Source organism: Amycolatopsis lurida, from assembly GCF_900105055.1.
Taxonomy (GTDB): domain Bacteria; phylum Actinomycetota; class Actinomycetes; order Mycobacteriales; family Pseudonocardiaceae; genus Amycolatopsis; species Amycolatopsis lurida.
Map to the genome: position 1 here is coordinate 4,509,161 of NZ_FNTA01000004.1, position 227,344 is coordinate 4,736,504.

217 protein-coding genes, 2 tRNA genes, 1 other RNA gene and 5 pseudogenes (2 of these 225 cut by a window edge) are annotated in these 227,344 nt (G+C 68.1%); 147 read left to right on the forward strand and 78 right to left on the reverse strand.

All coding sequences use genetic code 11. The features are described from left to right. On the forward strand, positions 1-592 hold the 3' portion of the coding sequence (locus BLW75_RS26600) for an AAA family ATPase (RefSeq protein ID WP_034314571.1). The gene continues 473 nt to the left of window position 1, outside the view; only the last 592 of its 1,065 coding nucleotides appear in the window; its start codon lies off the left edge, out of view; it ends in the stop codon at positions 590-592. Here BLW75_RS26600 and BLW75_RS26605 read toward each other — a convergent pair. After that, positions 586-1,140, reverse strand: coding sequence for a hypothetical protein (locus tag BLW75_RS26605; RefSeq protein WP_034314574.1), 555 nt, complete (start codon positions 1,138-1,140; stop codon positions 586-588). The genes BLW75_RS26600 and BLW75_RS26605 overlap by 7 nt on opposite strands. 170 nt (positions 1,141-1,310) lie before the next feature. Here BLW75_RS26605 and BLW75_RS26610 point away from each other — a divergent pair, with 170 nt between their 5' ends. Together BLW75_RS26610 and BLW75_RS26615 are read left to right on the forward strand one after the other, a co-directional pair. Continuing rightward, complete coding sequence (locus tag BLW75_RS26610; RefSeq protein ID WP_034314576.1) at positions 1,311-2,060, forward strand: response regulator transcription factor; 750 nt, start codon at positions 1,311-1,313, stop codon at positions 2,058-2,060. Continuing rightward, complete coding sequence (locus BLW75_RS26615) at positions 2,038-3,519, forward strand: sensor histidine kinase (RefSeq protein WP_034314578.1); 1,482 nt, start codon at positions 2,038-2,040, stop codon at positions 3,517-3,519. Before BLW75_RS26610 ends, BLW75_RS26615 begins: the two co-directional genes overlap by 23 nt. Here the strand turns inward: BLW75_RS26615 and BLW75_RS26620 are convergent. After that, positions 3,497-4,387 (reverse strand): serine/threonine dehydratase, encoded by an 891-nt coding sequence (locus tag BLW75_RS26620; protein WP_034314580.1) that lies wholly within the window; start codon positions 4,385-4,387, stop codon positions 3,497-3,499. The two genes, BLW75_RS26615 and BLW75_RS26620, sit on opposite strands and share 23 nt — an antisense overlap. 46 nt (positions 4,388-4,433) lie before the next feature. Between BLW75_RS26620 and ffs the strand changes: the two genes are divergently transcribed. Beyond that, positions 4,434-4,528: signal recognition particle sRNA small type (ffs, locus tag BLW75_RS26625), an RNA gene on the forward strand. An 8-nt stretch (positions 4,529-4,536) separates the two neighbouring features. On the opposite strand, the gene BLW75_RS26630 is transcribed toward ffs, so the two are convergent. Then, the gene (locus BLW75_RS26630) at positions 4,537-5,370 is read right to left on the reverse strand and encodes a spermidine synthase (protein ID WP_034314583.1); all 834 of its coding nucleotides are present in this window, start codon (positions 5,368-5,370) and stop codon (positions 4,537-4,539) included. A 30-nt stretch (positions 5,371-5,400) separates the two neighbouring features. Between BLW75_RS26630 and BLW75_RS26635 the strand changes: the two genes are divergently transcribed. Next, complete coding sequence (locus BLW75_RS26635; protein WP_034314584.1) at positions 5,401-7,446, forward strand: DNA polymerase III subunit gamma and tau; 2,046 nt, start codon at positions 5,401-5,403, stop codon at positions 7,444-7,446. 80 nt (positions 7,447-7,526) lie between these two features. Here BLW75_RS26635 and BLW75_RS26640 read toward each other — a convergent pair whose 3' ends face one another. Beyond that, positions 7,527-8,507 carry an ArsR/SmtB family transcription factor gene (locus tag BLW75_RS26640; protein ID WP_034314586.1) on the reverse strand — a complete coding sequence of 327 codons (981 nt, stop codon included), beginning with the start codon at positions 8,505-8,507 and terminating at the stop codon, positions 7,527-7,529. A gap of 229 nt (positions 8,508-8,736) precedes the next feature. Then, positions 8,737-9,594 (reverse strand): N-acetylmuramoyl-L-alanine amidase, encoded by an 858-nt coding sequence (locus BLW75_RS26645; RefSeq protein WP_395766732.1) that lies wholly within the window; start codon positions 9,592-9,594, stop codon positions 8,737-8,739. Positions 9,595-9,662: 68 nt separating this feature from the next. Here BLW75_RS26645 and BLW75_RS26650 point away from each other — a divergent pair, with 68 nt between their 5' ends. The 4 genes from BLW75_RS26650 to BLW75_RS26670 all read left to right on the forward strand — a co-directional run bounded on the left by BLW75_RS26650 (position 9,663) and on the right by BLW75_RS26670 (position 14,002). Next, complete coding sequence (locus BLW75_RS26650; protein WP_007035126.1) at positions 9,663-10,019, forward strand: YbaB/EbfC family nucleoid-associated protein; 357 nt, start codon at positions 9,663-9,665, stop codon at positions 10,017-10,019. A gap of 1 nt (position 10,020) precedes the next feature. After that, positions 10,021-10,617 (forward strand): recombination mediator RecR, encoded by a 597-nt coding sequence (gene recR / locus BLW75_RS26655; RefSeq protein ID WP_005166260.1) that lies wholly within the window; start codon positions 10,021-10,023, stop codon positions 10,615-10,617. A gap of 189 nt (positions 10,618-10,806) precedes the next feature. Then, entirely contained in the window at positions 10,807-11,403 is a 597-nt protein-coding gene (locus tag BLW75_RS26660; RefSeq protein ID WP_034314595.1) for an SMI1/KNR4 family protein, read from the forward strand. A 640-nt stretch (positions 11,404-12,043) separates the two neighbouring features. Next, complete coding sequence (locus tag BLW75_RS26670; protein WP_143055358.1) at positions 12,044-14,002, forward strand: DUF6541 family protein; 1,959 nt, start codon at positions 12,044-12,046, stop codon at positions 14,000-14,002. Between the two features lie 45 nt (positions 14,003-14,047). On the opposite strand, the gene BLW75_RS26675 is transcribed toward BLW75_RS26670, so the two are convergent. Beyond that, positions 14,048-15,145, reverse strand: a complete 1,098-nt coding sequence (locus BLW75_RS26675; RefSeq protein WP_034314598.1) for a UDP-N-acetylglucosamine 2-epimerase — start codon at positions 15,143-15,145, stop codon at positions 14,048-14,050. Between the two features lie 86 nt (positions 15,146-15,231). Here BLW75_RS26675 and BLW75_RS26680 point away from each other — a divergent pair, with 86 nt between their 5' ends. From BLW75_RS26680 to BLW75_RS26735, 12 genes are all read left to right on the forward strand, one after another. Next, entirely contained in the window at positions 15,232-16,251 is a 1,020-nt protein-coding gene (locus tag BLW75_RS26680; protein ID WP_034314823.1) for a glycosyltransferase family 2 protein, read from the forward strand. Continuing rightward, a complete protein-coding gene (locus BLW75_RS26685; RefSeq protein WP_034314599.1) occupies positions 16,248-17,552 on the forward strand; it encodes a lipopolysaccharide biosynthesis protein in 1,305 nt (434 codons plus the stop codon). The genes BLW75_RS26680 and BLW75_RS26685 overlap by 4 nt, the downstream gene beginning before the upstream one ends. An 80-nt stretch (positions 17,553-17,632) precedes the next feature. Beyond that, on the forward strand, positions 17,633-19,600 hold the full coding sequence (locus BLW75_RS26690; RefSeq protein ID WP_034314602.1) for a DUF6541 family protein: 1,968 nt from the start codon (positions 17,633-17,635) through the stop codon (positions 19,598-19,600). A gap of 59 nt (positions 19,601-19,659) precedes the next feature. After that, a complete protein-coding gene (locus BLW75_RS26695; protein WP_091599952.1) occupies positions 19,660-20,361 on the forward strand; it encodes a glycosyltransferase family 2 protein in 702 nt (233 codons plus the stop codon). Between the two features lie 10 nt (positions 20,362-20,371). Continuing rightward, positions 20,372-20,809, forward strand: a complete 438-nt coding sequence (locus tag BLW75_RS26700) for a DUF2304 domain-containing protein (protein WP_034314607.1) — start codon at positions 20,372-20,374, stop codon at positions 20,807-20,809. Further along, a complete protein-coding gene (locus tag BLW75_RS26705; RefSeq protein WP_091598372.1) occupies positions 20,806-21,366 on the forward strand; it encodes a uridine kinase family protein in 561 nt (186 codons plus the stop codon). Before BLW75_RS26700 ends, BLW75_RS26705 begins: the two co-directional genes overlap by 4 nt. Positions 21,367-21,692: 326 nt before the next feature. Continuing rightward, the gene (locus tag BLW75_RS26710) at positions 21,693-23,366 is read left to right on the forward strand and encodes an ABC transporter substrate-binding protein (RefSeq protein WP_449500954.1); all 1,674 of its coding nucleotides are present in this window, start codon (positions 21,693-21,695) and stop codon (positions 23,364-23,366) included. 86 nt (positions 23,367-23,452) lie between these two features. Then, positions 23,453-24,454: an ABC transporter permease gene (locus BLW75_RS26715; protein ID WP_034314613.1), complete on the forward strand. Its 1,002-nt coding sequence runs from the start codon at positions 23,453-23,455 to the stop codon at positions 24,452-24,454. Further along, positions 24,451-25,386 carry an ABC transporter permease gene (locus tag BLW75_RS26720; protein WP_034314615.1) on the forward strand — a complete coding sequence of 312 codons (936 nt, stop codon included), beginning with the start codon at positions 24,451-24,453 and terminating at the stop codon, positions 25,384-25,386. The genes BLW75_RS26715 and BLW75_RS26720 overlap by 4 nt, the downstream gene beginning before the upstream one ends. Positions 25,387-25,392: 6 nt before the next feature. Beyond that, complete coding sequence (locus tag BLW75_RS26725) at positions 25,393-26,388, forward strand: ABC transporter ATP-binding protein (protein WP_034314618.1); 996 nt, start codon at positions 25,393-25,395, stop codon at positions 26,386-26,388. Next, positions 26,385-27,497: an ABC transporter ATP-binding protein gene (locus BLW75_RS26730; RefSeq protein WP_034314620.1), complete on the forward strand. Its 1,113-nt coding sequence runs from the start codon at positions 26,385-26,387 to the stop codon at positions 27,495-27,497. The genes BLW75_RS26725 and BLW75_RS26730 overlap by 4 nt, the downstream gene beginning before the upstream one ends. Positions 27,498-27,817: 320 nt before the next feature. Next, a complete protein-coding gene (locus tag BLW75_RS26735; RefSeq protein ID WP_034314623.1) occupies positions 27,818-28,459 on the forward strand; it encodes an SDR family oxidoreductase in 642 nt (213 codons plus the stop codon). Here BLW75_RS26735 and BLW75_RS26740 read toward each other — a convergent pair. Further along, positions 28,452-29,015, reverse strand: coding sequence for a CGNR zinc finger domain-containing protein (locus BLW75_RS26740; protein WP_034314625.1), 564 nt, complete (start codon positions 29,013-29,015; stop codon positions 28,452-28,454). The genes BLW75_RS26735 and BLW75_RS26740 overlap by 8 nt on opposite strands. 88 nt (positions 29,016-29,103) lie before the next feature. Here BLW75_RS26740 and BLW75_RS26745 point away from each other — a divergent pair, with 88 nt between their 5' ends. Next, positions 29,104-29,802, forward strand: a complete 699-nt coding sequence (locus tag BLW75_RS26745; RefSeq protein ID WP_034314628.1) for an SDR family oxidoreductase — start codon at positions 29,104-29,106, stop codon at positions 29,800-29,802. 183 nt (positions 29,803-29,985) lie between these two features. Further along, positions 29,986-30,720, forward strand: coding sequence for a 23S ribosomal RNA methyltransferase Erm (erm, locus tag BLW75_RS26750; protein ID WP_034314630.1), 735 nt, complete (start codon positions 29,986-29,988; stop codon positions 30,718-30,720). Here the strand turns inward: erm and BLW75_RS26755 are convergent. Then, positions 30,623-31,546 carry an EamA family transporter gene (locus BLW75_RS26755; RefSeq protein ID WP_034314633.1) on the reverse strand — a complete coding sequence of 308 codons (924 nt, stop codon included), beginning with the start codon at positions 31,544-31,546 and terminating at the stop codon, positions 30,623-30,625. The two genes, erm and BLW75_RS26755, sit on opposite strands and share 98 nt — an antisense overlap. A gap of 87 nt (positions 31,547-31,633) precedes the next feature. Here BLW75_RS26755 and BLW75_RS26760 point away from each other — a divergent pair, with 87 nt between their 5' ends. After that, positions 31,634-32,593 carry a LysR family transcriptional regulator gene (locus BLW75_RS26760; protein WP_034314636.1) on the forward strand — a complete coding sequence of 320 codons (960 nt, stop codon included), beginning with the start codon at positions 31,634-31,636 and terminating at the stop codon, positions 32,591-32,593. Here the strand turns inward: BLW75_RS26760 and BLW75_RS26765 are convergent. Beyond that, positions 32,529-33,134 (reverse strand): TetR/AcrR family transcriptional regulator, encoded by a 606-nt coding sequence (locus tag BLW75_RS26765; RefSeq protein WP_034314638.1) that lies wholly within the window; start codon positions 33,132-33,134, stop codon positions 32,529-32,531. The two genes, BLW75_RS26760 and BLW75_RS26765, sit on opposite strands and share 65 nt — an antisense overlap. 59 nt (positions 33,135-33,193) lie before the next feature. Between BLW75_RS26765 and BLW75_RS26770 the strand changes: the two genes are divergently transcribed. After that, a complete protein-coding gene (locus BLW75_RS26770; protein ID WP_091598379.1) occupies positions 33,194-33,820 on the forward strand; it encodes a peroxiredoxin-like family protein in 627 nt (208 codons plus the stop codon). Between the two features lie 213 nt (positions 33,821-34,033). On the opposite strand, the gene leuA is transcribed toward BLW75_RS26770, so the two are convergent. After that, positions 34,034-35,791, reverse strand: a complete 1,758-nt coding sequence (leuA, locus tag BLW75_RS26775) for a 2-isopropylmalate synthase (RefSeq protein ID WP_034314640.1) — start codon at positions 35,789-35,791, stop codon at positions 34,034-34,036. A 244-nt stretch (positions 35,792-36,035) separates the two neighbouring features. On the opposite strand from leuA, the gene BLW75_RS26780 reads away from it, so the two are divergent. Further along, positions 36,036-36,401, forward strand: coding sequence for a hypothetical protein (locus tag BLW75_RS26780; RefSeq protein WP_034314644.1), 366 nt, complete (start codon positions 36,036-36,038; stop codon positions 36,399-36,401). A 14-nt stretch (positions 36,402-36,415) separates the two neighbouring features. On the opposite strand, the gene BLW75_RS26785 is transcribed toward BLW75_RS26780, so the two are convergent. Further along, entirely contained in the window at positions 36,416-37,015 is a 600-nt protein-coding gene (locus BLW75_RS26785) for a hypothetical protein (RefSeq protein ID WP_241783703.1), read from the reverse strand. Positions 37,016-37,024: 9 nt separating this feature from the next. Then, positions 37,025-37,864, reverse strand: coding sequence for a helix-turn-helix transcriptional regulator (locus BLW75_RS26790; RefSeq protein ID WP_034314647.1), 840 nt, complete (start codon positions 37,862-37,864; stop codon positions 37,025-37,027). A 199-nt stretch (positions 37,865-38,063) separates the two neighbouring features. Between BLW75_RS26790 and BLW75_RS43615 the strand changes: the two are divergent. Beyond that, positions 38,064-39,125 (forward strand): annotated as a pseudogene (locus BLW75_RS43615) (MFS transporter); the annotation flags it as partial. Between the two features lie 265 nt (positions 39,126-39,390). On the opposite strand, the gene BLW75_RS26800 reads toward BLW75_RS43615, so the two are convergent. Next, the gene (locus BLW75_RS26800; protein ID WP_034314650.1) at positions 39,391-39,987 is read right to left on the reverse strand and encodes a nitroreductase family protein; all 597 of its coding nucleotides are present in this window, start codon (positions 39,985-39,987) and stop codon (positions 39,391-39,393) included. A gap of 227 nt (positions 39,988-40,214) precedes the next feature. Between BLW75_RS26800 and BLW75_RS26805 the strand changes: the two genes are divergently transcribed. The 4 genes from BLW75_RS26805 to BLW75_RS26820 all read left to right on the forward strand — a co-directional run bounded on the left by BLW75_RS26805 (position 40,215) and on the right by BLW75_RS26820 (position 44,282). Beyond that, a complete protein-coding gene (locus BLW75_RS26805; protein WP_034314653.1) occupies positions 40,215-41,480 on the forward strand; it encodes an aspartate kinase in 1,266 nt (421 codons plus the stop codon). Next, positions 41,480-42,520: an aspartate-semialdehyde dehydrogenase gene (locus BLW75_RS26810; RefSeq protein WP_034314655.1), complete on the forward strand. Its 1,041-nt coding sequence runs from the start codon at positions 41,480-41,482 to the stop codon at positions 42,518-42,520. Before BLW75_RS26805 ends, BLW75_RS26810 begins: the two co-directional genes overlap by 1 nt. A gap of 126 nt (positions 42,521-42,646) precedes the next feature. Then, positions 42,647-43,837 (forward strand): RtcB family protein, encoded by a 1,191-nt coding sequence (locus BLW75_RS26815; RefSeq protein WP_034314834.1) that lies wholly within the window; start codon positions 42,647-42,649, stop codon positions 43,835-43,837. A 73-nt stretch (positions 43,838-43,910) separates the two neighbouring features. Next, complete coding sequence (locus BLW75_RS26820; protein ID WP_034314657.1) at positions 43,911-44,282, forward strand: hypothetical protein; 372 nt, start codon at positions 43,911-43,913, stop codon at positions 44,280-44,282. 29 nt (positions 44,283-44,311) lie between these two features. Here the strand turns inward: BLW75_RS26820 and BLW75_RS26825 are convergent, their stop codons facing one another. Next, a complete protein-coding gene (locus tag BLW75_RS26825) occupies positions 44,312-45,454 on the reverse strand; it encodes an MFS transporter (protein ID WP_034314660.1) in 1,143 nt (380 codons plus the stop codon). Between the two features lie 208 nt (positions 45,455-45,662). Here BLW75_RS26825 and BLW75_RS26830 point away from each other — a divergent pair, with 208 nt between their 5' ends. Both BLW75_RS26830 and BLW75_RS26835 read left to right on the forward strand, forming a co-directional pair. After that, positions 45,663-47,105, forward strand: a complete 1,443-nt coding sequence (locus BLW75_RS26830) for a catalase (RefSeq protein WP_034314662.1) — start codon at positions 45,663-45,665, stop codon at positions 47,103-47,105. Between the two features lie 433 nt (positions 47,106-47,538). Next, the gene (locus tag BLW75_RS26835; RefSeq protein ID WP_034314665.1) at positions 47,539-48,069 is read left to right on the forward strand and encodes a hypothetical protein; all 531 of its coding nucleotides are present in this window, start codon (positions 47,539-47,541) and stop codon (positions 48,067-48,069) included. A gap of 105 nt (positions 48,070-48,174) precedes the next feature. On the opposite strand, the gene BLW75_RS26840 is transcribed toward BLW75_RS26835, so the two are convergent. Then, positions 48,175-49,221 carry an alpha/beta hydrolase gene (locus tag BLW75_RS26840; RefSeq protein WP_034314667.1) on the reverse strand — a complete coding sequence of 349 codons (1,047 nt, stop codon included), beginning with the start codon at positions 49,219-49,221 and terminating at the stop codon, positions 48,175-48,177. 148 nt (positions 49,222-49,369) lie between these two features. Between BLW75_RS26840 and BLW75_RS26845 the strand changes: the two genes are divergently transcribed. The 6 genes from BLW75_RS26845 (at position 49,370) to BLW75_RS26870 (ending at position 53,370) form a co-directional block, all read left to right on the forward strand. Beyond that, positions 49,370-49,945: an NADPH-dependent FMN reductase gene (locus tag BLW75_RS26845; protein ID WP_034314670.1), complete on the forward strand. Its 576-nt coding sequence runs from the start codon at positions 49,370-49,372 to the stop codon at positions 49,943-49,945. A 138-nt stretch (positions 49,946-50,083) separates the two neighbouring features. After that, on the forward strand, positions 50,084-50,506 hold the full coding sequence (locus BLW75_RS26850; RefSeq protein WP_034314672.1) for an organic hydroperoxide resistance protein: 423 nt from the start codon (positions 50,084-50,086) through the stop codon (positions 50,504-50,506). Between the two features lie 57 nt (positions 50,507-50,563). Further along, positions 50,564-51,040, forward strand: coding sequence for a Dps family protein (locus tag BLW75_RS26855; protein ID WP_034314675.1), 477 nt, complete (start codon positions 50,564-50,566; stop codon positions 51,038-51,040). Positions 51,041-51,111: 71 nt separating this feature from the next. After that, positions 51,112-52,485, forward strand: coding sequence for a glutamate decarboxylase (gene gad, locus BLW75_RS26860; RefSeq protein WP_034314679.1), 1,374 nt, complete (start codon positions 51,112-51,114; stop codon positions 52,483-52,485). A gap of 62 nt (positions 52,486-52,547) precedes the next feature. Continuing rightward, positions 52,548-53,174: a TIGR03085 family metal-binding protein gene (locus BLW75_RS26865; RefSeq protein ID WP_034314682.1), complete on the forward strand. Its 627-nt coding sequence runs from the start codon at positions 52,548-52,550 to the stop codon at positions 53,172-53,174. A gap of 10 nt (positions 53,175-53,184) precedes the next feature. Beyond that, positions 53,185-53,370, forward strand: coding sequence for a 2-hydroxymuconate tautomerase (locus BLW75_RS26870; RefSeq protein ID WP_034314685.1), 186 nt, complete (start codon positions 53,185-53,187; stop codon positions 53,368-53,370). A gap of 13 nt (positions 53,371-53,383) precedes the next feature. Here the strand turns inward: BLW75_RS26870 and BLW75_RS26875 are convergent, their stop codons facing one another. Then, entirely contained in the window at positions 53,384-55,228 is a 1,845-nt protein-coding gene (locus BLW75_RS26875; RefSeq protein WP_034314688.1) for a prolyl oligopeptidase family serine peptidase, read from the reverse strand. Positions 55,229-55,267: 39 nt separating this feature from the next. Between BLW75_RS26875 and BLW75_RS26880 the strand changes: the two genes are divergently transcribed. Continuing rightward, positions 55,268-55,960: a class I SAM-dependent methyltransferase gene (locus tag BLW75_RS26880; RefSeq protein ID WP_034314690.1), complete on the forward strand. Its 693-nt coding sequence runs from the start codon at positions 55,268-55,270 to the stop codon at positions 55,958-55,960. Positions 55,961-56,330: 370 nt separating this feature from the next. On the opposite strand, the gene BLW75_RS26885 is transcribed toward BLW75_RS26880, so the two are convergent. From BLW75_RS26885 to BLW75_RS26895, 3 genes are all read right to left on the reverse strand, one after another. Then, positions 56,331-56,404 (reverse strand) — tRNA-Pro (locus BLW75_RS26885). A 29-nt stretch (positions 56,405-56,433) separates the two neighbouring features. Then, positions 56,434-57,360 (reverse strand): metallophosphoesterase, encoded by a 927-nt coding sequence (locus BLW75_RS26890; protein ID WP_198935769.1) that lies wholly within the window; start codon positions 57,358-57,360, stop codon positions 56,434-56,436. Positions 57,361-57,644: 284 nt separating this feature from the next. Then, the gene (locus BLW75_RS26895; protein ID WP_091598382.1) at positions 57,645-59,813 is read right to left on the reverse strand and encodes a transglycosylase domain-containing protein; all 2,169 of its coding nucleotides are present in this window, start codon (positions 59,811-59,813) and stop codon (positions 57,645-57,647) included. Positions 59,814-60,163: 350 nt separating this feature from the next. Here BLW75_RS26895 and BLW75_RS26900 point away from each other — a divergent pair, with 350 nt between their 5' ends. Then, the gene (locus BLW75_RS26900; protein ID WP_005166974.1) at positions 60,164-60,481 is read left to right on the forward strand and encodes a WhiB family transcriptional regulator; all 318 of its coding nucleotides are present in this window, start codon (positions 60,164-60,166) and stop codon (positions 60,479-60,481) included. Positions 60,482-60,545: 64 nt separating this feature from the next. Here BLW75_RS26900 and bagB read toward each other — a convergent pair whose 3' ends face one another. The 4 genes and pseudogenes from bagB to BLW75_RS26920 form a co-directional block, all read right to left on the reverse strand. Then, positions 60,546-61,676 carry an ATPase BagB gene (bagB, locus tag BLW75_RS26905; protein ID WP_034314697.1) on the reverse strand — a complete coding sequence of 377 codons (1,131 nt, stop codon included), beginning with the start codon at positions 61,674-61,676 and terminating at the stop codon, positions 60,546-60,548. Beyond that, the gene (bagA, locus tag BLW75_RS26910; protein WP_034314838.1) at positions 61,676-62,680 is read right to left on the reverse strand and encodes an ATPase BagA; all 1,005 of its coding nucleotides are present in this window, start codon (positions 62,678-62,680) and stop codon (positions 61,676-61,678) included. The genes bagB and bagA overlap by 1 nt, the downstream gene beginning before the upstream one ends. 22 nt (positions 62,681-62,702) lie before the next feature. Further along, on the reverse strand, positions 62,703-62,951 hold the full coding sequence (locus tag BLW75_RS26915; protein WP_034314700.1) for a hypothetical protein: 249 nt from the start codon (positions 62,949-62,951) through the stop codon (positions 62,703-62,705). 249 nt (positions 62,952-63,200) lie between these two features. After that, positions 63,201-64,144 (reverse strand): annotated as a pseudogene (locus tag BLW75_RS26920) (esterase/lipase family protein). A gap of 129 nt (positions 64,145-64,273) precedes the next feature. Between BLW75_RS26920 and sp36 the strand changes: the two are divergent. The 7 genes from sp36 (at position 64,274) to BLW75_RS26955 (ending at position 68,633) form a co-directional block, all read left to right on the forward strand. Beyond that, complete coding sequence (sp36, locus tag BLW75_RS26925) at positions 64,274-64,435, forward strand: Sp36 family protein (protein WP_005166970.1); 162 nt, start codon at positions 64,274-64,276, stop codon at positions 64,433-64,435. A 12-nt stretch (positions 64,436-64,447) separates the two neighbouring features. Further along, positions 64,448-64,903: a RidA family protein gene (locus BLW75_RS26930; RefSeq protein WP_034314703.1), complete on the forward strand. Its 456-nt coding sequence runs from the start codon at positions 64,448-64,450 to the stop codon at positions 64,901-64,903. Continuing rightward, on the forward strand, positions 64,903-65,532 hold the full coding sequence (locus BLW75_RS26935; RefSeq protein ID WP_034314705.1) for a hypothetical protein: 630 nt from the start codon (positions 64,903-64,905) through the stop codon (positions 65,530-65,532). Before BLW75_RS26930 ends, BLW75_RS26935 begins: the two co-directional genes overlap by 1 nt. 38 nt (positions 65,533-65,570) lie before the next feature. Continuing rightward, the gene (locus tag BLW75_RS26940; protein ID WP_034314707.1) at positions 65,571-66,716 is read left to right on the forward strand and encodes a hypothetical protein; all 1,146 of its coding nucleotides are present in this window, start codon (positions 65,571-65,573) and stop codon (positions 66,714-66,716) included. 89 nt (positions 66,717-66,805) lie between these two features. Then, a complete protein-coding gene (locus BLW75_RS26945) occupies positions 66,806-67,618 on the forward strand; it encodes an NUDIX hydrolase (RefSeq protein ID WP_034314710.1) in 813 nt (270 codons plus the stop codon). After that, positions 67,615-68,385 carry an MBL fold metallo-hydrolase gene (locus BLW75_RS26950; RefSeq protein WP_034314713.1) on the forward strand — a complete coding sequence of 257 codons (771 nt, stop codon included), beginning with the start codon at positions 67,615-67,617 and terminating at the stop codon, positions 68,383-68,385. The genes BLW75_RS26945 and BLW75_RS26950 overlap by 4 nt, the downstream gene beginning before the upstream one ends. Further along, positions 68,382-68,633: a glutaredoxin family protein gene (locus BLW75_RS26955; protein ID WP_034314716.1), complete on the forward strand. Its 252-nt coding sequence runs from the start codon at positions 68,382-68,384 to the stop codon at positions 68,631-68,633. Before BLW75_RS26950 ends, BLW75_RS26955 begins: the two co-directional genes overlap by 4 nt. Before the next feature lie 56 nt (positions 68,634-68,689). Here BLW75_RS26955 and dnaN read toward each other — a convergent pair whose 3' ends face one another. The 4 genes from dnaN to BLW75_RS26975 form a co-directional block, all read right to left on the reverse strand. Beyond that, positions 68,690-69,754, reverse strand: coding sequence for a DNA polymerase III subunit beta (dnaN, locus tag BLW75_RS26960; protein WP_034314718.1), 1,065 nt, complete (start codon positions 69,752-69,754; stop codon positions 68,690-68,692). Between the two features lie 9 nt (positions 69,755-69,763). Beyond that, positions 69,764-71,026, reverse strand: a complete 1,263-nt coding sequence (locus BLW75_RS26965) for an MFS transporter (protein WP_198935770.1) — start codon at positions 71,024-71,026, stop codon at positions 69,764-69,766. Between the two features lie 463 nt (positions 71,027-71,489). Continuing rightward, positions 71,490-72,164: a Crp/Fnr family transcriptional regulator gene (locus BLW75_RS26970; protein WP_003081747.1), complete on the reverse strand. Its 675-nt coding sequence runs from the start codon at positions 72,162-72,164 to the stop codon at positions 71,490-71,492. Between the two features lie 159 nt (positions 72,165-72,323). Further along, complete coding sequence (locus BLW75_RS26975) at positions 72,324-72,575, reverse strand: hypothetical protein (protein ID WP_005166943.1); 252 nt, start codon at positions 72,573-72,575, stop codon at positions 72,324-72,326. Positions 72,576-72,812: 237 nt separating this feature from the next. Between BLW75_RS26975 and nth the strand changes: the two genes are divergently transcribed. From nth to BLW75_RS26995, 4 genes are read left to right on the forward strand one after another with little or no spacing between them, the layout of a single operon-like run. Beyond that, entirely contained in the window at positions 72,813-73,496 is a 684-nt protein-coding gene (gene nth / locus BLW75_RS26980; RefSeq protein WP_034314720.1) for an endonuclease III, read from the forward strand. Beyond that, positions 73,493-74,089 (forward strand): TlpA family protein disulfide reductase, encoded by a 597-nt coding sequence (locus BLW75_RS26985; RefSeq protein WP_034314723.1) that lies wholly within the window; start codon positions 73,493-73,495, stop codon positions 74,087-74,089. Before nth ends, BLW75_RS26985 begins: the two co-directional genes overlap by 4 nt. After that, positions 74,086-74,793 (forward strand): NUDIX hydrolase, encoded by a 708-nt coding sequence (locus BLW75_RS26990; protein WP_034314726.1) that lies wholly within the window; start codon positions 74,086-74,088, stop codon positions 74,791-74,793. The genes BLW75_RS26985 and BLW75_RS26990 overlap by 4 nt, the downstream gene beginning before the upstream one ends. A 6-nt stretch (positions 74,794-74,799) precedes the next feature. Beyond that, the gene (locus BLW75_RS26995; RefSeq protein ID WP_034314730.1) at positions 74,800-75,984 is read left to right on the forward strand and encodes a MarP family serine protease; all 1,185 of its coding nucleotides are present in this window, start codon (positions 74,800-74,802) and stop codon (positions 75,982-75,984) included. Here BLW75_RS26995 and BLW75_RS27000 read toward each other — a convergent pair. From BLW75_RS27000 to nhaA, 4 genes are read right to left on the reverse strand one after another with little or no spacing between them, the layout of a single operon-like run. Next, positions 75,981-76,385 (reverse strand): DnaJ family domain-containing protein, encoded by a 405-nt coding sequence (locus BLW75_RS27000; RefSeq protein WP_034314733.1) that lies wholly within the window; start codon positions 76,383-76,385, stop codon positions 75,981-75,983. The two genes, BLW75_RS26995 and BLW75_RS27000, sit on opposite strands and share 4 nt — an antisense overlap. Then, on the reverse strand, positions 76,382-77,305 hold the full coding sequence (locus BLW75_RS27005; protein ID WP_034314735.1) for an alpha/beta fold hydrolase: 924 nt from the start codon (positions 77,303-77,305) through the stop codon (positions 76,382-76,384). Before BLW75_RS27005 ends, BLW75_RS27000 begins: the two co-directional genes overlap by 4 nt. Positions 77,306-77,320: 15 nt before the next feature. Then, positions 77,321-77,815 (reverse strand): phage holin family protein, encoded by a 495-nt coding sequence (locus tag BLW75_RS27010; RefSeq protein ID WP_091598385.1) that lies wholly within the window; start codon positions 77,813-77,815, stop codon positions 77,321-77,323. 51 nt (positions 77,816-77,866) lie between these two features. Beyond that, positions 77,867-79,063: a Na+/H+ antiporter NhaA gene (gene nhaA / locus BLW75_RS27015; protein WP_034314739.1), complete on the reverse strand. Its 1,197-nt coding sequence runs from the start codon at positions 79,061-79,063 to the stop codon at positions 77,867-77,869. 208 nt (positions 79,064-79,271) lie between these two features. On the opposite strand from nhaA, the gene BLW75_RS27020 reads away from it, so the two are divergent. Continuing rightward, positions 79,272-80,732 carry a peptide MFS transporter gene (locus tag BLW75_RS27020; protein WP_034314743.1) on the forward strand — a complete coding sequence of 487 codons (1,461 nt, stop codon included), beginning with the start codon at positions 79,272-79,274 and terminating at the stop codon, positions 80,730-80,732. A gap of 190 nt (positions 80,733-80,922) precedes the next feature. Here the strand turns inward: BLW75_RS27020 and BLW75_RS27025 are convergent, their stop codons facing one another. Next, positions 80,923-81,642: a VIT1/CCC1 transporter family protein gene (locus tag BLW75_RS27025; protein WP_034314747.1), complete on the reverse strand. Its 720-nt coding sequence runs from the start codon at positions 81,640-81,642 to the stop codon at positions 80,923-80,925. 120 nt (positions 81,643-81,762) lie between these two features. Between BLW75_RS27025 and BLW75_RS27030 the strand changes: the two genes are divergently transcribed. Both BLW75_RS27030 and BLW75_RS27035 read left to right on the forward strand, forming a co-directional pair. Beyond that, the gene (locus tag BLW75_RS27030) at positions 81,763-82,206 is read left to right on the forward strand and encodes an ATP-binding protein (protein WP_034314844.1); all 444 of its coding nucleotides are present in this window, start codon (positions 81,763-81,765) and stop codon (positions 82,204-82,206) included. Positions 82,207-82,209: 3 nt separating this feature from the next. Then, entirely contained in the window at positions 82,210-82,986 is a 777-nt protein-coding gene (locus BLW75_RS27035) for a tRNA(His) guanylyltransferase Thg1 family protein (RefSeq protein WP_034314749.1), read from the forward strand. Here the strand turns inward: BLW75_RS27035 and BLW75_RS27040 are convergent. Beyond that, complete coding sequence (locus tag BLW75_RS27040; protein ID WP_034314750.1) at positions 82,950-83,630, reverse strand: DUF2848 domain-containing protein; 681 nt, start codon at positions 83,628-83,630, stop codon at positions 82,950-82,952. The genes BLW75_RS27035 and BLW75_RS27040 overlap by 37 nt on opposite strands. A 107-nt stretch (positions 83,631-83,737) precedes the next feature. On the opposite strand from BLW75_RS27040, the gene BLW75_RS27045 reads away from it, so the two are divergent. Then, positions 83,738-85,042 carry an MFS transporter gene (locus BLW75_RS27045; RefSeq protein WP_034314754.1) on the forward strand — a complete coding sequence of 435 codons (1,305 nt, stop codon included), beginning with the start codon at positions 83,738-83,740 and terminating at the stop codon, positions 85,040-85,042. Then, positions 85,039-85,374, forward strand: coding sequence for a cupin domain-containing protein (locus BLW75_RS27050; RefSeq protein WP_034314757.1), 336 nt, complete (start codon positions 85,039-85,041; stop codon positions 85,372-85,374). Before BLW75_RS27045 ends, BLW75_RS27050 begins: the two co-directional genes overlap by 4 nt. Before the next feature lie 54 nt (positions 85,375-85,428). Here BLW75_RS27050 and BLW75_RS27055 read toward each other — a convergent pair whose 3' ends face one another. Then, the gene (locus BLW75_RS27055; protein WP_034314760.1) at positions 85,429-85,914 is read right to left on the reverse strand and encodes a DUF6319 family protein; all 486 of its coding nucleotides are present in this window, start codon (positions 85,912-85,914) and stop codon (positions 85,429-85,431) included. A 173-nt stretch (positions 85,915-86,087) separates the two neighbouring features. Here BLW75_RS27055 and BLW75_RS27060 point away from each other — a divergent pair, with 173 nt between their 5' ends. Beyond that, a complete protein-coding gene (locus BLW75_RS27060) occupies positions 86,088-86,942 on the forward strand; it encodes an AraC family transcriptional regulator (RefSeq protein WP_034314763.1) in 855 nt (284 codons plus the stop codon). Positions 86,943-87,007: 65 nt separating this feature from the next. Here BLW75_RS27060 and acs read toward each other — a convergent pair whose 3' ends face one another. Both acs and BLW75_RS27070 read right to left on the reverse strand, forming a co-directional pair. Next, positions 87,008-88,978, reverse strand: a complete 1,971-nt coding sequence (gene acs / locus BLW75_RS27065; RefSeq protein ID WP_034314766.1) for an acetate--CoA ligase — start codon at positions 88,976-88,978, stop codon at positions 87,008-87,010. A gap of 100 nt (positions 88,979-89,078) precedes the next feature. Beyond that, the gene (locus BLW75_RS27070; RefSeq protein ID WP_034314768.1) at positions 89,079-89,666 is read right to left on the reverse strand and encodes a GNAT family N-acetyltransferase; all 588 of its coding nucleotides are present in this window, start codon (positions 89,664-89,666) and stop codon (positions 89,079-89,081) included. Positions 89,667-89,781: 115 nt separating this feature from the next. On the opposite strand from BLW75_RS27070, the gene BLW75_RS27075 reads away from it, so the two are divergent. The 5 genes from BLW75_RS27075 (at position 89,782) to BLW75_RS27095 (ending at position 95,095) form a co-directional block, all read left to right on the forward strand. After that, positions 89,782-90,279 carry a phosphoribosyltransferase gene (locus BLW75_RS27075; protein WP_034314770.1) on the forward strand — a complete coding sequence of 166 codons (498 nt, stop codon included), beginning with the start codon at positions 89,782-89,784 and terminating at the stop codon, positions 90,277-90,279. Then, on the forward strand, positions 90,276-91,007 hold the full coding sequence (locus BLW75_RS27080) for a Fic family protein (protein WP_034314773.1): 732 nt from the start codon (positions 90,276-90,278) through the stop codon (positions 91,005-91,007). The genes BLW75_RS27075 and BLW75_RS27080 overlap by 4 nt, the downstream gene beginning before the upstream one ends. Positions 91,008-91,164: 157 nt before the next feature. After that, positions 91,165-91,923: a 3-hydroxybutyrate dehydrogenase gene (locus BLW75_RS27085; RefSeq protein WP_034314777.1), complete on the forward strand. Its 759-nt coding sequence runs from the start codon at positions 91,165-91,167 to the stop codon at positions 91,921-91,923. Between the two features lie 23 nt (positions 91,924-91,946). Continuing rightward, complete coding sequence (locus tag BLW75_RS27090) at positions 91,947-93,263, forward strand: MFS transporter (protein WP_034314779.1); 1,317 nt, start codon at positions 91,947-91,949, stop codon at positions 93,261-93,263. Next, a complete protein-coding gene (locus BLW75_RS27095; protein WP_034314783.1) occupies positions 93,260-95,095 on the forward strand; it encodes a helix-turn-helix domain-containing protein in 1,836 nt (611 codons plus the stop codon). Before BLW75_RS27090 ends, BLW75_RS27095 begins: the two co-directional genes overlap by 4 nt. On the opposite strand, the gene BLW75_RS27100 is transcribed toward BLW75_RS27095, so the two are convergent. Together BLW75_RS27100 and BLW75_RS27105 are read right to left on the reverse strand one after the other, a co-directional pair. Continuing rightward, complete coding sequence (locus BLW75_RS27100) at positions 95,073-95,657, reverse strand: nitroreductase family protein (protein ID WP_034314786.1); 585 nt, start codon at positions 95,655-95,657, stop codon at positions 95,073-95,075. The genes BLW75_RS27095 and BLW75_RS27100 overlap by 23 nt on opposite strands. Positions 95,658-95,661: 4 nt before the next feature. Beyond that, a complete protein-coding gene (locus BLW75_RS27105) occupies positions 95,662-96,933 on the reverse strand; it encodes an alpha/beta hydrolase family protein (protein WP_198935766.1) in 1,272 nt (423 codons plus the stop codon). Positions 96,934-97,051: 118 nt separating this feature from the next. Between BLW75_RS27105 and BLW75_RS27110 the strand changes: the two genes are divergently transcribed. Next, on the forward strand, positions 97,052-97,906 hold the full coding sequence (locus BLW75_RS27110) for an extracellular catalytic domain type 1 short-chain-length polyhydroxyalkanoate depolymerase (RefSeq protein ID WP_034314791.1): 855 nt from the start codon (positions 97,052-97,054) through the stop codon (positions 97,904-97,906). Here the strand turns inward: BLW75_RS27110 and BLW75_RS27115 are convergent. Next, entirely contained in the window at positions 97,883-98,188 is a 306-nt protein-coding gene (locus tag BLW75_RS27115; RefSeq protein WP_016337854.1) for an ArsR/SmtB family transcription factor, read from the reverse strand. The two genes, BLW75_RS27110 and BLW75_RS27115, sit on opposite strands and share 24 nt — an antisense overlap. A gap of 52 nt (positions 98,189-98,240) precedes the next feature. Between BLW75_RS27115 and BLW75_RS27120 the strand changes: the two genes are divergently transcribed. Further along, positions 98,241-99,410 carry an MFS transporter gene (locus BLW75_RS27120; protein WP_034314793.1) on the forward strand — a complete coding sequence of 390 codons (1,170 nt, stop codon included), beginning with the start codon at positions 98,241-98,243 and terminating at the stop codon, positions 99,408-99,410. Positions 99,411-99,476: 66 nt separating this feature from the next. Here BLW75_RS27120 and BLW75_RS27125 read toward each other — a convergent pair. The 7 genes and pseudogenes from BLW75_RS27125 to BLW75_RS27155 form a co-directional block, all read right to left on the reverse strand. Continuing rightward, positions 99,477-100,046: pseudogene (locus BLW75_RS27125) on the reverse strand (HoxN/HupN/NixA family nickel/cobalt transporter); the annotation flags it as partial. A gap of 67 nt (positions 100,047-100,113) precedes the next feature. Beyond that, entirely contained in the window at positions 100,114-101,043 is a 930-nt protein-coding gene (locus BLW75_RS27130) for an N-acetylmuramic acid 6-phosphate etherase (protein ID WP_034314795.1), read from the reverse strand. 17 nt (positions 101,044-101,060) lie between these two features. After that, positions 101,061-102,059 (reverse strand): MurR/RpiR family transcriptional regulator, encoded by a 999-nt coding sequence (locus BLW75_RS27135; RefSeq protein ID WP_370641834.1) that lies wholly within the window; start codon positions 102,057-102,059, stop codon positions 101,061-101,063. A 209-nt stretch (positions 102,060-102,268) separates the two neighbouring features. Continuing rightward, positions 102,269-104,044 carry a serine hydrolase domain-containing protein gene (locus BLW75_RS27140; RefSeq protein ID WP_091598388.1) on the reverse strand — a complete coding sequence of 592 codons (1,776 nt, stop codon included), beginning with the start codon at positions 104,042-104,044 and terminating at the stop codon, positions 102,269-102,271. An 11-nt stretch (positions 104,045-104,055) separates the two neighbouring features. Beyond that, a complete protein-coding gene (locus tag BLW75_RS27145) occupies positions 104,056-105,324 on the reverse strand; it encodes an exo-beta-N-acetylmuramidase NamZ family protein (RefSeq protein ID WP_034314797.1) in 1,269 nt (422 codons plus the stop codon). Further along, positions 105,321-107,135 (reverse strand): glycoside hydrolase family 3 protein, encoded by a 1,815-nt coding sequence (locus BLW75_RS27150; RefSeq protein WP_167373523.1) that lies wholly within the window; start codon positions 107,133-107,135, stop codon positions 105,321-105,323. The genes BLW75_RS27145 and BLW75_RS27150 overlap by 4 nt, the downstream gene beginning before the upstream one ends. A gap of 576 nt (positions 107,136-107,711) precedes the next feature. After that, positions 107,712-108,509, reverse strand: coding sequence for an HAD family hydrolase (locus BLW75_RS27155; RefSeq protein WP_034314799.1), 798 nt, complete (start codon positions 108,507-108,509; stop codon positions 107,712-107,714). Between the two features lie 575 nt (positions 108,510-109,084). Here BLW75_RS27155 and ssd point away from each other — a divergent pair. Genes ssd through BLW75_RS27175 form a run of 4 tightly spaced genes read left to right on the forward strand, consistent with a single transcriptional unit; the run spans position 109,085 to position 112,609 of the window. Beyond that, a complete protein-coding gene (gene ssd / locus BLW75_RS27160; RefSeq protein ID WP_034314803.1) occupies positions 109,085-110,158 on the forward strand; it encodes a septum site-determining protein Ssd in 1,074 nt (357 codons plus the stop codon). After that, positions 110,155-111,297, forward strand: a complete 1,143-nt coding sequence (locus BLW75_RS27165) for a TadA family conjugal transfer-associated ATPase (RefSeq protein WP_091598391.1) — start codon at positions 110,155-110,157, stop codon at positions 111,295-111,297. The genes ssd and BLW75_RS27165 overlap by 4 nt, the downstream gene beginning before the upstream one ends. Then, the gene (locus BLW75_RS27170) at positions 111,294-112,037 is read left to right on the forward strand and encodes a type II secretion system F family protein (RefSeq protein WP_034324930.1); all 744 of its coding nucleotides are present in this window, start codon (positions 111,294-111,296) and stop codon (positions 112,035-112,037) included. Before BLW75_RS27165 ends, BLW75_RS27170 begins: the two co-directional genes overlap by 4 nt. Next, complete coding sequence (locus tag BLW75_RS27175; protein ID WP_034324928.1) at positions 112,031-112,609, forward strand: type II secretion system F family protein; 579 nt, start codon at positions 112,031-112,033, stop codon at positions 112,607-112,609. The genes BLW75_RS27170 and BLW75_RS27175 overlap by 7 nt, the downstream gene beginning before the upstream one ends. Before the next feature lie 456 nt (positions 112,610-113,065). On the opposite strand, the gene BLW75_RS27180 is transcribed toward BLW75_RS27175, so the two are convergent. After that, positions 113,066-113,272: a DUF397 domain-containing protein gene (locus tag BLW75_RS27180; RefSeq protein WP_091598394.1), complete on the reverse strand. Its 207-nt coding sequence runs from the start codon at positions 113,270-113,272 to the stop codon at positions 113,066-113,068. Between the two features lie 7 nt (positions 113,273-113,279). Then, entirely contained in the window at positions 113,280-114,110 is an 831-nt protein-coding gene (locus tag BLW75_RS27185) for a helix-turn-helix domain-containing protein (protein ID WP_091598397.1), read from the reverse strand. 306 nt (positions 114,111-114,416) lie between these two features. On the opposite strand from BLW75_RS27185, the gene BLW75_RS27190 reads away from it, so the two are divergent. The 7 genes from BLW75_RS27190 (at position 114,417) to BLW75_RS44215 (ending at position 117,779) form a co-directional block, all read left to right on the forward strand. Then, positions 114,417-114,803, forward strand: a complete 387-nt coding sequence (locus BLW75_RS27190) for a recombinase family protein (RefSeq protein ID WP_091598400.1) — start codon at positions 114,417-114,419, stop codon at positions 114,801-114,803. Beyond that, complete coding sequence (locus BLW75_RS27195; protein WP_143055360.1) at positions 114,796-115,053, forward strand: hypothetical protein; 258 nt, start codon at positions 114,796-114,798, stop codon at positions 115,051-115,053. Before BLW75_RS27190 ends, BLW75_RS27195 begins: the two co-directional genes overlap by 8 nt. Positions 115,054-115,063: 10 nt before the next feature. Continuing rightward, positions 115,064-115,612: a hypothetical protein gene (locus tag BLW75_RS27200; RefSeq protein ID WP_091598406.1), complete on the forward strand. Its 549-nt coding sequence runs from the start codon at positions 115,064-115,066 to the stop codon at positions 115,610-115,612. Between the two features lie 23 nt (positions 115,613-115,635). After that, entirely contained in the window at positions 115,636-115,995 is a 360-nt protein-coding gene (locus tag BLW75_RS27205) for a hypothetical protein (RefSeq protein ID WP_034309945.1), read from the forward strand. A gap of 57 nt (positions 115,996-116,052) precedes the next feature. Then, positions 116,053-116,790, forward strand: a complete 738-nt coding sequence (locus tag BLW75_RS27210; protein ID WP_034309947.1) for a DddA-like double-stranded DNA deaminase toxin — start codon at positions 116,053-116,055, stop codon at positions 116,788-116,790. Further along, positions 116,784-117,203 (forward strand): Imm1 family immunity protein, encoded by a 420-nt coding sequence (locus tag BLW75_RS27215; protein WP_034309950.1) that lies wholly within the window; start codon positions 116,784-116,786, stop codon positions 117,201-117,203. Before BLW75_RS27210 ends, BLW75_RS27215 begins: the two co-directional genes overlap by 7 nt. Before the next feature lie 237 nt (positions 117,204-117,440). After that, positions 117,441-117,779 carry a phospholipase A2 gene (locus tag BLW75_RS44215; RefSeq protein ID WP_395766728.1) on the forward strand — a complete coding sequence of 113 codons (339 nt, stop codon included), beginning with the start codon at positions 117,441-117,443 and terminating at the stop codon, positions 117,777-117,779. Between the two features lie 366 nt (positions 117,780-118,145). On the opposite strand, the gene BLW75_RS27225 is transcribed toward BLW75_RS44215, so the two are convergent. After that, a complete protein-coding gene (locus BLW75_RS27225) occupies positions 118,146-119,048 on the reverse strand; it encodes a hypothetical protein (RefSeq protein WP_034309953.1) in 903 nt (300 codons plus the stop codon). Positions 119,049-119,320: 272 nt separating this feature from the next. On the opposite strand from BLW75_RS27225, the gene BLW75_RS42400 reads away from it, so the two are divergent. From BLW75_RS42400 to BLW75_RS42405, 8 genes are all read left to right on the forward strand, one after another. Beyond that, on the forward strand, positions 119,321-119,659 hold the full coding sequence (locus tag BLW75_RS42400) for a hypothetical protein (protein WP_143055361.1): 339 nt from the start codon (positions 119,321-119,323) through the stop codon (positions 119,657-119,659). A 59-nt stretch (positions 119,660-119,718) separates the two neighbouring features. After that, positions 119,719-119,910 carry a hypothetical protein gene (locus BLW75_RS27235; protein ID WP_034309957.1) on the forward strand — a complete coding sequence of 64 codons (192 nt, stop codon included), beginning with the start codon at positions 119,719-119,721 and terminating at the stop codon, positions 119,908-119,910. Continuing rightward, positions 119,894-120,052, forward strand: a complete 159-nt coding sequence (locus BLW75_RS42955) for a hypothetical protein (RefSeq protein WP_158005373.1) — start codon at positions 119,894-119,896, stop codon at positions 120,050-120,052. Before BLW75_RS27235 ends, BLW75_RS42955 begins: the two co-directional genes overlap by 17 nt. A gap of 296 nt (positions 120,053-120,348) precedes the next feature. Continuing rightward, positions 120,349-122,226 carry a type IV secretory system conjugative DNA transfer family protein gene (locus BLW75_RS27240; RefSeq protein WP_034309959.1) on the forward strand — a complete coding sequence of 626 codons (1,878 nt, stop codon included), beginning with the start codon at positions 120,349-120,351 and terminating at the stop codon, positions 122,224-122,226. A 6-nt stretch (positions 122,227-122,232) separates the two neighbouring features. Continuing rightward, the gene (locus tag BLW75_RS27245; protein ID WP_034309962.1) at positions 122,233-122,496 is read left to right on the forward strand and encodes a hypothetical protein; all 264 of its coding nucleotides are present in this window, start codon (positions 122,233-122,235) and stop codon (positions 122,494-122,496) included. Positions 122,497-122,531: 35 nt separating this feature from the next. After that, positions 122,532-123,188 carry a replication-relaxation family protein gene (locus tag BLW75_RS27250; protein WP_034309964.1) on the forward strand — a complete coding sequence of 219 codons (657 nt, stop codon included), beginning with the start codon at positions 122,532-122,534 and terminating at the stop codon, positions 123,186-123,188. A gap of 212 nt (positions 123,189-123,400) precedes the next feature. Continuing rightward, positions 123,401-125,674, forward strand: a complete 2,274-nt coding sequence (locus tag BLW75_RS27255) for an SGNH/GDSL hydrolase family protein (protein ID WP_091598418.1) — start codon at positions 123,401-123,403, stop codon at positions 125,672-125,674. Between the two features lie 130 nt (positions 125,675-125,804). Beyond that, positions 125,805-126,512 carry a hypothetical protein gene (locus BLW75_RS42405; protein ID WP_143055363.1) on the forward strand — a complete coding sequence of 236 codons (708 nt, stop codon included), beginning with the start codon at positions 125,805-125,807 and terminating at the stop codon, positions 126,510-126,512. 71 nt (positions 126,513-126,583) lie between these two features. Here BLW75_RS42405 and BLW75_RS27260 read toward each other — a convergent pair whose 3' ends face one another. From BLW75_RS27260 to BLW75_RS27285, 6 genes are all read right to left on the reverse strand, one after another. Then, on the reverse strand, positions 126,584-128,026 hold the full coding sequence (locus tag BLW75_RS27260) for a tyrosine-type recombinase/integrase (protein ID WP_091598421.1): 1,443 nt from the start codon (positions 128,024-128,026) through the stop codon (positions 126,584-126,586). Continuing rightward, on the reverse strand, positions 128,026-128,256 hold the full coding sequence (locus BLW75_RS27265; RefSeq protein WP_091598424.1) for a helix-turn-helix domain-containing protein: 231 nt from the start codon (positions 128,254-128,256) through the stop codon (positions 128,026-128,028). The genes BLW75_RS27260 and BLW75_RS27265 overlap by 1 nt, the downstream gene beginning before the upstream one ends. Positions 128,257-128,343: 87 nt before the next feature. Continuing rightward, the gene (locus BLW75_RS27270) at positions 128,344-129,165 is read right to left on the reverse strand and encodes a replication-relaxation family protein (RefSeq protein WP_091598426.1); all 822 of its coding nucleotides are present in this window, start codon (positions 129,163-129,165) and stop codon (positions 128,344-128,346) included. A gap of 115 nt (positions 129,166-129,280) precedes the next feature. Then, positions 129,281-131,500: a type IV secretion system DNA-binding domain-containing protein gene (locus BLW75_RS42410; protein WP_143055364.1), complete on the reverse strand. Its 2,220-nt coding sequence runs from the start codon at positions 131,498-131,500 to the stop codon at positions 129,281-129,283. A gap of 492 nt (positions 131,501-131,992) precedes the next feature. Further along, positions 131,993-132,307 (reverse strand): hypothetical protein, encoded by a 315-nt coding sequence (locus BLW75_RS27280; RefSeq protein WP_034309966.1) that lies wholly within the window; start codon positions 132,305-132,307, stop codon positions 131,993-131,995. 302 nt (positions 132,308-132,609) lie between these two features. Beyond that, positions 132,610-134,253, reverse strand: a complete 1,644-nt coding sequence (locus BLW75_RS27285; RefSeq protein WP_091598431.1) for a recombinase family protein — start codon at positions 134,251-134,253, stop codon at positions 132,610-132,612. A 62-nt stretch (positions 134,254-134,315) separates the two neighbouring features. On the opposite strand from BLW75_RS27285, the gene BLW75_RS27290 reads away from it, so the two are divergent. From BLW75_RS27290 to BLW75_RS27305, 4 genes are all read left to right on the forward strand, one after another. Further along, the gene (locus BLW75_RS27290) at positions 134,316-134,432 is read left to right on the forward strand and encodes a DUF4244 domain-containing protein (RefSeq protein ID WP_091599965.1); all 117 of its coding nucleotides are present in this window, start codon (positions 134,316-134,318) and stop codon (positions 134,430-134,432) included. Then, the gene (locus BLW75_RS27295; protein WP_034309969.1) at positions 134,432-134,776 is read left to right on the forward strand and encodes a TadE family type IV pilus minor pilin; all 345 of its coding nucleotides are present in this window, start codon (positions 134,432-134,434) and stop codon (positions 134,774-134,776) included. The genes BLW75_RS27290 and BLW75_RS27295 overlap by 1 nt, the downstream gene beginning before the upstream one ends. After that, positions 134,773-135,129 carry an Rv3654c family TadE-like protein gene (locus BLW75_RS27300; RefSeq protein WP_034309972.1) on the forward strand — a complete coding sequence of 119 codons (357 nt, stop codon included), beginning with the start codon at positions 134,773-134,775 and terminating at the stop codon, positions 135,127-135,129. Before BLW75_RS27295 ends, BLW75_RS27300 begins: the two co-directional genes overlap by 4 nt. Before the next feature lie 419 nt (positions 135,130-135,548). Next, positions 135,549-136,175: a bifunctional DNA primase/polymerase gene (locus BLW75_RS27305; protein WP_034309975.1), complete on the forward strand. Its 627-nt coding sequence runs from the start codon at positions 135,549-135,551 to the stop codon at positions 136,173-136,175. A 13-nt stretch (positions 136,176-136,188) separates the two neighbouring features. Here the strand turns inward: BLW75_RS27305 and BLW75_RS27310 are convergent, their stop codons facing one another. Further along, positions 136,189-138,654 (reverse strand): DEAD/DEAH box helicase, encoded by a 2,466-nt coding sequence (locus BLW75_RS27310; protein WP_034310298.1) that lies wholly within the window; start codon positions 138,652-138,654, stop codon positions 136,189-136,191. 318 nt (positions 138,655-138,972) lie between these two features. On the opposite strand from BLW75_RS27310, the gene BLW75_RS27315 reads away from it, so the two are divergent. The 4 genes from BLW75_RS27315 to BLW75_RS27330 all read left to right on the forward strand — a co-directional run bounded on the left by BLW75_RS27315 (position 138,973) and on the right by BLW75_RS27330 (position 143,289). Continuing rightward, entirely contained in the window at positions 138,973-141,267 is a 2,295-nt protein-coding gene (locus tag BLW75_RS27315; RefSeq protein ID WP_034309976.1) for a sodium-translocating pyrophosphatase, read from the forward strand. A gap of 115 nt (positions 141,268-141,382) precedes the next feature. Then, positions 141,383-141,934: a hypothetical protein gene (locus BLW75_RS27320; protein ID WP_241783499.1), complete on the forward strand. Its 552-nt coding sequence runs from the start codon at positions 141,383-141,385 to the stop codon at positions 141,932-141,934. A gap of 91 nt (positions 141,935-142,025) precedes the next feature. After that, on the forward strand, positions 142,026-142,610 hold the full coding sequence (locus BLW75_RS27325; protein WP_034309978.1) for a hypothetical protein: 585 nt from the start codon (positions 142,026-142,028) through the stop codon (positions 142,608-142,610). Positions 142,611-142,644: 34 nt separating this feature from the next. Next, on the forward strand, positions 142,645-143,289 hold the full coding sequence (locus BLW75_RS27330; RefSeq protein ID WP_034309981.1) for a hypothetical protein: 645 nt from the start codon (positions 142,645-142,647) through the stop codon (positions 143,287-143,289). 392 nt (positions 143,290-143,681) lie between these two features. Here the strand turns inward: BLW75_RS27330 and BLW75_RS27335 are convergent, their stop codons facing one another. Then, positions 143,682-144,494, reverse strand: coding sequence for a S1 family peptidase (locus BLW75_RS27335; RefSeq protein WP_034309983.1), 813 nt, complete (start codon positions 144,492-144,494; stop codon positions 143,682-143,684). Between the two features lie 269 nt (positions 144,495-144,763). Here BLW75_RS27335 and topA point away from each other — a divergent pair, with 269 nt between their 5' ends. From topA to BLW75_RS27375, 7 genes are all read left to right on the forward strand, one after another. Further along, positions 144,764-147,661, forward strand: a complete 2,898-nt coding sequence (topA, locus tag BLW75_RS27340; RefSeq protein WP_198935709.1) for a type I DNA topoisomerase — start codon at positions 144,764-144,766, stop codon at positions 147,659-147,661. Between the two features lie 595 nt (positions 147,662-148,256). Beyond that, the gene (locus tag BLW75_RS27350; RefSeq protein ID WP_034309984.1) at positions 148,257-149,048 is read left to right on the forward strand and encodes an ESX secretion-associated protein EspG; all 792 of its coding nucleotides are present in this window, start codon (positions 148,257-148,259) and stop codon (positions 149,046-149,048) included. Beyond that, positions 149,041-149,814: an ESX secretion-associated protein EspG gene (locus BLW75_RS27355; protein ID WP_034309987.1), complete on the forward strand. Its 774-nt coding sequence runs from the start codon at positions 149,041-149,043 to the stop codon at positions 149,812-149,814. Before BLW75_RS27350 ends, BLW75_RS27355 begins: the two co-directional genes overlap by 8 nt. 20 nt (positions 149,815-149,834) lie before the next feature. Further along, a complete protein-coding gene (locus BLW75_RS27360; RefSeq protein ID WP_034309989.1) occupies positions 149,835-151,055 on the forward strand; it encodes a hypothetical protein in 1,221 nt (406 codons plus the stop codon). A 13-nt stretch (positions 151,056-151,068) separates the two neighbouring features. After that, the gene (locus tag BLW75_RS27365; RefSeq protein WP_241783501.1) at positions 151,069-151,674 is read left to right on the forward strand and encodes a hypothetical protein; all 606 of its coding nucleotides are present in this window, start codon (positions 151,069-151,071) and stop codon (positions 151,672-151,674) included. Between the two features lie 146 nt (positions 151,675-151,820). Continuing rightward, the gene (locus BLW75_RS27370; protein ID WP_034309993.1) at positions 151,821-153,875 is read left to right on the forward strand and encodes a bifunctional MFS transporter/dTMP kinase; all 2,055 of its coding nucleotides are present in this window, start codon (positions 151,821-151,823) and stop codon (positions 153,873-153,875) included. Beyond that, entirely contained in the window at positions 153,872-155,080 is a 1,209-nt protein-coding gene (locus BLW75_RS27375; RefSeq protein ID WP_034309997.1) for a DNA polymerase III subunit delta', read from the forward strand. The genes BLW75_RS27370 and BLW75_RS27375 overlap by 4 nt, the downstream gene beginning before the upstream one ends. Positions 155,081-155,504: 424 nt before the next feature. Here BLW75_RS27375 and BLW75_RS27380 read toward each other — a convergent pair whose 3' ends face one another. Next, complete coding sequence (locus tag BLW75_RS27380; protein ID WP_091598434.1) at positions 155,505-157,193, reverse strand: hypothetical protein; 1,689 nt, start codon at positions 157,191-157,193, stop codon at positions 155,505-155,507. Positions 157,194-157,333: 140 nt separating this feature from the next. Between BLW75_RS27380 and BLW75_RS27385 the strand changes: the two genes are divergently transcribed. Next, positions 157,334-157,407, forward strand: a tRNA-Thr gene (locus BLW75_RS27385). Between the two features lie 67 nt (positions 157,408-157,474). On the opposite strand, the gene BLW75_RS27390 is transcribed toward BLW75_RS27385, so the two are convergent. Both BLW75_RS27390 and BLW75_RS27395 read right to left on the reverse strand, forming a co-directional pair. Beyond that, positions 157,475-157,918, reverse strand: a complete 444-nt coding sequence (locus BLW75_RS27390) for a hypothetical protein (RefSeq protein ID WP_143055365.1) — start codon at positions 157,916-157,918, stop codon at positions 157,475-157,477. Positions 157,919-158,049: 131 nt separating this feature from the next. Next, positions 158,050-158,703: a TetR/AcrR family transcriptional regulator gene (locus tag BLW75_RS27395; protein ID WP_034310003.1), complete on the reverse strand. Its 654-nt coding sequence runs from the start codon at positions 158,701-158,703 to the stop codon at positions 158,050-158,052. Positions 158,704-158,747: 44 nt separating this feature from the next. Between BLW75_RS27395 and BLW75_RS27400 the strand changes: the two genes are divergently transcribed. The 6 genes from BLW75_RS27400 (at position 158,748) to BLW75_RS27425 (ending at position 164,986) form a co-directional block, all read left to right on the forward strand. Continuing rightward, positions 158,748-159,674, forward strand: coding sequence for an alpha/beta hydrolase (locus BLW75_RS27400; protein ID WP_241783503.1), 927 nt, complete (start codon positions 158,748-158,750; stop codon positions 159,672-159,674). Continuing rightward, on the forward strand, positions 159,671-160,486 hold the full coding sequence (locus BLW75_RS27405; RefSeq protein WP_034310007.1) for an SDR family NAD(P)-dependent oxidoreductase: 816 nt from the start codon (positions 159,671-159,673) through the stop codon (positions 160,484-160,486). The genes BLW75_RS27400 and BLW75_RS27405 overlap by 4 nt, the downstream gene beginning before the upstream one ends. Then, positions 160,486-161,415 carry a reductase gene (locus tag BLW75_RS27410; protein WP_034310009.1) on the forward strand — a complete coding sequence of 310 codons (930 nt, stop codon included), beginning with the start codon at positions 160,486-160,488 and terminating at the stop codon, positions 161,413-161,415. Before BLW75_RS27405 ends, BLW75_RS27410 begins: the two co-directional genes overlap by 1 nt. Continuing rightward, complete coding sequence (locus BLW75_RS27415; RefSeq protein ID WP_034310012.1) at positions 161,412-161,897, forward strand: NAD(P)/FAD-dependent oxidoreductase; 486 nt, start codon at positions 161,412-161,414, stop codon at positions 161,895-161,897. The genes BLW75_RS27410 and BLW75_RS27415 overlap by 4 nt, the downstream gene beginning before the upstream one ends. Continuing rightward, positions 161,894-163,381 (forward strand): flavin-containing monooxygenase, encoded by a 1,488-nt coding sequence (locus BLW75_RS27420; RefSeq protein WP_034310015.1) that lies wholly within the window; start codon positions 161,894-161,896, stop codon positions 163,379-163,381. Before BLW75_RS27415 ends, BLW75_RS27420 begins: the two co-directional genes overlap by 4 nt. A 72-nt stretch (positions 163,382-163,453) precedes the next feature. Further along, positions 163,454-164,986: a PstS family phosphate ABC transporter substrate-binding protein gene (locus tag BLW75_RS27425; RefSeq protein ID WP_034310017.1), complete on the forward strand. Its 1,533-nt coding sequence runs from the start codon at positions 163,454-163,456 to the stop codon at positions 164,984-164,986. Positions 164,987-165,065: 79 nt separating this feature from the next. On the opposite strand, the gene BLW75_RS27430 is transcribed toward BLW75_RS27425, so the two are convergent. Next, entirely contained in the window at positions 165,066-165,530 is a 465-nt protein-coding gene (locus BLW75_RS27430) for a GreA/GreB family elongation factor (RefSeq protein ID WP_034310019.1), read from the reverse strand. Between the two features lie 123 nt (positions 165,531-165,653). Here BLW75_RS27430 and BLW75_RS27435 point away from each other — a divergent pair, with 123 nt between their 5' ends. The 6 genes from BLW75_RS27435 to BLW75_RS27460 all read left to right on the forward strand — a co-directional run bounded on the left by BLW75_RS27435 (position 165,654) and on the right by BLW75_RS27460 (position 170,454). Continuing rightward, positions 165,654-166,241 (forward strand): TetR/AcrR family transcriptional regulator, encoded by a 588-nt coding sequence (locus tag BLW75_RS27435; protein WP_034310021.1) that lies wholly within the window; start codon positions 165,654-165,656, stop codon positions 166,239-166,241. Positions 166,242-166,356: 115 nt separating this feature from the next. After that, positions 166,357-167,583 (forward strand): M14 family metallopeptidase, encoded by a 1,227-nt coding sequence (locus BLW75_RS27440; protein WP_034310024.1) that lies wholly within the window; start codon positions 166,357-166,359, stop codon positions 167,581-167,583. A gap of 88 nt (positions 167,584-167,671) precedes the next feature. Then, positions 167,672-168,193 carry a gamma carbonic anhydrase family protein gene (locus BLW75_RS27445; protein WP_034310026.1) on the forward strand — a complete coding sequence of 174 codons (522 nt, stop codon included), beginning with the start codon at positions 167,672-167,674 and terminating at the stop codon, positions 168,191-168,193. A gap of 33 nt (positions 168,194-168,226) precedes the next feature. Continuing rightward, positions 168,227-168,658: an uL11 family ribosomal protein gene (locus tag BLW75_RS27450; protein ID WP_034310029.1), complete on the forward strand. Its 432-nt coding sequence runs from the start codon at positions 168,227-168,229 to the stop codon at positions 168,656-168,658. Continuing rightward, on the forward strand, positions 168,655-169,074 hold the full coding sequence (locus BLW75_RS27455) for a CGNR zinc finger domain-containing protein (RefSeq protein ID WP_034310032.1): 420 nt from the start codon (positions 168,655-168,657) through the stop codon (positions 169,072-169,074). The genes BLW75_RS27450 and BLW75_RS27455 overlap by 4 nt, the downstream gene beginning before the upstream one ends. Before the next feature lie 111 nt (positions 169,075-169,185). Beyond that, a complete protein-coding gene (locus BLW75_RS27460) occupies positions 169,186-170,454 on the forward strand; it encodes a serine hydroxymethyltransferase (protein ID WP_034310034.1) in 1,269 nt (422 codons plus the stop codon). Between the two features lie 149 nt (positions 170,455-170,603). Here the strand turns inward: BLW75_RS27460 and BLW75_RS27465 are convergent, their stop codons facing one another. After that, positions 170,604-171,122 carry an inorganic diphosphatase gene (locus BLW75_RS27465; protein WP_034310036.1) on the reverse strand — a complete coding sequence of 173 codons (519 nt, stop codon included), beginning with the start codon at positions 171,120-171,122 and terminating at the stop codon, positions 170,604-170,606. 167 nt (positions 171,123-171,289) lie between these two features. Between BLW75_RS27465 and dacB the strand changes: the two genes are divergently transcribed. From dacB to folK, 14 genes and pseudogenes are all read left to right on the forward strand, one after another. Beyond that, the gene (gene dacB, locus BLW75_RS27470; RefSeq protein WP_034310038.1) at positions 171,290-173,332 is read left to right on the forward strand and encodes a D-alanyl-D-alanine carboxypeptidase/D-alanyl-D-alanine endopeptidase; all 2,043 of its coding nucleotides are present in this window, start codon (positions 171,290-171,292) and stop codon (positions 173,330-173,332) included. A gap of 100 nt (positions 173,333-173,432) precedes the next feature. Further along, positions 173,433-174,461 (forward strand): zinc-dependent metalloprotease, encoded by a 1,029-nt coding sequence (locus BLW75_RS27475; RefSeq protein ID WP_034310041.1) that lies wholly within the window; start codon positions 173,433-173,435, stop codon positions 174,459-174,461. After that, positions 174,458-175,420 (forward strand): tRNA lysidine(34) synthetase TilS, encoded by a 963-nt coding sequence (gene tilS, locus BLW75_RS27480; RefSeq protein ID WP_034310043.1) that lies wholly within the window; start codon positions 174,458-174,460, stop codon positions 175,418-175,420. The genes BLW75_RS27475 and tilS overlap by 4 nt, the downstream gene beginning before the upstream one ends. A 173-nt stretch (positions 175,421-175,593) precedes the next feature. Continuing rightward, positions 175,594-176,157, forward strand: a complete 564-nt coding sequence (hpt, locus tag BLW75_RS27485) for a hypoxanthine phosphoribosyltransferase (protein WP_034310045.1) — start codon at positions 175,594-175,596, stop codon at positions 176,155-176,157. A gap of 144 nt (positions 176,158-176,301) precedes the next feature. After that, positions 176,302-176,664 (forward strand): hypothetical protein, encoded by a 363-nt coding sequence (locus BLW75_RS27490; protein ID WP_034310047.1) that lies wholly within the window; start codon positions 176,302-176,304, stop codon positions 176,662-176,664. Between the two features lie 17 nt (positions 176,665-176,681). Continuing rightward, positions 176,682-178,049: a WXG100 family type VII secretion target gene (locus BLW75_RS27495; RefSeq protein WP_034310049.1), complete on the forward strand. Its 1,368-nt coding sequence runs from the start codon at positions 176,682-176,684 to the stop codon at positions 178,047-178,049. 65 nt (positions 178,050-178,114) lie between these two features. Then, entirely contained in the window at positions 178,115-178,909 is a 795-nt protein-coding gene (locus tag BLW75_RS27500; protein WP_034310309.1) for an ESX secretion-associated protein EspG, read from the forward strand. A gap of 119 nt (positions 178,910-179,028) precedes the next feature. After that, entirely contained in the window at positions 179,029-179,862 is an 834-nt protein-coding gene (locus BLW75_RS27505; RefSeq protein WP_034310051.1) for an ESX secretion-associated protein EspG, read from the forward strand. Between the two features lie 189 nt (positions 179,863-180,051). Next, positions 180,052-182,469, forward strand: a complete 2,418-nt coding sequence (gene ftsH, locus BLW75_RS27510; protein WP_034310054.1) for an ATP-dependent zinc metalloprotease FtsH — start codon at positions 180,052-180,054, stop codon at positions 182,467-182,469. After that, a pseudogene (locus tag BLW75_RS27515) lies at positions 182,438-182,710 on the forward strand (GTP cyclohydrolase I); the annotation flags it as partial. The gene ftsH and the pseudogene BLW75_RS27515, both read left to right, overlap by 32 nt. A 972-nt stretch (positions 182,711-183,682) precedes the next feature. Then, a pseudogene (gene folE / locus BLW75_RS27525) lies at positions 183,683-184,027 on the forward strand (GTP cyclohydrolase I); the annotation flags it as partial. Continuing rightward, positions 184,024-184,866 (forward strand): dihydropteroate synthase, encoded by an 843-nt coding sequence (gene folP, locus BLW75_RS27530; RefSeq protein WP_034310058.1) that lies wholly within the window; start codon positions 184,024-184,026, stop codon positions 184,864-184,866. The pseudogene folE and the gene folP, both read left to right, overlap by 4 nt. Then, positions 184,859-185,227, forward strand: coding sequence for a dihydroneopterin aldolase (folB, locus tag BLW75_RS27535; RefSeq protein ID WP_034310060.1), 369 nt, complete (start codon positions 184,859-184,861; stop codon positions 185,225-185,227). Before folP ends, folB begins: the two co-directional genes overlap by 8 nt. Before the next feature lie 46 nt (positions 185,228-185,273). Further along, entirely contained in the window at positions 185,274-185,762 is a 489-nt protein-coding gene (gene folK, locus BLW75_RS27540; RefSeq protein WP_034310062.1) for a 2-amino-4-hydroxy-6-hydroxymethyldihydropteridine diphosphokinase, read from the forward strand. 320 nt (positions 185,763-186,082) lie between these two features. On the opposite strand, the gene BLW75_RS27545 is transcribed toward folK, so the two are convergent. After that, positions 186,083-187,024, reverse strand: a complete 942-nt coding sequence (locus BLW75_RS27545; RefSeq protein ID WP_034310064.1) for a MerR family transcriptional regulator — start codon at positions 187,022-187,024, stop codon at positions 186,083-186,085. A gap of 60 nt (positions 187,025-187,084) precedes the next feature. On the opposite strand from BLW75_RS27545, the gene BLW75_RS27550 reads away from it, so the two are divergent. The 7 genes from BLW75_RS27550 (at position 187,085) to BLW75_RS27580 (ending at position 194,173) form a co-directional block, all read left to right on the forward strand. Further along, positions 187,085-187,546, forward strand: a complete 462-nt coding sequence (locus BLW75_RS27550; protein WP_034310066.1) for a DUF3180 domain-containing protein — start codon at positions 187,085-187,087, stop codon at positions 187,544-187,546. Between the two features lie 69 nt (positions 187,547-187,615). Then, the gene (locus tag BLW75_RS27555; RefSeq protein WP_034310067.1) at positions 187,616-189,622 is read left to right on the forward strand and encodes a DUF6779 domain-containing protein; all 2,007 of its coding nucleotides are present in this window, start codon (positions 187,616-187,618) and stop codon (positions 189,620-189,622) included. A 123-nt stretch (positions 189,623-189,745) separates the two neighbouring features. Beyond that, positions 189,746-190,915, forward strand: a complete 1,170-nt coding sequence (locus BLW75_RS27560) for a PrsW family intramembrane metalloprotease (RefSeq protein WP_091598437.1) — start codon at positions 189,746-189,748, stop codon at positions 190,913-190,915. A gap of 135 nt (positions 190,916-191,050) precedes the next feature. Further along, a complete protein-coding gene (locus BLW75_RS27565) occupies positions 191,051-191,977 on the forward strand; it encodes a Rossmann-like and DUF2520 domain-containing protein (RefSeq protein WP_395766729.1) in 927 nt (308 codons plus the stop codon). After that, positions 191,974-192,882 (forward strand): pantoate--beta-alanine ligase, encoded by a 909-nt coding sequence (panC, locus tag BLW75_RS27570; protein WP_034310070.1) that lies wholly within the window; start codon positions 191,974-191,976, stop codon positions 192,880-192,882. Before BLW75_RS27565 ends, panC begins: the two co-directional genes overlap by 4 nt. A 12-nt stretch (positions 192,883-192,894) precedes the next feature. Then, on the forward strand, positions 192,895-193,389 hold the full coding sequence (gene panD / locus BLW75_RS27575) for an aspartate 1-decarboxylase (RefSeq protein ID WP_016337767.1): 495 nt from the start codon (positions 192,895-192,897) through the stop codon (positions 193,387-193,389). A gap of 4 nt (positions 193,390-193,393) precedes the next feature. Further along, positions 193,394-194,173 carry a type III pantothenate kinase gene (locus tag BLW75_RS27580; protein WP_034310072.1) on the forward strand — a complete coding sequence of 260 codons (780 nt, stop codon included), beginning with the start codon at positions 193,394-193,396 and terminating at the stop codon, positions 194,171-194,173. 46 nt (positions 194,174-194,219) lie between these two features. On the opposite strand, the gene BLW75_RS27585 is transcribed toward BLW75_RS27580, so the two are convergent. Together BLW75_RS27585 and BLW75_RS27590 are read right to left on the reverse strand one after the other, a co-directional pair. Continuing rightward, positions 194,220-194,984: a class I SAM-dependent methyltransferase gene (locus tag BLW75_RS27585; protein WP_034310075.1), complete on the reverse strand. Its 765-nt coding sequence runs from the start codon at positions 194,982-194,984 to the stop codon at positions 194,220-194,222. Next, complete coding sequence (locus BLW75_RS27590) at positions 194,981-195,754, reverse strand: class I SAM-dependent methyltransferase (RefSeq protein ID WP_034310077.1); 774 nt, start codon at positions 195,752-195,754, stop codon at positions 194,981-194,983. Before BLW75_RS27590 ends, BLW75_RS27585 begins: the two co-directional genes overlap by 4 nt. A gap of 96 nt (positions 195,755-195,850) precedes the next feature. Between BLW75_RS27590 and lysS the strand changes: the two genes are divergently transcribed. Further along, positions 195,851-197,362: a lysine--tRNA ligase gene (lysS, locus tag BLW75_RS27595; RefSeq protein WP_034310079.1), complete on the forward strand. Its 1,512-nt coding sequence runs from the start codon at positions 195,851-195,853 to the stop codon at positions 197,360-197,362. 151 nt (positions 197,363-197,513) lie between these two features. Further along, positions 197,514-197,867 (forward strand): histone-like nucleoid-structuring protein Lsr2, encoded by a 354-nt coding sequence (locus tag BLW75_RS27600; protein ID WP_005165380.1) that lies wholly within the window; start codon positions 197,514-197,516, stop codon positions 197,865-197,867. A gap of 6 nt (positions 197,868-197,873) precedes the next feature. Here BLW75_RS27600 and BLW75_RS27605 read toward each other — a convergent pair whose 3' ends face one another. Further along, on the reverse strand, positions 197,874-198,713 hold the full coding sequence (locus BLW75_RS27605) for an AraC family transcriptional regulator (protein ID WP_034310081.1): 840 nt from the start codon (positions 198,711-198,713) through the stop codon (positions 197,874-197,876). 231 nt (positions 198,714-198,944) lie between these two features. Between BLW75_RS27605 and BLW75_RS27610 the strand changes: the two genes are divergently transcribed. Continuing rightward, positions 198,945-199,526 carry a TIGR03086 family metal-binding protein gene (locus BLW75_RS27610; protein WP_034310090.1) on the forward strand — a complete coding sequence of 194 codons (582 nt, stop codon included), beginning with the start codon at positions 198,945-198,947 and terminating at the stop codon, positions 199,524-199,526. On the opposite strand, the gene BLW75_RS27615 is transcribed toward BLW75_RS27610, so the two are convergent. Further along, the gene (locus tag BLW75_RS27615; protein ID WP_241783505.1) at positions 199,523-200,290 is read right to left on the reverse strand and encodes a (2Fe-2S)-binding protein; all 768 of its coding nucleotides are present in this window, start codon (positions 200,288-200,290) and stop codon (positions 199,523-199,525) included. The two genes, BLW75_RS27610 and BLW75_RS27615, sit on opposite strands and share 4 nt — an antisense overlap. Positions 200,291-200,695: 405 nt before the next feature. Between BLW75_RS27615 and BLW75_RS27620 the strand changes: the two genes are divergently transcribed. Together BLW75_RS27620 and BLW75_RS27625 are read left to right on the forward strand one after the other, a co-directional pair. Beyond that, positions 200,696-203,254 carry an ATP-dependent Clp protease ATP-binding subunit gene (locus BLW75_RS27620; RefSeq protein WP_034310092.1) on the forward strand — a complete coding sequence of 853 codons (2,559 nt, stop codon included), beginning with the start codon at positions 200,696-200,698 and terminating at the stop codon, positions 203,252-203,254. A 439-nt stretch (positions 203,255-203,693) separates the two neighbouring features. After that, positions 203,694-205,460, forward strand: a complete 1,767-nt coding sequence (locus BLW75_RS27625) for an Hsp70 family protein (protein ID WP_034310094.1) — start codon at positions 203,694-203,696, stop codon at positions 205,458-205,460. Here BLW75_RS27625 and pcp read toward each other — a convergent pair whose 3' ends face one another. Both pcp and BLW75_RS27635 read right to left on the reverse strand, forming a co-directional pair. Further along, complete coding sequence (gene pcp / locus BLW75_RS27630; protein WP_034310097.1) at positions 205,461-206,096, reverse strand: pyroglutamyl-peptidase I; 636 nt, start codon at positions 206,094-206,096, stop codon at positions 205,461-205,463. 26 nt (positions 206,097-206,122) lie between these two features. Beyond that, on the reverse strand, positions 206,123-207,538 hold the full coding sequence (locus BLW75_RS27635; protein ID WP_034310100.1) for a M1 family metallopeptidase: 1,416 nt from the start codon (positions 207,536-207,538) through the stop codon (positions 206,123-206,125). 196 nt (positions 207,539-207,734) lie between these two features. Between BLW75_RS27635 and BLW75_RS27640 the strand changes: the two genes are divergently transcribed. Beyond that, a complete protein-coding gene (locus tag BLW75_RS27640) occupies positions 207,735-210,920 on the forward strand; it encodes an AfsR/SARP family transcriptional regulator (RefSeq protein ID WP_034310103.1) in 3,186 nt (1,061 codons plus the stop codon). 64 nt (positions 210,921-210,984) lie between these two features. On the opposite strand, the gene BLW75_RS27645 is transcribed toward BLW75_RS27640, so the two are convergent. Then, complete coding sequence (locus BLW75_RS27645) at positions 210,985-211,785, reverse strand: ABC transporter permease (protein ID WP_034310105.1); 801 nt, start codon at positions 211,783-211,785, stop codon at positions 210,985-210,987. After that, positions 211,782-212,759: an ATP-binding cassette domain-containing protein gene (locus tag BLW75_RS27650; RefSeq protein WP_034310107.1), complete on the reverse strand. Its 978-nt coding sequence runs from the start codon at positions 212,757-212,759 to the stop codon at positions 211,782-211,784. Before BLW75_RS27650 ends, BLW75_RS27645 begins: the two co-directional genes overlap by 4 nt. 136 nt (positions 212,760-212,895) lie before the next feature. On the opposite strand from BLW75_RS27650, the gene BLW75_RS27655 reads away from it, so the two are divergent. Further along, a complete protein-coding gene (locus tag BLW75_RS27655) occupies positions 212,896-213,912 on the forward strand; it encodes an endonuclease/exonuclease/phosphatase family protein (protein WP_034310109.1) in 1,017 nt (338 codons plus the stop codon). Between the two features lie 24 nt (positions 213,913-213,936). Further along, positions 213,937-214,773 (forward strand): hypothetical protein, encoded by an 837-nt coding sequence (locus tag BLW75_RS27660; protein ID WP_034310112.1) that lies wholly within the window; start codon positions 213,937-213,939, stop codon positions 214,771-214,773. Here the strand turns inward: BLW75_RS27660 and BLW75_RS27665 are convergent. Together BLW75_RS27665 and BLW75_RS27670 are read right to left on the reverse strand one after the other, a co-directional pair. Then, on the reverse strand, positions 214,766-215,578 hold the full coding sequence (locus BLW75_RS27665; RefSeq protein WP_034310114.1) for an SIR2 family NAD-dependent protein deacylase: 813 nt from the start codon (positions 215,576-215,578) through the stop codon (positions 214,766-214,768). The genes BLW75_RS27660 and BLW75_RS27665 overlap by 8 nt on opposite strands. Beyond that, positions 215,571-215,879: an antibiotic biosynthesis monooxygenase family protein gene (locus BLW75_RS27670; RefSeq protein ID WP_016337748.1), complete on the reverse strand. Its 309-nt coding sequence runs from the start codon at positions 215,877-215,879 to the stop codon at positions 215,571-215,573. The genes BLW75_RS27665 and BLW75_RS27670 overlap by 8 nt, the downstream gene beginning before the upstream one ends. Before the next feature lie 61 nt (positions 215,880-215,940). On the opposite strand from BLW75_RS27670, the gene BLW75_RS27675 reads away from it, so the two are divergent. Further along, positions 215,941-217,137 (forward strand): FAD-dependent monooxygenase, encoded by a 1,197-nt coding sequence (locus tag BLW75_RS27675; protein WP_034310318.1) that lies wholly within the window; start codon positions 215,941-215,943, stop codon positions 217,135-217,137. Between the two features lie 335 nt (positions 217,138-217,472). Here the strand turns inward: BLW75_RS27675 and BLW75_RS27680 are convergent, their stop codons facing one another. Continuing rightward, complete coding sequence (locus BLW75_RS27680; RefSeq protein WP_034310321.1) at positions 217,473-218,915, reverse strand: M1 family metallopeptidase; 1,443 nt, start codon at positions 218,913-218,915, stop codon at positions 217,473-217,475. Between BLW75_RS27680 and BLW75_RS27685 the strand changes: the two genes are divergently transcribed. Then, positions 218,914-219,711: an alpha/beta fold hydrolase gene (locus BLW75_RS27685; protein WP_091598443.1), complete on the forward strand. Its 798-nt coding sequence runs from the start codon at positions 218,914-218,916 to the stop codon at positions 219,709-219,711. The genes BLW75_RS27680 and BLW75_RS27685 overlap by 2 nt on opposite strands. Here BLW75_RS27685 and BLW75_RS27690 read toward each other — a convergent pair. From BLW75_RS27690 to BLW75_RS27700, 3 genes are all read right to left on the reverse strand, one after another. Next, a complete protein-coding gene (locus BLW75_RS27690; RefSeq protein WP_034310116.1) occupies positions 219,693-220,127 on the reverse strand; it encodes a thioredoxin family protein in 435 nt (144 codons plus the stop codon). The genes BLW75_RS27685 and BLW75_RS27690 overlap by 19 nt on opposite strands. A gap of 12 nt (positions 220,128-220,139) precedes the next feature. Next, positions 220,140-220,490, reverse strand: a complete 351-nt coding sequence (locus BLW75_RS27695) for a rhodanese-like domain-containing protein (RefSeq protein WP_034310118.1) — start codon at positions 220,488-220,490, stop codon at positions 220,140-220,142. Between the two features lie 92 nt (positions 220,491-220,582). Next, positions 220,583-221,509: a LysR family transcriptional regulator gene (locus tag BLW75_RS27700; RefSeq protein ID WP_241783507.1), complete on the reverse strand. Its 927-nt coding sequence runs from the start codon at positions 221,507-221,509 to the stop codon at positions 220,583-220,585. 186 nt (positions 221,510-221,695) lie between these two features. On the opposite strand from BLW75_RS27700, the gene BLW75_RS27705 reads away from it, so the two are divergent. The 3 genes from BLW75_RS27705 to BLW75_RS27715 are packed head-to-tail and all read left to right on the forward strand — an operon-like array spanning position 221,696 to position 224,669. Continuing rightward, entirely contained in the window at positions 221,696-222,382 is a 687-nt protein-coding gene (locus BLW75_RS27705; RefSeq protein WP_034310123.1) for a tRNA-dependent cyclodipeptide synthase, read from the forward strand. Positions 222,383-222,384: 2 nt separating this feature from the next. After that, positions 222,385-223,698, forward strand: coding sequence for a purine-cytosine permease family protein (locus tag BLW75_RS27710; protein ID WP_034310326.1), 1,314 nt, complete (start codon positions 222,385-222,387; stop codon positions 223,696-223,698). Continuing rightward, entirely contained in the window at positions 223,695-224,669 is a 975-nt protein-coding gene (locus BLW75_RS27715; protein ID WP_034310125.1) for a LysR family transcriptional regulator, read from the forward strand. The genes BLW75_RS27710 and BLW75_RS27715 overlap by 4 nt, the downstream gene beginning before the upstream one ends. A 132-nt stretch (positions 224,670-224,801) precedes the next feature. On the opposite strand, the gene BLW75_RS27720 is transcribed toward BLW75_RS27715, so the two are convergent. Next, entirely contained in the window at positions 224,802-226,244 is a 1,443-nt protein-coding gene (locus BLW75_RS27720) for a M1 family metallopeptidase (RefSeq protein WP_034310127.1), read from the reverse strand. Between the two features lie 167 nt (positions 226,245-226,411). On the opposite strand from BLW75_RS27720, the gene BLW75_RS27725 reads away from it, so the two are divergent. Next, positions 226,412-227,344: the 5' portion of an MFS transporter gene (locus BLW75_RS27725; protein ID WP_034310131.1), read on the forward strand. The gene runs 222 nt beyond the window's last position; the window shows 933 of its 1,155 coding nt (coding positions 1-933); its start codon is at positions 226,412-226,414; its stop codon lies beyond the right edge, outside the window.

The window sequence follows — 227,344 nt, forward strand, 5'->3', positions numbered from 1 at the left end:
GGCGCTGTTCCCTCGCTGCGTCGTGGACAACGGAAGCGTCCGGCCGCCGGATCCCGGGCGGCCGCTGCCCGGGCCGGTGACCGTGGTGACCGGCCCGACGGCGGTCGGCAAGTCGACGGCCGCGTTCAGCGCGCTGCGGGACCTGTGGGAGCGCGACCTGCCCGTCGCGTACGTCGATCTCGCGCAACTCGGGTTCGTGCACCCCGGCCCGGATCCGGCGCTGGAAGCCGCACTCCTGTCGGCCGTCTGGCGCGGCTATCGCGACGCGGGCGCGAAGCACCTGATCGTCGTGGCCCGGGAATTCCGCCCGGAGCACTGGCGGGTCTTCGACGCGGTCACCGTCGTCCACCTCGACGCGGACGAACCGGCGCTCACCGAGCGGGTCCGGCGCCGGGCCGAAGGCGAGTCCGCGTTGCTGGCGGGCGACGAACTCCGCGGCGCGCCACCCGGCGTACGGGACCGGGTGGCCGCTCGCGCGATCGCCGAGGCGGCCCGGATGCGTGGCGACGCCGGTGATCGCGTCGTCCTCGACACCTCCGGACAGGAACCCGCCGAAACGGCCGCCGCGTTGCTCGCCCTCGTGGCTCAGTAGCGCCGCTGACCGTCCGGCCCGCCGCGCTGATTTTGCGCGGGCTTGCCGATACTCGTCGCCGTCGCGGTGTCGCCGGTGACCTTCGCGTGCACCGTCACCGTCTCGCCGGTCTTGGGATCACCGGTCTTCTTCGTCGACGCGTCGATCGTGTAGACCTGCTTGTAGCCGTCTTTGCTGGTCAGGCTGACGGACGTCGCGCTGATCTCGGTGATCTCGCCGGTCTGCATCCGTTCGGTGCTGTAGCCGCCCTTGCCGTCGGAGACGACGAAGTCGCCGTGCAGCGCGTCGCGCGGCATGCCACCGCCAGGGCCCATGAGCACCCGGCCGCCGCCGGGGCCGCCCATCATCCCGCCCTGTATGGCGCCGTTCGCGGCGGTTCCGGCCCAGATCGCGGCACCGCCGCCGACGGCGATCACCACCGCCACCCCGGCCGCGATCGCGGTCTTGCGACCCGACCAGGTCTTATTCGGTTCACCCGCCGGGGCAGGCGCGCCCCAGGTGGCGGGCTCGGCCGCCGGGGGTTCGGCGGGTTTGGTCGGTTCGGTCATCTGGTCGCCTCCGTGTGGTCGGTTGCGGCCATGCTCGGCGCCGTCGCTGTGCGGAAGCTGTGCCGCCGGTGGGCACGCGCTGTGTTTCGCTCCCCGGCAGGGTGATCGTTCACAGGAAACGCACAGGCGGGACACAGAGAAGCCTCATCGGGGTCGCCCAGGATGGCAGCATGACCAGTGTGAACGTCCCTTCGTCCGGTTCCGCGAAGGCAGGCCTGCGCCGTGCCGACGGCAGCCCCGTGCGGGTGCTGGTCGTCGACGACGAGGCGACCTTGTCCGAACTCGTGTCGATGGCGCTGCGCATGGAGGGCTGGGACATCCGCACCGCGGCCGACGGCACCGAGGCCGCCCGCGTCGCGCGGGAATTCCGGCCGGACGCGGTGGTGCTGGACGTCATGCTGCCGGATATGAGCGGCCTGGAGGTCTTGCGCCGCCTGCGGTCCGAGGTGCCGAACCTGCCGGTGCTGTTCCTGACCGCGAAGGACGCGGTGGAGGACCGGATCGCCGGGCTCACCGCGGGCGGCGACGACTACGTCACCAAACCGTTCAGCCTGGAGGAGGTCGCGTTGCGGTTGCGCGCGCTGCTCCGGCGCGCGGGCGGCGTCGCCGGGCCGAGCGGGTCGATGCTGGTCGTCGGGGACCTGACCCTGGACGAGGACAGCCGCGAAGTGCACCGCGGCGGCGATCCGGTGCCGCTGACGGCGACCGAGTTCGAACTGCTGCGTTATCTCATGCGCAATCCCAAGCGTGTGCTGTCCAAGGCGCAGATCCTCGACCGCGTCTGGAGCTACGACTTCGGCGGCCAGGCCAATATCGTCGAGCTGTACATTTCCTATCTCCGCAAGAAGATCGACGCCGACCGGGAACCGATGATCCACACGATGCGCGGCGCCGGGTATGTCCTCAAACCCGCGGGGTAGGCGGCCGTGGTCCCTGCGACGGCGGCTGATCGCGCAGGTCGCGGGGTTGCTCGCGCTCGTCTGCCTGGTGGTGGGCGTGGTGACCGAACTGGCGCTGCGGGATTTCCTGATCGACCAGCTCGACGCGCGGATCGCCGAGACCAGTGAACGCGCCAGCCGTCCGCCTCCGCCGGGGCGCCCTGGCGGGGAACGGGTGCCGGAAGGCTTGCGCGCGTACGGTCAGAGCACCGGTTCGTTGTTCGTGAACATCCTCCCGGACGGGCGGGTGGTCGCGGCGGTGCTGCGGTCCAGCTACGACGCGAAGGTCGCCGACCCGTTCCCGCACGACCCGATCGGCCCGGCCCAGCTCTCGGCCCTGTTGCGGTCGACGCCGACCGACAGGCCCACCGACGTGGACCTCGGCTCGCTCGGGGAGTACCGCGTGGTGGCCAAGCAGGCGTCCAACGGTGGTATCGCGATCACCGGCCTGCCCACAAAGGACGTCACGGACACCTTGTGGAACCTCGGTTTCATCTTCGGCGGGGTCGCCGTCGGCGGGATCCTGCTGGCGGGCGCGCTCGGCGCGGTGACCGTGCGGCGCACGATGAAACCCCTCGATCGCCTCGCCGCCACCGCGACCAGGGTCGCCGAACTCCCGCTCGACCGCGGCGAGGTCGCCCTGTCCGAGCGAGTGTCCGAAGTGGACACCGATCCGCGGACCGAGGTCGGGAAGGTCGGCTTCGCGCTCAACCGCATGCTCGGCCACATCTCGAACGCGCTTTCCGCCCGGCAGGCCAGTGAAAGCCGGGTGCGCCGCTTCGTCGCGGACGCGAGCCACGAACTCCGGACGCCGCTCGCGGCCATCCGCGGCTACGCGGAACTCACCCGGCGCTCCGGCTCCGAGGTGCCGCCGGACATCGCGTTCGCGATGGGCCGGGTCGAATCGGAATCGACGAGGATGACCGGCCTGGTCGAGGATCTGCTGCTGCTCGCCAGGCTCGACTCCGGGCGTCCGGTGGTGCACCAGCCGGTCGATCTCTCCCGGCTGGTCGCGGACGCCGTCGCCGACGCGCACGTCGCCGGTTCAGAGCACAAATGGCTGCTGGAGGTCCCGCCGGAGCCGATCACGGTCCTCGGCGACGCGGATCAGCTGCACCAGGTGGTGATCAACCTGCTCGGCAACGCGCGCACGCACACCCCGGCGGGTACCGAGGTCGCCACCTCTTTGTCCATAGTGGACTCGACGGTGACACTGTCCATTGTCGACGATGGACCGGGGATCCCGCCGGAGATCCTCCCGGAGGTCTTCGAACGGTTCGCCCGCGGCGACGACTCGCGTTCGCGGGCCGCGGGCAGTACCGGACTGGGCCTGGCCATCGTCGCGGCCGTCGTCGCCGCGCACGGCGGGCGGGTCGGGGTCGTCAGCCGTCCGGGGCGGACGGAATTCCGGGTCGAGCTCAGGGCGTCCAGTCACTGTTAGCGCCGCACAGGATGACGCAGGGCAGCTCACCCTCGGTCCGCCCGGCCAGCCACGCGGCGAACGGGACCGCGGCGGCCGGTTCGACGGCGAGGCGGAACTCCTCCCAGAGCCGGTCCCGCGCGGCGAGCAGTTCCGCGTCGCCGACCAGCACGGACGTCACGCGATCGCGGAGCACGGCGAACGGGACGCTCCCGATCCTGGTCGCGCCCAGCGCGGACGCGGCCACCGAGTCGATCTCCACGTCCACCGGCTCGCCCGCCTCCAACGCCGCGCCGAGCGCGCGGCACCGCTCCGGTTCGACGGCGAACGTCGGCAACCCGGCCAGCGACGTCCCGGCGACCAGCCCGCCACCGCCGACCGCGACCAAGAACGCGTCGACGTCCGGCGCGTCCTGGATCACTTCGGCCGCCACAGTGCCCTGACCGGCGACGACGGCGGGATCGTCGTACGCGTGCAGGTACCGCGTACCCGGCTCGGAGGCCGCTTCGAGCGCCTTCGCGGCGGCCTCGGCGTACGTCGCTCCGTGGCGGATGAGCTTCGCGCCCGCCGCCTCGATCCGGGCCGTCTTCGCCTGCGGAGCAGACTCCGGCACGTACACCGTCGCGGGCAGATTCAGCAGCGAAGCCGCCGTCGCCACGCCCAGCCCGTGATTGCCGCCGGACGCCGTCAGCACCCGCTCCGGCAACGGACCGCTCACCAGCGCGTTCACCGCGCCCCGCAGTTTGAACGATCCGCTCCGCTGCAGATGCTCCAGCTTGAGGACCAGCGGCCGCCCGTCGACCTCGGCGCGCAGCAGCGGCGTGCGTCGCACGAACGGGTGGACGGCCTCGGCGGCCTCGCGGACATCTGCCCAGGTCGGAGTACTCATACCCCCCACTGTCCTCCATGCCCGGACGGGAGTGACTACACTGGTCCTCGGATCCCGCGCGGCGTCCATCTTGTGAACCTCCCCAGGGCCGGAAGGCAGCAAGGATAAGCAAGCTCTGACGGGTGCGCGGGATCCCCTTTTTTTGGGGGCTAGAAGATCCCGAAGACATCCTTCGGCGGCACAGGCGACGGCAGGGCTTCCGCATCGGCGATGGGTTTCGCTTTGCCTTGCAGCTGCCGGAGGTCCTCTCCCGCGACGCAGCGCGCCGGGTAGGCGGATGAGGCGGCCCGGCGGGTCATCTCGGGTACCGGCAGCTCGACGCGGGAAGCGGCGACCACGATGTTGCCGAAGCGGCGGCCCCGGAGGACGCCTGGCTCGGCCAGGATCGCCAGGTGGGGGAAAGAACTCGCCAGTGTGGCCAGGAACCGGCGGAGGAACGGCAGGTTCGGCCCGTCGGAGACGTTGGCGACGTAGGTTCCGGCCGGGCGGAGGACACGCGCGATCTCGCTCGTGAACTCGACGGTCGCGAGCCCGCCGGCCAGGACTCCGCGTTCGAAAGCGTCCACGATGACCAGGTCGGCCGAAGCGTCGTACCTGCCGGAGACACCTTCGCGGCCGTCGCCCACGCGGACCTTCAACCCCTTCAGGCCCAGCTGTTCCCGGACGAGCGCCACGAGTTCGCCGTCGGCGTCGAAGACCAGCTGCCGTGAGCGCGGCCGGGCCGCGGCGATGTAACGCGGGAGCGTGCAGGCCGCCCCGCCGACGTGAAGCGCGTCGAGCGGACCTTCGCCGAGGCAGTCGACGACGTCGGCGATCCGGCGGATGTAGTCGAACTCGAGATCTTGGGGGTCGTCGAGGTCGACGTGCGACTGGGCGACGCCGTCGACCGAGATCACCCAGGCGTTGGGGCGGTCGGCGTCCCGGAGCAGTTCGGCGGTGCCGAAGCGGACCGGATACTTGCCTGGGGTCGGTGCCGGTCTCACCTGTCGGGCCCTCCCGGTAGTCTCGCGGCCGTGGCATTAGCTCTATACCGAAAGTACCGTCCGGCTACCTTCGCCGAGGTCGTCGGGCAGGAGCATGTGACCGATCCGCTGCGTACGGCGCTGGCCGCCGGGCGCATCAACCACGCCTACCTCTTCTCCGGCCCGCGCGGCTGCGGCAAGACGTCCAGCGCCCGCATCATGGCGCGGTCGCTGAACTGCGCGAAGGGCCCGACGCCGGATCCGTGCGGCGAGTGCAATTCGTGCCGCAACCTCGCGCCCGAAGGCCCCGGCAGCGTCGACGTCACCGAACTCGACGCCGCCAGCCACGGTGGCGTCGACGACGCCCGCGAGTTGCGGGACAGGGCCTTCTACGCCCCGGCCGACTCGCGCTATCGCGTCTTCATCATCGACGAGGCGCACATGGTCACCACGCAGGGCTTCAACGCCCTGCTGAAGATCGTGGAAGAGCCGCCGGAGCACCTGATCTTCATCTTCGCGACCACCGAACCGGACAAGGTGCTCCCCACCATCCGGTCGCGGACGCACCACTACCCCTTCCGGCTGATCCCGCCCAGTTCCATGCGCGAGCTGCTGGAACGCAACGTCGCCGCCGAAGGCGCGAAGGTCGAGCCCGCGGTGTATCCGCTGGTCATCCGCGCGGGCGGTGGTTCGGCGCGGGACACGCAGTCGGTGCTGGACCAGCTGCTGGCGGGGGCCGGGCCGGACGGCGTCGACTACTCGCGGGCGGTTTCGCTCCTGGGTGTCACCGACGTGGCGCTCATCGACGGCATGGTCGACGCGCTGGCCGCGGACGACGCCGCCGCGGTGTTCGGCACCGTCGAGCGGCTCGCCGAGGCCGGGCACGACCCGCGCCGGTTCGCCACCGACCTGCTCGACCGCTTGCGCGACCTGGTGATGCTGCGATCGGTGCCGGACGCGGGTGAGCGCGGCCTGGTCGCCGCGCCGGACGACGAGCTCAAGAAGATGACGGAGCAGGCGGGCAAACTGGAGCCCGCCACGCTCTCGCGCTACGCCGACATCGTCCACAATGGACTCTTGGAGATGCGGGGCGCGACCTCGCCGAGGCTGGTGCTGGAACTGCTCACGGCGCGGATGCTGCTGCCGTCGGTCGCCGAGGGCACCGACGCGTTGCTCGCCCGGCTCGAACGGCTCGAACGCCGTGCCGCTTCGGCTCCGGCGCCCGTCGCCGCCGCTCCCGCGCCGTCCGCTCAAGCCGCACAGGCGGCCCCGGTGGCGCAGTCCGCCCCGGCCGCTCCGGCGGGTGAGCCCGTGCGCGAGTTCCAGCGGCCTTCGCAACGAGCCGCCGCGCCCGCCCAGCAGGCCGCACCGGCTCCACAAGCCGCACCACAGCCCATCGCGCGGCCCGAGCCGGTCGCCGAACGGCCCGCCCCGCAACGCCCGCCCACCCCGCCTCCGGCCGAGGCAGCTCCGGCCGCGGCTTCGGGTGGCGCAGCGCCCGCAGCGCCAGCATCGGACGTGGACGGGATCCGCGGCCGCTGGCCGCAGGTGCTCGCCGCGATCCGCAAGGTCCCGGGCGGCCGCAGCACCGAAGCGATGCTCACGCAAGCGAGCGTGGTGAGTGTCGAGGGCAACGCCGTCACGCTCACCCACAGCGCCGAGCCGCTGGCCCGGCGGCTTTCCGAGCCGCACAACGCGGAGCGCGTCGCGACCGCGTTCAAGGAGGTCTTCGGCGGCGACTGGCAGGTCCGCTGCGTCCACGGCGCCGCACAGGCCCGGCAGGCCACGGCGCCCAAGGCCGCGCCGCAGCCGCCGGCGCCCGAGCGGTCCTTCACGCGCCGGTCCGTCGAAGCGCCCGCCGCCCCTCCTGAGCCTCCCGCGCCGAAGCCGGAGCCCCAGCGGCCGAAGGTGACGACCTCCGAGCCGGACATCCCGCTCCCGCCCGAGCCGGTCGAGGAGGACGAGGACCTCTACAACGAGGACGCGAGCCCTGCCCCGCCGCCTCCACCGCTCCCGCCCGAGCAGGACCCGGAAGAGATCGCCAGGAAGCTGCTCGCCGACCACCTCAACGCCCGCCCGCTCGACGAGCGCAAGTAGTCCTCTGAATGCGGTACTCGCCCGCGCAAGTGCCGCATTCAGAGGACGAAACGCGGGTCAGCGGGGCGCGAGTGCCGGCTTCAGGGAGCGGTCCCTTCATGGAGTTCCCTGGTGAGCAGTGCCGTGCCGAGCCGGGTGAGGTGGTGCAGGATGGCGCTGCCCTGCCGGGCACTGGTGACGAGCCCGGCCTCGCGCAGTACGGCGGCCTGTTTGCTGGCCGTGCCGATCGAGGTGCCGAGGCAGGCGGCCAGCTTGCTGGTCGTGCGCGGGACACGCAGCGCGCCGAGGCTTTCGGCGCGGGTCCGGCCGAGAAGTGCCACCAGTTCGGGGGACACGTCCGCCTGCCGGGGGCCGGTCACCCTGGCCGGGTAGAGCAGCACCGGCGGCAGCGCCGGATCGATGAACGTGACCGGCGTGTTCGCGCAGAACCGGCTCGGGATCAAGGTCAGCCCCCGGCCGTCGAGATGGACGGTCCGTTCCCGGGGATACGCGATCTCCAGCACCTCGCCGTCCCAGCCGCGGACGCCGGGGATGCCGCGCATCATCGCGCCCGCCCCTTCGGCTGCCAGCGTGTGGACCCGGCGCACCCGATCGGCGGCGACGGTCTCGCGCATGCCGTGCCAGAACGGCTCGATCACCAGGCCATACGCGTCCCGCAGGGCGCCGACGAGGCCGCTGACCTCCTCGCGATCGCCGTCGGCGAGCCGTTTCACCCAGGGCGGCACGGCGCCGGTGAACACGGTCCGGAGGTCGGCGCGCAGCCGCCCGCGAGATGTGCACGCCACCGCCTCCAGCCCGCTTTCGAAGGAACCCACCGAGGTGGGCGGGGTCAGGAAGTCGGGAAAGTTCCCCTTCGGCGGAACCAGCGTGAACAGCGTCTTCAGCGCTCGTGCCGCTCCTTCGTGCCGGCGCAGGTTCAGCCGGACCTGCTGCCGCCAGGCCGACGGGCGGTCCTCTCTCAGCTGATGCGAACCGAGGACCAGCTCCCACAGCGGGTCGGGTGCTTCGGCTATCCGGATCCCCTGGAGGTCCCGGCGATCGAAGATCATGCGCAGAGTCATGCCTCGTCCCCCTCAAGACGGCATTTGCTTCTCCGCCGGTAACTCAAACGCTCCGGGTGTGCCGGGACAAGCCCTGCGGCCCACTTGGGGAGGGTGGGACGGAAACCGGGCGCCGACCTGCGGAGACATCGGCGCGTGAGACGTCGTGGGGAGGATCGCGACGGAGCCGGTCGCGCGGCCGTCCGCCCCGGGCACCGTGGAACTCCGGCAGCCCGGCGCTGCTCAAGCCCTAACCGGCCAGGTAGTCCTCGATGGCCTTCGCGATGACGGCCGCGTACTGCTGACGCCCTTCTTCGCTCGCCATCGCCGCGGCTTCGGCGGCGTTGCGCATGTTCCCGCACTCGACGAGCGCGGCGGGCCGCGTCGAGAGGTTGAGCCCGCCGAGGTCGGCGCGCGGGGCGAGCCCGTTCGATCCGAGGTACGTCGACGTCGGGAAACCTCCCGCGCGGAGACCGTCCCGCAACGCCGTCGCGAGTTTCATCGAGGGCTCGCCCTGCTGGGCGTTCAGCGGCGGGGCCGAGTAGGCGACGTGGAAACCGTGCGCCCCGGCGGAATTCGAGCCGTCCGCGTGGATCGACACGACCGCGTCCGCCTGCGCGTCGTTCCCGATCGCGGCGCGCTCGTCGACGCAGGGCCCGACCCCGGTGTCGCTCTGCCGGGTGAGGACGACGCGGATTCCCTTGGCCGCCAACGCCTGCGAGATCCGCTGCGAGACATCCCAGGTGAACGCGTGCTCGGGGTAGCCGGAATTCGTCGAGGTCCCGGTGGTGTTGCACGGTTTCGTCTTGCCACGCCCCGCCGGGACCTGCCTGGTGATCTCGCCGGGCTTGCCGGAGTTCCCGCCGTTGTGACCGGGATCGAGCACGACGACCTTGCCCGTTTTCGGCTGCCGCGTGCTCGGTGGCGGCGCGCTCGAAGACGGTGTGCTCGTCGTGGAACTCGGCTGTGGAAGGGTGGTGAGGACCGTCGTGGTGCCGGGCGGAGCCGGACTCGACGGCGATGACGCGGGGGTGTCCACCCCGCACGCCGTGAACAGCGTCAATCCGATCGCCACCACAAGGCCCAGCCGTCGTCGCACGGCGCCCACGGTGCCACACGCGTGACGGCTAGGCTGGTAGGCGGCACGGGATTTTCCAGGAGAGGACCGATCGGATCATGGTGCAACCCGGTGGCGGCTTCGACCTGTCGCAGATCATGCAACAGGCTCAGCAGATGCAGCAGAAGCTGGTCGAGGCCCAGGAAGAGCTGGCCAACACGGAGGTGACCGGCACTTCCGGCGGCGGCCTGGTCACCGCGACCGTGTCCGGCGACAGCCAGCTCAAGTCGCTGTCCATCGACCCCAAGGTGGTCGACCCCGACGACGTCGAGACCCTGTCCGACCTGGTCGTCGCGGCCGTGCGGGACGCTTCGGCCAACGCGCAGAAGCTGACCGAGCAGAAGCTCGGCCCGCTCGCCGGCGGCCTCGGCGGCGGGATGCCGGACCTCGGCGGCTTCCCCGGGCTCGGCGGCTAGCTTGTACGAGGGTGTCGTCCAGGATCTGATCGACGAGCTCGGGCGGCTGCCCGGCGTCGGTCCCAAGAGCGCGCAGCGGATCGCCTTCCACCTGCTGGCCGCCGATCCCGCGGATATCGCGCGCCTGCAGGAAGTGCTCGGCAAGGTCAAGGAAGGCGTGCAGTTCTGCGAGGTCTGCGGCAATGTCTCGGAGCAGGAGACCTGCCGGATCTGCCGCGACACCCGCCGCGACCTCACGGTCATCTGCGTGGTCGAGGAACCGAAGGACGTGCTCGCCGTCGAGCGGACGCGCGAGTTCAAGGGCCGCTACCACGTGCTCGGCGGCGCGCTGGACCCGTTGTCCGGCATCGGGCCCGAGCAGCTGCGCATGCGGGAGCTGCTCGCCCGGATCGGTGGCGCGGAGATCAGCGAGATCATCATCGCGACCGACCCGAACACCGAAGGCGAGGCCACCGCGACGTACCTCGTGCGGATGCTTCGCGACTTCCCAGGCCTGACCGTGACGCGGCTGGCGTCCGGTCTGCCGATGGGCGGTGACCTGGAGTTCGCGGACGAACTGACGCTGGGCCGGGCACTCTCGGGCCGGCGGGCTCTCTAGTGCCGCATCTCGGAACGTTGACCCGGTAATCGGCTCGGTTTACTGACGGTCCAGGTTGGTCCTCCCATGTCGGGCGGGGCGAGTGCGGTGCTGACGATCGCTCCGATGCGCGTCGTACATCTTCTGCGCGTCGACGAACTCGCAGCTCTTGGGCCCTGATTGCCCGCCATGGGGCTGTAACCTGCACAAATGATCAATCCGTTCGGGGTGAGTCTCGGCGCCAAGGCCGCACGCCTGCTGGCCCGGCTCGGACGCGCCGAGATCCGCCCAGGGTTGACGGAGCAGGAGTTGACCGGTATCGAAGCGCGGTTCGGGTTCGCGTTCGCCGACGACCACCGCGCTTTTCTCGCGGTGGGGCTGCCCACGGGAGGGGCATGGCCCGACTGGCGCCACGGCAACGCCGCACAGCTTCGTTCCTGGCTCGACAGACCGGTCGAGGACGTGATATTCGCGGTGGCGGAGGCGGACTTCTGGCATCCGAGCTGGGGCACGCGCCCTGCCCGGCAGACCGACGCCGTAGCCGGCGCGAGGGCGCACTTGGCGTCAGTGCCGCAGCTGGTTCCGGTCTACTCCCATCGCTACCTGCCCGCGGGCCAGGCGACATTCGCTCACCCGGTGTTGTCGATCCGCGGCGCCGACATCATCCCCTACGGGTACGACCTCATCGACTACGTGCACCAGGAGTTCGGCGGCCCGCAGGGCAGAGCCGACGAGGAGCGGCACGTCGTTGCCGCCACAGCAGCATTCTGGTCGGATTTCCTGTCCTGGTCGAACCGGGAAGGGTAGGGGGACCACGCACAGCTCGGCACGGATGAGCCATGAGCACCGCGCCGACCGGGTCCGCCCCACGGTGGGGCTCTGCGGGATGGGAAGCCCTCACAGAAACCTCCGTCACCGCGCCTCAGCCTGAGCTGAAAGACCCAGCTAGGGCTGCATCTCGGAACGTTGACCCGGTAATCGGTCTGGTGGGCTGACGGTCCAGGCTGGTCCTCCCAAGTCGAGCGGGAGGTGGTTGTGGGTCGTCGTCCGGAGGTGTTCGTCCGGTCGTTGTCGATGGAGGAGGGCCGGAAGTCGGCCCGGATCGGGCGGACCGCGAAGGACCCGGTGCGGTTGCGTCGGGCGATCGTGGTGTTGATGTCGGCCCAGGGGCGGCCCCACCAGCTGGGACAACGTGATGGGTAAGCAATACCGGCCTCAGGGCTGGATCTTCTGGCCGGGTACGCGCTGGGTCCCGCCGGGCGACTTCGGCAAGTGCTAGTGGTGTTCGCGGAGGGCACGGGTCGCCACGCTGCGTGAAAGGCAAGATCCCGGTAAACCCGTGCCCGCCGCCGTGTGGAAAAATCTGCGTCGGCCTGCCGATCGGACGGCGAAGGTTCGCCGTGTATCCGGATGCGTGCGTCAGGGCCGATAAGCGAGGAATTCCGCCATGGATTGGCTTGCCGCGATACCTGCCGTGTTGCTGTGCGCGTCGCTGTTGGTACTGCCAGGTCTGCCGATCACGTACCTGCTCGGCCTGCGCCGGCTGACGGCCGTCGCACTCGCGCCGGTCGTCGTGGTGGCCGTGGTCGTGCTGACGGCGATGGCCGCGTCGAAACTCGGCATAGCCTGGTCTCCGTTGCCGGTACTCGGCGTCTTCGCCGGGTTGACGGTGGTGATCGCCTGCGTGGTCATCCCGCTCCGCAAGCGGCTGCCGCGGCCGGCGGCGGGCGACGGCTGGCCGGTCGTCGGCGCTTCGGTTCTCGGCCTCGCCGGAGCCGCCCTCCTGGGCGCGCTCACCGTGCGCCTGTCGATCCGCGGCCCCGAAGAGCTGATCCAAACCGAGGACTCCGCCTTCCACTACAACGCGATCGCGAACATCCTCAACACCGGTGACGCGTCCACGCTCATGATCGACACCCTCGGCGTGCCGGGCCGGGCACACGGGTTCTACCCGGCCGCCTGGCACGACCTGGCTTCGCTGTTCGTCATGATCACCGGCGGATCGGTGCCGGCGGCCGCGAACATCCTGTCGATCTCGATCGCGCTGGTCATCTGGCCGCTGGGCTGTGTCCTGCTGATGCGGCAGCTCGCCGGGCCGTCGCGGACGGCGCTGGGGCTCGCCGGCCTGATGAGCATCGCCTTCGGCGCGTTCCCGTGGGAAATGCTCGGCTGGGGGATCCTCTGGCCCAACCTGCTGGGCCTTTCCCTCGTGCCCGCCGCGCTGGCCGCCCTCCTGTCCGTGGCGAAGCTCGCCACGGAGGACGCCATCGGCCGCGGCCGGGCGTGGCTGCTCGTACCGATGTTCGGCGTGGCGGTGACGATCGCCCACCCGAACGCGGTGATCAGCCTGGCGGCGGTCGCGGTGCCGGTGGTGTTCGTCGGTTTCGCCAGGGCGTCGATCCGGCGGTATCGGGCCGGTCGTCGTGGTACCGCCGCCCTGATGGCGGCTCCGATCGTGCTGGCCGCTCCGGCCTACTGGCTGGTGGTCGTCGAATCCGGGCTGTTCGCGGGCACCATGAACGCGGAATCGCCGCCGTTCGAGTCACCTTCGCACGCGCTGGGGGAGGCACTGACCGGGGCCACGAACGGCCGCGGCGCGGGCTGGGTGCTGGCCGTGCTCGTGATCATCGGTGCGGTCTCGTGCTTCCGGCAGCGGTTCCGGCGGTGGCTGGTGGCCTCGCACGCCATCTCGGTCGGCCTCTACGTGCTGGCCGCGGGGGTGCCGGGCGCGGGACGCCGGGTGTTCACCGGATTCTGGTACACCGACTCCCACCGGCTCGCGGCGATGATCCCGATCACCGGGGTCCCGCTCGCGGTGATCGGGACCATCGCGGTGGTGGCCGCGGTCCGGTCGTGGCTTTCGTCGGCGAGCTTCCTGGAGCACCGTCGGGTCATGGCCGCGCGGGCCTCCGCCGCCGCGCTCCCCGTGGTCGTCGTCCTGGCGCTGGTGGCGACCGGCGGACTGAATCTCCTCGATCACCGCAACCGGGTGCTGAGCGCGTATCCCAAGGTCGATCCGCTCGTCAGCCAGGAGGAACACGCGCTGTTCGAGCGGATCGGCGAGCGGACCGAACCCGGCACGATCGTGGCCCAGATGCCGTACAACGGCAGCCCCGTGGTGATGGCGCTGAGCGGTCGCCAGGTGCTGTTCCCGCAGCTCAACATCGGCAGGCTCACCGCGGACCAGATCTACCTCGCCCGCAATCTCAGCAAGGCGGCGACCGATCCGCGGGTCTGCGAAATCGCCGGCAGGCTCAACGTCCGCTACCTGCTGACCAACGACATCCCGCGGGGGAACCTGTGGGACGGGCTGACCTACCCGACCGGCGAGGGCTTCCGCCAGATCGACCAGGGCGGCACGTTCAAGCTGTACCGGATCACGGCCTGCGACGCGCCGGCCGGCTGAGGCGGGCGGAACCGGCCACGCGCCTGGAGCGCGTGGCCGGAGGGCTCAGCAGTAGCCGAGCTGAGCCAGCGTGTTCACGACGATCTCGGACGGGTGGTACTTGTCCATCCAGTTGTCGCCGCGCCGCGAGGTGTAGGTGGCGAGGAAGTTGCGCAGCTTGTCGCCGCTCATCTCGGTGAGCTCGATGTTGGCGCCGATGCCGACATGCCGCTCGGTGCGGTTGCGGTGCACCGCGCACGGAAGGCCGAGGTAGCCGCATTCCTCCTGCAGGCCGCCGGAGTCGGTCACGACGTACTCGGCGCGCGCGACCAGCGGCAGGAACTTCAGGTACCGCAACTTCGGCCGGATGATGAAGCGGTCGTCGAACAGATGCTCCAGCTTGAGGGCGCGCAGCTTCTCCCGCTCCGGCGCGCCCGCCATGTACAGCACCGGCATCTTGCGGCTTTCCTCACGCAGGATCTCGAGCACCTCGCGGTACTTGTCCGGCCGGGACAGCAGCTCGAAACGGTGCAGGGTGGCGAGGCCGAACTTCTCCGGCAGGTCCTCGACCACCAGCGGCTGGCCGATGGCGAGGCGCATCGAGTCGATCGCGGTGTTCGCCTCGGTGTCGATCACGACGCCGCGGGTGTTCCGCAGGTTGTTCACCTCGCGCGACGTCGGGGCGAAGTGGATGTCGACGACCTTCGCCGCGATCTTGCGGTTCAGCTCCTCGGGCAGCGGCGACAGGATGCTGCCCGACCGCGCGCCCGCCTCGATGTGCCCGACCCGCGACTTGAGGATCCGCTTCCCGATCAGCGCGCCGTAGGGCGTGGTGAACGTGTCGCCGTGCACGAGGACCAGCGGCGGACGGCCGTCCGCGGTCAGCTCGGCACGCAGTTCTTCCCGGCGGCTCCACGCGGTGCGCAGCACCTGGGCGGCCCATCCCGGCACCTGCGCGGGCGACTCGAGATTGTGGGCCTTGTCCCGCGGCACCATCCAGAGATCGGGTTCCGGGAGGTTCAGGTCGGCCACCACGTCGGCCACCTCGTCGACGTGCTGCGCGGTGAACCAGATCTTCGGCCGCATACCGCGCTCGACGATTCCGTGGTAGACGGGCGCGATCTTGATCAGTTCCGCGGTGGTGCCGAGGATGAAGGAAATCACCGTGAGTGCCCATTCTCGAGTCGGGTGCGGTGGGCCCAAGGATACTGACCGACCCGCCGCCGGAGCTGCCGGGTAGCCTCGGCACCGTGAGTGCGAATCCGCTCGTCCCCTCGCTCAGTGTCGTGATCCCTGTCTACAACGAACAGGACTGGATCGAACGCAGTGTCGGCGCGTTGCTCGCCTCGGCCGAGGCGGCGAGCTGGCCGATCGAGGTCGTCGTCGTGGACGACGGCAGCACCGACGCCACGCCTGTGAAGCTCGAAGAGCTGCGCGAACGGCACGGCATCACCGTGCTCAGCCAGGTCAATTCGGGCCGTTTCGAGGCACGCAGCGCGGGTATCGCGAAGTCGTCCGGCGAGTGGATCGCGCTGCTCGACAGCCGCGTCATCGTCGGCTTGGGCAGTCTCACCTTCCTGCGCGAACAGCTCTCGGGCCACCCCGAGCGCGCGGTGTGGAACGGCCACATCGACGTCGCCTCCGAGAACAATCCGTACGCCGGTTTCATGGCGGGGCTCGTGAAGGTCCCTTGGCGCGCGTATTTCGCGAATCCGCGGTTGACGTCCTATGGCATCGAGGAATTCGATGTCTATCCCAAGGGGACGACATTCTTCTGCGCGCGGCGTGAACTTCTCGAAGGTTCGATCACCGCATTCGTCTCCCTCTTCGACGACATTCGCTTCGCGAGTGACGACACCCGCATGCTGCGCTGGATCGCCGAACGTGAGCGGATCTGGCTGGCTCCCGAATTCAACGCGGTCTACAACGGACGCGACTCGTTCAAGAAGTTCGCCCAGCAGGCCTACTTCCGCGGCACCACCTATGTGGACTCCTACATCGGCTCGCCCGGCCCGGCCCGCAACGCCCTGTTCGGCGCGCTGGCCGTCGGAGTGGCCGGTCTCGCCTTCGCGGCGAAGAAGCCGAAGACGACGTTGGCCGCCGGAGTGCTCGGCGCCGTCGCGGCGGGTGAAGTCGTGAAGAAGTGCGGCGCGACCGGCCCGGAGGCCAAGGCGGTCAGCAAGCTGCTGCCGGTGTTCGCCGGGGGTTTCGGTGCCGGTGTCCTGCGCGGTCTGGCCATGGCCGTCCGGGCCAGGCTCCGGCGCCGATGAGTTCCGCGGGCGTGGAGGAAGCGGGCGCGAAGGCCGGAGCGCGGAGCGGCCGCACGACGGCGGGCAGTCTCGGCGGCTCGCTGCTCGTCTCGATCGGTCTCGGCTACGTCCTGACCGTCGCCTGCCAGCGCCTGCTGCCCCCGCAGGAATACGCGGTCTTCGTCACCTTCTGGGGCCTGCTGATGGGCCTCGGCAGCACCCTTTCGCCGCTGGAACAGGAGCTGTCCCGCCAGTCGGCGGTCGCGGCACTCGACGGGGGCAGGGCAGGCCGCCCCGCGCTGCGCGCGGTCGCCGTCGGCGCGGTCGTCGCCGCGGTCTTCTCACTGGCCCTGCTGATCCCGCCGATCAACGACCGGTTGTTCCGCGGGGACTGGACGCTGGGGCTGATCGTGCTGGCCGGCGGTGTCGCCTTCGCCTTTCAGTTCGGCACCCGCGGGCTCCTGATCGGACAGCACAAGGTCAAGCCCTTCTCCCTCCTGGTGATCGCCGAACCGGCGGTACGGGCGCTCGTCCTCGGCGTGCTGTTCGTGGCCGTCGCCTACAACGTCGTCTCGCTGGCCATCGCGGTCGCCGCCGGCTCGTTCGCCTGGCTGCTGTTCGCCCGCCCGGCCCGCCGTCTGATCGACCCGCACGCGGAGGGCGACGGCTGGGGCGTCACCTCCCGCCGGATGGGCATGCTGCTGGTCGGCGCCGCGCTGACGTCCGCGGTCATCACCGGCTACCCCGCGCTGGTCGGTCTGCTGGCCCCCGGTGACGACGGCGCCAGGGTCGGCGCCCTGTTCGCCGCGCTGGTCATCGCCCGGTTGCCGCTGACCCTGATCGGACCGGTGCAGTCGCTGGTCGTGCCGTTCGTCGTCCGGCTGTCGACCACCGACGAGGGCCGGAACCGCCTGCAACGAGTGCTCGCCCTCGGCGTCGTGGCCTCGTTGGCGCTCGCCGCGCTCGGCGCCCTGGTCGGGTTGTGGCTCGGTCCGTGGGCGGTGCGGTTCGTCAGCGGCCCCGGGTACGACGTCGACGGCTGGTCGGTCGCGGGGCTGGTCTGGTCTTCGGTGGTGCTGGTGCCGATGCAGCTGCTCACGGCCGTGCTCGTGGCGAGGACGCAGGCGCGTCTCGTGCTGATCACCTGGACCGTGGTCACCGGAACGGCTTCCCTGTTCCTGCTGTTCCTGCCCGGTGACACCGTGTTCCGCGCGGTCGTCGCGCTGGCCGTGGCGCCGACGCTCGGTCTCGCGGTCGTGGTCGCGTTCGTGCTCCGCAATGCCCCGGGGACAACCTCGGGCGCCGCTGAAACGTCTTCATAGCGGCCCAGTAAGGTGCGACCCACCAGGCCGAATCGGACAGGACGGTGCCGGGCGCCGGTGAGATTGGGACAGCGAATTCGATGAACGTGCTCCTCGTTATGCTCGCGTTCTGGCTGCCGGGCCTGCTGTTCGGCGCCGCGATCCGGCTTCGAGGCTGGACACTCGCGGGTGCCGCGCCGCTGCTCACCTTCGGCGTCGTCGCGATCGGTGTCCCGGTGCTCGGCACCCTCGGTATCCGCTGGACCATGCTGAACGTGGCGCTCTGGACGCTGGTGGTGTCCGCCGTCGGCTTCGGGCTGGCTTACGCCGCGGCCAGGTACACCCGGCGGCGCCATCCCGACTGGGAAGAGGACGAGCGGCCCGCGCGCTCTGTCCGCGACCAGTTGCTCATCGGCGGCGGGGTGCTGGCCGGTCTCGTTGTCGGCGCGGTGACGTTCCTGCGCGGCAACCGGAGCCTGAACAACATCCAGCAGGACTGGGACGCGCCGTTCCACGCCAACCTGGTGCGCTGGATCGCCGAGCACGGCGACGCCCGGCCCTCGACCGTCGGCACCATCGCGAACCTGCCGAACCAGACCGACTACTTCTATCCGGACACCTATCACGCACTGCTCGCGCTGGTCTTCGGCAAGAGCGGCCTGACGATCATGCCGACGCTGAACCTGGCGGCGCTCATGGTGGTGCTGACCTTGCCGTTCGGTGTCGCGGCGATGTGCCGCGCGTGGGGGTTGCCGGTCCTCGCGACCGCCGCCGCGGCGGCCGTGTCCACCTGGTTCACCGCCTTCCCGTACGACTCGCTGTGGCGCGGTCCGCTGTGGCCGTACGTCGCCGGCGTGGCGCTCGTGCCCGCGATGCTCGCCTTGACCCGTCTGCTGATCAAACCGAAAGGGATCGCCGGGCCGGTCGCGATCGGTATCGGCGTCGCCGGGCTGGCCGGGCTGCACACCAGCCTGATCTTCGTCATCCTGGTCTACTTCGTCCTGATCCTCCTGGCGGTGCTGTTCCGTTTCGAGGCGATCGACTGGCGCCGCAGCGCGTCCTCGCTGGTGGCGACGATCGTGCTCGCGGCCGCGTTCGGCCTGCCGACGGTGCTGCCGGCGCTGTACAACGCGAGCGGGGTGACCGCCGCCTCCTGGGCGTCGGAGACCACCGTGTCCGGTGCCGTCGGGCAGACCATCACGTTCTCGCCGATGGCCGCGTTCCCCCAGTGGTGGATCGGTGTCCCGGCGATCATCGGGGTGATCCTGCTCGCCCGCCGGCGCCAGATGGTGTGGCTGGTGGGGGCTTACGTCGTGCTCGGCGGCCTGTTCGCCGCGACCGTTTCGCTCGAAACCCCGCTGATCCACACGCTGACCGGGCCGTTCTACAACGACCACTGGCGGCTCGGCGCGCTCGTCCCGCTGGCGGGGGCCGTCGGGTTCGGGGTGTTCGTGCACGCTGTGGCCGTCAAGGCCGCCGAGAAGATCGGGCAGCGGAAGCCGGGCCTCAACCCGGTCATGCTGACCGTCATCGGTGCGATCCTGATCGGGCTGGTGGTGAGCGTGCTGAGCAGGGGCGGGTACATCGGCCGCAACTCCGCCCGCGTGGCGATGCACTACGGCGACGGTCCCTCGGTCAGCAAGGGCGAGGTGGAGGCCTACAACTGGCTCGCCGCGCACACCGTGCCCGGCGAGCGCGTCATGAACAACAAGATCGACGGATCGGTGTGGCTCTACGCCCTCACCGGGGTCCAGCCGGTCGAATGGTCCAACTACGGGGCCGCGTTCTCCACGAAGGCCGGCTACCTGAGCGTGTTCTTGAACGACATCGACAAACAGCCACGTGTCCGGCAGACACTCACCGATCTGAAGGTTCGGTACGTGCTCGTCGGCAAGGGCAAGGTTTCCCCCAAACTGCAGACCCCGGTCGGTTTCGAGCGCATCGAAACTACTCCGGGTTTCAAGCGTGTCTTCCGTAACGCGGACGCGTCGATCTACGAAATCGAAGGTCAGCAAGGTGTGGTCGATTCCGGCGCGAATACCGGGGCCGACACCGCTCACGGCCAGTAAGAGGATAGAGTGATCCAGTGTCCAGTACGTCCGTGACCACCCGTCGCGTACTCATCGTGATGCCTGCTCTCAATGAGGAGGCCAGTGTCAGCTCGGTCATTTCCCAGGTCAAGAAGTCATTGCCGGGGATGGACGTGCTGGTGGTCGACGACGGTTCCGTCGACAGTACGGCCAAACTCGCCCGCGCCGCGGGTGCCGAGGTCGCGCGCCTGTCGGTCAACCTCGGCGTCGGCGGGGCGATGCGCACCGGTTTCCGGTACGCCGCCGCCCGCGGTTACGACGTCGTGGTCCAGGTGGACGCGGACGGCCAGCACGACCCCGACGAGGTCGCGGCTTTGCTGGACGGGCTGAACGACGCGGACATCGTGATCGGGTCGCGGTTCGCGGGCAAGGGCTCCTACAAGGCGAGCGGCCCGCGGAAATACGCGATGGTCGCGCTGTCCCTGGTGTTTTCGAGGCTCGGCAAGACACGGCTCACCGACGTCACCTCCGGCTTCAAGGCGATGGGCCCCCGCGCGATCAGGTTGTTCGCCGCGTATTACCCCGCCGAGTACCTCGGGGACACGGTCGAATCGCTGGTGATGGCGATCCGCGCCGAACTGAAGATCAAGGAAATCCCCGTGATCATGCGGGAGCGGGCGGGTGGCACGCCGAGCCATTCGCCGGTGAAATCGGCCGTTTATCTCGGTCGGGCCGGGCTCGCTCTGCTGCTGGCGCTCATGCGCCGTCGACCGGCTGTCGACTCGTCGGATTCGGCGTAAAGGAGCTTTCATGGCTGGCTGGCGCATTCTCAGTATCGTCATCGCCTGTTTGGTGCTGTTCGTCGTCCTCGAGATGATGCGGCGGCGGAAGCTGCGCGAGAAGTACGCGGGCGTCTGGCTCTTCCTCGCCGTCGGCGTGGTGGTGCTCGCGCTCGTTCCGCAGGCCGCCGACTTCCTCGCCGACGTCACCGGCATGCAGACGCCGTCGAACTTCGTGTTCCTGATGGCCGGTGTGGTGCTGGCCTTGGTCGCGCTGCATCTGTCGACCGAGGTCGGGCACCTCGAAGAAGAGGTCCGGACCTCCGTCGAGGAGATCGCGCTGCTCCGCTGCGAACTCGCCGACGCCCAGCGTGAGCTGGAAGAACGCGTCGCGGCACTCGAAGCCAAGACCGCGGCTCCCGACAACGTCAACGGACTCCCCGAAGTGAGCCCCGCACGCGCACGCTGATCGACGCTCTTCTCGCGGCTCCGCCGAGGCTGGGCGCCGTCCGCGTGCTGGCCGTCGACGGCCCGTCCGGCTCCGGGAAGTCCACGCTGGCCGGGAAGATCGTGGCCGAACTGGCCGGTCGCGGCGTCCGCGTGGCGCTGGTGAGCACCGACGAGTTCGCCACCTGGGACGAACCCGTTTCGTGGTGGCCGCGGCTGGAAACCGGAGTCCTGGAACCGCTGCGCGCGGGCAGGCCCGGCCGATACCGGCGGGTGGACTGGGCCAGTGGTGTCCCACTGCCGGGTGAAGAGGTCGAGATCCCGGTCCCCGGGGTGCTGGTGCTGGAAGGCGTCTCCAGCGGCCGCGCGCGGATGAGGCCTTCGTTGTCCCTGCTGACCTGGCTGGACGGCGGGAGCGAGGCCGAACGCTTGGACCGCGGTGTCGAGCGAGACGGCGAGGACTCCCGTGCGGAACTGCGGCGCTGGCAGTTGTTCGAACGAGGGTGGTTCACCGTCGACGGAACCCGGGCCGCGGCAGATCGAGTGGTCACCTCTCGTGAGTGGTACGGACGGTTCTAACCGTCCGTACCACTCACGAGACGCGACCCGATACCCGCGAATGTCCTGTTTTGTCAGTGCCCCATTGGTTGTAGTGGTGGACACCCATTTGAGTCAGTGACCCGGCACTCTGCGCGTTAGTGGTCGGGAATTGATTACACTCCGTCCGGAATTGCGGACACTTTGCGGTCGTATTGGCCGTCGTGTAGCGCGATCGTAACCTCGCGTGCTTAAGTGCGGGCTGAGTTCCCGCTAGTGTCGGCGGGCACACCGATCGTCCGTGGAGCTCGACTTTCCGACCGACCGGACGGTGCCTAAACACCGAAAATCTCCTCAAGGGGTGCCAGATGCAGCAACTGCGGGTGACCCGAGCACGCCGTGTGGCCCTGATCGGGCTTGCCGGCGCACTCGCGGTCTCCATTTCCGCCTGTGCCGAATCGAAGCGTGAAGAAGGCGCAGGGGGTGGCTCGGGAGGCACCATGGTCTTCGGGGCCGCCGGTAACCCGAAGACGTTCGACCCGCTCTTCAACGACGACGGTGAGACCTTCCGCATCATCCGCCAGATGATGGACACGCTGATCATGAACAAGCCGGGGACCGCGGACCTCGAGCCTGGTCTGGCGGAGAAGTGGGAAGGCAGCAACGAAGGCAAGACCTGGACGTTCACCCTGAAGAAGGGTGTCAAGTTCCACGACGGCACCGCGTTCAACGCGGAAGCGGTCTGCTTCAACTTCAACCGCATGTTCAACATGAAGGGCGCCGCCGCCCAGAGCCAGATGATCTACTACGGCGACGTCTTCGAGGGCTTCGCAAAGAACGAGGGCGACGCTTCCGGCGACCCGGTCTTCAAGGACTGCCAGGCCAAGGACGAGTCCACCGCCGTCCTGAACCTGAACAAGGCCAAGGGCGCCTTCCCCGCGGCCTTCACGCTGCCGTCGTTCTCGATCCAGAGCCCGGACGCGCTGAAGAAGTACAACGCCGACGCCGTCACCCAGAGCGGTGACTCGTTCTCCTACCCGGAGTACGCGCTGAAGCACCCGACCGGCACCGGCCCGTTCAAGTTCGAGAGCTGGGACCAGGCCAAGGGTGAGATCACGCTGGTCAAGGCCACCGACTCGCCGACCCAGACGGCCAAGCTCGACAAGCTGGTCTTCAAGGTCATCCCGGACGAGAACGCCCGCAAGCAGGCGCTCAAGGCCGGCGACATCCAGGGCTACGACTACCCGTCGCCCGCGGACTACGGCCTGCTGCGCAACGACGGCGAGCAGGTGCTCATCCGCCCGTCGTTCAACATCCTGTACCTGGGCATCAACCAGAAGAACAACCCGAAGCTGAAGGACCCCAAGGTCCGCCAGGCGCTGGCCTACGGTCTCAACCGTGAGCAGTTCGTGAAGTCGAAGCTCCCCGAGGGCGCCGAGACCGCGACGCAGTTCGTGCCGAAGGCGATCGACGGCTACAACGAGAACGTCACCAAGTACGACTACAACCTTCAGAAGGCGAAAGACCTGCTGAAGGAAGCCGGCGCCGAGGGCATGACGCTGAAGTTCTACTACCCGACCGAGGTCACCCGGCCGTACATGCCGAACCCGGCCGACATCTTCACCTCGCTGTCCGAGGACATGAAGGCCATGGGCATCAAGGTCGAGCCGATCGCCAAGCCGTGGAACGGTGGCTACAAGGACGACGTCCAGAAGGCGGGCAAGCACGACGTGCACCTGCTCGGCTGGACCGGTGACTACAACGACGCCGGTAACTTCGTCGGTACCTTCTTCGGCCGCGAGAAGCCGGAGTTCGGCTTCAGCGAGCCGAACCTGTTCTCGGCCATCTCGGCCGCGGACGCCGCGCCCGCCGGTGAGGCGCACACCAAGGCGTACCAGGAAGTGAACCAGAAGATCATGGAATACCTGCCCGCCATCCCGATCTCCTACGGCCCCCCGGCGATCGTCGTCGGCCCGAAGGTGAAGGGCCTGGTGGCCAGCCCGCTGACCGACGAGCGCTTCTACACCGTCACGGTCAACTGATCCACCACCACTGAGCCACCAGGGGGTGGGCGCTACCGCGCCCGCCCCCTGTGGCCCATTCCCGGGCTGGCAACAAAGGAACGCACGTGCTCCGTTTTCTCGTGCGTCGGCTGCTACAAGCGATACCGACGCTCTTGATCCTGTCCATTTTGATCTTCGCCTGGCTCCGGTCCCTGCCCGGTGGCCCCGCCGGCGCCCTCCTGGGTGACAAGGCGACCCCGGAGAAGATCGCCGACCTGAACAAGCTTCTCGGCCTCGACGATCCGATTTTCGTCCAGTACTTCAAATTCCTCGGCCGGGCGATCACCGGCGACTTCGGCAACTCGCTGGTCTCCGCCCAGCCGGTCATGTCGGAGATCGGGAACTTCCTTCCCGCCACGATCGAGCTCGGCTTCTGCGCGATGCTCATCGCGGTGGGCCTCGGCATCCCGTTCGGCTATCTGTCCGCCCGCTTCCGCGGCGGGGCCGTCGACAACGTCATCATCGTGCTCAGCCTGGTCGGCGTCGCGGTGCCGGTGTTCTTCCTCGGCTACATGATGCAGGACCTGCTGGCCGCCCCGCTGGGACTTCCCTCGCAGGGCCGTCAGATGGCGGGTCTCGACGCCACCACCGTCACCGGGTTCGCGGTCCTCGACGGCATCATCACCCAGGAATGGGACGCCGCCTGGGACGCGATCACCCACCTGATCCTCCCGGCGTTCGCGCTGGCCACGATCCCGCTCGCGGTCATCGTCCGGATCACCCGGGCTTCGGTGCTGGACGTGCTGAACGAGGACTTCATCCGCACGGCCAACTCGAAGGGCCTGACCCAGCCGATCGTCCGGCGCCGTCACGTGCTCCGCAACGGTCTGCTGCCGGTGGTCACCGTCATCGGTCTCCAGACCGGTGCGCTCCTCGGTGGCGCCGTGCTGACCGAGCGGGTGTTCAACTTCCGCGGCCTCGGCTTCCTGCTCGCCGAAGGCATCGAGCGGCGTGACTACCCACGTCTGCAGGCGCTGCTGCTGTTCGGCGCGCTGGTCTACGTGCTGGTGAACATGCTGGTCGACGTCTCGTACGGGCTCATCGACCCGAGGGTGCGTGTCCGATGAACACCTTGCTGAACAAGAAGAAGGAGCCGATCGACAAGCTCGCGGCTTCGTCGGCGAAGGGGCACAGCCTCGGTGGCGAGGCGCTGCGCCGGATGATGCGGAGCCCGGTGGCCATCACCGGCGCCGTGATCACCGGCCTGTTCCTGCTGGTGGCGATCTTCGCGCCGCTCCTGGCGCCGAAGGATCCCTACGAGCGGTATCTGCAGAGCCAGGTCATCCTCGGCCAGGGCATCATCCCGGGTGCTCAGCCCGGATTCCCGCTCGGTGTCGACGACTTCGGCCGCGACTACCTTTCGCGGCTGCTGGTCGGCGCGCAGAACACGCTGCTGGTCGGCGTGCTCGCGACGATCATCGGCGTCGTGGTCGGCATGATCATCGGTGGCCTCGCCGGTGCCTTCGGCGGCTGGGTCGACACCGTGCTGATGCGGCTCGTCGACGTCATGCTGTCCGTGCCGTCGTTGCTGCTGGCGATCTCGGTCGCCGCGCTGTTCCAGAAGCCGAGCCAGTGGACGGTGATCGTCGCGGTGTCGATGGTCAGCGTGCCGATCTTCGCGCGGTTGCTGCGCGGTTCGATGCTCGCGCAGAGAAACAGCGACCACGTGCTCGCGGCGACGTCGCTCGGCGTCAAACGCGGGGCGATCGTGTTGCGGCACATGCTGCCCAACTCGCTCGGCCCGGTCATCGTGCAGGCCACGCTGACCCTGGCGACCGCGATCCTCGAGGCGGCGGCGCTGTCGTTCCTCGGTCTCGGCGACCCGGACCCGAACCGGGCGGAATGGGGCATCATGCTGAGCCGCAGTGCTCGGCAGTTCCTCGACATCCGCCCCGAGCTGGCGTACTACCCGGCGATCGCGATCATCATCGTCGCGCTCGGGTTCACGCTGCTCGGCGAGTCCCTGCGGGAAGCCCTCGATCCGAAGAACAGGCGGTGATCTTTCATGGCTCTCCTTGAAGTACGCGACCTCAAGGTCGTTTTCTCCCGGCGCGGCGAGAAGCCGTTCACCGCGGTGGACGAGGTCAGTTTCGACGTCGAACCCGGCCAGACGGTCGGTCTCGTCGGTGAGTCCGGTTGCGGCAAGTCCGTGACCTCGCTGGCGATCATGCGGCTGCTCGCGAAACGCGGCAACCACGTCAGCGGTTCGGTGTCGTTCGAAGGCACGGATCTGCTCAGCCTGTCGGACAAGGAAATGCGGGACCGCCGCGGCCGTGACCTCGGCATGGTGTTCCAGGATCCGCTGTCCTCGCTGAACCCGGTCATCCCGATCGGGCTGCAGATCACCGAGGTGCTGGAGCGGCACCGCGGGATGTCGCGCAAGGTGGCGTCGGTGGAGGCGGCGGAACTGCTGGACAAGGTCGGCATTCCCGACCCGGCACGGCGGCTTTCCGAGTACCCGCACCAGCTTTCCGGCGGAATGCGGCAGCGCGCGCTGATCGCGATCGCGCTGGCGTGCCGTCCGCGGCTGCTCATCGCCGACGAGCCGACCACCGCGCTCGACGTGACGATCCAGGCGCAGATCCTCGCCCTGCTGCGGGAACTGGTGCAGGACACCGGGACCGCGCTGATCATGATCACGCACGACCTCGGTGTCGTCGCCGGTCTCTGCGACGAGGTCAACGTGCTCTACGGCGGCAAGATCGTCGAGCGGGCGGAGCGGCACTCGCTGTTCGCCGAGCCGCGGCATCCGTACACGCACGGCCTGCTCGCCTCGATCCCGCGGCTTGACGCGGGCCGCGGCGAGAAACTGATCCCCATCAAGGGATCCGTCTCCGACAACATCCCGTGGGACGGCGGCTGCGCCTTCGCGCCCCGCTGCCCGAACGCTCTCGGCGTGTGCCGGGAGGTTTCACCGCAGCTGACCCCCGACCGCGGTGGACTGCTGCGCTGCCACAACCCGGTGATCCCGGCCGTGGCCGCACGAGGAGGGGCCCGATGACGCACGCGGTACCGGAGCAGGAAGTGCTGCTCGAGGTCAACGACCTCAAGGTGCACTTCCCGATCAAACGCGGCATCGTGGTCGACCGGACGGTCGGATACGTGTACGCCGTGGACGGCGTCGATCTCGCCATCCGCAAGGGCGAAACCTACGGTCTGGTCGGGGAATCCGGCTGCGGGAAGTCCACTTTGGGCAGGGCGATCCTCCGGCTGACCGAACTGACGAACGGCAACGTCGTCTTCGACGGCACCGACGTCGCGGGCCTCAAGGGCGAGGACCTGCGCAAGGCCCGCCGCCGGATGCAGATGGTCTTCCAGGACCCGATGTCCTCTTTGGACCCTCGGCAGTCGGTGGAATCCATTCTGACCGAAGGAATGAAGGCGCACGGTCTCGCCAAGGACAAGGAGGCGACGGCCAAGCGGCTGCGCGAACTCCTCGCCGCCGTCGGTCTTCCGGAGTCCTCGCTGCGGAAGTATCCGCACGAGTTCTCGGGCGGCCAGCGTCAGCGCATCGGCATCGCGCGGGCGCTCGCGGTGGAGCCGGACCTGATCGTCGCCGATGAACCGGTGTCCGCGCTGGACGTCTCGGTGCAGGCGCAGGTGGTCAACCTCCTGGAGGATCTGCAGGAGAAGCTCGGGCTCACGTACCTGGTGATCGCGCACGACCTCGCGGTGGTGCGGCACATCTCCGACCGGATCGGCGTGATGTACCTCGGCTCGCTGGTCGAAGAGGCCGACGCCGACACGCTGTACGAGAACCCGCTGCACCCGTACACGCGGGCGCTGCTCTCGGCGATCCCCGTGCCGGACCCCGAGGTGGAGGACAACCGGGAGCAGATCCTGCTCGCGGGTGACCTGCCCTCGCCGGCGCGGCCGCCGTCCGGCTGCCGGTTCCACACGCGATGCCCGTGGAAGCAGCAGAGCCTGTGCGACACCGACCGTCCGCAGCTGCGGGAGATCGGCGCCGGGCACCGGGTCGCCTGCCACTACGCGGAGGACATCCGCGACGGGCGGATCAAACCGCACGAGGTCGAGGCGGAACTGGTCCGGGACCTGAACCCCGATGAGGGCGACCTGCCGGACATCGGCTCGGCGGTCGAGATCCTCTAGCCCCAGCTCGGTGAAGTACGTGAAGGCCCCCTTCATTGCGCTAGACGCAGTGAAGGGGGCCTTCACATACTCGGCCGCATTTAGATGACTGATTGCGTGCGGTCGGCGTGCTTGGCCGTGTTGCGAAAGCCACTTTCGCAACCTTCAACGTTGCGAAAGTGGCTTTCGCAACACCCGCCCCGGCGACGAAGCCTTCAACCCAGCCCGCATCCAGAGGACTGAAGGCATGGGCGAGGCACCATGTCTGGCCGCATTTGGTGGACTCAATGCGGCAGGTGCTTGACCGGCGCGGAAGGGCGTGATCGGGCAGACTCGGTGTCATGCGGGTCACAGTGCTGGGAGCGTCGGGGCGGACGGGGATCCACGTGGTCCGGTTTCTGCGGGGGCGTGGTCATCAGGTGCGGGCGGGGCTGCGCAGCCGCCGCCGCGCGGAGGAGGTCGCCGGCCTCGGCGCCGAAACCGTCGTCGCGGACGTCACCGCCGACGCGGAAGACCTCGTCGAGGCTCTCGCCGGTTCCGAAGTGGTGATCAACGCGATCGGCGCGCCCGATCCCGATCAGGCCTCGGTCGACCTCGTCGACCGCGACGGCGTGATCACCGCGATCCGCGCCGCCGAGAAGGCGGGTGTCTCGCGGTTCGTGCAGCTTTCCGCGCAGTTCGCGGATTCGCCGGACCAAGGCGATCGCCTGGTGAGGTCGATCCTGATGGCGAAGCAGATCTCCGACAGCGTCCTGCGGCGCTCCAGCCTGAACTGGACGATCGTCCGGCCCGGCACGCTCACCGACGACCAGCCCACCGGTCACGTCAAGATCGCCGGCCATCTCGAACCGGGCCGCGTCTCCCGCGCGGACGTCGCCGCCGTCCTGGTCGCCACGTTGGAGGAGCCGCTCGTCGAGAACCAGGGTTTCGACGTCATCGGCGGCGAGATCCCGATCCCCACGGCGCTGGCTTCGTTCAGCTGAGCGCTTTCTTGCGCTCCCGCGCCGCACGCAGGTTCGCGACGTTCCCGCAGGTGCGCACGTCGTGCCAGACGCCGCTGTTGTTGCGGGAGACGTCGTAGAACGCCGAACGGCAGCCGTCGAGACGGCACAGTTTCAGCCGCGGCCAGATCCCGGCCTGCTGCGCGAGCAGCGTTTCCGTCCACAGGGCCGACGCGAGCCACTGCCGTCCGGTGCCGGACGGAAACAGCCGGACGACACCGTCCCGCAGCGTCAGATCCGCCTTGACCGGCTTGCCGAAGTCCGCCTCCTCGCCGTTCACGAGCGAAACGAACGACTCTCGCAGGTCGCGAAGCGCGCGAAGGTCGCCTGGCCCCAGCGTGATCTCGGGTACCTCCGCGTCCCGGGCGCGCGACCATTCCGCCAGCGCCTCGGCGGCCCAAGGGCGCGTCAGGTCGGCGTCGCTCAGCAGGTCGAGGCCGTACGTCTTGATCGCCTTCGTGTTGAGGAAGTCCTGAACGAGCGCCAGCCCCGAGGGGGCGGTGCGTAACCGGTATCGGTCCGTCGCGGTCCATGACATAGGTCAAGCGTACTTGACTCTGTCGGGTCGCGTCGCCATGCTGACGACAGAGGTAAAAGTCGAACACTTCTGTCAAGGGAGCACAGTCATGACCTCCATCGAAGGCGCCGTCGTCCTGGTCACCGGCGGGCAGCGGGGACTCGGCAAGGCGTTCGTCACCGAACTGCTCGACCGCGGCGCCGCCAAGGTCTACGCGACCGCCAGGTCGCCGCGTGCGGAGACCGACCCGCGGATCGTCGCGCTCCCGCTCGACGTCACCGATCCGGAATCCGTCCGCGCACTGGCGGAGAAGGCGGGCGACGCCACGATCGTCTTCAACAACGCCGGGGTCCTCGGCCTCGGTTCGCTGCTCACCGAAGACGTCGACGCGCACCGCCCGGTCTTCGAAACGAACGTCTTCGGCGCACTGCGCATCGCGCAAGCGTTTGCGCCGCGGCTCAAGGACGGCGGAGCGCTGGTCAACGTGCACTCGATCCTGTCGTGGGCGGCGGGTTCGGGTTCCTATGGCGCGTCGAAGGCCGCGTTCTGGTCGCTCACCAATTCGCTCCGCATCGAGTTCGCCGAGCAGGGCACCCACGTCGTCGGCGTCCACCTCGCCTACACCGACACCGACATGACCCAGGGGCTCGACATCCCCAAGAACGACCCACGCGACGTCGCCCGCCAGGTCGTCGACGGGCTGGAGAAGGGCGAGACCGAGGTGCTCACCGACGACCTCACCCGGCACGTCAAGGCCGCGCTGTCCGGCCCGGTCGAGCACCTCGGCACGAGCCGAATCGGCGCCTAGAAAACGATTGGCGTGCGGCTTCGCGCCCGAGGTAGGTTCGCCGCCATGTGTGCTTCCGCGTTCACCAGGACCCGCCGCGCCTAGCGGCGGATCCCCAGCGTCCAGCAAGGAACCGCCGCCCGAGCGAGCCATCGCCGGGCCTGCCTCGTGCTGCCCGGCTCACCTCGAAGCCGCGGAGATCCCTTGCGCACACAGCGTCCTGGCCGTCACGAACTCGGCCAGAACTTCCTCATCGACCGGAACACCATCGAAACCGTCGTGCAGCTCGTCGACGGCACGGACGGGCCGATCATCGAATTCGGCACGGGCGACGGCGCGCTGACCTTGCCGCTGGAACGGCTCGGCAGGCCACTGACCGGCATCGAGATCGACGACCGTCGCGCCGCCCGGCTGGCGGGCCGCGTCCGGCCGTCCACGGAGATCGTCACCGCGGACTACCTGCGGTTCCCCCTGCCGCGGACGCCACACGTACTGGTCGGCAATCTGCCGTTCCATCTCACCACCGCGACACTGCGCCACGTCCTCGCCGCTCCCGGCTGGACGGACGCCGTCCTCCTCATGCAGTGGGAGGTGGCGCGCCGCCGGGCCGGAGTCGGCGGCGCGACCATGATGACCGCGCAGTGGTGGCCGTGGTTCGACTTCCGGCTGGCGGGCCGGGTGCCCGCCACCGCGTTCCGCCCGAGGCCCGGCGTCGACGGCGGTCTGCTCACCATGACCCGCCGCGAGCGTCCGCTCGTCGAAGCCGCGGATCGTGTGCGGTACCAGGATTTCGTGCGGCGGGTCTTCACCTGTCCCGGCAAGGAAATCGTGCCCAAACGCCTTACCGCACACCAGTGGGCTGAGGCGTTTCGGCTTCGGCGAGGAAGTCCGGCTCGCGCACGCGGCGTTTCGTCGAACCGAACAGGACGCCGCCGATGACCACGGCCGCGGCGAGGATCTCCACCAGTGAAGGGCGTTCGTCGAGGACCAGGAACGCCATCGACAGTCCGACCACCGGCACCAGCAGTGAGAACGGCGCGACCACGCCCGCCGGGTTGCGGCGCATCAGCGACGTCCAGATCCCGGAGCCGGCGATCGTGCCGAAGAGCACCACGTAGGCCAGGCCGCCGAGGCCGATCAGGCCCGTGGTGGTGCCGAGCGTGCTCAGCGAGTGCCCGATCTCGGCGGGGCCCTCCAGGACCAGCGACAGCGCGAACATCGGCAGCGGCGGCACCACCGACATCCAGAGGACGAAGTTCAGCGGGTTGTCCGGTGCCGCCTGCCGGGTGCTCAGGTTGCCGAACGCCCAGCTCAAGGCGCCGAGCAGGGTCAGGATCACCGGCAGCAGGGCGGCGTTCCCGGCCTGCTGCCAGGCGATCGTCGCCATCCCGGCGACGGCGAGCAGGATGCCGGTGAGCTGCCGCCCGGACACGCGTTCGCGCAGGAAGACGGCGCCGAGCAGGACGGTGAACGGGGCCGACGCCTGCAGTACCAGCGACGCGAGCCCGGTCGGCATGCCGGTGTCCATCGCGATGAAGAGGAACACGAATTGCCCGGTGCCGAAGCCCAGCCCGTAGCCGAGCAGGTGGCGGATCTTCACCTTCGGCCACGGCACGAACAGGATCGTCGGGATGGCGATGACCGCGAAGCGCAGCCCGCCGGCGAAGACGGGCGGGAACTGGCCGAGGGTGGCGTGGATGGCGAGGAAGTTGCAACCCCAGAGGACGGCGACGAGCAGGGCGAGCAGGCGATCGCGGGCGGGCATGTCTTCACTCTTACGGGGAACGACCCTTTAGGACCAGCGAGAATATTTGCAGCGATCGTTCAGTTCAGCTTCACATATGCTGGCGGTATGGACATCGGCCGGTTGCGGACCCTGCGGGAATTCGCCGATCGCGGCAGCGTGACGGCGGCCGCGAAGGCGTTGCACTGCACGCCGTCCGCGGTTTCCCAGCAGCTGCGCGCCTTGCAGAGTGACGTCGGTCTCGCGCTGACGGAACCCGCCGGCCGGGGCCTGCGGCTGACCGACGCCGGCCGCGCGCTGGTCGCCCGCGCGGACGACGTGCTCGCCGCCCTCGACCGCGCGGAGTCCGAATTGGACACTTATCGCAGCGCCCCGCGCGGCAGGGTGCGGGTGGCGATCTTCCAGTCGGCCGGGCTGATGCTGCTGCCCGGGCTGCTGCACCGGACGGCGGAGTTCGACGGGCTGGACGTCATCGTGCGCGACGTCGACATGACCCCGCCGGAGGTTCCCGGGCTCGTCGCGGATTACGACATCGTGGTGGCGCACCGGGACGAGCACGCGCCGTCGCTCGGCTCGGACCGGCTGGAGACGCGGCATCTGCTGCGTGAACCGCTGGACGTCGCGCTCCCCGCCGGGCACCGGCTCGCGAAGCGGCGCCGCATCGAGCTGGCCGAACTTGCCGACGAACGCTGGATCAGCGTCAACGCGGGGTTCCCGGTGGACGACATCCTCCAGTCGCTGATCATCCGCACCGGCGTGCGCCCGCAGGTCGTCCAGCGGATCAACGACTTCCGCATCACCGAACGGCTCGTCGCCGCCGGGCACGGGATCGCGCTGCTGCCTCGGTACACAATGGACACTCGGCGCGGCAGTGGCCTCGTCTGCCGCCCGCTCGCCGGGATCAAGGCGGCGCGGCACGTCGAGGCGGTCTACCGGCTCGGGGCGTCTTCCCGGCCGGCGGTGGCGAAGGTGCTCGACGCGCTCGCCGACGAGGTCGCGGTGCTCACGGGCGAGCGTGACTCTTCAGGTGGTCCAACGCGATCTGGAGCGCGTCGGCGATCGGCGTGACGTCATGGCGCAGGTGGGCCATCAGCAGACCGCCTTGGACGCAGCTCATCGCGGCCTGCGCGAGCCTGGCCGGGTCGGCGTCCGCGGCGAGTTTTCCCTGTTCCCGCAACGATTCCAGCCCACGCTGGAGATGTGACTCCCATTCGCGGTAAGCCTTGTCCAGCAGCGGCGCCATCTTCGGGTCGTCGCCGAGTTCGCCGGTGAGGTTGCCCAGCGGGCAGGCGATCGGTCCCTTGGGCGTGGTCTGGATGGCCAGGATCTCGCTCGCCCACTGGTCGAAATCGGCCCAGTCGTGCAGCTCGAAGATGGTCGGCTGGTTGCCGAGGATGTTTTCGAGGAAGCGGGCGATGACCGCCTCGACGAGCTGATCCTTGTTCTTGAAGTAGTGGTACATCTGCGATTTCCCGGCGCCGCTCGCCGCGAGCACCTTGTCGACGCTCGTCCCGGCGACGCCGTTGACGTACATCAGTTCCGCCGCCGCGTCGACGATCGCGTCCCTCGTCATCCGCCCCTGCGGGGTCTTCGCCGGTTGACCGCTCATGTACCGAATAGTACAGTCGGCTTTACTGTACCGATCAGTACAACCACAAGGAGCTGACCATGGGGGATCTCAACACCGACCTCGCCGAGCTGCGGGAATCCGTCGCGAACCACGTTCCGGCCGAGGTCGCCGAGGTGCTCAAGGCCGACCGGGCGGCGTTCGTGGGGGTGGTCGCCGAGGCGGCCGCGAAGCCGGAAACGGCCATGCCGGACCTCGCGCTGCCGGACGCCGGAGGCGAGCAGGTTCGGGTCGCGGACGGGCCCGCGGTTGTGGTGTTCTACCGCGGCGCGTGGTGTCCGTACTGCAACCTGGCTCTACGCACGTATCAGCAGGAATTGTTGCCGGAGCTGGAGAACCTGGGCGTGAAGCTGGTCGCGGTCAGCCCGCAGCTCCCGGACGATTCGCTGTCCACGAAGGAGCTCGAATTCACCGTGCTGTCCGATGTGGACAACGAGCTCGGCCGCGCGCTCGGCATCACGTTCCGGCTGGCTTCGGAGACGAAGCCGGCTTTCGACACGCTCATCGGCGACGTCGAGAAGATCAACGGGGCGGCGGAATGGGAGCTGCCCTATCCGACCGTCCTGGTCGTGGACGGCGAGGGTGTCATCCGGTACATCGACGTGCACCCGGATTACACGACGCGCACCGATCCGGCCGACGTCCTGGCCGCCGTGAAGGCGCTCTAGGAGCCACCTTCCGCGGTCTTTAGGCGTAACTCACGTGCTTGGACGCGTAACTCGCGTGATTGGAGGCGTTCCGGCCCCGAACACGCGAGATACGCCTTCAGGCACGCGAGTTACGGCTCCGATCACGCGAGTTACGGCAAAGCCTGAAAAGCCGGGAAGGCCTCCATCCCTACCCTCAAGGTAGTGAAGGAGGCCTTCACGGAACGGCGAAAACTACCGGTGAGCCCGGTTCACGGCCGAGACGACGGCCCGCAGTGAAGCGGTCACGATCGACGGGTCGATCCCGATGCCCCAGTAGACCCGGTCGGAGATCGCGCATTCGATGTACGAAGCGGCCCGCGCGTCGTCGCCCGGCGAGAGCGTGTGCTCGCTGTAGTCCAGCAGCCGCAGGTCGAACCCGACGGTCGACAGCGCGTCGAAGAACGCCGCGATCGGGCCGTTGCCGCGGCCGGTGACCTCGTGCTCGTCCCCCTCGACCCGCACGGTGGCGGTGATGTCGTACTCGCCGTCGCCGTTGTCCCTGACGTGCTGGCGCACCAGCTCCAGCGGCGTCTTCAGCTCCAGGTACTCGGCCGAGAAGGCGTTCCACATCGTGGTCGGGTCGACCTCGCCGCCCTCGGTGTCGGTGTGGCGCTGGACGACCTTCGAGAACTCGATCTGCAGGCGCCGCGGCAGGTCGAGCTGGTGCTCGGCCTTCATGATGTAGGCGACGCCGCCCTTGCCGGACTGCGAGTTCACCCGGATCACGGCCTCGTAGTTGCGGCCGATGTCCTTCGGGTCGATCGGCAGGTACGGGACCTCCCACGGGTGCTCGTCGATCGGCGTGCCCGCCTTGTCGGCGGCGGCCTTCATCGCGTCGAGGCCCTTGTTGATCGCGTCCTGGTGGCTGCCGGAGAAAGCGGTGAACACCAGGTCACCGGCCCACGGGCTGCGTTCGTGCACCGGCAGTTGGTTGCAGTATTCGACGGTCCGCTTGATCTCGTCCATGTCGGAGAAGTCGATCTGCGGGTCGACGCCCTGGCTGTACAGGTTCATGCCCAGCGCGACCAGGTCGACGTTGCCGGTGCGCTCGCCGTTGCCGAACAGGCAGCCTTCGATCCGGTCCGCGCCCGCCTGGAAGCCCAGCTCGGCGGCGGCGATACCGGTGCCGCGGTCGTTGTGCGGGTGCAGCGACAGGATCACCGAGTCGCGGCGGTCCAGGTTGCGGTGCATCCACTCGATCGAGTCGGCGTAGACGTTCGGCGACGCCATCTCGACGGTCGCGGGCAGGTTCAGGATCACCGGCTTCTCCGGCGTCGGCTGCCAGATCTCGGTGATGGTGTTGCAGACCTCGAGCGCGTACGACAGCTCGGTGCCGGTGTACGACTCCGGCGAGTACTGGAACCGGAAGTCGGTGTCCGGCTGCTTCGCGGCGTAGTCGACGACCAGCTCGGCGGCCTGCGAAGCGATCTTCGTGATGCCGATGCGCTCCTCGCGGAACACGACGCGGCGCTGCAGGATCGAGGTCGAGTTGTAGATGTGGACGATCGCGCGCGGCGCGCCTTCGAGTGCCTTGAAGGTGCGCTCGATCAGCTCCGGCCGGCACTGGGTCAGTACCTGGATGCTGACGTCGTCCGGGATGGCGCCTTCGTCGATGATCTCGCGGACGAAGTCGAAGTCCGTCTGCGACGCCGCCGGGAAGCCGACCTCGATCTCCTTGTAGCCCATGCGGACCAGCAGGTCGAAGAACTTGCGCTTGCGCGCGGGCGACATCGGGTCGATCAGGGCCTGGTTGCCGTCACGCAGGTCGACCGCGCACCACAGCGGCGCGGTCTCGATGCGCTTGTCCGGCCAGGTGCGGTCGGGCAGCGAGATGTCCTCGACCAGGTCGTACCAGGGGCGATAGCGGTGCACGGGCATCGAAGTGCCGCGCTGGGTGTTCCACGAAGCCTGCTCGGAAGGCGCAGGACGGGTGGGCTTGCGGATGCTCATGAGGGGACGGTTCTCCTGAAGAATCGGGTGCGACGACCGGCACCACGAAGCCCCGCGACGGGGAGCCGGTCCGATCAGGCCCCGTCGCGGCAGCGAAGCAGGAGAGCTCGAGCCACGACGTCACCTTAACCGCGAGATCTCTCGAAAGGAAACCCGGGCCGCGATCGAACCGTGACCACAGTGGCGCCCATTCGGGTTACTCACGGGTAGCAATCGGACCAGGCGGCGTGCCACACTGCCCGGCATGGGCGAGCACGCTGAAGAGAAGGAAACCGCTGATCAGCCGACCAGACGCAAGGTCGACTGGCGCGCGGGCGGTGGTCGCGCGGCCGGGGTACTGGCGAGCGTGGTCCGCTGGGCCGGCTTGATCTTCGCGGCCATCCTCGTGCTGCACGTCGTCTTCGTGATCGGCGAGGCCAACCCCGACAACGGCATCGTGTCGTTCGTCCGCGGCTGGGCCGACGGGTTGCTGCTCGGCTTCAAGGACCTCTTCATGCCCGAAGACGCCAAGCTCCGCGTACTGATCAACTACGGTATCGCCGCGATCTTCTGGATGGTGGTCACCGGGATCCTCGCCAAGATCATCCGCCGCGTCGGCGGTTCGGCCTAGCCGCATTCAGAGGACTAGATGCGGTCGGGGGAGAGCCGTTCGTAGGCCTCGACGGCGGCCTTCGGGTCGTCCGCCTGGAACTTGACGACGCGGACGGTCTCGGTCGCGCCGAGCGGCCGGGTCACCGTGATCGGCTCGCGCAGTTCGACGATCAGGTTGGTCTCGTAGAAGTTGTCGTGACTGAGCCAGGTTTCGTCGCGGAACTTCTGAGCCTTGATCGGGTCGTGGCTCTCCTGCACATGCCGTAGCGCGACGACGTTCTCCCGTGGGATCCGCGCGTCGTAGAAGGAGCTGTAGCGCACCCGCACTTCACGCGACGAGATCACGTGTGGCCGGACGACGGTGCCGGCGTAGACCCCGAACACCAGCAGCGCCGAGTACACGCCGAGGGCGAGCAGCAGGATGTCGACGACGAGGCCGAAGTCGAGCAGCCAGAAGAGACCCGCTTCGACGGCGCTCACCACCGCGAGCACGATGAAGATCGACTTGCCTTCTCCGCCGTACGGCACCGCGACGGCGTCCCCGTCGATACCGTCCTTCCGGCGCCTGAGATAGAGCCAGAGCCCGGCCATCGTGCGGGATTCGTTGCGGATCAGCGCGCGGAATGCCCCCATGTCCCCAGGTTAGCGATCGAACCTGGTCAGGAGCTGCAGCGCGTCGGCCGATCCCGGATCCTTCGGCGTGTAGATCTCCAGCCGGTGGTCGGGGCTGTCGGGCTGGAGCCACACCTGGTAGTCGACGCTCACCGCGCCGACCGTGGGGTGCCGCAGATGCATGGGTCCGACGGTGCAGTCGGCGACGTCACCGGTCGCCCAGAGGGTCGCGAATTCGTCGCTGCGCATCGAAAGTTCGCCGATGAGCGCGGCAAGGCGGGCGTCGGTGGGGTACCGGCCCGCGGTCAACCGCAGGTAGGCGACGTGGATCGGCGCGAGTTCGGCCCGGTTCCGGTGCAGCTCGCGGGTCAGCGGGTCGAGGAAGAACATGCGCGGCAGCGAAGGCCGCCGTTCGGGATCCTCCGGCGCGTCGAAATCGAGGTGTTCGGCCATGAGCGTGTGCCCCGCGTGGTTCCACGCGAGCACGTCGCCGCGACGGCCGAAGACGAGGGCGGGCACGGCCTCGCCGAGGTTCTCCAGCAGTGCGAGCACCCGCGGATGCGGGTCTTCCGGGCCGGGGTCGGACAGCTTCGGGAGCGATGGCTGCCGCGCGAGGTTGTGCAGATGGCCGGTCTCGACGTCGTCGAGCCGGAGCGCGCGGGCGAGCGCGTCGAGCACCTGCCGTGAAGCGGTTTCGGCCAGTCCTTGCTCCAGTCGCGTGTAGTACCCGGCGCTCACTCCGGCGAGCTGGGCGAGTTCCTCGCGGCGCAGGCCCGGCACGCGGCGCGAAGTCCCGTAGGTGCGCAGGCCGATCTCGGCGGGCGTCACCCGATCACGACGGCTCTTGAGGTACACGCCGAGACTTTCCATGACTCCGAGCCTAAATTCTCCGCGCGCCGCGTGGGTGTACCTGCCGGGTGTACCCACGGCACGGGGATGGTTGCTCTCCCGAAGCCGGTCCAGCGTCGAGGGCATGACACGACAGCACGACCGGGCCTGGTTCGGCCTCCTGGTGATCCTCTGCCCGGTGTTCCTGGTCTCCATGGACGGATCGATCCTGTTCCTGGCGATGCCCGAGATCAGCCAGGCACTGACCCCCACGGCCGATCAGGCGTTGTGGATCCTCGACGTCTACGGCTTCGCGGTCGGCTCGCTGCTGATCGCGTTCGGCAACATCGGCGACCGGTACGGACGACTGAAGCTGCTGATGATCGGCGCCGCCGTGTTCGGCGCCGGTTCGGCGGGCGCGGCGTTCGCCCCGAGCCCGGAACTGCTCATCGCGTTCCGTGCCCTGATGGGGCTGGCGGGAGCGACCCTCCTGCCGTCCGCGCTCGCGGTGCTGAGCGAGCTCTTCCCCGACGCGCGACGCCGGGCGCGGGCCATCGGGATCTTCGCGGCCGCGTTCGCCGCCGGTTTCGCGATCGGCCCGGTCGTCGGCGGTGTCCTGTTGGAACGGTTCCCGTGGGGTTCGGTCTTCCTGGTCAACCTGCCGGTGATCGCGGTGTTCCTGGCGCTCGCGCCGGTCCTGCTGCGGGAGGTCCGTGCCGCCGGGAAGGGGCGCGTCGACGCGCTGAGCGTCGTGCTCTCCGCGACCGGCCTGCTGCTCGCGATCTACGGGATCAAGCACGCGGCCGCCGACGGCCTGTCCGTCACCGCGGTCTCCTCCGCGATCGCCGGGGCCGGGCTGCTGGTGTGGTTCGCCCGGCGTCAGCGGGGCCTGGAGTATCCGCTGATCGAGTTCTCCCTGTTCCACGACCGCGTCTTCACGATCGCGATCGTCACCGGGCTGCTGCCACTGGCGGCGTGGTCGGCGGCCGCGTACCTGTCGGGGATCCACTTGCAGTCCGTGCTCGGCCTGCCCGTCCTGCACGCGGCGCTGCTGGCGCTGCCCGGCGCGGCCGTGCTCACGATCATGTGCGTCCTCACGCCCGCGCTGGTCGACCGGATCGGCGCCCGCGCGGCGCTGATCGCCTGCCCTTTCTCCATCGCCGCCGGGCTCGCGCTGCTGCTCATGACCGGTGTCACGGGCGGGGCGGGCTGGTACGTCGCGTCGACGGTGGTCGCCGGCGTCGGCTACGGCATCTCGTTCAGCCTGGTGGCGGACACGGCCGTCGCCGCGGTGCCCGCCGAACGCGCGGGAGCGGCGGGCGCGATCGCCGAGACGAGCAACGAGATCGGCAACGCGCTCGGAATCGCGCTCATGGGGTCGCTCGCCGCGCTGGTGTTCCGCCTGGCCGGGCCGGATCTCGCGCCGACACTCGGCGAAACCCTCGAGATCGCGCCCACAGCCGCCCTTGACGCGAAGCAGGCCTTCGTCGCGGGCCTCCACACCGCCGTCGCGGTGCTGAGCCTGCTGCATGTCGGGCTCGGGATCCTCGCCCTTCGCGCCGGCTCCCTCAGCCGTCGAAAGCGCTCGTGCCCCAAACGTCGGCGTAGGCGAATTCGGCCAGCGGGATTCGCTCGCGCGGCGCCTTCTCGCGCTCGATGCGCCAGTCCTCTTCGAGCACCGAGGGATCCGCTGGCGAGCCGACGGCGATGGCGACCTTGGGGACGACGTCGTCTGGGAGGCCGAAGAAGTCCTTCGCCGCTTCGGCGGAGAAGCCCGCCATCTGGTGCGCGATCAGGCTGAGGTCGACGGCCTGGAGCACGAGATTCTCGCTCGCCAGCCCGAGCCCGTACTCGGCGTACGGGACGTCACCCTTCTCGTTCGTGGTCACCATCACGCCGATCAGCAGCAGCCCGGCGCGGTGGGCCCACGCGCGGTTGCCCGAGTTGAGCGTCGAGAGGATGCGGTCGAACGACGGCGTGCCCCGCAGGCCGACCAGGTAGCGGGCGGGCTGGGTGTTGCCGAACGACGGTGCCCAGCGGGCCGCTTCGAGCAGCGCGCGGAGCTGGTCTTCGGTGACGGTCGCTGACTCGTCGTAGGCGCGCGGGCTCCACCTCGCGGCCAGGAGCGGCGCGATCGGGGTACTCGTGTCGGCGGGTTTGTGCATCAAGGGACGGTAGCAAGGGGTGCTCTCCGTCACTAAAGCGAAAGCCCTCCGACTATTTCGTTGGTGTTAAGGAAGATTTACTTCCAGGAGTCCTCGAAGTGGTGGTCAGGACCACTTACGAGGGTGGCGAGCGTGCGCGACCCCGGTAGGCTTTCGCCCAAATAAGGGACGCGGGGGCTCCTCGGTGCCCACCAGGAGCACGCCCGGCCCGTCGAGGAGGTTCGGGCGTGGCCCTCGTGGTCCAGAAGTACGGCGGTTCGTCGCTGGAAAGTGCCGACCGGATCAAACGCGTCGCGGAACGCATCGTCGCCACCAAGAAGGCGGGCAACGACGTGGTCGTCGTCTGCTCCGCCATGGGCGATACGACCGACGAGCTGCTCGACCTGGCGCAGCAGGTCAACCCGGCGCCGCCGGAACGCGAGATGGACATGCTGCTCACCGCGGGTGAGCGCATCTCCAACTCCCTGGTGGCGATGGCGATTTCGGCGCAGGGCGCGGAGGCCTGGTCGTTCACCGGCTCGCAGGCCGGTGTGGTGACGACGTCGGTGCACGGCAACGCGCGGATCATCGACGTCAGCCCCAGCCGGGTGACGGAGGCTCTCGACCAGGGCTACATCGCGCTGGTCGCGGGTTTCCAGGGCGTGTCGCAGGACACCAAGGACATCACCACCCTCGGCCGCGGGGGTTCGGACACCACCGCCGTCGCGCTGGCCGCCGCGCTGAACGCCGACGTCTGCGAGATCTATTCCGATGTGGACGGTGTGTACACCGCCGATCCCCGGGTCGTGTCCGACGCCCGCAAGCTCGACACCATCGCCTACGAGGAGATGCTGGAGCTGGCGGCGAGCGGGTCGAAGATCCTGCACCTGCGCTCGGTGGAGTACGCGCGCCGCTACGGCGTCCCGATCCGAGTCCGTTCTTCCTACAGTGACAAGCCGGGCACCACGGTGACCGGTTCTATCGAGGAGATCCCCGTGGAACAAGCGTTGATCACCGGTGTGGCGCACGACCGCTCCGAAGCCAAGATCACGGTGACCGGCGTGCCCGACACGACCGGTGCCGCCGCCCGGATCTTCCGCGTGATCGCCGACAACGAGATCGACATCGACATGGTGCTGCAAAACGTGTCCAGCACCTCGTCCGGCCGCACCGACATCACCTTCACGCTGTCGAAGGCCAACGGGGCAAAGGCCGTGCAGTCGCTGGAGAAGATCAAGGACGAGATCGGCTTCGAGTCGGTGCTCTACGACGACCATGTCGGCAAGGTGTCGCTCGTCGGCGCGGGGATGCGCTCGCACCCCGGTGTCACGGCGACGTTCTGCGAAGCGCTCGCGCAGGCGGGCGTCAACATCGAAATCATCAACACCTCGGAGATCCGGATCTCGGTGCTGATCCGGGACGCGCAGCTCGACGACGCGGTGCGCGCGATCCACGAGGCGTTCGAACTCGGCGGCGACGAAGAAGCCGTCGTCTACGCGGGGAGTGGTCGCTGATGCCGGAAGGTTTGCGGGTAGGCGTGGTCGGAGCGACCGGCCAGGTCGGCGGCGTGATGCGCCGTCTGCTGGCCGAACGGGGTTTCCCGGCCGCCGAAATGCGGTACTTCGCCTCGGCGCGGTCCGCCGGTTCGAAACTTCCCTGGCGTGACGGGGAAATCGTCATCGAGGACGCGACGACCGCGGATCCGTCCGGTTTGGACATCGCGCTCTTCTCGGCCGGTGGCGCGACCTCCAAGGCGCAGGCGGAGCGGTTCGCCGCGGCCGGTGCCACGGTCATCGACAACTCGTCGGCGTGGCGGATGGACCCGGATGTCCCGCTGATCGTCAGCGAGGTCAACCCGGAGGCGGTCAAGGAGGCGCGCAAGGGGATCATCGCGAACCCCAACTGCACCACCATGGCCGCGATGCCGGTGCTCAAGCCACTGCACGCCGAGGCGGGCCTGGTGCGGCTGGTCGCCAGCACCTACCAGGCCGTGTCCGGCAGCGGGCTCGCCGGCGTGGAGGAGCTGGAAGGCCAGCTCGCCGCCGCGGCGGCGAACGCGGGCGCGCTGACCCACGACGGGTCGGCGGTGGCCTTCCCGGAGCCGAAGAAGTACGCGCGGCCCATCGCGCACAACGTCCTCCCGCTGGCCGGGTCCATTGTGGACGATGGCGAGTTCGAGACGGACGAGGAGAAGAAGTTCCGCAACGAGAGCCGCAAGATCCTGAGCATCCCGGAGCTGCTGGTCTCGTGCACCTGCGTGCGGGTGCCGGTGTTCTCGGGGCACTCGATCTCGATCAACGCCGAGTTCTCGCAGCCGCTTTCGGTCGCCCGCGCGACCGAACTGCTCACCGGCGCCCCCGGCGTGGAGCTGTCGGACATCCCGACGCCGCTGCAGGCCGCCGGCCAGGACCCGTCGTACGTCGGGCGCCTGCGGACGGACCCGGGTGTCGACGGCGGTCGCGGCCTGGTGCTGTTCCTGTCGAACGACAACCTGCGGAAGGGCGCGGCGCTCAACGCCGTGCAGATCGCGGAACTGGTCGCCGCGAACTCCTGACGCTCTGCCGCAATCAGTCACCTACTTGCCCCCCTGTCGCGGGCAAGTAGGTGACTAATTGCGTTGTCGGGAGCCTTCGGCCGGTGCATGCTCTGTGGCGACAAACGTTTCCACGAAGGGAAAATCATGTACACGGCGGTCGAAGGCTCGCGGGTTCCGATCCGGATGTGGGCGGACCCCACATCGGTCGAGGACCAAGCCATGCGACAGCTGCACAACGTCGCCAACCTGCCGTGGGTGCACGGCGTCGCGGTCATGCCCGACGTCCACTACGGCAAGGGCGCGACCGTCGGCAGCGTGATCGCGATGCGCGACGCGGTGTCCCCGGCCGCCGTCGGCGTGGACATCGGCTGCGGGATGAGCGCGGTACGGACCTCGCTCACCGCCGCCGACCTGCCCGACGACCTCCTGAAGCTCCGCCGCCGGATCGAATCGGCCGTCCCGGTCGGGTTCGGCCTGCACAAGACCCCGGTGAACCCGGCGAAGGTGCACGGTGTCGGTGGCTGGGACGCGTTCTGGAAGTCCTTCGGCGACCTGCATCCCGGCGTCCAGGACCTGCACGACCGCGCGTCGCGCCAGATCGGGAGCCTCGGTGGCGGCAACCACTTCATCGAGGTCTGCCTCGAACAGGGCGGCGAGGACGAAGGCCGCGTGTGGCTGATGCTGCACTCCGGTTCGCGCAACATCGGCAAGGAACTCGCGGAACGGCATATGGCCGTCGCGCGGAAGCTGCCGCACAACGCGGACCTGCCGGACCCGGATCTCGCGGTGTTCGTCGCGGGCACGCCCGAAATGCAGGCGTACCGGCGCGACCTGTTCTGGGCGCAGGACTACGCGGCGCGCAACCGCGCCACCATGGTCGCGCTCGTGAAGCAGGCGCTGAAGGACGTCGTGCCGCAGACGACGTTCGACGACGCGATCAGCTGTCACCACAACTACGTCGCCGAAGAGACCTACGACGGCGTCGACCTTCTGGTGACGCGCAAGGGCGCGATCCGCGCGGGTTCGGGTGATCTCGGAATCATCCCGGGCAGCATGGGCACCGGCTCGTACATCGTGCGAGGCCTTGGGAACGAGTCGTCCTTCCAGTCCGCGTCGCACGGGGCGGGCCGCCGGATGTCGCGGAACAAGGCGAAGAAGCTGTACACCGCCGAGGACCTCGCCGCGCAGACCGCCGGCGTGGAATGCCGCAAGGACTCCGGTGTGGTGGACGAGATCCCGGCCGCGTACAAGGACATCGAAACGGTGATCAAGGCGCAGACGGATCTCGTCGAGGTGGTCGCGCACCTCAAGCAGGTCGTCTGTGTGAAGGGCTGAATCACCGGGCGGTTCGTGGGTGGTGGCCGGGGGAACCCGACATACCACCCACGTTCTCGCTACTGTGGTTCTCATGAAGAGGTTGGGAATCGCGGCGCTCCTGGCGGCCGCCGGGCTCGCGCTGGCGGGCTGCAGCGAGGTCACGAACGCGGTCGATCAGACGAACAAGGCGGCGACGAAGGTCAGCGCCTGCGCCGAGGCGCTCAGCCTCGCCGACCTCAATCCGGACCCGGCGACGCTCAAGGAGCGCGCCGCGGACAAGGAGAAGCGCCTGCGTGAGCTGGCGGGCAGTGTCGGCGAGCAGAACGTGGCGGGTGCGCTCACCGGAATGGCCGACTCGTACCTGCAGGTGCAGAAGGAGAACATCCAGGACGCGGGCAAGGTCGCGGACTGGACCAAGCGCAACCTCGAGCAGCTGGAAGCCCTCCGGAAGGTCTGCGCCTAGCCGGAGCTGAAGGGGCCTTTCAGCTCACTTCAGGAGGAGGAGAGCGCGGGCACCTGGGCGGGCGTCCGGGACCGGCGCCAGAAGAGGCCGACGGAGGCGATCGCCAGCGCGCCCAGCGCCGAAGCCGCGAATCCCCAGCCGGGGCTGGAGTGGTCGATCGCGAATCCGATGACCGGGCTCCCGATCGCCAGCCCGATCCGGCTGGCCGCGTCCAGCAGGCCCATCGCCTCTCCTCGCACGCGGGCGGGCGCCGCGGCGCTGACGGTCTCCGTGCTCGCCGCGAGCGTCGGCGCGCACAGCACGTTGCTCGGGAAGAGCACGATCGCCAGCAGCCACCACGGCTCCGAGATCAGGCCGACCGGCAGGGTCAGCACCGCGAGCAGCAGCATCAGCGTGCCCTGCGAAAGCGACCGCCGGACCGCGCCGTGGATCGCCCCGCCGAGGACCGATGCGATGCACATCAGCGTGATCAACAGCCCGGACCAGGCGATGTCACCGCTCGCGCGCAGCGTCGCCAGCGCGGCGAGCTCCATGCCGACCAGGCAGAACAACGCGCCCGCGGCGATGAACATCGCCATCACGAGCCGTCCGGTGAGCCAGCTCCGCACGGGCGGCCGCTCCCCGGTGAACATCTCGGCGTCGGCCTCGGCGCGGATCGGCGGGTTCTGCCGGTAGATCAGCGTCGCCGAAATCGCGAAACAGACCCCGATCCCGGTGAGCGCGTAGACCGCGGGCAGCTGCGTGATCGCCATGATCCCGGCCGACGGCCCGATCATGAACGACGCCTCCACCAGGATCGTGTCCAGCGAGTAGGCCGCCCGTCGTTGCTCCAGCGGCACGAGCGCGGTGAGCACCAGTCGCGCGAGCGTCCCGGCGGGCACCGACAGCACGCCGGCGGGAAGCGCGACCGCGAGCAGTACCTGATACGGCAGATGCGGCGCGCTGATCCAGAACGTCGACGAGGCCAGCCCGCAGATCGCGACCACCGGCCGCAGCCCGTAGCGGTCGACGTACCGGCCGACGAGCGGTGCCCCGATCGCGCTGCCGAGCGTGGTGGCGGCCCCGACCAGCCCGGCCGCGCCGTAGCCGCGGCCGAGATCGTTGACCACGTACAGCGTCATCGTCACGCCCATGGCCGTCATCGGGAGGCGGGCCAGGAACATCAGCAGCATCGAGCTGGGAACTCCGGGCACGGCTAACACACGACGATACGGAGCGAGGGCCATACGTCCGATGAGAACGTAACTTGGTACGCACGTGCAAGTTTTTTTCGCGAGGTCCGGGTCACCCGGACCGGGGTGTTTTCTTGACTGATTCCAGATTAGGCGAGAGGGTGGAGGAGGACCGACCGCTCACCACCACGAACCAGGAGGCACCGGCGTGACCCTGCCGACCACGAACAACGTGGGCATCCCCGTCGCGAGCGACAACGACTCCCTGACGGCAGGTGCCAACGGCCCGATCCTGCTTCAGGACCACTACCTGATCGAGAAGAACGCCCAGTTCAACCGTGAGCGGGTGCCCGAACGGGTCGTCCACGCCAAGGGCGGCGGCGCGCACGGCTTCCTCGAAGTCACCGAGGATGTCAGTCAGTTCACGAAGGCCGCGCTGTTCCAGCCGGGCGTGCGCACCGAGAGCCTGGCCCGGTTCTCGTCCGTCGCCGGGGAGAACGGCTCTCCCGACACGTGGCGCGACCCGCGCGGCTTCGCGGTGAAGTTCTACACCTCCGAGGGCAACTACGATCTCGTCGGCAACAACACCCCGGTGTTCTTCATCCGCGACCCGATCAAGTTCCCCGACTTCATCCACTCGCAGAAGCGCCGCGCCGACAACCACCTGCGCGACCACGACATCCAGTGGGACTTCTGGACGCTGCGGCCCGAGTCCGCGCACCAGGTCACCTGGCTGATGGGCGACCGCGGCATCCCGTCGAACTGGCGGGAGATGGACGGTTTCGGCTCGCACACCTATCTGTGGGAGAACGCGGGCGGCGAGAAGTTCTGGGTCAAGTACCACTTCAAGACCGACCAGGGCATCGGCTACCTCGCGCAGGCCGACGCGGACCGGATCGCCGGCGAGGACTCGGACTACTACATCCGCGACCTGTTCAAGAACATCAAGCAGGGCAATCACCCCAGCTGGACGCTGTACGTCCAGGTGATGCCCTACGCCGAGGCCGCGGACTACCGCTTCAACCCGTTCGACCTGACCAAGGTGTGGCCGAAGGGCGACTACCCGCTGATCAAGGTCGGCCGCTGGGTGCTCGACCGCAATCCGGCGAACTACTTCGCGGAGATCGAGCAGGCCGCGTTCGAGCCGTCCAACCTGGTGCCGGGTATCGGCCCGTCGCCGGACAAGATGCTGCAGGGCCGCCTGTTCGCCTACCCGGACGCCCACCGCTACCGGATCGGCGCGAACTACACGCAGCTGCCCGTCAACGCGCCGAAGTCCCCGGTGAACAGCTACTCGCGCGACGGCGCGATGCGCTACAACAACCCGGGCGACCCGGTGTACGCGCCGAACTCCTACGGCGGCCCGCACGCGAACGCGGAGATCGCCGCCGAGACCGCTTCGGGCTACGGCGTCGAGGACGAGGTCATCCGGTCGGCGTACAAGCTCCACGCCGAGGACGACGACTTCGGCCAGCCGGGCACGCTCGTCCGTGACGTGATGGACGACGCGCAGCGCGAGCGGCTCGCGAGCAACATCATCGGCCACGCCTCGAACGACGTCTCGCGCCCGGTGCTCGAGCGGGTCTTCGAGTACTGGCGGAACGTCGACAAGGACCTCGGCGACAAGGTCGCGGACGCTTTCCGCGAGTAAGGGACCTCTTTCGAGAGGCTGCTCCCACCACGGAACGCCCCCGGTGCGCGCACCGGGGGCGTTTCCATGTCCCCACTCGCATGTGAAACCAGAAGTGGGCGTGGCGTGCGTGGGGGACAACCCGAGTGGAGCAGCGCGACACGCCTGTCCGACGGAGTGATCAAGCTAAACGATCACCGTTTACACCGCTGTGGGTGAACGAGCCGCACCACCGTGTCGATCGGTCACAGGTGGTCATAAAGCGTCGGGAAAAGGATGATCTTCAGGGGGAAGCACAAGATTTCGACGTTAATCAATTGCGGGGGTCTTCCCCGGGAATGAATCCGGCACGTAAGGGTTAGAAAACGGTTCCAACCGGTGATCGGGTGGTGTTCGGCCGATACGGCGGGTATCGATTTACCTCGTCAGGTCCCAGAGGCCAGGAGGTAAGGGAATGAAAGGCAACATTGCCCGGACGATTGCCGCGGTCGCCGCAGGCAGTCTGTTGGCGGTGGCCTCGGCCGGCGCCGCTACGGCAGGCACCGATGGTGGGAAGGGCTCGTCGAACACACAGGCGCTCGCCGCGCAGGTGCTGCAGATGCGAGACGGCCTCACCAAGGTGGCCTACGCCGGCGACGTCGCCAAGACGCGGGCGGACTTGGACAAGCTCAGCCCCGTCCTCGGTGACATCGCCGCGGGCAAGCGCTACCAGATCCAGACCGAAACCCAGAAGCTCGGCGACCTGGCCCAGGGTCGCTCCGTCGAGTCCAGCAGGCTGCTGGCCGACCCGACGGCGAAGGCGCGACAGCTGCCGCCACTGCCGGTGCCGATCCCCTCGCTCCCGGACCTTCCCGGACCGCTGAAGATCGTCAGCGACCTGGTGAAAGCCCTGTTGGCAGCCGTGACCGGCATCCTCGCGGGCCTGCTCGGCGGACTCCCTGTCCCGCCGCTGCCGGTCCCGCCCGTACCGCTTCCCACGCCCTAGAAGCAGACCGGGAGTCGTCAGGGTTCGCCGTGCAGGGCGGCGGGCCACGATATGGGGGCCGGAGCCCGAGTGGGGACATTTCTCCTCACTCGGGCTCTGGCTTTCTCACTTCGGCGCGAGACCCAGCCGCAGGGCTCCCGCCGCTTCGGCCGTCGCCTCACGGAACCGCCGTCCGACGCCGAGGAAGTTGATGTACCCGTGGATCAGGTCCGGCTGGCGGCTGAGCGCCACCGGGACCCCGGCCTTCCGCAATTTCTCCGCGTAAGCCTCGCCCTCGTCGCGCAGCGGGTCGAAACCCGCCGTCGCGATATACGCGGGTGGCAATCCGGAAACGTCGCCGTGCAGCGGCGACAGTTTCGGGTTGTACAGATCGGTGCCCTTCGGCACGTAATGTCCTTCGAACCAGGTCATATCCGAATCGGTGAGGAACAGGTCCTCGGCGAACAATTCCCGGGAGCGGCGCCGCACGGTGAAATCGGTCGCCGGGTAGAACAGCAGCTGGAACGCCGGGACCCCGCCGCCGCGTTTGACCGCCTGCTGCGCCGTCACCGCGGCGAGGTTCCCGCCCGCGCTGTCACCGCCGACGGCGATGCGCGCCGGGTCGGCGCCCAGGTCCCGTGCTTTCGCGAAGGCGTACTCGAACGCCGCGATCGCGTCTTCGGTGGCGCCGGGGAACCGCGTCTCCGGCGCGAGCCGGTACTCCACCGAAAGAACCCGCACGCCCGCCTGTTTCGCCAGGTAGCGGACGGTGTTGTCGTGGGAGACGCGGCTGCCGACCACCCAGCCGCCGCCGTGGAAGAACACCAGCAGCCCGGACGGATCCGGCAGCCCGGCCGGGGTGTAGAGCGTGGCAGGCACGTCGCCGTCACCCGTGGGGATGAGCAGTTCCCTGGTGGCGACCGGTTCGATCGTCGGCCCGCTGACCAGATGCCTGCTCGCCAGGAGCATGGTGCGCGACTCTTCGACGGTTCCCCGCACCAGCGACGCCTTCGCCAGCTTCTGCAGGCGGAGCAGGAGCTGGGCGTCCAGCGCGAGTTCCTGTCCGTCCAGGCGGAGGGGCGGTCCCGCGATGGCCCGTCTGACCGGCTTCGGGAGCCAGAACGCCAGCTGCGAAAACGCGGCCTCGGCACGGATCTGGAGCGGTATCGCCATGCTTCCTCCTGGGGGCTTCCCGTCAGGTTACTTTCGAGTAGGTATGCCGTCCAGCGGGGAACGCGGGCCTTGCGGCGAACGGGTGTGACGCAGGACTCCGTTCCAGATCCTGGTCCTCCACTTAAGTAGAGGGGTTAGCCTCGAAAGCGTGACTTCGACGAACGCGGTGCATGTCCTCGGTATCGGCGGCTCCCTCCGGGAGGGCTCGCAATCCGAGCGCGCGCTGCGCATCGCGCTCGGCGCCGCGGCCGAAGCCGGAGTCACCACCGAGCTGATCTCCGGGCCCGAGCTGGTGCTGCCGTTCTACGACACCGCGCTGGATGAGCGGCACGAGCGGGCCACCCGGCTGGTCGAAGCGATCCGCCGCGCCGACGGGATCGTCGTCGTCTCGCCCGGCTACCACGGCGCGCTGTCCGGACTGGTCAAGAACGCCCTGGACTACGTCGAAGACCTGCGTGACGACGCCCGTCCGTACCTCGACGGCCGCGCGGTCGGCCTCGCCGCCGTCGCGTACGGCTGGCAGGCCGCGGTCACCACGCTGGAGCAACTGCGCACGATCACGCACGCGCTGCGCGGGTGGGCCACCCCTTTGGGTGGTTCGATCAACACCGCGGAGACCAAGTTCGACGAAGCAGGCGGCGCCTCGGACGAGAAGAGCGTCCGCACGCTTCGCCTGATCGGAACCCAGGTCGCCGAGTTCGCGCTGAGTCGCGCCGGTCACTAGTCGTTTGCTCCGGTCTTCGTCCGGGTAGTTCCCGGACGTGATGCCTGCCATGGGGTGGCAAGGTTTCGCGGTTGCGGGACGTTGGCACCGAAGAGACGCTCAACGGGGCGTGTCTTGAGACCAGGAGGTAGGCGAAGAATGGCTGAGGCTCTGTACACCGCTGTGGCCACCGCTCGCGGCGACGGCCGCAACGGTGAGGTCACTTCCTCTGACGGCGTCATCGACGAGTCGCTGGCGATCCCGAAGGAGATGGGCGGCCCCGGCGGGGACAAGACGAACCCCGAGCAGCTCTTCGCCGCCGGCTATTCCGCCTGTTTCCACTCCGCGCTGCAGCTCGTCGCGCGCCAGGCGAAGGTGGCGCTGAACGGCTCCACCGTGACCGCCGAGGTCAGCGTGCTCAAGCAGGGCGAGGGCTTCGGTCTCGGTGTGGCACTCAAGGTTTCGCTGCCCGGCCTGGAGCAGGCGCAGGCCGATCAGCTCGTCGAGCAGGCGCACCAGGTGTGCCCCTACTCGAACGCGACCCGCGGCAACATCGAGGTCGCGCTGTCCGCGACGGTCTGATCCCGTCCGCGGCAGGTCCCTTCCCGAACCGACTGATTTCCGAAAGGAAGACCGAAGATGGGCAAGTCTCCGATCAAGAGTCCGCTGAGCGACGCCGACAAGGAGATCACCGGTAACGCCTTGCAGGCCACGCTGGTCGATCTGGTGGATCTGTCGCTGATCGCGAAGCAGGCCCACTGGAACGTCGTCGGCGCGAACTTCCGCAGCGCGCACCTGCAGCTCGACGAACTGGTCGCCACCGCGCGTCAGTACGTCGACGAGGTCGCCGAGCGCGCCAACGCCATCGGCATCTCGCCGAACGGCCAGGCGAAGGCCGTCGTGGAGAGCTCCGGCCTGCCGGACTATCCCGACAACTGGCAGTCCGTCGAGTCCACGGTCGCCGCGATCGTCGACATCCTCGCGGCGCTGATCGAGCGGCTGCGCAAGCGCATCGACGAGACCGACAAGAGCGACCTGGTCACCCAGGATCTCCTCATCGAGATCACCCAGGAGCTCGAAAAGGCGCACTGGATGTGGCAGGCGCAGCAGGCCTGACCCTCCACCTCGTGAGTGGTAAGGACGGTTCTAACCGTCCTTACCACTCACGAGACGCTACCGTTCGATTCATGGTGCTGCACAAGGGAACCGCGTCCGATCCGAGTCGCAAGAGCGGGGCGAACCCGCTGCACGCCGGCGCGTATCCCGCGCTCGCCGCGAACATCCGCCTCCCGCACGACAGCCTCGCCGAAGACCCGCTCCCGCCCGACACCGCGCTCCAGCTGGTGCGCGACGAGCTGATGCTCGACGGGAACGCCCGGCTGAATCTCGCCACGTTCGTCACCACGTGGATGGAGCCGCAGGCCCGCGAGCTGATGGCCGAATGCGTCGACAAGAACATGATCGACAAGGACGAGTACCCGCAGACCGCGGAACTCGAGCGGCGCTGCGTGAACATCCTCGCCGACCTGTGGCACGCGCCCGATCCTGCCGCGATCATGGGCTGCTCCACGACCGGTTCGTCGGAAGCCTGCATGCTCGCCGGGATGGCGATGAAACGCCGCTGGTCGAAGCTGGGCCGCACCGGGAAACCGAATCTGGTGATGGGCGCGAACGTCCAGGTCTGCTGGGAGAAGTTCTGCGAATACTGGGAGGTCGAGCCGCGGCTGGTGCCGATGGACGGCGACCGTTTCCACCTCACCGCCGACGAGGCGATCGCCCGCTGCGACGAGAACACGATCGGCGTCGTCGCGATTCTCGGGTCCACTTTCGACGGCAGCTACGAGCCGGTCGCCGAGATCGCCGCCGCGCTCGACGGTTTGCAGGAACGAACCGGCTGGGACATCCCGGTGCACGTCGACGGCGCTTCTGGCGCGATGATCGCGCCGTTCCTCGACCCCGGCCTGTGCTGGGACTTCCGCCTGCCGAGGGTGGCGTCGATCAACACCTCCGGGCACAAGTACGGGCTGGTCTATCCCGGCGTCGGCTGGGTGGTGTGGCGTGACAAGTCGGCGTTGCCGGAGGAGCTCGTCTTCACCGTCAATTATCTCGGTGGCGACATGCCGACTTTCGCGCTGAACTTCTCCCGCCCCGGCGCTGAGGTGGCCGCGCAGTACTACACGTTCGTCCGGCTCGGCCGCGAAGGTTTTCGTGCCGTGCAACAGGCTTCGCGTGACGTGGCGACTCAGCTGGCGGACGGGATCGCCGGGCTCGGCCCGTTCGAACTGCTGACGCGTGGCGATCAGCTGCCCGTATTCGCCTTCACGACGAAGGCGGGTGTCGAGAGCTTCGACGTCTTCGACGTATCACGGCGGCTTCGCGAGCGAGGCTGGCTTGTCCCGGCGTACACGTTCCCCGAGAACCGGACCGATCTCGCGGTGCTGAGGATCGTGGTGCGCAACGGTTTCACGCACGATCTCGCCGATCTGCTGCTCGCCGACCTGCGGCGCCTGCTCCCCGAGCTCGATCACGGCCCGCGATCGCGGACGGCGTTCCATCACTGAGCCGGGTGCCCTGCGTCACGCCGGATTTCCCCGCGCCCTACCGGCGCGTAACGTCGTGGGGTATGGGAGTCGCCGGAGACGAACGTCGTGCGTTGAGCGAGCTTTTCGAAGAGGTCGGCCCGGACGCGCCGACCTTGTGCGCGGGCTGGAAGACGCGGGATCTCGCGGCGCACCTGCTGGTCCGCGAGCGGCGGCCCGACGCGGCGCCCGGCATCCTGGTCCCGGCGCTGGCGTCGTACACGCAGCGCGTGCAGGACTCCTACGCCGCGCGGCCGTGGTCCGAGGTCGTCGGCAAGGTCCGGTCCGGCCCCGCCTGGTTCTGGCCGACGACGATCGGCCCGCTCGACGAGGTCGTGAACGGCCCGGAGTTCCTGGTGCACCACGAGGACGTCCGCCGGGGACAGCCCGGCTGGGAACCGCGTCCGGCCGAAGCCGCGCGGGACGCGGCGGCGTGGAAGTCGGCGAAGCAGGCCTCGAAGCTCAACCTGCGGAAATCACCGGTCGGCGTGATCCTGAAGACCCCCGAAGGCCGCGAAGCGCGGGTGAAGGAAGGCCCGGACACGGTGACCGTGATCGGCGCGCCGATCGAGCTGCTGCTGTTCGTCTTCGGCCGCGACGCCGTCCGTGTCACCTTCGAGGGTGACGCTTACGCGGTGGACAGGCTCCGGAAGCACGATCGCGGCCTTTAGAGTTCCGGCCATGCCGATGATCAGTGTTTCGATGTTCCCCGGCCGCACGGCCGAACAGAAGCAGGCCCTCGTACGCGAGGTGACCGACGCCTTCGTCCGCACCTGCGGCGGCAAAGCCGAAGGCGTCTGGGTGACGATCACCGAGATTCCCGCCGAACACTGGGCGTCCGGCGGGACTCTCTTCTCCGAGCGCTGACCCCTCGCCGGGGTCAGCGAAGCCCGACCGCCCGCTGCGCGAAGAACACCTCGATCGCGGTCTGCTTGATCGTCTCGGCGATCACCAGCGACCCGTGGCCCGCGTCGAACCGGTAGAACTCGAACGGGATCTCCCGCTTCGCGAACCTGTCGAGGTAGTTCTCGACCTGCCGGATCGGGCAGCGCGGGTCGTTGTCCCCGGCGAGCACCAGCACCGGAGCCGTCACGGCTTCGACGTAGGTGATCGGCGAGCACTCCCGGTACACCGCCGGCACCGTCTCCGGCGAACCGCCGAACAGCGCCCTGTCGAATGAGCGGAGCTGCTCCATCTCGTCCTCGTACGCGGCGACGTAGTCCGCGACGGGCACTCCGGCGATCCCCGCCGCCCAGCGCGACGGCTGGGTGCCCAGCGCCAGCAGGCTCAGGTATCCGCCCCACGAAGCGCCGTTCACCACGCATTTGGCCGGATCCGAAAGTCCACTTTGGACCGCCCAGTCGTGCACGGCGGCGACGTCTTCGAGTTCGGTCAGGCCGGGACGGCCTTCGATGGCGTCACGCCAGGCCGAGCCGTAGCCGGTCGAACCGCGGTAGTTGACCTCGACGACGGCGAATCCCGCGTCGAGCCACACCGCGCGGTACGCGGAGAAGCGGTCCTCGTCGGCCGAATGCGGCCCGCCGTGCAACGAGAAGACCGTGGGCAGCGGACCTTCCGGCGCGTCGGGCGGACGCGAGACGAGCGCGTGGATCCGTCCGCCGATCCCGTCGACGAACGCGTCGGTGACCGGTACCGACCCCGGGGCGCGCTCGCCCGGCGGTTCGAGGAGCACCGAGTCCGCGCCGTCCGCCGTCCGCGCGCGCACGGCCGTCGGCTGCGCGGCGCTGGACCACGAATACTCGACGGTGCCGTCGGGCCGCACTCCCGCGCCGCCGATCCGGCCGGGCGGAGTGTCCAAAGAGGATAATTCACCACTGGCGAGGTCGTAGCGGTGCAGGGAACTGCGGCCTTGGTGGAAATGGACGACCAGCAGCGCCCGCGCGTCCTGGTACCAGCCGGCGACCACCTCGCCGGGCAGGTCCAGTTCGATCTCCTGCTCGGTGTCCGCGGCGGTGTCCCAGATCAGCAGCTCTTCGCGACCGCGCCGCTCGTGCAGCACCAGCAACCGCTGATCACCCGCGACCGGCGAGAACTCCAGCGCGCCGAGCCCCTTGCCCTCGCCGTCCCACTTGTCGGCGACCGCCGTGAAGCCGTCGGTCGACAGGACGCGCAGCGCGGGGTGTCGTGAATCACCGTGCTCGGAGTGGGAGATCACGAGCAGCGACTCGTCGCGGGACAACGAGGCGATCCCGGCGTCGTCCTCGTGCTGGTAGAAGGACGTGGTTTCGCCGTCGATATGGGCGAAAAGTTCGGTTCCGTCGTCGGTCGAGACGCCGACGGCGACCACCTTGCCGCCGATCTCGAGCCCGGCGGGATAGCCGTCGTGGACGCCCGGCACCGCGCGCTCGGCGGCGGCCCCCGGCGCGAACGGTTCGCGGACCCAGGAACCGAATTCGTCGCCGTCGGTGTCGTTGAACCACCAGATCCAGCGGCCGTCGGGGGACGGGGTCGCGTGCATGGTGCCGTTGGGCCGATCGGTGACGCGGCGGTGTTCGCCCGTCGACCGGTCCCAGGAGTAGACCTCCCACACGCCGCTGGCGTTGGAGACGTAGACGTTGGCGTCGGGGGCGTCGATGGCCCATTCGGGCACCGAGATGCGCGGTGCCCGGAAGCGGGCCCGCCACCTGGCCTCGGCTTCGGCGTCGTCGAACAGGCGGTCCGGGACCGCCGCGGACGGATATTCAGTGCCTGGCTGCGTGCTCACCCCTCGATCCTGCCACTCCGGAGCCGTACTGTGTGCGGGGTGCTGGAGGGAAACGCGCCGCGCGCCGCGGTGTCCGCGCGGTTCGCGCGTCAGGCGGTCGAGCGGGCCGTGTTCGCGCAACCGCTGTTCGGACCGGGGATGGGGTGCGTCGACGTCGGCTGCGGGCCGGGTTCGATCACCCTGGGTATCGGCAACGGGCACAGAAAGTCCACAGTGGACTTTCTGGTGGCGGAGTCGTGCGCGCTGCCGTTCGCCGAGGCGTCGGTGGACGTGCTCTTCGCGCACGCCGTCTTCGAGCACCTGAAAGAACCGGGTGCCGCGCTGGCGGAATTCCGGCGGGTCCTCAAACCGGGCGGCACCCTCGCACTGTCCACATCGGACTGGAGCCGGGCGCGGCTGCGGCCGAAGACGGCGAACGTCGACGCCGCCCTGCGCGGTCACTATCTGCTGTGTCGCCGGGCGGGCGGGGATCCGTTCGCCGGACGCTCGCTGCCCGCCGCGGTCACGGCCGCGGGTTTCGCCGACGTGCGAACGAAAATCCGCTACCGCACGGATACGACATACCGGGCGCTGGCGACCTCCGTGGAGGCGCGTCTGGTGACGGCCCTGGAAACCGCGACGACCCCGGACCGCGACCAGCTCGCTTCGGCCGCCCGCTCGGCGTGGTCGTGGGCGCGCTCGGGCGATGGGGATTTCGCCCAATGCTGGACCGAGCTCCTCGCCACCCGCTGAGACCTTTTCGGTGGCTCCCTCTGTGGCGCTGGGGACACTCAACGTCTCAAATGAGGCATTGGGAACCCCTGAGGTCTCGGCGCGCCCATCGGCTATCCACAGACGCTCGCCGTTGTGGACAACCACCCCCGCTGCCCCCGCTTTCGCCCAGCCCCGACGCTCCCCACCGATACGCTGGACTCGGGGTCGCCCCCCTGGGAGTGGCGGGGGCTGGCCGGTGCTCGTTTCTCGGTGCGGTGGGGTGGGGCGTGACCCCAATGCGGAGTTGGAGCCCCCGTGCCACATGGGGGAGATCGAAACTCCAGAATCGGGGCCTGTAACGCGAAAGAGCCTTGCTCGCCAAAGCGAGCAAGGCTCTTTCGATCCAACGTCGGGGTGGCGGGATTCGAACCCACGACCTCCTCGACCCGAACGAGGCACGCTACCAAGCTGCGCCACACCCCGGGGTACTGCTTAACGGGTCGTGGAGAAGTCTAGCGGACGGTGTTCCGGGCTTTGCGGGGGGCCGCGTTCCGGCGATCGCCGCTGGTCGTACCCCGTGGGACGAGGGTCAGCAGGCTCGCCTCGGGAGGGCATGCGAAGCGCGCGGGGGCGTAGGGCGACGTGCCCAGACCGGCGGAGACGTGAAGCCACATCTGGGCGCCCCAGCGGGACGCGCCACGGGCGCGGGTGCGGTCGAGTTCGCAGTTGGTCACGAGCGCGCCGTAGCCGGGGACGCGGAGCTGCCCGCCGTGGGTGTGCCCGGCGAGGACGAGGTCGTAGCCGTCTCCGGCGAACTCGTCGAGGACGCGGGGCTCCGGGGAGTGCGTGACGCCGATGCGGACGGCGGCCGCCGTGTCCACCGGGCCGGCGATGTCGGCGTAGCGGTCGCGGCGGAGGTGGGCGTCGTCGACGCCGGCGGTGAACACGTACTGGTCGGCGACCTCGATGGTGCGCCGGACGTGGGTGAGGTCGTGCCAGCCGTGTTCGACGAAGGCCGCGCGGAGGTCGCGCCACGGCAGGTGCTCGCCGTGGATGCGCTTCTTCTTGCCCTTCGGCATGAGGTAGCGCGCGGGGTTCTTCGGTTTCGGCGCGTAGTAGTCGTTGCTGCCGAAGATGAACACGCCGGGGCGGTCGAGCAGGGGGCCGAGCGCGCGCAGCACGGACGGGACGGCCTGCCGATGTGACAGGTTGTCACCGGTGTTGACGACGAGGTCCGGTTCGAGTTCGTCGAGCGCCGCTACCCAGCGTTGCTTGCTCACGTGGCCGGGCAGCATGTGCAGGTCCGAGATGTGGAGGATCGTGAAGGGCTTCGCCCCTGCCGCGAGGACCGGGAGCTCCGCGGTGCGAAGCGTCCACCGGCGCCTTTCGATACCGACCGCGTAACCGAGGGTCGCGGCTCCCAGGGCGACGGTTCCCACGGCCAAGCGCCGTACCGTCGCCCCCGAAGTGCTTTCGTTACTGAGCGTGCTCACAATGTCCAGTTTACGTGCTCTCCGGTGGTGATCGTTCGCCCCCATTCCGGCGATCTCGGTAAATCGCTGGAATGGCCTCTTTTCTTCACCTTCCGTGGTCGACGCGGAGTGTCGCGATGAACCGACATGATCCCGTCGACCGCCGTTCCCCGTTAGGCCGCCAGTCGCTCACTCAAAGTTAGATTCGTGTGACTCATCGTGATTTGCGCTGATAAACATGGCCGTGCCGCTCAGCGTCCGCCGCCCATGTACTTCGGGTCCGGCTGCGGCAGCGGCAGCGGCTCCTGGCCTTCGAGGATTTTCGACATCGCCCCGAACCAGGTCTGCGCCGGCGTCTTCCCGCCGAACATGTTTTCGCAGCCGCGGGTGGTCACGTTACCCGGCCCGAGGTAGCAGAGACCGCCGTTTCCACCCTTCGGACGGAACACCATCGCCGCGCCCGCGAGCTGCGGAGTGGCTCCGAGGTACGTCCCCGAGCCGTTGCTCTGGGTGGTCCCGGTCTTGCCCATCACCGGCCGGTTCCACTTGGCGCCGCTCGCGGCGCCGAACGACGTCCCGCCGGGCTGGCTGTCCCTGCTCATGCCGACCGCGAGGGTGTTGGCGAGTCCTTCGGGCACCACCTGCTCGCAGGCGGCTTCCTTGACGGACACCGGCTTTCCGTCCCGGTCGGTGACGCCGGCCAGCGGCGTCGGCGGGCACCAGACGCCACCGCTCATGATCGTGGCGCCGACGTTCGCCAGTTCCAGGCCGCTCAACGGGGCGGGGCCGAGGGTGAACGAAGCGTTTCCGGGCCACCCGGGCCTCGGGCCGAAGGCCTGAAGCTGGCTGGCGTTGGCGCCGGGGTTGTCGGACTTCGGGTCGACGGCACCGCCGCCGAGGTTGCTGGCCATGGTGTCGCGCATGCCGAGTTTGCGCGCCATCTCCACGATCGGGCCGGTGCTGCCGACCCGCTCCTCCAATGCCACGAACGCGGTGTTCGGCGAGGTCGCCAGCGCCTGCTGCAGCGACATGGTCCCGCCCGCCGGGTTGTAGTCACCCGCGTTGCCGAGGCAGTACCAACGCGAGCGCAACGGCGGCCCGGTCGGGGCGCACTTGGGGCCACCACCGGCGAACACGTGGGAGGTGTAGAAGTCGGGCACCGGAAGGGGAGAGTTGATCCCGGCGACGCCTGCTTCCAACGCCGCCGCGGCGGTGAAGACCTTGTACGCCGACCCGGCGCCACCGGTGTTGTAGACGCCGGAAGGCAGCGCGAACGTCGTCTGTCCCTGGTCTTCGTGGAGCCCGTAGTCACGGTTCGCCGCCAGAGCCACGACTTCGTGCCGTTGCTTGCCCGGCTTCACCAGCGAAAGCGTGTTCGCGACGTTGTCCTGGGTCTTCTTGACCTGGGCTTCGGCCGACATCTTGGCTTCGTGGTTCGCTCGTTCGTCCAAAGTGGTCTTGATCTGGTAGCCGCCGGTGTAGAGGTCGTCCTTCGTCATCCCGGACTTGAGGAGATAGTCCTCGACGTACTGGCAGAAGAAACCGTTCTCCGGACCGGCGCCGGTGCAGTTCGACGCGGGCTTCTGCGGCCCGCCTTCGACGACGCCGAGCGGCTCGGCCTTGAAGCGTTCCGCGTCCACCTTCGCGAGCTTCTGGTTGTCGACCATGCGGTCCAGCACCAGGTTGCGGCGCTCGGTCGCCTTCGCGGGGTTCTTCCACGGGTCGTTGATGATCGGGTTGTTCACCAGACCGGCCAGGAGCGCCGCCTGCGGCACCGTGAGTTTCTCGACGGGCGTGTTGAAGTAGGCGGTCGCGGCCGCGCCGACGCCGTAGATCTCGCGCGAGAACTCGACGACGTTCAGGTAGCCGGTCAGGATCTGCATCTTGTTCAGCTTGGTTTCCAGCTGGATCGCGATCCGGGCTTCCTTCAGCTTCCGGGCGACCGACTGCTCCTGTGCGCGCTTCTGTCCCGGCTTGTCGTCCCGGTAGACGACGTTGATCAGGTAGTTCTTGACGTACTGCTGGGTCAGTGTCGAAGCGCCCTGCGTGTCCCCGCCGGTGCTGTTGCTGACCGCGGCGCGCAGCGTGCCCTTCCAGTCCACCCCGTTGTGCTCGTAGAAGCGCTTGTCCTCGACCGAGATCAGCGCCCACTTCATGGCGTCGTTGATCTGCGTCTCGCTCGTCGGGATGCGGAACTGCTTGTACAGCGTCGCGATCTGCTTGCCGGTGTTGTCGGTGATCGTCGTCACCAACGGCGGCGGTATGTCCGCAAGGTCCGAAGATGTCTTGTCGACGGTCTCGCTCGCCTGGTTCGACAACACCCCCGCGGCGCCCGCCACCGGGAACAACATCCCCGCGACCAGCACCCCAGCGAGCACACACAGGCCAATGAGCTTCAGCAGACCGTCCGTTTTGCGCACGCGGACCAGGGTACGCGGATCCCGTTAGCCCACCGTGACGTCACCTCGCTGTCAGTGCGGATTCGGTCACGAAATCGACCCCATGAGGTGACTTTCGGTAACGACAGGCATTCTAGGGCTTGGCGGGGGGAACCGAGGGCCCCTACAGTCCGTCAACGTCTCACGTATGAAAAAGCCGACAGACGGGTGAGTGCGAGCGGCAGTCGCATTCGACCGAACGGAGGCACCGGCACCGGGGAGGTGTCGGCTCAACCGACGTGAGCACACAGGGAGACACGCTCATGGGGGCAGGAGCGCAGGCTTTTCGTCCCCCCGTGGTGTGTCGAACACCAGGGTAGGGAGCTGGGGGTATGGAAACCAACCAGTCGAGCTGGCGAGTCAATGCGTCGTGCCGCGACACCGATCCGGACGGTTTGTTCGTCCGGGGGGCGGAACAGAACCGGGCCAAGGCGGTCTGCCTCGGTTGCCCGGTCAGGACGGAATGCCTTGCCGAAGCGCTCGATGGCCGGATCAACTTCGGCATCTGGGGAGGTATGACCGAACGGGAACGGCGGGCGCTGCTGCGGCGGCGGCCGGACGTTTCCAGCTGGGCGGACCTGCTTGAAGCGGCGAAGCGCAGTTTCACCGGGATCGACGAAGAGGAAGACGTACGCGTCCGAGTCTCGTGACCATGGCTTCGTGAAAAGGCCCCTTCCCTGAGTCCAAGGTAGGGAAGGGGCCCTTCACGGAGATTCAGGACTGGGTGGCCAGACGCGTGCCGATGTCGCGCAGGCCCTCGAGATCGTGCACGTCACTGGGGAGCGCGGGCACCCGCACCAGCGGGACCTCGGGATGCGCCCGCGTGAACCTGGCGAGCAGCCGCGTCTCTCGATCGGCCAGCGCGACCCGGTCCGCGTGCAGGCGAAGGACGGCTTCGGCCAGCGGAGCGCCGACCTCGCCCTTCGCCAGCTGCTCGGCGGCCGCGATGGCTTCGGCGCTGGACAACGGCGCCAGCACCGGGTGCGTCCGGTTCGCGACCAGCCCGGCCAGCGGCATGCTCTCCTCCGAGAGCCGCTCCACGAAGTAGGACGCTTCGCGCAGCGCGTCCGGCTCCGGCGCGGCCACCACGAGGAACGACGTCCCGCCGGACCGCAGCAGCTCGGCGGTCTTGCGCGCGCGTTCGCGGAAGCCGCCGAACATGCTGTCGAAGGCTTGCATGAACGCCGAAGCGTCGGTCAGCAGCTGGCCGCCGATGATGGTCGAGACGGCCTTCGCGAACATCGAGAACCCGGCGTTGACGACCTTGCGCAGGCCCCAGCCGCCGGCCTTGGCCGGACCGGTGAGCAGGCGGATCATCCGGCCGTCGAGCGCGCTGGAAAGCCGCGTCGGCGCGTCGAGGAAGTCCAGCGCCGACCGGCTGGGCGGCGTGTCGACGATGATCAGATCCCACTCGTCGGTGGCCGCGAGCTGCCCCAGCTTCTCCATCGCCATGTACTCCTGCGTTCCGGAGAACGACGTGGAAATGGTCTGGTAGAAGGGGTTCTGCAGCAGCTGCTCGGCGCGCTCCGGGCCGGCGTGCACGCGCACCATGTCGTCGAAGGTGCGGCGCATGTCGAGCATCATCGCCCAGAGCTCCCCCTTGGGCTCGAAGCCTTCGACCTGCACCTGCTTCGGGTGGTTGCCCAGTTCGCGCAGGCCGAGTGCCTGTGCCAGCCGCCGGGCCGGGTCGATGGTGAGCACCACCGTCTGCCGCCCGCGTTCGGCCGCGCGCAACGCCAGCGCCGCCGCGGTGGTCGTCTTGCCGACCCCGCCGGACCCGCAGCACACGATGACCCGGCTTTCCGGATCGTCGATCAGCCGGTCGACCTCGAGGACGTCCGACATCAGCGCACCCCCTGCTCGGTCAGCGCTTCGGCGAGGTCGTAGAGCGCCGCGACGTCGACGCCGTCGGTCAGATCCGGCAGTTCGAGGCCCGGCAAGTCCGCTTCGGCGAGTTGCTCGCGGGCGCGCTGCTCGGCCGCGACCCGCACGGCGTGCTCGACGGTCTCCTCGACCAACGCGTCGAGGGTGCTGTCGGGCAGGTTCAGCCCGGCCGACGCGAGGCCGGCGCGGACGCGCGAGGCGTCGACGCGGCCGTCCGCGGCGGCGGTCACCGAACGGGCGGGCAGTCGCGGCGGGCGAACCCGGTTGACCAGCACCGCGCCGGGGCGCAGATCCGCGCCGTCGAGTTCGGCGACCGCTTCGACGGTCTCCCGCACCGGCATCTCTTCCAGCAGCGTCACCAGGTGGACCGCGGTCTCACCGGAGTGCAGCAGGCGCACGACCCCGTCGGCCTGGCCGCGGATCGGGCCGGTCTTGGCGAGATCGGTCAGCGCCTTGGTGACGTCGAGGAACTTCACGACCCGGCCGGTGGGCGGCGAGTCGACGACGACGGCGTCGTAGGTGTGGCGGCCGTCCGATTCAGTGCGGCCGACGCATTCCTTGATCTTCCCGGTGAGCAGGACGTCGCGCAGCCCCGGCGCGAGCGTGGTCGCGAACTCGATCGCGCCCATCCGCCGCAGCGTCCGCCCCGCGAAGCCGAGGTTGTAGAACATCTCGAAGTATTCGAGCAGCGCGGCCTCGACGTCGATGTGCAGGGCGCGCAGTTCGCCGCCGCCGGGAACGGCCGCGATGCGCTGCTCGGCGTACGGCAGCGGCTCGGTGTCGAAGAGCTGGGCGATGCCCTGGCGGCCTTCGACCTCGATCAGCAGCACCCGGCGCCCGCCTTTGGCGAGCGCGAGGCCGAGGGAGGCGGCGAGCGTGGTCTTGCCCGTCCCGCCCTTACCGGTGACGAAATGCAGCCTGGCTCTCGCGAGTTCGTCGGTCCAGCCGGCAAGGGATGTGCTCACCGGTCCCACCCTAATTGAGCGGTCAGCTCGCCAGCATCATGACGCCGAGCGCAGCGGCGACCACTGCGACGACGCCCCAGGTCAGAGCGCCGGGCAGTACCGTGAGCATCACCACACCGAGCAGCAAGAGGACCACGAAGGCCACCGCGCCGGTGATCGCGACCGTCGACGAGCGGTCCGTGCGGTCCCGTGCCTTCGCCATCAGGACCAGCACCAGCGGCAGCCCGGCCGCGGCGAGCAGGACGGTCGCGACCACACGCCAGGTCTCCATGCGGGTGACGGTAGCGCGGGGGCTCGTGAGTGATTTGGATCGTCCTTACCGCTCACGAGACTTGACCGGCGATGTCACGTGATCCGGCGGACGACACGCGTGATCCGGGGGACGACACGCGTGACTGGATGGACGACACGACCGCGCCCGGGGCTCCGCCGCGTGTCGTCCGTCCAGTCAAGCGACACCGCCGCTCGCGCACCGGCGGTAGGAACCTAAGCCACCCTTGGCGCTAACGGCCCCACTCACTCACGAGCCGATGGGGGTCGCGGGCACGCAGGGGACCGGCTTCGCGTGCGCCGGGTCCAGCGCGTTGAGGACGTGCCCGGCCGCGTTGCGGTCGGCGGCGACGCCGGCGTGCTCGGCCAGGTCCAGCACGCAGCTGTCCTGCAGGACGATGTTCTTCACGTTCGGGCCCTTGCCCATGCCGCTCGTGTACGGGACGACGGCCTCGTCGTAGCGGTCATGATGTTCGTGTAGGTCACGCCCGGCTGGAAGACGCCGTTGCCCGACCGCAGTTTCGTGAGGAATTCCGAGCCGCGCAGGAACTGGCGGCACGAGCCGCAGGCGGGATCGAGGATGCCGTTGAACCCGGGCGCGAGCCCCAGCGCGACGGCGAGCGCGTAGAGATGCGAGGCACCGAGCAAGGTCGTGCCGTCCCAGAGCGGGGTCAGGCTGACGTACTTGTCCACTTTGGACGCACCGCCGAGGAATTTCACGTAATAGGAAGGCATCAACGTGCCTTCGGAATGGCCGAGGAGGTCCACCTTGGACGCGCCGGTCGCGCCGAGCACCTTGTCGACGAACGCCGAAAGCTCCTTCGCGCTCTGCTCCATCGGCAGGAGGCCGCCGGGCTGGTAGATCGGCAGCGGCTTCCCCGGGACCCCGTAGGTCAGGGAGAAGACGCAGTAACCGTTGTTCTTGAGCAGCGGGGCGAACGTCTGCCAGTTCACCGTCTGGTTGGCGCTGAGGCCGTGGGTGAGCACCACCGGATTCGGATGGGCCTCGCTCGGACGGCAGTCGAAGTCGTTCGCGCCGGGTGGCGGGCCGCCGGGATTCGCCGCCTGCGCGGGCAGCGCCGCGGCGAGGGTCCATGGAACGGGGAGTTCCTCGTCGGCGTTCGCCGGTGAAGCGCAGATCAGGGCAAGGGTCGCGGCCAGGAAGGTGGCGGCGAGGGACTTCGTCGTCCGCATGTCGGCGTCCTATCTACTCCCGAGTAGGTGTGAAGTGAACCACATCGACGGGAATTCGGCGAACGGGTCGCGAGAGGGTTTCGCGCATGTGTGTCGGGCGCGCTTGCCGGTTTGGCTACGCTCCCGGACATGAGCGCCACCAAGTGGGAGTACGCGACCGTCCCCCTGTTGATCCACGCCACCAAGCAGATCCTCGACCAGTGGGGAGAGGACGGCTGGGAGCTCGTCACCGTGCTCCCGAACCCGACCGGCGAGCAGCACGTCGCCTACCTCAAACGAGCGAAGAACTGAGGGATTGAAGCCATGACCTGGAGCGATCGACTCGCCGAGCTCGGTATCGAGCTGCCTGCCGTCGCCGCCCCGCTGGCGGCCTACGTGCCCGCCGTCCGCACGGGTTCGCACGTCTACACGGCCGGGCAGCTGCCCTTCGTCAAGGGTGAGCTCGAGGCGACCGGCAAGGTCGGCGCCGAGGTCAGCCCCGAAGAGGCGAAGCAGTACGCGCGGACGTCGATCCTCAACGCCCTCGCCGCGGTCGACTCGGTCGTCGGCATCGACAACGTCGTGCGGGTGGTCAAGGTCGTCGGCTTCGTCGCGTCCGCGGAGGGCTTCACCGGTCAGCCCGCGGTGATCAACGGTGCGTCCGAGCTGCTCGGCGAGATCTTCGGCGAGGCGGGTATCCACGCCCGCTCGGCCGTCGGGGTCGCCGAGCTGCCGATCGGGGCGCCGGTCGAGATCGAACTGATCGTGGAGGTGAAGTGATGGACCCGGACATCGAACGGTCCTCGCACGAGCTCCTGCTCCGGCTGGCCGGACGGCTGCCGGACCAGCTCCTGTGGCGGTTCCGTGACTGGCTGGGCGAGGGCGCGATGGGCACGCTCGCGCGGACCCTGCCCAGGTCTTTGCTTAAGCACAGGATCGACCTGGATCAAACCGAGTATCGCCTGCTAGTCGCCGGGCTCATTCCTCACGGAGCCGACTGGCATCAGGTGAGTTCCACCCTGGGGGTAGACGACGTCACCGAGACCAGGTACACATTCACGCAGAGTGCGCCCGAATGGGTGAACTCCGTCGACTCTGTGTCCGTATTGATCCACGCGACGTTGCGGGGACGGCCGGATGTGGGTGAAGTGCGGCAAAGCTGGCGACACCTCGGTGTGGTCGGCGAGGGTGGGGCGAAACGAGTCCTCCTGGTCACGGCGCTCAACGGGCTGCCGAGGCTGACCGGCGAACTGCAGCGCGTCCTGCGCGTGCTGGGTGACGAGGAGCCCGGCGTCGAGGTTCTCCCGCCGAGCATCGACCTCACCGGTTATCACCGCACCGCGCTCGCCAACTCCGAGCTGATCTGTGTGGGCGCGGTGGACACCGGAAGTCGGCTGGTCGCCGCTTAACGCTCGCTCCACCAGGCGAGCCGGGAGGGAGCAGAGCAATGGTGGAGGTCCACGACGGCCCGCCCATGGACGGGTTCTCGGTGCCCCTGCGCCTGCACAACCTGTTACTGGCCTTGGCGGGTCGGATCGACGACAGTGCTTTGACCGAAGCGCGTGAGCTGATCGCGCGTGCGCACATCGACGAAGCGGTGGAGCTCACCACCGGCACCCTGATCGCGGGGAAGATCCCGGTGAGCTCGGCCGAACAGCGTGAACTCGCGCTCGTCCTGGAGATGAGCAGGTCCGACGCCACCCTGGCGAACGACCTGCTGGTCGTCGAGGAGGACGAGCCGGTGCTCACCCACCGGTTCACCGGTGAGAACCAGCCCGAATTCGGTCTCGTCGAGGCGCTCGACCGCACCCTGCAGGTGCTGCCGGACGTCCGGTCGGTGCACGCGGTGTGGCGGAACACGCCGGCGGGCAGCGTGCCCGGCGCGCTGCCGCAGCGGGTGGTCCTGGTCGAGATCGGCCCGGAGGGCAACCCGCCCGCGGTCGCGTTCCGTGTGGACACCGCGCTTCGCCGCGCGGGGATCCGTTCGGTCGTCGAGGTCGCAGGCCCCGGCGTCGCACGGTCCGCGTACCACCAGGCCGCGTCGTCGGCCGCGAGTCCTGTCTGGGTCACCGGGAGTACCCACTCCAGTGACTTTCGATCCGAGCCGGTGACCCCGCCGCCCGCTCCCGCCCCGGCTCCGGAGCCGGTCAAGGAGCAGCCGAGCAGGCACGGGCTGCGACCGGTCGGCAGCGGCACGCACGAACCGGTCGAGCCGATCGCGCCGGTGGTGCCGATCGTGCAGCAGGCACCCGCGGCGACGCCGTCGTCTTCGGCGGAGTCGGCGGCACCGCGCAAGTCGCGGGCGGAGACCCGCGCCGAGCGCACGGCCGACCTGACTCCGGCCGAGGTGGCGCAGCTGCGCCAGGCGCTCAAGGAGGACCCCGAAAAGGGCCGCGAGATCGCCACGGGCAAGCCGAGCATGCACGAGGTCGTCGAGCTGCCCGCTCTCGACCTCGACGACCCCAGCCTGAGCGAGCGCGACCGCGCGCTCCTGCGCGAGCTGCACGCCGAGCTCGCCGAACGGGAGCGCGCCGAAGCGGCGAAGATCCGGCTGAACGGTGCTTCGCGCAGCAGCGGTTCGAGCTGGTCCTAGCAAGTCCCACGCAATTCGGCACCTGGTTGCGATAGTTGCACGCGCAACGATCGCAACCAGGTGCCAAATCGCGATGTTAGGTTGCTGGTGTGGCTGAAGAACTGACATTCGACATCCCGGTGGGGGCCGGGGTGGGCACTCGCGCCAACGCCGACGGCGTGCCGGTGACACCCAAGGACGCGGCGACCGTGATCCTCCTCCGCGACGGCACCGACGGCGTCGAGGTCTTCCTGCAGCACCGGGTGAAGGGCATGCCGTTCGCCGGCGGGATGACCGTCTTCCCGGGCGGTGGCGTGGATTCCCGCGATGTCGACACCTCCGTCAGCTGGGCGGGCCCGGAGCCCGCGTGGTGGGCGGAACGCTTCGGCTGCGACGAATCGCTCGCCCGCGCCCTGGTGTGCGCGGCCGTGCGGGAGACGTTCGAGGAGTCGGGCGTGCTGCTCGCGAGCATCGGGGACGCCGTCGTCACCGACACGACGCCCTACCACGACGCCCGCGCGAAGCTGGTCTCCCGGGAACTCTCCCTCGCCGCGTTCCTCGAAGCCAACGGCCTGACACTGCGCGCGGATCTCCTGCGCCCGTGGGCGAACTGGGTCACCCCGCCGCAGGAACCGCGCCGTTACGACACCTGCTTCTTCGTCGCCGTGCTGCCCGAGGGGCAGCAGGCGGACGGCGCCACCTCCGAGGCCGTCAGCTCCGGCTGGCAGCGGCCCGAGGAGGCCATCGCCGATGCCAAGGAAGGGCGTCGCATGCTCATGCCACCGACCTGGATGACGCTCGCGGAACTGGGCGAATTCGGCTCGGCGGCCGCGGCTCAGGCCGTCGAGCGCGAGATCTCGAAGATCATGCCGACGCTGGTGCGCGAAGGCGACAAGGTCCGCGTCGTCCTGGACCCGGCATGAGCGCCCCCGCGTACGGCGTGCTGCGCCAGGTCACGCCGACGGCTTCCGTGTTGCTGGAGCACAACCCGTCGTCGATGACGTTGGAGGGCACTAATTCCTGGGTGCTGCGCGGGCCGGGCGCGGCCGGCTCCGTTGTCGTCGACCCTGGTCACGAAGACGTCGAGCATCTGACGCTGCTGGCGGAAACCGGCGCCGTCGAGCTGATCGTGCTGACCCACCACCACCCCGACCACGCCGAGGGCGCGCCCTGGTTCGCCGAGCGCGCCGGTGCCCCGGTGCGGGCCTTCGACGAGTCGCTCTGCGTCGGCGGGAAGTCCCTTGTGGACGGTGAGATGATCGAGGCGGCCGGTCTCCGGCTGTCGGTGCTGCACACGCCCGGCCACACCGGCGACTCGATCTGCCTCGTGTCCGACGGGCAGATCCTGACCGGCGACACCATCCTCGGCCGCGGCACCACTGTGCTCCACGACCTCGGCGACTACCTGCGCTCGCTGCGGAAACTCATCGGCCTCCCCGGCGGCACCATCGGACTTCCGGGGCACGGCCCCGAACTGCCCGACCTGGCCGCGACCGCGCGCGAATACCTGGCGCACCGGGAAGAACGGCTCGACCAGGTGCGTTCCGCGCTGGAGAAGCTCGGCGCCGACGCCACCCCGCGCCAGGTCGTCGAGGTCGTCTACGCCGACGTCGACAAGGCTCTGTGGGCGCCCGCGGAGTGGAGTGTGCAGGCACAATTGGACTACTTGAGGTCGGAGGACGGCGAATGAGTGACGTCGAGGTCGAGTTCTACTGGCGCCCCGGATGCGGGTTCTGCGCCGCGCTGGAACGGCCGCTGTCGAAGAGCGGTTTCAAGGTGAAGAGGGTCAACATCTGGGAGGATCCGGACGCCGCCGCGCGGGTGCGTTCGGTGGCGAACGGGAACGAGGTCGTGCCGACGGTCTTCGTCGGCTCGAAGGCGATGGTGAACCCCTCGTTCGGTGAGATCGAGGCCGCCGTGAAGGCCGCTTCCGCCTGACTCCTCGTGAGTGGCAAGGACGGTTCTAACCGTCCTTGCCACTCACGAGGCGAGTATCAGCGCGCCAGCATCGGCATCACGTAGTACGTCAGCTTCACCTCGCCCGGCTCCACCGCACGGATGACGCAGGCCCGCATCCCGGGCTGGATCTCGAGCCGCACCCGTTCCCCAGCGAAACCCTGCAGTGCGTCCAGCAGGTAACGCGCCTGGAACGAAGGTGACGTCCGGCCGCCCGAAACCTCGGCCTTCAACGTCTCCTCGGCCTCCCCGGTGTCCTGCTTGGAACTGGCCAGCCGCACATGCGAGTCGCCGACCTCCAAGGTCAATACCCGGCGATCGTCCGCGTAGACGCCAACCCGGCGCACGGCGGCGGCCAGCGCGTCGGCGCCGACCTCGACCGTGGTGTCCACAGTGGACGACTCGATCAGCTTCTCCGACAGGAATCCCGCGTCGAGTACGGCGGTGGTGACGGTGACTCCGGCCCAGCTCAGCCCGAAGCGGGTCTTGTCGCCGTGCAGGCCGACGACGCCGCGTGCCTGCTTCGCCGTCTCCGCGAGGAGGCCTGCCGGGACGAGCGCGTCGATCGGCTCGCCTTCGGACCGCAGTGGCAGGGTGGCCACGGCCATCCGGTACCGGTCGGACGCCGTCAGCCGCAGCTCACGGCTGAAGCTCTGCACGCGGACGCCGGTGAACATCGGCAGTGCGTCGTCCTTCGCCGCCGTGCCCGCGACGGTGCGCAACGCCGTCACCAGCGCGTGACCGTCCACTTCGGACACCTTCGGCGGCAGGTCCGGGAGGTGCAGTTCCCGGCTCAGCAGCGGAAGCGCGTAACGGCCGCCTTCGACCCGCACGGCCAGCCGCGAACCCTCGACGACCAGGCGCACCAGGTCGTCTTCGAGCATTCGCAGTGTTTCCGCGAGCGGTCCGGCCGGGACGATCACCTCGCCGTCGGTGTGGACCATGGCGTCACCGGTAAGGCGGACCGTCCGTTCACTGTCGCTGCCGCCGACGGTCAGCCCGTTCTTCCCGGCGCGCAGGAGCAGGCCGGAGCGGGCCGTGAGCAGCCGGGCGGCGGCGGAAACGGCGGACGAGAGGGAGCGGGTGGCGGCAGTCAGGTCCATGCCCGCAAGCTAGCGGGCGGCACCGACAAGTTCGGGGGCTTCGGCGACGGCTCCGGCCGGCTGCGGGCGGAACGTGCCGCGCAACAGCCACACCACCGCGGCGAGCGCGAACCCGACACCGCCGGCGGCGAGGAAGGCCGCTTCGTGCCCGGCGTGCTCGACCAGGTAGCCACTGATCGACTGCCCGAACGCGAGACCGAGGGTCACCGCGGTGAGCACCCAGCCGAACGCCTCGGCCGCTGTGCCCTTCGGCGCGGCGATCTCGATGGCCGCCGAATGCGTCGTCGACTGCGGTGTGATGAGCGCGCCCGCGGCGAGCATGGCGAGCGCGAGGCCCCAGAGCGAGCCGGGCAGCGCGAGCAGCGCCACCAGCGCGCCGAATCCGGCCAGCAGCACCGGCAACCGCAGGCCCATCTGACGCGGCCACGGGCGCAGGCTGTACGCGACCCCGAACGCGACCGAGCTGACCGACCAGGCCGAGAGCAGCAGGCCGCCGATGGAGGTGTTCCCCGCCTCGGCGGCGGCCGCCGGGACGGCGACCTCGACGAACCCGATCACGGCGCCGAAGCCCAGCGCGGCGACCGCGAGCGTGCGCATCCCGGGGCTGGCCAGCGCACCGAGCAGTTTGCCGCCTGACGAAGGCGACGGACCCCAGGCGCGCACGGTCGGGCTCAGCGCGAACAGCACCGCGCCCGCGATCATGGTCAGCGAGCCGGTCACGATGCCGGTGCCCGCCCACGGCGCGGCGATCAGCAGTCCCGCGAACCCGGGGCCGAGGATGAAGAAGACCTCCATGCTGATCGCCTCGTAGGAGAACGCGGCGTTCCGCGTCGGCCCGGCGGGCAGCAGGCGGGTCCACAGCGCGCGTGAGGCCGAACCGACCATCGGTTCCGTGATCCCGGTGCCGAAGGCGAGCGGGACCAGCACGAGGGTCGGCGCGTGCGCCTCGATCGCGAACACCAGCGCGGTCATCGCCAGCGCGAACAGCACCGTGGTGGTCAGCAGCGGCCTTGTCGGCCCGAAGCGGTCGATGAGCCGTCCCTGCACGACCGCGCCGACGGAGACGCCCACCAGCGACCCGGCCGAAACCAGCCCGGCCGAGGCGAAGGAGCCTGTCTCGCGCTGGACGTAGAGCAGCGCGGAGATGCCGATCATCGCGATCGGCAGGCGGGCGAGCAGGGACGCGATCACCGCCCCGCGGGATCCGGGCGCGGTCAGCGCGGCTCGGTAGTCGGCGAGGGAGGTGCGGTGGCTCTCGGCGGAAGCGGACACAGACTGGGACACGCGTACCAGTATGAACACTTTGGTACGCGAGTACCAGATCTGTGGCGGTAAGTTTGGTCACCACCGGTTTTGGGTACTACGCGGATCGAAGCGCCCTCGATTCATCACGATCGGGTAACAGTCGGTCCATTCTGGGTCATTCGGGGCAACAAATCGACGCGTTTGGCGTCCTTGAGAGTGAAAGAGCTTGAGTTCACGGCCGATGGCCGTGGATGGTTGAACGACAATCACACAGACTCCAGCTCCCTCCGGCGTACGGGTCGGGGCCTTGTTCCGGAGGGCGGGGAGCGCGGATCGTCGGGGGATGGTCCGCGCACAGCGAAGAGCCGGTGCGCCACGTCGGGGGTGGCGCCCGGCTCTTCGTTGTGTCGAGCACTGTGTTCAGCGCAAGTACGTGAAGGCCCCCTTCATTGCGTCTAGCGCAATGAAGGGGGCCTTCACGTACTTGAAATCAACGGGCGCGGCGGGCCAGGCGCTCCGGGTCCAGGATCAGCACGCTCTTGCCTTCGAGCCGCAGCCAGCCACGGTGCGCGAAGTCGGCGAGAGCCTTGTTGACGGTCTCGCGCGAGGCGCCGACGTACTGGGCGATCTCTTCCTGCGTCAGGTCGTGCGTGACCCGCAGCAGGCCGGCTTCCTGGCTGCCGAAGCGCTGCGCCAGCTGCAGCAGCGCACGCGCCACGCGGCCGGGAACGTCGGTGAAGATCAGCTCGGCGACCATGTTGTTCGTCCGGCGCAGCCGACGGGCGACCACTCGCAGTAACTGCTCGGCGATCTCCGGGCGGGTGGAGATCCACTGCCGCAGCGCCGGGCGGTCCATCGTCACCGCGCGGACCTCGGTCACGGTCGTCGCGCTGGACGTCCGCGGGCCGGGGTCGAAAATGGACAGCTCGCCGAACATGTCGGACGGGCCGAAGATGCCCAGCAGGTTCTCGCGGCCGTCGGGTGACTTGCGGCCGATCTTCACCTTGCCGGACTGGATGATGTAAAGCTTGTCGCCGGGTTCACCCTCGTTGAAGATGACATGCCCGCGAGGGAACTCCACGGATTCCAAGGTCTGTGCCAGCGCCTCGGCGGCTGCCGGCTCAACACCCTGGAAAATGCCCGCTCGGGCCAGGGTTTCGTCCACCTCGGGTGCCTCCTCATCGAGATACGACGTCGATCCTCATTCTGCCGAGGACCGTGTCGTCGATCACTTTTCGCGTCAGTCTAGGTCGTGCGCGCGAGATCGCTCGTCGGCACGCCGAACGTGCGGGCGGCCGGGAACGATCTCGCTCGAACGTGGAGCCTAACTCCGCACGCGTCGCGCGCGAAGCCTGGCCGCCTTCCCGCCCAGCCTGCGCAGCCGGAAAAGCTCGAGCGCGCGCCCGATGCCGTGCCCGTAAAGGGCCCTGACCTCGTTGGGCTGAGCCTGCTCGAGGAACTCCTCGACCTCGTTCTCCTGTACCGCGACGTGCTTGAGCCTGGTCTCCACGCGTTCCATGAACAGCGCGAAGAACATGATCACCAGTGGCACCAGGATGACGAACCAGACGGTCATGCGCCCTGCCCCGGGAATTCCGAAAAGTTGTGCATTACTCCAGATCCTCGCTCATGGCGTCCTCGATCGAAGCGCCGAGGTGGTGCTCTGGCGTGTCGGCCGTCGACCGGCGGGTGCTCCCACTGGCTCGTCCGATGGCGCCCGTAGGCTATCGGGGTGCCTCCTGCCCCCACCAACGCCCCCCGTGCGGGTGGCAAGGGTGAAAGCCGGCTCGCATTGGTGAGACGCGCCAGGCGGATGAAGCGTTGCCTCGACGACGAGTTCCCGGACGCGCACTGTGAGCTTGACTTCACCACTCCGCTCGAATTGCTGGTCGCGGTCGTGCTTTCGGCGCAGACCACCGACGTCCGCGTGAATCAGGTCACGCCCGCGCTCTTCGCCCGCTATCGGACGGCCGCCGATTACGCCGGCGCCGACCGCGCCGAACTCGAGGAGTACCTCCGGCCGACGGGGTTCTTCCGCGCCAAGGCGAACTCGGTGATGGGGCTGGGCGCCGCCCTGGTCGAGCGCTACGACGGCGAAGTGCCCGGCAAGCTGAAAGACCTCGTCACGCTGCCGGGTGTCGGCCGCAAGACGGCCAACGTCGTGCTCGGCGACGCCTTCGGGGTTCCCGGGATCACCGTCGACACGCACTTCGGCCGTCTCGTCCGCCGCTGGGGCTGGACCGAGGAGGAGGACCCGGTCAAGGTCGAGCACGCCGTCGGCGAGCTGATCCCGCGCAAGGAGTGGACGCTCCTCTCGCACCGGACGATCTTCCACGGCCGTCGCGTGTGCCACGCCCGTAAACCCGCCTGTGGGGCCTGCCCGCTGGCGAAGATGTGCCCCTCGTACGGACTCGGCCCGACGGGGTTCGAAGAGGCCGCGAAGCTGGTCAAGGGCGAAGAACGCGAGCACATCCTGGACCTGGCGGCCCGCCGGTGACCAGGGTCACCAAACTGGCCCTCGGCGCCGCCGTGCTGGTGGTGGCCCTGATCGTCGCGCTGCTCACGACGCGTGACGGCCAGGCGCCCGCCAAAACGTCGGGGGATCTCACGGCCGCGCGCGCGAAGGCCGCGCTCGCCCCTTGCCCACCGGCTGGGCCGGGCGAAGTGGCGAAGCTGCGCGGAGTCGACGTCGAATGCCTCGGCGACGGCTCCCGGGTCGACCTCGCGAAGGTGGTCTCGGGCGGCCCTGTGCTGGTCAACCTGTGGGCGTCGTGGTGCGAGCCGTGCCGCGCCGAACTGCCGCTGCTCCAGAAGTACGCCGCGCAGCCCGGTGCCGCGCGCGTGCTCCTCGTCCAGGTCGCGAGTTCCGGAGCCGACGGGCTGGCGATGCTGGCCGAGCTGGGTGTCCGGCTGCCGTCCGTGTTCGACGGTGATGGCCAGTCGGGTCCGGTGCGGACGGCACTAAAGGTCCCTTCCTCCCTCCCGGCGACGTACCTGGTCACGGCGGGTGGCGACGTCCGGCTCATCGAGAACCCACGCGTCTTCCTGAACACTGACCAGGTGCGCGCCGCTGTGGAAGGGACACCATGACCGGCCCCCTCGTGGACCCGGAGGCCGTGCCCGCCTGGTTGCAGCCGCTGGTCAAGATCAGCGGCGAGGTCGGCGCGGACGCGTTCAGCCGGTTCAGCGTGCCGCGGGACGCGACCTACCGGTCCGCGTCCGTCCTGATGCTCTTCGGCGAGGGCCCGCAGGGGCCCGACGTCCTGCTCCAGCGCCGCGCCGACACGCTCGGCTCGCACGCCGGGCAGGTCAGCTTCCCCGGCGGGGGTGCCGAACCGGAGGACGGCGGGCCGGTCGGCACCGCGTTGCGCGAAGCGGAAGAGGAGACCGGCGTCGAACCCTCGGGAGTGCTGCCGGTGGCGGTCTTCCCGGAGCTCTTCGTGCCGGTGTCGAGCTTCGCCGTGACGCCGGTGCTCGCCTACTGGCGGACGCCGTCGCCGGTGCACGCCGTCGATCCCGGCGAGACCGCGGCGGTGGCCAGGGTGCCGATCGCCGAGCTCGCCGATCCGGCCAACCGGTTCCAGGTCACCCGCGAGGGCTACGACTGGAAGGGGCCCGCGTTCGACGTCGGCGGGATGTTCGTCTGGGGGTTCACGGGCGGCCTGCTGGCGATGACGTTGTCGCTCGGCGGCTGGGAACGGGACTGGGACCACGGCGACGTCCGGGAGCTTGACGTAGCGTTGGCCGAACATCAGGCGCGGGTCGACGGGCGGCAAGTGCCGGAGAAGGAGTAGGCGCCGGTGAACTGGGTCGACGTACTGGTGATCCTCCTCGCGCTGCTGGCGGGGGTGTCCGGCGCGTTCCAGGGGGTGATCATCGCCCTCCCCTCGCTGGTCGGGGTGGTGCTCGGCGCGCTGGCGGGGATCAAGATCGCGCCGCTGATCGTCGAACTCTTCGAGCATCCGGCGGCGAAGGTCGCCTTCGCGGTGGCCACCGTGGTGTTCCTGGTCGCGCTCGGCGAGACCCTCGGGGTCTGGGCGGGGCGGAAGCTGCGGCAGAAGATCAACCCGGACAAGCTTTCCGGCGTCGACAAGACGCTCGGCGCGGTGGTGCAGGCCGCCGTGGTGTTCGTGGTCGCGTGGCTGATCGCGACGCCGCTGACGGCCGTTTCGGGAGTGCCCGGGCTGGCCAAGTCGATCAACAGCTCGGTCGTGCTCGGCGAAGTGAACGACGTCATGCCCGAGGCGGCGCAGGGCTTCCCGAGCGAACTGCGCAAACTGCTGGACGCCTCCGGCTTCCCGTCCATTGTGGACCCGTTCCAGAAGCCGAACGTCGAGGACACCAGTCCGCCGGACACCGCGCTGCAGGCGAGCGCGATCGTCAAACAGGTGCACCGCAGTGTCGTGAAGATCCGCGGCAACGCGACTTCGTGTTCGCGGGCGCTGGAGGGCAGCGGATTCGTCGTCGCGCCGCAGCGCGTGATGACGAACGCGCACGTCGTCGCGGGGACCGACGAGGTCGCCATCGAATCGACTTCCGGCAAGTTCCCGGCCAGGGTCGTCTACTTCGACCCCGAGGCCGACGTGGCCGTGCTCGCGGTGCCGCGGCTCCAGGCGCCGGTCCTCCCGTTCACGCCGCGGGTCGCGCGGGCAGGCGACAACGCGATCGTGCTCGGCTACCCGCTCGACGGGCCGTACACCGCGACGCCCGCCAGAGTGCGCGGCCGGATCAACCTGCGCGGGCCGGACATCTACGAGGCCAACACCGTGCAGCGCGACGTGTTCACCGTGCGCGGGCAGGTGCGCAGCGGCAACTCGGGCGGGCCGATGATCAACCCCGAAGGCGAGGTCATCGGGGTGGTCTTCGGCGCGGCGGTCGAGGATCCGGAGACCGGCTTCACGCTGACTTCCGAGCAGGTGCGGCCGGTGGTGGAGACGGCTCCCGCGCTGAGCGCGAACACGTCGACGGGGCCCTGCGCGAACTAGCGGCCTTCGCGCCAGGAGGCCACGGTCTCCTCCACGTCCAGCGGCCGTGCTCGCAGCACCGGACCGCCCGCGGGACGCCGGTGCTCGGCGCGGATCCGTTCGTTCAGGTCCTCGACGATCTCCCGCACTCGCGCCTCACGACGGACCCGAGCCAGCGTGTCCGGCAGGTCGTCCAGTTCCTTCGCGATCGCCAGCGAAGGCGGCAGCAGCGCCGAAACGTCGTGCCCCTCGGCGCGCACCTTGTTCACCACCCAGGCCAGCGCGGTGTCCTTGCCGTCGGTCTTCGGCAGTGGCTTCCCCGCGCCGGGGAGGTCGTCGAACTCGCCCTTCGCCTCCGCGGCGCTGATCTGCCTGTCCACCCAGGACTCGAACGACACGCCCGTCGGTTTGCGTTCGGTCATGCTTCCAAGATACGGAAGAAGTCCAGCAGCGCGGCCGACGTGCGCTCCGGGGCCTCCAGATGCGGGAAGTGGCCGATTCCGGGCCAGCGTTCGAGACGGGCTTCAGGGGCCCAGCGGCGAGACGCCGCCGCGGTGTCGGGCAGGACGCACCGGTCTTCCTCGCCGTGCAGTTGAAGCACGCGAGGGGCGAAGCGGCCTTGCAGCGCTTCGCTGAACCGGCGTCCTTCGCCGCGGAACTGCGCGCGGAACGCCCATCGGTAGTACTCGAGCGCGCTGTGCGGCACCCCCGGCACCAGCATCGCCTGCCGGAACGTCCGCACCGTCTCGGTGAAGTCGGAGGTGTCCGTCCACTGTGGACCGGACCAGGCGCGGAAGAGCTCTTCGACGGCGAGCGCGTCGTCCTTGACCAGCCATTTTTCCGGCGCCATCGGCATTTGGAAGCGGAACAGATGCCCCGAAGCGCGCAGCTGCCCCGGCCGCCGGACGGCCCGGCGCAACGCCAGCGGATGCGCGCCGCCCAGCACGCTGACCGACGCGACCAACCGCGGGTGCAGCGCGCCGACCGTCCAGGCGAGCATGCCGCCCCAGGCATGCCCGACGAGATGGGCCTTGCGCGCGCCGAGCGACTTGATCAGCCCGCCGACGTCACCCGCGAGCGTCCAGGCGTCGTAGCCGCGCGGGGGTTTGTCGGAGTCGCCATAGCCGCGCAGATCGACCGCGACCACGCGGAAACCGGCGCCGGCGAGCGCGGTCAACTGGTGGTGCCAGGCCCACCAGAACTCGGCGAACCCGTGCAGCAGCACGACCAGCGGTCCGTCGCCGAGTTCGGCGACGTGCAGCCGGATGCCGTTCGCCGAGACGTCACGATGGGTCCACGGACCGTCGATCCGCACGATCGACGGATCCGGTGTCGCCTGCACCGACTCGAAGACTTCTCAGTCGCGGTCCGCGGGCGCGTCGTCATGACGCGGCTTGAACGCGGCGGCGGTGTCCTTGAAGCTGTTGATCGTGCGCTCCGGTGCCTTGATCTTCTTCACCTTGCGGTAGCCGAGGAAGCCCGCGGCCGCCGTCGCGACGAGCATCAGCCCGAACACGATCGCGAACGCCGCCCAGCGCATCAGCCACTCGGACAGCAGCTCGCCGAGGAAGAAAAAGAAGAAGAACGAGCTGTACAGGCCGATGACCAGCGCGACCAGGAAGAAGATGGCGCCCTTGAGGCCCTTCTTCGCCTCCGCGACGACCTCGGATTTGGCCAGCTCGACCTCGGCGCGGATCAGCGTCGAGACGTGTTGTGTGGCATCGCCGACGAGTTTCCCGAGGGACTGCTCGCTCGCTACCACGTCGTCATCGCTCGACAGGGGGAGGTAGGGCACGGCCCCCACGCCGTCGGGGCCGGTACGTTCGTGCTTGGGGCTGCTCACACCGGTCATCGTGCCACGTGCCCCGATCACGGGCGCGGCGGACCGGCGAGTGTCGCATTCTCAATCTTCGCGCGCGTGCACCCGGCTGCGGTGCAGCAGCATCGCGGCGGCCGTCAGCGAGGCGATGGCCGAGGCGATCAAGACCGCCATCTTGGCTTGGTCCACGGCTTCGCCGTCGAGCGCGAGATCGGCGATCAAGAGGCTCACCGTGAACCCGACACCGCCGAGCATCGACAACGCGCCGATGTCCCGCCAGCCCATGCCCCTGGGTTTCTCCGCGAGCTTGAACTTCACCGCGAGGAGGCTGGCGCCGAAGATCCCGACCAGCTTGCCGCCGACCAGGCCGACCAGCACGGCCAGCGGCAACGCCGTGGTGAAAACCGCGCTCAGCGATTCGCTGTCCACCTTGATCCCGGCGGCGAACAGCGCGAACAACGGCACCGCGACCGCGGCCGACCACGGCTGCAACCGGTGTTCGAGCCGGATCGCGGGCGCGTGCTCCTCGCCATCGTCGGCGCGGACGCGGGTGAGCAGGCCGAGCGCGACGCCGGCGATCGTGGCGTGGATGCCCGCCGAATGCACCGCGACCCAGGTGATCAAGGCCAGCGGCACGTAGATCCAGGCGCTGCGGACGCGGCGCTTCTGCAGGTAGGCGTACAGCGCGAGCGCGACGACGGCGACGCCCGCGGCGACGAGGTCGAACTTCGCGGTGAACAGGATCGCGATGACCAGGATCGCGCCGAGGTCGTCGACCACCGCGAGCGAGAGCAGGAAGACGCGGGCGCTGCTCGGCAGGTTCGACGCGGTCAGAGCGAGGACGCCCAGCGCGAACGCGATGTCCGTGGCGACCGGGATGGCCCACGCGCGTTCGATGCCCGGCGTCCCCCAGCCGACCGCGAGCGCGACCAGCGCCGGGACGATCATGCCGCCGATCGCGGCGACCACCGGCAGGATCGCCTGCTTGAACCGCGAAAGTTCGCCGACCACGAGTTCGCGTTTGAGTTCGAGCCCCGCGACGAAAAAGAACAGCGCGAGCAGGCCGTCCTTCGCCCAGTCGCCGATCGTCAGATTCAGGTGGAGGAATTCGGGGCCCACCCGGAAATCGCGGATCGCGCGGTAAATGTCGTCGATGGGCGAATTGGCCCAGATGAGGGCGATCGCGGTGGCGCCGAGCAGGATCATCCCGCCGGTCGTCTCCGTGCGGAGGTAACGGGCGAACTCGGCGACGGCTTTCGCGGGGCGGGTGGGGCCGGACAAGGCATCCTCCGGGTTTCGGCAACGACGAACACTGTTGCCGACCAGACTTCCCGGCGCACCTTGACGCGATTTTAATGCCTCAAGCTGCGGAAATCTCGCCTTCATGACAGCTGCCACAGAGATCATGCGGACGTCGGTGTCCGGTCCACATGGTGGGCTTCTAGCATGACAACCGGAAACCGACAACGATGTCTTCACTAAGGACGGCATGGTGAGTACCTCTACCGAGGTCCAGCGAGACACGAGGTTTTTCGGGCACCCACGAGGGCTCGCGAACCTTTTCGGCGTCGAGATGTGGGAGCGTTTCTCGTACTACGGGATGCTCGGCATCCTCCCGATCTACCTCTACTACGAAGTCAGCCAGGGCGGCCTGGCGCTGCCGAAGGCCTCCGCTCTCGGCATCGTCGGCGCGTACGGCGGCATGGTCTACCTGTCGGCGGTGATCGGCGCCTGGGTCGCGGACCGGGTGCTCGGCTCGGAACGCACGCTGTTCTACAGCGCGATCCTGATCATGATCGGCCACATCAGCCTCGCCGTGCTGCCCGGTCTCGCGGGAATCGGTGTCGGCCTCGTCTGCGTGGCGGTCGGCAGCGGCGGGCTGAAGTCCAACGCCACCGCCATCGTCGGAACGCTATACGCGCCTGGCGACGAGCGGCGTGACGGCGGTTTCACGATCTTTTACATGGGCGTGAACGTCGGTGGTTTCGTCGGCCCGCTGCTGACCGGGCTCGCGCAGAGCGAGATCGGTTTCCATGTCGGCTTCGGGCTCGCCGCGTTCGGGATGGCGCTCGGCCTGATCCAGTACACGATCGGCCGCAAGAACCTCGGCGAGAAGGCGAGCGAGATCCCTAACCCGCTGCCCGCGTCGCAGCGCCCGCTGGTCTTCGGCGGCACCGCGGTGGGTGTCGCCGCGATCGTGCTGCTCGTGGTCTTCGGCGTGATCAACCCGGCGAACCTGGTCGACGTCGTCGTCTGGGCCGTCGCGGTCATCTCGGTGATCTACTTCGTGGTGATCATCAGCAGCAAGAAGATCACCTCCGAGGAACGCAGCCGGGTGTACTCGTTCATCCCGATGTTCATCGCGAGCGCCGCGTTCTTCTCGCTCTACCAGCAGCAGTTCACCGTGGTCGCGGCCTACACCGACGAACGCCTCAACCGGACGATCTTCGGCTGGGAGATGCCGGTGGCGTGGGTCAACTCGATCAACCCGGTGTTCATCATCCTGTTCGCGCCGGTGATCGCGGCGATCTGGACCAAACTGGGTTCGCGGCAGCCGTCCTCGCCGATCAAGTTCGTGCTCGGCACGGTCACCATGGGCGTGGCGTTCCTGCTGTTCCTCCCGATGGTCGGCAGCGGCAAGAACGCCAGCCCGCTGCTCGCGCTGGCCGGCATCCTGTTCGTGTTCACGATGGCGGAACTGATGCTTTCGCCGGTCGGTCTCTCGCTGTCGACCAAACTCGCGCCGGAGGCGTTCCGGACGCAGATGGTGGCGCTGAACTTCCTGTCCATCTCGCTCGGTACGGCGATGTCCGGAAAGCTCGCCGAGTTCTACACGGTGGAGGACGAGGCGCCGTACTTCAGCATCGTCGGCGGGGTGGCCATCGTGGTCGGTGTGGCGCTCCTGGTGGCGACGCCGATGATCCGCAAGCTGATGAAGGGCGTTCACTGACGCGCTTCATGCCGCACTGACGAGCGATCCTCGAACGTGCTGAAAGGGCCCTTCACCGCGGAGGAAGCGGTGAAGGGCCCTTTCGCTGCTTCAGGTGGCCGAGCGTCCGCGTGATCGGAGGGACGACACGCGTGATCCGACGGACGACACGCGTGATTGGACGGACGACACGCGAGACCGCTGGGCCGGGCTACCCGACGGTGGTCCCGAACAGCACGCCGACGTAGTAGGTCACCAGCATCGTCAGCGCGCCGACGCCGACGTTCCGCGCGATCGCCCGGCCGACGCGGGCGTCGCCCAGTTTCGCGCTGACGATCCCGGTCAGCGCCAGCCCGACGACCACCGCCGACGCGCACGCCCAGACCCTGGCCGAGGTCGGCGTCCACACGATCGCCAGCAGCGGCAGGAGCGCGCCGACGGTGAACGCCACCAGCGACGCCCACACCGCCTGCCACGGACTGGTCAGATTGTCCGGATCGATACCGAGTTCGGCCTCGGCGTGCGCCTGCAGCGCGTCCTTTTCGGTCAGTTCGCGGGCGACCTCGGCGGCGAGTTCCGCGGAAAGGCCCTTCTCCTCGTAGATTTCCGCGAGTTCCCGTTCTTCGGCCTCGGGCATCTCTTTCAGTTCGCGCTTTTCCAGCCGCAACTGGGCGCGTTCGGTGTCGCGCTGTGTGCTCACGGAGACGTATTCGCCGCCCGCCATCGAAAGCGCGCCCGCGACGAGCCCGGCGATTCCCGCGGTGGCGATCGTGGTGGAGTCGGTGGTCGCGCCCGCGACGCCGACCACGATGCCCGCCACCGAGACGATCCCGTCGTTCGCACCGAGAACCCCGGCGCGCAGCCAGTTCAGCTTGCCGCTCAGGTCCTCGTGCGGTTCGTGAGGATGTGAAGTCGATACGGTATCGGTCACCTTTTCAGTGAAACACAAAGAACGGTATCCGGCGAGCGAACGCCGTTTCGGTGAATAGAGGCAATCCTTATTGACTATTGCCTTACCTAACCCATCGGCTACGTTGTGTCCGTGGCGGAGATGGTGATCCTGATCGGGCTCCAGGCGTCCGGGAAGTCGACGTTCTTCCGGCGCGAGTTCGCGGGGACGCACGTCCACGTCAGCAAGGACACCTTCCCCAATGCCCGGCGGCCGCAGGCTCGGCAGCTGCGGATGCTGGCCGAAGCGCTGGAGGACGGCCGTTCGGTGGTGGTGGACAACACCAACCCCTCACCGGAGGAATGGGCGCCACTGGTCGAAGTCGCCGAACGGTACGGCGCGCGGGTCCTAGGGTATTGGTTCCCGCCGGATCTCGAAGGCTCCCGGGAGCGCAACGCGCGCCGGAAAGGGAAAACCCGGGTGCCCGACGTCAGTCTGTATGCGACGCTGAAACGCCTCAGGCGCCCGAGCGCCGAAGACGGTTTCGACGAGCTGTACACCGTCGGTTTCGACGGTGAGGGCGGTTTCGTCGTCGAGCGGGGGTGAGTCATGGACGCCGGTGATTTCGAGGCGCGGCAACGGGAACGCGAATGGTTCCACGGGCTGACCGTGCCACCGGGTGCGTGGACGGTGCTCCGCGTCGACGGCCGGGGGTTCTCGAAGTTCACCGAAGCGCGGTTCGAGAAGCCGTTCGATCCCCGGTTCGCCGACTGTATGGCCGAGGCGGCGGGCGCTTTGCTGTCGGAGTTCGCTTCGCCTTACGTATACACGGAAAGCGACGAGATCTCGCTCGTGCTCGCCCCTTCCGCCGACCTCTTCGGCCGGGGCGTCGAGAAGCTCGTGTCGATCTCCGCCGGGATCGCCTCGGCCGCGTTCACGCACGCTGCCGGGGTACCCGCGCACTTCGACGGCCGGGTCTGGCTCGGCACGACGCTGGACGACGTCGTCGACTACTTCTCCTGGCGCCAGGCGGACGCGGCCCGGTGCGCGCTCAACGGCTGGTGTTACTGGATCCTCCGCAAGGCGGGGAAATCGGCGAGCGAGGCCGGAGCCGTTCTCGATGGCGCCGGAGTGTCCGAGAAGAACGAACTGCTCTTCGCGCACGGCGTCAATTTCGCCGAAGTCCCCTCCTGGCAACGGCGCGGCGTCGGGCTGTACTGGGAATCCTACGAGCGCACGGGATTCGATCCGGTGCGCGAGGTCGAGGTCTCCGCGACCCGCCGCCGCGTCCGCGTGGAGCGCGAGTTGCCCATGAAGGACGAGTACCGGGCGTTCCTCGGCGAGTTGCTTCAGCCGATCGGTTCGGGCAGCCGCCGCACGGTGTAGGCGAGTTCGATCGTCTCGCCGGTCGCCGGGTCGCCCAGTTCCACGCGCCAGGAGCCGGCGAACTGGTCGACGCCGTGCACCATCGGGATGGTCCCGGAGATCAGCACGGTGCCGGGGGCGTAGAGGTCACGCTCGCGCAGCACGTCCAGCCAGTACGACGGCGGCAGCAGTTCCGCGAGCTTTCCTTGCTGGATCAGGGTTTCCCCGGCCCAGGCGGACAGCGTGAGGTCGTCGAGCCGGTCCTGGACGTCCACGAGCCGCCACGCCTTGGTGGCGAGGACGTCGGGGCCCGCGTTCTTGCTCCACGCGACGCCGTGCGCTTCGAGCGCGCGGTCGGTGTGGTCGCAGGCGGCGGTCAGGAGGACGTCCTCAGGCGCGGGGCCGGTGATGACGATGGCCCATTCGGCCTCGCCGGAGGTCCGCTCGTGCTGCACCGGGACCTCGTCGGTCTGGCTCGCCAGGTACGGCGCGACGGGGTAGAGGGCCGGGATCACCGAAGGCGCGGGGACGCCGAGTTCGGCCAGTTCGGCCACATGAGCGGCGACGTCCTCCTGGCTGCGACCGGCGTATCCGGCGTTCAGCAGCGTGTGGACCTCGGTCCGCCGCTCCTGGCCGTCGGGAAGGGTGAAACGCAGCTCAGGCATCTGTCCTCCGAGATTGGGGGTTGCGCATACAGCTTGTATACAAGGAGTATATCCGCAATTCAACCCCTCCCGGCGGGGTTGCGGATCTCCTACGGACGGATGTGGACATGACCTCACCAGCCGGTGACCGGCGTTCGTTGCACAAGGCCTTCGCGGCCAGCCTCTCGGGCACGGCGCTCGAGTGGTACGACTTCGCGGCCTATTCGGTGGCGGCCGCGACGATCTTCGGGAATCTCTTCTTCCCCTCGGAAGACCAGCTCGCGAGCACGATGGCGGCGTTCTCCACCTACGCCGTCGGCTACCTCGCCCGGCCGCTCGGCGGATTCCTCTTCGGCCGCCTCGGCGACGTGCTCGGCCGCAAGCGCATCCTGGTCATGACGCTCGTGCTCACCGGGGTGGCGACGTTCCTCATCGGTGTCCTGCCGACGTACGAGACCATCGGCGGCTTCGCGGCCGTGCTGCTCGTGGCGCTGCGGTTCGCGCAGGGTGTCGGCATCGGCGGCGAATGGGGTGGCGCCGTCCTGCTCTCGAGTGAGTTCGGCGATCCGAACAAGCGCGGTTTCTGGGCCTCCGCCGCGCAGATCGGCCCGCCCGCGGGCAACCTGCTCGCCAACGGTGTCCTCGCCGTGCTGGCCGGGCTGCTCACCGAGGACCAGTTCAACAGCTGGGGCTGGCGGATCGCGTTCCTGCTTTCCGGCGCGCTGGTCGGCTTCGGCCTGTGGATCCGGCTCAAACTGGAGGAGACCCCGGTCTTCAAGCAGATCCAGGAGCGCGGCGAACGTCCATCGGCACCGATCTCCGAGGTCTTCCGCACCGAACGCCGCGCGCTGGTCGCGGCCGTGCTGATCCGGGTCTGCCCGGACGTGCTGTACGCGCTGTTCACCGTCTTCGTCCTCACGTACGTCACCACGCACACCGGCCTCTCGCGCGGCGCCGGGCTGGCCGCGGTGATGATCGGTTCGGCGTTCCAGCTGATCTTGATGCCGCTGTTCGGCGCGCTCTCGGACCGGGTCTCCCGGCGCAAGATGTACCTGGTCGCGACCATCGCCGCCGGGATCTGGCCGTTCGTGTTCTTCCCGATGGTCAGCGGCGGTTCGTTCCTCATGCTGGCGATCGGGATCGTGCTCGCGCTCGTCATCCACGCGGCGCTCTACGGGCCGCAGGCCGCGCTCGTCACCGAGCAGTTCTCGCCGCGGCTGCGCTACACCGGCAGCTCGCTGGCGTACACCCTCGCCGGCGTGATCGGCGGGGCGCCCGCGCCGCTGCTGTTCACGGCACTGCTGGCCGGTTTCGACACCTGGGTCGCGATCGGGGTCTATCTGCTCGCCACCGCGGTGGTGACCGTCATCGGTGTCGCGCTCGCCCGTGACCCGGACCGCGAAGAGGCCGCTGCCATGGAGCCCGTGCGATGACCTGGACTCCGATGTCCACAGTGGAGGGTCTGCCGCTGATCGGCGGACAGGGCCGGTTCCGGACGCTCGCCACGGCGGAAGGCGGGCTGGCGTACGAGATCTCGTACCCGGCGGGTGTCGCTTCTCCCGTGCACAGCCACGATCACGACAGCATCGTGTACCTGGTTTCGGGTTCGCTGCGCGGCACGCTCGACAGCCGGGACGTGACCCTCGAAGCCGGCGGCACGATCGTCCACCCGCGCGGTGTTCCGCACAGTGTCGAGGCCATTGTGGACAGTCAGTGGATCGAGTTCAAGACGCCGCTGCCCGCACGGCCGCCGATCGCGCAATGAAGAAACCGGGGCGGACACTGATATCCAGCGTCCGCCCCGGTCGGGAGGAAAGTCTTACGCGTCCAGCTCGGCCAGCGCCAGCTTCGCCTTCTCCAGCTCGGCTTCGAGCTGAGCGACCTTCGCGGCCTGCAGCTCGCGGGCGGCGTTGATGACCTCGTCGATCGGGCCGGACAGGTCGGCGTGCAGTTCCTTGGCGGCGCGGGACACGGCCGCGGCCGGGATCTCCAGGCCCTTCGTGACCCACTTGCTGCCGTTCTTGAGCTCGGCCTGCCACTCGCCGTCGGCGGTGCCGGTGACCGTGAGGGTCAGCTCGACGGTGCGGGTCTTCTTCGCCGTCGTGGCGACCTTCGGGCGGCCACGCTTGGGCTTGGGGGACTCCACCGCGTTCTCGTCGGTGGGGGTTTCCGGGGTTTCCGGAGTCTCGGTCTTCGCCTCGGCCGGGGCTTCGGCCGTCTCCGCCTGCGGCGTCGAGTCGACGGGCGCTTCGGTAGCCGCTTCTTCGGACACGGCGTCAGTGCGTGTCAAGGCATCCACGGTCATCGTCGGTGTCGTCTCCTTGCCCGGGTATGGGGTGGTACCCGGCACATCCTAGAACAGGCGTTCGACTGTCGCGCGGCAGGGTGTGCTACGCGTGTCGCATGATCGGATCGGTTCGCGATGATCGGGCGCGGTCCGGGCGCGTTCCGCCAGAGTCGACGGCGAAGGGAGGCCTCGTGATCTCGGCACTGAACCGGCTCGTCGACCTGGTCGAAGAGCACCTCGGCGGAGAGCTCGACGTCACCGGGCACGCCGGCGCGGTCGGCACGACCGAGTACCACCTGCGCCGGATGTTCTCGTCGCTGGCGGGAATGCCGCTGTCCGAGTACGTCCGCCGTCGTCGGATGACCGCCGCCGTCGCCGATGTCGTCCGGGGCGAGGACGATCTGCTGAGCATCGCGGTCCGGTACGGCTACGGCTCGACCGAGGCGTTCGGCAGGGCGTTCCGGGCGGTCCACGGCGCCGGTCCCGGTGAAGTCCGCCGCGACGGAGGCCCCCTTCGGACACAACCGCGGCTCAGGTTCCGCCTGAGCGTCGAAGGGAGCATCCCCATGGAAACCCGTATCGTCGACCGCCCCGCGTTCCGGCTCGTCGGGCACGCGGCCCGCGTCCCGTTCGTCCGCGAGGGCGTCAACCCGCACATCCGGCGGCACATCACCGCGCTGCCACCGGAAGCGCACGCCCGGGTGAAAGCGCTCAGTGACACCGAACCACCGGGTCTGCTGCAGGTCAGCGACGTCCTCGACCCGGACGGTACCGAGCTGACCTACCTGCACGGGGTGGCCGTCGCCGGTGACGCGCCCGGCGATCTCGACGTCATCGAGGTGCCGTCCGGGCGATGGGCGGTCTTCCGTACCGACGGCCCTCATCCGGAGGCGTTGCAGAAGGTGTGGGCGGAGACGGCGACCGAGTGGTTCCCGGCCAACCCGTGGCGGCTGCGGCCTGGGCCGTCGATCGTGTCGATCCTCGAGCACTCCGACGACTTCGGGACCGCCGTCTGTGAGCTTTGGCTGGCCGTCGAACCCGCCTGACAAGGAACGGGCCGTTCCTCGCGAATTCCGCGAGGAACGGCCCGTTCACAGCACTTGGGGTGGGGTTACTCCTCGGTCTTGCCGGACTTCAGGCCCGAAGAGATCAGGTCCATCACCGACGAGTCGGCCAGCGTCGTCACGTCGCCGACCTGGCGGTTCTCGGCGACGTCGCGCAGCAGGCGGCGCATGATCTTGCCGGACCGCGTCTTCGGCAGCTCCTGCACGACCAGGATCTGCCGCGGCTTCGCGATCGGACCGATCTCCTTGGCGACGTGGTTGCGCAGTTCCTGCACGGCCTCGTCTCCACCGTCCACGGCGTTTCCGCGGAGGATGACGAAGGCGACGATGCCCTGCCCGGTGGTCGCGTCGGTCGCGCCGACGACGGCGGCCTCGGCGACCGTCGGGTGCGAGACCAGCGCGGACTCGACCTCGGTGGTCGAGATGCGGTGCCCGGACACGTTCATCACGTCGTCGACCCGGCCCAGCAGCCAGACGTCGCCGTCGGCGTCGTACTTCGCGCCGTCACCGGCGAAGTAGTAGCCCTGGTCGGCGAAGCGAGACCAGTAGGTGTCGCGGAACCGCTGCTCGTCGCCCCAGATGCCGCGCAGCATGCCCGGCCACGGCTTGTCGAGCACCAGGTATCCGCCGCCGCCCTTGCCGACCTCGACGCCCTGGTCGTCGACGACCTTCGCCGAGATGCCCGGCAGGGCCTTCTGTGCGGAGCCCGGCTTGGTGGCGGTGACGCCCGGCAGCGGCGAGATCATGATCCCGCCGGTCTCGGTCTGCCACCAGGTGTCGACGATCGGCGCCGAGTTCGCGCCGACGTTCTCGCGGTACCAGATCCACGCTTCGGGGTTGATCGGCTCGCCGACACTGCCGAGCACGCGCAGCGACGAGAGGTCGTACTTCTGCGGGATCTCGTTGCCCCACTTCATGAACGTGCGGATCAGCGTGGGCGCGGTGTAGTAGATGGAGACCTTGTGCTGCTGGACGATCTCCCAGTGGCGGCCCTCGTGCGGGGTGTTCGGCGTGCCTTCGTAGACGACCTGCGTCGTCCGGTTCGCCAGCGGCCCGTACACGATGTACGTGTGCCCGGTGATCCAGCCGATGTCGGCGGTGCACCAGTAGACGTCTTCGCCTGCCTTGTGGTCGAAAACGTTGTGGTGCGTGTACGCCGCCTGGGTCAGGTAACCGCCGGAGGTGTGCAGGATGCCCTTCGGCTTCCCGGTGGTGCCGGAGGTGTAGAGGATGAAGAGCGGGTGCTCGGAGTCGAACGCCTGCGGCGCGTGCTCCGCCGACTGGCCGTCGACCAAGTCGTGCCACCAGAGGTCGCGGCCTTCGGTGATCGGCACCTCTTCGCCGGTGCGGCGGACGACGATGACCTTCTCGACCGATTCGGCGCCTTCGAGCGCTTCGTCGACATTGACCTTCATCGGGGCGGCCTTGCCGCGGCGGTACTGGCCGTCGGTGGTGATGACGATCCGCGCCGCCTGGTCGTCCACACGGGAACGCAGGGCTGTCGGGGAAAAACCACCGAAGACGACACTGTGCAGAACGCCGATCCGGGCGCATGCGAGCATCGCGAAGATCGCTTCGGGCACCATCGGCATCTGGATGGCGACGCGGTCGCCCGCCTTGAGGCCGAGGGACTCGAACGCGTTCGCGGCCCGGGAAACCTCGTCCTTCAGCTGTGCGTATGTGATGTCACGGCTGTCGCCGGGCTCGCCGACCCAGTGGATGGCGACCTGGTCGCCGTGCCCGGAATCGACGTGGCGGTCGACGCAGTTGTACGCGACGTTGAGCTTCCCGCCCACGAACCACTTCGCGAACGGCGCATTGGTCCAGTCCAGTACCTGCGACCACTTCGTTTCCCAGTGAAGGCGCTCGGCCTGCTTGGCCCAGAACGCTTCCCGGTCGGCGTCGGCTTCGGCGTAGAAGTCGGCGGTGGCATTCGCTTGCGCGCTGAAAGCCTCACTCGGGGGGAAGGTCCTGCTCTCCGTGAGCAAATTGTCCAGCGCCGGCGACTGCTCGGTCATGGTGCGATGCCTCCTGTGATTCGCGTGTCTTCACGCCCGTTGGCACGCTATCGACGTTACGACGCGAAGTAAAAGGTTGCATCGTGGTTGCGCGCGGCATTCACACGCTTGAGGACAAAGCGGTACGGACCGCCGGCCATTCTGGTCCGGTGAGGGAGTAGACGACGGTGTCGCGGACGCTTCCGTCGGGCCGGACGCGATGCGCGCGCAGCACCCCTTCCCGCTGCGCGCCGAGCCGTTCGATCGCCTTCTGCGACTTGAGATTCCGGATGTCGGTCTCCCACGAGACGCGGTTCGCGCCGAGGTCGTCGAAAGCGTGGCGCAGCAACAGGAGTTTCGACTCGCGGTTGAGTCCGGTGCGCTGCCATTCGGAACCGATCCAGGTGTGGCCGATGGAAACGATCTTGTGGCGCGCGTTCATCGCGTAGAACGACGTCGTGCCCGCGACCTCGCCGGTGCGCGCGTCGATCTGCGCCCAGGCGCGGCGGTCGGCGTCGGCGAGGATGTCGTCGACCATCGCTTCGGTCGCGGCGAGGTCTCTCGGCTGCCGGAGGCTGAGCCACGTCCAGATCGCCGGGTCGGAGCCCGCCGCGAACAGGCCCTTCGCGTGGTCGCGGGTGAGCGGTTCGAGGCGGACGCGTTCGCCGGTCAGGGTGGCATGGACACTCCAGCTGTTCCAGTCGTTCACGGCCTCGACGCTACGGACGGCAATGGCCTTACTGGATAGCCAGTTTCGAAGCATTCGAGAAGGCCACTACCGCGTTGCCTATGCTCGCGGGAACGATCGACGAAGGCGAGGCGGCATGGCCGAAGAGCGGGAAGAGCTCACTTGGGAGTTGTTCGGGACGGCCAGCAGGGAACTTGCGCAGGCCGTCGCTGACGACGGCTTCGAGCCGGACCTGATCCTGTCGATCGCGCGCGGCGGGTTGTTCGTCGCCGGCGCGCTCGGCTACGCGCTGGACGTCAAGAACCTGCACGTGATGAACGTCGAGTTCTACACCGGCGTCGACCAGCGGCTCGACCTGCCGGTGATGCTGCCGCCGGTGCCGAACGTCGTCGACCTGACGAAGAAGAAGGTGCTCGTCGCCGACGACGTCGCGGACACCGGTGCGACCCTGAAGCTGGTCCGCGACTTCTGCGCCGACCATGTCGCCGAGGTGCGCTGCGCGGTCGTCTACGAGAAGCCGCGCTCCGAGGTCAAATGCGAGTACGTCTGGAAGCACACCGACCGCTGGATCAACTTCCCGTGGTCCGTGCAGGCGCCCGTGGTGCGGCGCGTGGGCCAGGTGCTGGACGCGTGACGGATCCGCTGAAGCCGCTGCTGGACCTCGAAGGGGTCGCCGCGGCCGCGAAATCGGCGCAGGACGCGGTGTTCGCCGTCCACCGGCTGCCCGCCAACCTGCGCGGCGGCGCGGCGACGGCCGCCGAAGCCTCCGTGCGGTCGGCGCGGGCGTCGGCCGGGATCGAAGGCGCCGCGCCCGAGCTGCCCGAATCCGGTGAAGTGACCGATCCGGTGCTGGCGGGCGCGCTGCGGGTCGCGGAAGCGCTGGAGAGCCTGCTCCCGACGTGGCGGCGCGCGCCGTTGCAGGCGTTGGCGCGCTTGCACCTTCTCGCCGCGTCGGATCTGGTGACGGATCCTGACGCGCTGGGGCGGCCGCGGTCGTCCGGTGACGTCGGGCCGCGGCTGGAGATGCTGGCGCAACTGGTCACCGGCGCGACGTCGGTGCCGGGGCCGGTGCTGACCGCCGTCGTGCACGGGGAACTGTTGGCGCTCAAGCCTTTCGGTTCGGCGGACGGTGTCGTCGCGCGGGCCGCGGCGCGGCTTTCGGCGGTGGCGACCGGGCTGGACCCGAAGGCGCTGACGGTGCCGGAGGTCGCGTACTTCCGGCGGGTGCCGAAGTACCTCGAAGCCGCTTCGGCGTTCGCGGGCGGAACCCCGGAAGGCGTCCGGGCTTGGCTGCTCTTCTCGTGTGAAGCCTTCGAGGCGGGCGCCCGCGAGGCGAAGTCCATCTCCGACGCCGCCGGCTAAAGCCCGCAATTCGTCATCTGGTTGCGATCCTTGCGCGCGCAACCATCGCAACCAGGTGACGAATTGCGGGAGTGTAGGGAGCGCACACGGGATCTCGGGGCGGTGTGGGGGCTAGCCACATGGTCTAAGTGCCCGGGGCGACCTAACGTCGTCCGGCATGAGTGGTGCGTATCACAGCGATCTGGCCGGTAGGTCCGCGCTGGTCACGGGTGCGGCGAGCGGGATCGGCCTGGCCTGCGCCGGAGCGCTCGCCGAGGCGGGGGCCAAGGTCCACCTCGCCGACATCGACGACGCCGTCGAGAAGGCGGCGGCCGGCGTCAACGGCATCGCGCACGTCGTCGACCTCACCGACGCCCAGGCCGTCGAGACCCTGCCTGCCGAGGTCGACATCCTCGTCAACAACGCCGGTTTCCAGCACATCGCGCCGATCCACGAGTTCCCGCCGGAGACGTTCACCCGCATCCAGGCGCTCATGGTCACCGCGCCGTTCCTGCTGATCCGCCGCGCGCTGCCGCATATGTACGACCGCGGCTGGGGACGCGTGGTCAACATGTCCAGCGTCCACGGCCTCCGCGCGAGCCCGTTCAAATCCGCGTACGTCACCGCGAAGCACGCGCTCGAAGGACTCTCGAAGGTCACCGCGCTCGAAGGCGCGGAGCACGGCGTGACCAGCAACTGCGTCAACCCCGGCTACGTCCGCACGCCGCTGGTCACCGGCCAGCTCCAGGCGCAGGCCGAGGAACACGGCCTCGAACGCGACGCGGTGATCGAACAGGTCCTGCTGCGCCGGTCCGCGATCAAGCGGCTCATCGAACCCGCCGACGTCGCCGCGTGCGTGCTCTGGCTGACCGGCGAGCACGCCGCCCATGTCACCGGTACCTCGATCCCCCTCGACGGCGGCTGGACCGCCGCGTGAACCCCCAAGAAAGGACGTCTTCGGTGACCACCCAGAACCGTGGCTCGATCGCGAAGGTCGTCAGCGCCAGCCTGATCGGAACGACGATCGAGTGGTACGACTTCTTCCTCTACACCTCCGCCGCGGCGCTGGTGTTCGGGAAATTGTTCTTCCCCTCCAACGATCCGCTCACCGGCACGCTGCTCGCGTTCCTGACCTACGCCGTCGGTTTCCTCGCCCGCCCGATCGGCGGTCTGGTGTTCGGCCACTTCGGCGACCGCGTCGGCCGCAAGAAACTGCTGGTGCTGAGCCTGTTGCTGATGGGCGGTTCGACCTGTGCGATGGGCATCCTCCCGACGTATGCCTCCGTCGGTGTCCTGGCGCCGATCCTGCTGACGCTGCTGCGGCTGGTGCAGGGTTTCGCGCTCGGCGGCGAATGGGGTGGCGCGGTGCTGATCGTCTCCGAACACGGCGACGACAAGCGGCGAGGATTCTGGGCGTCCTGGCCGCAATGCGGTGCTCCCGGCGGCAACCTGCTCGCGACGGCGGTCTTGGCGATCCTCGCCGCGACGCAGTCCGACGAGGCGTTCCTCAGCTGGGGCTGGCGGATCCCGTTCCTGCTCTCGGGTGTCCTCGTGGTGATCGGGCTGTGGATCCGGCTCGCGGTCAGTGAATCGCCGGTGTTCCTCGCCGCGCAGAAGAACAACGCGACCACGCAGGCCCCGGTCGTCGAGGTGTTCCGCAAGAGCTGGCGCGCGGTGCTGATCACGATCGGTTCGCGGATGGCGGAGAACGTCTCGTACTACGTGATCACCGCGTTCATCCTCGTCTACGTCACCACCGGGCTGGGCCTGCCGAAATCGGCGGGACTCAACGCGGTGCTCATCGGTTCGGCCGTGCACTTCCTGACCATTCCCTTGTGGGGCATGCTTTCCGACCGGATCGGCCGCCGGCCGGTGTACCTGTTCGGCGCGATCGGCATGGCGGCTTGGAGTTTCGCGTTCTTCGCGATGCTCGACACGAAGAATTCCGGTGCCATCATTCTCGCGGCGACCGTCGGGCTGGTGTTGCACGGCGCGATGTACGGCCCGCAGGCCGCGTTCTTCTCCGAGCAATTCCCGACGCGGGTGCGCTACACCGGCCTCTCGGTCGGCGGTCAGCTGTCGTCGATCGCGGCCGGGGCGGTGGCGCCGCTCATCGCGGTCGCGTTGTTCAAGGAGTTCGGCAGCACGATCCCGGTCTCGCTCTACGTGGTCGCGATGTGCGTGCTGACCGTGATCGCCCTGCTCGCCGCCCGCGAGACCAAGGGCGAGTCCCTGCACTCCGAAGTTCTCACGGAGCGCGGCCACGTGTCAGCATGACCCTTGTGGACAGTTCCGCACAGTTGCGCCGGCTGCTCGAACTGCTCGCCTCCGGGGCGGGCAGCGAGCAGCTGGCGCACGTCCCCGTCGACCCGAAAGCCACCGAGCTGGCGCTGCGGATCCGGGACACGGTCGCCGAGCACCGGCGGCGCGAGGCGGAGCTGGCCGCGTTGTTCGACACGGCCAGCGATCTCGCCCGGCTGGACGATCCGGACGCCGTCCTGCGGTCGATCGTGCGGCGGGCGCGGGCGTTGCTCGGCGTGGACGTCTCGTATCTCAGCCTCAACGACGAAACCGAAGGCAAGACCTACGTCCGGGTGACCGACGGCTCGGTTTCCGCGCTGTTCCAGGACATCGTGCTGGGCATGGGCGAGGGGCTCGGCGGGCTGGTCGCGCAGACCGCGCGGCCGTACGCGACCGCGGACTACTTCAACGACAAGCGGTTCCGGCACACTTCGTCGATCGACACCGGTGTGCTCGACGAGGGGCTGACCGCGATCCTCGGGGTGCCGCTGGCGATCGGCAGCAAGGTCATCGGGGTGCTGTTCGCCTCCGACCGGACCACCCGCGAGTTCTCGCCCGACGAGGTCGCGCTGCTGTCGTCGCTGGCCGACCATGCGGCGATCGCGCTGGACAACGCGCATCTGCTCGACGAGACGCGCCGCGCGGTCGCCGAACTGAACGCCGCCAACGCGACGATCAGCGCGCACAACGACGCGATGCGCCGCGCCGAGGACGCCCACGACCGGCTGATGGATCTCGTGCTGCGCGGCGGTGACCTGGCCGAGGTCGCCGCCGCGGTCGCGGACGTGCTCGGCGGTGCCATCGCCGTTTACGACGCGGAAGGCGTCATCCTCGCCAGGACCGATGGCGAACTGGAGCTTTCGCGTGCGGCGGTTTCGGCGTCCAGGACGAGCGGGCGCGCGGTGTCCACTGAGGACGGTTGGCTGTGCGCGGTCCAGGCGGGGCAGGAATTCCTCGGCAGTCTGGTGCTCGGCGGCGGGCGGTCGCTCGGCGAGGCCGACCGGCGGCTGTTCGAGCGGGCGGGCGTGGTCACCGCGGTACTGTTGATGCAGCGGCGTTCCGTCGCGCGCGCCGAGGACGAGGTGCGCGGTGAGCTGCTGTCGGACCTGCTCACCGCGCCGGGTCGCAATCCCGCCGCGCTGCTGGCTCGCGGTCGCCGCCTGGGAGTCGATTTGTCGACATCGCATGCGGTGCTGGTCGCGCATGCCGACGACGTCTCCCGGCGACGGCTGGCCGCCGCGGCTTCGCGGCACGCGGACCTGGTCGGGGTGCACGCCGACCAGGTGGTCCTTCTGGTTCGTGGCGCGGAGCCCGGCGCACTGGCGCGATCCGTGGCCGCGGAACTGGCGTCCACAATGGACTGTCCAGTGACGGTGGGCGCGGCAGGGCCGGCGGCGTCACCGCGGGAGCTGGCCGTGGCGCACGCCGAAGCCGCGCGATGCGTCGCGTCGCTGCTGGCGCTGGGCCGGGCGGGGGAAGGCGCGAGCATGGCCGACCTCGGGTTCGTCGGGCTGCTGCTCGGCGAGCACGCCGACCTCGGCGCGTACGTGACCGCCACGATCGGCCCGGTGCTCGACTACGACGAACGCCGCGGCACGGATCTGATCGGCACCCTGCGCGCGTACTTCGCCTGTGGCGGCAACTTGACGCGGGCCAAGGACCTGCTCCATGTGCACGTCAACACCGTCGTGCAGCGGCTGGACCGCATCGCGTCCCTGCTGGGCGAGCAGTGGCAGTCGCCTGAGCGCGCGCTGGAACTCCAGCTCGCGCTCAGGCTGCACCGCCTCACCAATGACCGAAACGGATGACGTCGTCGAAGTCGCGACGAGCGATCTTGGTGGCCGAAGAGCCGGGCGACGGCCCGGATTCCGCACCGTGGCCGAGCGCCACGACACCGATCGGGTCGTGATCCTCCGGTACGCCGAACTCGCTGTGGAGCCGCTCCACGCTTTCCGGCGCGAGCCCGAAGAAGACCGCGCCGAGGCCCTCGTCGACGGCCGTCTGGAGGATCAGCATCGTCGCCATCCCGGTGTCGACGTCCCAGTACGGCACGCGCCACCATGAGTCGTCGCGGTCGGGGACGCCCTTGTCGGGCTGGGCATAGCGGTCGAGGTAGGCGTTCTTGACCGAGAGCGGGACGATCGCGACCGGGGCCGTGGTCACGGTTTCCGGCGCCCAGCTCGCCCCGAACTCCCAGAACTTCGCGAGTTCCTCGCCGGTGAGGACGAGAAATCCTTGCCCTTGTGAGAAACCGGCCGAAGGGCCTTTGAGCGCGTTGCGCAGGATGCGCTGCAAACTGGCCTTGGCGACAGGTTCGCCGGTGAACTTCCGGACCATGCGACGGCGTCGTACGACGTCCTGGAATTCCATCCGATCAGCTTAGGGCGCAACTGGCCGCCAGGTCACCGCTCGCGCGCGGGATCGTCGCCGAAGCGGGCGGACGGACGCCGTCGAGCCAGCCTTCGAGCGCGGTGAACGCCGTGCGGAAACAGGGGCCGATGGGCCGCAGTTTGTCCGGGTACGCGTCGAAGAGCCCGTCGACGTGGTTGCCGTCGACGATCCGGTAGTAGCGCTGGAGCCCGGCGCGGCCCTGCTCGGCGATCATCCGCTGGTAGACGTCGGAATCGCGGGTGATCGGCAGCAGGGTGTCGAGGGTGCCGTGCAGGGTGATCAGCGGTTTGCCGATCCGGCCGGTCAGCGAGATCCGTTCGACCGCGCGGTGCACCGACGGCGGGCGAGTGGCGTAGTCGTAGTCGGTTCCGGCGAACGAGGGATCGAATTCGGCCTGGTAAATGCGCTGGGTCAGGCCCCAGTAGACGTCGTTGTGGTACTTCCAGAGGAATTCCGAACCCGGCGCGAAACCGGCGTCGAGAATTTCTTGGTGAGCTTGCGCGGAACCGGCGGCGTACGCGGGGTATGCCTTGATCGCGGGCGGCAGGAAGGTGAACAGGTTCGGGCCGTTTTCATGCCAAAGCGTGCCCTCCCAATCGATGCCGCCGTCGTAGAGCCACGGCCGGTTCTCGAGCTGCCAGCGGACGAGGTAGCCGCCGTTCGACATCCCGGCCGCGAGGGTGCGGCTCGGCAGGCGCCCGTAGCGGTGCGCGACGGCGGCCTTCGCGGCGATCGTCAGCTGGGTGACCCGTGAGTTCCATTCAGCGAGCGCGTCGCCGGGCCGGTGTCCGTCGGTGTGGAAGCCGGCGCCGGTGTTGCCCTTGTCGGTGGCGGCGAACGCGTAGCCGGCGGCGAGGACCTGGTCGCCGATCGCGCGATCGTTCGCGTACTGCCGCCGCACCCCGGGCGACCCCGAGACCACCAAGCCGCCGTTCCAGCGATCGGGCAGCCGCAGCACGAACTGCGCGTCGTGATTCCAGCCGTGTGTCGTGTTGGCCGTCGACGAATCCGGGAAGTAGCCGTCGATCTGGACGCCGGGAACACCCTTGGGCGCGGGGAAACCGGCCGAGGTCAGCCCGGCCCAGTCGGCCTGGACCGTGTGCCCGGTGACCAGGGTGCCGGTGGTCGTCAGATCGTCCAAACAGGACAGTTGCTGTTTCGCGGCGCCGGGAACGCGCACGTTCCCGCAACCGTTCGCCGCTTGGGCGGGCGTGGCCAGGGCCAGCATCATCGCGAGGACCAGAATGAGCCGCATCGGACGACGGTAAGCGGCGGCTTCGGGCGCCGGTATCCGGTGTGACCACACAAAACGGGCCGCCGCTGTGGTGGTCTTCCACGTGGGAAGCGGGCGTCGGCAGTTTTAGCCTGAGGTGATGCGAAAACTCCTCATCGGCGCGGTGGTTTCGGCATTGACCCTTCTCTCATCGGCTCCGGCGCAGGCGGCGACGATCCGCCCGGTGACCGGGTTCGGGAGCAATCCCGGTGCGTTGCGGATGTTCGAATACGTTCCCGACGGGCTGCCGTCCGGGCGTCCGGCGGTGGTCGTGCTGCACGGCTGCACCCAGGACGCGGCCGGATACGCGCGCGGCTCCGGCTGGGTCGGGCTCGCGGACAGGCTGCGGTTCAAACTCGTTCTGCCGCAACAGGTTTCGGCGAACAATTTCAGCAAGTGCTTCAACTGGTTCCAGGCGGGTGACATCAAGCGCGGGTCCGGAGAGGCCGAATCGATCGCGCAAATGGCGCGGTTCGCGGCCGGCGGCCGGACGTACGTGACCGGCCTGTCGGCGGGTGGCGCGATGACTTCGGTGCTGCTGGCGGCGTATCCGGAACTGTTCGCGGGCGGTGGTGTCGTCGCGGGACTGCCTTATGGCTGCGCGACTTCGATGATCGACGCGTACTCCTGCATGAACCCCGGCAAGGACCTGACCCCGAAGCAGTGGGGCGACAAGGTGCGGGCCGCGGGCACCGGGCCGCGTTCGCCGGTCAGCGTCTGGCACGGGACCGCGGATTACACGGTCGCTCCGATGAACATGCGCGAGCTTGCCGAGCAATGGACCGACGTCGGCGCGGCCGTCGACACGCACGCCGTCACCGGCATGGGGCACGGTCAGCCGATCGCGCCGGGAGCCGGATGTGGGCAGGTGGGCCCGTATCTGCTCGACGTCGGCGTGTGCGCAGCGGCCGAGCTCGCGGCGAAGTGGCGGCTAGGCGAGGACGGCGTCCAGTAGCCCGGGAAAGCGCGCGTGGACGTCTTCGGTGCGTAGCTCGACCCAGCGGGTCCGGCCCTCGACGAACGTCGTCGTGAGGCCGGCCTCGCGCAACACCTTCCAGTGATGGGAGAGCGTCGGCGCGCTGATCTCGACGTCGTACTCGGTGACGGCGCAGCTTCGCGGCGAAGGGTTGCTTCGCAGGGCGCGGATCAGCTCCAGCCGCACGGGGTCCGCGAGCGCCTGGAGGACCGGCACGATCTCGATCTCGTCGATCGACGGCTGCGGCAGCGTGCTGCTCACTTCACTCCAAACTATTTGACAGTCATCGAATAGTCCCGCCACTATACCGCCCATGACGATTCGACGATCATCAAATGATCGGCTCGCTCTGGGGGCTCTGCTGGTACTCGCCGTCGGGACGTTCACCGTCGGCACCGACGGATTCGTCCTGAACGGGCTGCTGCCCACCATCGCCGCCGACCTGCGCGTTTCCGAAGCCGTCGCGGGTCAGCTGACCACGGTCTTCGCGGTGACCTACGCGGTTTCCTCGCCGATCATCGCGGCCTTCACCGGACGGCTCGACCGGCGCTGGGTGCTCGGCGCGGGGATGGTGCTGTTCACGATCGGCATGGCCGGACAGGCGCTCGGTGAGTCCTTCGCCGTGGTCGCCGTCGCCCGCGTGCTGGCCGCCCTCGGCGCCGCCGCGTTCCAGTCCAACGCCTACGTCCTCGCCGGTGCGCTGGCGTCGGACGAGCGTCGCGGCCGCGCCCTGGCCACGGTCTCCGCCGGGATGAGCGTGTCGATGGTGCTCGGTGTGCCGATCGGGGTGCTCGCCGGCAACTGGTTCGGCTGGCGCGCGGTGATGTGGGGGATCGGCGCGGTGGCGCTGATCGTGATGCTGCTCGTGCCGCCTCTGCCGGGAGTCCGGATGCCGACGGTGTCGTTGCGCGACAGGCTCGCCGTCGTCGCGCGGCCGCCGATCGCGCGCGTGCTCGGCGTGAGCGTTCTCGGTACCGCCGCGGGCTTCGCGGCCTTCGTCTACTTGCCGGTGCTGGTCGCTCCGGTGGCGGCGGGCGCGATGATCTCGTGGCTGCTCGTCGGTTTCGGGATCGGGCAGATCGCGGGCAACGCCTTCGCGGGCCGGGCCACCGACTCGCTCGGCCCCGCGCGCGTCCGGTCGATCTCTCTCATCGGGACGGTCGTGACTTTCGCGCTGCTCGACGTCGCCGTGCTGATCCTGCCCGGCGCGCTGATCCTGGCGCTGGCATCGGGCGTGTTCGGCGGCATGCTGATGGTGCCGCAGCAACATCGGCTGTTCTCGCTGGCGCCCGACGCGCCGACGGTCGCCATGGGACTCAACGGCTCCGCGATCTACGGCGGCGGTGCGCTCGGTGCCGCGCTGGGTGGCGTCGTACTGTCGTCGGCGGGTGTCGGGTGGGTCGGTCCCGTTGCCGCCTTCGTCGCTTTGCTGGGCTTCGCGCTTTCGGTGTCTTCGCGGAAGAAGGTGCCCGAGCCCGTCTGATCAAAAGTGGTAGCAAGGGACCTTTGCTCTCGTTTGTCTCAACGTCGAGAGAAGTGGTAGCAAAGTGTGCCATGGCTTGCGCACCCCTTTGGTGGCACCGCGGAGCAGGCGGTTCAGGAAACCGCGGTCGTCGAGCCGCCGCTCCAGCGCCGCTTCGTCGAACTCGCCGCGCCGCATCCGCCGGAACACCTTCACGATACCGACCAGCACGACCAGGTTCATGATCCCGATGAGGTACAGGAACGCCGCGGAGACCGACGTCCCGATCAGCCCAGTCACCTTGTGGAGCGCCGACGAGTCGTCTTCGACGGCGCCGGCCAGCGCCCGCACGCCGAGCGACAACAACAGGCACAGGACGAACACGATCGTCGAATGGCCGAGGGAGAACCAGAAACCGACCGAAAGCGGCCGTTGCCCGTCGGCCATCAGCTTGCGGGTGGTGTTGTCGATCGCGGCGATGTGGTCCGCGTCGAACGCGTGCCGCATCCCGAGCACGAACGCCGTGACACCGAGGCCGACCCCGAACACGCCCGTGGCGCCGAGCTCGTAATGGCGCGGCGCCACGAAAAGTGTCAGGACCCCCCAGCCGATGACGTTGAGCAGCAGGATGAACCCGGCCATCCCGGCGACGGACACCCGTTCGCGTCGCGTGAGCGCGAGGCGTCGGGATGAACGGGTCTGTCCGCCGGAACTGGGCAATCGATCAGCTCGCGCGCACCCGCAGGGAGTCGAGAGCCTTGCGTACGTGGCCATCGTTGGCCGCCAGCGCCTTCGCCGCATTCGCGACGTCCTCGCCGGACAGCAGATGGACCAGCGCGACCTTGAGGTCGCCGTCGGCCTCGGTGAGCGCGTCGGAGCAGTCCGCCATGCTCATACCGGTGGCCTCGCGCAGGATCCTGATGGTCCGTCCGCGCAGCTTCGCGTTGGTCGCCCGCATGCTGACCATCAGGTTCGAATACGTACGGCCGAGCTTGATCATCGTCGCGGTGGAGAACGCGGTGAGGATGATCTTCTGCGCCGTGCCCGCCTTCATCCGCGTCGATCCGGCGATCGCCTCGGGGCCGGTGTCCACCGCGATGAGGACATCGACACCCGGCGGCGTCACCGCGGCCGGATTGCCCGACACCAAGGCGGTGCGGGCACCGCGACGACTGGCCGCGGCCAGCGCGCCGAGGACGTAGGGCGTCCGGCCGGAAGCCGTCAGCCCGAGCACGAAGTCGCCGGGCGCGACGGACTCGGCCACCTCGGCGGCTCCGGCCTTCGCGTTGTCCTCGGCGTCTTCGACGGCTTGGCGCAGCGCGCGTGCGCCGCCCGCGTGATGCGCGATGAACCAATCGGAGGGCACGTTGAACGTCGGCACGAGCTCCGCCGCGTCCAGCGTCGCCAGCCTGCCGGACGTGCCGGCCCCGAAGTAGTGCACGCGGTTTCCCGACCGCAGCGCTTCCACGGCGAAGTCGACCGCCCGAGCCACCTGCGGCAGCACCGCGGCGACGGCTTCGGGGACCCGGCGGTCCTCGGCGTTGATGGCGCCGAGGATGCCCATGGTCGACATCAGGTCGATGTCGGTCGTCCGTGGATTGCGCTGTTCGGTTGGCGAATCGACGTGCACCACCTGGCGTGGGACGGTCATCATGCGCCTCACTTTTTCGCTCATTTGCCGGTTTCCCGCGGCCGCCGCCTGCCGTCGGGCCGGACGCCCAGACGGTGCGACCCCACCGCGTCCCTGGTCGCGTCGAGCGCGTTGACCGACGCGTCCATGTGCCGCTGCGCGACACCGATGAACAGGCAGTCGATGACGGTCAGCTGCGCGATGCGACTGGCGGTCGCACCCGAGCGGAACGTCGTCTCCCGCGCGGCCGTGGTCAGTACGTGGTCGGCGACCTCGGTGATCGGCGAACGCGGGAAGTTCGTCACGGCGACGGTGATCGCGCCGTGCTCGCGGGCCACCCGCAGCGCCTCGACGGTGTCCGTGGTCGCGCCCGTGTGCGAGATGCCGATCGCGACGTCTCCGGGGCTCAGCACGGCGGCCGAGGTCAGCATGATGTGCGTGTCCGACCAGGCGAAGCTGACCCGCCCGATGCGGTGCAGCTTCTGCTGCAGGTCCGCGGCGACGAACGCGCTCGCGCCCACCCCGTAGACGTCCACGCGGCCCGCGCCGGCCAAAACGTCGATCACCCGCTGTAGCGACGGGATGTCGAGCTGGTCGGCGGTCTCCTCCACGGCACGGGCGTCCGCGAAGCTCACCTTGCCGATGACCGCGGCCAGGTCGTCCTCCGGACCGATCTCGCCGCCGAGGTTGCGGGACGACCGCGCCTCGGACCGCGCGGTGTCTGCCGCCAGTGCGATCCTGAGCTGCGGATACCCGCCGACACCGACCGCCTTGCAGAACCGCGTGACGGTGGTTTCGCTGGTGTTGGCCGCGAGCGCGACCTCGGTGATGCTGCGCCGCGCGACCGTCGCGGGGTCGTCGAGGACGACCTTCGCGACACGCTGTTCGGCCCGGGCGAGCCCGGGCAGGAGGGAGCGAATCCGGACGAGCGGGCTCGCGTCAGCGTCCCGTGTCGGCTGCGCCGGCACGGCCTCGGACGGTGCGGCCGCGATTACGGAATCGGTATCGCCCACCGTGGGAAAGTTACTAACCGTTGGCATCTGCGACAAGGCTACCCACACCCTTCGGGAAGATCGCAACCTATCCGTGTCTGCGGATTCGATTTGCGATTAATCGTTGACCAGAAAGTCGCTAACCAGGTCGAGGCCGTTAACGAGGTCGAGCTAACGACTTGGCAACTTAGTGTCGCGACGCAAGGGGCTGTGTCCCGGTCAACGGGGCGTCCGGTCAGCGCATCGGAGCTGGCCGGTTACCTACGGCTCAACTTCCAGCCGGTAGCGACGAAAGTAGGCGGATTATGCTCACTGTCCAGCAGTGTGCGGCCGCGTTCAGTGACTTTCACACCGTCCAAGGAAATTCCCCGTCCGGTGTAACGGGCATCGGTCGTGTAACGCCAGCGGAGGGTAATTTGTGAGCTTTGTGACACCTCGGCCGCCACCCGCCACCAAGCCCGATGACCGTGCCCGCCGAGACCGGGTTGGTCCCCGGCGGGAGCGCCTGGTCCGTTTGCACGCAGAGTAATCGTTTTCCAGGTGGCTCCGCCGTCGGTACTTATTTCCAAGAAGAGCGAGTCCGAGGGACCCTCGGTGTCCACGAAGGTGTCGAAGGAGACCTTCAGCGGCCCGCCACGCGTCTGTAACGGCTGAGTCGTGAGCGTGGCCGTGGAGACATCCCCGGCGCCGCTGAACCACGCGTCGTGGCCGCGCACCGGGCGGACGGCCATCGCCTTCGCCAGCGAGCTCGCCCAGGTCTCCCTGGCGATGTTGATCGAGCCCCAGTTCCGGGTCGGATGCACGCGGTTGGTGAGCAGGATCGCGAACGACCGCGACAGCGGGTCGATCACCAGCGAGGTCCCGGTGAACCCGGTGTGCCCGGCCGTCGAGGGGGCCGACAGCGCGCCCATGTACCAAGGCTGGTCGAGTTCGAAGCCGAGGCCGTGCGCGTTGTCGGGGAACTTGTGGTTGTAGTTCGCCAGCATCGCCCGCACGGTCTCCTCGCGCAGGATCCGGTGGCCTCGGTACGCGCCGCCGTTGAGGATCGCCTGCGCCAGCACCGCCATGTCGGAGGCCGTGGAGAACACGCCCGCGTGCCCGGCGACGCCGCCCAGAGACCAGGCGTTCTCGTCGTGCACCTCGCCGCGTACGAGCCCCCGAGGCGGCTTCGCGGCGTACTCGGTCGCCGCGACCCTGGCGAGTTTCGACGCAGGCGGGTTGTACCCGGTGTCGGCCAGACCCAGTGGGGTGGCGATGCGGTCCTGGACCACCTTGTCCAGCGGTGCCCCGGCCACCTTCTCCACCAGGAAGCCGAGCGTCAGCAGGTTGATGTCGGAGTAGAGGTAGGTGCTGCCAGGCGCGTTCTTCAGGGGGCTGTCGAGGACGGCCTTCCGGCGCGACGGGATGTCCGGGTAGCCCTCCCACAGCGACGGGAGCGGTGTCGCGGCGAAGCCAGAGACGTGGGTGAGCAGCTGCTGGACGGTGACGGCCTCCTTGCCGTTCACCCCGAACTCCGGCAGGTACCGCACCACCGGCGCCGAGATGTCCAGCTTGCCCGTCTCGGCCAGCTGCATCACCGCGATGGAGGTGAACAGCTTCGAGATCGAGGCCATGTCGAAGATCGTGTCCGCGCGCATCGGCACCTGCTGCTCGGGCGGCAGCTCGGTGCCCTTCGCGTCGGCGTAGCGGACCGCGCCGCCGACGGCCTGCCGCTCGACGACCACGCCGTCGTGCGCCAGCAGGCCGACCGCTCCGGAAAAGTGCGGGTGCCCGGTGGCGTCCGGCTTCGTCCAGCTCTCGATGAACCGCTCGGCCGCTTTGATCGGCTCCGGGTCGAGACCGACGTCGGAGGGCGCGCCGTCACGCAGGACGGTGGACGCGGGCGCGAAACCTTCACGCGGCTTGTCGAACCGGCCCGCCGCGCGGTCGCGCTGCTGCTCGCTCCCTGGAATCGCCTGTGCTCCCGCCGTCGACAGCGTGGTCGCCGCGACCAGTACGGAGACGGCCGCGATCAGGATCTTCCTAACACGCAAGGTCGTTCCCCTCAGCGATAGATGAGATGGCGACGGCGTTTCCGGTCGAACTCGGCCAGTTCGGCCTGCCAGGACCCGACGATCTCGTCCACTCCGGCGCCTTTGTCGATCATCGTGCGCAATCTGTCGGAGCCGGAGAGTTTGTCGAGGAAGTTGTCGGGCCGCCACTTGAACTTGTCCGGGTGCACCTGTTTCGCGGTGACGAACATGGTGACCGCGGTGCGGATGGCGTCGAACGCACGCGGGTCCGTGATGGTCACCTGTACGCCGCCGCAAGGCTCGTTGACGAACTTGCCGAACGTCGGCACGAAGTACGCTTCGCGGAACTTCACCCCGGGCAGCCGTTGTTCGCCGAGTTTCTCGCGCCAGCGCCAGTCGAGGCCCGGCGCGCCGACGATCTCGAACGGCCTGGTGGTGCCCCGGCCTTCGGAGAACACGGTGCCCTCGAACATCCCGGTGCCGGGATAGACGAGCGCGGTGTCCGGCGTCGGCATGTTCGGGCTCGGCGGGACCCACGTCAGCCCCGTGCGTTCGAAGAGCTGATCACGGCGCCAATCACGCACTTCGACGATTTCGAGCTTGCCCGGCGTGACACCCTCGGCTGGTAGGAACTCGGCGGCGAAGAACCGCGCGAGCTCGCCGACGGTCATGCCGTGCTGCTGCACGATCGGCTTCCGGCCGACACCCGAGGCGAACGCCGGGTTCAGCATCGGCCCGGCGGCCTTGCCGCCCAACGGGTTCGGCCGGTCCAGCACGACGACCGCCACACCGGCCTTCGCCGCCGCGACCATCGCCGTGTACAGCGACCAGATGTAGGTGTAGAACCGCGCGCCGACATCGACGATGTCGAAGACGACAGTGTCGACGCCCGCCTTCGTGAACATCCCGGCGAGCTTTGCCGCGTCGGCGCCGTACGCGTCGTAGACGGGCACGCCGGTGCGTGGATCGGTGTAGTCGCCTTCGGAGCCGCCCGCTTGCGCGCTGCCGCGGAAACCGTGCTCCGGCCCGAACGCGGCGAGCGGCCGGACCCCGGCGGCGACCATCGAGTCGACGATGTGGTCGCCGCTCGCCAGTACTCCCGTCGGATTCGACAGCACACCGAGCTTACGGCCGGACAGCGGCGCCCAGCCCTTGGCGGCGAGCACGTCCGCTCCGGTGCGGGTGAGCGAGGGACCTTTGCTCTCGCTTTCCGGCTGGGCCCCCGCGACGGAGGACCCGGCCGTCAGCGCGGGGACCGCGAGCGCACCGGTGGCGAGGAAGTGGCGGCGGTTGAGGTTCACCAGGTCAGTCCGTGGCCGAAGGGGTACTTCACCGTGCCTACGTCCTTGCCCGCGGGAACGTCCACCGGCAGCTTGCCCTGCGGCTTCACCTTCCCGAGGATCACCTTCGCCAACGCTTCGAGCGAAGGCGAGATGTAGCCGTACGTGACGAGCCACGTCTTGATCGGGTTCTCGTAACCGGCGTCGTACGGGATCTGGGCGGCGACCGCGACGACGGGTTTCCCGGTGTCGGCCAGCGCCTGCAACAGCTTGCCCTGCAACGGATACGTCCCGACGTTGTTGGTCAGCACGACGACGAGGTCGACGTTCTTCGCCGCCGCGACGGCCTGCGAGATCTGCGCGTCGGTCGGCGTCTGACCGGTCTGCAGCGCGGTCGCCTGCGTTCCGTGCGCGGTGAGCTTCGCGGCCAGCGACGTCGTCGTGCTCACGCCCCAGCCGGTCACGAGCGTCTTCGCGGGCTGCTTCTTGAGCGGCAGGACACCGCCGTCGTTGCGGATCGCGGTGACCGATCGGTCGGCGATGCCTTGCGCGGTCGCGAGGTTGGCCGGGGTGCCGACCTTCGACATCACCTTGGCCGGGTCGACGAACGGCGAGGTCAGGATGCCCCGGTTCAGTTTGAGCTTGAGCACCCGCAGGACGCTCTCGTCGATGCGGCGCTCGGTCAGCTCGCCCTTGCGGACGGCGTCGAGCACGGAGTTGATCGCGAGTTCGAGGTTCACCGGCATGAGCAGCTGGTCGATACCCGCCTTGAGGGCCAGCACCGGGATCTCCGCGTCGGTGTGCATCTCGCGCACGGCGTCCATCGACAGCGAGTCGGTGACGACGACGCCGCGGTAACCGAGTTCCTCGCGCAGTTTGCCGGTGAGGATCGGCTTCGACAGCGTGGCCGGCTCGCCCGACGGGTCGAGGCTGGGGAACTGGATGTGCGCGCTCATGATCGAGTCGATGCCCGCCTTGATGGCGGCCTTGAACGGCGGCACGTCGGTCGCGCGCCAGCTGTCCTCGCTGCGGTCGATCCTGGGCAGCTCATGGTGGCTGTCGGTGGCCGCGTCACCGTGGCCGGGGAAGTGCTTCGCGGCGGCGGACACCGTCTCGGAGCGCCGTCCGGAGTTCTGGAAGCCCTTGACCTGGGCTTCGACGAACTGGCTCGCCAGATCCGGGCGACCGGAGAAGGACCGGACACCGATCACCGGGTTGGCCGGGTTGGAGTTCACGTCGGCGTCGGGGGCGAAGTCCTGGTTGATGCCGACGGCGCGCAGTTCGTGCCCGAGGATGCGGGCGGCCTCCTGCGCGGCCTTGGTGTCACGGCCCGCCGAGATCGCCATCGCGTTCGGCAGCTCGGTGGCGGGGGCGCCCATGCGGGTGACCGTGCCGCCTTCCTGGTCGGTCGCGATCTGCAACGGGATACGGGCGCCGCTGCGGAGCGCGGCCCGCTGGAGCCCGTTCGAGAGCTTGGCGACCTGCACCGGGTCGTCGAAGTTGTCGCGGCTGTCGTTGTTGAAGTAGATGACGCCGCCCAGGTGGTACTTCTCGATCACCTGCGCGGGGGTGTCGACGCCGAAGTCGGCCTTGTTCTTGGCGTTGACCTCGTCGGCGGACTTCCCGTTCACCCACGTGACGAACAGCTGCCCGACCTTCTGCTCCAGGGTCAGCCCGCGCAGCGTCCGCTGCGCCTCCACGTCCGCCGTCACCGGCTGCGCGGTCGCCGGAACCCCCACCGAGGCTCCGGCACCCAGGGTGAGCAGGCCCGCGAGGGGCAGGGCGAGCGCATGGATCCTCCGATGACGGGCGTGCGCGGTTCGGGTCGTCACCTCAAGCCTCCCAGATTCGTGCCTGACTCTCAGATGGAAAGAAGTCCACCTGGAAGCACTGATATCCGGAAGCTACCCACGAGCACTTTGCTTGTCCATCGGCCACCCGCACGAACGGTCCGTTCATACACAAAGGGACGCGAAGGGGCCTGTCACGCTTGAAAACGAGGGCAAAACACTGGCGGCGCCCGTCGGCAAGAAGCCGGCGGGCGCCGCCAGTCAGTGCGGACCACTCGGGCGACCAAGCGTGCAACTCTGGTCGTACCTTCATGGACTCGGCGTCCGGCGTCCCGGTACGCAGTCCCTAGACGACGAGCCTCCCGCGGCGCGCTGCGCGTGGGTACCCGGTGTCCGCACACGGAGATTCGCCGGGGTGGAACAGGCTTCTCTTCTACCTGTTCCCTGGCCGACCGAACGTCCGCACCTACTTTCTACGCCGTGAGCCGGGTCACTTCAAGTGCGCAGACGGGTGCACCGGTACAGAGGCTCGATCTAGTGACACGGGCACCCTGCGCGACGGACAATTCGCGGCCCTGACTGCGAAAACCGGTCCGGTACCGCCGTGTGGGTGTGCGCTCAGCGGATGCGTTTGCGCCGGTTGTAGCCGTACCAAGTGGCCCCCGCGGCGACGGCGCCGAGCGCGACCAGCCCGGCCGAGCGCGCCGGGATCCGGGTCCGCAGCGACATCGGGTGCTCGAAGGCGAGGATCTCCCAACCCTGCTCCGTCGCGTGCTTGCGCAGCACGCGGTCGGGGTTGACCGCGTGCGGCCGTCCGACGACCTCGAGGAGCGGGATGTCGGTGCTGGAGTCGGTGTACGCGTGGCACTGGGTGAGGTCGTAGCCGTAAGTCGCCGCGAGCTGCTTCGCCGCGACGGCCTTGTTCTCGCCGTAGCAGTAGAAATCGACTTCGCCCGAGTAGCGACCGTCCACGATCTGCATCCGCGTGGCCACGCTGCGCGTCGCACCGAGCATTTCGGCGACCGGTGCGACGACCTCCTCGCCGGTCGCCGACAGCACCACGACGTCGTGCCCGTCCGCGCGATGCGAGGAGATCAGTTCCGCCGCCTCCGCGTAGACGAGCGGGTCGACGACGTCGTGCAGCGTTTCGCGGACGATCGCGGAGACCTGCGCGACGTCCCATCCGGCGCACAGCGCGGAAACCTCGGCCCGCATCCGCTCGGTCTTCGCCGCGTCCGCGCCCGCGAGGGAGAAGACGAGTTGGGCGTACGCACTGCGAAGCGCGGCTCGGCGGTTGATCAGGCCTTCGCGCAAAAGCGGCTTGCTGAAGGCCAACGCGCTCGATGACGCGATGATCGTCTTGTCGAGATCGAAGAACGCCGCGACCTGATTTGGCGTCGTGCTGGGTCGGTCCACTCGCCAAGGATAGGAGAGCCGGACCGGCGAGCGCCCGTTGGTCGACCACGATCGGTCCGGCGCGGTGGAAAATCCACGACCGCGTACTCGATCCGGCGTGTCGTGCCGTTATCGAATTGTGGGTACGGAGGTCGCCCGCAACGGGCCGGTGTCGGAGTTACAGTGAGATTGTCCGGTGTTGCACCGGGCCCAGGTTCAGTCCGACCCCCCGGGGCTGAACCCCAGGCGGCCCTCGTCCCTCCCCCCTGGCGAGGGCCGCCTCCTTTATCCCTTGTGGTGCCGATGGTTCAGACCTAGTCGCCCGCGAAAAGCGTTCCAGGACAAGGCTGGAATCGCCTGAAGTTCGTTAACTTTCTTTTCTCTCAACCGTTTCATGCTCGCGCCCCCTGTCGAAAAGGTGACGTGGATTCGTGCGGTGAAGGACCGACGAAAACCGTGGGAAACCGGTTTCTCGCGGCGGAGTTGTCCACAACACCCCGGTTGTCCACAGGTGGGACGGAATGGCGTTGTGCGCGGCGGGGACCGGCGCGACCGTGGAGACATCACCCGAGTCCGACCGAATCACTGGGGGAGCCATGACCGCGGAACATCCGCTCGTCGTCGCCGGCGACGACATCCTGCTCGACGAGATCCTGCGCGTGGCCGCGGCCGCGGGCTGCGAGGTCGAACGCGCACCCGATCTGGCCGCCGCCCGCGGAAGGTGGGCCCGCGCGCCGCTCGTCGTGCTCGACGAGGAAGCCGCGAGCGCGCCGAACCGCCTGCTGCGACGGAACAAGGTCCTGCTCGTCTGCAAGGGCGCGCCGACGCCGGTGACCTGGGAGCGTGCCTTCAACACCGGTTCGGAGAAGGTCCTGTCGCTCCCGGACGAGGAAGGCGACCTCATCGGCGAGTTCGCCGACGTCGTCGACGGGCCCGCGCGTGACGACGGCGTCGTCATCGGGATCATCGGCGGGCGGGGCGGTGCCGGGGCTTCCGTGCTGGCGGCCGCCGTCGCATACCAAGCGGAAAAGTCCGGCACCGGCGGGCTGCTGGTCGACTGCGACCCGCTCGGCGGCGGGGTCGACGTCCTTCTCGCCGCCGAACGCGATCGCGGGCCCCGCTGGCCGGAGCTCGAACTCGGCGGCCGGGTGTCCATGGCCGCTTTGAGCGAAGCCCTGCCACGAAAGAAATACTCGACCGGCTCACTGTCCTTTGTGTCCTATGGCAGGGAAGGTCGCGGCCCCGGGCCGGAGGCGATCGAGGGCGTGCTGAACGCCGGACGGCGGGCGGGGCGGACGGTCGTCTGCGATCTGCCGAGGTATTTCGGCGCCGAGACGGCCACCGTGATCGGGCTGGCCGATCTCGTCGTGGTCGTCGTCCCCGCGGAACTTCGTGCCTGTGCCGCGGCGAAACAGGTCCTCGCCAGGCTCGAACCCCACGCGACGAGGATCGGTGTCGCGGTCCGCGGACCGTCGCCCGCCGGGTTGATCCCGCAGGAGATCGCCGACGCGGTCGGCGTCCCGCTCATCACGTCGATGGGCCGCGAGCGGTCTCTCTCGGTCGCGCTCGACCGCGGTGAATTCGTTCCGAGACATCGCGGGCACCTGGCCACGGCCGCCACCGAAGTCCTCGCGGCCGCGCGCGGGAATCTGGCCGGTGCCTCGCGATGACCGAAGATCTGGTCGAGCGGGTCCGGCGGCGGCTGGCCGGATCGGCCGCCCCGGCGGATCCGGTGAGCGTCGCGCGGGCGGTCCGCGCCGAAGCGGGCGGCGCACTCGGTCAGGACGCCGTACTCGGAGCGGTCCGGCTGGCCCGCGACGAGTTCGTCGGCGCCGGCCCGCTCGCGCCGCTTCTCGAGGAACCCGGCGTCACCGACATTCTCGTCACCGCTCCCGACAAGGTCTGGGCGGACACCGGTAAAGGCCCCCGGGAGACGGAGGTCCGTTTCGCCGACGAGGAGGCGGTCCGCAGGCTGGCCCAGCGGCTCGCTCTCGCCGGCGGGCGGCGGCTGGACGACGCGCAACCGTTCGCCGACTGCTGGTTGCCGGGAGTGGGGCCGCAAGGCCGGGTCCGGATGCACGCGGTACTCCCGCCGCTCGCGCCCGCCGGGACCTCCCTCTCGCTCCGGATCCTCCGGCCGGCCACCCATGATCTCGCGGAACTCCGGTTGCGCGGGGTGTTCGGCACGAGTGGCGCGGAGCTGCTCGACTCGGTAATCCGGCGACGGCTCGCGTTCCTGGTCTCCGGCGGGACGGGGGCGGGCAAGACGACCTTGCTCTCCGCGTTGCTCGGCGCCGTGCCGCCGGGCGAGCGCATCGTCTGCGTCGAAGACGCCGGAGAACTGCAACCGGACCATCCGCAGTTCGTCAGCCTGCTCACCCGCCCGGCCAACGTCGAGGGCGCGGGCGAGGTCGGGCTGAGCGAACTGGTGCGTCAGGCGTTGCGGATGCGTCCGGACCGCCTGGTCGTCGGAGAGGTGCGCGGCGGGGAGGTGATCGCGTTGCTCAACGCGATGAACACCGGGCACGAGGGCGGTGGCTGCACCCTGCACGCCAATTCCTCGGAGGAGGTCCCGGCACGCATGGAGGCGCTGGCCGCGCTCGGCGGGCTGAAACGGGACGCGCTGCACAGCCAGCTGACGGCGGCGGTGCGGGTGGTCCTGCACATGGTCCGGCTGCCGAGCGGGATCCGGCGGCTGGACGAGGTCGGTGTCCTTCGGTCCTTTCGTGGTGAGGCCAAAGTCGTTCCGGTTTGGAGCAAAGGCACCTGGATCGGGGACGAGACGCCCTTCGAGGAGCTGGCGGCATGAATCCCTGGTTCCTGCTCTCCTGCGGCGCGGGGCTGGCCTGCTGGCCTGAGCCGACGGTGCGCGCGCCGATCGCCTGGCGTTCGCCCCGGGCGGTTCGGGCGGGTTGGTGGCCTCTGCCGGCGCTGCTCGTCCTGCCGTTCCTCGGGATCGGCTGGGCGGTGGCGGTGCTCGTGTTCACCGTGACCGTCCGCCAGGAGGTCCGCTCGCGGGCACGGGCGAAGGCGGCGCTGGCCGAAGCCGAGCTCACCGCGTCCGTGCTGCGGACGATGATCGGTGAACTCCGCGCCGGCGCCCATCCGGTGACAGCGGCCGAAGCCACCGCGGAGGCGATCCCCGCGGCGTCCGAGCGGCTGCGCGGACTCATCGCGGCCGCCCGGTTCGGCGGTGAGACCGTCGCCGATCCGGACGCGCCACCGGCGCTGGTGAACGCGTGGACGCTCGCGAACCGGTTCGGGCTGCCGATGGCCGACGTGCTCGACGCCGCGCGGCGGGACGCGGAGGCGGGAATCGGCTTCCGCTGTCGGCTCAAAGCCAAGATGGCCGGTCCCCGGGCGAGTGCCGCCGTGCTCGCGGCACTCCCGCTGGTGTGCCTGCCGCTCGGCGAGGCGATGGGGGCAGGCCCCGTCCACGTCCTCACCGGGACGGGCGCCGGGCAGCTGCTGCTCGTCGTGGGCAGCGGACTCATCTGGGCGGGCACAGCATGGTGCCGGGCCCTCACCGGGCGGGTGGCGTCATGCTGACCGGCGCGGCGTTGATCCTGCTGGGCGGTGCCGTCTTCTGCTGGCCACACGTGGCGGCCGGAGGCATAGCGCGGCCAAGCCGACTTCTCACGCGGCTTCGGGAACGCCCGCCCAGGGACAAAGGCACCTTCGAACTCGTCCGGTCCGCGGCCACCCTCGACCTGCTGGCCGCCTGCTTGGCCGGCGGGCTGCCCGTACCCGTCGCGCTCGAGGCCGTCGTGCCGACCGCCTCTCCGAAGACCGCGGCGGCTCTGCGTTCGGTGGCGTCGCACCTCGCCGTGGGTGTCGGGCCGGCGGAAGCCTGGGCGCCGGTCCGTGACCGGCCTGGCCTCACCGAACTGGCCGTCGCCGCCGTCCGGACGGCGCGGGCGGGCACCGCGCTCGCCACGCACGCGAAGGACCTCGCGCGAAGACTGCGCGAGCCGCTTTCCACCGAGGCCGAGGAACGCGCGGAACGGGCGGGGGTGTTCCTGGCGGCCCCGATCGGCCTGTGCTTTCTCCCCGCGTTCCTGTGCCTCGGCGTCCTGCCCGTCGTGCTCGGCCTCGCCGGACGGCTCGACGGCGTCCTCTGAGCGCCGGAGAGCGGCGCTGAAGAAAAGCGCGAGAAGCGATCGAAGACGTGAACCCGCCCGACGGACGGCCGCGTCGATCGCGGTCGCGGGTTCACCGACCGGCAACCACTGAAAGGCGATTCCCTTGAACAAGCTTCCCACCTTCCGCGAAGACGACGGCATGGCGACGATCGAATAGTCAAGTGTGTGTCTATGCATCCCCTGGCAAGGGGTAGTTTACCAGCGGAAACGGTCTTTTCAAGATCGTTTAGGGTGTGGGTCGCCGTGTGTGTCGGCCCACGGGCGCTAGGGCTCTGACAGGGGCGAACGTGGGAGGTGGGAAGCGGCATACCCCCGCCGTTTGGGCTCCTTGGGCAGGTGCTCACGGCCGGTAGTCCTCGGTAACACCCCTGCGGATGACGACGCAAAGAAGCCCGCCTTCGCAGCGCGAAGAAGGCGGGCTCTAAGCAGACGGCATTACGGTCGCCGAAACTCGCCATCTTCTACGCCACCGATAAACGCGTCCCACTCCTCGGGTGTGAACAGCAGAACGGCTCCTGCCGGGTTCTTGGAGTGGCGTACAGCAGTCACTTCGCCCACGTGCGCCACCTCGACGCACTGGCCGTTGCCGCTGCTCCGTGAACTCTTCCGCCACTTCGCACCCGACAGATCAACTTCAGTCATGGTCTACCTAACCTCCCTTCGCCTTCACGTCGTTGGCCACTTCCCTGATGAGTGAGGCCGAGTCGTTGGGGCTGTGCGCTACCGCCACCAAGTTGTCGAAGATGGCTTTGTACCGGCTGATGTCGGCGTCCGACTCCAAGAAGAGGTCGCCTGCCATCGAGTCGATGTAAATCAGGTCGGTGTCCATCGGGTCTTCGAAGTCCATGAGGACAAACTGGCCTGGCATACCCGGGTGAGCACCGGCGCTAAACGGGATGACCTGCAACGTGATGTTGGGCGCTTTCACCATCCGCCTAAGGTGCTCAAGCTGCGCGCTCATCACGGCAGGGCCACCGACCACACGACGCAAGGCTGCTTCATCGACAACTGCCCAGAACTTGAGCGCCTTGTCCTTGGTGAGAACGGCTTGCCGCTCCACGCGTGCCCGGACGCGGTCTTCTACCTCGTCGTCGGTCGCGGAAGGAAGAACGCCACGGATGACAGCGCGCGCGTAGTTCTCGTCCTGGAGCAAACCCGGCAGGAACAGCGACTCGTAGTTCCGGACGCTCTGCGCCTCGTTCTCGAAGCTGATGTAAGCCGTGTACTCCTCGGGCAGCTCCGAGTGATATGGCCGAAGCCACCCCTGCTTGGTTGCGTCCTTGAGGAGCGCGAACAGGTACTCGCGTTGTTCAGCCGGGACCTCGTACAGGTTGAGCAGTGCCATCAAGGTGCGCTTCTGCGGTTTGGCCTTGGCGGTTTCAATCCGGTAGAGCGTTGCCTCGTTGATGCCGGTTTGCTCGCTGACGTGTTCGCGGCTCAAATCTGCCGAACCACGAAGACGGCGCAGCTCAGCGGCCATACGGCGTAGCCGTACGGAAGGTGTCTGCCTCCTTGGCGCCACGGTGTCGATCCTTCCTCACCCCTTCGGTCGGGGCCACGTAAGTGTGGCCTGCCTCTACGTCGCGCTCCAACCCGGGGGCGAACGCACGACTTTCAAATGCAAGGGTTGCGTTTGCTGCCTTGCGGAGGCATTCTTGCATGCGGTACCGGTCGTAGTTCTCTGATCTACCGACCGTGACCACTCCAAGCGGTCGGGCTGGCGGGGGTGCACCCCGACGTCCTCTCGTCAGACCGACCGCCCAGAAATCGCGTGAGGAGGGCTCGGGTGACCACACTTGCCAAAGATCAAACTGGGACGTGGGACTACGACAAGGTGCCGGAGGCGGCGGTCACAATGCCGCTGGCCTACGGGTACATGCGGGTACCGGCCGATGCGCCCGATAGCAAGGTGCTCGGCACCGAACGAGCGATGCGCATTTATGCCGCGAAGCTCGGCTACTACTTGATCGAGATCTTCTACGAGTTCCACTGTGGGTCGCAGGAGACGTTCAACGAGCTCGTTCATGAGCTCCAGCGGGCCGACGCCCACGCGGTGGTCGTTCCGTCGTACCGGCACTTCGCCCGCAGCGTGCTCCTCCAGAACAACTTCGTCGCGAAGTTGGAGTTTGACGCCCAGGCCAAAGTATTCGAGCTGCGTGGTGCCGATGTCTAACCACGACAGCGACATGTCGATCGTGGCGCAGCTACGCAGCATCAACCGGGAAACCGGCATGTTCGTCTCGGGTGTCCTCTACGACACCATCACGGAAAGCGACCAAATCAGGTTCGCCACGAAGCTTGCCGACTTGGCTCTTGCCATCAAGAACCGCGTCGAGAGCGGTACCCACAACCTCGTGCTCGAAGGGACTGTCTCAGATGACGGCCTTGCTGCCAGTGACGACGTCCCGCCAAGCGCCTCCTGAGCCCGCCACGATGAACGAGCGCCCCAAGCACTACGACACCTTGGTGCTCGCGGCGTTGCCGACGGCGGTCGGCTCAGCGCGGTCGTTCGTCGTTTCAAGACTGGAGCAGTGGCAAGCCCCGGCCGTGGTCGGTGATGCGGTGCAGCTCGTTGAAGAGCTGGTGGCAAGTGCTGTCGAAACGACTGGGATTCCTGACCCTGCGGCGAACTGGTCGAGTGCCGATCGCTTGGAGCTGCTGACGGTGACGCTGCTTTGCTTCCGCCGGAGCATCGGCATCGAGGTTCGCGACAGTGACCCTTACCCGGCACCGCAATTGAGTGAGCTGAACACGACGTCCAGCCCACTCCAAGAAACGCTGGAAACCGTCACGCTTCGCTGGGGCGTCATGGCTTTTGGGCGCGGCAAGGTGGTGTGGGCCGAGCTCCCGGTATACGAACGGGCAGATAGCGGCTTGCCGATACGACGCCCTAACCCGACGCCGTACCCCCGGCGACCACCGGAACAGCGGCCAGACATTGATCTTCTCCGACGAGTTCGAGACGGCCTGGAGCCCTTGTAGCCCTCCATCTCTAGGCATCCTCCTTGTCGGAGTTCGGCGCCCCCTACCTTCCCGCGCCTGGTAGGGGGCGCACCTACTTTTTCATCCACTACCGCAAGTACGAGAAGGTCAGGTTCTTGAGTTCTTTCCAGGTGATGAAGTCCGATATCGCCGTCACGCAGCAGTTCGTTGAAGCGGCGGCTCTAGCGGCCGCAACGTTTTGCGAAAACGCCGAAGCAGCGGTGCAGACGTTTGCTCGTGTGGCTCCGCATGCCAGCCATCACCCGCAAGTAGGGCAGGTAGATGGTCAGCTGCAAGCGTTGGCAGAACTTGCCCGTCAGGCAATGGCTCTCAGTATGAACCTCTACCACGCGGTCGAAGACGTGGATAAGTTGTTCAGCTAGCGCCTGACCTGCTTGTATAACCCCTTGAGCGATCTTGCTTGAGGGGGTGAGAGCGACGTGGCGGTCGAAGATGTTGTCCGAGCCGTGGGCGAAGCAATCACCAAGCTGCCCACCACCCAGCTTGAACAGGCGAACCAAGCGCTTCAAGAAGCCCACGGCACGTTGGCGCGCGTTACCGAGGGCACGTTCGACCCCGAGGCACAGCAAGCCATCGCTACCTTTGGCAGCGGCATCGAGGACGTAGGTCGCGTTCAACAGTTGGTCGCCAGAGCTCGGCAAGCCCTTGATGGGTATCTCGGCAAGCTCGGCGACGTTGAAACCTCACCTCCAAGCGGCAGCCGGCGGGGCCAGGCCGCGGCGACTGCTGGATCGCCGCAACCAAGCAAGCTGGATGCTGACAAGGTGGAGGAGCTACGTTCCGAGCTGCCACCGCCGGTTCCAAAGCCCAACCCGGAGAGCAAGAAGACCCACGGCCGGTGGGTGGACGCTCAGGGCACCGTGCAACCGATCGTTAGCGGTGAAGACGAACATTCAGAAGCGGCAGCGGAGATGTTCAAGCAGGCGGGCGTACCCCCGAGCAAGAAGCTCGCCATCACGGCGCATGCCGAAGTGAAGGTCGTGGTGCAGATGGTGCAAGCGAACCAAGCTCACTCCGAAGTCGTGGTGAACAACCGGCCGTGCCCTGGTCCATTGGGCTGCGATGCGTTGCTGCCTGTCATACTTCCCGATGGTTCGTCACTCACCGTGCACGGGCCGAACTACCGCAAAACGTACACCGGAGGCAAGAAGTGGTAGCCCTGGAAATCTGGTACGACCAGACACCGGACAACGAGCTGAGCGAAGGCGACCCGGCTATCGTCGTTACCACGCCGAGCGAGCTTGACCAGCTGATTGAACGCATCTTGCGCGAAACAGCCGACCATGTCGCACCCCCGATGATCCAGGTAGCGCTCGCTGGCGTGGAACGTTCACCAGTGCTTGAGGTCGGCCTCGGCAAGGAGAAGGGCTTCATCGGGTACACCTCCCGTACCGAAGGTGGCTGGACTGTTGGAGACGGCGACCCCGATGCCGTAGTGGAGTACATCTACAGCGGAAACGTCAGCGAGGTTCCTGCCAGCGTCGAAGTACCGATGGCGGACGTCCGGTGGGGCGTGCATGAGTTCCTGCGGACTGGGGAGCGGCCGAGTATGGTTGAAAACGACGTGTGAGGTGCACGGGTTGAGGTCATATGCCCTCAGTTCACGTGCTTGCTTGTTAACTTCTTGGCTCTCCGCAAGCAGGGCTGCGTCCTTCGATGATGATCCTGCCTGGTCAACCGGCAAGGCATCGTCTGAAGGAAGAGTCTAGCCAAGATGGCAAAGATATTAGGTAAAGGGTCTCCACGGGAGAGGAAAGGTGCCGCGCGAACCAAGCGCCGGTTCGCGCGCGGTCTCGCGATCATCGCAATGGCTACCTTGCCGCTGTTCGGAAGCACGTTCTCAGCGAGTGCTCACAGTGGTGATCACTGGTGGCCTACGGATGGTTGCACGGCCGCACCTGAGTACTACTTCAATCACCCGTGCGTCCACCACGATGGGTGCTACGCATACCACTGGGCTGACCGGGGAACCTGTGACAACTGGTTCCTCAATGACATGCTGGCAGAGTGTCGCAAACTGCCATTTGAGATAGTGGGTAGCTGCGGCGGCGTTGCTTTCACCTACTACGGCGCGGTCAGGTTATTCGGCGGCAGTTTCTACGATGATTCACAAATCACGGCGAGGATTTCAACGCCTATGGCGTAGTATCCGCTAACAGCACTAGAGGCTGGCCCGAATTTCAGGGTCGGCCTCTAGTGTTTTTTTCGACGCGACACGATCAGAGCGATTACGCCCACGACAAGTTGAATCAAGAACATGACAACCAGGAGCCCAACGCCAATATTGGCGCCGACCTGATTTGCCGCAGGTGCCACTGCGCCGTTGAGCAGGAAGATGACGGCGACGAGCGCTGTAACTATTTGCGACGCAAGCGATATTCGAAGCAAAGTAAAATTATCCATACATTTCTATATTAGTATGGACGCTGCGTGGCGTCAATTAGCCACCGTCTTCTTAGAAAAAGTATCCGCCAAATATAATCATATCTCTATTATAAGCATAAGCGTTTCTTTATTCAATGGGTGACCATCGCCACGAAAGGCCGCAGGCTTCATTCTCTACATTTAAGAACTCGTGAACGTAAAAACCAGCCGGGTTGACTTCTAGCTGTTGCTCCGGCTTTGGCTTGTTCTTCGAGGCAAAGGGATCGGCGCCGCGAAACCACCATATCTCGTGAACACTCTCAGGTGCTTCGAACTGAATACGCCTAATGACATGAGCTATGGGCGCTTTCGTGTAGTTGGAGTCCTCCGGCGAGATTGGAATGCTGCTGTTCACATTCACTATCCATGAGAACCGGCAGCGTCCCAGCTCGTCAGCCTTCGCCTGATCAAATTCGAGTACGACGAATACAGTGCCGTCGTCGCTCTCCTCGGTGACGGCTACCGAGCAACCCGAACCAGCGCTAATGCGTGCGACGCCGCGCCGTGGGTCGTCCTCGTAGCCGTACCGAAAGACAAAATACCTAACGGTAGGCACGACAGGGCGGACGACGACAGTGTAAACGAGCTTGTAAAGTACGCGCTCCTTGTTCACGTACACGATGTCTTCCTGAAGGTCGACGGCGTAGCCGCGCCTGAGGAGGTAGGGGTCTGACTTCGGGTCGAGGAAGAGTTCGTCGATGTCATTCTGTTGCAACCCGGTTGGGCGTGGCTTCTTGGCTCGATCGAGGAGCCCCATCAGCTCGGCGTACTGCCCACCAAACGAGACGTACGCCTTGATGAAGTTTTCCGACGGTGCGGTGTAACCGCCTTCCACGTTCGATACGTGCCCTGATTTGAAGTAGCTGCCGTCACCCTTCGGTACCTCGTAGGTCGTCTTGCCCGCAGTTTCGCGGATCTGCCGCAAGGTGGAGCCGAGTGCGGCGTAGTCGCTGTTCAGTGGCTGGCGGCTCGTCGTGCGATCTGCGGACACGCAGTTACTCCTCAGTGCCAATGGTCGACCGGTGTGCTTGCTGTTGAGCCCTTGCTTGCTTGTTAGAAGTTAGCGCCTTAAGAAGCAGCGGATTCCGTGTTTGGCTGGCCCCAGCACAGTTGAACGGGATCGAGGAGCGGTGAGGCCCAACCGGAACCTGAGAAGCATTCATCTAACCCGCCGATGGATTTGGATTTGAGTTTTAGCTTTCAGCCTTCCGTATCCGGTGGCTGTGTCAATCCCACGTTTGTCGCAATGTGAAGGATAGTTCCGTGAGCAACGAATTCAGTATCACCCGCACCAACTCTGATTCTGGGAACTGGCCCGCGTGGCCGGGACAACGCCGTGACCAGCGGGAACTTGAGCGGCGGATATCGACCGCTATGTCGGAAACGGTGGCAAGTGCAAATGTGAAGGTTCTTCAAGCTGAGCTGCGTAAGCGGTTCACCGAGAAGTCGATGTTCGACGTCGCCGACGTGATGGGGCTGTTTAAGCAGCTCACCGGGGATGACCCGACGATTGCCGCCGCCTTGGCGCCGATCGTTCAGGAGTACGTCCGGGAAACCGCTCGGGATGTACGTAACTTCGACGGCTTGTTCGGGAGTTTCTGATGGCGGGGCCGTTCGTGGTGCTTTTGGTGGTAATCGGTGTGGCACTTGGCCTACTAGCAGTGGCGTTCATCGATAACTGGGCGGGGAAACGGCGCCCGAAGCAGAACATCCAGCTGTCACCGCTGCTCATGAACCTCTCGACCAACAAGTACGCCGTCATGAACAAGATGCGCGCCGTCGCCGACGAGCACCGCTCTAGGAACAAGGACATGGTGATCTTCCCCGAGGGCCGCGATGAAGACGGTACGTAACTGGCTGGTCATCGCGCTCTTGGCGGTGGTGATGCTCAACCTGCTGGTGGACGCGGTGGAGCCGTTCGTCCCGTACCTCATCGTCGGCCTGGTCGTGGTGCTGCTGCTCGGCTTCATCTACTACCGCCGGTCGAGGTGGTGACGGTGCCGCTCTTCCACGCCAGTGGCGACTCGTACCGGGCGTACACCCTGAGCTTTCCGTCCGATCTCCAAGCTGCGCAGGTTCAAGGGTTCCTCCGGGCAGCAAGTGGCACGTCACGTTCATCGTGGCGGCGGTCGCCAACGATGACGTTTGAACTATGGGCAGCCGGCCGCGGCCTCACCTTTCGGCTGTTGGTTCCCCCTGACCAAGCGGACTACGTCGCGTCGCAACTTCGGAGTTCACTGCCGGGCATTCGGGTGACACCGCAGGCCAGTAGGAGCTACCCGGTTTGGACGATGGCCGTTGAACTTGGCATCACCAACCCGTTGAAGCCGCTTTTCGTCCCGGTGGTCGAGCAGGTGGCAACGACAGTACTTGCCAGCGTGCAGGGGCTGACGACCGACGAAGTTGTGTTGTTGCAGCTCGTGACCACCCCGGCCCCGCGCGAGAACCCACTGATCTCGTCCCCGGACACCGGGCGCTGGAAGGGAGGGAGCACCGCCGACACGAGGCAGCGGAAGAACGGAGGCGACAAGCGCGGGGAGTTGGGCGTACTGGCAGTGCTGCGCATCGGTGTACGGGCGACGACAGAGATTCGCGCTCGTCACCTTCATGCGGCGGTGTCCTCAGCTCTTGCGAGCGTGCGCAGTCCGAACACTCGCTTCAAGAAGAAGCTCGGCGTCCCGAAGAGCGTCGTGAGCAGGCGCATCGAACGGGCAGCCGGAAGCCTCCTCTACGGGGCGCAACTGTCGGTCACCGAGCTGAGCGCCGTCATCGGGTGGCCGATCGGTTCACCTCACGTGGCCGGACTTCCGGTGGGGCGAACCCGTCAGCTTCCGGCCGGTAGCGCGGTTCCCAGCGTCGGTCGCGTAGTGGGGACGTCCAACTTTCCAGGCGCCGAGCGGCCGGTCGCCGTCGCCTACTGCGAGGCCACCAAACACATGCACGTCCTCGGGCCGACCGGCACCGGGAAGACGACCTTGCTCGCGAACATGGCGGCTGTCGACATGCGGCAGGGCTACGGCGTCATCGTGCTGGAGAGCAAGGGTGATTTGTTCCACCTGGCGATGAACGCCGTACCGCGCAGCCGCATCAAAGACACGATCGTGCTCGACGTGAACGACACGGCCTACCCGGTCGGCTTCAACATCTTGAACTCGAGCACCTCGCACTCGGCGGTCGACGAGTTAAGCGCGCTCATCACCAGCATCTACGGCGACAACCGAGGGGTGTACGCCCCGATGCTGCTCTACTACGGCTTGCACGCCTTGGCCCAAACGCCCGGCTGCACCTTTATTGACCTGCCGACCTTGCTGACACCGCAGAGCCCGGAAGAAGCAGCGTGGCGTGACCAGCTCGTTCGTGACGTCACGAGTCGAGACGTTCGGCAGTTCTGGCAGCGGTACCTGAACGACAGCCGTAAAGATCAAGATCGTATGGCCACGCCGGTGCACAACCGGATTTGGCAGCTCGCCGTACGGCCGGAGATTCGCAACATCATCGGGCAGAGCACGAGTAGCTTCACCTTCGAGGACGTGCTGAGCAGCGGAAAAATCCTGCTCATCAACCTCAACGGCACGCGCGTGGGGGAGATGACCGCCTCCCTCACCGGCACACTCCTGATGAACGCCATCTACTCGGCCGTACGCATGGTGCGGATGAAGAAGCCGTCCTTCCTCTACCTGGACGAGTTCCAGGACTTCGTGAACTTGCCGGTGAACGCAGCCGACTTGCTCGCGAAGACGCGCTCGTTCGGCCTCGGGTTGGTGCTTGCCCACCAGGATTTGGACCAGCTCAGCAAGGTACGCGGCCTTGAACAGGCAGTTCTTGCCAACGCTAGGACAAAGGCGGTCTTCCAAACCAGCGCAAGGGATGCCCGCACCATGCAGCGGGAGTTCGGCCGCTGGGTGAGCGAGGACGACTTCTTGAACCTCGGGGCCTACGAGGCGATCGGCCGGATTGCCACCGCGGACGGCGTGAGCGCCCCGATCACGTTCATGGCGAACCCGCCGTTGAAACCTACCGGTTACGCCAACGCTATCCGCGCGGCAAGCCGCACCGCCTACGGCCGACCCATCGAGCAAGTAGAAGCCGAGATCGAAGCGCGCCGGCGAATGGCCGGTGATACCGCCCGACCCAAGCCCAAGCTCGGGCCGCAGAAGTGGGAGAAGTAACCGGCCATGCACCACACGACCCGGGACGTCCTCGGCGAGGCTGCCTACTTGCGACGTTCCTGCGACATCCTGATCGACCAGCTCAAAGAGATCGACCGGCTGGCAACCGGCACTGAGGAGCTAGCGCCCGTCCACGAAGCTGCCGTGGCCGACGCCAACGTGAAGGCCGCGGGCGCCAAAGAACACCTGGAACTAGCAGGCCGGTACATCGGCCAGTGGAAGCAGGCTTTAACGCAAACGTTGGTTGGGGGGCCACCGTGGTCGTTGTAGGAACCAGCGGGGAGCTTCCCGAACGCGACCGCCACGTGGTCGAGCTGGTGGCGAAGTTCCGCCAGATGACGCGGGGGCAACTTCAAACCACCGTGTTCGCCGAGAACGCGTCGGCGACGCCGCTTGATCGCACGTTGAAACGCCTGGTTGAACAGAAACACCTGACCCGGCTAGCGCGACTAGTGGGAGGAGACAAGGGAGGCTCAGCGCAGTACGTCTACCAGCTCGGCCGGGCTGGGTGGAAGTTGCTGGACAAGCCGGGGGCGTACTGGGCACCGCGAGCAGTAAACCTCCACACGCTTGCCGTCGCCGATTGCTACACCTGGCTCAAGCAGGCCGAACACCGCGACGAACTCGAAGTCATCCAGTTCACCACCGAGCCAGAGTGCCACCAGTCGGTAGGTAGCGTGCTGCTCACGCCGGACGCGTACGTGGAGGCAGGCAACCGAGCTGAGCAGGTTAAACGCGCCTACTGGCTGGAAGTCGACCGAGGTACCGAGCATGTCGGCACGCTCAAGGAGAAGTGCAGCCGGTACCAGGATGCGTACCGGCTCTGGCAAGACACCTACTTTCCTCAGGTGCTTTTCGTGGTGCCGGATGAGCAGCGGGCCGAGCTCATTCGGAAGGTGGCGCGTGGTGGTGCCGAGACTCTGTTTGAAGTACGTACCTGCGGCAATCTGATGCTCTGCTAAATCGACTTTCGAGGCGTTCCAAAAACCGAACCCTAGAACCCCTTTGCCTGTTGTCTTTTGCACTATATGCGAGAGGAGGCCGTGTATGTCATAACTAGTTTGGCTCTTCAAGCTAAGAAGGGCATCGAGGGTGACATTGTCAAAACCTGGCTTGAGTCATCTTCTATGTCTCCGTTCATTCACAATCAAATCAAAGGAAGAGGGCAAGTGCCATGCGCAGAAAAGCGCAACGGCCAGCAGTCGTTGTACTGCTGACCTTGGTCGCCTCGTTCATAGGGGTAACCACCCCTGGAGCGGCGTACGCGGCCGAATCAGTACCAGAATTGCAATGGCCTGCGGTCGACGTGGGTCGCAGGGACATGCCGCTCGTCGAAAGTCCGACAGGCAGCATTACGTTGGCCTGCACGACGCTTGACAACGGGCAAGACCTGGTGACCTACGATGACACAGGTCAGCAGATCCGCCGGATCGATCGCACCAGCATCATCGACGGCGTGCCCAACTGCATCAACGATCCCGTTGTAGACAAAAATGACGACCTATACGGAATTCCGTCTGGTGTCGTCAATGGCTACTGGGCAGCTGGTCCAAACCTGCTCGCCTACGATGGCAACACGCTGAAATGGAAGTATCCCGTTCACTGTGGGAACGACCAGGGTAATGATGTCGTTGTTGGTGCCGATGGCAACATCTACGCGACGGTCTACAACAACGGTGTTCACCTCATCGGGTTGACGCCCGAGGTGGAGCCGGGCACGACTCAGCCAAAGAAGATTTTGGACATCGTGATCCCGAACGATTGCAGCATCAGGTTGCATCCCTACAAGGATGGCATCATGGTGCACGGCCAATCCAGTGGTAAGCCGCGCTATTACAGCTACGGCGGCAAGTTCCTTGGTGAGGCGACAATCGACGACATCTGGTATGAGAAGCTGAACGCCGATGGGCAACTGTTCGTCGGCAAGTATGTTTCCGGGAGTTACCGGAGCGCGCGCGTTGACATGTACGATCCGCGCACTGGAAAAGTGCGGACGACACCGGCTTCAACGCCGGGTGCCAATGTCAACGGCGTCCAGGTCTATCCGCTCCAGGGTGGAGGCGTGGCCGCACTCGTCAATGAGCAGAAGATGATTTCCAGCGGCGTGCCGGCCACGCCCGAGGAATACATCAACACACTCGTGACGATCAATTCCGCCGGAGTCGTCACTGAGGCCATTCACCTGACCAATACGTACTCTCAAAACGGGGTCACCGGCACCTTCGGTGGCACGTTCGTTTCGGCGGAGAGCAACGGCAAGATTGCGGTGATCCGAGAGCTGAACCTCAACACGGGCATCAGCTGGCCACCGACCGTGCCAGCAATCGTCATTGGTGCCTACAGCCCCGCGAGCGAGACGTGGAGCTACCAGGCAGTCATGCAGGGTGATTTGGGCAAGAGTGGTGGCCCGAGCGGCTACTACTTTAACTACAACCACTTCGCCCATGCCATGGCAGTCAGTAACGACACGGTGAGCTTTATCGCCAAGTGCTCCAACAACTGCACCAACTACAGCCCAAAGCTGTATGCAGTCAAGGTGACTGGACTTGGGACAAGTTACCCACGAGGTGATGTCCTGAGCGCCAACACCGGTACACAACCGGCACCGCGGAGTCTCATGGCACTTGGTGATTCCTTCTCTGCTGGAGAAGGAATCGAGCCGTTCATGGACGGCAATGTGTGTCACCGCAGCACCCAGGCGTACTCACGGGTCCTTGGGACAGACCCGTACACCACGCTGCAACTGGACAAGTTCGTGGCGTGCTCCGGCGCGAAAACGACGCATGTTCTCAACGGGTGGTATGACACCGGCCGCAACGAATCGCCGCAAATCAGCGCACTGACCTCGGGAAGCCCGAAGATCGTCACCCTCACCATTGGTGGGAACGACATCCTCTTTGCGGACTTCGCGAAAGCGTGCATCCTCGACACCTGCAACTTCAGCAGCGGCGTGTACAACAACTCGCTGAACGCGATCAACAACACGCTCGGAGGGAGCCTGACAAGTACATACAAGAAGCTATTGGAGGTTACCCAAACTTCCGGCGCGAAGATCTACGTGCTGGGCTATCCGCAAGTCATCGCCGACAAGTCAGTCAATGAGATTGGCGATGCACGCTGCCCCTACATGTACGAAAGTGTTCCAGTGGCAGCAGGGCGATACTGGGAAGATGCCCGCGCAGCGCGTGACATCGTCACCAAGCTGAACACGAAGATCACCGACACCGTGGATGCGGTGCGGGCACTCAGCACGGACAACCAGCGACTGGTTTTCGTCTCGGCGACGGGTACCAGCTCACCGTTCGATGGACACGAAGTGTGTTCGTCAGGAGAGTCCTATTTCCACAACTTCGACCAGGCACTGAACAACACCGCCTACGTGTTTCACCCGAATGTGAAGGGGCAGGCGGCCTACGCTCAACTGGTACGCCAGGCCATCGGCGAGTAACACCTCGACAACAGAATAACCTGAAGAGCCGACGCCCCTAGCTTCAATGCTGCCCACAAGGCTGCTGGAGCTAGGGGTTCTTCAATTTGTGGATTGATTTAACTAAATCGCCTGTTAAAATAGTGAGTATATGCCAAGCGTAAGCAAAAAACGATCATCGAGGACGAAGAAGAGCGCCAACAGACCTTTGGGTGTCTTTAATGACGCGCCGACGCCGGTATACCTGAAGGTCATTATTGCCGTCGTGTTGGTGCTTCTCCTGGTTTGGTTCCTCTTCTTTATGGGCGGTCATAGGTACAGCGTGGGCAGTAATGAAGTGAAGAATCGTATTCAGGCAACGCTTGAGGCGACTCAACTTTCTGGTAAGCAGCTTGCCTTAAATGTAGAAGACCTGGGGTGCGACAGCGGAACGTCGGTGGGCCTCCGAACACGTATTGAGTGTTACATGGAGGGCTACAAGTACGTTGAAATAACCGGAGACAAGAAAGCCGCTCTAGCCCTGGCTAATGCCAAGATTGAATCTCTAGGCTTCAAGAAGGAGCCCAATGGTGATTATGAGAATCAAGTACTTGACGGGGCCAAGGAAGGCGATGTCCATTATGTAAACAAGCTTACGACTGCAAGGCTTGGTTGGTCTACTTTTCCACCATCGAGTGTAAATGGTCCGGGCTCCACAGCTATTTCCGAGGCACTTTCATCACACAGAATTAACACTCCCAACGACGGGATTACAGTTGTAGGTGTGGTAGTACGAGAAGTATATTGGACTTGTTCCAGTGGCAACTTAGACATGTGGGGGCTGAGCTGTTCATTTCCGCCACACGTGCCGAATCAATAGCAAGTGTTTGTTATGGTGGAAAAGTCAAAACAGAAAATTAATAAGAGACTCACCTTGCGCGACAGGATTGACTAGATCCCCGCGTCGACAGGTGTTCTGACGGCTAAGTTGACGGCAACTGCACCCAATATCCACTGCCTCGTACGGTTCTTTACAGACTCTTGCACCTCTGTAATACGAATGAAAGCGGTGTGCTCGAACGTCCTGAAGAGCCTTGTGTCCCCAGTTCGAGTCTGGGAGGAGCCACCAAAGAAAGTACCCACCCAACAGAGGTGGGTGTTTTCTTTGGGGCGTATGCTCTGAAGGATTTTGGCGGCTAAGTCGTGACTTTGACGGCTAAGTTGACGGCTACGCGCACTGCTGTCACCGCCCATCGTAAAAAGCTGTTGTTCAACCTTCTCTAAAGCAGCACGCTTATTCTCCATGCTGACATGCGTATAGATGCCGGTTGTTCGCAGGTCGCTATGCCCGAGGATCGCTTGCGTATCGCGGTCTTGTACGTCGAGATTCTTTTGTGCCGTGGCGTTGGAGTGGCGAAGCCCGTGCAAGGTGATGCGCTTAAGGTTGTGCTGGGTGCAAATACGCTGGAATGATCGAAATACATTGCGCGCCTCAATTGGTCGTCCCGTCTTGGTGGTGAAGACTAACTCTTCAACGTCACCGCTGCCTTGCCAGGTATCGCCAGCCGCGGCCTGGGCCGCGGCTTGTTTGGCTCTCTGTTCTAGAAGTGCTTCTTTGGCGGCGAGAAGCAACGGTTCATCACGGCGACTCGACTCCGTTTTGAGCGGTACAACCTGTAGGGCTCGGTCGATGCGTTGAACCTGCTTCCGGATGTGCAACTCGTTACGGGCGAAGTCAACATCGCACCACCGGATACCCCGTACTTCGCCACTCCGGAGCCCGTAGAGCGCAACAATCAAGAACAGGGAGTAGAGCGGATCAGACTTTGCAACTTCAAGGAATATTCGCAGTTCATCGGCGCTCCAGTAGGCGGCCTCCGCAGGCTTGTATCTCGGAAGTTCGACGAGTCGGGCGACGTTGCGGAACAAAAGTTCCTTCCGAACTGCCCATGCAAGTGCAGCGCTCAGTACCTTACGTATCTGAAATAGACTCGCCTCAGTGGTACCGGTGCCATGGAGTTGGTCGAGGAAAGCCTGCACGATGCGAACTGACAATCTACTGAGGGTGTAACGTCCTAAACCTGGCTTCAGATGGAGGCGGACTATGCTTTCCGATCGCTGGTAGGTGAGAGGCTTTCGCTTAGTGCGCACCGCCTGCTCAAGCCAATAATCGAGATACTCGCCAGTCCGCCAGCTTTTATCTGCAACTGGAATGCCTTGTTGCTGCTTAGCCTTAAGGTCGGTCAACTTCTCGTGGACGTCGCTGCGGGATTTCCCGTAGATTCTTACTCGCTTGCGAATACCACTAGCTGCGACTGAATAAAAGGAAGCTTCCCAGCGTCCGTCCTTGCGTCGGTAGATTGAACCCTCGCCGTTTGTGCGACGGCGAGCCATTACGCATTATCCTCCCGTGAACGCTGATTGATGAAGGATTCAAGCGCTATTTGGGGGATGAGCCGGCGACGGCCAATACGTATCGATTCAAGTTGACGCGAGTTGATAAGTTGGTAGAGGGACCACTTGCTGATGCCGCCGAGCTTCTTACGTGCTTCCGGCACGCTCAGCAAGAGCGGCGTAGTCGCTCCAGAAGTTTTGATGGTTGATTCAGTTTTCTCTTCTTCCATATGCCTCCTACTATTATATTAAAGTTTCACGCGTTTCGGGAAAGATTGCCCGCAATCAGGGCGGCCCGCGGCTCCATCGTTGGTCGGTCATTTCTCGCCTCCTTCTTGCGTCTGCGCTAGAACCGCTGCACCGCCTGCGAGGAGCCCGACCTCAAAGAGCGCTTGGGTTTCGGTGGCGAGCTTCTGGATTACCTGCGTGAGCTGCGTCAGGCGGAACTCGTCCTTTACCAGCCACACGACCTTGGGAAAAACCCCGCGTTGTTGTTGCTCTGCGCCGGACTGCCAGTAGGCGATGAAGCGCAGACACTTTCGGCGGATGGTCGGCGCCCGCTCTGTACCAAGGTCGACCTCGACGAAGCTGCTGCGCTCAACGGCACCGATGCCAAGCCGGACGTATGCGTCGGGCTTGACGATGACCATCTCGCCGCCCTGTCCGTGGTGGTAGCGCCAGCAACTTGGTTCACTATCGAACTGAAGGAGGTCGGCGGCGTTCTGCCAGGACTGTTCAACCAGTTGAACGTAGAGTTCAGAAACCGCCAGCATGTGATCCTGGAAGTACGGCCTGGTCTCCCACGTGCGTCGACGTCGCTTACCGAGTGGTCCGCCGACATCCAAAACGGCTTGCCCAAGGCCCGACAACCCGTAGATGTATCCGGCCGAACCTGCACGTACACCCCCGATAACGCGGGCCAGCCGCACCACGAGTTGGAGCTTGTGAAGTTTCTGGAGTACCTGTTGAGCACGGCGAACGCGAGCGTTGGGCGAACCATCCGCCACGTGAAGGCGTTGTAGTTGCCGAAGACTCAGCAGGCGGACCTTCTGGAGTGAAGTAAGTACGGCGAGGTCTCGCGGGCTGAGTTGTTGCCGAAGTCGAGTGACCCGCCCGCCGGTTGCAGCGGGAAATCTCATCGTGAACCTCTTGGTGATGAGATATTCACTGGCGGTAGCGACGAGTTAACAGAGTCGGAGCAGCCATGTCGGCCGACACGATGAGAAGGCCGACGCGAACGTTGAAGGCCCGCCATCATGCGGCCTCCCGCGAGATTTGGCCGATCGGACCACGCGGGGGGTCGCCACCTCGCCACCGCTGTTGAAGGGCGGCATCGACGGCCGCGCCATCGGCGCCGTAGGTCTGCTGGCTTGCGTGACGTACTTCACTCCGGCTCGTCGCGGAGTGCGGTAAGCGGTTGGTGCGGACGATGAACGGCTCGCTGAGCTGGTGGTCAACCAGCAGTCGTACGTACGCCTCGAAACCGCCAAGAAGTTCCAGATCACGGGTGGTCAGTCCGCCGCCAAGGACTCTCGCCAAGGTGGCGCTGTCGTCTGAACTTGGCCGGAAGACGACCCGTGAGCGAGCGTTGGCGAGGATCGCCGCGTGCAGCTTTGCCGGAAGCTGAGTCAGGTGTTGGTGGGCAACTGTCAGTGAAACACCCAGGCCACGGGCTTGGGCGAAGAGATCACCAAGTTCAACTGGCAGTTTCAGGTAATTCTGGACCTCGTCGATGGCCACCATCAGGGGCCGACGTTGTGAGCGTGGTTTCTTCGCTTGGCGCTGCATGGCTTGCCACAGCTGCGTGACAAGCAGCGCGCCGATGAGCTGGGCGGTTTCGCTTCCAATCACTCCCGTGTTCAGGTTCACCAACACGATGCGCCGCTCGTTGAAGAGGTCGTCAAGTTGGAACCGCGGCCGAGGTTGGCCGAGCAGGCGACGGATGGGCGTTCGACTTAAGAACGCGCGGGTCTTGTTGAGAACTGGTGCCACCACTTGGTGGCGTTCGGCCTCGGAGAGTCCGTCGTACCAAGAGAAGAAGGGCGCAAGCACTAACCCGTCGTGCACCTTGGCGAGGACGTTGCGACGGAAGGTCGCGTTCGTCAAGAACACCGGGAGGTCGGCAAAGGTGCCGTTCTCATCACGGGCCAGCGCGATCAGGCTGTGAAGAAGAACGTCGGCACTTCGAGGCCCCAAGCTGGAGCCGTAGAGTTCTCGCATCAGGTGAAGCAGGTGGTCGGCTTGTTGCTCGGCTTCACCGGGGCCGCCGGCGAGCGGGTTGATGCCGACGACCTCTGATACACCTCCAGGTTCGATAACCACCACGTCTTCACGTCGGTGCTGGGGAACATCGGCAAGGACATCGGCGACCAGGTCGCCGCGCGGTTCAATCACTAAAACGCTGTGGCCAGCCGCAACGTCGCCTCGCAGCAGTTGCGCCAGCAGCGTTGATTTGCCCGAACCAGTTGGGCCGATGACATGCAGATGATGCCTGGCCGTCGCCAGCGGCATCGACACTCGCTTGCCGCTGTCGGCCGGATGAAGGCTGACACCCAGAACCCGAAGACGCAGCGTTTGTTCTGAGAGCGTCGATGACAGGAGGACTTTGCTAGGAGCTGGATACTGACGACCGTGAACCTGGCTCAGAGAAGCCACCCCATCAACCGGCCAGCCCAACACCGCAGCCAGTTCGGCCGCGTTGAGAATGCCCGCCCAGCCGCCCGCCACGGGTACCACAAGATCGAGCTGACGAGCGCCCCGGACGGTTGGCTTGGATACCCGGAGCTCAGTGTGACTGGCGTTCGCCAGTTGAAGGGCGTCGCCCAACATGCGGACGATGGCGCTGGCAAGTTCAGGTGTACTAGCGCGAGCACCGATACGCGCTCGAACAGCGAACAAAGGTTCGGCTGCCTTGGCCCGCCACTGTCGCCGCTGATCTGGAGTTTCCGGGGTAAGCGCCACCAATCCAAGTGCCCGCGCTACGTTGAACGGCACTGGTCGGCTTTGGCGCTGCTGAGCTGGGCCAATGACCCACTGCACTACGGCCGACTCACCCTTACCAAGGGCGTTCATCACTTCCAGTAAGCCCGCCGTGACGTTGGCAGCCATGTCCACGCGCAGCGGTTGTGACAGGCCAACCGGCCGAACCTCACTTGCCAGCAGGGTCTTCGCGCGGCCGACTCTCTGACGATGAACGAGCACCAGGCCGGGAAGCTGGGCACGAAGTTGCGTTGGCAGTTCACCGGCAATTTGAGGGTCAAGGCCAAGCAGCCACCGAACTGACCCGGCCTTCGCTCGGAGTTCAAACACTGCAATGGGCGTTCTTCGGCGCCAGCCAAGCTTCGGCCGATACGCCAGCGGTTGTAATAATTTCGTTAGTTCATTGGCGCTCAGCTCGTGCGGGAAATACAACTCAAACCACGTGAGCGTCGATCGAACTCTGCCATCTATATTGCTGTTATCGTCTGCTGCCAAAACTACCCTCCTTTTCGATTAACGCTCGAAACATGAGGGATGATGTCAGGGCCACAACAAACTAACCTGAGCTGTCTTGACAGCGGTTGTGCATGAGGTGTGTAATGGCTTTACATCCCGATATTTCGAGGATGTGATGCTGAGTGAGTTAAGGTCTTCTCATTTAATGTTGCGGAGGTTCTAGCCAACCAATCGTCAACTGGAGGAGGCACACTCACTCTCTAATTGTGAAGAAAAACGCTATACTTATGCAAGCAACTTTGCTGTTTCTACAACACCGACCGGTAGGCGTCTACCTCTGGCCAGGTTGCCGTGAAACGTCACTTGGTTCGGAGGAAACGTTCCTCGTCTCCATTGGCTATTGTTGCGGATCTTGCTTATAATTCGTTGATCTTTTGTTGATATTTCCCGCAAATTTTGCAGGGTTGAGCCCGCTCTGATTTGGCCTGGGGACAAATCAGAGCGGGAAACGGGTGGATGGAACGCGGCCCGCTATGACCCGATTCGCGTACCGGGTACTCGCCCGCGTGTACCGCGCGCTTTGCTGAGGACTCCGTCCATATCGGTGCCTAGTTTGTTGAATTCGGCAAGTCGCATGTGAATGTCCCGCGTTGAACCGTCGGGCATGCGAGCTTCCAAAACAACCAGGTCGCCGATGTCTTTGAACTGAGCCAGTTCTTCGGTCAGTACATCGAGGGCTTTCGGTTGGTCAAGTTTCGGGTGCTGCCGAACGATGACCTGCGCGAACTCCTCGTCATTGCCTTCGTTGCCGGATAAGTCCGACACCTTGCGGCTAACGATCGCCACAGTTTTCTCCTATCCCGCTGCTGCCAAGAACTTCTTGGCTATCTCTATTTAGTCATGCGAGATGGGTTGTGCATATGGTAGAAATGTTTGATCGCTTGAGGTTGTCCGGGTGTGCTCAATGCTATGTGGCTTCAAGGTTGAACGCTGGTGTACGTAATGAAGATTGGAGTATAATAGAATCATAAGTGGAGATAGAAGGATGAAACCGAACTTGGAGCGCGAGGTGAAAAAGTCAACACGAAAAAGCGGGGTACCTCTAAAAGTGAGGCACCCCGCCACGATCGCCCGGCTTCAGCTGCTTGTTAATGCAGCCAGACAATCTCAACCAGATCAGGATCGAACCACCAGCCGTTCTTATTCGGCCACATCTTCCGCACCGGGCGGCCAGGGTGAATTATCACCCTCTCGACCACCAACGTAACGACACTGGCGCGCCATTCGATACTGGCAGTGTCCCATACCTCGCGTAGGCCGCTGGTTGGAACCGCCAAGCTCTTGGCTTTGGTGCTCAGTAGTTGCTTCTTCTCCGACTCGGCTGCTTCGATATCGTTCTTGATGGCCTTCATCATGACGCGGTAGTCGTCTTTGTCGTGCTCTTTTCTGGCGTACTCGGCGGCCAACTGTTCGCGGCGCACCTGGAGCTCGGCAAGGTCTTGTACCAGTTGCGCCATGCGCTCCTCGTTATCCGCCGGAGTCAGCGCGCGGAGGACTTCCGGTGAATCGAAGCGAAACAAGACTTGTTCGGTGACGTACGCCTCGACGGCATCCGCGATACGGAAAACCGTGGAACAGCCCAGACGACTGCCGTCGCGATCCCACTTCTTACAGGCGTAGCGGCGTTGGTAGACCCGTCCCTTCTTGGTGTCGTACACCTTGCCTTGGCCGTACATCTGGCCGCCGCAGTAGCTGCCCTTCTTCTCGGTGTTGCGCCAAGTGCCGCCACACTCGACGATGCCGCTCAGAAGGTAGGTACGAGCCTTCACCTGACCAACGTTCGACCAGTAGACGTTGCGACCGTTGAACACGGTGGCCATCGAGTCGTGCTCGGCGCGTGTGAAGAGGCCCGGCCACTTCGCTCGGTGACGCTCCGTGTGATGAATCCGCGTGCCGCCCGTCTCCGGGTTCTGGAGACAGGGGCAATCGGTGGGGTGGCTGGTCGGATCGAAGATGATGTAGCACTCGTTAAGCAGCGTGCGCTTGAGGCGGCCGACATCCCAACGGCCGTCACAGATCGTCACGTTGCCCTTGTGCTTGACCTTTTGGCCAGCCTTTGAAGTGGTGATGCCGCGAGCGTTCCAGTCCCGCACGATGGTGAACTGGCTGTCACCGGCCAGTGTCCGGCGCTTGCCTTCTTGGAGAACCGCGACCTCTTCGTCGATCACTTGGTACGGGTCGCGAATGTCCTTCTTCTTCACCGGGTCATACCCAATGACCAGCCCGTACCCGTAGGTACGCGGTCCACCGGCCGCCTTGCCTTCGCGTGCATCTTCGAGCTTCTTTCGCTGCACGCGTTCTTGGATGTCCTCGGCTTCACCTGTGTCGTTCACGGCCAAGCTGCGGTACATCCGTCGACCCGCTGCGGTGTTCAAGTCGCACCAGGGCGAGGCCACGTAGTAAGGACTGATTCCTGTCTGCCGAGCTGCGGCAATGACGCGCTCGGCAACGATGTTGTCGCGGGTCAAGCGTCCCGTCGTGTAGGCGAGCGGCACCTTGAACGCGCCACGTTGCCAGTCGTGCATGAACTCGTCGAACTCTTGACGCTCGCTGCCAGCGATGGCGCTGGCACTGATGTCGTTCTCGACGTAGACCTTCTGGACGATGACGCCGAGGCGCGCAGCCAAGTGGCGCGCATCTTCTTCCTGGCGCTTAACCCCTAGTGCGCGGCCTTCTCGGTCGTCACTGATCCGAACTAATATTCCGGCGGCGAGTCCTTGAACGTCGAACATTACTTTCTGTATCTCCTACATCACTAATTGTATAGGATGCACAGAAACTTGTCGAGTACGCCATCGCCACCCTGGCCGCCGCCGCGCTGGCGACCCTCCTCTACTTGGTCATCGACAGCGAACCCGTCCGCGCCGGGCTCACCGCGCTCATCGAGCGGGCCTTGTCGGTGAAGTTCTGATGCGCGGGGAGGATCGCGGCTCCGTCACGGTGGAGGCCGCGCTCGGCATCGGCGCGCTGACCTTCGTCTCGGCCCTGCTGCTCGCCGGGATCGGTGTCGCGTCCGACCATCTCCGCTGCACGGACGCGGCCCGAGAGGCCGCCAGGCTGCTCGCCCGCGGCCAGCCCGCCCGTGCCGAACAGGCCGTGCGGGAGATCGCGCCGTCCGGCGCCCGGCTGAACGTCGTCCGCGAAGGCGACACGATCACGGCCGGCGTCGAGGCCGAACCGGCCGCGGGGCTCCTGCCCGGTATCCGGCTGCGCTCCAGCGCCTTCGCCATCGCAGAGCCGGGGAGCGGGCCGTGACCGCGGACGATCGCGGTGTCGCGACCGTGTGGACCGCCTCGATCGTCGCCGTCCTGGTCGGCGCGGCGGCGTTCGCCTTCTGGATCGGCGCGGCCGTCACGACCCGGCACCGTGCCGAGGCCGCCGCGGACCTGGCGGCGCTCGCGGCGGCCTCACACGCATCGGACGGTCCGGCCGCGGCCTGCGAACGGGCGCGGCAGGTCGCCGTCCGGATGTCGGTCACGCTGCTGACCTGCCGGTGGGAACGCGGCGACGCCCTGATCGAAGTGCGCTCTGAGCCGTCAGGGCGGCCGCTGGTCACCGGACGGGCGGAGGCACGGGCCCGGGCGGGTCCGGTCGACCGGCCACCGTGACGGACGTCGCACGGTGAACGGTCGCCGGGCGGCGACCGGCCGGTAGTACGCGCGAGTAACCGCTGGGCGCGAGCAGCGGTCGTTGACGCGCGGCGAGCGGTCGAACCCATGATCAGCTCGCCGCCGAACGGCCGCCCGCCGCTCGTCCTGAGTGCCGTCACGCAGGCGGGAAGCCCAGGTCGGCTGCGACGAACGGCTCCATACCGGTCGTGCGGGCCCGTTAATCGGACGTCCGGCGTTCGGTCCGTCCGGTCGCACTACCGCGCGTTCATCGCTGAGTAACCGCCGGTTGTCGCGTGAGGTCTTCTCCCGATGTGCAACTTGCCGTTTATTGAGATGTGCGCCACTTCGAAAAGCTCGCCGAGGCCGGTGCGACCGAGACAGACACAGGACAGAGTTGACCTGAGGCAGGGACAGTAATGTTGGACGCGAATTGGCCGGACAGCTGGCGGGGCGCCTTCCGCATCGAAATGCGTGCGGAGGCGATCGGTCTCGCCTGGCGTGGCTGGCCGGTGCTCCCGGGTGCCGAGCCCGCGGCGCTCACCGCCGAGGGTGACGACCTCACCTGGCGGCGTCCGGTCCCGGCCCAGGACAACTGGCGCGAGCTGACCGAGGCCCACCCGCACGAGGTCGCCACCTGGTTCGGCGACGACACGCACAGCCTGCTCGTCGCCACCGGCACCGTGCTCGACGCCATCGAGGTCGACGACGAGCTCGGCAAGGCCGCCGCCCGCCTGCTGCGCGCCACCGGGCACCCCGCGCCGATCGTCGCGATGCCGAACGGCCGCTGGCTGTTCCTCACCACCGTCGTGGCGAGCATCCCGCGGGAACTGGCCGACCAGGCCTCGATCCAGTGGCACGGCGCGAACGGCTACATCCCGCTGCCCCCGTCGCCGTTCCAGCACGGTGTCGTGCACTGGCGGGTCAAGCCCGAGGTCTGGGGCTGGCAGCTGCCCGAGGCCGCCGAGGTGCACGACGTGCTCGTCCGTGCGCTTGCCGGCGACAAGGCCGTCACCCCGGTGGCGAGCCTCAGCACCGCCGCCTGATCAACCCACAATTTCAAGCCACCCCGTGGCCGGACACGGACCCGTGCTGACGCAAAGCCCCGAGCACGGTGTCCAGAACGGCCACCGCCCCCGCCTTGTCCAGCGGGTCGTTGCCGTTCCCGCACTTCGGCGACTGGACGCAGGACGGGCAGCCGGCCGGGCACTCGCAGGAAACGATCGCCTCCCGCGTTGCGGCCAGCCAAGGGACAATCGCGGCAAACCCGCGGTCGGCGAATCCCGCACCCCCGGGATGGCCATCGTGCACGAACACCGTCGCCTCCCCGGTGTCTTCGTGCCACGCGGTCGACACCCCGCCAATGTCCCAGCGGTCGCAAGTAGCGAACAGCGGTAGCAGGCCGATCGCCGCGTGCTCGGCGGCATGCAGGGCACCGGGGACGCGCGCCGGATCCAACTCGGCGCCCGTCCCCGGTGCTCCGCCAAGTTCCTCGGTCCCCACCCTGGAGCCTCCGGTCCCCACCGGCTCCAGAACTTCGGTCCCCGTCCGATGGCCCCCGGTCCCCACCACACCATCGGACGCGCCGAGCAGCTCGGCGGAGATCGTGTACCAGACGGCACGGGTGTGCAGGCTCTGCTCCGGCAGATCCAGCGGAGTCTGGTCCAGCACCTCACCGGACGGACGTCTCCGCAAGTAGCCGACCACTTGCGAGCTCACCGAAACCTCGCCCAGGTTCACCGTGACCCCGCCGTGCACTCGCTTCTCTTCGGTGCGCAACACGCTGATGTCGACGATCTCGCGCGGTGACGTGGACCAGTCCGGGTCCTCAGCGTGCACCAGGGCGAGCCCGGTCTCCAGATCCAGTTCGTCGACCACATAGGACGAACCCTGGTGCAGGTACACCGCGCCGGGATGGACCGCGTAACAGGCGGAACCCGGGTCGACGGTGCCGAGCATCCGGCCGGAATCGGCTTCCACCACGGCGATCTGCTCGCCACCGGAACCCCGGATGCCGACCTCGGCGTGCGGCCGGTCGCGCGAGGTCCAGTACCAGCCGCTCGGGCGGCGGCGGACGATCTTCTCCTTGACCAGATCGGCGAGCACGGCGCGTGCCGCGTCACCGCCGAAGGCCGCGACCTCCGGTTCGGTCAGTGGGAGTTCGGCGATGGCGCAGGCCAGTTGCGGCCCGAGCACATACGGATTCGACGGGTCGAGGACGGCGGCCTCCACCGGCCGGTCCAGGATCGCGGCCGGATGGTGCACGAGGTAGGTGTCCAGCGGATCGTCGCGGGCCACGAACACGACCAGAGCCGCGTCGCCCGCGCGCCCGGCCCGGCCCGCCTGTTGCCAGAACGAAGCGAGCGTCCCCGGATAGCCTGCCAGTACCACCGCGTCCAGCCCGGCGATGTCGACGCCGAGTTCGAGCGCGTTCGTCGTCGCGACGCCGAGCAACCGCCCGGACAGCAACGCCGCTTCGAGGGCGCGGCGTTCCTCCGGGAGATACCCGGATCGGTACGCGGCGACGGATTCCGCCAGCGAACCGTCCACTTCGGACAGAATCCGCCTGGCGCCGAGCGCGGTCAGCTCCGCGCCCCGCCGCGACCGGACGAAAGCCAGCGAGCGGGCGCCTTCGATGACCAGTTCGGCGAGGATCCGGGAAGCCTCGGCCCCCGCCGAACGCCGCACCGGCGCCCCGTTCTCGCCCGAGAGTTCCGACAGCAGCGGGGGTTCCCACAACGCGACCGTGCGCTCGCCGCGCGGCGAGCCGTCCTCGGTGACGGGGACACAGTCCTGTCCGGAGAGCTTCGACGCGAACGCCGCCGGGTCCGCCGTCGTCGCGGACGCGAGGACGAAGACCGGCGAAGCGCCGTAGTACGCCGCGACCCTTCGCAGCCTGCGCAGCAGCAGCGCCACATGGGAACCGAAGACACCTCGATAGCTGTGGCATTCGTCGACGACGACGAACGAGAGCCGACGGAAGAACCGGGACCAGCGCGCGTGCGACGAGAGGATCCCGCGGTGCAGCATGTCCGGGTTCGTGAACACCCAGTTCGCGTGCGCGCGGACCCAGTCCCGCTCCTCCAGCGGGGTGTCGCCGTCGAACGACGCCGGCCGTGCCTTCTTGATGTCCAAAGAGGACACCGCGCGCAACTGGTCCGCGCCGAGCGCCTTGGTCGGCGACAGGTACAGCGCCGTGGCCCGCTCGTCCTCGACGAGTGCCGAGAGCACCGGCAATTGGTATGCGAGCGACTTGCCCGAGGCGGTGCCGGTCGAGATCACGACGTGCCTGCCCCCGCGGGCCAAGGACGCGGCCTCCACCTGATGCCGCCATGGCACCTCGACTCCGTTCGCCTTCAGCGCCTCGACGACCGGACCCGCCGCCCACTCCGGCCAGTCCACGCGATCCGCCGGACGGGCCGGCAACTCGGCCACATGGGTGACCGGGTACAGCGAAGCCGGGATCCCCGCCGTCGCGCGGTCGAGAAGCCGCCGGCCCTTGCCGGATCGCACCGTGCCGTCCACCTTCGGAAGCTTGGCACAGCGCACCGACAGAAACGGTCCGCCGCCGGACGGAACAGGCACTGGAAGCGGCCCCTGATGATCGATACAGTGACCAGCCTCACAAGATTACGGAACGTACGGTGGCGGGGACGCCTTGCCGCCCGCCATCCCACTACCAATACACTCCCGCAATCCACACCGTCTGTGGCGAGCGTCATGTGAGACGTGCCTTGCAGTGCGACTAGCGTGACGTTCGGCTCAGATCCCCATGCCAACGTCGGCACGCCGGTTCCATCGGCGGATCGTCGTTGGCCAACGGCGACGTCTCCAGGAGGACGAATGTCCCGGCAGTTCCTCGCGGAGGGCGAACTCACGCTCTCCGGAGGTGGTTACACCATCGTCGGTGTGATCGCCGTGGTCGCCCTTGCCGCACTGGTCATCGGCTACGTTCTGCTCAAGGAGGTCTTGGCCGCCGGCCAGGGCACCTCCAAGATGCAGGACATCGCGAAGGCAGTGCAGGAAGGCGCGGCTGCCTATCTCAAACGGCAGCGCAACACCCTCGTGATCTTCGGGGGAATCGTGTTCGTGCTGCTCTTCGCTTTGCCGGCCGATGACTGGAACGAGAAGATCGGCAGGTCCATCTTCTTCTTGGTCGGCGCCGGATTCTCCTTCGCGATCGGCTATCTCGGCATGTGGCTGGCGACGCAGGCGAACCTTCGTGTCGCGGCCGCTTCGCGCGAGGAAGGCGGTCGCGAGAAGGCGATGCGCCTGGCCTTCCGCACCGGGGGCGTCGTCGGCATGATCACCGTCGGTCTCGGCCTGTTCGGCGCCGCGGTGGTCGTCCTGGTCTACACCGGACAGGCCCCGAAGGTGTTGGAGGGCTTCGGTTTCGGTGCCGCGCTGATCGCGATGTTCATGCGTGTCGGCGGCGGTATCTTCACGAAGGCCGCCGACGTCGGCGCGGACCTGGTCGGCAAGGTCGAGCAGGGCATCCCCGAGGACGACCCGCGTAACGCGGCCACCATCGCCGACAACGTCGGTGACAACGTGGGCGACTGCGCCGGCATGGCGGCGGACCTCTTCGAGTCGTACGCGGTCATGCTCGTCGCGGCGCTGATCCTGGGTAGCACGGCCTTCGGCGTGCACGGCCTGATCTTCCCGCTCATCGTTCCCGCCATCGGCGTGATCACCGCGGTCATCGGCGTCTACATCACCAAGGCCAAAGCGGGTGAAGGCGGTCTGGTCACGATCAACCGCTCGTTCTACATCTCCGCGGGGATTTCCGCGGTGCTCTCGACGATCGCCGCGTTCGTCTACCTGCCCGGTTCGTTCTCCGAGCTGACCAGTGGTGCCACCAACGAGTCCGGCAACCCGGCGCTGATCGCGACCATTTCGGTGATCATCGGCATCGTGCTCGCGGCGGTCATCCTCAAGCTGACCGGCTACTACACCGGCACCGAGCACAAGCCGGTCAAGGAGGTCGGCAAGTCCTCCGAAACCGGTGCGGCGACGGTGATCCTGGCCGGTATCTCGGTCGGTTTCGAGTCCGCCGTGTACACCGCGCTGGTCATCAGCGCTGCCGTGTTCGGTGCGTACCTGCTCGGTGGCGGCGTCGCGCTGTTCGCCGTGGCGCTGGCCGGTACCGGTCTGCTCACCACGGTCGGCGTCATCGTCGCGATGGACACCTTCGGCCCGATTTCGGACAACGCGCAGGGCATCGCCGAGATGTCGGGTGACGTCGACGAGGACGCGGCGCAGATCCTCACCGAGCTCGACGCGGTCGGCAACACCACCAAGGCCATCACCAAGGGCATCGCGATCGCCACGGCGGTCCTCGCGGCGACGGCGCTGTTCGGGTCCTATCAGGACGCGATCAGCAAGGCGCTGAAGTCGATCCCGGAGGCGGCCGAGGCGAGCACGAGCGCGGTGAACTTCTTCGTGAACTCGGTGGTCAGCCCGAACACCCTGGTCGGTGTGATCGTCGGTGCCGCGGTCGTGTTCCTGTTCTCCGGTCTCGCGGTCAACGCGGTGTCCCGTGCCGCCGGCGCGGTCGTCTACGAAGTGCGCCGCCAGTTCCGTGACATCCCGGGGATCATGGAGGGCACCACCCGTCCCGAGTACGGCCGGGTCGTCGACATCGTCACGCGTGACTCGCTGCGTGAGCTGACCACGCCCGGTCTGCTCGCGGTCTTCGCCCCGATCGCGGTCGGCTTCGGCCTCGGCACCGGCGCGCTCGCCGGTTACCTGGCCGGCGCGATCGCTTCCGGCACCCTGATGGCGATCTTCCTCGCCAACTCCGGTGGTGCCTGGGACAACGCGAAGAAGCTCGTGGAGGACGGAAGCCACGGCGGCAAGGGTTCGGACGCGCACGAGGCCACCATCATCGGTGACACCGTGGGTGACCCGTTCAAGGACACCGCCGGTCCGGCGATCAACCCGCTGATCAAGGTGATGAACCTGGTGTCGGTGCTGATCGCCCCGGCGGTCGTGCAGTTCTCGATCGGCGCGGACGCGAACGTCGCCGTCCGGATCGGGATTTCGTTGGTCGCCGTCGCGATCATCGTCGCCGCGATCGTCGTCTCGAAGCGGCGCGAGTCGGTTCTTTCCGACAACCCCGCGCAAGCGAAGGCGTAACTCCGAAAGTTCCGCCCGCCGGGCCCGTCACGATCTCTCGTGGCGGGCCCGGCGTCTGTCCGGCGCGGGCTAATGTCTGTGCGTCACGCCGATCCGATCCGGGGGAGTCCCTGCCATGAGGCGTTCGATCATCTTGTTCGCCGCCGTTCTCCTGCTGGCGGGCTGTGGTGGCGCGGAGCCGGCGTCCGCTCCTTCTCCTTCTTCACCCGCGCCGGTGGCCGGGAGTTCCTGGATGGACGGTTTCTGCGGTTCGCTGATCGACTTCGCCAAGATCGGCGATTTCCGGATGCCCGATTTCGAGCAGGACGACGTCGCGAGTGCGCGGAAGGTGATGGACGAGGCCTTCGGGGTGTTCGCGCCCGGTTTCGACAACGCGGTCACCGGTTTGGGGAAGCTCGGCCAGGCGCCGAGCGCGGAAGCCGACGCGGCGCGCGAGAGCATCGTCGCCGCGCTGACGCCGATCCGGGACAAGGTGCTAGCCGCGAAGGCCGCACTCGACGCGGCACCGAAGGACGACAAGGCCGCCGTGGCGGCCGCCGCGGTTTCCTTCCGGCAGATCGGATCCGACATCAACGACATGCCCGACCCGTTCCAGCAGCTGGAAACGAACGTTTCGCTGAAAACACTGGCCGCGCAGGCCCCGAACTGCAAGAAGCTGCCTTCCTGACGCTTCTTTCCGCCGCGTTGATTTGCATTGCCCCCCGGTATCGGTACCGTCGGGGGCCAGCTGGGAAGTCGTCAGGTCGGGAGGTGTTTTCGTGCGGCCGCGGTTCACCGTCCTTGCCGCGCTAGCAACAGGTATCGGACTCGGCCTCGCCGGGTGCGGGCAGCAGCCCGCGGTGACTTCCCACGCCAGACAAGAAGGTCTCGCGACGGTCAGCGCGTCGGAGGCCGACCCCGCCTCCGCTTGGACAGAGGGATACTGCGGCGCGGCAGGCGGCCTCGTCCGGACGCTGGCGACGCTGCCCAGCGTCGATCCGAGCACGCCGCAGCAGGCTTCCCGTACGTCCAGCGAGCTGTTGACCTCGGTGGTCGAAGGGCTGGATCGCACGTCCGCGGCCTTCGAGAACCTCGGTCCGGCGCCGGTCGCGGGAGGTGACTCTTCGCGCATGTCCGCCGTCGCCCAGCTCGCCGGCATCCGGGCCCGCGCCGACGACGTCCGCCTCCGCCTCGACTCCTCAAGTGACCCCGAAGCGACGAAGACGGCGCTTCGTGACGCGAGGACGTCCCTCGACGAACTAGACCGCCTCGACCTTCTCAGGGGCCTTAACGACGTCCCCCAGCTCGCCGCGGCGAGCAGCCGGATCCCGATTTGCCAGGAATTGGTCAAACAACCTCGCTGAGTCACCCGGCGATCACTGGCCATGACTCGAACTTGTGTTCTATTCTGTTCGGGTGGACGGGACGATCTCGCTCTTCTCGGCGGAGGCGAGCGGGCCGGGGCTCGCCGACCTCGCCGGTGTGCTGTGCGGGCCCGGGCGGATGACGGGTTTCGGGCGGACGGCCGCGCGGCTGTCCGCCGTGGTCGACGAGCCGTGGCGGGCGGGTGCCCTCGCCAGGGAATGCCGTCGGCGCGGCGCCGAGGCGCAGGTCTCGGCCGCCGAATGCGGACGGCCGCTCGTGAGGACACCGTTCCGCGTCGACCTGCTGCCCCTGGAGCAGCGCTGGAACCGTGGTGAAGAGAAGGTCCTGCCGGAAGGCTTCCGGCTCGACGGGGCCATGTTGAGAATGTGGGCGCTCGCGGCGGGCAGTCCCCAGGGCAACGGCTACCTGCTCGCGCTCGATCCTGAGGCGCCGGAGACGCACGAGCGGCTGATCACGGCGCTGGCCCAGCTGGGCGTGCGCCGGATCACGGCGCTGGCCCAGCTGGGCGTGCCGGCGAAGGCGCAGAAGGGCGAAGAAGCGCTGCTCCGGGTCACCGGGCGCAGGCGGCTCGCGCATGTGCTGGAGCTGATCGGAGACGCGCCGGCGGGTGCCGAGCCCGCTTGGCCGAGCCTGGTGCCCGTGGTGCGTGCGGTTTGAGGCTCGTGAGGGGTGAGGACGGTTAGGGCAACCGTGGCTTGGTGCCTGCTGCCGAGCGATTTCGCGTGCTTGGACTGCCGACTCACGTGCTCGGGGAGACGACACGTGTGTTCAGACGGACGACGCGCGTGTCTGGACGGACGACTCTCGTGAATGGACGGAGGACACATGTGCTCGGGGAGACGGCTCGCGTGATCAGGTGGACGACTCGCAGCTGAACCCGAGCACGGGAGTGCCGTCCATTCAGTCACGCTTGTCGTCCGCCTGGTCACGCGTGTCGTCCGTCGGATCACGCGAAAAGGCCGTCTGGGCACGCGCGGGCTGGACGGCACAAAGGCCTCGTGAGTGGTTAGGACGGTTCTAACCGTCCTAACCACTCACGAGGGGTGAGGTCAGGGTTTCGGAGCCCGGCAGTTCGGGTTCGACAGGTCGAGTTCACTGTGCGAGAGGCAGGAGGTCAGCTGGTAGGTCTGCTGCCCGTAGTTGATGCCCTTCCGCACGGTCACCTTCCCGGCCGCGTCGACCTCGCACGGGTTGTTCATCGTGCACCGCTGGCCGCTTTCGTTGCCGGTGTTGTTGACGCCGACGACCTTGCCCGTCGACCTCTCGACGATCGGCGACCCCGAGGTCCCGCCGATCGTCTGGCACGCCGAGGTGTACCTGATCGAGTCCTTCCAGACCCAATTCGCCTCGCGCAGCTCGTGGACGAAGCCGTCGACGTTGCAGGAGTAGATCTTCTTCCAGTAACCGGACACCACGTCCATCCCGATGCCCGCCGAAGGACGGGTCGGCGAGAGCGTCAGCGGGGCGATACCGTAGGCCGACTTGATCTTGGCGTAGCTGGTGTCGAGCTGGTAGAGCGAGACGTCGGTGTCGGTCATCGTCGCGTAGAGCAGCTTCTTCGCCTTGAGCGTGCCGAGCGAAGAGCGGCCGTCCTTGGACAGCAGGCTGAAGGTCCGCGACGACGGCTTGTCGACGATTACTTCTCCAGGGTCCGGGAAACCTTCTTGCAGGCAATGGCCGTTGGAAAGGACGAGGGCGGGGTCGTCGAGGCTCGCCTCGGGCGGTTTGACCACCGACCCGGAGCAGTTCGACAACGCCACGGTTCCGGCGAAAGTGGTCGTGGCCGCTTGCGCCGGCGCGGTGCCGACCAGTGCGGACGCGGTCAGCATGGCGAACAGCGTGCCGAGGAGTCGTCGGGTCACGTGGAGTCCTTTCGGGTCGGCGTGGACATCAAGTGAAGCGTTGGCGGGCGGGGAGCCACCACCGTCGAACGGAGGGTGTTCGCCCCGTCACGCGGGACCCCCGGCGGACGTGTCCGACATCACGTGCTAGGTGTTGAAAGGAAACATCGACGAGGTCAGCGGCGATGCGCTGGACACACGATCGGCGGCGTGTTGCACCACCTAGCCGTGGTCCGGGCGGTGCGAGCGTGCACACTGACGGGTCGAGAGGCGGCGCGAAGGCGCCGAAGATGAGCGGAGAGCAGGACAGCGTGGCAGGAGCACGGACGAAGAAGACCGCGGCGTCGGACGACGGCGCGGGCCGTCGTCGGCTGGTGATCGTCGAGTCGCCGACCAAGGCCCGCAAGATCGCCCCGTACCTCGGCGGTAACTACGTCGTGGAGTCCTCCGTCGGACACATCCGCGACCTCCCTCGCGGGGCGGCCGACGTCCCAGCCCAGTACAAGGGCGAGTCGTGGGCGCGGCTGGGTGTCGACGTCGACAACGACTTCAAGGCGCTCTACGTCGTCACGCCGGACAAGAAGTCCAAGGTCACCGAACTCAAGAGCCTGCTCAAGGACGTCGACGAGCTCTACCTCGCCACGGACCCCGACCGCGAGGGCGAAGCCATCGCGTGGCATCTGCTGGAGACCCTCAAGCCGAAGGTCCCGGTGCGCCGGATGGTCTTCCACGAGGTCACCGAGCAGGCGATCCGCGCCGCGGCCGACAGCACCCGCGAACTCGACGGAGACCTGGTCGACGCGCAGGAGACCCGCCGCATCCTGGACCGGCTCTACGGCTACGAGGTCTCGCCCGTGCTGTGGAAGAAGGTCATGCCGAAGCTTTCGGCGGGCCGCGTGCAGTCCGTCGCGACCAGGATCGTGGTCGAGCGGGAGCGCGAGCGCATGCGCTTCACCTCGGCGTCGTACTGGGACATCTCCGCCACGATGGACGCCGGAGCCGACGCGTCGCCGCGCAACTTCCCGGCCAGGATGATCGCCGTCGACGGCGCGCGACTGGCCACCGGCCGTGACTTCGGCTCCGACGGGCAGCTGAAGGCCTCCAACAACGAGATCCGCGTGCTGGCCGAGGCCGACGCGGTCCGGCTGGCCGAGGCGCTGAAGAACCGCGACTTCAAGGTCGCGAGCGTCGAGGAGAAGCCGTACACGCGGAAGCCGTACGCGCCCTTCATGACCTCGACCCTGCAGCAGGAAGCGGGCCGCAAGCTGCGGTTCACCTCCGAGCGCACCATGCGGATCGCGCAGAAGCTGTACGAGAACGGGTACATCACTTATATGCGTACCGACTCCACGACGCTGTCGGAGTCGGCGATCTCGGCGGCGCGCAGCCAGGCGACGCAGCTGTACGGCAAGGAGTACGTCTCGCCGTCGCCGCGTCAGTACACCCGCAAGGTGAAGAACGCGCAGGAGGCCCACGAGGCGATCCGTCCCTCCGGCGAGGTCTTCCGCACGCCGGGCCAGGTCGCGAAGGATCTGGACACCGACGAGTACCGCCTTTACGAGATGATCTGGCAGCGCACGATCGCGTCGCAGATGGCGGACGCGAAGGGCACCACGATGTCGGTGCGCATCGTCGGCACCGCCACCAGCGGCGAGGAGGTCACGTTCGCCTCGTCGGGCCGCACGATCACCTTCGCCGGGTTCCTGAAGGCGTACGTCGAGGCCGTCGACACCGAGAGCGGTGGCGAGGCGGACGACAAGCAGAGCCGTCTCCCGCAGCTGGTCAAGGACCAGGCGCTCACCGCGACCGAGCTGAGCCCGGACGGGCACACCACGTCGCCGCCGGCGCGGTACTCGGAGCCGAGCCTGGTCAGCAAGCTCGAAGAGCTGGGCATCGGCCGCCCGTCGACGTACGCGTCGATCATCAAGACCATCCAGGACCGCGGCTACGTGTGGAAGAAGGGTTCCGCGCTGGTGCCGTCCTGGGTCGCGTTCGCCGTGATCGGCCTGATGGAGCGGCACTTCGAGCGGCTGGTCGACTACGACTTCACCGCCGGCATGGAGGACGAGCTCGACCGCATCGCCGCCGGTGACGAGCACCGCACGCAGTGGCTGTCGAAGTTCTACTTCGGCGGCGACATGGGCGTCGACGGTTCGGTCGGCCGTCTCGGCGGGCTGAAGAAGCTGGTCGGCTCGGGCGTCGAGGACATCGACGCCCGCGAGATCAACTCGATCCCCCTGTTCACCGACGCCGACGGGCACACCGTCGTCGTGCGTGTCGGCCGCTACGGTCCGTACCTCGAGCGCGAGGTCGACGGGACGTCGCAGCGGGCGAATTTGCCCGAGGACCTGCCGCCGGACGAGCTGACCAAGGACATCGCGGAGAAGCTGTTCGCGACGCCGCAGGAAGGCCGCGTACTCGGCAAGGACCCGGTCAGCGGACACGAGATCGTGGCGAAGGAAGGCCGTTTCGGCCCGTATGTCACCGAGCTCCTGCCCGAGCCGGAGCCGCTGCCCGAAGGCGCGACGGCCGCGCAGAAGAAGGCCGCCAAGGCGAAGCAGCCGAAGCCGCGGACGGGCTCGCTGTTCAAGTCGATGTCGATCGAGACGATGACCCTCGAAGACGCGCTGAAGCTGCTTTCGCTGCCGCGCGTGGTCGGCAAGGATCCGGAATCCGGCGACGAGATCACCGCGCAGAACGGGCGTTACGGGCCGTACCTGAAGAAGGGCACGGACTCGCGTTCGCTCACGACCGAGGACCAGCTGTTCTCGATCACGCTCGAAGAGGCGCTGAAGATCTACTCGGAGCCGAAGCAGCGTGGCCGGTCCGCGACCGCGAAGCCGCCGCTGAAGGAACTGGGCGACGACCCGGTGTCCGGTAAGCCGATGGTGGTCAAGGACGGCCGCTTCGGTCCGTACGTGACCGACGGCGAGTACAACGCGACGCTTCGGAAGTCGGACAGCATCGAGGAGTTGACCGCCGAGCGCGGCGCCGAACTGTTGGCCGAGAAGCGCGCGAAGGGCCCGGCGCCCAAGCGCAAGGCTCCCGCCCGGAAGACGGCGGCGTCGAAGACGACGGCCACCAAGACGACCGCGGCCAAGAAGACCACCGCGGCCAAGTCGACCGCGACCAAGACCGCGGCGGCGAAGAAGCCCTCGACGCGCTCGACGGCCACGAAGACGAAGTAGCTCCCTTAGCGCGCTATGAACGGTCCGTTACTCGCGAAATTCGCGAGTAACGGACCGTTCATGGCATCCGGGGGCGAGGGTTTGCCCAGAATCGGCAGCACGGCATCCGAATCCCAGCGGGTGCTCCGGCGCGTCCTGGATCACTCAAGGTGGTCCAGTACGCGATCATTCGCGCCGAAAGACGTCTCTGCGCCTCGCCCGGCGACGGTTCGACCTCGCTGAGTCGTACAGCGCGATGCCGAGGGCGGGAACGGAGTCAACCGGCAGCGGGTACGACACCCGACAGGACGGTCGGGCGTTCCGGCGAGCACGAAAGACCGGCCCTCCACCGGACACCGGGTCGTAGTCGAGGGCGCCGCCGAGGAAGATGAGTTCTTCCTTGTTCGCGAGGTGGTACGAGATGAGCCCGGTGCTCGACAGTTTCGCCTGTCTCGCGATCCGAGCGGATGTCGCAAGGGTGTAGCCGATCGCCTCGATGGCCGCCGCTACTGTCTGTGTGCCTCATGCACTCTCGGTGACAGGAAACCGCTCACCGACCGCTCGCCGAACGACCTCACCCGTTCGAACAAAAGTTCTAAAAATTGTCGGTACCAGGGTGTTCAATGGTCAGGTGAGCACTTCAACGACCGCTGTCTTCGACGTCATCGACGAAGTCATCGCCCCGCTGGCCGCCGAGGTTCCGGAGCGTCCCTCGGTGATGGAGTTCTACGATCCGGAGCTCTCCGTGCCGCCGGTCCTGGCCGACGAGGAGCCGACGCCGGGGCTCACCCTGGCCGAGGAGGTGGAGCAGTACACCCGGTTCGTGAGCGGGATGGCGACCATCGGGCTGGCCCCCGGCGGTGAGGTCACGCCCGAGGCCGTCGGGCTGTACCGCGCGCTGCGCGGCGGGTTCATCCGCGGCGTGGTGACCGGGGTGTTCCCCTCGCGCGCGGAGCCGTGGGAGGTCCGGTTCTTCGGCGACGAGGACTACACGACGGTGCTGAACAAGCTCGGCAGGCGAGCGCGGCTGCGGTCCGGCTTCCTCAGCGCGCTGCCGGGCTGGGTGTTCGACGGGCTGCCCGACCATCCGCCCGGCACCGGCGAGACCGTGCGCATCGAGACGGACGCGGGCGGGCTGATCCCGTTGCGGGCGCGAGAAGCCGTCGAGGTGATCCGTGAGGGTGCTTCGCGGCCTCGGCACGGCACGGTCCTCGTCGATCTCGCGGTGCGGAACTCCATCCTCGCCGAGTATCCGCACGGCGCCTTCGGCCTGGTGGACAACGACCTCGGCCGGTACCAGTTCAGCGCGGCGATGGACGGCGACGGCCGCTGGACGCTCACCTGGGGCCCGGCCAGCCGGTCGACGGCCGAGCAATGGATCGTGAAGGCGGTGCAGAACCATGCGTGAACCGGCGACCGTGAAGGAACTGATGAGGCGCGCCGCCGAGCCGGTGCTGCGTGCCGTGCCCGAGCGGCGGAGCGTGTACCTGGGCTACGACCCGGAGATCACCGACGACGAGATCCGCCGCCTGTGCCCGTCGTACGACGAGCCGGCGGATCTCGTCACCCAGGCCGAGCGGTACGCGGCCAAGGCGGCGATGCTCGAAGAGGCCGGCCTGATCGAGAACGGCGAAATCCATCCCGCGGCGGTCCGGATGCACGGTGTGATGCTGCGGGGTTCGGTCCGAGGCGTCCTCACCGGCGTCTTCGCGTCCGCGCCCCGTTCGGTGCGCGTCGATTGCTACGGCGACGGGCATCAGGCGGTCGTCTGGCGGATGAGGTCGGGGCGGCGGACCACGTTCAGCCTGAGCGACTTCGGCGAGCTGGGTGCCCGCGTCTTCGGTGGGCTCCCGCACGTCCCCGCCGGTGAGACCGAGCCGATGCGCATCAGGATCGACGGGCACGGCGTGCCGCTGGCCGGCCAGGACGAAGAGGTCGGCCTGGTCGTGGACACGCTGAGCCGTCCGCGGACCGGCACGGCGATCCTCGACCTGGTCGCCTTCGGCGGCCTGAACGCCGAGTACCCGGACTACGGCTTCGTGATCATCGACAACGATCTGGGGAGGTTCGTTTTGTACGCCGCCCCTTCCGAAGGGTGGCTGATGTTCGGTGGAATGGACCGCCGGGCACTGGCGGGCTGGCTGCACGAGGCGGTGGACTTGAGCCGGACGTAGCCATAGACGAGGGGGCGGGCATGGACCTGGACCGGCGCGCGGCCGACGCGTGGTTCCGGCGGCGAGGGCTGCCGATGGTCATCCACCGGCGGAGGCGCGGGGCGGGCATGTTGCGCCGGTCCACGCCCGGGCTGGTGTTCCTGTGCCTGCTCGACCTGCTCCTTGCCGGGCTGCTGAAGCTGCTCGACGTCCCCGAGGACGTGCTCGCGGCCAGGATGCGCAGCAGCGGCGTCGGCTACGTCCTCGGTGTGCTGGCATTGACGTTCGCCGTGGTCGTGGTCCCGGTGATCGCCGGCCGCCTGATGGCGATGCTGCTCCGCGTGCTGAGCCGCACCAGGGTCCGGTTGGCCGTCATGGCGGCGACGATCGGCTTCTGGTTGTTCGTGCTGCCGCTCGGCGAGCGGCTCACCGGGCTGGTGTCGTGGGACAACCCGTTGTGGATCGCCGTGCTCGCCAACCTCGCCGCGCTGGGCGTGCTGATGCTGCTGGTCCGGATCGGCGTCGGTTCGATCCTGACCTGGGCGGCGCGGAGCGCGGTCGCGCAGGTCAGAGCCATCGGAACGCTGGCTTCGCGGGCGTTGCCGCTGCTCCTGCTGGTGGTGATGTTCAGCTTCTTCACCGCCGAGCTGTGGCAGGCCGTCGAAAGGCTGACTCCCGGCCGGTTGTGGCTGGTGGCGGGCTTCCTCGTCCTGATCGGCGCGGTGTTCCTGGCGTCGATGCTGTCCGACGAGATCAAGGATCTGAAGTCCTGGACCGTGGAACCCGGGGCCGCCGTCCTGCGCGGCACGCCGTTCGACGACGACACGCCTCCGCCGGACCGGCGCGCGCTGACGAAGATCGAGCGCCTGAACATCGCCTTGGTGTTGTTCTTCGCCCAAGCGGTGCAGATCGTGGCGTTCGGGGTGCTGGTGTTCGCCTTCTTCGTGGTGTTCGGGGTGCTGATCCTCACCCCGGAGGTGGTGACCGAGTTCGCCGGCCGGGAATCGGCGCCGGGAACACTGCTGGGTGTCCCCCTTCCGGTGAGTTCCGCACTCGTCAACGTCTCTGTCTTCCTCGCCGTCTTCTCCGGTCTGTACTTCGCCGCATCGACCGCGACAGATGCCCGCTACCGGCGTTCTTTCTTCGAACCTTTGCTCGAGGATGTGAAGATCAGCCTCGCGGCGCGTGACATTTATCTGGCCCATTGGGCGGATGTGCGGCGGGCCGAGGTGGTTACCCTGGAAGCAGAGGACATTCCGTAGTGAGGTGGTCACCATGAGCGGGAAGGGCGAAACCCCCTTCTTCGATGCCCCCGACTTCGTGAAAGGCGACGGCACTCAGGCAGATCCTCCGGGCGACAGGTTCGCCGACCCACTGTCCGGGCTGGTCACGACCGCCCCGGCGGCCCCGCCGCCGGGAGCCGACGACGTCCACGTGCAGGTGCCGGGACCGGTGCAGCACGACCCCGAAGTGGTGAGCAGGATGGTCAACGCGGCCATGCTCGCGGACGAGCGGCCCGCCGAAAGCCCGGGTCCCGAGCAGACCGCCGCGCAGTCGCCCCCCAAGATCGTCAGCACGGTCGGTGAGCAAGGTGCTGCGCCGATCGGGATCCTGCCCCAGCAGCGCACCTGGCCGTCGAGGCCTTCCCAGCTGATCCGCCAGCCTCGGCGCTTGAAGCAGGAAGAGCCGGTCGAGGTCGACGAAGAGGCCGAAGTCGAAGTACGGCGGGCAAAGCGCTCCATGCAGATGCCGCGGCTCGGTAAACCGTCGTCGAACACGGCGGGCGTGATGATCGCGATCGCCCTCATGATCGTCTTCGTGGTCCTCGCCATCCAGTTGCTGGCCAGCCTGTTCAACAGCATCGCGGGGATCTTCGGGTAACCCGTCCGGCGGATAGCGCCGGACGGGGCCGTCCGTCCATACCTCACCCATCGGGATACCCTGGCCGTACGGTCGGGGTACCCGGTGTTGACCCGGGTCGCACCTCGGCGCCGCGTGACTAGTGGGGTGGGCGTATCAGCGAGGGCGTGCGGTCGGTGCCCGAAGCGGGCACGGGTGATTCGGCGGAGCGTGACGCTTCGACCATGCACCGCGTGCGGCGGGTGCTGGCGATCAAGCCGTTCCGCCGGATCTGGGGTGTCTCGTACCTGTGCAGCGTCGCGGACTGGCTGAACCTCCTGACGCTGACCAGTTTGGTCACCAAACTGACTGACAGTTATGCCGCGCAGAACTTCGCGTTCGTCGGGGTCGTGCTGACCTCGCTGCTGCCGGGGCTGCTGTTCGCCCCGCTCGGTGGGCTGCTCGCCGACCGCTTCGACCGGCGCAAGGTGATGGTGCTCTGCGACCTCGGCCGATGCGGCTTCCTGCTGTCGATCGCGTTCGTCGGCACGCCGTGGTGGGTGTTCGTCGGCAACTTCCTCGTCGGCTGCTGCTCGATGATGTGGATCCCGTCGAAGGACGCTGCGGTGCCGAACCTGCTGCGCCGTCCGGACCAGGTCGAGACGGCCAACCAGCTCGGTATGGTGATGACCTACGGCCTCGCGGTGATCACCGCCGCCGGGGCGAACGCCGTGCTCACCGGTAGCAACACGACCTTCCACTTCTTCCAGGGCGACGCCCAGCTCGGCATCGCCAAGGTCGCCGTCGTCATCACCGGCCTGCTGTACCTGACCAGCGCGATCGTGATCGCGACCCGCATTCCCGAGCTGTCGCTGCGCAACGTCCATTCGGTCGCGAAACCCAAGGTCAAGGCGGCCGACGAGGAGAAGTTCGGCTTCCGGCAGATGATCGCCGACGGCGCCCGTTTCGTGCGCACGACGCCGCTGGTCCGCGGGCTGATGATCGGTGCTTTCGGCGCGTTCGCCGCCGGTGGCGCCGTGATCGGTTCCGCCAAGCCGTACTCGTCGAGCCTGCTCGCCGGTGACGCGGCGTTCAACCTGCTCGTCCTCGCCGTCTTCCTCGGGCTCGCCACCGGGATGGCGGTGGCCCCGAAGCTCGCGCGGCGGCTCGCGCACGACCGGCTGTTCGGGATCTCGATCGTCGCCGCGGGCCTGTGCCTCGTCGTGGTGGCGCTGTCGCCGCATCTCGCCGTTTCGCTGGTCGCGGTCGCCGCCGTCGGGGTCTGGGCGGGGACGGCGTTCCTGACCGGTGTCACGATCATCGGTTCGCGGATCGAGGACTCCATCCGCGGCCGGATCAACGCGATCTACCAGTCGCTGATGAAGATCGTGCTGTTCGGCTCGACGATCCTGGTGCCCGTGCTGATCAGCCTGGTGCAGCCGACCGCGATCTCCGTGTGGGGGAGCACGATCACGATCGACGGGACGCGGCCGGTGATGATCGGCGGCGGCATCCTCGCGCTGCTCGCCGGCATCTTCGCGTACCGGCAGATGGACGACCGGCGGGCCGAGCCGATCCTCGCCGACCTCCGCAACGCCCTGCGCCGCAGCCCGCGTCGCGTGAACGGGCTGCTGATCGCGCTGGAAGGTACGCGAGCGATCAACACCGAGACACAGGCCGCGCGGCTGGCCGAATGGCTGCGCGCGGGGACGCGTCCCGTCGTGCTGGCGGCCGACCCGGCGCTGGACGATCAGCGGCTCGCGAAGCTCCTCTCCGGTGCTTCGCTGTCCGGTGCGCGGGCGCAGGCGCTGGCCGCCGCCGCGGTGCGGGCGGACATCGTCGAACGGGACATCCAGCCGGCGCTCGACGCCGGGTCCGTCGTGGTGATGGAACGGTTCGTGGACTCGCCGCTGGCGCATCTGTCCGCGGTCGCCGGGCTGGACAGCCAGGAACTCGAAGGGCTCGCCGACTGGGCGACCGGCCGCTTGCGGCCCGACATCACCATCCTGCTCGACGCCGATCCCGGCACGGTGATGCGGAAGTCCGCTTCGCTGGACGCGCAGTGGCGGGTGCAGCATCTGCTCACGGAAATGGCCGCCGCCGACCCGGACCGGTACGTCGTGGTCGACGCGGAAGGCACCGAGGACGAGGTGAGCGACCGGGTGCGGACTGCGATCCGCGCGGTGCTCGTCGGCAGGCTCGCCGGGCTCGCCCCGGCGGAGGAAAAGGTCGAGGTGAGATGACGGAAGCCCCTGCGCTGATCGGTGTCTGGAAGCAGCTCGTCGGCCAGGAGCCCGCCGCGCGCACGCTTTCCACGGCGTCGGCCGCGGCCGCGCGGATCGTCGACAACCAGCCCGTCGCGCCCGGCGCGATGACGCACGCCTGGTTGGTCACCGGTCCGCCGGGTTCGGGGCGCTCGACGGCCGCGCGGGTCTTCGCGGCGGCGTTGCAGTGCGGCACCGGCACCGGATGCGGTGAATGCCCTGGCTGTCGCACCGTGCTGGCCGGGACGCACGCGGACGTCAAACTCGTCGTGCCGGAAGGCCTTTCCATCTCCGTCGCGGAAATGCGTTCCTTGGTGCAGGCCGCCGCCCGCCGCCCGACCACCGGGAAGTGGCAGGTGGTGATCATCGAGGACTCCGACAGGCTGACCGAAGGCGCGTCGAACGCGCTGCTGAAGGCCGTCGAGGAGCCGCCGGACCGCACGGTGTTCCTGTTGTGCGCGCCGTCGGATCACCCGGACGACGTGTCGGTGACCATTCGCTCGCGGTGCCGTCTGGTCACGCTGCGGACGCCGCCGCCGGAGGCGATCGCGCAGGTGCTCATGGAGCGGGACGGCATCGATCCCGAGCGCGCGCGGTGGGCCGCGTCCGTCTCCAGTGGACATGTCGGGCGCGCGCGGCGGCTCGCGACCGACGAGGCGGCCCGGCAGCGGCGGGCGACCGTGCTGCGGATCCCCCTCGGCCTGCGCCGTCCGTCCGACGTGTTCACCTGCGCCGATCAGCTGATCAGCGCCGCGGAGGCCGACGCGGGCGAGGAGAGCAAGGTTCGCGACGAGGCAGAACGTTCCGAACTCCGCACCGCGATGGGCGGTGACGGCATCGGAAAGGGCGTCGCCGGGGCGAAACGAGCCGCCGAAGCCGCCGTGAAGCAGCTCGAGAAACGCCAGAAGTCCCGCGCGACCCGAACCCAGCGGGACACTCTCGACCTCGCGCTGGTGGATCTTGCGGCGTTCTACCGGGACGTGCTCGTGACCGCGAGCGGCGCGGGCGCGACGCTGAACCACCCCGACCACGCCTCGGAAATCGCGCAGGCCGCCTCCGCCTGGGCGCCGGACTCGATCCTGCGGCGGCTCGAAGCCGTCCTGGAATGCCGCGAGGCCATCGACCTGAACGTGAAACCGAGAATCGCCGTCGAAGCCATGGTCACCACCCTGCGCCAAGGCTGACGCGTTTCACTCACGACCCCACCCCCCGCCCGTCCCAGGGGGGCGACCCCGAGTCCAGTCTACCGGGGGTGGAGGGGGAAAAGGGCTGGTCGCGGGAGTTGTCCACAGGTGGGGATGGTTGTGGACAAGTGCTGTGGGTAAGTGAAGTCGCTTCGGGTTCGCGGGGCGGCGGCGGTGGGTGTTCCCAATGTCGCATTAGGGACGCTGAGCGTCTCTAATGCGACATTGGGAACCCTCAGGCGCGGCAGTCGGGAGTGGGGTGTGTGGACACAGAGGACACTCCACCCAGACCAAAGAAAAGGGGCCTTCACCGCTTCAAAGCGGCGAAGGCCCCTGACCGCCTAGAGGTGACCTGGAGGCACGAACGGACCTCTCACACCGGGGCAAGGCGTGAAAGGGCCGTCCATCACCCTCCTCGCCCCGTCTAGTCCTCCGAGTCCAGCGAACGCGGCCGCGGCGAAGGCTTGAAGCCCGGCGAGTTCTTCGCGACCGGAACGACCGCGAGCCGACGGCGTCCAGGCATGGCGGCCACGAGAACGACACCGATCAGCAGCATCGCCGTACCCGTCCAGAACATCGGCACCGTGTCGTAGGCCGCGTTGGTATAAGCCAGGTTCTTGACCGGACCCTTCGGCGCCGCGCCACCGTTGTTGCCCGCGGGCGGCGGAGTGGCCGTGCCGCACTCGACACCGCCGGCCGGCGCGTACGCGCGGGCGATCTGCTCACCGAGCGAGACCTGGGCCAGCGACGACGGAAGGTTCTTCGCGGCCTCCGGCGGCAGCGCCTTCTGCAACGCCGTCGTCGGCAGGATCTGCAGGTCCAGCAGCCGCGCTGACGCACCCATCTGGAAGCCCTTGAACGGCGAGGTCATGTCGCTCGACTTCTGGTTCAGCCCGGCGATCGACAGCTTCAGCACCCCGAGGTCGAGGGTGAGCCCGTTCCCGGCCTCGCCGCCGGGAAGGTGCTTGGTGGCACCGTCCACCATCTCGGCGAGTCCGCCGACGACCGGCACGTTCTTCAGCTGCTCGAAGCCGGGGGCCTGCTTGAGCGACGGCAGCGGGATCCCGATCGGGATGTCCTTGGTCGGGTTGTTCGCGTCGAGGGTGAACAGCACCTTGTCGCCGCGGACGATCTGCAGCACCGGCGCGGTGTACTCGACCTTCGACGTCTTCTTGTCGCCGGTCGAGGTGACCCGCAGGGTCGGCTGGCTGGCGACCTTGATGGTCAGGCCGAGCGGCGTGCCCTTCAGCAGTTCGATGTTGGCCGCCTGCAACGTCGACGTCGATTCGACGGCCTTGTTCTTCGAGCCGGGGATGTCGACCAGCCGCACGACCGAACGCGACGACAGCGTGTTCGGCAGGCTCAGCACGGCGCCCTTGCCGTCGGCATTGGTGCTGGTTCCCGAAAGCAGGCCGCCCAGGTTCGCCAACGGACCCAGGGCCGCAAGACCGGCCTTGAGCTGGTCCGAAGCCTGAGTGAGCTGCTCGGCGCCCGGGATGTTCGGGATGGTCGGCAGCAGGGCCAGGTTCGCGATCGACGTGCTCGAGTCGGCGATCGTGCCGACGCACGGGCCGAGCGTCGGGCTCCAGCGCGCGTGCGCCTCGCCGTTGAGCAGGCCCAGGTTGAACAGCGGGTTCTTCGGCGCGTTGAGGCCGCCGCTGATCGGCTTCGGGTTGTCCGGCAGCGCCGTCTGCACGAGGCTGCCCGGTGTCTGCGGCGCGTTGCCCGCGGCGGACAGGCCGAACGGCGACGACTGCGCGATCGCCTTTTCGTAGTTCAGGTAGGCCTCGGAGTTGGCCTGTGCGCTGGAAAGCCCCATTCCGGCTTCGAGCGCGGACTGCTTCGGCAGCATCTCGCCCGCTCCGGGGAGGATGGCGCTGGTCGGCACCGCGTTCGGCAGCAGCCGCAGCACGCCGAGCGCCGCACCCGCGTCACCGACCGCCTTGCCCAGCGGCTGCGGCCCCATCGGTGCCGACATCGGCGGCTGACCCGGGTTCGCCGGATCGGGGATCGGCGTGGTCGGGATGGTCTGGGCCGTCGCCGGGGCCGCGGTCAGCAGAAGCAGGGCCGCGGCGGCCGGAAGCGCCAGCGCACGGGGCAGTCGTTGCCGCATGAACAGGTCCTCCAGTGGGGATGGGCCGATCTTGGGGGACTGAGACCGGCGTCATAGGACCCTAACGACGGTGGCCCTGGAAGGTGACGTTCAAGCCTCCGCTACACTTGTCTCCGTCATCGGGTGCGAGCCCGATGTCCGCCGCCTTAGCTCAGTCGGCCAGAGCGATTCACTCGTAATGAATAGGTCAGGGGTTCGATTCCCCTAGGCGGCTCCGCAGGTCAGGGCCCCATCCGGACACCCGGGTGGGGCCCTGACCTTTTGGCGGGGAGCGGACGGAGTTACTGCGCCGCCGGGGCCCCGGCTTGGTCAAGTTCACCCGTTCCGGGGAACCGCTGAGGCGTGTCCATCTCGGACCGGAGACGGGCCACGCGCGGGAACCAGCCGGTCTCGATCTCGCTCTCCGTCCTGGAGGACACCTCGTGGAGCGGCCGCAGGTAGCCGTCCACCCAGTAGACGACATATCTCTCGAAGAGCTTTTGTACAGCTTCAGGTCGATGGCCCTGACTTCGAGCAACGTGCCGCACTCTTCGAAGAAACGCAAAAATACGCGTCAGCGCGAATTGGTCGTCGGCGGCCAGCGAGGACTCGTCGCTCATCAGCGACATGAATCCCACGGGATCCGGCGAGTCCATGTTGTCGCGCAGGACATGGGCCGCCTTGACCCGGTGGACCAAGCTTTCCGCGGATTGCCAGGTCTCGTGCAGCCGATGTGTCCTGCTCACGCGGGTGGCTCGTTGTGATTCCAGCCGCTGGACCGTGAACGAGATCGCGCCTCCGACGAGCACACCGATCAGTGCCGAAAGGGGTCACCGCCACATTCCCGCGTATCAGTGAACACTCCGCCGGGGCCGCTTCAATCCGCCGGAATTTCCCCTTCGGCGGAGGTTTTGAGGAACATCCGCGACAGCGAAGTGCCCACTCCGGTGAGGTGGCCGACGAGCGTGTCCGCGTCCGCGTCGAGCAGGCCGGAGCGCCACGCGAGCATGATCTCCACGAAGCCGCCGATGCCCAGCAGGACGTTGACCCGGAATTCCAGCCCGTCCACGTCCGGCTTCAGATGTGGCCGCGCGAGTTCGATCAGCAGGCCGGTGGTCTCCTGGACGGTCTGCCGCCGCAGCTGCTCCAGCACCGCGCTGCCCGCGTGGTCGCCGAACAGGATCTGCGCGCGGGCGGGCTCCTCCTGCACGTGGTGTACGACGACGTCGACGGCGGCGCGGAGCTGCTCCAGGGCTGGTCGCTCGATGTGGGCCGCGACGGCGTCGAGGACCATCCGCAGAGTCTCGTCGCGGACCTGTTCCCAGGCCGTGGCCAGCAGCGTGTCGCGGTTGGCGAAGCTCTCGTAGAAGTACCGGTCGGTCAGGTTCGCCCGTGCGCAGACGCCGCGCATGGTGACCGCCGCCCAGCCCTGCTCCTGCCAGATGTCGAGTGCGGCGCCGAGGAGGGCGAGCCGTCGTTCGGCGCGGCGTTCGTCGGCGGTCTTGCCGCTGTAGCGGCGGGACGCGGTCACCTCTCCATCTTGACAGCAGATGCCCTCGGATTCATTCTGAGGGCATGCGACCGCAGAATGGCCTGCGACCCGGTTTGGCCGCCGCGCTGACGTCCGCTTTCGTGCGGCCGATCGCCAACGCGATCCCGGCCAACCGGGCGGGCGTCGCCTTCTCCCGCGCCTTCATCGCGAGCAGCTTGTGGCTGGCTTCGCCGCCGTTGAAGGGAAGCCGTGTCGAGCCGGGCATCCGCGGCGAGTGGGTCCGCGCGCCCGACGTGACCGAGGGCAACGCCGTGGTCCTGTACATCCACGGCAGCGGGTATGCGCTCTGCTCGCCGCGCACCCATCGCGGGCTGACCACGAGGGTCTCCGGCGGCACCGGTCTGCCGGTCTTCGCCTGCGAGTACCGCCTCGCGCCCGGACATCGGTTCCCGAGCGCCGCCGAAGACGCCCGCGCGGCCTACGACCGGCTCCTCGACCAGGGATATCGGCGGATCCTCGTCGCGGGCGACTCCGCGGGCGGGCATCTCGCGGTCGACCTCGCCGCGCAGCTGATCCGGGAACGAAAAGACCCGCCTTCCGCGTTGGCCCTCTTCTCGCCGCTGTTCGACGTGACGTTCTCGTTGGCGGCCCAACGAGAACGCATGAGCCCGGACCCGATGATCTCCGCCGCCGCGGCCGCGCGGCTGGTCGGTCTGTACACGGTGGACGCCGACCTCGCTTCGACACGGTTGAGGTTCGCTTTCGACGACATCGAGGGTTTCCCGCCGACGATCATCCAGGCGGGCGGGCTGGAAATGCTCGCCGCGGACGCCATCGAGCTCGCCAGGGCCCTGCGTCGCGCGGGAGCCGACTGCGAACTCGAAGTGGTCCCCGGCCAGATGCACGTCTTCCAGGCCTTGACGCGCTTCATTCCCGAAGCGGCACCGGCGATGGAGCGGGCTTGCCGCTTCCTCACCGGCAACCTGCCGGCGATCGTGAGGGCGGCATGACGAAACGGACCCACGGAGCACACGCCGTCGTCACCGGCGCGGGAAGCGGGATCGGGCGGGCCATCGCGGCCGAACTCGTCCGGCGCGGCAGCCGGGTCGTCTGCGCCGACATCGACCTCGAAGCCGCCGAGGAAACCGCGAAGATGATCGAGGACGCGGTCGCCATCGCCTGCGATGTGTCCGATGTGGACGAAGTCACTGACCTGGCGAACCAGGCGCGTTCCTGGTTCGGCCGCGAGCCGGATCTCGTCGTCAACAACGCCGGGATCGGTGCGGGCGGCAAACCCGTCGGGGAGAGCCCGCTGTCCGATTGGCGGCGCACGCTCGGCGTGAACCTCTGGGGCGTGATCCACGGCTGCCACACCTTCGTCCCCGCCATGCGCGCGGCGAAGGCGGGTGGCGTCATCAACGTCGCTTCGGCGGCCGGCTTCACCGCCGCGCCGAGGATGGCCGCGTACAACGTGAGCAAGGCGGGCGTCGTCAGCCTTTCCGAAACGCTGGCCGCCGAACTGTCCGGCACCGGTGTCGGGGTCACCGTGCTGTGCCCGACCTTCGTGCGCACCAACATCTTCGGCGGCGAACTCATCGAAGACGGGGCACGTGGGCTCGCCCAGCGGGTCTCCGACGTGGTCGGGTTCTCGCCGGAGCGCGTCGCGCGGATGACGCTCGACGCCCACGATCGCGGCCGCCTGTACGTGGTGCCGCAACCCGACGCTCAGCTTCTCTGGCACGCCAAGCGTTTCGTGCCCGTCCCGTACACGCGGATCGCCGGTCTGCTCGGCCGGTTCCTGCCCGCCGAAAAGGAGAAGTGATGGCCTACGACTTCGACGCGATGCTCCAGACCATCAAGGACAAGCAGTGGTCGCTGGCCGACATCGACTGGGACGCGCCCGGCGCGGAGACGATGACCGACGAACTCCGGGCCAAGATGCGGCCGTTCATGGCCGATCTCGTGTGGATCGAGCACGTCGGCGCGCGCGGGTTCGCCTCGCTGGCCAAGAAGGCGCCGACCCCGGTGATCCAGGAGATCTACCGCTACTTCCACGCGGAGGAACAGAAGCACGCCAACGCGGAACTGGCGTTGATGAAACGCTGGGGCATGCTCGACGAGCACGGGTCGATGCCCGAGCCGAACATCAACGTCAAGCTCGCCATCAAGGTCCTCGACGACTACGGCGACACGCTCCCGCTGACGGCGCTGGCCACGCTCATCCCGCTGCTGGAATGCGCGCTGGACGGCGCACTGGTGAAGTTCCTGCTGGAAGAGGTCTCCGATCCGGTGTGCCACCAGGTGTTCCGGCATATCAACTCCGACGAGGCCCGGCATATCACGGCCGACTTCGAGGTACTGGAGCTGATCGGTGCCGGATCCACGACCAAGCTGATCACCGAATCCATCGGCTCGCTCAAACCCCAGATCGTGCTCGGCCTGATCGTGGTGTTCGTCCCGCTGATCAACAAGATGCGCGACAACATCGTCGCGATGGGCCTGCCGGAGAAGAAGCTGTACAACGCCGTCAAGCGGTTCTCCACCATCGGCGGCCGCGGCGAGTTCACCCAACGCATCCCGGCGTACCACGTGCTCAAGGCGCAGGCGGCGATGATCGTCGACCGCTCGCACGTCTACCACCGGCTGCTCGCCGACCCGATGGTGAAGATGACCCGCCTGATCCCCGCGCGGCTGCTGGGAAAGCCGCAGTCGTGGACCGAGGAGATCACGCACGAACCGGTCGCGTCATGAGCCTCGGCGAATTCCGGGGCGAGGTGCTGCGCGGCACCGAGTGGTTCGGGCACGACTTCTCCGGGCAGCGGGTGGCCGTGGTCGCGCCCGGCCGCGAGGCGGCGCAGATCGTGCCCGAAGTGGCGGCCACCGCGCGTTCGGTGAAGGTGTTCCAGGAAGAACCCGACTGGGTCGTGCCGATGCCGGTCCCCGGGCCGAACGTCCTCGGCATCACCGTCGCCCGGGTTTTCCTGCGCTGGCAGGTGAAAGACCCCTGGATCCGTCGGCTCCTGACGCCGGACCGGCGCTTCGGCTCGCGGCGGACTGCCCCCGGTCTCGGCTACTACGGCGCGCTCAAAAGGCCCGGGTGCAAGCTCATCACCTGGCCGATCTACGCCTTCGCGCCCGATGGGATCCGCACCGCCGAAGGTATCGAGCACCAGGCCGACGTCGTCGTGCTCGGCGCCAGTTCGCTGTTCGCCAAGGAAGGACTTCCCGCATGAAGCCGGACCACGAGATCGCGATCGTCGGCGGGGGTTTCTCCGGTATCGGTGCCGCCATCCTGCTGCACCGAGCCGGTTTCGAAGACTTCCTGATGCTGGAAGAGGGCGACGGCGTCGGCGGCGCCTGGCACTGGAACACCTATCCGGGCGTCGCCGTCGACATCCCGTCGTTCAGCTACCAGTTCTCGTTCGAGCAGATCTCCGGCTGGTCGCGGGTCTACGCGCCGGGCCGTGAGCTGAAGGCCTACGCCGACTACTGCGTCGACAAATACGACATCCGCCGCCGCACGCGTCTGGGCAGCAAGGTCGTCTCCGCGGCCTTCGACGACGAAACGCACTTGTGGCGGCTGGAAACCGCCGACGGCTGGTCGATGACGGCACGGTTCGTGGTCGGCGCCACCGGCGTGCTCACCCAGCCGAAACCGCCGGACATCGCCGGGCTGGACGGCTTCCGGGGCACGGTCATGCACACCGCGCGCTGGGACCACGGCGTCGATCTGCGCGGAAAACGCGTCGCAGTCGTGGGTACCGGGGCTTCGGCCGTGCAGGTGATCCCGTCCATCGCGCCGGAGACGGGCCACCTGACGGTGTTCCAGCGCACGCCGATCTGGTGCCTGCCCAAACCCGACGCCGTCCTGCCGCGGCCGGCGCGGCTCGCGCTGCGGCGGCTGCCGGGCGCGAAACTGGTGTCCCGACTGGCCAGCCAGGCGCTCGTCGAAGTGACGTTCCCGCTGGCCGCGCATTTCCACAACCTCCTGCCGACCGCGGGCGCGGGGGAGCGGATCGGGCGCGCGCATCTGCGCCGCGCGGTGAAGGACCCCGTGACCCGCGAGAAGCTCACCCCGCGTTATGCCTTGGGGTGCAAGCGGCCGAGCTTTTCCAACGAGTACCTCCAGACGTTCGACCGGGACAACGTCACGCTGGAGACCACCGGCATCGACGCGATCACCGGATCCGGGGTGCGCACCACCGACGGCACCGAGCATCCGGTGGACGTCCTGGTGCTGGCCACCGGGTTCAAAGTGTTCGAGAAGGGCAATATGCCCGCCTTCACCGTGCGCGGATCCGGCGGCGCCGATCTGGAGAAGTTCTGGGCGGAGAACCGGTTCCAGGCGTATCAGGGCGTCAGCGTCCCCGGTTTCCCGAATTTCTTCACCATTCTCGGGCCGTACGGCTACAACGGTTCTTCGTACTTCAACCTGATCGAGACGCAGACCGCGCACATCGTCCGCTGCCTGCGCAACGCCAGGAAGACCGGCGCGACCCGCGTCGAGGTCACGCACGAGGCCAACGACCGGTACTTCCGGACCATGCTGGAGCGGCGCAAGCACCAGGTCTTCTTCCAGGACAGCTGTTCCCTGGCCAACAGCTACTACTTCGACGCGAACGGGGACGTGCCCTTCCGCGCCTCGCCCACCCTGGAAACCATGGTGACGAGCCGGTTCTTCGACCTGGACGACTACGCCTTCGCGGACGGCCGGTGAACACTGGCTGAAGTCCGCCGTCCCCCGCCGGGATGAGCCATAGGTTCGACACCCCGAACCTGGAGGCTGGTCTTGGAAGGGTTTCCCTGGGACGTCCTGCTCGCGGTGGTCGGGATCACCGTCCCGGCCGTCGCGTTCCTGTGGGAGTTCGTGCTCGTCGGCCGCAAACGGCTCGGCTACCGCGTGCAGATGGACACCCCGACGGCGTCCGGGCGCGGGTTCGCGCCGACGGCCGACGCGCTGGCGCAACTCCAGCACGAGAACGGCGAACGGCTCGCCGACCCGTCGTTCGTGCTGCTGCGCATCGAGAACAGCGGTACCACCGACATCGACACCGACGACTACGCGGTCAACGAGAACGACCGCGTCGGCATCCGCGTGAAATTCCCCGGCCGCACCGTGGCCGGGATGGTGGTGACCGAGCTCAGCTCGCCACATCTGCACGAATGCTTCGGCGACGACTCCGGGTGGGGCGCTCGCGACGAGAATCCCGAACGGCCCACCGGGGTGATCGACCTGCCGAGGGTGCCGCTGAACCGCGGCGCGCACTACAAGATCCTCGCCGTGCTCGACCGCGTCCCCAACGGCTCGCCGGACGCCTTCGACGATCCTCAGGTCATCGGCGAGATCAAGGGCGGCAGTCTCCGCGAGACCAAGAGCCGCACCGGGCCGACGGGTTCGGTGATGGCGCTGATCCTCTTCCTCGTCGTGATCAGCATCTTCCAGCTGACCCGCTCACTGTTCTTCGACGAGAAGCCGCCGCCGCTGGACTGCGCGTCCGGGAAGCTCACGATCACCGGGTCGACGGCCTTCGCTCCGGTGTTGAAGGAAGTGACGGCTTCGTACGCGAAGACGTGCCCGGGAGCGTCGTTCGTGTTCGACAGCCGGGGGAGCGCCGAAGGGTTGGGCAGCCTGAACCAGGCGGCGAACGACGGCACGCTGGCGTTCTCCGACGGCGCGAAGGGCGAGGGGTTTCCGCAACTGCTGCCGCGTCCGGTCGCGTTCTCGCTGTTCACACTCGTGATCAACAAGGAAGCCGGGGTCCAGGATCTTTCGCTCGCGCAGATCCGCGACGTCTACGACGGCAAGATCGCGAACTGGAAGGAGATCGGCGGCAAGGACCAGCCGGTCCGGCTCGTCGACCGGCATTCCGACTCCGGCACGCGGCGGACGTTCGAGGCCCAGCTCTTGGCGGGCAAGCGGGAACCCGGCGACAATTCCGACGACTGCCTCAAACCGGCGCCGGGCGCCCAGCCGGGAGTGGTGCGGTGCGCGAAGCCGTCCACCAGCGACGTTCTCGACGCGGTGTCGCGGGTGCCGGGCGCGCTGGGCTACAGCGAACTGGGCGCGGCCACGCAACGCGAGGACGTGCTGCCGGTGCGGATCGACGGCCACCAGGCGACCCTGGAGGGCGCGATCCACGCGGCCTACCCGTTCTGGGAGACCGAGTACGCGTACACGTTCGGCGAGCCGAAGGCCGACTCGCTCGCCGCGAGCTTTCTGCGGTACCTGACGAATCAGGTCGGCAAGGACATCGTCCGGTCGCACGGGCACCGGCCGTGCGCCGAGCTGGCGAATCCGGTGCTGTGCCGTCCGGGTGTGTGAAGGGCCCCCTCGACAACGCGCGTGAAGGCCCCCTTCCCTCGGCTCAGCCGAGGGAAGGGGGCCTTCACGCGCGAACGAGTCAGGCGGGCGGCTTCAGCGTGACCACGGTGGCGCTGGTCTCGCCACGCGGCGTCCGGTACGTGATCTCGTCGCCTTCCTTGGCGCCGACGAGCGCCAGGCCGAGCGGGCTGTCCGACGTGACCGTGGAGGCGTCGGCGTCCTCGCCCGGGATCGTGACGATGTGGAGCTCGTCCTCGTCGCCGTCGGCGAACCTGAGGGTGACGGTGGTGCCGTCGGGCAGCAGACCCTTGCTGTTCCGGCCGCCGTGCTCGAGCTTCGCCGCGACGTCGGCGATGCGCCGGTCGAGGTAGGCGGCGGCCTCCGCGCGGTCCAGCACCTCCGCCTGATCGGCGGCGTCGCCGGTTCGTTCCTGCTCGCCGACGAGCGGCGCCATCGCGTCGCGCTGCGCACGCAGATCGGCGAGTTCCTTCTCCAGCTGCCGTCGCGCGGCCGGGCTGAACCCGTTGTCCCCTGAGGTCACCATGCCGCGCATTGTCCGCTACGGATCGGCGGCTAGCCACCTAGATTTTTCACCCGCTGTGATCGGCCAGGACGGTTGCCCTAAGCTTCAGGGCTCCTGTCCTGACTACTTGGTGTAAGGAACTTCGTGACCGCCGTTCCCGGCCGCAGCGCGCGGCTCTCCCCCAATCAGCTGCAGAAACAGGAGCAGATCGTCGAAGCGGCGCGTGTCGTGCTCGCCAGGGACGGACTCGCGGGCTGCACCGTTCGCGCGATCGCGGACGCCGGACCGCTCACTAAGAGTGCGATTCATTACTACTTCGCGGATATCGACGTCCTGATCGACCGCGCGATGGCGGCGCACATCACAACGTTCATCGCCGATTTGCGCAAAATTTCGGCGAAGCACGATCACCCGTCCGAGCGGCTCTTCGCCGCGCTCGAGGCCTTCCTCGGCGAGTTCTCCGGCCGCCCGAACGCGGCCTTCCTCTGGTTCGAATACTGGATCGCCGCGGGCCGCGCGCAGCATCCTCAGGCCATCGACGTGATGCTGACGTCGATCACCGAGCTGCTCGCGGAACTGCTCGCCCCGCTCGACGTCGAAGACCCGCGGGCACGGGCGCGGGCACTGCTGTCCTACCTGCTCGGCGCGATCGTCCAGCAGCGCGTCCGGCGGCGGCCGTTCGCCGCGTTGCGTGGCGACATCGAAGCTCTCTGTTTCGCGAACTACGGGTAGAAATACGCATTAGATCCGTACCGTTACGGATTGTTCGGTCTTCCCGCTCCGGCCATGGTGAGGTTCCCCTTCCCTGCCTGAGAGCTAGGAGACGACGATGCGCATAAGACGGTGCATGGCCGTGGCGATCGCGGCCGTCGCGGCGTTCACCATCCCGGTCGCCGCGAGTCCGGCGACCGCGGACCAGCAGGCCGAGGACGCGCAGGTGCAGATCTACGAGGTCTTCGGCACCGGGACCTCGCAGCAGCGCACCCAGATCTCCCGGCTCGGTGTCGACGTCCTCGGCTCGGCCGGCGGCACGACCACGTTCATCGGTGAGGCGCGCGACGCGGCGAAGATCCGTTCGCTCGGCTACCGCGTCGAGCAGCGCGGCGTCGTCGACAGGTCGGAGAAGGCGGGCACGAACGCGATCAACGACTTCCCGCCGTCGGACTCCGGCTTCCACAACTACGCCGAGGTGACGACCGAGCTCCGCAACGCCCAGTCGAACTTCGGCTCGATCGCCCGGCTGAGCAGCGTCGGCAACTCGTACCAGGGCCGTGCGCTGAACATGCTCAAGATCAGCGACAACGTCGCCACGGACGAGAACGAGCCCGAAGTCCTCTTCACCTGCAACCAGCACGCCCGCGAGCACCTCACCACCGAGATGTGCCTGCGGATCGTGAACCGGTTCACCCAGGGCTACGCCTCCGACCCGGCGATCAAACGGTTCGTCGACAGCGTCGAGATCTACGTGATCCCGAACGTCAACCCGGACGGCTCGGAGTACGACATCTCCGGCGGCAGCTACAAGTACTGGCGCAAGAACCGGCAGGGCAACGGCACCGACCCCAACCGCAACTGGGCCTACAACTGGGGCTGCTGCGGCGGTTCGTCGGGCTCGACCACCAGCGAGACCTACCGTGGCCCGTCGGCGTTCTCGGCGCCCGAGACCCGCGCGGTGTCCAACTTCGTCAACTCGCGCAAGATCGGCGGCGTCCAGCAGATCAAGGCGAGCATCGACTTCCACACCTATTCGGAGCTCGTGCTGTGGCCGTTCGGCTTCACCTACAACGACACCGCTCCCGGCATGACCGCCGCGGAAGCGCAGCGGTTCCAGACGGTGGGCAGGCAGCTCGCGGCGACCAACGGCTACACGCCGCAGCAGTCGAGCGACCTGTACATCACGGACGGGACGATCGACGACTGGATGTGGGGCACCCACAAGATCCTGAGCTTCACCTTCGAGATGTACCCGCGGGGATCGAACCCCGGTTTCTACCCGCCCGACGAGGTGATCGTCCGCGAAACCACCCGTAACGACAAGGCCGTGGACCTCCTCCTGAACACCGCCATCGGCTGATCCCGCTTCCAGCGCGTGAAGGCCCCCTTCCCTCGGCTCAGTCGAGGGAAGGGGGCCTTCACGCGCTGGGGCGCATAGGGTGCGGGGCATGCCGATGTTCGAATTCGAGGGACACCGTCCCCAGGTGGATCCCGAAGCGTGGATCGCCCCCACCGCCACCCTGATCGGCGACGTCGTCGTCGAGAAGGGCGCCTCCGTCTGGTACGGCGCCGTGCTGCGCGCCGACTTCGGGAAGATCCTCATCCGCGAGGGCGCCAACATCCAGGACAACTCGGTCATCCACGTCAACGGCGGCGTCACCGAGGTCGGCAAGAACGTCACCGTCGGGCACCAATGCCTCGTGCACGACTGCACGATCGGCGAGCAGGCGCTGATCGGGAACGGCTCGACCGTGCTCGACAAGGCGCAGATCGGCGCGAAGGCGCTGGTCGCGGCCGGCGCCACGGTGACACCGGGAATGGTCATCCCGCCGGAGACGGTCGCCATGGGCAGCCCGGCCAAGAAGCACGTCCCGCTCGACGGCGCCGCCCGCGGCTGGGTCGAGCACAACGCGGCGATCTACCAGGAGCTGGCGCGCCGTCACGCGGAAAGCGTCAAACCGATCGATTGACTCTCCAGTAACTGGAGACCATAGCTTCGGCGCATGGCACCGAAGTCCAAGAAGAAAACCCATCAGGCGACGCTCGAGTTGACCGCCGGCAACGCGCCGGTGGTCGACCTCGGGAAGACGCTCGGGCAGACCGGCGTGAACCTCGTCGAGGTCAAGAAGGCCTACGACGCGGCGACCGCCGCGCAACGCGGCGACATCGTCCCGGTGGTCGTGTCGGTGTTCGAGGACCGCTCCTTCGAACTCCGGCTGAAGACTCCGCCCGCGTCGTTCCTCATCAAGAAAGCCTTGGGTGGCAAGGGGGCCGGCCGTCCGGGGCATGAGGTCGCCGGGAAGCTGACCCAGGAACAGCTGCGTGAGATCGCGGAGCGGAAACTGCCGGACCTCAACACCGGCGACATCGAGGCGGCCATGCGCACGATCGCGGGCACGGCCCGCTCGATGGGTGTCGCGATCGAAGAACCGTGACGCGCAAGCATGTGATCGCCCCGCCTTTCCGCGACCTCGACCCGGCGCTCGAGATCGCGGAAAGGCTTCTGGCGCAAGGAAATCCGTGGCTCACCGGCGTCGTGTCGGCGCTGCCCGACGAGCACGCCGCCGCCGATCGGCTCAACCGGGTCCTCGCCGGGAACGGTGCCGCGCCCCGGCTGGTCGAGGTCGGGAACGGCTGGCGCCTGGTGCAGGTGCCGTCGTGGCCGGGCCGCGGGGACCTGGTCGCGGGCGCCTCCGGGCTGGCGGAACTCGTCGTGTTCGGCGGCTGGCGGCGGATCAAACGCTGCGCCGTCTGCGCGCAGGCGTTCTGTGATCGCACGGCCGGATGCAGCCGTCGATGGTGCGCCCGGCATCGTCCGCACGCCGAGCCCCGCTCGAGCGGAGTGCTCTAGTCTGGTCCGCACCAGCGACTGGCGCCATTTGAGGTGGAGCACCACCGGGAAGCGACGACAAGGCCGGTACCGCGCGCCTGGGTCCGGCCGTCTCTGGCAGGAGTACGTCCGATGACACACCAGCCCGAACTTTCCGCGCTCGCCGCCGCCGACCCGCAGATCGCGGGGCTCGTGGAGGACGAGGCGAAACGCCAGCACGACAAGATCCGCCTGATCGCGTCCGAGAACTACGTCTCCCAGGCCGTACTGGAGGCGACGGGCACCGTCCTCACCAACAAGTACTCCGAGGGCTACGCCGGCAAGCGGTACTACGAGGGCCAGCAGCTCATCGACCAGGTCGAAAACCTCGCCATCGAGCGCGCGAAGGCCGTCTTCGGCGTCGACCACGCGAACGTCCAGCCGTACTCCGGCTCCCCGGCGAACCTCGCGGTGTACCTCGCTTTCGCGCAGCCGGGTGACACCGTGCTCGGCATGGCGCTGCCGGACGGCGGCCACCTCACGCACGGCTGGAGTGTGTCCGCGACCGGCAAGTGGTTCACCCCGGTCCGCTACGGCGTCCGCAAGGAGACCGGCCGCGTCGACCTCGACCAGGTCCGCGAACTCGCGCTGAAGCACCGGCCGAAGCTGATCTTCGCGGGCGGCACCGCGATCCCGCGCACCATCGACTTCCCGGCGTTCGCGGAGATCGCCCGCGAGGTCAACGCCGTCCTGGTCGCCGACATCGCCCACATCGCCGGGCTGGTCGCCGGCGGTGCGCATCCGTCGCCGGTCGGGCACGCGCAGGTCATCACCACGACCACGCACAAGACGCTGCGCGGTCCGCGCGGCGCGATGATCCTTTCCGACGCCGACCACGCGAAGGCCGTCGACAAGGCGGTGTTCCCCGGACTGCAGGGCGGTCCGCACAACCACACGACCGCCGCGATCGCGGTCGCGCTGGGTGAGGCTCAGAAGCCGGAGTTCTCCGAATACGCGCACGCGATCGTCGCCAACGCGCGGGCGCTGGCGGAGGCGCTGGTGGAGCGCGGCTACGACCTCGTGTCCGGCGGCACCGACAACCACCTGCTGCTGATCGACCTGACGAACAAGAACGTGCCGGGCAAGCCCGCCGCGCAGGCGCTGGACCGGGCGGGTATCGAACTGAACTACAACACCGTGCCGTTCGACCCGCGCAAGCCGTTCGACCCGTCCGGCATCCGGCTCGGCACCTCCGCGATCACCACCCGCGGGCTCAAGCCGGAGCACCAGACGCAGGTCGCGGAGTGGATCGACCGCACGATCACCGCCGCGGCGGGCGAGGAACAGTCCGCTTTGGACACCGTCGCCGCCGAGATCCGCGAGTTCCTGGCGCCGTTCCCGATCCCGGGCTACTCGGCGTAGTTCAATGTGTGAAGGCCCCCTTCACTGCGCCAGGCGCAAGGAAGGGGGCCTTCATGTACTGGGGAGACGCGACCAGGCGCTCACGAAACGCACGAAGGGCCCCTTCACCGCACGAGATGCGGTGAAGGGGCCCTTCGACACTTAAGCGACTAGTGAGCCGCCGGACCGTCGATGGCCTCCTTGGCCAGCCGGTCGGTCTCACGGTCGAGCGAACGCTTGATCTCGGCCTCGGCCTCGGACCGTCCGACCCAGCTCGAACCCTCGACGCTCTTGCCCGGCTCCAGGTCCTTGTACACCTCGAAGAAGTGCTGGATCTCGAGCTTGTGGAACTCGTTCAGGTGGTGGATGTCGCGCAGGTGCTCCAGCCGCGGGTCGTTCGTCGGCACCGCGAGGACCTTGTCGTCCGGGCCCTTCTCGTCGGTCATCCGGAACATGCCGATCGCGCGGCAGCGGATCAGGCAGCCGGGGAAGGTCGGCTCCTGGACGAGCACCAGCACGTCGAGCGGGTCGCCGTCCTGGCCGAGGGTGTCGTCGATGAACCCGTAGTCGGCGGGGTACTGCGTGGCGGTGAACAGCGTCCGGTCGAGTTTGATCCGACCGGTCTTGTGGTCCACCTCGTACTTGTTGCGCTCCCCCTTGGGGATTTCGATAGTGACGTCGAATTCCACGCCGGCCTCGCTGCTCTCGTCTTTGGTACGCCCCGCCGTCGCGGACGGCTCACCGAGTTCATGGTCTTGTCTTCACTAGTGTGGACCACGGGGTCCCGGGTGGTCGCATCGATGTGGTCGTATGTGAGCTTGGCCCCTTCCCCGGACGGCGGACGAAGGAGCGTTGAGTGCCGGAAAACGATGCCCCGAGGTGGCCGTCGGACGACAAGGACACCTCATCCGCCGAGCCCAAGGGTGCCAAGGGGGAGGGCGAGACCACCATCTGGCTGCCCATGTCCGGGATGGCCGGCGGCAAGACCGAAGAGCTGTCAGTGCCGAAGGTCACACCCGAAAGTGGTTCGTGGTTCGAGCCGGTCGTCGAGGTGGAGGAGGAACCGGACGTTCCGGAGACCCCGACGCCGAAGTGGTCCGCCTTCGAGCCGGTGACGCCGGTCGAGCCGGAGCAGCGCGAAGAGCCGAAGACGCTCTTCGTCAAGCCCGTCCAGCCCCAGCACAAGGACGAACCGGACTGGGACCGGTTCGACCAGGGTGCCGCCACTCCACCGCGTGAAGCCGAGCCCCCGAAACCGGAGCCGAAGCCGGAGCAGCCGAGGCAGGAGCCCCCGCGTCAGGAGCAGCCGCGCCGTCCCGAGCAGAGCCGGGTCGAGCCCCCGGCTCCCGCGCCGGTCCCGTCCGCGACCATGCACGCGCGTCCGGTCCGCATCGAGCCCGCCGAAGAGCGTTTCGACTCCGAAGCGACCGTCGGGATCCAGCGGTCCGAGCCGCCTTCCCAGGAACCCCCGGCAGCCGAGGCCGCACCCGCGCCGAAGCGCAAGCGCAAACGCAAGGTCCTGCTGATCACGACCCTGGTCGTCGTCCTGCTGCTCGCCGGGATGGGCGGCGCCGCCGCGATGCCGAAGGTGTCGAACCGCCTCGGCCTCCCCTGGGCGCCGAACGCGCCGAAGGGCGAGATCCCCAAGCCCGCGGGTATCACCCGGGTCCTGCACGGGCCGGACATCAACGGCGCCGGGCCGACGAAGGAAGGGCTCGCGGCCGCGCTGGCGGGCCCGGCCGGTTCGCCGGACCTGGGCACGCTCACCGGCACCGTCGTGGACGCGGCGTCCGGCGAAGTCCTGTGGGACAAGAACTCCGGCACCCCGCTGACCCCGGCGTCGACCACCAAGCTCCTCGTCGTCGCGGCCGCCCTCCTGACGATGGACCACGGTACGCAGTTCTCGACGAAGATCGTCCAGGGTGCCGAGCCGGGCACGGTCGTCCTCGTCGCGGGCGGAGACCCGTCCCTGACCTCGCTGCCGCTGGGCACGGACTCGCCGCTGTACCCGGGCGCGGCCCACGTCGACGACCTCGTCGCCCAGGTCAAGAAGGCCGCGGGCGGCAAGATCTCCAAGGTCCAGCTGGACATCAGCCTGTTCAAGGGGCCGACGTCCGCGAAGGGCTGGGACCCGGAGGACACCGCCGCCGGGAACACCTACATGGCGCCTGTCCTCCCCGTGATGGCCGACGGCGGCCGCGCCGAACCGAAGAACGACCACTCGCCCCGCGTCGCGAACCCGGCGGCCGCGCTGACGCAGAAGATCGCGGGCAAGCTCGAAGCCCAAGCCGGCGGCACGACGACGGCCCCGAAGGACGCGAAGGTGCTCGGCGAGGTCAAGTCCCAGCCGCTCGCGGAGTTCGCCAACTCGCTGATGCAGCTTTCGGACAACCTGATGGCCGACGTCCTCGCCCGTCAGCTGGCGCTCGCGAAGGGCGCCGAGGCGTCGTTCACCGGCGGCGCGACCACGACGATGAACGTGCTCAAAGAGGCCGGATTCGACCTCACCGGCGTCCAGATCAACGACGGCAGCGGTTTGTCCGACCAGAACAAGATCCCGGCGAAGGTGCTCAGTGAGATCCTCGCGGTCGCGGCGGCGCCGGACGGCAAGGACCCGAGGACCGCGAAACTGCGGCCGCTGCTGGCCGGTCTCCCCGTCGCGGGCGGCAGCGGGACGCTGGAAAAGCGCTACGGCGATCCGGCGTCGGCCGCGGGCCGCGGCTGGGTGCGCGGCAAGACCGGCACGCTGTCCGGCGTGAACACCTTGGCGGGCGTGGTGCTGGACACCGACGGCCGGATGCTGGTGTTCGCGCTGATGTCGTCCGGTTCGGACCAGAACAAGGGCAGGGCCGCGCTCGACGTCGTCGCGGCCACCCTGCACAAGTGCGGCTGCAGGTGAGCGACCGGAATCGGAGCGTGAGGAAGTCGGGACGGAATTCGGTCTTCCAGCGGGTAGCGTCATAAGAGTGACTGAGGAAACGCCGACCAAGACACGTTCGATGGTCGACTGGTCCCTGGCCGCCTCGACGGGCGCCCTCCTGGTGCGCGGTGGTCCGGTGGTCGACCGCGAAGAGGCCGAAGAAGCCGTCGCCGATCTCCGTGACTTGACCGGTGAGGCCGAGGGACACGTTCGCGAGCTGACCGGGCTCGGCCTCGATCTGCCGTTGCTGCCCGCCGACGTCGTCGACCGGCCCGGCTGGGTCCGTTCGGCCGCGGCCGGTCTCGACGCGCTCACCGGCCGTGCGCTGCCGGAGGCGCAGGGCGGCCCGCTGGCGCCCGTCCTGGCCGGGGGCGCCGGTGTGCAGACCGGCCTGGTGCTCGCCTTCCTGGCTTCCCGCGTGCTCGGCCAGTACGACCCGTTCGGCGGGCCGGACCGTGCCGGGCGGCTGGTGCTCGTCGCGCCGAACGTGGTCGCCGCCCAGCGCGCGATGGACGTGCCGGGCCACGACTTCCGGCTGTGGGTCTGCCTGCACGAATGCACCCACCGGTTGCAGTTCACCGCGGTCACCTGGCTGCGCGACTACTTCGCCGACGAGGTCGAGCGCCTGATCGGCGGGCTCGCCGGCCGGGACGCGGACGGGCTGAGCGATCTGGTCGGCCGTCTGCCGGACACCATCAAGCAGATCGGCAAGGGCAAGGCGGGCGGCGCCGGTCTCGCCGAACTCCTGCAGTCGCCGAGCGAACGAGCGGTGTTCGACCGGCTCCTCGCCCTCTCCACGCTGCTGGAGGGGCACGCCGACTTCGTGATGGACGCCGTCGGGCCGCAGGTCGTGCCGAGTGTCGAGCTGATCCGTTCGAGGTTCACCGCCCGGCGCAAGGGCGGCGGCCTCATCGACCGCGTGCTGCGCAGCCTCCTCGGCGTGGACGCGAAGCTGCGCCAGTACGAACAGGGCGCGAAGTTCACCAAGCACGTCGTCGACGCCGTCGGCATGGACGGCTTCAACGCGGTGTGGACGTCGCCGAACACGCTGCCGACCAGGGCCGAGATCAGTGATCCGGCGGCCTGGGTGCGGCGCCTGCACGGGTGAGCGGGCCGGATCCGGCGATCGCGGCCGTGCGGACGGCCGTGCGGGACTTCCTGACGTCGATGAACGCCGCCGAGGAGTTGTGCGTCGCCGTCTCCGGTGGCGCGGACTCCTTGGCGCTGGCCGAAGCGGCCGCGTTCACCGGCGGCCGCGCGGGACTGAAGGTGCGGGCACTCGTCGTCGACCACGGCCTCCAGGACGATTCCGCCGAAACCGCCGCCCGCGCCGCGAACACCGCGCGGGAACTGGGCGCCGACACGGCCGAAGTCCTGAAGGTGCGGGTCGAGGGCGCGGGCGGGCCGGAAGCGGCGGCCCGCCGGGCCCGCTACGGCGCCTTGCGCTCGGCGCTGCCGGACGGACGCGGTGTCGTCCTGCTCGGCCACACCCTCGACGACCAGGCCGAAACCGTGCTGCTCGGCCTCGGCCGGGGTTCCGGGCCGCGGTCGCTGGCCGGGATGCGCCCGTACGACCCGCCATGGGGACGGCCGCTGCTCGGCGTCACCCGCGCCACCACCCGGCGGGCCTGTCAGGCGCTCGGTGTCGACCCGTGGCAGGACCCGCACAACGAAGACCCGCGGTTCACCCGTGTCCGGTTACGGACCGAAGTACTGCCCCTTCTGGAGGATGTGCTGTCCGGCGGTGTCGCGGCGTCGCTCGCCCGCACGGCGGCGCAATTGCGGGAAGACACCGAGGCGTTGGACACACTCGCGGGTGAGGTCCACCTGCGCGCCTTCACCGGCGAAGGGCTCGACGTGGCGGTGCTCGCCACCGAACCGCCCGCGTTGCGGCGACGCGTCCTCCGCAGGTGGCTGCTGGACTCCGGCGTCCGCGAACTCACCGACGCCCACCTGCGTTCGGTCGACGCCCTGGTGGGGAACTGGCGGGGTCAGGGCGGGGTCTGGCTACCCGGCGACTTGGTGGCCGCGCGGGCGCATGGCAGGCTCACGGTGTCGATCGAATGAACCCGCGTCGGCGATCGACGTCGGGTCATCCACCTCCTGGAGTGGAGCGGGCGTCCTGCTACCGCGATAGCGGGGCGGGGTCACGCGTATGGTGACCATTCATCGACACGACCCGGCTCCGCGAACAGGCTCAGCCGAAGCACCCCAGTCCACCACCTAGAGGGGATCGTCCCGTGTACGAAGGCGAGATCGCCTCCGTGCTCGTCACCGAGCAGCAGATCAACGACAAGATCGCCGAGCTGGCGGCAAAGGTCGCGGCGGACTACCCGGCCGACGGCCCCGGCGCGGGGCAGGGAGATCTCCTGCTCGTCGGCGTGCTCAAGGGCGCGGTGATGTTCATGACCGACTTCGCCAGGGCGCTCCCCCTTCCCTGCCAGCTCGAGTTCATGGCGGTCTCCTCCTACGGCTCGGCGACGTCGTCGTCCGGCGTGGTGCGGATCCTCAAGGACCTCGATCGCGACATCGCCGGCCGCGACGTGCTCATCGTCGAGGACATCGTCGACTCCGGGCTGACCCTGTCCTGGCTCCTGAAGAACCTCGCGAGCCGGAACCCCGCGTCGCTCGAGGTCGTCTCGCTCCTGCGCAAGCCGGAGGCGGTCAAGGTCGATGTACCGGTCAAGTACATCGGGTTCGACATTCCCAACGAATTCGTAGTCGGATACGGCCTGGACTACGCGGAGCGTTACCGGGACCTGCCCTACATCGGCACCCTGGATCCACACGTCTACACGTCCTGAGAACCGCTTGCCCGCGTGTGCGGAAATACGGAACCCTGAGCGGCGAGAACGCGTCATAGGCTGCGTTCGAGTGCGTTAACCTATGCGAAGACCTTTGCCACACAGCCGTCGTGGCCTGGCCCGGGGGAAACGGAGAGAGCTCAGATGGGGAACAGCTTGGCGGACGCGAACGCGTTCAAGAACGCCGCGGCCCAGGGTCAGGTGGGGATCGACCCTGACGCGGCCCAGACCGTCCTGAACAAGATCCGCACCGGCAAGGACGCCATCGAGGCCCTCCTGCAGCGGGCCGGCGACCTCGGGCAGGCGCCGAAGCTGGGCAACAACCCGGTCGGCAACGCGATCGCCGCGAAGGTGGCGAACCGTGCCGACGGCGGAGGCGACTCGTACGCGGCCGCGCTCCAGAACCTTTACCAGCAGTACGAGGCCGCCGAGTCCGGCATCGTGACCGCGATGGCCCGCTACCACGAGATCGACCAGGCCGCGGCCGAGCCGTTCCGTAACGTCTGAGGGGGAGTCAGAAAGCCATGCCACCGAAGCACAGCGCCGACTCTTACGGCGAGAGCAGCAGCAGCACCACGCCGGTCCAGCTCGGCGACAACTCGCACGCCGAGAGCATCGTCTCCTCCGCGCGCGGCCGTTCCGACGGGTTCGACATCGGCGCCGACCGCGCCATCACCAACCCGCCGAACTGGGAGAGCGCGCCGAGCAGCCAGGACCTGTGGAACCAGGCCAACATCGGCAACGACCCCAGCACGGCGACCGCCATCAGCCAGTCCTGGGGCTCGCACGGCAGCAAGCTGAGCCAGGCGTCGAACGACCTCTACAACGCGATCTCCGAACTGGGCGCCGCCTGGATCGGACAGGGCGCCGCGGCCGCGCAGGGTTCGCTGGTCGCCATCGCGAACTCGGGTTCGCAGGCCTCCGAGGCCGCGCGCACGATGTCGGACAGGCTGCAGAAGCAGGCCGACGCCGCCACCAAGGTCAAGCTCATGCCGAAGCCGACCGACTACAGCCCCGAGAAGGCCATGGGCCAGGCGCTGGCGGCGGGCCCGATCGGCATGATCACCGACCAGAAGCCCCTCGCCGACCAGGACAAGGAAGTGCGGGCGGAGCAGGCCAGGTTCCTCGAGGCCTACACCAAGGAGATGAGCGAGGTCGACAGCTCGACCCCGAGCTTCGGCCCCGAATCCCTCGGCATGAAGCCGACCGCGACGCACAACAGCGCCGGGTTCAGCGGCGTCGGCAACATCGGCGGCGCGGGCCTCAACTCGGGCGCCGTCTCCGGCACCCCCGTCTTCGCCGGCACGCACGGTTACGGCGGCGCGCAGGGCAGCGTCGGGGCTCCCGTCCACGCCGGTCCGGACTCGGGCGTGTTCTCGCAGGCTGGCTACAGCCCGGCCGCGAGCCCGGCCGCCGGTGTCGCCCCGGGTGCGGGCGTCGCGTCCGGCGCCGGTGCCCCGATGACCCCGCACGCCCCGGCGAGCGGCGGCAACGGGCTCGGCCAGGCCCTCACCGCCGCCGCGCTCGGCGGTGGCCTCGGCTATGCGGGCGCCAAGGCGCTCGGCCAGGGCAACAAGTCCGGCGCCAAGGACACCGACAGCACCGACGCCGCCGCGACCGAGAAGGGCGGGCCCGCGCAGAGCGCCGCGTCCCAGGCCGTTCCGCAGCAGGGCATCGTGTCCTCCAGCGGCACCATCGGTGGCGCCACGCCGCCGATGCACGGCATGGGCGGCGGCATGGGCATGGGCGCACACGGCGCGCAGGCCGAGCAGGAAGAGGAGCACACGCACGCGTCGTTCCTCATCGAGCCGGACCCGGACGACGCCTTCGGCGCCAACGAGGCGACCCCGCCGCCGGTCATCGGCGCCTGGACCGAAGACGACGAACGCTAGAGCGGTTTTCACCGGGCGCGCGGCCGATCCGGCCGCGCGCCCGCTGACTTGTTTGGGGGCGGATGATGGCGAACGGTGACCTGCTCACCCCGGTCGAGCTGGACTTCCTGTGGGAGACCGCGAACGCCGGAGAGCTGCCGTACCCGCTGCGGCTCCGCTCGCACGGGGCGACCATGGACGAGCGCGGCGCCTTGCGGGCGCAGACGCTCCAGTCGCTGAACCAGCGTCGTCTCGCCGACGAGCGAGGACGCCCCGAGCCGCATATCGAGGACTACTTCGGCGTCCTCGCGAGGCCGGACCTGAGCCTGGACTGCGTCCAGCTCAACAATCCCAACACCGAACCGCTGCTCGCGGTCGCGTCGCTGCTCGGCGGCCAAGGCCTGCTGACGGTGCAGGACCCGCGCGGTTTCCACTTCCACCCCATCGCCCCGGACGGCCTCGCGAGCGCGATCGTCTCCCTGCTGCCGCCGGGTTCGCGCGGCACGGAGAAGTCGATCACCCTCCCGCTGGACGGGCTCGTCGGCGCTTCGGGCGCGGACTTCCTCCAGCGTCGTCAGCCGCAGGTCGACGGCTCGGCGACGTCCGACGAAGACCGCAAGGCCCTGTCGAGGCTCCAGGCGCAGCCCCGGCTTCGCGGTGGCCAGTTCGGCGCCAACGCGCGCAGCAAACACGGCACGCGGAGCCGGTCTTCGGTACTGAGCTGGTTCGACACGCAGTCCGGCCGGTACTTCACCCAGGCCACCCGCGGTTCCGACGGCCGGGACTGGATCACCGTCGCGCCCGCGGATCCGGCGACACTGCGGCAGCGGCTCACGGAGCTGCTGGGGAAGATCGCTTCCGACGCCTCCCTCGCGCACTGATCTTCCCGCCCGCGCGCTTGACCGCAGCCGGACGCCGACTGTCGTACCCCTTCGCTATCGTGAACCTCTGGGCGTCCCGAGGCCCAGGAAGCCGAGGTGCCGGGAGGGCACGGAGCACAATGCACCAGGAACACTTCACACCGATGGCGTTCGACTTCCTCTGGGAGTCCGCCGAGCTCGGCGACCTGCCATACCCGCTGCGCGTCCGGTCGCACGGCGCGACCGAGCTCGAACGCCGGGCGCTGCGCCAGCGCGTCGACAACGAACTCCAGGCCCGCGGCCTCCGCGACGGCCGGGGAAGGCTGGAGCGGCGGATCGAGGACTGGCTGTACCTCCTCGCCCGCGGCTCGCTGACCATCGACGCCCTGCACATCCCCGAATTCCAGGCCCCGACCATCGCCGTGCTCGGCGCCACCGACGGCCGCGACGCCGTGATCGCGATCCAGGACCAGTCCGGGATCTGGCTGCGTGAGGCACCCGCCGACGGGCTCCCGACGGCGGTCGTCGACCTGCTGCCCCCCGGGCAGCGCGGCTCGGAGGCGTCGGTCACGCTGCCGATCGACGACGCCCGCCGCACCGAGCCGATCCGCGCCGCCATCAACCCGACGAAGCAGTCCGAGGAGCCCGAAGCGGCGAAGAGCCGCCGCAAGGACAAGCCGCGTGTGTCGCTCAGCGAACGCATCACCGCGGACCCGCGCGAGGCGTTCGGCAAGCTCACCGGCCAGCCGAGGCTGCGCGGCGGTCAGCTGGCAGCGAACAGCCGGTCCCACGTGGGCGCCAAGCAGCGGTCCCGGGTCCTCGGCTGGTTCGACACCGCCAGCGGACGCTATCTCAGCACGTCACAGGCCGGTCCGGACGGACGCGAGTGGGTCACCGTCTCACCCGCCGACGTCAAGACACTCCGGATGCGGCTGGGTGAAATGGCCGCCGGTGTGGCGGTGGACACACGCTAGGCCCCCGCTCCGGGAACCCTCGCGCGGTGTCCGCCGTTTACGTCCGAGAGGCTCACCCCCCTCATCCGTCCAGGCGGGCGGTATCCTGAGGGGCGGGTGTCGGAGCACCATGGGTCGTCAAGATCGTGATGGCGGGTATCACAGGAGCCGCCCAACCAGGAAGGGTCGAGGCCACCAGGGCCGAGTCGTATGAACCGGAAGAGCGTGCTCAAGAACCCAGTGCTCTGGATTCTCGCGGCGGTACTGGCGTTTCTCGCATACAACACGATCTTCGACAGTGATCGTGGCTACACCCAGGTGCCGATCTCGATCGCGAACCAGCAGATCACCGCGAACAACGTCAAGGAAGCCTCGCAAGAGGACAAGGAACAGCAGATCAAGCTGCTGCTGAACAAGAAGATCGAGGTCGACGGCCAGCAGGTCGACCAGATCATCGCGCAGTACCCGGCGAACGTGGCGGGCACCATCTACGGCCAGCTCATCGGCCTCAAGAGCGGTGACAACCCGGTCAAGTTCACCACCAAGGTCACCCAGCAGAACGTCCTCACCCAGATCCTGATCTTCGCCATCCCGCTGGCGCTGGTGCTGGGCCTGCTGATGTGGATGATGAACAACGCGCAGGGCGGCGGGAACCGCGTCCTCAACTTCGGCAAGTCGAAGGCCAAGCAGCTCAACAAGGACATGCCCAAGACGACCTTCGGGGACGTCGCGGGCGCCGACGAGGCCGTCGAAGAGCTGTACGAGATCAAGGACTTCCTGCAGAACCCGGCGCGCTACCAGGCGCTCGGCGCGAAGATCCCCAAGGGCGTCTTGCTCTACGGGCCGCCCGGTACCGGTAAGACGCTGCTCGCGCGAGCCGTCGCCGGCGAGGCGGGCGTGCCGTTCTACACGATCTCCGGTTCCGACTTCGTCGAGATGTTCGTCGGTGTCGGCGCCTCGCGAGTCCGCGACCTGTTCGAGCAGGCCAAGCAGAACGCGCCCTGCATCATCTTCGTCGACGAGATCGACGCGGTCGGCCGCCAGCGCGGCGCCGGCCTCGGCGGCGGCCACGACGAACGCGAGCAGACGCTGAACCAGCTCCTCGTCGAAATGGACGGCTTCGACGCGCGCGGCGGCATCATCCTGATCGCCGCCACCAACCGTCCCGACATCCTCGACCCGGCGCTCCTGCGCCCCGGCCGCTTCGACCGCCAGATCCCGGTGTCCGCGCCGGACATGCGCGGCCGCAAGGCGATCCTCGAGGTGCACGCCAAGGGCAAGCCGATCGCGCAGGGCACCGACCTGAGCAGCCTCGCCAAGCGGACCGTCGGCATGTCCGGCGCGGACCTGGCGAACGTGCTCAACGAGGCCGCGTTGCTCACCGCCCGCCAGAACGGGCACGTGATCACCGACGCCGCGCTGGAGGAGTCGGTCGACCGCGTCGTCGGCGGCCCCGCCCGCAAGAGCCGGATCATCTCCGAGAAGGAGAAGAAGATCACGGCCTACCACGAGGGCGGGCACGCGCTCGCCGCGTGGGCGATGCCGGACATCGAACCGGTCTACAAACTGACGATCCTGCCGCGCGGGCGCACCGGCGGTCACGCCCTGCTCGTCCCGGAGGACGACAAGGAGTTGATGACCCGCTCGGAGATGATCGGGCGCCTGGTCTTCGCGATGGGCGGCCGGACGGCGGAGGAGCTCGTCTTCCACGAGCCCACCACCGGTGCCTCCTCCGACATCGAGCAGGCGACCAAGATCGCCCGCGCGATGGTCACCGAGTACGGCATGAGCGCCCGGCTCGGCGCGGTCAAGTACGGCCAGGAGCAGGGCGACCCGTTCCTCGGCCGCTCGGCGGGCCGCCAGGCGGACTACTCGCTCGAGGTCGCGCACGAGATCGACGAGGAGGTGCGCAAGCTCATCGAGACCGCGCACACCGAGGCGTGGCACGTGCTGAGCACCTACCGCGACGTGCTGGACGAGCTGGTCATCGAGCTCCTCGAGAAGGAGACGCTGACCCGCAAGGACCTCGAGCGGATCTTCGCGACCGTCGAGAAGCGCCCGCACATCACCATCTTCAACGAGTTCGGCGACCGCAAGCCGTCCGACAAGCCGCCGATCAAGACCCCCGGCGAGCTGGCGATGGAGCGCGGCGAGCCGTGGCCGCCGCCGGAGGAGAAGAAGGAACAGCCGGTGCTGCAGCCGGCGCCGACCCCGGTCGGCACCGCGCAGGGCGGCGGCGACCTTCCCGGTGGCCCGCCGTACGCGCAGCCCGCTCCGCCGCCGGATCCGAACGCGAACCCGTACGCTCCGCCGCCGCCGGGCGCCTACCCCAACGGTGGTCGCCCCAACGGTGGGCCGAACGGCACCGGTCACTGGCCCCAGGCATATGGTGGGCAGCAGCCGGGCGGTCCGGCAGGCGGTTACCAGGGTGGACCCGTTGGCGGTCCGCCGAACTACGGGGCTCCTCCCGGATGGACCCCGGCCACGCAGCCGGGCGGCCAGCCGAACCAGCCCTGGCGTCCCGCCGAAGACCGCCCGCGTGACGGCTGGTTCGCTGACCAGCCCGGCGGTCAGCAGGACGAAGGACAGCAACGGCGTGACGACGGACAGGACGACACCAAGCGGTAACGGCGCGAGCCCGGTCTTCGACCAGGACCGGGCCGAGAAAGCCGTACGCGAACTCCTGCTCGCCTGTGGTGAGGACCCGGACCGGGACGGTCTCTTGGAGACCCCGGCCCGGGTCGCTCGCGCTTACCGGGAAATGTTCGCCGGGCTCTACACCGAACCGGACCGCGTCCTGGACCGCACGTTCGACGAGGCACACGAAGAACTCGTGCTGGTGACGGACATCCCGATGTTCTCGACCTGCGTACCCAGCAAGCAGACGGTGAACGCGGTCGGAGGCCGGAAGCAAGCGGCCGAGGTCGAAGTCGGTGACAAGCTGTGGACTCTGTCGGGCGGCAAGGTCGAGGAGACCACGGTCACCGAGATCAGCTCGCACCAGACTCGTGAGCTTGTCGAGGTCAGGACCGCGGGGGGAAGTTTCAAGGTCACTCCTGACCACCCTTTGGCGACGCCGAAGGGATGGATGGAAGCCAAGGACGTCGAGGGTTCCTTCATCGAGTGGACCCACGCGCGCAAGCTCAACCGGGATCGGTGGAAGCCGAAGTTCGGGTACGACTTCGGCTATGTCATCGGTGCGACCTGCTCGGACGGGACCGTCGCCGAGCGCTACGTCTCCCTCGTGGTAAACGACCGCGACTTCGCGAAGAAGTACGCCGAAGCGCTCTACCGGGCCTTCGGGATCGAGGCGAAGCTCGAACCGGTCACGCGGCCGTCGGGCTATCTCGCGCGCGACGTTCCAGGATTCCGGGTGCGAGTCGTCTCGTCGTTCCTCGCGGATCTGATGCGGCAGTACGTCGGCGGCGATGCCCACCATCAGCGGCAGCGCTTCCCGATGGTCGTTCTCAACGACTTGAGCACGTTCAACGGCTTTCTCGACGGATATGTGGACGGAGATGGCTTCCGGCACAAGAAGATCGCGGGTCGAACGATCGTCAGTGCGAACGTCCCCTTCCTGGAGGATCTGGCCACGGTCATCGGGGCACGTTTCACCCCTCGGACCGGGGGAATCGCCTCGCAGCTTTACGTGGCCGACAGCTGGTTCAGGCGGCACGGTTTCCCGCAGGATGACTACACAACCGATCTGATCGAGTCGGAGTACGTCGAGGTCGAGTCGGTCCGGCCGGTGAAGGCCACGGGAACCAAGCCCTACACGGTGTACAGCTTCAAATGTGAGCCTCACCCGACCTTCCTGATCGCCGGGCACCTGACGCACAACTGTGAACACCACCTCGTGCCCTTCCACGGTGTCGCCCACGTCGGCTACATCCCGAACGGCCACGGCAAGGTCACCGGCCTGTCCAAACTGGCCCGTCTCGTCGACCTCTACGCCAAGCGCCCGCAGGTCCAGGAGCGCCTCACCTCGCAGGTCGCCGACGCACTCATGCGCAAACTCGAGCCCCGCGGCGCGATCGTCGTGGTCGAGGCCGAGCATCTCTGCATGGCCATGCGCGGTATCCGCAAACCCGGCGCCCGGACGACGACGTCGGCCGTGCGCGGTCTGTTGCAGACTTCGGCGTCCTCGCGGGCGGAGGCGCTGGATCTGATCAAGGGCCGTCGATGACCGCCCTGCCCCGGCCCGGCCGGTGCGCGGTGATGGGCATTCTCAACGTCACCCCCGATTCCTTTTCGGACGGTGGCCGCTACCTCGGTGTCGAGCAGGCGCTGGAGCACGCGCACGAGATGTGGGCGCGTGGCGCGGATCTGATCGACATCGGCGGGGAGTCGACGCGGCCGGGGGCGTCCCGGGTGGACGCCGACACCGAGATTTCCCGGATCATGCCGGTGATCCGCGTGCTCGCCGCCGACGGTGTCGCGATGTCCGTGGACACCACCCGCGCCGAGGTCGCCCTCGCCGCGGTCGAGGCGGGCGCGTCCGTCATCAACGACGTCTCCGGCGGGCTGGCCGATCCGAACATGGCGAAGGTCGCCGCCGAGACGGGTGTCCCGTATGTACTGATGCACTGGCGCGGGCACAGCAAGGACATGAACGCGCTGGCGTCCTATGAGGACGTCGTCGCGGACGTGCGCGCCGAGCTCCTGTCCCGAGTGGACGAAGCGCTCGCCGCCGGTGTCGACCGGAGTGCCATCGTGCTCGACCCCGGGCTCGGGTTCGCGAAGAACGCGGAGCACGACTGGGCGTTGTTGAACGGCCTGGATTCCTTTCTGTCACTGGGTTTCCCGGTTCTCGTCGGCGCGTCGCGCAAACGGTTCCTCGGGCGCCTTTTGTCCGGAAAGGACGGAAAGCCCGCTCCGCCGGACGGCCGCGAGAACGCGACCGCGGCCGTGTCCGCGCTCGCCGCGGCGGCCGGCGCCTGGGGAGTGCGGGTGCACGAGGTCGGCGCGAGCATCGACGCCGTGACCGTCGCGGCGGCTTGGCGGAAGGGGAGTCCCGTTGTCTGACCGGATCACGTTGACCGGGTTGAGGGTCTTCGGCAGGCACGGGGTCTTCGACCACGAGAAGCGGGACGGGCAGGAGTTCGTCGTCGACATCGTGGTGTGGCTGGACCTCGGCCCGGCCGCCGCGTCCGACGACCTGACCAAGACGCTGCACTACGGCGAACTGGCGGAGCTCGCCGCCGGGATCGTGGCGGGCGAGCCGTACGACCTCATCGAGAGTGTCGCCGGGAAGATCGCCGACGAGGTGCTGCGTGACGAGCGGCTGACCGCCGTCGAGGTGACGGTGCACAAGCCCTCCGCGCCGATCCCGCTGAACTTCGACGACGTCGCCGTCACGGTGTTTTCCGAGAGAAGACGACAGTGAAGTCTCCGATCGCACGCTGCGCGCACTCACAGAGACGGTGGGAGCGATGAGCCGCGCGCTGCTCTCGCTCGGTTCCAACTTGGGGGACCGGCTCGCTTACCTTCGGTCCGCCCTCGACGCGGTCCGGCCCGCGGTCGTCGCGGTGTCGTCGGTCTACGAGACGAAGGCGTGGGGTGTCGAGGACCAGCCCGATTTCCTCAACGCCGTCGTCCTGGTCGACGACCCGGCGCGGGATCACTGGGACTGGCTGCGCACCGGACAGGCCGCCGAGCAGGCGGCGGAACGCGTGCGCGAACTCCGGTGGGGTCCGCGCACGCTGGATGTCGACATAGTGACCGTGGACGGGGTGCGCTCCGACGACCCCCAGTTGCTGCTTCCGCATCCCGGCACGCCGGAGCGCGCGAGCGTGCTGATCCCCTGGCTGGAGATCGAGCCCGACGCGGTGCTTCCCGGCCATGGTCCCGTCGCCGACCTCCTCGCCGCCCGCCCCGCCTCGGACCGCGACTCCGTCCGCCTCACGCGTTTCGTCCTCTGAATGCGGTAGTCGGCGATACGAACCACCGCATTTAGCGGACGAAACGTGCCCCTCGCGTTCAGTCCCGGCCCTGGAAGTGGGGGACTGTGTGGATTTCTGGTCATCTGACGACCCAAACCCGCACGATCACGGCCAAGCCCCAGGTAGTTTGTAATGCGAACCACTGCACTTCGGTGGGGTCGCGGAGAGGTTGCGAAAGCCACTTTCGCAACCTTCAACGTTGCGAAAGTGGCTTTCGCAACGCCCACCCCCGCGCCCCGGCCCTCGCAAGTAGATGACTGGTTGCGGGAGCGGGGGCAGGCGGTAGCAAAGGTCCCTTGCTACCCCAGCGCGGAGCGCAGGGCGGCGATGATCCACTCGGCCTGCGCCATCTGTGAGGGGAACGACGGCCAGCCGTTGATCTTCCCCAGCAGCATCCAGTACCGCTCGGCGCGCGGATCGGAGCTGATCGCCATCCCGTCGGTCAGCCGCTTCCGCCAGGCGGGGTCGGCCGGGTCCCGCCCGTTCCGCGAAGACTGCGTGAAGATCGTCTCCGCCAGCTCGCGGCCCTCGGCCGAGTCGGGCGCGAGGCCGGCTTCGAGCGCTTCGGTCGCCCGAGCGCTCCACGCCATCCACAGCTCCTGCTGCTTCGCGCCGAAGTCCGCTCCGTCCTGCTTCCGGAGCTGCGAGTGCCACTCGCTCATCCGGCGGATGGACGCGTGGAACTCCTCGTCCTGCACGAGTTCGGCGAACTCGATCCACGCCTCCAGCTGCTCGGGCGTCGGGTCGTCGGGCAGTTCCGGTTTCGCCGAGCGCATCCGCTCGTAGAACTCCGGGTCCAGTTCGAGCCCTTCGACCATGTCCGCCCAGAACTCGTCGAGCAAGCGTTTGCGGTCTTCGTCCGACATCGACGCGAGTTTGTTCATCAGTTCGACCTCCTCCAGCGGTGAGTCCCGTTTGGCCACCGCCCGCAGGACCGCCCGGCGCAGCTTCAGCCGCCGGATCTGCTCGTCCAGGGCGGCGACGTGCTGGACCGCGAGGTCCCCGATGGTCGCTTCCCTGGTCAGCGCCCGTTCCACGTCGACGAGGCCGAGCCCGAGCTCCCGCAGCGTCCGGACCAGTTCGAGGCGCGCCATCGCGGTGGCGTCGTAGAGCCGGTAGCCGGAGTCGGTGCGGTCGGTCGGGGGCAGGAGCCCCTCGTCGGAGTAGAAGCGGATGGTCTTCACCGGCAGGCCGGTCCGTTTGGCCAGCTCCCCGATGGTGAAAACCGCTGCGGTGCCCATATGCTTCATCGTCGACTCTCCAGTTGGTGGAGAGTCAAGCCTGCCAGGTAGCGTTGGACCATGCACTTCACCCGGCCACGTGAGCTGGCGGTGGCCGGCCTCCTGGGTCTGGTCCTGGCCTATCTGCTCTTCCAGGTCGCCTACGGATCCATCCCCGCGCTTCCGCTCTTCGCCGGAATCACGCTGCTCGTCCTCGCGCTCTGCGAGTTCGTGCTCGCCTTCATCATCCGGTCGCGGATCAAGGAGGGGCGCGTACTCGCGGCGATCTCCGTCGCCCGATCGGTGGCCCTCGCCAAGGCCTCTTCGCTCGCCGGATCCGCCATGACGGGCGTCTGGCTCGCGGCTTTCGCGTATCTTTTTCCGCGACGTGACGAACTCCTCGCGGCGAGCGGTGATCTCCGCTCGGCGACGGTCGGGATCGTCAGCTCGGCGGCGCTGGTAGCTGCGGCTTTGTGGCTCGAACACTGTTGCCGGACCCCCGAGGGCGGTGATCGGGGCAGCGATCCCGAGCCGACCGGTTAACGCTCGGGAGCCACCGCTCGAAGTACCGACTAGGTCTCGTTCGGATTACTAGAAGGTACGGTGTTGGGCATGACCGGGGTGGGTGACGACTCGCGCGGCCGCCTTGCGGGTAGGCCGTGGCTTGTCGTCGGCTTGGTTCTCGCGGTCGGCGCGACTCTCGCATTGGTGCTTTCCGACGACCTCCGCTACTTGCGTCTGGGGATCGTCGCGGCGCTGTGGGCCGCCTTGATCGGTGCGTTCCTGGCGGTCCGCTACCGCAAGCACGTGTCACAGAGCGAGGACGCCGTCGCCGAGGCACAGGCCGTCTACGAGCTGGAGCTGGAACGCGAGATCGCCGCCCGCCGCGAGTTCGAGCTCGAGATCGAGGCGGAGACCCGGCAGGCCGCCGAGAGTCGCTCCCAGGAAGAGCTCGAAGCGCTCAGAGCCGAGGTGAGCGCTCTGCGTGAGAGCCTCCAGTCGCTCTTCGGTGGCGAGGTCCTCCTCGAACGCGTCGCGCTCACCGCGCAGGCCACCCGGATGCGGTCCCTCGACAACAAGCAGCTGATGAGCGCGGGGTCCGAGAACGGCAACGGCAAACCCCAGCTCATGGCGGCCAAGAGCACCACGATCGACGTCGACGAGCGTGAGCGCGACCGCCCGACCGAGATGATCGACCGCATCCTCGAACCCGCCTCCGCGCGGGCCGGGACGCCGCCCGCCGCCCGCCGTAAACCGGCGAACGGCCAGGTCAACGGCACCAACGGCTACGGCCAGAACAATCAGGTCCAGCGGCCGAAGCCGGTCGACGAGTCGACTCGCCGCAGTATGCGCAAGGCGGACGCCCGCGCCTCGAAGGCGGCCGAAGCGCTCGCCGCCGAAGCCGCCCGTCGCGAGCGGATGGAGCTGTCGAACCCCGGCATGTCGCCCGCCGAGATCTCCCGGCCGATGCCGAGGGTCGACCCGCAGCGCAAGACCCCGCCACCGGTGACTCCGGCCGAGGTGTCCCGCCCGTCCATGCCGGGTGTGTCGCGCTCGGAGGTCTCGCAGCCCTCGATGCCCACCGTCGCCCGGCAGCCCCAGCGCAACGAACCGCCCCGTCGCCCGCAGCAGCCTTCGCTGCAGCAGCGGCTCGACGCCGGCACCGTGCAGCGTCCTCCCGCGCCGCGGCCCGAAGAGCAGACCCGGAAGCAGACGCCGCCGGTGAAGCCCCCTGCGCAGGCGAAGCCGGTCAAGAAGGTCGAGCCGGACCGTCCCCGCCCGAACCGCGAGCTCGGCCTGACCCGTCCCGGTATGAAGCCGGTCGAGCGGTCCCGGCCCGCCGGTGGCACGCCGCTGCCCGCGAACAAGCCCGCCGCGCCGGAGCCGATGGAGGCCACCGGCGAGTGGAAGCCGTCGTGGACGCAGGAGCGCCCGGTCTCCGACCTGAGCGCCGCGTTCCCCAGGAAGGACGACTTCCAGGACCGGCTGCGTCCCACGCCGCCGGCGAAACCCCAGCAGCCCCAGCCCTCGGTCTCCCTGCCCCGGCCGGAACCGCGCCCCGAGCCGAGGCCGGAGCCGCGCCGTGAGCCGGAGCCGCCGACCCCGCCGTCGATCCCGGCCGTCTCCGAGCCGCCTCGCCGGGCCGAGCCCGTGCGGAAGCCGGAGCCGGAGCCGGTGCGCCGTCCGGCGGCCGAGGCGCCGTCGCGGCACAGCTCGCCGCCCGCCGAGGAGCCGCCCGCGGTCAACCCGACGTTGCCCGAAGAGATCCGCCTGGCGCAGAACGGCGGCGGCGGCGGTCGCCGTCGCCGCGCGGCGGAAGACTCCTCGGTTTCGCTCACCCCGGCCCCGAACGTTCCCGAGCCCACCGGTGGCGGCCGTCGCCGTCGTCCGGACGGGGAGCCCCCGGCGTGGCAGAGCACCGAGTCCACCGGCGGCCGTCACGGCGGCAGGCGGGCGAAGCCGGACGACGAGACGCCGTCCCGCAACGGGTCTTCGCACAGCCGTCCGGAGACCTCCGAGGCGGGTTCCCACGCGTCCGGCCGGTCGGTGATGGATCTGCTCGCCGCCAACGGCGCGAACGAGTCCACTCCGCGGCGCAGGCGGCGTGCCGAAGACTGACCGTATCCGGATAGGTGAACCCGTAGTGAAAACGACGCGGTGTTCACGCGTGTGGCCGGTACTGTGTCGGACTTCCGCTCCACGTCCCGCCCGTGTCCCGTACCGACGGTAGGGTGACCCGCTGTGAGCGAGCCTTCCTCCCCGGCGCCCGGTCCCGACCGGATCCGCCGGTCCCGGTCGATCACCGTGCTGCTGCCGGTGCTCGGGCTGATCGCCGTCGCGCTGTGCGGACTGTTCGTCTTCGGCACGGTGACCGAAAAGGTCGGCCCGCTCGCGGTGGGGATCGGCGTGCTCGCGGCGCTGGTCCCGGTCGCCGTGGTGGTCACCGCGTTCCTGTGGGTCGACCGCTGGGAGCCCGAACCGCCGAAGCTTCTGCTGCTGTCCTTCGTCTGGGGCGCGTGCGTCGCGACGATCATCGCGCTGCTGCTCAACAGCGGTGCCGAGGCCGTCGGTGATCTGCTGCTCGGCACCGGCGTCGGCGGCAAGATCAGCGGGCTGGTCTCCGCGCCGCTGGTCGAGGAGGCCGCGAAGGCCGCTTTCATCCTTTTGCTGTGGTGGCGCCGCCCGATCGAGTTCGACGGTGTCGTGGACGGCATCGTCTACGCCGGGTTCACCGCGGCGGGCTTCGCCTTCACCGAGAACATCTATTACTTCGGCCGCGCCTTCGCCGAGCACGGCTTCGGCGACGGAACGAGCGCCGGTGTGCTCGCGGCGTTCTTCCTGCGCGGCGTGCTTTCGCCGTTCACCCATCCGTTGTTCGCCGTGATGACCGGGATCGGGCTCGGTGTCGCCGCGAGCAGCAAGGTGCGCTCGCTGCGGATCCTGGCGCCCATCGGCGGCTACGTCGTCGCGGTGCTGCTGCACGCGCTGTGGAACGGCGCCGCGCTGCTCGGCGGCGCGAAGACCTTCCTGAACGTCTACTTCCTGATCATGGTGCCGCTGTTCATCGGCGTGTTCTCGGTGGTGGTCATGCAGCGGCGCCGTGAGCAGCGGATCGTCGCGGCGGCCCTGCCGATGATGGTCGACGCACGCTGGATCGCCCCGTCCGAGGTCACGCTGCTGGCCAGTCTCTCCGGGCGGCGGTCGTGGCGGAAGCAGGCGCGGAAGCAGTCGGGACGGGAGGCGGCGAAGGCCGTCGCCCGCTACCAGGCCAGTGTGACCGAGCTCGCGTTCCTTCGGCGCGGACGGAAGCTCACCGACGACGCGAAACAGCGGCAACGTGAACTGCTCCAGGTGCTCAAGACGTCACGGGCCGACGCCGTGCGGCTGGCCGACGGCGCGCCGCGCGGGTGACCACTGTCAGGTGAAGCTGGTCACGGGGGCCGGTTCAGACGTGGACCGGAGGGTTACTCTCGCGCCGTCGTCTGGTACCCGCGACCGCAGAGCGGGACTGGAACGAGTTGAGGAGTTTTCGACCATGAGCGTCCACTGGCGCACGCCATGATGAGGCCCGCTCGCCTGGCCGTCGGCGTCGTTTCCGCGGGGCGCGTCGGCAGTGTCGTCGGCGCCGCGCTCTCCAGGGCCGGGCATACGGTCGTCGCCGCTTCGGGCCTCTCCAACGCGTCGGTGCGCCGGGCGGAGCAATTGCTCCCCGACGTGCCCCTCCTGCCGCCCGACGAGGTCGCCCGCCGCGCCGACCTGGTCCTCCTCGCCCTTCCGGACGACGCGCTCGCCGGGATGGTGCACGGTTTCGTCGCCACCGGATCCCTCCGGCCGGGGCAGATCGTCGTGCACACCTCCGGCGCGCACGGTATCGACGTCCTCGCGCCCGCCGCCGAGGCCGGGGCGCTGCCGCTGGCCCTGCACCCCGTGATGACCTTCACCGGCCGCGCCGAAGACCTCGACAGGCTGGCCACCTGCAGCATCGGTGTCACGGCGACAGAGGGTGACGAAGCGGCGTGGAACGTCGGCGAGGCGCTGACCGTGGAGATGGGCGCGGAGCCCGTCCGGGTCCCTGACGAGGCGCGAGCGCTCTATCACGCGGCGTTGGCCCACGGCGCGAACCACCTGATGACACTGGTCGCCGACTGCGCGGAACTGTTGCGGGAGGCGGGAATCGCCCAGCCCGAACGCCTGGTGGCTCCGTTGTTGTCGGCGGCGTTGGATAATGTTCTCCGACACGGGGACCGGGCGCTGACCGGGCCGGTGGCCCGTGGTGATCTCGGCACCGTGCGTAAGCATCTCGCGGTGCTGGCCGAACGTGGCCCCGACATCGCCCCGAGCTACCGCGCGCTGGCCAAGCGCACGCTGGCGCGCGGCGACGCCGCCGGGCTCCTGGACGCTTCGGCCGCCGCCGAGCTCACCGAACTCCTGAGTGATCCCGCAGATCCCGCCGAAGGGCAGCAAAACCAGTGACCACACCGAAATTCGCCCGAGGCACGCTGCACACCTTCCAGCCGCCCGAGCAGGTCAGCCAGGTGACGCGTGCCCTGCACGGCGTCGGCCGCAAGGTCGCGCTCGTGCCCACGATGGGCGCCCTGCACGCGGGTCACCGCGAGCTGATCCGCCGGGCGAAGCGGCTGCCGAACACGGTCGTCGCGACGTCGATCTTCGTGAATCCCCTGCAGTTCGGGGAGGGCGAGGACTTCGAGGCGTACCCGCGTCCGCTGGACAAGGACCTCGAGGTGCTCAAGGAGGACGGCGTCGAGTTGGGCTTCCTGCCCAAGGCGTCGGATCTGTATCCCGAGGGGGCCACTGTCACGGTGCATCCCGGTGCGCTCGGCGACGAGCTGGAAGGCGCGGTGCGGCCGGGGCATTTCGCCGGCGTGCTGACCGTGGTGGCGAAACTGTTCAACATCGTGCGGCCGGACTACGCCTTCTTCGGGGAGAAGGACTACCAGCAGCTGGTGTTGATCAAGAAGATGGTGCGTGACCTGAACTTCGACACCCGCGTCATCGGGGTGCCGACGGTCCGGGAACGCGACGGGCTGGCGTTGTCCTCGCGCAACGTCTACCTGACTCCTGAACAGCGCGAGGACGCGATCGTGTTGTCGGCGGCACTCACCGCGGGTGCCTTCGTCGGACGCGACGGCGCGGAAGCCGTGCTGGCGACCGCCAGGCAGACCCTCGCCGCGCGTCCCGCGGTCGAGGTCGATTATCTGGAATTGAGGGGAACCGACCTCGGGCCCGCGCCCGTGGACGGTGAGGCGCGGTTGATGATCGCGGCCAGGGTGGGGAGTACCCGGCTGATCGACAACGTCCCGGTGGTGCTCGGCGCCGCCGCCGACCATCCGGAACACGCGCTGGACGCAGGGGAATAGGGAGAGTCCACCATGTACCGCACGATGCTGAAATCGAAGATCCACCGGGCGACGGTCACCCAGGCCGATCTCCACTACGTCGGTTCGGTGACCGTCGACGAGGACCTGATGGACGCGGCGGATCTGCTGCCGGGCGAACAGGTGTCCATTGTGGACGTCACCAACGGCGCGCGGCTCGAAACGTACGTGATCGCGGGCGAACGCGGCAGCGGGGTGCTCGGCATCAACGGTGCCGCGGCGCATCTGGTGCACCCGGGCGATCTGGTGATCCTGATTTCGTACGCGCAGATGGAGAACGCCGAGGCGGCCGCGTTCCGGCCGCGGGTCGTCTTCGTCGACGCGGACAACCGGATCGTCGAGAAGGGCGCCAACCCCGGGCACGCGCCGGAGGGTTCCGGTCTGCTGAGCGGCACCGTGACGCTGGCCGACGACGACACGATGACCTTCCCGGTCGCCGAAACCGCCGACGCCCGCCGTCTCGACGCGCTGCTGCACGCCGAAAGCTGAGCCCTTGCTGCTCACGGTCGACGTCGGCAACACCAATATCGTGCTCGGGCTGTACTCCGGGCAAGAGCTGATTGGTGACTGGCGCATGCGCACCGACGCGCGTATGACCGCCGACGAACTCGCGTTGACCATGCGCGGCCTGCTCGGCTCCCACGCGGACGCGATCACCGGGATCAGCGCGCTGTCCACGGTTCCCGCCGTGCTGCGGGAGCTGCGAGTCATGCTTTCGCGGTATTACGACAAAGTGCCGAAGATCGTCGTCGAGCCAGGGGTGCGCACCGGCGTGCCGCTCCTGGTCGACAACCCCAGGGAGGTGGGCGCGGACAGGCTGGTGAACACCCTCGCCGCGCACCATCTGCACCCCTCCACCGCTTGTGTGGTGGTGGATTTCGGGACTTCGACCAATGTGGACGCCATCTCCGCCAAGGGCGAGTTCCTCGGCGGTGCCTTCGCGCCCGGCATCGAGATCTCGGTCGACGCGCTGGCCGCGCGGGCCGCGGCGCTGCGCAAAGTCGAACTGGTGCCGCCGCGGTCGGTGATCGGGAAGAACACCGTGGAATGCCTGCAATCCGGCATCCTCTACGGTTTCGCCGGCCAGGTCGACGGCCTGGTGAAGCGGATCAAGCGCGAGCTTTCGCCCGGCGGGGCGGAGCCGGTCGCGGTGATCGCGACGGGCGGCCTCGCGCCCCTGGTGCTGGAGGAGTCCGAGACGATCACCGAGCACGTCCCGGATCTGACGTTGCTGGGCCTGCGGCTGGTCTACGAGCGCAACCACCGCGTTTAGTCCTCTGGATGCGGTAGTTGCACACGCAAGGACCGCATCGAGAGGACTAATTCCGACGGGAAGCGACCATCAACACCCGACGCGTCATCAGATCCTGGTTCCGCAACGTCTGTTCGAGGCTTGCCCGCAGCTGAGCCGGATCCTGCCCCGATTCCTCGGCCAATTCCTCAACCCGCGCGAGCGAGAGCTCCATGGTCCGCCGCTGCCGCGCCCGCCAGTCCGGCGTTTCCTCGTAGGAGAGGACGTCGAATCCCGCCGCTTCCAGCAGCGGCCGGTGGTCGGCCACCTGGGGCGGCCGGTTCACCGGCTGCCCGTCGAAGTCCCAGGTCGTGACGAGCAGCCGTCCGCCAGGCACGAGGATCCGCGCGAACTCCTCGCAGGCACGCCGCTTGTCGGGCGCGAACAGCAGCGCGTCGACGCTCATCACCGCCTCGAACGACGCGTCGTCCAAGCCGGTGTCCTGGAAATCGCCGACCAGGAATTCGGTCGCTTCGACGTCCATCACCTCCGCGCGTCGCCGCGCCGACGCCAGTGCCGTCTCCGCGATGTCGACGCCGGTGAGCGTCGCGTAGGTCCGCGCGGCGACCCACAGTCCGGGACCGCCGCGCCCGCAGCCGATGTCGGCCAGCCGCCCGCCCGGTTCGAGCCGCGCTTCCCCCGCGATGCGGCGCAGGTCCGTCCGGGTCACGAAGCTGTAGGTGTCCAGCTCGGCGGGGTACTCGTCGCCGTACACCTCGGCCCAGATCCGCGCGGACACCGCCGACGCGGGAGCGCCGAATGTCGTCGTGAACGCCGCCTTCCAGTCGGTCATCGCTTACGCGTCCGGAACACGGTGGTGGTGATCGGCAGGTCGAATTCCCCCGAGGCGGTTTCCGGGTTCCGGTCGAGGAATTCCCGCGCCGTGCGAAGTTTGGCTTCGCGTTCCTCCGCCGGGGCCACCAGCATGTGCGAATGGGTGGCGAGAGTCGCCACGAGGGTTTCCGCGGTCCTCGGCTGTCTGTGACCGAACGTCTTCTTCTCGAACGGCTCGAAGGCTTCGTGTTCCGGCAGCGATTCGTAGTCGCTCAGCCAGCGACGGCTCATCGAGGACTTGATCAAGCCGTTCAACTCGGCCAGCCACTCCACCGACTCGTCGTCGTGGTTCCACAGCGCGGCCACGACACCTCCCGGCTTCAGCACCCTGGCCATCTCCGGATACGCCCGGTCGAGGTCGAACCAGTGCACGGCCTGGCCGACGACCACGGCGTCCACGGAACCGTCGGGCAGCGGGATCTCCTCGGCCGTCCCGCTGAGCGGCGTCACGGAGGGGAGCGCCTTCTTCAGTTCCGCGAGCATCTTCTCGTCCGGCTCCACCGCGGTGACCTCGACCCCCAGCGGGAGCAGCCCTTCGCTGACCTTGCCGGTCCCGGCCGCGAGGTCCAGTACCCGTTCCGGCGCGTGCCGGGCGCCGGCCAGCCCCCAGGCCAGTGCCTTTTCCGGATAATCCGGCCGATGCTCGGCATAGGCGGCGGCCCTCGCGCCGAACGAGGCGGCGCGGCGTGCGTGCAGTTCGGGTTCGATGCCAGGAGTGGATGAGTTCACGGGATCCAGGTTAATGGAGAGAAAACCGGCCGGTCCGGACCCGGAAAAGGTAATCCGGTTGGCGTAGGGAACCGGCGGGTTCGTACGCTGTGCGCCATGACTGAAATCCCCGCATCCGAGGGCGTGAGCCCCGACGAAGACCTGCCGGAACAGATGCGGGTGCGCCGGGACAAGCGCGACCGGATAATCGCGGAGGGTATCGATCCGTATCCGGTAGAGGTGCCCCGGACGCACTCACTGGCCGAAGTGCGTGCGAAGCATTCCGGTCTTCCCGCCGACACCGCCACCGGCGAGATCGTCGGCATCACCGGCCGGGTCATGTACATGCGCAATACCGGCAAACTGTGTTTCGCGAGTCTCCGTGAAGGCGACGGCACCGAGTTGCAGGCGATGCTCAGCCTCGCGAAGGTGGGCGAGGACGCGCTCGCGGCGTGGAAGTCCGATGTCGATCTCGGTGATCACGTATTCGTCTCCGGCGAGGTGATCACCTCCAAGCGCGGTGAACTTTCCGTGATGGCCGACTCGTGGCGGATCACGTCGAAAGCATTGCGCCCGTTGCCCGTGGCGCACAAAGACCTCGCCGAGGAAACGCGGATCCGGCAGCGTTATGTCGATCTGATCGTGCGTCCCAAGGCGCGGGACGTGGTCCGCACCCGAGCCGGTGTGCTGCGTTCCCTGCGTGACTCGTTTCACGGCCGGGGATTCCTCGAGGTCGAGACCCCGATGCTGCAAACGCTGCACGGCGGCGCGGCGGCCAGGCCATTCGTCACGCATTCGAATGCCTTCGACCTCGACCTCTACTTGAGGATCGCGCCGGAGCTGTACCTCAAGCGTTGTGTGGTCGGCGGTATCGAGAAGGTCTTCGAGATCAACCGGAACTTCCGGAACGAGGGCAGCGACTCGTCGCACTCGCCCGAGTTCGCCATGCTCGAGTACTACGAAGCGTATGCGACCTATGACTCCAACGCGGTGATGACGCGCCAGCTCATCCAGGAGGCGGCACAGAACGTTCTCGGTACTCAGGTGGTCACTCTCGCCGACGGTTCGGAGTACGACCTGTCCGGCGAGTGGACCACACTCGGAATGTACGAGTCGTTGTCCGAGGCGTTGTCGGAAGAGGTCACTCCCGAGACATCGGCGGACAAGCTGCGTTCCTATGCCGAAGCACGACAGCTGGAGCTCGACCCAAAGTTAGGTCACGGCAAACTCGTCGAAGAACTTTGGGAACATCTCGTCGGCGATCATCTCCACGAACCTACTTTTGTCCGTGATTTTCCGGTCGAGACATCCCCGCTGACCAGGCAACATCGCAGCAAGCCGGGGGTCGCCGAGAAGTGGGATCTGTACGTGCGCGGATTCGAACTGGCCACCGGATACTCCGAGCTGGTCGATCCCGTCGTGGAGCGCCAGCGGCTGGTGGAACAGGCTCGGCTGGGTGCGCAGGGCGATAGTGAGGCCATGAACCTGGATGAGGATTTCCTCCGTGCGCTGGAGTACGGAATGCCGCCGAGCGGTGGTGTCGGAATGGGGATCGACCGGTTGCTGATGGCCCTGACCGGCCTTGGTATCCGGGAGACCATCCTGTTCCCGCTCGTCCGACCTGAATAACCCGTCCGCGTGACAGATACCTCGATCGTTCTCGTAAACAAGATTTGCGTTATGTCTCGGTAGCGGGTATTAATGTCGCTAGACAAAGTCTTCTGTCCGGGGCATGCCCCGTACCAGATCATTCGTGTAAGCCCCCAGCAGGAGGAAACAGATGGCACAGAAGGTGCTCGTCTCGCTCGTCGACGACCTCGACGGCACTGAGGCGGAAGAGACCGTCGAGTTCGGTTTGGACGGTGTGAGCTACCAGATCGACCTTTCCGCGGAAAACGCGGAAGAGCTTCGTGACGCGCTGGCCCAGTATGTGGAGCACGCCCGTCGCGCGGGTGGCCGTAAGCGCACCGCCATTCGTCCGGTCGCCGGCGTGAAGGCCGCCGCCCGTCCCGCGACCGTGGACCGCGAGCAGAACCAGGCCATTCGCGCCTGGGCCCGCAAGAACGGCTTCCAGGTTTCCGACCGCGGACGTATCCCGTCCGAGGTCGTGGAGGCCTACCACAAGAAGAACTGAGGTCTTTCAGACCTGACGGCCGCCGGGAATCCGTTCCCGGCGGCTTTCTTGTTCTTGTACACGGTTCAAGCGAGCGTACTCGCTGGGCGCCCATCCGGTCACGGAGCGGAAATCCCGGATGAAGTGCGCTTGGTCGCTATAGCCCAGCGTGAACGCCAGTTCCGCGTAGTCCGGCCGTTCCTCGGTGGCGATCCGTGCCGCCGCCTCGTTCAAGCGGTATACCTGAATCGCCCATTTGGGGGCGGCGCCGACATGTTCGGCGAACAGGCGTTGCAGGCTTCGCTGAGACAGGCCCGTCCGGCTTGACAGCTCGCCGACTCTGGTAATGGCCGGATCGGCCGCGATTGTTTCCACCGCTTCGACGGCCGTCCTGGCCGCGGCGGTCAGCACGGGATCTTTCGCGAGGAGCAGTTCCTCGCACCGGCGGACCATTTCGAAGTCGTCCGTCGCATTCCGTACCGATTCCGTCACTCCTCCGGCGCCGGGGAAGAGATCGGTGAGCGGAACGGAACCGCCGGAGATCATCGAGACCGGACCGGTGAGGAATGCCCGGAAAGCCCCCGGCCGGAAACGCATGCCGATACCGTGGTCCGTGCCCGCGACGGTGTAACGGAAAGGGCGTTTCCCGGGGCCGAACGCGCCCGCCGCGTCGCGGAAGAACGTGACGTTCACCGCGAGATTGGGCAGAACCACCTGTTCCTGGGGCGGACGGCCGCTCAGATCCCAGCGCAGCACCCAGTGGTGCTCGACGAACGGGCGCAGTTCCGGCGCGGGGCGATGCCGGACGAGGCTGAACTTCGCCTCCCGCGCGTTGACGATCCCCGCCGGGATCCGGTGCCCGCTCACCGGATCAACTTAGGCCGTCTCCGGTAGGTCTGTTCGATGGTCTTCGTGATCCAGGTGGTTCCTGGTGGTGCGGGCGGTTCGGCCTCGTACCGGGGTCGTACTCGGCTGGACCGCCCGTGCCGCCAGGGGCCGCCTGGGCGCGAAGACCGCGGACAGAGAGCTACCGGGCACGGCCTAACCTTGTCGCGTTTCTTCAAGACAGCGCGCCGGGTTCCGTGAACTCATGCCCTCATGTCCGAACACGCTGCCCTGATCGCCCCCGCCGCCGCGGAATTCGCCGGAATCCTGCGCGGGATCGGCGAGTCCGACCTCTCCGCGCGCACCCCGTGCGCCGAATACGACGTCCGCGCGTTGCTGAACCACCTTCTCTACTGGGGCCCGTGGCTCGAAGCCGCCGGGCGCAAGACGGCACCGCCCGAGGTGTCCACCGGCGAGGCCGAGGCGGATCTCGTCGGCGGCGAATGGCTCGCCGACATCGAAAAGCAGACCGCGCGGCTCGTGGACGTCTTCGGGGCGCCGGACGCGTGGCAGGGGCAGACGACCTTCGGCGGCAACCCGATGCCCGCGTCGATGGCGGGGTACATGGTGCTGGACGAGTTCGTCTTCCACGGCTGGGACCTCGCGAGGGCGACCGGCGCGGAGTTCGCCGTTCTCCCCGAAGTCGCCGACGCCGTGTACGCCATCGCGCTGGAGATCGGTGATCAGGCGCGCGCGATGAAGGTGTACGGCGAAGAGGTGGCCGTCGCGGACGACGCGACGCCGTTCGAGCGCGCTTTGGGCGCGTCGGGACGTGATCCCGGCTGGACGCCTTAACGAACTCTCGGGCAACCTCCGCATTCCGATTCCGCGGGAAGCAGATAGTTGAAGCAGCAGCCTTCGCGGTTTCTCGTCCATTCGCGGCGGCCGTCGGCTCCCGTGGCCAGTGTCAGCTTCGACGGCGATGTCAGCGGCGGGAACCGGGCTTCGAGGACCAAGGCGGCGTCCGCGACGCCGGCGCCCTCGGATTCCGGCGTCCCGCCCAGCCGCCCCGCCGACCACAGCGCGTTGTCGAGCGCGTCCGTGGCGGCCGCCCACAACTGCCGTCGCCCGAGCCTCGTCAGCGGCCCGTAGACGTCGATGAACCGGCTCGCGTGGGCGACGAACCTGCCTCGCAGCACCGTCGCCAGCGCCCGCACGTCCGGGACCACGACGGCCCGCGGATGCGCCGAGCCGGGGTCGGTCGGCAGGCAGTGGAAACCGCGGAGATCCGGGTCGAGGACGGCGACGGAGTCTGGATGGGGCCGGTCGGCGCCGATCCGGAACGCCAGCGCGGACGGCGCCAGCGACGGGACCCGGCGTGCGTGATGGAGCAGCATCGCGCCGGCGAGGGCCGGGACGTGCAGATACCAGGACAGGATCCAGCTCGCCGGAGTCCGCTCGGGGATCCCGGGCGCCTCCGGATACGTCTCGGCCAGCCAGCCGGTGAGCCGCTCCCGCCACCGCGCGAGCCGGGCCGGCTCGCCGAGCAGGTCGCCGCAGCGGACCCAGCCCGGCTCGTCCGCCGGGACGTCCGCGCGGAGCCGGGCATCCTCGGGCATCCTGGAGAGGGAGGCCCCGAGTCCGCCTTCGGGTGACGCGAGCGTCCGAAGATGCGACACGCCGACTCCCGTCATTAGGTACGCCTTACCTTACATACGATCGGTGACTACTCCGGACGGGTGTCCAACCACTGGGCGGACCCGTGTTCGCGCTCAGCGGACAACCCTCGTCCGGCGGAATCCGAGCGCGCGTTCGCACGTTGGGCTTGACGTAAAGGTGCAGGGCAACCGGAAGATGAAAGAGCGCACGGCCGGAGAACGGCCGGGGCGCGAACGGGCCGCAATCAGCCGTAGTGGTACGCCAGCGCGACCGCATGGCTACTAGAGTGGTCTCACGGTGCTGAATCCATCGCGGTGAAAGCACGATGGAAACGGGCCGCCGTCGCAGCAGTCGAGGGAGTGCACATGTTTGAGAGGTTCACCGACCGCGCGAGGCGGGTGGTCGTCCTGGCCCAAGAAGAGGCCAGGATGCTCAACCACAACTACATCGGCACCGAGCACATCCTCCTGGGTCTGATCCACGAGGGTGAAGGTGTCGCCGCCAAGGCGCTGGAATCGCTGGGCATCGCGCTGGAGGGCGTCCGCCAGCAGGTCGAGGAGATCATCGGCCAGGGGCAGCAGGCCCCGAGCGGGCACATCCCCTTCACCCCGCGGGCCAAGAAGGTGCTTGAGCTGTCCCTGCGCGAAGCGCTGCAGCTCGGCCACAACTACATCGGCACCGAGCACATCCTGCTCGGGCTGATCCGCGAGGGTGAGGGCGTCGCCGCACAGGTGCTCGTCAAGCTCGGCGCGGACCTCAACCGGGTGCGTCAGCAGGTCCTGCAGCTGCTGTCGGGCTACCAGGGTGGCAAGGAGTCGACCGAGACCGGCTCCGGACGCGGTGAAGGCACCCCGTCGTCGTCGCTGGTGCTCGACCAGTTCGGCCGCAACCTGACCGTGCAGGCCCGCGAAGGCAAGCTCGACCCGGTCATCGGCCGGGGCAAAGAGATCGAGCGGGTCATGCAGGTGCTGTCGCGGCGCACCAAGAACAACCCCGTCCTGATCGGTGAGCCCGGCGTCGGCAAGACCGCCGTCGTCGAAGGGCTCGCGCAGAACATCGTCAAGGGCGAGGTGCCCGAGACGCTGAAGGACAAGCAGCTCTACACCCTCGACCTCGGCTCCCTGGTCGCCGGTTCCCGGTACCGCGGTGACTTCGAAGAGCGCCTCAAGAAGGTGCTCAAGGAGATCAAGACCCGCGGCGACATCATCCTGTTCATCGACGAGCTGCACACGCTCGTGGGCGCGGGTGCCGCCGAGGGCGCGATCGACGCCGCGTCGATCCTGAAGCCGATGCTGGCCCGTGGTGAGCTGCAGACGATCGGCGCGACCACGCTCGAGGAGTACCGCAAGTACATCGAGAAGGACGCCGCGCTGGAGCGCCGCTTCCAGCCGATCCAGGTCGGCGAGCCGTCGCTCGAGCACACGATCGAGATCCTCAAGGGTCTCCGTGACCGGTACGAGGCGCACCACCGCGTCTCGATCACCGACGGCGCGCTGGTGCAGGCGGCGACCCTCGCGGACCGCTACATCAACGACCGCTTCCTCCCGGACAAGGCGATCGACCTGATCGACGAGGCCGGCGCCCGGATGCGCATCCGCCGCATGACCGCGCCGCCGGACCTGCGCGAGTTCGACGAGAAGATCGCCGACGTGCGCAGGGACAAGGAGTCCGCGATAGACGCGCAGGACTTCGAGCGCGCCGCCCGCCTGCGCGACGAGGAGAAGACCCTCCTTGGCCAGAAGGGCGAGCGGGAGAAGCAGTGGAAGGACGGCGACCTCGACGTCGTCGCCGAGGTCGACGAGGAGCAGATCGCCGAGGTCCTCGCCAACTGGACCGGTATCCCGGTGTTCAAGCTCACCGAGGAGGAGACCACGCGTCTGCTCCGCATGGAGGACGAGCTGCACAAGCGGATCATCGGCCAGGAGGACGCGGTCAAGGCCGTCTCCCAGGCGATCCGCCGTACCCGTGCCGGCCTGAAGGACCCGAAGCGCCCCTCCGGTTCGTTCATCTTCGCCGGTCCGTCCGGTGTCGGTAAGACCGAGCTGTCCAAGGCGCTCGCGGCGTTCCTGTTCGGCGAGGACGACGCGCTCATCCAGATCGACATGGGCGAGTTCCACGACCGCTACACCGCTTCGCGGCTCTTCGGTGCCCCTCCGGGCTACGTCGGCTACGAAGAGGGCGGCCAGCTGACCGAGAAGGTGCGGCGCAAGCCGTTCTCGGTGGTGCTGTTCGACGAGATCGAGAAGGCCCACCAGGAGATCTACAACACGCTCCTGCAGGTCCTCGAAGACGGCCGTCTCACCGACGGTCAGGGTCGTACGGTCGACTTCAAGAACACCGTGCTCATCTTCACCTCGAACCTGGGTACCTCGGACATCTCCAAGTCCGTCTCGCTCGGCTTCTCGTCCGGGGGCGACACCGCCAACCGGTACGAGAAGATGAAGCAAAAGGTCAACGAGGAAATGAAGAAGCATTTCCGGCCCGAGTTCCTGAACCGGATCGACGACATCATCGTCTTCCACCAGCTGACCAAGGACCAGATCATCCAGATGGTCGATCTGATGATCGCCCGGGTCGAGACGCAGCTCAAGGCCAAGGACATGGAGCTCGAGCTCACGCCCAAGGCCAAGTCGCTGCTCGCCAAGCGCGGCTTCGACCCGGTGCTGGGCGCGCGGCCGCTGCGTCGCACGATCCAGCGCGAGATCGAGGACCAGCTGTCGGAGAAGATCCTGTTCGGCGAGGTCCAGCCCGGCCAGATCATCCTGGTCGACGTCGAAGGCTGGAACGACGAAGAGGGCGAGAAGGACGACAAGGCGCACTTCGTCTTCCGCGGCGAAGCCCGGCCCTCGTCGGTCCCGGACGCCCCGCCGGTGAGCATCGGTGCCGGCTCGACCGAAGAGAACGGTGAAACCGAGGGCGAGTAAGTCCCTCTCGGTTCCGGAAGTGCCCGTCGCGGGTTCGCCGCGGCGGGCACTTTCGCGTCCGGGTGCCGTGTCGTCCGTCCAATCACGCGTGTCGTCCGTCTAATCACGCGAGACGCGCGCCCAATCACGTGAGTTACGCGTTCAAGCACGCGAGTTACGCGTTCAATCACGCGAGTTCGCCTTTTCCGCACACGGGCCTGTGTGCGTGGATGGAGAACTCGCGTGATCAGACGGACGACATGCGTGATCGGACGGACGACTCGCGTGATCAGACGGACGACTCGCGTGATTGGACGGCGTACTCGCGTGATTGGGCGCGTAACTCGCGTGATCAGAGGCGGAACTCGCGTGATCGGGCGCGTAACTCGCGTGATCAGAGGCGGAACTCGCGTGATCGGGGGGCGTGAGACGATGCCTTCGGGTCCGGGAGGGGGTTCAGGTGGACGTTCTGGCGATCGATTTCGGTACCTCCAGCACGGTGGGGGTGCTTTCGATCCACGGCAGGGGGACGCAGGTCGTCGAGATCGACGGGTCGGTGACGATGTCGTCCGCGATCTACGCCGACAAGGACGGCACGGTCTTCGTCGGTCGTGACGCCGAGCGCCGGGCCCGGCTGGATCCGAGCCGGTTCGAGGCCAATCCGAAGCGGCGCATCGACGAGGGCGCCCTCCAGCTCGGTGACGTCTCGCTTCCCATCGCCGACGCCTTCGCCGCGGTTCTGCGCCGGGTCGGCGAAGAGGCCGAGCTGCTCCTGCAGCGTCCGCCCGCCCAAGTGCGCATTTCGCATCCCGCGGGCTGGGGCCCGGATCGCAAGCAGATCCTCCGCGACGCCGCGCTCAAAGCCGGCTTCGGTACCACGACGCTCATTCCCGAGCCGGTCGCCGCCGCCGCGCATTACGCCTCCCTCGGCAACGGTCACCGGCCGCCCGGTCCGATCGCGGTGTACGACCTCGGGGCGGGCACCTTCGACTGCGCGGTGGTCGGTGTCAGCGCGCAGGGGTTCGCCGTGCTGGCCGAGGACGGTCTGCCCGATCTCGGCAGTCTCGACATCGACCAGGCGCTCCTGGTGCACATCGGCCGCGAGGTTTCGCATTCGGAACCCGCGCGCTGGCAACGGATCCTGCGCCCGCAGTCGGTCAGCGACCGCCGGACGCGCCGGTCGTTGCTGCAGGACGTCCGTGACGCCAAGGAAAGCCTGTCCCGCCACCAGCAGACCGAGATCCCGATGCCGGAGCCGTTCGGCGACGTGCGGGTCACGCGGATGGAGCTCGAGGCGCTCGTCCGGCCGAGTTTCCTGCGCAGTGCCGAGCTTCTGGCCACCACGATCCGCCGTGCCGGGCTGTCCCCGGACCGGCTCGGTGGCGTCTACCTCGTCGGCGGGCCGAGCCGGATGCCGTTGCTGGCGAGCCTGCTGGCGAATCAGCTCAGGATCGCGCCGACGACGCAGGACCAGCCGGAGACGGCGGTCGCGTTCGGGCTGCTCCACGTGCCGGCCGGGGGCGAGGATTCCCAGCTGACGGTCCCCGCGTTCGCGCCTGTCGCGCCGCCGGTGCGGCAACAGCCGGTGCAGCAACAGCCGCCGCGCCGCCCGCAACCACCGCGCTGGACGCCACCGACGCCCCCACCCGCACCGGGCCGGAACTGGCAGAAGCCCACGGCCTACGGCGTCATCGTGCTCGCTCTCGCGGCGATCGTGACGACGATCGTCCTGCTCGGCGGCGGCGGAGACGAGCCGGTCGCCGGACCGGCGCCGGCGAAACCGGCCGGTTGCGATCAACCGGGAGCGAAGGACGCGCAGGGGTTCACGGACTGTCTCCGCCGGATCGCCGCCGTCATCCCGCAGCGGGACGACTGCCGGGACGCCCCGGACGCGGCCGCCACGGTGGGCGCGGCTTCGGCGGTCACCTGCGTCTTCAAGGACGGCAAGGGCTCGAACGCGATCAACTACTACCAGGGCGTCGCGATGACCGGCCTGGAGGACGGCGTCCGGCAGCGCATGACCAAGGGCAAGCCCGTCGAAGGCACCTGGGCGGCCGACGGGCTCCGGGGGCGCTACTTGGCGGGTGTGGGCACGCGAAGCGGCATCGTGCTCTTCGGAACCGAAGACGCGCCGTTGAGCGCGATGCTCGTCTCGACCCGCAGCGATGGCTCCGCGCGGACGACCGCGGAGATGGTCGAGTTCTTCACGGCGCAGCTCAAGCCTTGATCAGTGCAGGGTGCCCGCCGGGGTCGAAAGATCCTCGGTCACCGAAAGCGCGGTCTCCACGATGATCTCCAGCGCCTCGGCCGCGCGATGCACGGCCAGGCTTGGCGCAGTCGTCCGCGCGGCCTGCTCCGGCGTGTACGGCACGTGCACGAAACCGCCACGAACTCCGGGAAAGTCGTTGTCCAGCAAGTGCATCAGCCCGTAGAAGACCTGGTTGCACACGTACGTCCCGGCGGTGTGCGAGACGGACGCCGGAAGCCCCGCGGCCTTGATCCCCGTGACACACGCCTTCACCGGCAGCGTGGTGAAATACGCGTTGGGCCCGCCGGGGATCACCGGGACGTCGACGGGCTGCGAGCCCGCGTTGTCCGGGATCCGGGCGTCGATCAGGTTGATCGCGACCCGCTCCGGGGTGACGTCGGGGCGCCCGCCCGCCTGCCCGACACAGATCACCAGCTCCGGCCGGTATTCGTCGATCGCGTCACGCAAGGTGACCAGCGAACGCGAGAAAACGCACGGCAGTTCGACGGCGACGGTGTCGTGCCGACGGCCGGTGAGCAGGGAAACCGCCTGCCACGACGGGTTCACCCGCTCACCGCCGAACGGTTCGAAACCGGTGAGGAGCACTGACGTCATGCCCTCACCCTAACGTGTGACGCGCCTCAGGCGGCCGGCTTGAGGTCGCCCGGGTAGAGGAACTCGGGCGCCGGTTTGGTGTTGCCGTAGAACCACGCGTCGAAGAAGCCCTGGAGGTTCTTGTGGGCGACGCGTTCGGCGAACTTCTGGAACTCCGGCAGGCTCGCGTTGCCGTCGCGGTGGAGGGCGGGCCACGTCTTCAGAATGCGGTCGAACGGCGCCGCGCCGATGTAGTTCTTCAGCGCGTGCAGCGCCACCGGGCCCTTCGAGTAGACGTAGGTGAACTCGTTGCCGGGCCCCATGTCGTACAGCTTCCCGGCCCAGAAGCGGTCCGTCGCCTTCTGTACGGCGGTCAGGTAGCGCGCCTTGAGGTCCTGCCCGGACTTCGCCTCCGACCAAAGCCATTCCGCGTACGAGGCGAAGCATTCGTTGAGGCAGACGTCCTTCCACTTGTCGACGGCGACCGAGTCGCCCCACCACTGGTGGGCGTTCTCGTGCACGATCGTCGGGACGTTGCCCGCCGCGCCCGAGTAGATCGGCCTGCTCAACGTCTCCAGCGAGAACCCGATCGGCTCGGCGAGGAAGATGCCACCCGCCGCGTCCACCGGGTAGCGCCCGAACTTCGACGCCAGGAAGTCGATGATCTCCGGCAGCCGCGCCTCGGCCTGCTTGGTCGACGCCGGGGTGCCGGGGGCGTAGGCGTTGACGACCGGGGTGCCGTCGGACAGTTTCGTCCGCTCGAACTCCCATTTGTCGATCGCGACCGTCGTCATGTACGGCACGGCCGGGGTCTCTTCGGCCCAGACGTAGGTGGTGTTCTTCCCCGAAGCGGACTTCCCGCGCTCGCGGCCGTTCGAGATGACGCCCCATTCCGAGGGGACGGTGACGGCGAGGTGGAAGGTCGCCTTGTCCCGCGGGGTGTCGTTGACCGGGTACCAGGTGGTCGCGGACCTCGGCTCGCCCGCGACGAACGCGCCGCCGGATTTCGCGTACTGCCAGCCGTTCTCGCCCAGCGCCGGATCCTCGATCGGCTGCGGGACACCGTGGTAGGCGATCTCGACGGTGAACCGCTCGCGGTTCCGCAGCGGACGCGCCGGGGTGATCACGAGTTCGTGGTCACCGGTGCGGGTGAAGGTCGCCTTCCGCCCGTCGACCTTGACCGAGTCGACGGTCAGCCCGTGCAGGTCGAGGTTGAACGAGCTGAGCGCCTGGGTGGCCCGGCCGGTGATCGTCTGGAGGCCGGTGAGCTGCTTGGTGGCGGGCTCGTAGCCGATTTTCAAGTTGTAGTCGGCGACGTCGTAGCCGCCGTTGCCGTCCTGCGGGTAGTAGCTGTCGCCCGCGCCGTCGGCGCCGGGTTTCCCGGTATCGGCGAGGGCGGTCCCGCCGCCGAGGACACTCGCGGCCAGAACGGCGGCGATGACGGCCGTACTCCGGTACCTCATTCACGCTCCCAGTCGATCGGCTGTTACTCGGTCACGAACGTAGCGCCGTGACCTGGGCCGTCCGCCCGGAAAGATCCTTCGTGCCCGGATAATCCCCACTTCCGTCGCCTGATCGGGGCCCGGAGTTCGTCAGCGCGTTCTGAGAGACACAGCCTGATGGGCCTGTCCGTTCGTGGCTTCTGGAAAGCTGGGGGTCGTGCGTGTGACGCTGCTGGGCCCGGTCGGAGCGGAGGCCGGTGACGGCACCCCGGTCGACATCGGCGGTGTCCGCCTTCGCATGCTCTTGGCCAGGCTCGCGCTGGAGCCTGGCCGCGCCGTCCCGGTGACGGCCCTCATCGACGGTCTTTGGGGCGCGGAGCCGCCCGCCGACGCGGCGAACGCGCTGCAGTCCCTGGTCTCGCGGTTGCGCAAGGTCCTGCGTGCCGACGACGTCGCCCTCGACTCCGGGCCTGGTGGTTACCGACTGGACCTCGCTCGCGAGGACGTCGACGTGTGCCGCTTCGAGCGGCTGGCGGCGGAGGGGCGCGCGGAGCTGGCGGGCGGACGGGACGCCGGTGCGGCCGCCATTCTCGCCGAAGCGCTCGGCCTCTGGCGTGGTCAGGCGCTGTCCGACGTGCTCGAAGCCCCTTTCGCGCAGGCGCCGGCGACCCGGCTGGAGGATCTGCGCCTGGAAGCCGCCGAAGATCGTTTCGAGGCGGAGATCCGGTTGGGCGGGCACGACCGGGTGCTCGCGGATCTCAAGGAGGCGGCCACGCGGCACCCGCTGCGTGAACGGCTCGCCGGGCTGTGGATCCGGGCGTTGTGCGCGGCGGACCGGCAGTCCGACGCCCTCGCCGTCTACGAGGAGGTCCGGGCGGCGCTGGCCGATCAGCTCGGCGTCGACCCGTCGGCCGAGCTCCGGGAGATCCATCTCGCCGCGTTGCGCGGTGAACTCGGCCCGCCGCCCGCGGTCGCCGATCATCTCCCGGTCCGGCTGACGAGTTTCGTCGGCCGCGACGACGAGCTGAAGCTGGTCGCCGAACTTCTCGCGGGGGCGCGGCTGGTGACGCTCGTCGGGCCCGGCGGCGCCGGGAAGACGCGGTTGGCCACCGAGGTCGCGACGCGGCATCCGGCGCACGCGCGCGGGCGCGTCTGGTTCGTGCCGCTCGCCGGCGTGCGCGACCCGGGTGACCTGTCCGGCGCGGTCTTCGCCGCGCTGGAGCTGTGGGATCTCGGTCTTTCGCACGGTGGCGATCCGCTGCGCCGCCCGGTGGACGCGCTGGCCAGGGCCGTGGAGACGCTCGGCGCCGGTGAATCGGTGCTGCTGCTGGACAACTGCGAGCATCTGGTCGACGCGGCCGCGGAGCTGGCGAACACCCTGCTGCGCCGCGTGCCGACTCTGCGCATCCTCGCGACGAGCCGTGAAGCGCTGGCCATCGACGGCGAGACGCTGTGCCCGCTCGGTCCGCTGTCCGTCCCGGAAGGCACGCCGACCGTTTCCCAGGCGGCCGAGGCGGGCGCGATCCGGCTGTTCGTCGACCGGGCGGTGGCCGTCCGCCCGGACTTCGTGCTGGACGAGTCCACTGTGGACGGAGTCGCGCAGATCTGCCGCAGGCTGGACGGGATGCCGCTGGCGCTGGAACTGGCCGCCGCGCGGCTGCGGTCGATGACCGTCGCGCAGATCTCGCAGCGCCTCGACGACCGGTTCCGCCTGCTGACCTCCGGCAGCCGGACCGCGTTGCCGAGGCAGCGCACGCTGCGTGCCGTCGTCGAGTGGAGCTGGGACCTGCTCGACGACGCCGAACGCGTGCTCGCCAGGCGGCTCTCGGTCTTCGGGGCCGGTGCCGAGGTGGAAGCGGTCGAAAGCGTCTGCGCCGGTGACGCCCTGCCCGCCGAAGACGTCCTGTACGTCCTCGGCTCGCTCGTCGAGAAGTCCATTGTGGACGCCGTCGCCGGAGAACACGGCGAGCCGCGGTACCGCATGCTGGAGACCATCCGCGCCTACGCGGCGGAACGTCTCGACGAGGCCGGCGAGCGGGAACCGCTGACGAAGGCCTACCACCGCTATTACGCCCAGCTCGTCGAACGGCTGGAGCCGATGCTGCGGACGGCGGATCAGCTCGTCGCCATCTCACGCTACGACGCGGAGCACGGCAACATCGTGACGGCGCTTCGGCAGGCCATCGACGGCGACGACGTGGAAATGGCGTCGCGGCTGTTCGGCAGCACCTTCTGGTACTGGCTGGTCAAGGGCGACAACGACCGGGGCGAGTCCTTCGTCGACGAAGTGCTCACCTTCGGGGACCGCCTGGACGACGACTTCGCGGCCGCGTTCCGGGCGATGCGGGCGATCACCGGCATAGTGCCGGGCGTCGGCGATCCCGAGGCCGTGCGGGAGCTCATCGACGACTGTGTGCGGACGAACGCGCACACCCGGTTCGCCGGGCTGGCGATCGGCCTGCCCATGCTGGCCTTCTTCAGCCAGAACAAGGAACTGGCGCACCAGGAGGCGGAACGGGCGCTGGCGAGCCCGGACCCGTGGGCCAGGTCGGCGGGGTCGTGGGCGCACAGTTTCATCCTCGCCGACGACGGAGACCTCGAGGGCGCGGACCGGGCCAGGGACAAGGCCTACGAGGGGTTCACGGCCGTGGGCGACCGCTGGGGCACCGCGATGGCCGTGGGCATGAAGGCGGGCGACATCTCGATGTCGGGCGATCACGACGCCGCGCTCGCGCTGTACCGGCGAGGCTTGGCCCTCGCGCTCGAACTGGGGTCGCAGGACGACGTGATCCAGCAGCGCTGGCGGCTCGCGACGGAGTACGCGCGGGCCGGGGACCTCGAGACGGCGATGCGCGAGATGCGCGACGCGGAGCGCTACGCGATCGACACGGGCAACGACCAGCTCGCGGTGATGGTGCTGGTGGGCAAGGCGGATCTGCTCAGCCGCGCCGGACGGATCGACGAGGCACGCGCGGTCGGCGCCCGGTTCCGGGAGCTCATGGCGACGGTGCCGATGCCGGGGATGTTCGGCGACGAATTCGGCGGGTACATCGACACGGAGATCGCGCTGGCCGCCGGAGATCTGGACGGGGCGGAGCGCGGTGCCTCGATCGTCGTGAAGTCCACCGCGGACCGCGGCGACATGCCCGATCTCGGCCGGATCGTCGAGGTCTGCGGCCTGATCCGGTTCCGGCAGGGGAGGCCGGAGACGGCGGTCCGGCTGCTCGGTGCGGCGAAGCGGCTGCGCGGCAGGCTGGACCTCGGAGAACCCGGCATCCGGCAGCTCATCGACGACCTTCGCGAGCATTTCGGCGAGGAGCGTTACGAAGAGCTCCTCGTCCAGGACTCCGGCCTGTCGCGTCCGGACCTGGTGGACTGGATCCGTCAGGAAGCGGGCGCGTGAAGGCCCCCTTCCCTCGGCTCAGCCGGGGGAAGGGGGCCTTCACGCGCGTTCTCCCTGACCCCCGTCAGACGCGCTTCCGGTAAGCCCACGTGGCGAGCGGGAAGAAGACCGCGACCGCGGCCGCCATCCAGATCAGTGCCCCGGTCAGCGGGCCGGCGACCGGTCCGCCGTTCATCAGCCCGCGCAGGACGTCGGACATCTGCGTCACCGGGCTGATGTCCGCCCACGCCTTCAGCCAGCCCGGCATGGTGCTCGTCCCCACGAACACGTTGCTGCCGAAGGTCAGCGGCATCAGCACCACGAACATCAGGCCCTGCACCGCGCCGGGGCTCTTCACCAGCATCCCGACGAACACCGAAGCCCAGCAGAACGCCAGCGCGAACGCGATGACCAGCACGATCGCCAGCGCGAACTCGGCCGGTCCGGTCTGGATCCGGTAGCCCATGATCGTCGCGACGACCATCAGGACGACCAGGCACACCAGGTACCGCACGATGTCGGCCAGTACGGCGCCGATCAGCGGTGCGGACCGCGCGATCGGCATGGCCCGGAACCGGTCGAACACGCCCTTCGTGACGTCGGTGTTCAGCTGGACGCCGACGGTCATGCTGGCCTGCAGGATGTTGAACACCATGATGCCGGGCACGATCATCTGGAGGTAGTCGTCGATGCTCGGGGCGAGCGCACCGCCGAACAGGTAGACGAACATGACCAGGAAGATGATCGGCGCGATGGTGACGTCGGCCAGCTGCTCCGGGTTCTTGCGGATCTTCAGGACCCCGCGCCAGGCAAGGGAAAGCCCGTGCCGCACGCTGCTCGACAGGGAAACGTGCCGTGGTGGCGCGGGTGCCACGATGGTCGTCATACCAGGCTCCCTTCCGGAGTGGTGTCCTTTGTGGACTCATCGGTCTTCTTGCCGGTCAGTGCGAGGAACACCTCGTCGAGGCTGGGCAGCCGCAGCGCCAGCTCGTCCGCGGTGATCCCGGCCTCGTCCAGCTTGCGGACCAAAGTGGACAGCAGCACCGGGTCGGCGACGGGTGCGGTGAGCAGCCCGGTGTCGTCGTCCCGGTTCGGCCGGACCCCGGTGAGCCCGGCCAGGATGCGCTCGACGGCGTCGAGGTCGGCCAGCGCGGACGGCCGGACCTGCAGCGTCTGGCCGCCGGTCCGTCGCTTGAGCTCGTCGGCGCGCCCGTTCGCCACGACCTGCCCGTGGTCGAACACGGTGATCGTGTCGGCCAGCTGGTCGGCCTCCTCCAGGTACTGCGTGGTGAGCAGCACCGTCGTGCCGTCCGCGACCAGCGTCCGGACCACGGCCCAGACCTCGTTGCGGGCGTGCGGGTCGAGCCCCGTGGTCGGCTCGTCCAGGTAGAGCACCTTGGGACGGCCGACCAGGCTCGCGGCGAGGTCGAGCCGCCGCCGCATCCCGCCCGAGTAGGTCTTGATCGCGCGGCCGGCGGCGCCGGTCAGCTCGAACCGCTCCAGCAGGTCGGCCGCGCGCTTCTTCGCGTCCGCCCTCGAGAACTCCAGGAGCCTGCCGATCAGGACGAGGTTCTCCGTACCGGAAAGGTCCTCGTCGACCGACGCGTACTGCCCGGTCAGCCCGATCATGCTCCGGACCGCCATCGGATTCTTGACGACGTCGTACCCGAAGACGCTCGCGTGGCCGCGGTCCGGCCGGATCAAGGTGGCCAGGATCCGGACGGCGGTCGTCTTCCCCGCGCCGTTCGGCCCCAGCACCCCGACCACCTTGCCCGCCGGGACCTCCAGATCGACCCCGTCGAGCGCCTTCGTCTCCCCATAGTGTTTGACCAGGCCCTCGGCCCTGATCGCGTGAGTCATCGTTTCCTCCTGTGGATCTCGCCCCGCCGATCAAGGTGCACCCCCGGCCTGGCAGACCGCGCACAGCGCGCTGGCAGCGGCTGACAGGACCTGATAAGCGCTGGTAGACGCGGTGTGAGGAGGTTGTGGAGGTGTTGTGGAGACGGCCGCCGCGCCGTTCCTGATCGGCATACTCGACGGCATGGTGATCGAAGAACGCGTGGTGCCGCGAGGTGCCGGGCGAAAGCTGGTCAGCGGGCTGCTCATCGGGGCGGTCGTGCCGTTCGCGGTGCTGACGGCGTTGCGGCTGGTGGGCTACGACGGCAACACGTACACGATCGCGGCGCTCGCGCTCACGCCGTACGCCGGGATCGCGACGCTGGTGCTCGGCGTCCTCGCGCTGGGGCTGCGCCGCTGGTGGATCGGTGTGGTCGCGTTGGTGCTGACCTGCACGATCGCGTCCCTGGTGCTGCCGCGGTCGTTCGCGAACGAGCAGAAGGCGCTCGCCGGGAAGCACGTGCGCGTGCTGGCGTCGAACATGCTCGGCGGGCAGGCGGATCCGGATAGGATCGTCGGCTACGTGAAGGAGCACCGGGTCGACGTCCTGAGCCTGACCGAGATGACGCCCGAGGCGATCACCGGGCTCGAACGGGCCGGGCTGTTCCAGGTCCTGCCCTACCACGTGCTGCACCCGGCCGAGTGGGCGTCGGGCTCCGGGCTGGTGTCGAGGTATCCGCTGACGCCGCTGAAGCTGAGCGGCGCTTCGGACTACAAGCAGCCCAGCGCGAGCGTGGACCTCGGCGACGGCGTCCGGATCGAGGTCGTCGCGGTCCATCCGGCGGCGCCGATGTGGGACCGGCACGCTTGGGTCGACGAGGCCAAGGACCTGCCGTATGCCGACGCCGAGCACGACATCCGGATCCTGGCGGGCGACTTCAACGCGAGCCTCGACCACGCGCTCTTCCGTGAGCTGCTGACCAGGGGATACGTGGACGCGGCCGATCAGCTGGGGAAGGCGCTGGAGGGCACCTGGACGAACGGGCTGGTGCCGCCGGTGCCGATCGACCACGTGCTGGCGGACAAACGGACGGCCATCGCGGACTTCAAGGTGCTGGAGACGCCGGGCAGCGATCACGACGCCGTCTACGCGGAAATCGTCCTGCCCGGAAAGTGACCTTCCGCTGGCAGGCTTCCGCTCATGAGGAAGCTCTGGGGAGTGCTCGTGTTTTCGCTGGTCGCGGCGTGCGTCCCGGGACAGTTGCCGCCGGCCGAGGCGAAGAGCGCGCTGGGCTTCACCGCCCGGCCGGGCGAGGCGCGGTCCCTCGGCGTCCAGGATCCCGTCGTCGAGGCCGAGCGGCTGTTCCGGCCGGGTCCCGACCGGCGAGCGGTGGCGCTGGCCCGCGCGGGCCGGAACGCGATCGGTGTCGGGGTCCGTGAGTTCCCCGGTGAAGAACGGTCCGAGCCGATCGCGTGGGTGACCGAAGACGAAGGCCGCAGCGTGCGCGAGATCGTCCTGCCGCAGGACCGGCCAGGGCGCTGGTCGCCGACGGCGGTCGCGGCCGAGGGTGATCAGGTCCTCGTGGCCGGCTCGCTCGGCGGGGACGTGCGGGTGTGGGCCTCCGGCGACGCGGGCGCGACCTGGACGGTCTCGCCGGTGCTGGTGTGGGGAAGCGACCTCTGGTTCTCCACGGTGCTCCGGACAGGCGGGGAATGGTTGCTGGCCGGGGGGTCCGCGGCCGGGGCGCTGGTGGTGACCGGTACGCCCGGTGTCTGGGTGACCGCTTCCCTCGGGGACGGCCGGATCCTCGGCGGGACGGTCGACAAGGCGGGAAAGCCCGTGCTGTTCGGCGACCGCGTGGAGTGGAACCAGGCCCGGACCTCGAACCGGTCGTGCCTGGTGGTGTGGGTCGCCGACGGCGGCTGGCAGCGGGGTGAACTGGGCTGCCCGGCGGATCGGCTCGTCGCCGCGGTGACCCTCGACGACGGGCGGGTGATGCTGAAGGGCGAACGCGACCTGTGGATCCGCCCTAGCTGAGCAGCGCGTCCAGCGCCCTGAGCGTTTCCAGGCCGTTGCCGGCCAGTGAAACGCCGCGGCCGTGCCGGACCTGTGGCTCGCGCGGGTTGATCCGGACCAGCGCGCCGGTCGCGGCGCTGGCCAGCTCCGAGTACCGCCGCACCGTCGGCACGGCCTGCCCGGCGCCGAGCTCCACCACGACGAGGTCGCGGTGCTCGCGGCGCCACGCGTTCAGCTCGTCGAGCTGGGCTTGGCTGCGCTGACCGAGCCAGTCGTAGTCGCCGAACATCAGGATGTTGGGCCGGGCGAGGCCACCACAGCGCGGGCAGGACGGCAGCGGTTCGAGCGCGCGCATGCTGTCTTCGTCGATCGGGACCGCGACGTCATCCGCGGGCCAGATCTCCTTGGTGCACCTGGCGAGGCACTGCAGGTGATGGATGGACCCGTGCGCCTCGGCGACCTGGGAGTAGCCCGCCTTCTGGAATTGTCCGTCCACATTGGACGTGAACGCACGTGTGCCGCCCGGTTTACGTGCTCCCCAGGACCGCAGGAGACGGAACCCGTCGTGCGGGACGGTGTCGCGGTACAGCGCGAGCCGGTGCCCGTAGAAACCCCAGGCCAGCTCGGGGTCTTCGGCGAAATGGCGCGGGTCGGCCAGTTCGACGAAGCTGATGCCCAGCCGCTCGTACGGCGGATATGCCTTCCAGAAACCTTCGTCGCCCCGGAAATCGGGCAGGCCGGAGTCGACACCCATCCCGGCACCGGCGCAGACGAGCAGCGCGCCGGCGCCGTCGATCAGTTCCGCGGCTCGTTCGAGCTCACTCACCCGGCTTCGAAGCCTGGACGACCTCGAATTCCAGCAGATTCGCGCCGGTGGAGACCGGCTTCGCGCGCTCGCCCGCGTGCGCCTCACGCGCCGGGCCGGACGCCCACGCCTGGTACGCCTCTTCGGACTCCCACTTGGTGTAGACGAAGTAGCGCGACTCGCCGGAGACCGGGCGGAGCAGCTCGAAGCCGAGGAAGCCGGGCTGATTGTCGACGGCGTGCAGCCGCGCGGCGAACCGCTTCTCCAGCTCGGGGCCTGCGCCTTCGGGGACCTCGATCGCGTTGATCTTCACGACAGCCATGCCGCCAGCCTACGACGAAACTCTTTTGCGCCGCGATGTGATGCGTGGGACCTTCCAGAGGATGGCTGACACCAAGATCCTCATCTCCGGGGCGAGCGTCGCCGGGCCGGCGCTCGCCTTCTGGCTCGCCAGGTACGGCTTCCAGGTGACCGTCGTGGAGCGCGCGCCTTCGCTGCGCCCCGGCGGTCAGGCCGTCGACCTGCGCGGAACGGCCAAGGAGGTCGCGCGCCGGATGGGCCTGGACGAACGCATCCGGGCCGCCTGCACGGACACGAAGGGCGAGACGCTCGTCGACCGGAAGAACCGCACGAAGGCCACGATCCGCGCCGACGACTTCGACGGTGACGGCGTCGTGGCCGAGATCGAGATCCTCCGCGGTGACCTGACCGAAGTGCTCTACGAGGCGACCAAGGAGACGACGGAGTACGTCTTCGGCGACCGGATCACCGCGCTGGACGAGCGGGCCGACGGCGTCGACGTCACCTTCGCCGGTGGTGCGCGGCGGACGTACGACATGGTCATCGGGGCGGACGGGCTGCATTCGGGAGTGCGGGCGCTGGCCTTCGGCGAGGAGTCCCGGTTCGTCCGGCATCTGGGCTCTTACCTGGCGTTCTTCACCGTGCCGAACCGGCTGGGCCTGCGGAACTGGGCCGTCGGCTACGACGACGTCGGCCGGTCCGCCGGGATCCGCGCCGTCCGTGACGGCGACGAGGCGATGGCCTACTTCGGGTTCGCCGCGGAGAAGGTGGACTACGACTATCGCGACGTCGAGGCGCAGAAGGCGCTGGTGCGCGAGTTCGCGGCCGGGATGGAGTGGGAGGCGCCCTGGCTGCTGGACCGGATGGACGAGGCCCCCGACTTCTACTTCGATTCGTGCGCCCAGGTGATCATGGAGTCCTGGTCGCGTGGCCGCGTCGGGCTGCTGGGCGACGCCGCTTTCTGCCCCTCGCCGCTTTCCGGGCAGGGCACGAGCCTGGCGTTCGTCGGCGCGTACGTCCTCGCCGGGGAACTCGCCGCCGGTCTCGACACCGGGCTCAAGCGCTACGAGGCGGTCATGCGCGAGTTCGTAGAGAAGACGCAGGCGATGGGGCGGGAGAACGCGGAGTCGATCTTCGCGAAGTCGCGTACCGCGCTGCGGATGCGCTACGTGATGATGCGGGTCATGCGGCTCAAGCCGTTCGCCGCGCTGGCGTCGCGGAAGATGCGGGACGTGGTGAACGGCATCGACCTGCCGGACTACCCCGCCTCTCGCATTTAGAGGACTGAATGCGGGTTGCACATCACCCGCGGGCCGTGTCGCGACATCCAGCGTCCCTGCCCAAGCGCGCGAAGGCCGCACTCCTGCGCATTTAGAGGACTGAATGCGTGAGTGGGTGTTCGCCCCACCCCGGCCGACGCGCGCAGCGGTCCGCTCAGCCGGGATGGGTTGCGAAAGCCACTTTCGCAACCTTGAGCGTTGCGAAAGTGGCTTTCGCAACGCGCTGGCGTCGGGTGGAAGTGGGAGACGACCGCATTCAGATGACGACATGCCGTCCCTGCCCAAGCGCGCGAAGGGCCGCACTCCTGCGCATTTGGAGGACTGAACGCGGGGGTTCAGCCTCGCAGGGTGCCCGGCAGCAGCTCGGCGTCCGGCGGGATCGTCGTGCCGTGGAACCACGCGTCGAAGAACGGCCTCAGATTCTGCTCCGAAAGCTTGCTCGTGAACGCCTCGAAGTCCGCCCAAGAGGCGTTGGCGTTGCGGTACGCCGCCGGCCATTCCTTCAGCAGGCGCGTGAACGCGACTTCGCCGATCTTCCGCCGCAGCGCGTGGATGGCCAGGATCCCCTTGTCGTAGACGCCGTGGAACTCCTGCCCGGCCCCCATATCGACCAGTTTCGGGGTCCAGAAATCCTGGCTGCCGCGCATGATCTCGAGGCCGGCGCGGTAGCGGTCGTCCAGGTTCTCGTGGTCCCGCGACTCCTGCCACAGCCATTGCGCGTACGACGCGAGGCATTCGTTGAGGCAGATGTCGGACCACGATTTCAGCGTCACCGAATCGCCGAACCACTGGTGCGCGGTTTCGTGCACCACCGTGATCAGGTCGGCCCATTTCGCGTAGGTCGGCCTGGTCTGGGTCTCCAGCGAGAAATGGATGTCCTCGTCGAGATAGATGCCGCCCGCCGCGTCCACCGGATACGGCCCGAACTTCGAGCTCAGGAAACCGATGATCTCCGGCAGCCGCCTGCCGGTGTCGCGCCGGTCCTCGGCGCCCGGCGCGTACGCGTTGACCACCGGGGTCCCGTCCGGGAGCGCCATCCGGTCGACGGTGAACTTGTCGATCGCCACCGTGGTCAGATAGGACGCCACGGGTGTGCGCTCCTGCCAGGACGTCGTGGTCCAGCCGTTGGTCGCGGTCTGCTGGATCTCGCGCCCGTTCGAGACGACGGTCCAGCCGTCCGGCACACGCGCGGTGAGGGTGAACATCGCCTTGTCGCGCGGGGTCTCGTTGACGGGATACCAGAACGACGCCGAATGCGGCTCGCCGACGATGAACGCGCCGCCGTCCTTCGACTTCTGCCAGCCGTTCTCGCTGCCGCCCGCCTTGGGCGTCGCCGATGGGTCGCCGCCGTAGACGACCTTCGTGCGGAAGACGGTCCCGTTCCTGATCGGCTCGGCGGGCGTCACCACCAGTTCGAATTCGCCCTCGCGCGCGAACTTCGCCGGTTTCCCGTCCACTTCGACGGATTGCACGGTCAAGCCGCGTAAGTCCAGGTTGTACCGATCGAGGTCCTGGGTCGCGTTCGCGATCACCGTGGTGTCGCCGTCCAGCCGCCCCTTCGCGGGGTCGTACGTGATCCCCACCTGGTATTCGGTCGCGTCGTAACCGCCGTTTCCGTCCATCGGGTAGTACGGGTCGCCCGCGCCCGAAGCGCCGGGAGCCGGGTTCATCGGCGGCGGCGGCGGGGGCGTGGCCGGAGGCGGATCGGCGGTGCAGCCGATAATCAGGGCGCAGACGGCCCCCAGTACCAGACCGGCGGCGGGGACACGGCTGCGCATGGAGGGGAGCTTAGTGGTGATCCAGCGCGACGGGTTGATCACTTTCGGCGGTGACGGGCCGCCGATCGTCCTTCTGCACGGGTTGATGGGCAGGGCGACGACGTGGTGGCGGGTCGCGCGAAGGCTCGAGCCGTACGGGCGTGTCCACGGTCTCGACGCGCGAGGTCACGGGCGCGGACCGCGCGGTGGGCCCTGGCGCACCGAGCGGTTCGCCGACGACGTCGCCTCGGTGCTGCGGACCTTCGGCGAACCCGCGGTCCTGATCGGACATTCGATGGGCGGCCTGCACGCCTGGGTCACCGCGGCCACGCATCCCGAGCTCGTCCGCGCCGTGGTCTGCGAGGATTTCGCGCCGGACCAGCGCGGCCGGACCGTGGACACCTGGCGCGGGTACTTCGAATCGTGGCCGGTCCCGTTCCGTTCACTGGCCCACGTCCGCGAGTTCTTCGGCGACACCGGCGACTACTTCATCGAATGCGTCGAGGAACGCGAAGACGGCTACCACCTGATCGCGTCCCTCCCGGACCTGTACGAGATCGCGGCCGAATGGGGCAGGCGCGACTTCTGGGAGTTCGTCGAACGCGTGAAATGCCCGCTGCTCGCGATCGAAGGCGAACGGACCGCGATGCCCCACGGCCAGCAGGCCGAGCTGGCCGCACGCGTGCCCGGCGGCCTCGGACGGCACATCGTCGTCCAAGGCGCCGGGCACGTGGTGCACGACGAAGCGCCGGAGACCTACCTCGGTGCGGTCGAAGCGTTCCTCTCCGACGTCCTCGGTCAGCCCTTCGCGAGCTGAGCGTCGATCCAGGCGCGCAGCCGCGCCTCGCCCGGGTAGCCGATGTTCCGCGAGGACGGCAGCTCGGCGGCGTTGCGGACACCGACCAGCGTCGGAAGGTAGCGGATGTTGTACCGGGTGGACAGATCCCGGCTCTGGTCGACGTCGACCTCGCCGAGCAGGAACCGGCCGCCGTATTCACCGGCGAGCCGTTCGATCACCGGCTTCATCTGGCGGCACGGCGGGCACCACGTCGCGCCGAAGTCCATGATGACCAGCTTCTGCCGCGAGATGTTCATGACCTCGGCGTAGTTGGCCGAAGTCACCGTCATCACGTTCTCGGCCGCCGGCGCGGCCGAAGCCACGCCGTTGCCGAAGCCGGTGATGAGCGCCAGCACGCCGGCCAGCACGCAGACGAACCGTTTGCACTTGGACAAGACGATCTCCTTTCAGGACGAAGACCAGGTCGGCAACCCGTTCGCGACCCAGTCTTCGATGCCTTCGCGGTATTTGCGGACGTTCGTGTACCCGAGTTCCAGCAGCCGCCGCCCGACGAATTCACTGTTGCGGCACGGTGTGTTCGCGCAATAGACGACGATCTCGGCGGCCTTGTCCGGAAGCACTTCCGGTGCCAGCCGGTCGGTGAATTCGGCCGCCCGTTCGTAGGGGAAACCCGGAATGTTGCGTGCCTCCGGAAGATGTTCCTTCGCGAAATAGGCGACCGGCATCGTGTCCACCACGACCACCGATCCGGACTCCATCCGGGAGAGCAGTTCCGCACGGGTGATCAACGGCAGCATGGTGCCCCTTCTTTCGGCGACCGTGATTGACGATTCCCATCGTCGGGGCGCTCGCGGGACACGCTCTAGTGCCGCATCGGCATGCCGAAGGGTTATCCGGCGGCCAGCCTGCCGTGGCGGTGCAACCAGGCTCGGTACGGCGCCGTCCGCCCGGCGAGCCGCCAATAGCCGGCCCGCGCCGAAGCGGCGAGTTCCGGGACGCCGGGCGCGCACCGGCCGTCCTCCCGCCAGGCCAGCACATGCCGCACGCTCATCGGCGCGCCCACGAGCGGCCGGATGGCCAGCCCGTCCGCCGACGGCCGGGTCGGCTGGATCAGCCCGACGCCGTATCCGCCGCTGACCAGGTCCTCCCGCGTGTTGTCGATGTCGGCGTCGTGGGTGATCCGGGGGTCGAAACCGTGCGCCAGGCACATTTCGCGGAAGACCACCCGGCAGCCGTCGCCGCCGCTCGACACGATCCAGTCCTCGCCCGCCAGCTCGGCGAGCTCGATCTCCTCTTCGGCGGCGAGCGGGTGTTCCGCGGGGATCGCCACGAACGACGGCTCCTCCACCAGGGTCATGGTCCGCACCTCCGGCGGCACCGGGAGGCCGCGTCCGCCGCAGATCATGATCAGCGCGAGGTCGATGCCGCGGTTCGCGACCTGTGCGAGCAGCCGCGTGCGGGAGGTGTCCGCGCGCGTGCGGAACGGCTCGCCCGGGCGCAGGTCGCGCAGTCCGCCGAGCAGCGAACCCGTGATGGCGCTGTCGTTCCAGCCGATCCTGATCGATTCGCCCGTCTCGGGTTCCTGCCGGTGGAAGTCGTGCTCCAGTTCGTCGAAGGTGAGCACGATCGCCCGCGCCCGCCGCAGGATCAGGGCGCCGAGTTCGGTGGGCCGCACCCCGTGCTGGTCGCGGTGGAACAGCGGGCCGCCGACCATTCGCTCGATCCGGCGCAGCTGATGACTGAGCGCGGGCTGGCCGAGCCCCAGCCCGGCCGCGGCCCGGTTGAGGCTGCCGGAGGCGGCTATCTCACAGATCACGCGAAGATGCCGAACCTGAATCTCCATGACTTCGTATACCGCGACCCGTTCGCCCCCGGCACCCCCGAAAGTCGAGACACCCGATTTCTCATAACCCGGTGACAACATTCGGTGGCAATACCCGTGCCATCCGGCCGTGGCTACGTTCGGTCGACGCCCCGCATATCACGCGAATCAGGAGCCGTCTTGCCGCGACCATTGCCGCTCACGGAGCATTGCGCTGATCCGCTGGCGCGAGCCGAACACGTTTGCCTGGGTGTCAGCCCGTTCAACAGCCATTTCACGGTGGACCGTATCGCCGATCTCGCCCGCTGGGCCATGTCGGCCTTTCGCGGTTTCCATTTCTTCGTCCCCGACGGCCCGTCCGCGTTCACCCTCGAAGCGCTCGGCTACGACCCGGTGCGCGCCGCGCAAAAGGCGCAGCGGCAGGGCAATTACACGCGGAACAAGATCGTCCGCGCGCTGGGGCAGATCTGCGTGCCGGATCCGCACGCCTTGATCCTGGACGCCGCGGCGCTCGAAGCCGACAGCGCCTACCTCGGCCTGCTTTCCGAGGCACACCACCGGTTCGCCACCGACCCGGAGTTCGCCGAGCAGTGCCTCGGCGCCACGGGCTGGGTGCTGGACCGGCGGCTGCCCGAGGGCGAACATCCCACGCGCGACCAGTTGCGCAGCGCGGTCCGGTACTTCCTCGCCGAGTTGCCGATGTTCGTCGGCACCGTCGCCGTGGCCGGGGTCGGAAGCTCCGTGTTCGCCTATCACCAGCGGGTCGCCTTCCTCGAACGGCTCTACCGCGGCGAACTCTCGTGGCGGCCGCTGCCGGGCCAAGGTTTCGTCGTCCTCGAACAAGCCGTCCCGGAACGAGTGGAGTGACCGTGGAACACGACGACTTCTCCCTCCGCCGGGTGCCCGACGACCGCCGCTACTCCTGGATTTCCGTGGCGTTGCAACGGTTCGGGCAGGTGTCCTCGTTCCATCAGTTCCTGCTCGGCGCGGTGCTCGGCTTCGGCATGACCTTCTGGGAAGCGGTACTGGCCATCACGATCGGTTCGGTGCTGCTGGAGATCATCACCATCCTGATGGGTGTCGCGGGCACCCGGGAGGGGCTTTCGACGTCGGTGCTCGCGCGCTGGACCGGATTCGGCACCGGCGGGTCCTCGCTCGTCGGTCTCCTGATGACACTGAGCCTGGCCGGCTGGTTCGGCGTGCAGAACGACGTTTTCGCCCACGGCCTCCACGCCTTGATGGGCGGCCCGCCGGTGTGGGTGTGGGCGCTCGCGGGCGGCGCGCTGGTCACCGCGATCGTCGTGTTCGGCTTTCACGCGATGGCCTGGACGGCCTATCTGACGGTGCCCGCTTTCCTCGCGCTGGCGGGATTTTCGATCGTCTCGGCCCTCGGCGACCATTCGCTGCCCGCGCTGATGGCCGAGCCGCCGCCGGGACCGTCGATGTCGCTGGCACAGGGCACCACGCTGGTGGCGGGCGCGTTCATCATGGGCGCGATCATGACGCCGGACATGACCCGGTTCAACCGGACCGCGTCCGACGTGGTGAAGCAGACCCTGGTCAGCGTCACCCTCGGCCAGTACCTCATCGGCCTGATCGGGGTCCTGCTCGCGCACGCGGCGAAAAGCGCCGACGTGGTCGGGATCATCACCTCGTCGTCCGGTGTGCTCGGCACACTGATCCTGGTCACCGCGATCCTGAAGATCAACGACTGGAACCTTTATTCGTCCTCGCTCGGACTGGTGAACACCGTGCAGGTGCTGCTGTCCCGGCGGCTGGACCGCACCACCGCGACCCTGCTGCTCGGCGGTCTCGGCACGGTGCTCTCCGCGATCGGCATCCTCGACCACTTCACCACCTTCCTCACGTGGGTCGGCGTGCTCACGCCCCCGGTGGCCGGGGTGGTGATCGCCGAGTACTACGTGGTCCGTCGCTGGAAACCGGCGCTCGACGCCACCCGTGCGTCGGGGGAGCTGCCGTCCGCCTGCCCGTCCTGGGTGCCGTCCGCGCTGATCTGCTGGGTGGCCGGGGCGGCGGTGGGGGCCTGGCTGCCGTGGGGAATTCCCACCGTGAACTCCGTTTTGGGTGCTTTTCTCCTGTATATTCTGCTCGGCAGACGGACCACGGCCGCGGTGTCCGCCACGGCCATGACTTCTTCCGGCGGGTCGAAAACCCGTTCGTGACCAAGGAGTTCGACGTCGTACAGCTGGATGTCCACCACCTGCGGGTGATCAGGGCGATCGCGGACACGGGAAGCCTTTCCCGGGCCGCGATCGCTCTCGGTGTCACCCAGCCCGCGGTTTCCACGCAACTCAAACGGCTGGAGAACATGCTGGGTTACCGGTTGTTCGACCGGAGCGAGGGCGGCGTGACCCCGACGCCGATGGGCGAACTGCTGTTGCGCCGCACCGCGGCTTTGCTGCCACAGCTGGACAAACTGCTCGAAGACATCGAGCAGCGCGTCTGCCCCAGCGGCCCTCCCGACGTGGTCCGGGTGGTGGCGGTGGCCAGCGCGCTGGTGGCGCGTCTGCCCTCGCTGGTGACCGGATTGTGGCCCGAGGTCTCCGAGGTGCAGGTCGTGCACGACGACCACCCCGAACGGCTGCTGCCGCTGCTGGCCCAGCGGCGCGCGGAATTGGGGCTGGTCAAGGATTATCCGGGATACGAGCTCGAAATCCCCGCGAACGTGGACACCGCGGTGGTGGTGACCGAGCCGACCTTCGTCCTGCTGCCGGAGTTCCATCCGCTGGCGCGCGAGAAGGTCGTCGACCTTCGTGACCTGCGGGATGAGGCGTGGGTGACGGTGTCCGATTCGTCGGCGGCCACGTTCACCAAGTACTTCGCCGACACCTGCGCGCGGCACGGATTCAGCCCGTCGTTCACCCATCAGGTGACTTCGCAGCAGGTGGCGCTGCTGGTGGTCAAGGCGGGCGCGATCGGGCTGTCACAACCGATCTGCGACCCGGGGAACCACGGCATCGTGCCCCGGCCGCTGCGCGGGGACGTGTTGCCGCGCAGGCACATTCTCGCGTGGAACAAGGAGACCTTCGTGGCGGGGCGGCGGGAGGAACTGCTCTCCGCCGTGGTCGAAGCGTACTGGGCCGAAGCGAGGACCGCGCCCGTCTACGCCGAGTACCTGGACAGAAACGCGTGACTGGACGGACCACACGCGTGTCGTCCGTCCAGTCACGGCCGCCGTTCTCCGACGGCCGGCTGCCGAGTGCAGCGGCCAAAAGACTCGTGAGTGGTAAGGACGGTTAGAACCGTCCTTACCACTCACGAGTCCCTACATCCCGGGAAAGAGGAGTTCGTCCGGTGGCCGCACCGTGCCGTCCAGCCAGGCCTGGTTGAACTCGCCGAGGTCGCGCTGCGTCATCGCGGAGACGTAGAGCTCGAAGTCGTGCCAGTTCTGGTTTCCCTGCGGATTGATCATCGGGAAGCCCGCCATGATCTGGAAGAACGCGTCGTCGCCGAGGTGACGGCGCAGCGCGTGCATCATCAGCACCGCCTTGGCCGTCGGCGCGAATTCGGCGCCCTTGCCGGGATCGGTGAGCTTGGGCGCCCAGAAGGCGGGGTCGTCGCGCACCTCGGCCACCATCTCCCGGTAGCGACGATCCAGGTCGGCACCGTTCTTGGTCTCGTCCCACAGCCAGACGGCGTACCGCGCGACGGACTCGGGCATCAGCGCGTCGCGCCACATCTTGCCGCTCACCCCGGCTCCCCACCATTGGTACGCGACGGCGTACACCAGATCGGCGATGGTGGCGGTGCGGCCGTACACCGGCCGGGTCTGCGCGCCGTGCGTGTAGCCGAGGGAGCGGTCGAGGAACAGCCCGCCCACCGCCGATTGCGGGTAGTCGCCGAACTTCCCGGTGAGGAACTCCAGGACCTCGGGCAGCCGCCCGCCGATCTGCCGTTTGTCCACGGCGCACGGGTGGTAGGCGTTGACCGCCGTCCGGCCACCGGGAAGAGCGATCCGCTCGACCTCCCAGCGTCCGATGCCGAGCATCGCCGTGCTCGGCGCGAGGGCGTTTTCCTCCGACCAGGTGACGGTGTGCCGTCCCGGCCCCGCGGGTACGTCGGAGACCTGGGAACCGTTGCCCAGTACGGAGAATTCGTTCAGGACGGTGACGGAGACGTGCAGGGCCGCCTTGTCGGCCTCGGTGTTGTTGACGGGGAACCAGGTCATCGCCGAACGCGGCTGCCCGGTGGCCACGGCGGAATCACCGTAGGCGGCGAGCCAGCCGACCCGGCCACGTGCGGTGGGGATCGGTTCCGGGCGGCCGTCGTAATCGACCACCACGGTGAACGGCCTGCCTTCGGCCACCGGGGTCCGCGGGGTGATCACCAGCTCGTGTTCACCCGCCCGCCGGAACGTGGCGGCCACCCCGTCGACGGTGACCGAGCGGACCGTGAGCCCGCGAAGGTCCAGGTCGAACCGGCTGAGGTCCTGGGTCGCCGTCGCGGTGATCGTCGCCCTGCCGCTCAGCAGCATCGAGTACGGCGCGTAGTGCAGTGCGAGCGAGTACTTTCCGACGTCGTAACCGCCGTTGCCGTCCTTCGGGTAGTAAGGATCGGGTCCGAGGACAGTCCCGTCGGGTGAAACGTGCACGTATCCGTCGCTGCCGGGTGCCGGCTGGGCCGCCGCGGAAGCCGGGCAGGCACCGATCATCGTCGTGGCGAGCAACGCGGTGCACAGTGGCTCCTGCCACCGAAGCCGCACGGTCATGAACGAGCCTTCTCTCTCGAGGGGAGGATGTCCGGCCATCGTGCGTACGTCCGTGCCGCGCGCGGCAGTGCCGGCCGGTCATGCCGCCGGGTTATCCCCGCCGATAACCCCTCGGCATACCCGGCAGGGACTATCGCGTGCCGCGAGGGGGAGGAGATCGTCGAGGCATGCTGCCCCTCCCGGCGCTGCTCGCGCTGACGACGACGGTCTTCCTCGGCTGCCTCACCGAAGTGCTGCCCGCCGGGTTGCTGCTGGGCATGTCCGAGGAGCTGGGCGTTTCCCCGTCGGCCACCGGACAGCTGGTGACGGTCTACGCGATCACCACGGCGCTCACCGCCGTTCCGCTCACCGGCGCGACCCTCCGGATACCGCGCAAACGCCTGTTACTGGCGCTGATCGCAGGCTTCCTGGTCACCAACCTGGTGATCGCCGTGTCCTCGTCGTACCCGGTCATCCTCGCGGCGCGGGTCGTGTCCGGGGCGCTGACCGGGGTGATGTGGTCCCTCGTGGCCGGTTACGCGATGCGTCTCGCCCCGCCAGGGCTCACCGGGCGGGCGCTGGCCGTGGCCATGTCCGGCACGCCGATCGGCTTCGCCCTGGGTGTGCCCGCCGGTACCGCGCTCGGCGAACTCGCCGACTGGCGCTGGGCGTTCGCCGCGATGGCGCTGATCACCGTGCCGTTGCTGGTCTGGGTGCTCGCCGCGGTGCCCGCCGTGCCCGCCGATCCGGCGGGACCCACCCGGCCGCTGGCCGCGGCACGGCTGCCGGGGATGCGTCCCGTACTCGCGACGGTGGCGCTGTTCTCGTTGGGGCACAACGTGGCCTACACCTACGTCGGACCGGTGCTCGCCGGGCTGGACGCGGAATCGCTGCTGGGTGCGGTGTTGCTGGTGTTCGGCTGCGCCGCGGTGGGCGGGATGGCCGCGGTCGGCTCCGCCCTCGACAGCCGTCCGCGCGCCGTGCTGCTGTCCTGCACCGCCGTCACCGCCGCCGCCGTCGTCCTGCTGGGGATCGGTGACGGTGTCCACGGTCTGGTGCTGGTGGCCGCCGGCCTGTGGGGCCTGGGGTTCGGTGGCGCGCCGACCGCCTTCCAGGCCGTC

Bases quoted from the DNA above. Each gene is read 5' to 3' on its own strand.
- BLW75_RS26605 (WP_034314574.1), bottom strand. From the start codon at position 1,140: ATGACCGAACCGACCAAACCCGCCGAACCCCCGGCGGCCGAGCCCGCC.
- BLW75_RS26610 (WP_034314576.1), top strand. From the start codon at position 1,311: ATGACCAGTGTGAACGTCCCTTCGTCCGGTTCCGCGAAGGCAGGCCTG.
- BLW75_RS26615 (WP_034314578.1), top strand. From the start codon at position 2,038: ATGTCCTCAAACCCGCGGGGTAGGCGGCCGTGGTCCCTGCGACGGCGG.
- BLW75_RS26620 (WP_034314580.1), bottom strand. From the start codon at position 4,387: ATGAGTACTCCGACCTGGGCAGATGTCCGCGAGGCCGCCGAGGCCGTC.
- BLW75_RS26640 (WP_034314586.1), bottom strand. From the start codon at position 8,507: ATGACTCTGCGCATGATCTTCGATCGCCGGGACCTCCAGGGGATCCGG.
- BLW75_RS26650 (WP_007035126.1), top strand. From the start codon at position 9,663: ATGGTGCAACCCGGTGGCGGCTTCGACCTGTCGCAGATCATGCAACAG.
- BLW75_RS26660 (WP_034314595.1), top strand. From the start codon at position 10,807: ATGATCAATCCGTTCGGGGTGAGTCTCGGCGCCAAGGCCGCACGCCTG.
- BLW75_RS26670 (WP_143055358.1), top strand. From the start codon at position 12,044: ATGGATTGGCTTGCCGCGATACCTGCCGTGTTGCTGTGCGCGTCGCTG.
- BLW75_RS26685 (WP_034314599.1), top strand. From the start codon at position 16,248: ATGAGTTCCGCGGGCGTGGAGGAAGCGGGCGCGAAGGCCGGAGCGCGG.
- BLW75_RS26690 (WP_034314602.1), top strand. From the start codon at position 17,633: ATGAACGTGCTCCTCGTTATGCTCGCGTTCTGGCTGCCGGGCCTGCTG.
- BLW75_RS26695 (WP_091599952.1), top strand. From the start codon at position 19,660: ATGCCTGCTCTCAATGAGGAGGCCAGTGTCAGCTCGGTCATTTCCCAG.
- BLW75_RS26700 (WP_034314607.1), top strand. From the start codon at position 20,372: ATGGCTGGCTGGCGCATTCTCAGTATCGTCATCGCCTGTTTGGTGCTG.
- BLW75_RS26710 (WP_449500954.1), top strand. From the start codon at position 21,693: ATGCAGCAACTGCGGGTGACCCGAGCACGCCGTGTGGCCCTGATCGGG.
- BLW75_RS26720 (WP_034314615.1), top strand. From the start codon at position 24,451: ATGAACACCTTGCTGAACAAGAAGAAGGAGCCGATCGACAAGCTCGCG.
- BLW75_RS26725 (WP_034314618.1), top strand. From the start codon at position 25,393: ATGGCTCTCCTTGAAGTACGCGACCTCAAGGTCGTTTTCTCCCGGCGC.
- BLW75_RS26730 (WP_034314620.1), top strand. From the start codon at position 26,385: ATGACGCACGCGGTACCGGAGCAGGAAGTGCTGCTCGAGGTCAACGAC.
- BLW75_RS26735 (WP_034314623.1), top strand. From the start codon at position 27,818: ATGCGGGTCACAGTGCTGGGAGCGTCGGGGCGGACGGGGATCCACGTG.
- BLW75_RS26740 (WP_034314625.1), bottom strand. From the start codon at position 29,015: ATGTCATGGACCGCGACGGACCGATACCGGTTACGCACCGCCCCCTCG.
- BLW75_RS26745 (WP_034314628.1), top strand. From the start codon at position 29,104: ATGACCTCCATCGAAGGCGCCGTCGTCCTGGTCACCGGCGGGCAGCGG.
- BLW75_RS26755 (WP_034314633.1), bottom strand. From the start codon at position 31,546: ATGCCCGCCCGCGATCGCCTGCTCGCCCTGCTCGTCGCCGTCCTCTGG.
- BLW75_RS26760 (WP_034314636.1), top strand. From the start codon at position 31,634: ATGGACATCGGCCGGTTGCGGACCCTGCGGGAATTCGCCGATCGCGGC.
- BLW75_RS26765 (WP_034314638.1), bottom strand. From the start codon at position 33,134: ATGAGCGGTCAACCGGCGAAGACCCCGCAGGGGCGGATGACGAGGGAC.
- BLW75_RS26770 (WP_091598379.1), top strand. From the start codon at position 33,194: ATGGGGGATCTCAACACCGACCTCGCCGAGCTGCGGGAATCCGTCGCG.
- leuA (WP_034314640.1), bottom strand. From the start codon at position 35,791: ATGAGCATCCGCAAGCCCACCCGTCCTGCGCCTTCCGAGCAGGCTTCG.
- BLW75_RS26780 (WP_034314644.1), top strand. From the start codon at position 36,036: ATGGGCGAGCACGCTGAAGAGAAGGAAACCGCTGATCAGCCGACCAGA.
- BLW75_RS26785 (WP_241783703.1), bottom strand. From the start codon at position 37,015: ATGGGGGCATTCCGCGCGCTGATCCGCAACGAATCCCGCACGATGGCC.
- BLW75_RS26790 (WP_034314647.1), bottom strand. From the start codon at position 37,864: ATGGAAAGTCTCGGCGTGTACCTCAAGAGCCGTCGTGATCGGGTGACG.
- BLW75_RS26800 (WP_034314650.1), bottom strand. From the start codon at position 39,987: ATGCACAAACCCGCCGACACGAGTACCCCGATCGCGCCGCTCCTGGCC.
- BLW75_RS26810 (WP_034314655.1), top strand. From the start codon at position 41,480: ATGCCGGAAGGTTTGCGGGTAGGCGTGGTCGGAGCGACCGGCCAGGTC.
- BLW75_RS26815 (WP_034314834.1), top strand. From the start codon at position 42,647: ATGTACACGGCGGTCGAAGGCTCGCGGGTTCCGATCCGGATGTGGGCG.
- BLW75_RS26820 (WP_034314657.1), top strand. From the start codon at position 43,911: ATGAAGAGGTTGGGAATCGCGGCGCTCCTGGCGGCCGCCGGGCTCGCG.
- BLW75_RS26825 (WP_034314660.1), bottom strand. From the start codon at position 45,454: ATGCTGCTGATGTTCCTGGCCCGCCTCCCGATGACGGCCATGGGCGTG.
- BLW75_RS26835 (WP_034314665.1), top strand. From the start codon at position 47,539: ATGAAAGGCAACATTGCCCGGACGATTGCCGCGGTCGCCGCAGGCAGT.
- BLW75_RS26840 (WP_034314667.1), bottom strand. From the start codon at position 49,221: ATGGCGATACCGCTCCAGATCCGTGCCGAGGCCGCGTTTTCGCAGCTG.
- BLW75_RS26850 (WP_034314672.1), top strand. From the start codon at position 50,084: ATGGCTGAGGCTCTGTACACCGCTGTGGCCACCGCTCGCGGCGACGGC.
- BLW75_RS26855 (WP_034314675.1), top strand. From the start codon at position 50,564: ATGGGCAAGTCTCCGATCAAGAGTCCGCTGAGCGACGCCGACAAGGAG.
- gad (WP_034314679.1), top strand. From the start codon at position 51,112: ATGGTGCTGCACAAGGGAACCGCGTCCGATCCGAGTCGCAAGAGCGGG.
- BLW75_RS26865 (WP_034314682.1), top strand. From the start codon at position 52,548: ATGGGAGTCGCCGGAGACGAACGTCGTGCGTTGAGCGAGCTTTTCGAA.
- BLW75_RS26870 (WP_034314685.1), top strand. From the start codon at position 53,185: ATGCCGATGATCAGTGTTTCGATGTTCCCCGGCCGCACGGCCGAACAG.
- BLW75_RS26900 (WP_005166974.1), top strand. From the start codon at position 60,164: ATGGAAACCAACCAGTCGAGCTGGCGAGTCAATGCGTCGTGCCGCGAC.
- bagB (WP_034314697.1), bottom strand. From the start codon at position 61,676: ATGTCGGACGTCCTCGAGGTCGACCGGCTGATCGACGATCCGGAAAGC.
- BLW75_RS26915 (WP_034314700.1), bottom strand. From the start codon at position 62,951: ATGGAGACCTGGCGTGTGGTCGCGACCGTCCTGCTCGCCGCGGCCGGG.
- sp36 (WP_005166970.1), top strand. From the start codon at position 64,274: ATGAGCGCCACCAAGTGGGAGTACGCGACCGTCCCCCTGTTGATCCAC.
- BLW75_RS26930 (WP_034314703.1), top strand. From the start codon at position 64,448: ATGACCTGGAGCGATCGACTCGCCGAGCTCGGTATCGAGCTGCCTGCC.
- BLW75_RS26935 (WP_034314705.1), top strand. From the start codon at position 64,903: ATGGACCCGGACATCGAACGGTCCTCGCACGAGCTCCTGCTCCGGCTG.
- BLW75_RS26940 (WP_034314707.1), top strand. From the start codon at position 65,571: ATGGTGGAGGTCCACGACGGCCCGCCCATGGACGGGTTCTCGGTGCCC.
- BLW75_RS26950 (WP_034314713.1), top strand. From the start codon at position 67,615: ATGAGCGCCCCCGCGTACGGCGTGCTGCGCCAGGTCACGCCGACGGCT.
- BLW75_RS26955 (WP_034314716.1), top strand. From the start codon at position 68,382: ATGAGTGACGTCGAGGTCGAGTTCTACTGGCGCCCCGGATGCGGGTTC.
- dnaN (WP_034314718.1), bottom strand. From the start codon at position 69,754: ATGGACCTGACTGCCGCCACCCGCTCCCTCTCGTCCGCCGTTTCCGCC.
- BLW75_RS26975 (WP_005166943.1), bottom strand. From the start codon at position 72,575: ATGACCGTCTGGTTCGTCATCCTGGTGCCACTGGTGATCATGTTCTTC.
- nth (WP_034314720.1), top strand. From the start codon at position 72,813: ATGAAGCGTTGCCTCGACGACGAGTTCCCGGACGCGCACTGTGAGCTT.
- BLW75_RS26990 (WP_034314726.1), top strand. From the start codon at position 74,086: ATGACCGGCCCCCTCGTGGACCCGGAGGCCGTGCCCGCCTGGTTGCAG.
- BLW75_RS27000 (WP_034314733.1), bottom strand. From the start codon at position 76,385: ATGACCGAACGCAAACCGACGGGCGTGTCGTTCGAGTCCTGGGTGGAC.
- BLW75_RS27010 (WP_091598385.1), bottom strand. From the start codon at position 77,815: ATGACCGGTGTGAGCAGCCCCAAGCACGAACGTACCGGCCCCGACGGC.
- BLW75_RS27020 (WP_034314743.1), top strand. From the start codon at position 79,272: ATGGTGAGTACCTCTACCGAGGTCCAGCGAGACACGAGGTTTTTCGGG.
- BLW75_RS27030 (WP_034314844.1), top strand. From the start codon at position 81,763: ATGGTGATCCTGATCGGGCTCCAGGCGTCCGGGAAGTCGACGTTCTTC.
- BLW75_RS27035 (WP_034314749.1), top strand. From the start codon at position 82,210: ATGGACGCCGGTGATTTCGAGGCGCGGCAACGGGAACGCGAATGGTTC.
- BLW75_RS27040 (WP_034314750.1), bottom strand. From the start codon at position 83,630: ATGCCTGAGCTGCGTTTCACCCTTCCCGACGGCCAGGAGCGGCGGACC.
- BLW75_RS27045 (WP_034314754.1), top strand. From the start codon at position 83,738: ATGACCTCACCAGCCGGTGACCGGCGTTCGTTGCACAAGGCCTTCGCG.
- BLW75_RS27050 (WP_034314757.1), top strand. From the start codon at position 85,039: ATGACCTGGACTCCGATGTCCACAGTGGAGGGTCTGCCGCTGATCGGC.
- BLW75_RS27055 (WP_034314760.1), bottom strand. From the start codon at position 85,914: ATGACCGTGGATGCCTTGACACGCACTGACGCCGTGTCCGAAGAAGCG.
- acs (WP_034314766.1), bottom strand. From the start codon at position 88,978: ATGACCGAGCAGTCGCCGGCGCTGGACAATTTGCTCACGGAGAGCAGG.
- BLW75_RS27075 (WP_034314770.1), top strand. From the start codon at position 89,782: ATGGCCGAAGAGCGGGAAGAGCTCACTTGGGAGTTGTTCGGGACGGCC.
- BLW75_RS27085 (WP_034314777.1), top strand. From the start codon at position 91,165: ATGAGTGGTGCGTATCACAGCGATCTGGCCGGTAGGTCCGCGCTGGTC.
- BLW75_RS27095 (WP_034314783.1), top strand. From the start codon at position 93,260: ATGACCCTTGTGGACAGTTCCGCACAGTTGCGCCGGCTGCTCGAACTG.
- BLW75_RS27100 (WP_034314786.1), bottom strand. From the start codon at position 95,657: ATGGAATTCCAGGACGTCGTACGACGCCGTCGCATGGTCCGGAAGTTC.
- BLW75_RS27105 (WP_198935766.1), bottom strand. From the start codon at position 96,933: ATGCGGCTCATTCTGGTCCTCGCGATGATGCTGGCCCTGGCCACGCCC.
- BLW75_RS27110 (WP_034314791.1), top strand. From the start codon at position 97,052: ATGCGAAAACTCCTCATCGGCGCGGTGGTTTCGGCATTGACCCTTCTC.
- BLW75_RS27120 (WP_034314793.1), top strand. From the start codon at position 98,241: ATGACGATTCGACGATCATCAAATGATCGGCTCGCTCTGGGGGCTCTG.
- BLW75_RS27130 (WP_034314795.1), bottom strand. From the start codon at position 101,043: ATGATGACCGTCCCACGCCAGGTGGTGCACGTCGATTCGCCAACCGAA.
- BLW75_RS27135 (WP_370641834.1), bottom strand. From the start codon at position 102,059: ATGCCAACGGTTAGTAACTTTCCCACGGTGGGCGATACCGATTCCGTA.
- ssd (WP_034314803.1), top strand. From the start codon at position 109,085: ATGACCGCGGAACATCCGCTCGTCGTCGCCGGCGACGACATCCTGCTC.
- BLW75_RS27165 (WP_091598391.1), top strand. From the start codon at position 110,155: ATGACCGAAGATCTGGTCGAGCGGGTCCGGCGGCGGCTGGCCGGATCG.
- BLW75_RS27170 (WP_034324930.1), top strand. From the start codon at position 111,294: ATGAATCCCTGGTTCCTGCTCTCCTGCGGCGCGGGGCTGGCCTGCTGG.
- BLW75_RS27175 (WP_034324928.1), top strand. From the start codon at position 112,031: ATGCTGACCGGCGCGGCGTTGATCCTGCTGGGCGGTGCCGTCTTCTGC.
- BLW75_RS27180 (WP_091598394.1), bottom strand. From the start codon at position 113,272: ATGACTGAAGTTGATCTGTCGGGTGCGAAGTGGCGGAAGAGTTCACGG.
- BLW75_RS27185 (WP_091598397.1), bottom strand. From the start codon at position 114,110: ATGGCCGCTGAGCTGCGCCGTCTTCGTGGTTCGGCAGATTTGAGCCGC.
- BLW75_RS27195 (WP_143055360.1), top strand. From the start codon at position 114,796: ATGTCTAACCACGACAGCGACATGTCGATCGTGGCGCAGCTACGCAGC.
- BLW75_RS27200 (WP_091598406.1), top strand. From the start codon at position 115,064: ATGAACGAGCGCCCCAAGCACTACGACACCTTGGTGCTCGCGGCGTTG.
- BLW75_RS44215 (WP_395766728.1), top strand. From the start codon at position 117,441: ATGGCTACCTTGCCGCTGTTCGGAAGCACGTTCTCAGCGAGTGCTCAC.
- BLW75_RS42955 (WP_158005373.1), top strand. From the start codon at position 119,894: ATGAAGACGGTACGTAACTGGCTGGTCATCGCGCTCTTGGCGGTGGTG.
- BLW75_RS27240 (WP_034309959.1), top strand. From the start codon at position 120,349: ATGGCCGTTGAACTTGGCATCACCAACCCGTTGAAGCCGCTTTTCGTC.
- BLW75_RS27245 (WP_034309962.1), top strand. From the start codon at position 122,233: ATGCACCACACGACCCGGGACGTCCTCGGCGAGGCTGCCTACTTGCGA.
- BLW75_RS27255 (WP_091598418.1), top strand. From the start codon at position 123,401: ATGCGCAGAAAAGCGCAACGGCCAGCAGTCGTTGTACTGCTGACCTTG.
- BLW75_RS42405 (WP_143055363.1), top strand. From the start codon at position 125,805: ATGCCAAGCGTAAGCAAAAAACGATCATCGAGGACGAAGAAGAGCGCC.
- BLW75_RS27260 (WP_091598421.1), bottom strand. From the start codon at position 128,026: ATGGCTCGCCGTCGCACAAACGGCGAGGGTTCAATCTACCGACGCAAG.
- BLW75_RS27265 (WP_091598424.1), bottom strand. From the start codon at position 128,256: ATGGAAGAAGAGAAAACTGAATCAACCATCAAAACTTCTGGAGCGACT.
- BLW75_RS27270 (WP_091598426.1), bottom strand. From the start codon at position 129,165: ATGAGATTTCCCGCTGCAACCGGCGGGCGGGTCACTCGACTTCGGCAA.
- BLW75_RS27285 (WP_091598431.1), bottom strand. From the start codon at position 134,253: ATGTTCGACGTTCAAGGACTCGCCGCCGGAATATTAGTTCGGATCAGT.
- BLW75_RS27295 (WP_034309969.1), top strand. From the start codon at position 134,432: ATGCGCGGGGAGGATCGCGGCTCCGTCACGGTGGAGGCCGCGCTCGGC.
- BLW75_RS27305 (WP_034309975.1), top strand. From the start codon at position 135,549: ATGTTGGACGCGAATTGGCCGGACAGCTGGCGGGGCGCCTTCCGCATC.
- BLW75_RS27315 (WP_034309976.1), top strand. From the start codon at position 138,973: ATGTCCCGGCAGTTCCTCGCGGAGGGCGAACTCACGCTCTCCGGAGGT.
- BLW75_RS27320 (WP_241783499.1), top strand. From the start codon at position 141,383: ATGAGGCGTTCGATCATCTTGTTCGCCGCCGTTCTCCTGCTGGCGGGC.
- topA (WP_198935709.1), top strand. From the start codon at position 144,764: ATGAGCGGAGAGCAGGACAGCGTGGCAGGAGCACGGACGAAGAAGACC.
- BLW75_RS27355 (WP_034309987.1), top strand. From the start codon at position 149,041: ATGCGTGAACCGGCGACCGTGAAGGAACTGATGAGGCGCGCCGCCGAG.
- BLW75_RS27360 (WP_034309989.1), top strand. From the start codon at position 149,835: ATGGACCTGGACCGGCGCGCGGCCGACGCGTGGTTCCGGCGGCGAGGG.
- BLW75_RS27365 (WP_241783501.1), top strand. From the start codon at position 151,069: ATGAGCGGGAAGGGCGAAACCCCCTTCTTCGATGCCCCCGACTTCGTG.
- BLW75_RS27375 (WP_034309997.1), top strand. From the start codon at position 153,872: ATGACGGAAGCCCCTGCGCTGATCGGTGTCTGGAAGCAGCTCGTCGGC.
- BLW75_RS27380 (WP_091598434.1), bottom strand. From the start codon at position 157,193: ATGCGGCAACGACTGCCCCGTGCGCTGGCGCTTCCGGCCGCCGCGGCC.
- BLW75_RS27400 (WP_241783503.1), top strand. From the start codon at position 158,748: ATGCGACCGCAGAATGGCCTGCGACCCGGTTTGGCCGCCGCGCTGACG.
- BLW75_RS27405 (WP_034310007.1), top strand. From the start codon at position 159,671: ATGACGAAACGGACCCACGGAGCACACGCCGTCGTCACCGGCGCGGGA.
- BLW75_RS27410 (WP_034310009.1), top strand. From the start codon at position 160,486: ATGGCCTACGACTTCGACGCGATGCTCCAGACCATCAAGGACAAGCAG.
- BLW75_RS27415 (WP_034310012.1), top strand. From the start codon at position 161,412: ATGAGCCTCGGCGAATTCCGGGGCGAGGTGCTGCGCGGCACCGAGTGG.
- BLW75_RS27420 (WP_034310015.1), top strand. From the start codon at position 161,894: ATGAAGCCGGACCACGAGATCGCGATCGTCGGCGGGGGTTTCTCCGGT.
- BLW75_RS27430 (WP_034310019.1), bottom strand. From the start codon at position 165,530: ATGGTGACCTCAGGGGACAACGGGTTCAGCCCGGCCGCGCGACGGCAG.
- BLW75_RS27440 (WP_034310024.1), top strand. From the start codon at position 166,357: ATGGCCGTGGCGATCGCGGCCGTCGCGGCGTTCACCATCCCGGTCGCC.
- BLW75_RS27445 (WP_034310026.1), top strand. From the start codon at position 167,672: ATGCCGATGTTCGAATTCGAGGGACACCGTCCCCAGGTGGATCCCGAA.
- BLW75_RS27450 (WP_034310029.1), top strand. From the start codon at position 168,227: ATGGCACCGAAGTCCAAGAAGAAAACCCATCAGGCGACGCTCGAGTTG.
- BLW75_RS27460 (WP_034310034.1), top strand. From the start codon at position 169,186: ATGACACACCAGCCCGAACTTTCCGCGCTCGCCGCCGCCGACCCGCAG.
- BLW75_RS27475 (WP_034310041.1), top strand. From the start codon at position 173,433: ATGGTCGACTGGTCCCTGGCCGCCTCGACGGGCGCCCTCCTGGTGCGC.
- BLW75_RS27490 (WP_034310047.1), top strand. From the start codon at position 176,302: ATGGGGAACAGCTTGGCGGACGCGAACGCGTTCAAGAACGCCGCGGCC.
- BLW75_RS27495 (WP_034310049.1), top strand. From the start codon at position 176,682: ATGCCACCGAAGCACAGCGCCGACTCTTACGGCGAGAGCAGCAGCAGC.
- BLW75_RS27500 (WP_034310309.1), top strand. From the start codon at position 178,115: ATGGCGAACGGTGACCTGCTCACCCCGGTCGAGCTGGACTTCCTGTGG.
- BLW75_RS27505 (WP_034310051.1), top strand. From the start codon at position 179,029: ATGCACCAGGAACACTTCACACCGATGGCGTTCGACTTCCTCTGGGAG.
- ftsH (WP_034310054.1), top strand. From the start codon at position 180,052: ATGAACCGGAAGAGCGTGCTCAAGAACCCAGTGCTCTGGATTCTCGCG.
- folP (WP_034310058.1), top strand. From the start codon at position 184,024: ATGACCGCCCTGCCCCGGCCCGGCCGGTGCGCGGTGATGGGCATTCTC.
- folK (WP_034310062.1), top strand. From the start codon at position 185,274: ATGAGCCGCGCGCTGCTCTCGCTCGGTTCCAACTTGGGGGACCGGCTC.
- BLW75_RS27545 (WP_034310064.1), bottom strand. From the start codon at position 187,024: ATGGGCACCGCAGCGGTTTTCACCATCGGGGAGCTGGCCAAACGGACC.
- BLW75_RS27550 (WP_034310066.1), top strand. From the start codon at position 187,085: ATGCACTTCACCCGGCCACGTGAGCTGGCGGTGGCCGGCCTCCTGGGT.
- BLW75_RS27555 (WP_034310067.1), top strand. From the start codon at position 187,616: ATGACCGGGGTGGGTGACGACTCGCGCGGCCGCCTTGCGGGTAGGCCG.
- panD (WP_016337767.1), top strand. From the start codon at position 192,895: ATGTACCGCACGATGCTGAAATCGAAGATCCACCGGGCGACGGTCACC.
- BLW75_RS27585 (WP_034310075.1), bottom strand. From the start codon at position 194,984: ATGACCGACTGGAAGGCGGCGTTCACGACGACATTCGGCGCTCCCGCG.
- lysS (WP_034310079.1), top strand. From the start codon at position 195,851: ATGACTGAAATCCCCGCATCCGAGGGCGTGAGCCCCGACGAAGACCTG.
- BLW75_RS27600 (WP_005165380.1), top strand. From the start codon at position 197,514: ATGGCACAGAAGGTGCTCGTCTCGCTCGTCGACGACCTCGACGGCACT.
- BLW75_RS27610 (WP_034310090.1), top strand. From the start codon at position 198,945: ATGTCCGAACACGCTGCCCTGATCGCCCCCGCCGCCGCGGAATTCGCC.
- BLW75_RS27615 (WP_241783505.1), bottom strand. From the start codon at position 200,290: ATGCCCGAGGATGCCCGGCTCCGCGCGGACGTCCCGGCGGACGAGCCG.
- BLW75_RS27620 (WP_034310092.1), top strand. From the start codon at position 200,696: ATGTTTGAGAGGTTCACCGACCGCGCGAGGCGGGTGGTCGTCCTGGCC.
- pcp (WP_034310097.1), bottom strand. From the start codon at position 206,096: ATGACGTCAGTGCTCCTCACCGGTTTCGAACCGTTCGGCGGTGAGCGG.
- BLW75_RS27635 (WP_034310100.1), bottom strand. From the start codon at position 207,538: ATGAGGTACCGGAGTACGGCCGTCATCGCCGCCGTTCTGGCCGCGAGT.
- BLW75_RS27645 (WP_034310105.1), bottom strand. From the start codon at position 211,785: ATGACGACCATCGTGGCACCCGCGCCACCACGGCACGTTTCCCTGTCG.
- BLW75_RS27650 (WP_034310107.1), bottom strand. From the start codon at position 212,759: ATGACTCACGCGATCAGGGCCGAGGGCCTGGTCAAACACTATGGGGAG.
- BLW75_RS27660 (WP_034310112.1), top strand. From the start codon at position 213,937: ATGAGGAAGCTCTGGGGAGTGCTCGTGTTTTCGCTGGTCGCGGCGTGC.
- BLW75_RS27670 (WP_016337748.1), bottom strand. From the start codon at position 215,879: ATGGCTGTCGTGAAGATCAACGCGATCGAGGTCCCCGAAGGCGCAGGC.
- BLW75_RS27675 (WP_034310318.1), top strand. From the start codon at position 215,941: ATGGCTGACACCAAGATCCTCATCTCCGGGGCGAGCGTCGCCGGGCCG.
- BLW75_RS27685 (WP_091598443.1), top strand. From the start codon at position 218,914: ATGGAGGGGAGCTTAGTGGTGATCCAGCGCGACGGGTTGATCACTTTC.
- BLW75_RS27680 (WP_034310321.1), bottom strand. From the start codon at position 218,915: ATGCGCAGCCGTGTCCCCGCCGCCGGTCTGGTACTGGGGGCCGTCTGC.
- BLW75_RS27695 (WP_034310118.1), bottom strand. From the start codon at position 220,490: ATGCTGCCGTTGATCACCCGTGCGGAACTGCTCTCCCGGATGGAGTCC.
- BLW75_RS27720 (WP_034310127.1), bottom strand. From the start codon at position 226,244: ATGACCGTGCGGCTTCGGTGGCAGGAGCCACTGTGCACCGCGTTGCTC.